Genomic DNA, 206871 nt, shown 5'->3' on the forward strand with positions numbered 1-206871 from the left:
GATGAGATTTCCCTTTGAGCAATCAAGAAAGACCCCTCAGAGACGATGAGGTAGATAGGTCATGGGTGGAAGCACGGCGACGTGTGGAGCTGAATGATACTAATCGGTCGAGGCTTTGATCTAGAAACGGTTTGAACTTGATGAGTCTTCAGTTTTCAGGGAACAATTCCCTTGTCTGGTGGCGATAGCGAAGCGGCCACACCCGTTCCCATGCCGAACACGGAAGTTAAGCGCTTCAGCGCCGAAAGTAGTTGGGGGTCTCCCCCTGTGAGGATAGGACGTCGCCAGGCAAACGGTGGTTCTGGAGCATTCGCTCAAGGGCCGCCGCTTTTTTGTATTTTGTATCGTGACTCAAATGAAGGAGAGGAATAACAGATGGCCAAGAAAATCAAAGTATACGTCGAGCCAAACGAGACAGTCGGTGAGTGTTTAGACCGAATCGCTCAAATGGGGTATCGCCCGGTACGAAGGATTGAAAAGCCTGTCTTTGAAAAAACGGGAACCAAAGACGAACCTGTTCATTCTCATCAATCAATCTTATTTGAGTGCGTCGCTCTCAAACCATAATGCCAAACCGTCACGAATGCGTGGCGGTTTTTTTGTTTTTGTAAAAACATCGTAAAGACGAACGATAAATATTCAGACAATTAAATTGTTCGCTGTTTGTTGACATATTTTCAAAGAACGAGGTACGATAGGCTTGTGAGTTAAGAAAATCAAATATTGCTCCATATAATCGCAAGGAAATGGCTTGCAAGTTTCTACCTGATCACCGATTCTGATCAGACTATGGGGTATAGCCGACATTTTTTTGTCATGGCCTATACCCTAAACTGTTTAATCAGTTTAGGGATTTCTTTATTTAAGGGGGACGTTGATGTGAAGGCAACAGTAGGTGTGATCATGGGAAGTTCTTCTGACTGGGAGACGATGAAGCATGCGTGCGACGCGCTAGAAGAGTTAGACATTCCATACGAAAAGCAAGTCGTCTCCGCGCATCGAACGCCGGACTTGATGTTCCAATACGCCGAAGCGGCTCGGGAACGAGGGATACACGTCATCATCGCCGGTGCAGGCGGGGCAGCCCACCTTCCGGGTATGGTAGCAGCGAAGACGACGCTTCCGGTCATCGGAGTCCCGATTCAATCGAAAGCACTGAACGGACTTGATTCGTTACTGTCAATCGTTCAGATGCCAGCAGGTGTTCCTGTCGCAACGGTCGCCATCGGAAAAGCCGGAGCGACAAACGCCGGACTGTTTGCCGCTCAAATTCTCAGTCTTCAATTCCCTGAAGTCATCGATCGTCTAGAAACGTATCGTCAACAAAAACGAGACATGGCGCTGCGCGGAACGGAGGAACTCGTCTAATGAGAATCGGGATATTAGGCGGAGGACAGTTAGGGCGGATGATGTCACTCAGTGCGAGCGCAATGGGTTACGAGACGCTCAGTCTCGACCCGAACCCGACGGCTCCGGCAGCCCAAGTCGCACCGAGTATCGTCGCCGGGTTCGACGACATCTCAGCGGCAAAAGAACTAGCAGGCCGTTCGGACATCGTCACGTACGAATTTGAAAATATCGACTCAGCGATGATTGAGGCGATTGCCGATAAATGTCCGCAAGGGATGGACGTGTTAACAGCGACGCAGCATCGTCTGTTCGAAAAACAGATGATCGAGGCGGCCGGATTGCATGTCGCACCTTACGTGCCGGTCCGATCGGTACGGGACGTTTACCGGGCCGAAGATTTGCTAGGACTCCCATTGGTCATCAAAACATGCCGCTTCGGTTATGACGGGAAAGGGCAAACCGTGCTCCAGACATCACAAGACGTACGCGCGTTCATAGAACAGTTCAATGAAGATGAATATGTCGCCGAGGCGTGGTTGCCATTCCGAAAAGAAATCTCGGTCATCGTGACGAGAGGCGCACATGAGACGACAACATTCCCAATCAGTGAAAACATCCATCAAAATAATATATTACATTTATCGATCGTTCCGGCCCGGCTTGACATGGACATTCTAGAAGATGCGCGCCATTTAGCACTTCAGCTCGCTGACCATGTTGGATTGATCGGTACGCTCGCCGTCGAACTGTTCGTGATGGAAGACGGCGAGCTATACGTGAATGAGCTCGCGCCACGTCCTCACAATTCAGGACACTATACGCTTGATGCATGCGAGACGTCACAGTTCGAACAACACATCCGCGCGATTACGGGCATGTCACTCGGACGGACGACTCAGTACACACCGGTCGTCATGGTCAATCTGCTCGGCGAACATATGGATAAAGTGAACCCACAAACGTTACCATCGAATGTTAAACTACATCTGTATGGAAAAGAAGAAGCGAAACCCGGACGGAAAATGGGGCACTTGAACGTGCTCGGCAGTACCGTCGAGGACGCGCTTCACACCATCGAACAACTGGCAATTTGGAAGGAGACCGTTTTATGATTTCACGTTACACCCGTCCCGAGATGGCGGCGATTTGGACAGATGAGAACAAGTTTGATGCATGGCTCAAAGTAGAGCTTTACGCTTGCGAGGCGTGGAGCGAACTAGGCGTCATCCCGAAAGAGGACGTCAACGTATTATGGGACAAGGCATCATTCGATGTCGAGCGTATCCTTGAGATCGAGCAGGAGACGCGCCATGACGTCATCGCCTTCACACGGGCCGTCTCAGAGACGCTCGGAGACGAGAAGAAATGGGTCCATTACGGTCTCACGTCGACCGATGTCGTCGATACGGCGCTATCGTACTTGATCAAACAAGCGAATGACATCCTTGAAGCCGATATCGATCGCTTCATCGACATCCTCGCCGAGAAAGCGAAAGCCCACAAATATGACATCATGATGGGTCGTACACACGGAGTCCACGCAGAACCGACGACGTTCGGTTTGAAACTCGCACTCTGGTACGAAGAGATGAAGCGAAACAAGAAACGGTTCATGGCCGCACGCGAGACGATCGAGTTTGGAAAAATGAGCGGCGCCGTCGGGACGTTCGCAAACATCGACCCGTTCATCGAGTCGTATGTGTGTGACAAGTTAGGGATTCAAGCAGCCCCGATCTCGACACAGACGTTACAGCGTGACCGCCACGCCGAGTACATGTCGACGCTTGCTTTGATCGCCACATCCATCGAGAAAATGGCGACCGAGATCCGCGGCCTTCAAAAAACAGAGACACGTGAGGTCGAAGAGTTTTTCGCCAAAGGCCAAAAAGGTTCGTCGGCGATGCCGCATAAACGTAACCCGATCGGTTCGGAGAACATGACGGGACTCGCCCGCGTGATTCGCGGTCATATGGTGACGGCATATGAGAACGTCCCGCTTTGGCACGAACGCGATATCTCGCACTCGTCAGCGGAACGGATCATCCTCCCGGACGCGACCGGCCTTCTGAACTACATGCTCAACCGCTTCGGCAACATCGTGAAGAACTTGACGGTGTTCCCGGACAACATGCGCCGCAACATGGACCGGACGTTCGGCATCATCTTCTCACAACGCATCCTGCTCGCCTTGATCGAGAAAGGCTGGTCACGTGAAGCCGCCTATGACGCGGTCCAACCGAAAGCGATGCAAGCGTGGGAAGAAGAGACGATGTTCCGGACGTTGATCGAGCAAGATGCCGAGATGGGCGCACTCTTTACGAGTGACGAACTCGATGATTTGTTCGACCCGAGCCATCACGTACGTCGTGTCGATACAATCTTTGAACGCTGTGGTTTGTGATCGTTGAGGGGCGCTATGCCCCTCTCACTTTAAAGGGGGACGATACAGATGGAAGCAATCTACGAAGGTAAGGCGAAAGCGTTATACGAGACAGAAGAACAAGGTGTGCTCCGTGTCTACTATAAAGATGACGCGACGGCATTCAACGGAGAGAAAAAACAATCGATTGCAGGGAAAGGCGTGTTGAACAACGCCATCACGACGCGTTTGTTCGAGCTCATGCACGACAACAAGATTCCGACCCACTTCATCAAGAAACTGTCAGACCGCGAGCAGCTCGTACGCCGCGTCGACATCATTCCGCTCGAAGTCGTCGTACGCAACGTCGCCGCAGGGAGTCTCGCTAAACGGCTCGGCTGGGAAGAAGGAACGCCACTGTTGTCGCCGATCGTCGAGTTCTACTATAAAGATGACGCACTCGGAGATCCGCTTTTAACTGAGGACCATATCCGTTTACTGCAAGTCACCACACACAAAGAAGTCGAAACATTGCGACAACTCGGGTTATGGGTGAACGATGTCTTGCTCGACTTCTTCGATGGACACGGTATCGATTTGATCGACTTTAAACTTGAGTTCGGTAAACTCGATGACACGATCATTCTCGCCGATGAGATTTCGCCCGACACGTGTCGCCTGTGGGATAAAGAGACGAAACAAAAGCTCGACAAAGACGTGTTCCGCAGAGACCTCGGATCACTGACAGAGACGTACGGCCAATTGTTAACACGCATAGGGGGAACTGACCAATGAAAAAAGTGAACGTGTACGTGACATTACGTGAAAGTGTACTTGACCCACAAGGCGTCGCCGTCAAAGGCGGACTCGAGCATCTCGGCTTCACAGGCGTCGAATCGGTACGAATCGGTAAAGTCATCGAACTTCAAGTCGCAGACGAGACGACCGAGGCGATGGTCCGTGACATGTGCGAGAAATTGCTCGTCAACACGGTCATCGAGAACTATCGGATCGAGATGGGGGTACTCGCATGAGGTTCGCAGTCATCGTCTTCCCGGGATCAAACTGTGACCTCGACATGTATCATGCGGTCAAAGACGTGCTCGGGGAAGAAGCGGAATATGTATTCCACACGGAGACGTCACTTGTCGGTTTTGATGGTGTGCTGTTACCAGGTGGCTTCTCATACGGGGACTACTTGCGTTGCGGCGCGATCGCCCAGTTCTCACCGATTATGAGTGAGGTGAAGCGATTCGCTGAAGAGGGACGTCCGGTACTCGGCGTCTGCAACGGGTTCCAAGTGCTCGTCGAGGCAGGACTCCTACCCGGCGTATTGATGCGCAACCGTGATTTGAAGTTCATGTGCAAGACGGTCGAACTGAAAGTCGAGACGAACGAGACGATGTTTACGAGCGACTATGCGGTGGGCGAGACGATTCGCGTCCCGATCGCACATGGAGAAGGCAACTACTACTGTGACGAAGCAACACTCGAGACACTGCGAACGAACGGCCAGATCGCTTTCACCTACACAGACAACCCGAACGGATCGGTCGCGAACATCGCGGGCATCACGAACGCACAAGGAAACGTGCTCGGCATGATGCCGCACCCGGAACGAGCGGTCGAGGCGATGCTCGGCGGAGAAGACGGCAAACGGTTATTCACTTCGATTGTAAAATGGGGGACACGACATGTTACTTACAACTGAACCGACAGCGACGCACATCCGTGAACAAAGACTGTATGCCACAATGGGGCTCACTGACGACGAATACGCACTCGTCGTCTCGCTCTTAGGCCGTGACCCGAACTACACCGAGATCGGTTTATTCTCGGTCATGTGGTCTGAACACTGTTCGTACAAAAACTCGAAGCCAGTGCTCCGTAAATTCCCGACGACCGGAAAACACGTCCTTCAAGGACCCGGTGAAGGGGCTGGAATCGTCGATATCGGCGATGGTCAGGCGGTCGCCTTCAAAATCGAGAGCCATAACCACCCGTCGGCCATCGAGCCGTATCAAGGTGCGGCGACAGGTGTCGGCGGGATCATCCGCGACATCTTCTCGATGGGCGCACGTCCGGTCGCACTCCTCAACTCGCTCCGCTTCGGAGATTTGAACGAATCACGTGTGAAACATCTCTTCGGCCATGTCGTCTCCGGCATCGCCGGCTACGGCAACTGTGTCGGCATCCCGACGGTCGGCGGAGAAGTCGCGTTCGACCCGGCCTACGCCGGCAACCCGCTCGTCAACGCGATGTGTGTCGGCCTCATCCGCCACGAAGACATTCAAAAAGGGATCGCCGAGGGGGTCGGCAACTCGGTCATGTACGTCGGGGCGACAACGGGACGCGACGGCATTCACGGCGCCACGTTCGCCTCTGAAGAGCTCGGCGAAGACGCCGATGAGAAACGCCCGGCCGTCCAAGTCGGCGACCCGTTCATGGAGAAGTTGTTGATCGAGGCGTGTCTTGAAGTCATCAAACATCCGGCCCTCGTCGGCATTCAAGACATGGGTGCGGCCGGTCTCACGTCGTCTTCGGCCGAGATGGCATCGAAAGCGGGCATGGGTATCGAGATGAACCTCGACCTCGTCCCACAACGTGAGGCAGATATGACGCCTTACGAGATGATGTTGTCCGAGTCACAAGAACGGATGCTCCTCGTCGTCAAGGCAGGACACGAAGACGAGATCGAAGCGATCGTCACGAAGTGGGGACTTCATGCGATCAAGATCGGCGAAGTCATCGAACAGAAAGTGCTCCGTCTCGTCCATCACGGCGAAGTAGCCGCTGAAGTGCCGGTCGACGCGCTCGCGGAAGATGCGCCAGTTTATCATAAACCGTCAAAAGTTCCAGCATACTACGAGGCGTTCCAAGCGATGACACCGGTTCAACCGGTCGTCACAGACGTGCTCGCGACGTGGAAAGACGTCCTCGCGATGCCGACGATTGCTTCGAAACGCTGGGTGTACGAGCAATATGACCATATGGTCCAAACGTCGACCGTCGTCGCACCAGGTAGCGACGCGGCCGTCATCCGAATCCGTGACACGGACAAGTCGCTCGCGATGACGACCGACTGTAACGCGAAGTATGTCTACCTCGACCCGCGCGTCGGCGGTGCCATCGCGGTCGCTGAAGCGGCGCGCAACATCATCGCGAGCGGTGCCGAGCCACTCGCACTCACCGATTGCCTGAACTTTGGGAGTCCGGACAAACCGGAAGGGTTCTGGCAGCTCGACCAAGCCGTCGAAGGTATGGCCGAGGCGTGTTTGGCACTCGACACACCGGTCATCGGCGGGAACGTCTCGCTTTATAACGAGTCGAACGGGACGGCGATCTACCCGACACCGGTCGTCGGCATGGTCGGTTTAATCACGAAGCCGGAACATATCACGACGTCACACGCCAAGACAGCTGGAGATGTCATCTTCCTTCTCGGCGATACGAAGCCTGAATTTGGCGGCAGTGCGCTACAAATGTTGCAAGACGGAAAAGTGAGCGGACAAGCACCGACGCTCGACCTCGAGATCGAGAGCCGTCACCAGCAAGCGCTGCTCACGGCAATCCGTCAAGGACTTGTCACGGCAGCTCACGACGTGTCAGAAGGTGGCTTAGCGGCGGCACTTCCTGAGCTCGTGTTCGGCACGGGGCTCGGTGCAGACGTCAGCGTCGACACGGATCTCGTGACGACACTGTTCAGCGAGTCACAGTCGCGCTTCCTCGTCACGGTCGCGCCAATTTACGCGGACACGTTCGCCAAACTGACGAAGGCGACACGAATCGGTCAAGTGACCGAAGCGACGCAACTGACGGTCCGCTCGAGCGATCGGTTAATTGAAATGGACGTCACTGAACTTGAACGTGTATGGGAAGGAGCTATTCCATGTTATATGACATCCGAGGCATGAACGAGGAGTGTGGGGTGTTCGGGGTGTTCAATCACCACGAAGCGTCACACCTCGCCTACTACGGACTGCACAGCCTGCAACACCGAGGTCAGGAAGGGACGGGTATCGTCACGGCCGACGGTGAACGCCTGCATGCGAAACGCGGGCTCGGTCTCGTCGCCGAAGTGTTCGACGAGCCGTCACTCGATGCCCTGACCGGACATCACGCCATCGGTCACGTCCGTTATTCGACCGCGGGCGGCAACACGCTTGAGAACGTCCAACCGCTCCATTTCAAATCGCTCACCGGGGACCTTGCGATGGCGCATAACGGCAACCTCGTCAACGCCAACGAGTTGAAGCATATGCTCGAGGCGGAAGGGGCAATCTTTCAGACGACGTCTGACACGGAAGTCGTCGCCCACTTAATCAAACGGAGCCGCGGCAACTCATTGAAAGAGCGGATCTCGGACAGCTTGGCGCGTCTCGTCGGCGCGTTCGCGTTTCTTTTCTTGACGGAAGACGCGATTTACGTCGGCGTCGACGTCCATGGTTTGCGTCCCCTCTCGCTCGGAAAGACTGAAGACGGGGCGTTCGTGTTCGCTTCAGAGACGTGCGCGTTCGACGTCGTGGGGGCGACGTACGTACGTGACGTCGAACCGGGCGAACTGTTGATGATCACGAAAGACGGAATCGTCTCAGAACGTTACAGTGAAGCAGCGGTCCGGGCGATGTGTTCAATGGAATACATCTACTTCTCGCGGCCAGACTCGATCATCGACGGCATCAACGTCCATACGGCCCGTAAGGCGATGGGGAAAAAGATGTTCAACGAGGCACCGGTCGAGGCGGATGTCGTGACCGGTGTCCCGGACTCGAGCATCTCGGCAGCCATCGGGTACGCCGAGGCGAGCGGGATCCCGTACGAGATGGGTCTCATCAAAAACCGTTACGTCGGGCGGACGTTCATCCAGCCGTCACAAGAATTGCGTGAGCGTGGCGTCAAGATGAAGCTGTCGGCGCTACGTGGGGTCGTCAACGGCAAGCGTGTCATCATGGTCGATGATTCGATCGTCCGTGGTACGACGAGCCGTCGCATCGTCAAGTTGCTGCGGGAAGCCGGGGCAACCGAAGTACATGTGCGCATCACGTCACCACCGATCAAACATCCGTGCTATTACGGTATCGATACATCATCAAAGGACGAGTTGATCGCGGCCACCAAATCGATCGAAGAGATTAAACAAGAGATCGGGGCCGACTCATTAGCGTTCCTCACATTAGACGGTACGGTCGAAGCAATCGGCCGACCGTTCGAAGGAAACTTGCGCGGGCAGTGTGCCGCTTGCTTCACCGGACTTTATCCAACTGAACTGGCGGAACTTGTGACAGAGACAAAAGCTTGAGGGGGACTGACGATGAGTTTAAGATATGAACAAGCGGGTGTGAATTTAGAGGCAGGTTATGAAGCGGTGTCACGCATGAAGCGTCACGTCGCACGGACGATGCGTCCAGAAGTGATGACCGGACTTGGCAGTTTCGGGGCGATGATCGATCTCGGCTCGATGCAATTGAAACATCCGATCCTCGTGAGCGGGACGGACGGGGTCGGCACGAAGCTAAAACTCGCGTTCGCGCTCGACCAACATGATACGATTGGAATCGATTGCGTGGCGATGTGTGTCAACGACTGTCTCGTCCACGGAGCCGAACCGCTCTACTTCTTAGACTATATCGCGACCGGAAAAGCGGAACCGGCGAAGCTCGAACGCATTGTCGCGGGTGTGGCCGAAGGCTGCGTCCAAGCAGGGTGTGCCCTCGTCGGCGGCGAGACGGCCGAGATGCCGGGCATGTATCCGGACGGGGAGTACGATATCGCCGGATTTGCCGTCGGTGTCGTCGAGAAAGAGCTACTCATCGATGGACGGACGATCGAAGCGGGGGACATCGTTCTAGGGTTAGCTTCGTCAGGTGTCCATTCGAACGGTTTCTCACTCGTCCGTCACATCGTCGAGGCGCAAGGGCTCGAGTACACGGATGAAATCGCGATGCTCGATACGACGCTCGGGAACGCATTATTGCTACCGACCCGCATCTATTCGGAAGCGGCGAAAGCGGCCATTTCGACCGGACTCGTCCAAGGGATGGCCCACATCACTGGCGGCGGTTTCTATGAGAACGTGCCGCGCATGCTGCCTGAAGGTCTTGGTGTCACGTTTGACGCATCAAGCTGGCCGAGCCTGCCGGTATTCGACTGGCTCGAACAAGTCGGCCACGTGTCGAAGCAAGAGATGTTCAACGTGTTCAATATGGGAATCGGCTTCATGATCACGGTACGTCCCGAAGACGTCGACACGGTACAAGCCGCGCTCGAACGGGTCGGCGAAACGTTGCATCGGATCGGCAAAGTCGAAGCGAAACCAGGCGTCCGGATTATGGGGGTCGACCAGTGAAGCGGTTCGCTATCTTCGCCTCTGGATCTGGGAGCAACGCCGAAGCGATTTGGGAAGCGATTGAGCGCGGCGAGCTGAGTGGACAGTGTATGCTCCTCGTCACGGATAAGCCTGAGGCGAAAGTGCTCGAGCGGGCAGACCGTCATCATATCCAGACGTTCTCATTCGAGCCGAAGGCGTATGCGTCAAAGTCAGAGTTTGAGTGGGAGCTGCTCGTTCTGTTAGAAGCGCTACACGTCGACTATATCGTCTTGGCGGGTTATATGCGTTTAATCGGGGATGTGCTGCTCGCGGCGTATCCGGGTCGGATCATCAACATCCATCCGTCGCTCTTGCCGGCCTTCCCAGGAAAAGACGCAATCGGTCAAGCGCTTGCCGCGAACGTGTCGACGAGCGGTGTCACCGTCCATTACGTCGACGCCGGGATGGACACGGGTCCAATCATCGCGCAAGAAGAAGTCGACATCGCGGGATGTGACCGCATCGAGGCGGCCCACCGGATTCAAGCGATCGAACACCAACTCTATCCACGCGTATTACAACAAGTGTTGAACCAACAGGAGGTTTTCAAGTGAGAGCATTACTGAGTGTGTCAGATAAAACAGGTATCGTCGAACTTGCGCGCGTCTTGCACGAAGCGGGCATCGAACTCATCTCGACAGGCGGGACGGAAGCGGCACTCGTCGCGGCCGGACTGCCCGTGAAAAATATTTCGGAAGTGACATCGTTCCCCGAGATGCTCGACGGACGTGTCAAGACGCTCCATCCGCTCGTCCATGGCGGTCTGCTCGGACGCCGTGATTTAGACTCACACGTCGAACAGATGAAACATCACCACATTGAGCCGATCGACTACGTCGTCGTCAACTTGTATCCGTTCAAAGAGACAATCGCGAAAGAGAACGCGACGTATGAAGAGGCGATTGAAAACATCGATATCGGCGGCCCGAGCATGCTCCGTTCAGCCGCGAAAAACCATGCGAGCGTGACGGTCGTCGTCGACCCGGCCGACTACGGCAACGTTGCCGCAGAGATTCAGAATGGCGGTACGTCGTTTGAGACGCGGCAACGACTCGCTTTGAGGGCGTTCCGTCATACGGCAGCGTACGACGCCTTGATTGCCGACTATTTAGGTCAGCAAATCGGCGAAACGTTCCCAGAACAGCTGACGGTCACGTACGAAAAAGTCCAAGACCTTCGTTACGGGGAGAACCCGCACCAACAGGCGGCGTTCTATAAGACACCGCTCTATGACGGCATGACGCTCGCCGATGCGGTGCAACTGCACGGCAAAGAACTCTCGTATAACAACATCCAAGATACGAACGCGGCGCTCGAGGCGCTCAGCGAGTTGACGGAACCGGCAGCGGTCGTCGTCAAACATATGAATCCATGCGGCGTCGCTGTCGGTCGGACGATCAGCCAAGCGTTCGCTCGCGCCCATGCGGCCGACCCGGTCTCGATTTTCGGCGGCATCGTCGCCCTCAATCGTGAAGTCGACCTCGAGACGGCAGAAGCGCTCCGCAACATCTTCTTAGAGATCGTCATTGCCCCATCCTTTAGCGAGGCAGCACTTGACCGATTGAAAGAGAAAAAGAATTTACGTCTATTGACGCTTGAGATGGGGCAGATGACAGGCATGCGTCTGACGGCAGTCGCGGGCGGTCTCCTCGTCCAAGACGGCGACGATATGACGCTCGACGATGCTTCGTGCCAAATCGTGACCGACCGTCGTCCGACGGCGGCCGAATGGGAAGACTTGAAGCTCGCGTGGCGTGTCGTCAAACACGTGAAATCAAACGCAATCGTCGTGGCGAAAGACGAGACGACGATCGGCATCGGTGCCGGACAGATGAACCGGGTCGGTGCGGCGAAAATCGCTTTCGAACAGGCAGGGGATCGTGCAGTCGGTGCCGCGCTTGGTAGCGACGCGTTCTTCCCGATGGGCGATACGGTCGAAGCTGCAGCTGCAGCCGGCATTACGGCCATCATCCAGCCAGGTGGTTCGATTCGGGACGACGAGTCGATTGAAGCGGCGAACCGTCACGGCATTACGATGGTGTTCACTTCAGTCCGACATTTCAAACATTGAGAGGAGCAAGAGGATGAACGTACTCGTCATTGGCCGCGGCGGCCGTGAACACGCGCTCGCATGGAAGTTGAGACAAGACGGGCATGACGTATTCGTCGCCCCGGGTAACTTGAACATGGACGGTGTGACGTGTGTGCCGATTGAAGAGACGGACGTCACCGCACTCGTCCGCTTCGCAGAGACCGAAGACATCGATTGGACGATCGTCGGTCCTGAGTCAGCGCTCATGGCGGGTGTCGTTGATGCGTTCAACGCGAGCGGACGACGCATCTTTGGACCGACGAAAGCAGCGGCGTTGCTAGAAGGCAGCAAAGCGTTCGCCAAAGAAATCATGCGTGAAGCGAACATCCCGACGGCAGCTTATGAGACGTTCATGGAAGCGGAAGCGGCGCTCGCTTATATTGAGTCAATCGGGGCACCGCTCGTCGTCAAAGCGGACGGTCTCGCAGCCGGTAAAGGGGTCACGGTCGCCTTCTCGCTCGATGAGGCACGTGCGGCGATTCATGACATCTTCACGACCGACAAGTTCGGTGACCAGTCACGCGTCGTCATCGAAGAATTTTTGGACGGGGAAGAGTTTTCACTCATGGCGTTCGTCTCCGGTGAACACGTCATCCCGATGATCACGTCGCAAGACCATAAGCGCGCTTTCGACGGGGACAAAGGACCGAACACGGGCGGGATGGGGGCGTATAGCCCGATGCCGCATTTAGAAGAAGCCGTTTATATGGAGTCGGTGGAGCGTGTGCTCGTCCCGCTCGCGCGGGCGATGGTGGAGCGGGGGACGCCGTTCGAAGGATTCTTATATGCGGGTCTGATTCTGACGGAAGACGGACCGAAAGTGATCGAGTTCAACGCCCGGTTCGGTGACCCGGAAACCGAAGTCATCCTCCCGAACTTGGCATCGCCGCTCCTTGACGTCATCGAGGCGGTCATCGCTAAACGACCGTATGCGATTGAATGGCTTGACGGGTATACGATTGGTGTCGTCGTCGCGGCCGCCGGTTATCCGGAACAAGCAACGACGGGGCAAGTGCTCTCAGGTTTTGAGCGCTTACCGAAAGATGTGCTCGTGTTTCATGCTGGGACGACGCGCGAAGGAAGTCACATCGTCGGGAACGGTGGGCGACTGTTCGTCATCACGTCGACGAAACCGACCTTGCTTGAAGCGAAGACAGCCGTTTACGACGCGCTCGAAAAGTTAACATTACCGCAAACGTTCCATCGTCGAGATATCGGCGGACGGGCGCTGGCGCGGATTTTTTAAAGGATGGGTCAACCCATCTTTTTTTTCATGCGAAAAAAAGGGAATACCGACTTCCTTGCTCTACAATGGTGAAGTAGATTGAAGGAAGAAGGTGGTCGACGTGCGCATTCGGACGAAGCTGATGATTGCGGTTGCCGTGAATATACTCGTGTTTGTCGGTGTCATCTTTTTTGTGATCCGTCCCTACTTTATCGAGAAAAGCATGGAGCAAGACCGTCAAACGGTCGAGAGTCAAATTGCGAGTGTGACCGAGACGCTCGCGAATCGGAAGAGTACGCTTGAACGGACACTCGTCGACTGGGCGGTGTGGAACGACACGTATACGTTCATTCAAAATCAGAACGATTCTTACATAGCAAGCAACATAGATGAGGAGTCGCTCGAAAACTTGAGTGTGCAAGCGATTGTGTACTTGAACCGTGAAGGCGAGGTCCACTATTCGACATTCCGTCAAGAAGACGCTCCGTTGTCTAAAACGGATCGGCAAACAATCATCGCGGAGATTACGAATCGGTTGAGCCTGGGACTAGAAACACAAAACGGTGTATATGACAGCGACTATGGACCGATCCTATACGCCAGTCACCCGATCTTACGGAGTGACAGGAGCGGACCGGCTCAAGGAACGCTCGTCATGCTTGAATTTGTTGACGTGGATTTTTTGGCAGACTTAAGCACCCAGACGAAAATCCCGCTGACGATTCAGCCTGTCGAACATAGTGAGACGAAGATGACGTTCAAAAACGAGGGGACCGAGGTCGTCGTGCCACTTGACACCGTCTTTCAAACGGCAGACTTTGAAGTCGGCTTTATTGTCGAACCGACCCATTACCAGAACACGATCTCGATGCTGAGGCTCGGGATGTTGTCGTTGCTTGCTTTAGCGTTAGGTCTGTTCTTGTCGCTTCTATGGACGATACATCACGTCGTGATTCGGCGGGTGATGGAAATCGTCGATGAGTTGAAACACATCACGGTCGAGCGGGATAGCCGGCTCCGTCTGCGTCGAGATCAACATAGCCGAGACGAGATCGAACAGATGGCGACGAGCATGAACGAAGTGCTCTCGGCACTCGAAGATACGCGGGCAGAAGTGCTCGATCGCGCGTTTCGTGATGCGTTGACGTTGCTGCCGAACCGGCTCGCCCTCGAAGACTATTTTTCGACCGTGAGGGGGAGCCATGAACGGATCGGTGTGATCGGTTTGGACTTAGACGACTTCCGACGTATCAACGACCAGTTCGGTCACCGTACCGGTGATGCCGTCTTGATTTACATCGCGTCGCGTCTCAATTTCTATAAAGAAGCGGGATTTGCGGCCCGGCTCGGTGCGGATGAGTTCATTTTCTTGCACCCAGATTGGACATTCGAAGAATTGAAGCCGATCGCGCGACGGCTGACGAAAGATTTGAAAGACTGGTCCGACGTGAACGGTGTCAAAGGAATGACGGCGACAATCGGTCTCGATGTATTCGCCTGTCGCGAGTCGCATCATACGTACGAAGTCATGATGGGACGTCTCGACGTCGTCATCCATGAGGCCAAACTGTCCGGGAAAAATCGGATCCTATCGTTCCAAGACATCGAGGATGGAAGTCACTATCTCCAGACGCTCGAGATGGAGCGTGACTTACGCTACGCGCTTGAACATGAAGAGTTCGAGCTATACTACCAGCCGATTGTGTCCCCGCGCCCGTTCGCTGTCCGCGGGGTCGAGGCGCTCATTCGCTGGAACCATCCGGATAAAGGACAAATTTCACCTGGGCTGTTTATCCCGATTGCGGAGCAGCTGGGACTCATCTCGGACATCGGGCGCTGGGTACTCAGGCAGTCCATATTGGAGATGAAAGAGTACGCAGCCCGCCATCACTTGTTCTTGTCGATCAACGTCTCGAAGCGTCAAATCGCGGACGGTTCGTTCCTTCAGGAGTTAGAGGAAGTGTTGCGTGACACAGGGTTTGACCCGCTCCTGCTCCATGTCGAAATTACGGAGAGCGAGGTCGGGGGCAACTTGTATGAGCTGCAACAGTTCATCCGTTCGCTCAAAGCGATTGGCGTCAAGATCTCACTCGACGACTTCGGTGTCGGCACATCGTCGCTGTCGTTCTTACAATCGCTGCAGCTCGACATCATCAAGATCGATCAAAACTTCGTCAAAGGGATTCCTGAGAACACGTTCGACCGGGCCCTCCTCGAAGGTCTGTACCAGACGTTCCATACGCTCGGGCTCGACATCGTCACCGAAGGGGTCGAACGTCCGGAACAGCTCGCGTTCGTGCTCGAGCATAGCGGTTCATTGATTCAAGGCTACCATTACAGCAAGCCGGTTCCGCTCGCGCAACTGGAGCATTATTTGAAGAACACGGCAACGATGTACGATTGGTGAAGGCGCCTCTGTGAAGAGGCGTCTTTATTATGTGAATTCCGTGTGAATTACGTTACAATTGGCAACATAGCTTGCAGGTGTTTCATAGAAAAGGTAAACTTGAAACAAATGAAAGAAAACGCTTACAATATTATTTTTTGATACTATTGAAGCGATTAAGGGAGGACTGGGTTCGATGCCTTTAAAACGATCGGCGCGGGCACCGTGGTCAAAAGCGATGATTCGCTCACAACTTGAAGTCGTGGATCAATTGCGACCACCTTCGCTCGTATTGACAAACGCCACATACTTAAACGTGTACGTGAAACAGTGGAAACAGGCTAACATATGGATTGAAAACGACCGCATCGTTTACGTCGGACCAGACGTGCCGGATTCGGCCGTCGAGACGGTCGACATGACCGGGAAATATATCGTACCAGGTTACATCGAGCCGCACGCGCATCCGTTCCAACTTTATAATCCGGCGACGCTGTCGAAGTATGCAGGCGAGCGGGGTACGACGACGCTCGTGAACGATAACATGCTTCTTTTTTTACAAGACAAGGAGCAAGCGTTTGCGCAACTCGAGGCGATTCAACAGCTCCCGACGAGCACGTATTGGTGGGCTCGACTCGACACGCAAACCGAGCTCGACCGCGACAGCGTCCTCGTCGACTCGGAGCGCGTCCACGCTTGGTTCAATCATCCTGACGTCGTCATGGCCGGAGAATTGACGGCTTGGCCGCGTACGTTAAAAGGTGACGATGAGATGCTCCAATGGATGCTCGACGCGGAGACGTGCGGTCTCCCGGTCGAAGGACATTTCCCTGGCGCGTCCGCGAAGACGTTGACGAAGATGGCGCTGATGGGTGTTCACAGCGACCATGAGGCGATGACGGCGAACGAGGCGTTATGCCGACTCGAACATGGCTATACGACGACACTCCGCCATTCGTCGATCCGTCCCGATTTGCCGGGCATGATTCGTGGGTTATTGGACGCAGGTCTCGAAGCGTTCGACCACTTGATGGTAACGACGGATGGTTCGACCCCTGGGTTTTATCAGGACGGCCTTCAAGACGCGCTCGTGAAGATTATGATCGAGGCGGGTCTGCCTGCCATCGAGGCGTATCGGATCGTGTCGCTCAACGTGGCGCGGCACTTCGGACTCGATCACGTCCTCGGCTCGATTGCGCCGGGACGGATCGCCCACCTGAACATCCTCGATGCGATCGATGAGCCGCGTCCGTCGGCCGTCATCGCCAAAGGCCAATGGATCTATCGGGATGGGGCCTCGTTCTTCCCGAACGAACTCATCGAGGCGGCGCTCGCGCTCATGCCGGCGACCGACGTCGCGATCGACTTGACGCCAAACGATTTATCGTTCAGCATGCCGGTCGGGCTCGATATGGTCAACTCGGTCATCATGAAGCTGTTTAAAATCACACACGACACCGGCCAAGACGAACTGCCGCGCGACTGCGACGAATCGTTCTTGATGCTGTTAGATAAAGAAGGGAAATGGCGGCTCAATACGGTACTTAAAGGGTTCGCCAACGATTTTGGCGGTCTTGTCAGCTCGTATTCGATCAGCGGAGACTACTTGATCCTCGGGAAGTGTAAACAAGACATGTTGATGGCGTTCGAACGGATGAAAGAGCTCGGCGGCGGGATCGTCCTCGTCGACCGGGGGGAAATCATCGCTGAGATCCCGTTACCGCTTTGCGGGATGACTTCGACAGAGCCGCTCGAACAATTGATTGTCCAAGAACAACGGTTGCGTGCCGAGCTGATCGCCCGCGGCTATCACTTCGAAGACCCGATCTATACGTTGCTGTTCCTGGCGTCGACCCACTTGCCTTACGTCCGGGCGACACCGCTCGGTATATACGAAGTTATGAAAAAACAAATACTATTTCCGGCAATTTTACGATGAACAGTTGAGTCCGAGCCGGTCGTGCTTTAGAATGATAAAGAAGTACGATGAGAGAGGATGCTTGCGGATGCAACTCGATAAATTACGAGGACGAGAGCTCGATCAGCTTTTTGAAGCGATTTTGAAGCTTGACACACTCGAAGACTGTTATCAACTATTCGAAGATTTAGCGACCGTGAACGAAGTGCAGGCGTTGTCCCAACGGTTAGAAGTGGCACGCCAAATTCGTGAAGGTAGCACGTATCATAAAATTGAAGAAGCGACAGGTGCTTCGACGGCCACGATTTCCCGCGTCAAGCGTTGCTTGAATTACGGGTCAGGCGGCTATGATCTTGCCCTTGAACGTCTACAACAATCAGAAGGTGACTCGTAAGAGTCATCTTGTTTTTGATGGAGAGGAGGGGCGAGATGCAAGATAAGTTCATGAAACGAAATTTACAACTGTTTTTCCGGAAGTTGACACCAATCCAGACGCTCGTGTTGATTTATAGCGCCGCGGTCGTCCTAGCCATCGTTTTGTTGGCGCTACCAATTGCGAGGCAACCAGGTGTGACGATTACGTTCACCGACCTCGTCTTCTTCGCGGTCAGTTGCGTCAGTGTCACCGGACTCACCCCGATTGTCGTGACCGATACGTTCTCGACATTTGGATTGTTTATCATTCTATTCATCGTCCAAGTGAGTGGGGTCGGACTGATCAGTCTCCACGTCATCATGTGGATTTTGCTCGGGAAACGAATCGGCTTCCGCGAGCGACAGTTGATTTTACGCGATCAAAACCAGACGTCGATGTCTGGCATCATCAAATACATCACTGAAATTGTCATCACCGTTATCGCGATTGAAGCGGTCGGCGCTGTCTTGCTCGGTGTCCATTACTTGAACTACTTTGACACGGCCGGAGAGGCGTTCCTGCAAGGCCTGTTCGGTTCGATCAGTGCGACGACTAACGCCGGATTCGATATTACCGGCAGTTCGCTCGCGCCGTTCCGTGAAGATCCGTTCGTCATCTTCACGCAAATCGTGCTCATGACTGGCGGCGCAATCGGCTTCCCGGTGCTCGTCGAGATTCGGACATATTTGACGAACCGGATCAGTCGCAAGAGTGGGAACTTCCCGCGTCGTTTTTCTTTGTTCACGAAGTTGACGGTATCGACGTTCTTCATTTTGATCGCCGTTGGAACGGTCGGTCTGTTCTTGTTCGAATACAATAACGCCTTCAAAGAGTTGCCGCTTTGGCTCGCGCTTTCCGATTCGTTGTTCCAGTCTGTGACGACGCGAAACGGAGGGCTGTCGACGGTCGACGTCAACTTGTTCTCCGAAGGCAGTATGCTGCTCTTATCCATCTTGATGTTCATCGGGGCCTCGCCGTCTTCTGTCGGCGGGGGGATTCGGACGACGACGTTCGCCGTCGCCGTGCTCGGGGTCATCGCGTTCATTCGCGGGGACTCGTCGATCAAGGTGTTCGGACGTGAGATCGTGCTCGAAGATATTTGGAAAGCGTTCGTGATCATCACGGTATCGCTCGCCGTCTTGTTGACGGGGGTCTTAGTGCTCACGTTCTTTGAAGACGCATCGCTCACGCGCATTTTGTTTGAGGCGTGTTCAGCGTTCGGGACGACCGGGCTTTCGGTCGGCCTCTCGTCGGAGTTTAGCAATGTCGGCAAATGGGTGCTCACGATGCTCATGTTCATCGGTCGGATCGGTGTCATCGCCTTCATCTTGCTCTTGCAACGGAGACAACCGAAGCGAATGTACAACTATCCGAAAGAATCGATTATCTTAGGTTAAGGAGATTGTGACATGAAGGCATTTTGGATCAATTTCGGTTACGTGTTCGCTGTTCCAGTGTTGCCGTTTATCGCCGTCGTGAACGGGACGGCGCTTTGTTCGCCGGATTCACCGCTACTCGATATCCCCGTGCTTGGCTTTTTCTTGGCCAACCCGCTCTGGTTCGTCCCGGTCTATGGTTTGTTCGCGCTCCTCGTCGCCAAATGGTTGACGGAGCGCGAGCGTAGCCGGACCGCACGTACATGACTTGCTTCGGCAAGTCTTTTTTTTGTCCAACAGATGCAACCTGTCCTAAAAATCGCTACACTAGAGAAGGTATCGAATGGAGGGAAGATGGATGGATTTTCAGACGTGGCGCCATGTGTTTAAACTGGACCCGAACAAAAAGCTCGATGAATCGGCACTTGCCGCGCTCGTCCGTTCAGGTACGGACGCGTTTCTCATCGGTGGTACGGACGGGGTCGATGCGGAGAACACGTTCGCCCTTTACGCACGGCTGCAAGGTTGCGGGATTCCGGTCGCGCTCGAGATGAGTCATCCTGAACACGCCATCCGTGGATTCGATCATTACTTTATCCCGACGGTGTTGAACGCCGGCACCGTCGATTGGGTCGTCGGTCATCAAATGCGGGCTTTCGAACGGTACGGCCATCTGTTTGACTCAAATAACGTGACCGGACAAGGGTATATCGTCTTGAATCCGGAAGCGAAAGTGGCCGCTGTGACCGGGGCGAGAGCAACGTTGACGCTTGAAGAAGTCGTCGCCTACGCCGAAACAGGTCATCATCTGTTCCGTCTCCCGTCGCTTTATCTCGAATATAGCGGCACGCTCGGTTCACCTGACGTCGTCAAAGAAGTGAAGCTGGCTTTACCCAATGCCCACGTGTTTTATGGGGGCGGCATCGACGGGAGCGACACGGCCCGGATGATGGCCGAATACGCCGACACGATCGTCGTCGGCAACATCATTTACGACAATCTCGAAGGGGCGCTTGCGACTGTGCAAGTAGTCCGTTAAAATAAGAACAAATGTTTGGAAATAAGGAAGGATACCCCCTATGTATAACTTAAGCGAAGAATTAGTCAAAGGCATGAACCCGCCACAAGCAGAAGCGGTCAAATATACAGACGGTCCGCTCTTGATCATGGCTGGTGCCGGATCAGGTAAGACACGTGTGTTGACGCATCGCGTCGCCTATTTGATGGCGTCGAAACAAATCGCGCCATGGAATATTCTCGCGATCACGTTCACGAACAAAGCAGCCCGTGAGATGAAAGACCGGATTGCCCGTCTCGTCGGCGGCGTGGCAGACGACATTTGGATTTCGACGTTCCACTCGATGTGTGTGCGCATCTTGCGCCGCGACATCGACCGGATCCGTTACGACCGTAACTTCTCGATTTTGGATTCGTCCGATCAGCTCACGGCGATCAAGCAAGTGCTCAAAGAGTTGAACCTCGATCCGAAGAAGTACGAGCCCCGGACGTTACTCGGGATGATCTCGAACCATAAAAATGAACTGCGCACAGCGAAAGACGCGGCCGGACTCGTCGGCAACAATCCGTACGAAAAAGTCATCTCGGACGTCTACACGGCGTATGAGAAGAAGCTGAAACACAACAACGTCCTCGACTTCGATGACCTCATCATGAAAGCGATCCAGTTATTCGAAGAAGCCCCGGACGTGCTCGCATTCTATCAGAAGAAGTTCCAATACATCCACGTCGATGAATATCAAGATACGAACCGGGCCCAGTATACGCTCGTCAAGATGCTCGCGGCCGCTCACGAGAACCTATGTGTCGTCGGTGACTCGGACCAGTCGATCTATCGCTGGCGCGGGGCCGACATCGCCAACATTTTGACGTTCGAGAAAGACTATCCGAGCGCGCACGTCATCTTGCTCGAACAGAACTATCGGTCGACGAAACGGATTCTAGAAGCGGCGAACGGGGTCATTAAAAACAACTCGACCCGTAAAGACAAAAACTTATGGACCGATAACGACGAGGGAGAGAAACTGCTCATCCACGTCGCCTCGGACGACCGGGACGAAGCGTTCTTCATCATCAACGAGATGAAAGAACTGCGCCAAGAAGGCATCGAATACGGCCAGATGGCCGTCTTATATCGGACGAACGCCCAGTCGCGTGGTCTCGAGGAAACGTTGCTCAAGTCGAACATCCCATACAAGATGGTCGGCGGCACGAAGTTCTATGAGCGTAAAGAAATTAAAGACATCCTGTCGTACTTGCGCTTGATCGCCAATCCGGACGAGGACCTCTCGTTCGTCCGCGTCGTCAACGAACCGAAACGCGGCATCGGCGCGGCGACGGTCGATAAGCTCGGCGACTTCGCCGGTATGCAAGGCGTCTCGCTCATGGAAGCGATTCGCGACATCGAACTGTCGGGTATCGCGCCGCGAGCGGCGACGAAGCTGACCGAGTTCCGCCAGCTTATGATCGACCTTCGGCAAATGGCAGACTATTTGTCGATCTCTGAACTGATTGAAGAAGTACTGAAGAAGTCAGGCTATGAAGAGATGCTTAAAATCGAGAAGACGCTCGAAGCCGAGAGCCGCCTCGAGAACTTACAAGAATTTCTCTCCGTCGCTCAAAACTTTGAGAAGGAGAGCGAAGAGCAGACGCTCGTCGCCTTCTTGACCGATTTGACGCTCGTCTCAGACCTTGACTCGCTCGAAGAGGTCGATGAGTTGCATCAAGTGACGCTCATGACACTTCACTCGGCAAAAGGGCTCGAGTTCCCGGTCGTCTTCTTGATCGGGATGGAAGAAGGGCTGTTCCCGCACAGCCGTTCGTTGAATGACCCGGAAGAGATGGAAGAAGAACGCCGTCTCGCCTACGTCGGCATCACCCGTGCCGAGAAGCGCCTTTATTTGACACGGGCTCAGTCGCGCATGTTGTACGGACGGTTCCAAAACAATCCGGAATCCCGTTTCTTGCACGAGTTGCCGGAAACGCTGCTCGAACGTTCGGGCAAAGCGAAAAAAGCGATGCCGTGGAATCCGGTCGAATCACCTGGGAAGTTGCCAGTCAATGGGTTCAGCTCGAAACCGAAGCCAAAAGTCGCCCAATCGTCAGGTGCCGAGTCGATAAGCTGGCAAGTCGGGGATAAAGCGAATCATAAAAAATGGGGACAAGGGACGGTCGTTCAGACACGTAGCGAGGGCGATCAGCTCGAACTTGATATCGCCTTCCCGCAAGTCGGCATTAAACGCCTGCTCGCCAAATTTGCCCCGATCGAAAAAGCGTGAGGTGATCGTATGGAGATGACAGAACACGTCGAAACGTTACGACAAAAGTTGAACCAATACGGCTATGAATATTATGTACTTGACCGGCCGAGCGTCCCGGACGCCGAGTACGATCGGCTCATGAACGAGTTGATTCAAATCGAGACGGACTATCCGGAGCTTAGGAGCCCGGATTCGCCGACGCAACGCGTCGGCGGTGCCCCGCTCGATGCGTTCGTGAAAGTGACGCACGATACCCCGATGCTCTCGCTCGGCAACGTGTTCTCGAAAGACGATTTGATCGAGTGGGTCGAGCGGATTGAAAAAGATCTTGGCTATGCCCCGTTGTTCGTCGCCGAGCTGAAGTTCGACGGTCTTGCCGTCTCGCTCAAATACGAAAACGGTCGCTTCAAGCGCGGGGCGACGCGTGGAGACGGGACGACAGGTGAAGACATCACGCAAAATTTGAAGACGATTCGCACGATCCCACTCCGTCTGAATGAGGATGTGACGTTCGAAGTGCGCGGCGAGGCGTATATGCCGAAACGTTCGTTCGAACACTTGAACGACGAGCGGGAACGCCTTGGGGAGCCGTTGTTCGCGAATCCGCGTAATGCTGCCGCCGGGTCGCTCCGTCAGCTCGATTCGAAGATCGCGTCGTCACGAAATCTCGCCTTCTTCGCGTATGGGCTCGTCTCAAACGATGAGCTCGTCGCGTCACATGATGAGTCGCTCGAATACTTGAAGCGTCTCGGGATCGCCGTGAGCGGGGAATATACGACATGTCGGACAGCGGACGAGCTGTGGGACTATATCGAGATGTACGTGACGAAACGTTCAGAACTTCCGTATGAAATTGACGGGATCGTCATCAAAGTCGCCGCTTACGAAGAACAAGAACAGCTCGGTTTTACGGCCAAGAGCCCGCGCTGGGCCGTCGCCTATAAATTCCCAGCCGAAGAAGTCGTCACGACGATCGAAGACGTCGATTTCAGTGTCGGACGGACGGGGAAAGTGACGCCGCGGGCCCGGTTCGCGCCGGTCGCGGTCGCGGGATCGACCGTGACGTACGCGACACTCCATAACGAAGACTTTATCAAAGAGAAAGACCTTCGCATCAACGACCGGGTCGTCATTAAAAAGGCCGGGGACGTCATTCCGGCCGTCGTGTCCGCGCTCGTCAGCGAACGGACCGGGAACGAGGCAGAAATCGTTTTCCCGACTCGGTGCCCGGCTTGTGAGTCCGAACTCGTCCGCTTAGACGGTGAGGCGGATCATCGTTGCGTCAACCCGGAATGTCCGGCCCAACTGCTCGAAGGGCTGATTCATTTCGTGTCGCGACCAGCGATGAATATCGACGGTCTCGGTGAAAAAGTCATTACCCAGCTTCATGCGGCCGGCCTCGTCCATAACGTCGCCGACTTGTACGTCCTCGAGCGAGAAGCGCTCCTTGATTTAGAACGGATGGGTGAGACGTCAGTGACGAACTTGCTCGCCGCAATCGAACAATCGAAACAGAATTCGCTTGAACGGGTGTTGTTCGCCCTCGGGATTCGTCTCGTCGGTCAGAAAGCGGCCTCACTCATCGCAGAGCGGTTCGAGACGATGGACGCGATTATGGACGCCTCGGTTGAAGCGTTGATCGAGATTGACGGGATCGGGACGAAGATGGCGGAATCGATCGTTCTTTACTTCGAGAAGCCTGAGGCGCGTGAACTCGTCCGTGAACTCGATACGGCCGGTGTCAACTTGACGTTCAAAGGAGTGAAGCGGTCCGTCGCCGCCGACGCCCCGCTCGCTGGTAAGACGGTCGTCTTGACCGGGAAGTTGTATGAGATGACACGCGGTGAGGCGGGAAAACGGTTAGAACTCCTCGGCGCGAGCGTGACCGGAAGTGTCAGTAAGAACACCGATCTCCTCGTCGCTGGCGAGAAGGCAGGTTCAAAACTGTCGAAAGCCGAAGCGCTCGGTGTCGAAGTATGGGATGAATCGAAACTGCTCGCCTTTTTAGCGGAACACGTCTGAACGGAAGACCCTCAAAGAAGCGAGGGTCTTTTTTCATTGACTTGATTTATAAAAATCTCAGTATATGGACGGATTCACTAAAGTGGTGGACGGGTAATGAATAGTAACAACAAAATTGTAAATTTTTTCTGCAACCGAGGTACTCTTGACACCACGACTCGTGCACACTCACCCTCTATCTCCCCTCCGTGCCAGAGCGCTGTCGTCGGGACATTTTGTCACTGATGGACATACATCTTAGAGGAGGGGACCACCATGCGTAGCGCCACCAAACGGTTCACGGCATTCATCACGTTATTCGTTTTACTCATCGGCATGTGGGCACCAAACGTTCTTTATGCAAGCGACACGACGGAAACGAGCATGCTGTACGTCCAAGTCGATCTCACCGCTGAAGAGCAAGCGACACTAGACGAAGCTAGTCTTGTCTATGCCGATATTACGTATTATGGGGTTCGCGAGACCGCGGACGTCTGGCGTTTTATCGTGGACGTTCAAGCAGTCGAGACGTCCTTGATTGATCAAGTTACGTTATATAACGAGGAAGGCGTGCCGTACTCGTTTACGCCAGCATCGATTACAGCTGAGCTACCGATTGAAGAGCTACCGATTGAAGAGCCAGCGCTCGAGGTGACAGAATCTGGTGTCACCGACGAGAGCAGTGAACCAGTGAGCGAAGTGGCAGAACCTGGTGTCACAGCCGAGAGCAGTGAGTCAGTGGACGAAGAGACAGAACCGGCAACCGAAGCGCCGATGATCGAAGAAGTCGCGGCGACGACGGTCGAACCAGCGGTCGCAATCGGACTTGAAGTCGGCAAAGAGGCGAACATCGACCAAGCCGTCGTCGGAGGGAGCATCCCTTATACGTTCGTCATCGAGAACACGGGCGATGCGACGTTGACGATCACGTCGATTGAAGACGAGTTTTTCAGCGGTGGGATTCAAGACGATGCCATCACTGCTTTCAACGAGGAAGTACGCAGCAAGTTGACGGCGCTCATCGGTGACGATGGTCTCGCTTCCGGCGAACGCGTCGAAACGACTGTAATTCTCGATGTGCCGAGCGACTACGACCAAGTGATGCATCCTGAAGTTGGGAACATCTTCCGTGTCGCTGCGACAGATGAATCGGGTCGTGTCGTCAACGCCGAAAGTCAGCAAATCGTTTTGCTCAACCGGCTCGATTTCACGGTCACGAAAGTCGCGAACCCGCAAACGGTTCATCCGGGCGAGACGATCCTCTATACGTACACGCTCACGAATACGTCGAACGTCACCCTTTACTTCGTCGACGTGGTGGAAGAGTGGACGAGCGGCGCTTTGACAGCGAAAGAACAACGCGAGACGACAGAGGTGCTCCGCGACGGGATGCGAGCGCTCGCTGAAGTCGAGAACGGATTGATTCCGGGCGAGGAAGTCGTGCTCGAACTAGAAAAAGTGTTGCTGCCGTCATACGATGTTCGAGCCGGGGGGATTTTGACGAACCGGGTCACGTTCACGTTTGAAGTCAACGAGGCAGCTCGCGTCTCCCGGGCGGCGGAAAAGACAGTCCACGTCAAACAAGCGATTCCGGAACGGGAAGACGAGGAAGCATACGTACCAGAACCGATCACGCCCGTGTCACCTGAGCAAGGCACATTGCCAATGACCGGCACGACCGAGACGTGGGCTACTGTGATTGGCCTCGTCTTGATCGTACTCGGCCTATTGTTCTTCACACACCGGCGCCGGCCGTCTTCAAAAACTTGATCATACGTCCTTCGATGAAAGTCGAGGGACGTATTTTTGTGATTCTCGACTGATTCCGCTTCGACACTTTTTTCAACAGACGATTTTGTTATAATGGACGAAGTGTATAACGAATTGATTCGTCAAAGGAGTTTGGACATAGATGAAATGGAAACAAATAATAATTCCCGCTCTCGCCGCGACGGTATTTCTCGGTGGGTGTTCAATGAAAATTCCGATGGGGGAAGAAGAAGTGACGCCGACCGGGAACGAGACGACGTCAGAAGGTGTCACACAAGCGATTGAAGCGCGTGACTCGTATTACCAGATGATAATTCCATTCAAGCCGGCCGCAGCGCGCGGGCTCGCCCAACGCCAAGTCAGCTCATCGCTCGAACTAGAAGAAGTCGAGCTTGGTCTCATGCGTCATTCGACCGGCGCGTTCGCGCCTGAACAATACGTTTATCAAGAAGGGCAATTATTGAAGGCTGAAGACGTCTCTCGTCTGCTCGGACGAAAAGATAAAACGTCTGAAGGTCTGACACCGCTCAACCCGGCCTATGCGAACGGGACGGCAGAAGTGGCAGATGCCAAGTTCGTCGAAGAAAACAAGAAGTCGCCGCTCTATTTGGCGTCGCTCGTCGAACAAAACTATATGACAAAGACGGATAGCGGATATCAACTCGACGGTGTCTCATTCGCCCTCATTTTGAACCGCGAGTACGTCTTCCAGGCCCCGAACTTCGGTCCGACCTACACGGAAAAGTTAGATGCGAAAAAAGTCATCGCAGAAGGGGAACGGATGGCAAATGAACTCGTCGCACAACTGCGGAAGCGTGAAGACTTTAAGGGTCTTGACATTAACGTCGCCCTATACATGAAGTCGGCGCAAGGGTCACCGACACCGGGCAATTATGTCAAGTCAGCGTTCGTCGGGGAAGGTGCGGAAGTGGCCGCGTCTGATTGGAAAGCAATCGACGAGAAGTACTACTACTTCCCATCGAATACGGCGACGACCGAAGTGCGTGATGACGCACAGAAGTTCACGTTGTTTAGCGACCGAATCGCTGATGTCTTCCCTGACTTCAGCGGCATGATTGGTAAAGGATTCTATCAGAACGGTGATTTGTCACGCATCGAGATCGACATCCCGATCCAATTCTACAGCCGGGCCGAACTCGTCGGTTTCACACAACACGTCGTCGGTTTGCTTGAGAACCGTTGGGAATACAATCGGAACGTCCCGGTCCGTATCAATGTCACCTCACTCGGTGGCACACAAGAAGTGACGATCGTGTTCGAAGAAGGCATGGCTACACCGAAAGTTTACTTTTAACAGAAGAGGTGCTTCGTAATGAAACGAAGCGCCTCTTTTTTTCGTATGTATTGTAACGAGGAAAATCTTTGACCTTCTTTGACCAAATCGGTAGAATAGACTTAACAGAAACGGGAAAGAATAAGGTGAGGTGAATCGAGATGACGAAAAACTACTATGACGTGCTTGGCGTGTCGAAACAGGCATCCGACCAAGACATTAAGCGAGCTTATCGAAAATTAGCGAAACAATATCATCCGGATGTGAATAAAGAGCCGGGGGCACAAGATCAGTTCAAAGCAATCCAAGAAGCGTTCGATGTGTTGAGCGACCCCGACAAGAAAGCGAATTATGACCGTTACGGCAGTCCGGAAGGCCCGACGTTCGGTCAAGGGACGTATGACGGTGACGGATACGGGGAAGGTTCGGCGCAATTTGAAGACTTGTTCCGTCAGTTCGGTGGCGGATCACGCACGACGTCGCGGACGTTCGGATTCGACGACATGTTCGGAAGTTTCTTCAACCAAGCGGTAGAAGAAGACTTAGATGAGACGGTCCGGGTCAACGTGCCGCTCAGCCAGTTGACGAGTGATTCGAAAGTGAGTTTGCGCCTGCAAACGGGTACGGTCAACGTGAAGATTCCGCAAGGCGCCCATGAGGGCCAGAAACTTCGACTGAAAGGCAAGAGCAGCAAAGTCGGTCAATCAGGCGACCGGGGCGATGTGTACGTCGAACTCCATTTCACCGATGACGAGACGTATCGACGAGAAGGAGCGAACGTCATCACCGTCAAACGGTTGCGGCCACTCGCTTTCCTAGACGGTACCGAAGTCGTCGTCGCGACGCTCGACGGCGGCCGCGTCAAGCTTAAAGTCAAACCGGGCTCACGTCCGGGCCAGCGGATGCGGATTCCGGGTCGTGGTTTCATGACCGCTTCAAAAGTCCGGTCCGACTTGTTCATCCAACTCGAGGTCGACTTGCCGCTCGACGCCGCCCACCGGTCTGTTTATGAACAACTAGAACGCTGAGCATAAGGAGGAAACAACATGGATTTCAATCGATTTACAGATAAAGCGCATGAAGGGATCGTCAGTTCGCAAGCACTTGCTAAACAGTATCATCATAGCGAGATGAATGAATGGCACGTCCTCGCCTCGATGATTTCGCAAGCTGACGGCATCATTCCACTGTTGTTGCAAAAGATGGAGTTGAACGTCGCGGAGATCGAGGCAGAGGTCGCGATGGCACTCAAGAACGCACCGAAACTTCAAAACCCGACGACACCGATGATCTCGGCCTCGCTGCTTAACGTGTTGACGACAGCTGAGCGTGAAGCGACCGGTATGAGTGACGAGTACGTCTCGGTCGAACACATCTTGCTCGGCATCCTCCTCAACAAGAGCCAGACGCAAGCGATGCTCGAGCGTAAAGGCGTGACCGAGGACAAGTTGCGCGAGGCGCTCGTCGCCGTGCGCGGCAACCGACGCATCACGTCGAAGTCACCGGAAGCGACGTACGACGTCTTGACGAAGTACGGCCGTGATTTGATTCAAGAAGTGAAGACCGGAAAGATCGACCCCGTCATCGGGCGTGACAGTGAGATTCGCCGCGTCATCCGCATCTTGAGCCGGAAGACGAAAAACAACCCGGTGCTCATTGGGGAGCCAGGGGTCGGGAAGACGGCGATCGTCGAAGGGCTTGCCCAGCGCATCGTCCGCGGTGACGTCCCGGAAAGCTTAAAAGACAAGACGATTTTCAGTCTCGACATGAGCTCGCTCGTCGCCGGTGCCAAATATCGCGGCGAGTTCGAGGAACGGTTACAAGCGGTCTTGAACGAAGTGAAAGAGGCGGAAGGGAAGATCATCCTCTTCATCGACGAGTTGCACACGATCGTCGGGGCCGGTAAATCGGAAGGCGCGATGGACGCGGGCAACATGCTCAAACCGATGCTCGCCCGCGGTGAACTTCACTGTATCGGCGCGACGACACTCGATGAGTACCGCCAATATATCGAAAAAGACCCGGCGCTCGAACGGCGCTTCCAGCAAGTGCTCGTCGCCGAGCCGGACGTCGAAGACACGGTCTCGATTTTGCGCGGATTGAAAGAACGCTTTGAGATTCATCACGGCGTCCGCATTCATGACAACGCGCTCGTCGCGGCGGCTGTGCTGTCGAATCGCTATATCACCGACCGGTTCATGCCAGACAAGGCGATCGATCTTGTCGACGAATCGTGTGCGATGATCCGGACCGAGATGGAATCGATGCCGGCTGAACTCGACGAACTCGTACGCCGCGTCATGCAACTTGAAATCGAAGAGGCCGCTTTGAAGAAAGAGAGCGACGAGGCTTCGAAAAAGCGTCTCGACGTGCTCCAGCAAGAGCTCGCCTCGACGCGTGAACAAGCGGATGCGCTCCGCCTGCGCTGGGAGAACGAGAAAGAGTCGACACACCGCGTCCAACACATTCGCGGGGACCTCGAGAAAGTGAAGCTCGAACTGCAAGAAGCCGAGAGCCGCTACGACTTGAACCGGGCTTCCGAGTTGAAGTACGGACGGATTCCAGAGCTCGAACGTGACCTCGCCGAAGCGGAGCGTCTCGCCGGCTCGGTGACGCGTGAACTCGTCCGGGAAGAAGTGACGGAAGAAGAGATCGCCGAGGTCGTCTCGAAATGGACGGGCATCCCGGTGACGAAGTTGACAGAAGGTGAGCGCGACAAGTTGCTCAACCTCGAGACGGTACTGCATCAACGTGTCTTCGGACAAGATGAGGCGATCCGACTCGTCAGCGACGCTGTCATCCGGGCCCGGGCCGGCATTAAAGACCCGAACCGTCCGATCGGCTCGTTCCTGTTCCTCGGTCCGACCGGGGTCGGGAAGACCGAACTCGGGAAAGCGCTCGCCGAAGCGATGTTCGATTCTGAAGACCACATCGTCCGTCTCGACATGAGTGAGTACATGGAGAAACACGCCGTATCTCGCCTCGTCGGGGCACCTCCAGGATACGTCGGCTACGAAGAGGGCGGTCAATTGACCGAAGCGGTGCGCCGCAGCCCGTACTCGGTGCTCTTGCTTGACGAAGTCGAGAAAGCACACGCCGACGTGTTCAACATCTTGCTACAATTGCTCGATGACGGTCGCTTGACCGATTCACACGGTCGCGTCGTCGACTTTAAGAACACGATCGTCATCATGACCTCAAACATCGGGGCCGACATTTTACTCGAGGCCGCGAAAGACGGTATCATCGATGAAGAGGAAGAACGTCAAGTCATCGAGCGGCTCCGTCGCCACTTTCGGCCGGAGTTCTTGAACCGGGTCGATGAGACGATCTTGTTCCATCCGCTCACGCGCGCCCAAATCGGGCAAATCGTCGAGAAAGCGGTCGCTCGGATGGGCAGCCGCTTGACGGCACGCTCGATTCGGATCGAAATCTCGGACGCGGCGAAAGCGTTCATCGCCGACGAAGCATACGAGCCACAGTTTGGCGCCCGTCCGATCAACCGTTACGTACAACGGACGATCGAGACGAAGCTCGCGCGCGGCATTCTCGCCGGTGACGTCGAGGATGGTCAGACCGTCATGATCGACGTCGAGAACGGAGAATTGACGCTCCGTCCGACGACGGTGGCGTACTAAACAATAAGGAGCACAGGCCTCGGCCTGTGCTCCTTATTTAGCGTGTTCAGGTTGATACGTGCAATACGGCTCCTCTGCCTTATAGTCGCCGGTGACGGCGTAGGCTCGGGCACGCGATCCGCCGCATAAGTAACGGTATTCGCAGTAGCCGCATTTGCCGCCGTGCGTGTCCGGGTCCCGCAGCGTCTTGAACACCGGATGTTTCCGATAAATCTCGGCAAGCGGTGTCGTTTTGACATTGCCGCACTTGATCGGCAGGAAGCCGGACGGTTGAACATCACCGGTGTGAGAGATGAAGACGAAGCCGTTGCCGTCATTCGTCCCGCGCGGCGCTTTGGCGAGGTCGTCATGCGGATGACCGATCGGCGCGAGTCCTGCGTCTTTCCGTTTTTGATTTTCTTGCCGGGCGACCCGGCGATAGAACTGGGCCTCGGTCGTCGAGATGATGTATGGCACATGTTCTTGCAGCGCGAACGCCCAGCGCAGCACGTCCTCATGTCGTTCCGGCGAGATCGGTTGCAGGAGCGAGCCGCGACCGGTCGGGACGAGGAAGAACAGCGTCCAGACCGAGACGCCGAGCTCACCGACGAGTTTCGCGATCTCTGGCAGTTGGTCGACGTTGTACTCGGTCACGGTCGTATTGATTTGGAACGACATGCCTTCCTCCCGGAAATAGGAGATGCCGCGGATCGTCCGCTCGAAGCTGCCGCGTGTCCCCCGGAAATAATCGTGCGCTTTCGCGTCGGCACCGTCGAGCGAGAACGCCCAGCGTGTCAACCCGGCCGCTTTGGCCCGTCTGACCGCGTCATGAGTCACCCGTGGCGTCGCTGATGGGGTCATTGAGACGCGCATGCCGAGTGACGCCGCGTATTCAGTCAACTCGAACAAGTCTTCACGCATGAGTGGGTCACCGCCTGTGAAGACGAGAATCGGGTTGTCCATCGCGTAAATGTCACGAATGAGCGCTTTGCCTTGCGCCGTGTCTAATTCATCCGGGTAACGATGGTACTGCGCCTCGGCCCGGCAATGGACGCAAGACAAGGCGCAGGCGCGCGTCACTTCCCAGATGACGATGAACGGGTTCTCGTTGTAATCAATCCGTTTCATGAGCGCACTACCTGCTTCGCGGTCATCGCCCGCATGACGGCCTGTTTGGCGGAATCGACACAGTCGGGAAGCCCGACCCCGTGTAAGATCGCCCCGCACGCCTCGACGCCATCGAGAGCGGCCAAGGCATGTTCGAACGCGTGCACATGTTGCTTATGACCGACCTCGTATTGCGGCATCGTATCGACGTGGCGCTCGACTTTCGTGAAAAGCGGTGTCCCGACGTGTTGAATTTTGCGGAGCTCGTTTAACGCAAACTCGGCGACCGCTTGATCCGTTGCAGCTAATAAGTCGGGAACGTGATCGGAACCGATATAGACGCGCAAGAGCGCCTTACCTTTCGGTGCCATGTGGGGCCATTTCTTATGCATCCAACTGCAGGCGGTCAACGCATTGGCTTCCGCTTTGGCGATGACGTAACCTGTCCCGTCGAGTGCCGCCACATCTTTCTCGTCGAACGCCGCGAGGACGGTGATCGATGAGGTGCGCTTCAATTGAGATAATCGCTCCGCCTCGGAGATTCCGAGGATCGGGCCGAGCGCATTCGGCGAAGTCGCTAAGATAATGCCGTCAAACTGTTCGATCGTGCCGTCCTCGAGTTCGATCTCGTGAGGGCGGACCGAGGCGACACTGGTGCCGGTGTGGAGGCGGTCAATCGACGGACGGAGCGCCTCGATGAGCACTCCGAGCCCGTTTTGTAACGATAAAAACTTCCCGGCCTCACGCGGTTTCACTCCGGCTTGTACAGGCGGCGTGAGTGCTTTCATGCCGAGAATCAAGCTGCGTGTTTTTTGTTCAATCGTGATAAACTGAGGGAAAGTAGACTCGATGCTCATATCTTGAAGCGTCCCGTTATAAATGCCTGATAGGAGCGGTTCGATCATCGATTCGACGACTTCAGAGCCGAGTCGGGTCCGGAAAAACGTGTCGAGCGAAATGTCTTCGCCCGCATAGACGCGGGGGAGCACCAAGTCCATCCCGGCCCGAGCCTTTCCACGCCACGTGAACAGGTCGGTCTTCACCATCGGCCAAAATTTCGTGGGAATGCCCATGACGGAACCTTTTGGCATTTGCCGTAACTTGTTTCGAACGTATATGTAAGACGTGCCAGTCTGTGAACGAACGAGCTGTTCATCAAGACCGAGTTCGGTGATGAGCTCGGTCAACGTCGGCTTTCTGGCCATATAACCGTCGGGACCGCATTCGAGTACAAATCCGTCCCGATAAACCGTCTTGATTTTCCCGCCGACCCGATCACTCGATTCATAGAGTGTGACGTGTGCACCAGCCTGTTTCGCATAGTAGGCAGCGGCCATACCCGTGATGCCGCCCCCGATAATCGCAATGTTGTTCAATCGATTCACCCATTTCTATAATAGTCTTCGAATTAACCGTACCGAGAATATGCGTGTAGACATAGGATAAGTATCACGCGGTTCTAGACGAAATTGTCACGGATGAAAGGGAGGGGCGACTATGGTTTGGTTCGGCATCACAGCTTCGATTGTCGTCGTTGGGATTGTCGCATTCATCGCCGCGATGAACCGACATGGAGAGAAGCTTGCCGGGGATGAGGAAAGTCCGCCGGTCATTTGGGCCGACGAGGACTGGTACAAGCCAGGATCGTCCAAAGATGACGGTCCGCCTGATGGCTAAGCTTGAGAAGATATGATAAGATGAGCCGGTTGTAAACTATCGGATATGAGGTGATTTTGATGAACGTATTAGAACAGCAGTTGGCACATTTGGTCGACGAGTGCCGTCCGTATACGGCTCAAGGAAAAGTGGCGGATTATATCCCTGAGCTCGCACATGTCAAGGACGACTTGCTCGGCGTGGCGATTTGCCTGCCTGACGGTTCTTACATCCATGCGGGTGATGTCCATCATAAGTTTACGATTCAAAGCGTCTCGAAAGCACTCGCGCTTTGTTACGTGTTGATGGAGTTCGGCGAGGACTTCGTGTTCTCGAAAGTCGGGATGGAGCCGACGGGTGATGCGTTCAACTCGATCGCCAAGCTCGAAGAGACCGTGCCATCGAAACCACTCAATCCGATGATTAACGCCGGGGCGCTAGCCGTCACGAGCATGATATTAGGGGATACGGCGGAACTTAAAATTTATCAGTTCCGTCAATTTTTAGCGACGTTGCTCGACGTGCCGGTCGAAGAAGTGACGTACAACGAAAAAGTCGCCCGCTCGGAATACGAGACGACCGACTTGAACCGGGCCTTGCTTTATTTCATGCGCCACCACGGCATCGTGGAAGGTGACGTCGATGAGATCATCGACGTCTATACGAAACAATGTGCCATCGAGATCGACTGTTTTGACTTGGCCCGCATCGGACGGGTGCTCGCGGGCAACGGGGAAGACCCGGTCACAGGCGAAGAGTTGATTCCGCGCCGGGTCGTCCGCATCGTCAAAGCGATCATGACGACTTGTGGCATGTATGACGCCTCCGGTGAGTTTGCGGTCCGTGTCGGTCTGCCAGGGAAGAGCGGGGTGTCGGGTGCGATTCTCGCGACCGGGAAGCACGAACTCGGACTGAGCGACGTCGGCTTCGGGATTTTCGGCCCCGCGCTCGACTCAAAAGGCAATTCGATTGCTGGTATGAAGCTACTCGAACTGCTCGTCGAACGCTACACGTCACGCTAGAGCTTGATAGCGTCGACAGAAGCGTCAAGTTGCTCGTGCAGTGTGTCGATGAGCCGTTCATACGCCGAAACGTATTCGGTCGGCGGTGAAAAATCGGTCCAGCGCAGCAGCAATTGATGACGGTCGTTCATCTCACCGAGCTCGGTTTGGAGCCGTTTTAACTTTTGGACCTGGTCTTTCGAGGCCTTTTCTTCGTAGTTTAACAAGTACTCGTGCAAGTAGCGTTCACGCTTCACGGCGAGCCGGACTTTATGGAGTGCCTCGAGCCGGTCATGCTTTGATGTGGCGTGGTGGTGGGACTCGACGCGGCGTTTCCGCTCCGATTTTGCCTTATCGAGAAACGCTGAGGCGTCTTGCTTCTTTAACGAGCGATACAATTGACCGCCGATGAAGCGGCGCACTTGTTGGTCGAGCGACGGCGTCATCTTTTCGGTGACGCGCGAACTTAATAATGTCCGGTCTTTTTCGCGGTTCGCTTCCATGTGATCGGCAAACGCCTGCTCGAGCCCGGTCTCGAGCGCGAGACCTTGGAGCAACACGTCCCCGTCACGGACCGCGCCGAGCGCTTCCATCAGCTGTTTCAATTGCCGATACGTAGAAGGTTTCGTGTCGTACAGTTGCATGAACGTCAGCAACTTGCGCAAATGGACCCGGGCCTGATGCACGTCTTCTGTGTTTTGAAAGGTGAGCGCTTCGGTCATATAATGGTTGAACGTATTCCATGTTTCCAATAGTTCGTACTTTAGCTTCTCTGCATTCCGTTGATTCATCCGAATTTGTTCCTTTCTGAAATGAGATGAGGGTTGTCCATGTATCAAACGCATTCACTTAACGAAAAAATAAAATTATTTTTCACGATTTTCTTTCCGATTTTAGTAACACAAGTATCATTTTACTTAATCAGCTTCTTCGATACGGTCATGTCAGGCCGAGCCGGAGCCGTCGACTTGGCTGGCGTCGGTGTCGGCTCGAGTCTATGGATGCCGGTCTATACGGGACTGAGCGGGATTCTGCTTGCCGTCGCACCGATTGTCGCTCAGGCGCTCGGGGCCCGTAATATCCAACATATCCAACGGACGCTGTATCAAGGCGTTTACTTAGCGATCGGACTGAGTATCGCGACACTCGTCCTCGGTGCGTTCCTCGTTCCGGCCGCAGTGGACGGGATGGGGCTAAGCGAGGAAGGAAAACGGATCGCCAAAGGTTATTTGCTCGCGCTCGGATTCGGCGTCTTGCCGATGTTCTTGTTCAACGTGCTCCGGACGCTCATGGATTCACTCGGAAAAACCCGGATTTCCATGTTGCTTATACTATTAGGGTTACCCATTAACGTCGGGTTAAACTACATCTTCATTTTCGGGAAGCTCGGAATCCCTGCTTATGGGGGCATCGGAGCCGGCATCGCTTCCACCATCACCTATTGGCTTCTCTTCTTCATGGCGTTCGCGTTCGTCCGGAGCGGGAAACCGTTCCTTGAGTATCGGTTCCTGCGCGCGCCGGATCGTTTAGCATGGCCGCGCCAAAAAGAGCTGCTCAAGCTCGGGACGCCGATCGGCCTCGCCATCTTTGCCGAGGTCAGCATCTTCGCGGCCGTGACCCTGCTCCTTAGCGAGTACGGGGACAATATCGTCGCCGCCCACCAAGCGGCGATCAACTTTGCCTCGTTCGTCTATATGTTGCCGTTGTCCGCTTCGAGCGCTTTGACGATTGTCGTCGGCTATGAACTCGGTGCGCGCCGACTCCAAGACGCGGTGCGCTATGCCAAGATTGGGATCGCGCTCTGTCTGGCCGTATCGTCATTTTCAGGCGCCTTGTTGTTCTGGCAGAATGAACGCGTCGCCGCCATTTATACGAATGACGCCGCTGTCGTGGAACTTGCGGCCCACTTCATGATCTTTGCGGTCTTCTTCCAATTGTCTGACGCCGTCGCCGCACCGATTCAAGGCATCTTGCGCGGTTTCAAAGACGTCAACGTGACGCTCGTATTGTCGCTCATCGCCTACTGGGTGATTGGGCTGCCGCTCGGTTTCTTACTCGCGGAACGGTTCGGATTCGGTCCCGATGGTTATTGGATCGGGCTCATCGTCGGACTTGCCGCCGGGGCAGTGCTCTTGTTCATGCGCCTCGTCCATATCGTCAAACGATACAATGCCAAAGCAGCTGTCGAAGAGACAGCGTGACAGAATAAGGTTGAATCTGGTTCGCCCGGGTTCAGCCTTTTTTTGTTTGAGTCGCAGGGAAGTCGGGCAAATGACTGATGATTTGATGATTTTTTTAAAATGAATAAATTGGTCTATACAACTATACTGATTTTTGTTATGCTATTGTCGAGAATAGTAGTGAAAGGGTGGATGACTGATGATGGTGATTATTAACGCACACCTCGTTTCTGGACAAGAGACGTGGGAACGGGGTTACGTTCGGATAAACGGGGCGACGATTGAAGCGGTCGGGGCGATGGCTGACTATGAGGCCGGAGATGAGACAGTGCTCGATGTCGCGGGAAAACTCGTGACACCGGGCATGATTGATATACATGTTCACGGGGGTTATGACGTCGACACGATGGATGCGGACCGAGACCGGTTACGACTCCTCAGTCAATCGATGCTCGCCGAAGGGGTGACCTCGTTTTTTGCGACGACGATCACGCAGTCACCGAAAGCCATCACCAAGGCGCTCGAGTCTGTCCGAGACGTCATCGAGTCAAACGAGACGACGGTTGCCGGTATCCATCTAGAAGGACCGTTCGTCAACGTCGAGAACGCGGGGGCTCAACCGGCAGAATATATTATCGATCCTGACGCCGAACAGTTTCGCATCTGGCAAGACGAGGCGGGCGGTCACATCCGACTCGTCACGTACGCACCAGAACGCCCGGGCGCACGAGAGCTTGAGCGGGCGATGATGGAATCGGGTGCCATCGGCTCAGCCGGTCACACGAATGCGACGTTTGCCGAGAACAAAGCGGCTGGCGTGAAGCACGGCACACATTTATACAACCAAATGCGCGGGCTGCACCACCGTGAACCGGGGACGGTCGGTTACTGCCTGTTAGAACGGGACGTCATGGTCGAAATCATTCCGGACGGGATTCACAGCCGTCCGGAGATGGTCGATTTCGCGTATCGCTTGAAAGGCGCGGACGGTCTCGTCGTCATCACGGATGCGATGCGGGCGAAAGGTCTTCCGGACGGGCGTTACGAGCTCGGGGGACAACCGGTCATCGTCGAGGATGGTGCGGCGCGGCTTGAAGCCGGTAACTTGGCTGGAAGTGTGTTGACGATGGACGCGGCGTTCCGCAACATCATCGCCTTCACCGGGTGCACGATTCAAGAAGCCGTGAAGATGACGTCCGCGAACCAAGCCGCGGAGTTTGGCATGAGTAAAAAAGGGTCAATCGCAGCCGGGTTTGACGCTGATCTCGTCATCTGGGACGGGTCATTGACGGTCGAGCAGACAATTCACCAAGGACGCATCGGATTTGAGAAGGAGGACGTGAAATGAATATATTAGTAGCGAAGACACCAGCGGACGCTGAACAGATTGCCTACACGCTTATTAAAGAGCGGTTGGCCGGGAAACGGGAGTTCGTACTCGGGCTGGCGACGGGGAGCACGCCGGTCGGGATGTATAAAATGTTCAAGCAGGACCAGCTCGATTGCCGCCATGTGACGAGCGTCAATTTGGACGAATATATCGGGCTTGCTCCGAGTCATCCTCAAAGCTACTATCATTTCATGGAAGAACGTCTGTTCAACGATGTTCCGTTCAAAGAAAGCCATCTTCCGCGTGGTGACGCAAAAGACCCTGATGCTGAAGCGGAGCGGTATGAACAGCTCGTCCGATCAATCGGTGTCGATCTGCAACTGCTCGGGATCGGTGAAAACGGGCATATCGCGTTCAACGAACCGGGGACGGCGCTCGATGCGAAGACGCACGTGACAGCGCTCACCGAGTCGACGCGGGAAGCGAATCGCCGCTTCTTCGATGCAAGCGAAGAAGTCCCGACGCACGCGATCACGATGGGACTCGATACGATTATGAACGCGCGCGAGATTGTTCTCGTCGCAACGGGAGACCGAAAAGCGAACGCGGTCCATCACATGATCGAAAGTGTGCCGTCTGTCGATTGGCCCGCGACGATTTTGCAGGCGCATCCGAGTGTCACGATCGTACTTGATACCGAGGCGGCCTCACAGTGCGCGCAAGCTTTACAGGCACGCGGAAGCGAAGCAGCCGAACGCTTCTTCTCGATCCGCTCATAACCGTTCAACCTGGGGACGCACGTCCCCAGGTTTTTTTGGTTGCGATTATGGGAAATTGTATGGAAATGAGTTTGTCATCAAAACGTTTTCGACAAAACTCGAGGATTCCTCTATAATAAGTGAAGCTCGTATCATTCGACCGTGAAGGAGAAAAACATGAACTCAAGAACCCAGGCGCGTAGACGGCGTAAAGGTCCGTCTACGTTTTATAAAGTGTTCAGCTCGCTGATCCTCATTGCCGTCATCGTCGGCTCTAGCATGTATGGGGCGGCTTTTTATAAAGCGCACAACATGTTGTCCGGCACACAAGTGACGCTCGAGGACGACCCGACGATCGAACCGACCCGGTTTGATAAAGAGGACACCGAAAGTTTCCTCGTGCTCGGCACCGACCTCTCCCCGCAAAAGAAAGCGCGAGGGGAGTTCGGTCGCTCTGACGTCATGATTGTCGTCATTTTGAACAAGAAAGACAAGCAGACGACGATGCTCAGTATTCCGCGAGACTCGTACGTCAATATCGATTACACAGGATTCGATATCCCGTACGGTAAGACCGGTCTTGATCAAGACAAAATCACGCACGCCTACTACTTCGGATCGATGGACGAGTCGGATCCGAACAACGGTATGCGCATGTCGACGAATACGGTTGAAGACCTAGTCGGTGTTGAAATCGACCACGTCGTGTCGCTCAACTTCCAAGGCTTCGTCGACTTCATCGATGCCGTCGGAGGCGTCGAAATCGACGTTCCGTTCTCGTCTGAACAGAAGAGTTATGACGCATCCCGTGAAGCCGTCCAAGTCGAAGCCGGTCTTCAGCAGCTGTCGGGTGAAGAAGCACTCGCTTATGTCCGAAATCGCTATGACGACCCGCGCGGGGACATCGGGCGCGGCCAACGTCAAATGGAAGTCATCAACGCCGTGCTCGAGCAGTCGCTCGGCACGTCATTGATCAACAACTATGACAAAGTGCTCAAAGCGGTCGGTGACAACATGCAGACGACGCTCGGACCGAACGACTATATGCGTTTGATCGAAGACGTCGGTGCGCTCAACAACACGGTTCAATATCAATTGACCGGAGAAGGTGCGCGTGGTAATGACGGCCACTTCTATTACTTCTTGAACGAACCGTTGCTCGACGAGGTCCGGTACCGTGTGCAACAAGCGGATTCCGGCAACGAAGTCGAAGCGATGACGGAGACGGAGCTCGAGTCTTATATGCTCGACCCGTCCGGCATCACATACGAAGCCCAATAAAAAATGGTTTGCCCTCAGCGGGGCAAACCATTTTTTAGGTGCGTTCCATCGCGACAGTGAACGAATACGCATCGCCGCGGAACAAAGAACGACTGTATTCGAACATGTCGCCGTTCTCGAGATACGTCCGTTGGTCGATCAATAGGACGGGCGCGTTCGGGGAGATGGTCAACAGCTTCGCTTCAACAGGTCCGGCGCTTCGGGCTTCGAGCGTCTGTGTCGCGTTTTTCAAACGCAGGCCGGACTGTTCGGCGAACTCATAAATCGAGCCGACGGCATCTGCCTCGGTCAGTTCGGGCAATAAGGCGACCGGGATATAGGCGGTCTCTAAAGCGAGCACGTCCTCGTCGGCGAGTCGGAGACGCTTCATCTCATAGACCGGCGTACTGGCTGCGACATTCAATTTCTGCGCGATTTTATTCGAGGCCGGAATCGTGTCGAATGACAATAGACGGCTGAACGGACGCATGCCCCGGTGCTTGATTTCTTCTGAAAAACTCGTCAAACCGGACAGCGCCATCGTGATCTTTTTACTGGCGACGAACGTACCACGTCCTTTTTGACGGCTCAAATAACCGGCGTTGACGAGGTTCGTGATCGCCTGGCGCACCGTCATCCGGCTGACGTTATACCGCTCCGAATATTCCCGTTCAGACGGGATCGATTCGCCGGGTTGGAGCTCGCCAGCATCTATTTGTTGCTTTAAATAGGCTTCGATTTGATAATAAATAGGTAACGGGGACTTTTTATCAATCTGTAACATACATATCGCTCCTGACCTAAGGGTAAGTGTTCCTTATTATAGACCAAATCAGACTAGTTGTCTGAACATATCATGCAGAAAAGGTGGCGACCAATATGAACTCATGGCAATTTGAAACGACGGTGACAGCGCAGCGGGAAGATGAGCGGGGCACGTGGATTGCGCTTGCAGCAACACATTTTTACGCGGAAGGTGGCGGACAACCGGCCGATACAGGGACGATTGGCGGACAAGCCGTTTTAGATGTGCAACGTGACGACCCGACCGTGTGGCACCTCGTCAACGAGCCAATCGACGAAGCAACGGTAGTGATCGGTCAAATCGACGCAGCGACACGTCACGACCACTCGATCCAACACACGGCGCAACACGTGCTGACGGCCTTGCTTGAAGACCGATACGGTATCGAGACGCTCAGTTTTGGGATCAGTGCTGACGAGTCATCGATCGAGATCGCGGCCGAATCATTCGATTGGACGTTAATCGAAACGTTAGAACGTGACGTTCAGCAGATCATCTTCGACAACCGACCGATTCACATTTTTGAATTACAGGATGGCGAAGTCGAGCATGACCGGTTACGTAAAGCGACGGATCGCACCGGCACGATTCGGATCGTCGAAATCGATGGACTCGATTATAACGCTTGCGGAGGGACGCATGTGTCGACGACCGGCCAGCTCGGAATCATTAAAGTGACCTCGATGAAAAAAGTGCGGGGGAACGTTCGTTTGACGTATGTCGCAGGGATGCGGGCACTAACGGTCATCCAATCTTCGCGCACCGCGCTACGGGCGATCCATCAAACGTTGTCGACGACGAACGAGACGGTCGCGGCCCGTGTCGCCGAAGAGCGCACGGCGCGACTCGAACGTGAAAAAGAAGTGAAGGTGCTCGAGGCCCGGGTCGCCAAGGCGAAAGTCGCAGCATTCTTACAAGAGGACAATTACGTCATCACGCACATCGGCAAGACCGAGGCGGAGACGCTCACGACGATGATCGTCGAACGGATCGCGGCGACCGGACGGATTGCCGTCGGTGCCAATCATACCGGACAAAAACTGTTACTCATGCATGACGGGACGCATGACATCGCCATCGGCAAGTTTTTAAAACGGACGTTAGACGACCTTGGCATCGGTCGGGGCGGTGGCAGTCATAAACAAGCCCAAGCCCGCTTCGAATCGATCGTCGACCTAGAACGGGCCACGGCAGAAGTCGTCAAACGGTTACAGGAAGGAGTGGTGTCATGTTGACGATTGAACACGGCAACGACACGCCGCTCATCGAACGAGCCCGTTCCGTACGGGAGGCTGTCTTTATCGGCGAGCAAGGGATTGACCCGGCGCTCGAATATGACGACCTCGATTCAGTCTGTATCCATTTCGTCGGGACGATAGACGGGGAGCCCGTGACGACGGCACGGCTGCGACCGATCGGGGACGGTGTCGGCAAAGTCGAACGGGTCGCCACGCTCGCATCGGCGAGAGGGAACGGATATGCGAAAAAGCTGATGCTCGAAATCGAGGATGTGGCGCGCGAGAGCGGGCTGCATGAGTTGAAGCTCGGCGCTCAACTGACGGCGCTCCCGTTCTATGAACGGCTCGACTATACGACGTTCGGTGATGAGTTTTTAGACGCCGATATCCCGCATCGGATGATGAAGAAGTCGTGGTGATTATTTTTAGAAAGTTTCTTTTTTTCTAAAAAAAGGTTGGCAAGCCGGAAAGCATTTGTTATAACTAAAACTAACAACTGACAGATAGAGGTTGCGAATGACATGAGTAAGCTTGATTGAAACGGACGCATTCCGGATCGAGCCGAAAGGGGAAATTCGCCGAAGTCAACGTTCGCATGCGTACGAACGAAGGCTGGGGTAGTCGTGAACAACGCCTACACTGCCATGGATGAAATGCCATGGAGCGCTATCTACGGAACGATTTTTTAATCGTTTTTCAACTGCGCGTACAAGCGGCAGACCGTAGGGAGAGTGCTTCCTACCGGTCTGCCGCTTTTTCTGTTGGTCGACATCATGAAAGTGGGGAACCTGATGACAACCGTACTAAAATTTGGAGGAAGTTCTGTTGCCACAATCGAACAGATTCAGGCAATTTCTGAATATTTACAGACACGAGTCGTCGCTGGCGAGAAACTCGTCGTCGTCGTCTCCGCGATGGGGAAAACGACCGATTCACTCCTGTCACTCGCAAAACAAATTACAGAGCGTCCGATGATTCGTGAGCTCGACCGCTTGCTCGCCGTCGGAGAAGAACAGACGATCAGTCTACTCAGCATCGCCTTGAACTCACGAGGCGTCGCCGCCATCTCGCTCACGGGGCAACAGGCCGGGATCGACACGATGGGCATTCACACGAAAAGTAAGATCAAAGCGATCCGGAAAGAAGTGTTGGAAGAAAGGCTCAGAACGAATGACGTCGTCATCGTCGCCGGCTTCCAAGGCGTCAACGAGTTCGGGGATGTAACGACGCTCGGACGCGGTGGTTCTGATACGACAGCCGTCGCACTTGCCGCCGTCCTCAGTAAACGTTGTGAGATTTATACGGACGTCGCCGGTGTCTATACGGCCGATCCGCGTATCCATAAAACGGCACGGCGCCTAGATACCGTCTCGTATGACGAGATGATGGAAATGAGCGCGCTCGGCTCGAAAGTGATGGAAATGCGCAGCGTCGAGCTGGCCAAAAAATATGATGTGAACATCTTTGTAGGGAAGACGCTATCGAGCGAAGGAGGAACATGGATCATGGATATGACACAGGCGATGGAACAAAAAGCGGTGACGAGCGTGAGCGTCGTGAAAAACGTGCTCAGCGTCTCAATCAAACATATTCCGCATTCAGTGGCAGGGGTTGCCGATATTTTCGAGAAGTTGTCACAGCGTCACGTCAATATCGACATGATCAGTCAGACAGCGTTCGACGGTGAAGTGTTCCTGTCGTTCACTTGTCCACTTGACGAGGAGGCGTTCCTCGAAGAAGCGCTCGCCGAACTGACGGAGGCGTTCCCACAAATTAAAATCGACCGTCATACCGAACATGCGAAAATCTCGGTCGTCGGGATTGGCATGCGTGACGCGACCGGTGTCGCAGCCGGATTGTTCGCCACGTTCCGTGAGAGCGGAATCCCGTTCTATCAAGTCACAACTTCAGAGATCAGCATCTCTTACACGATTAACGATCAAGACGTTGAAGCGGCGGTCGCGGCCATCGCGGAGCGTTTCCATTTATAAGGGGGAGTTACCATGTATAACGTTGCCGTCATCGGTGCGACAGGCGCCGTCGGTCAAAAGATGATCGACGTGCTCACAGAATATGAGTTTCCAATCAACGAACTATTACTATACGCGTCAGCCCGCTCGGCTGGGAAAACAGTCGAAGTGAACGGTCGCGACATCGTCATCCGTGAACTGTCGGACGCGATTTACGCAGACGCGATCGACATCGCCTTGTTCTCGGCCGGTGGTAGCATCAGTGAACAGTATGCACCGCGCCTGAGTGAACAAGGGGTCATCGTCATCGATAACTCGAGCGCGTTCCGGATGCAAGCAGGAATCCCGCTCGTCGTACCAGAAGTGAACCGAGTCGAACTGAGCCCGGACAAGATGCTCATCGCCAATCCGAACTGCTCGACGATCCAATCGGTCGTCGCCCTCGCACCGCTCGCCGAAGTGTACGGATTGACGCGTGTCGCCTATACGTCTTACCAAGCCGTCTCCGGTTCGGGACAAAAAGGCATCGAAGACCTCGAACGGGGCGCCCGCGGTGAAGAGCCGCAAAACTACCCGTATCCGATCTACGATAACGTGCTGCCGCATATCGATGTCTTCCTCGAGAACGGCTACACGAAAGAAGAACAGAAGATGATCGACGAGACACGCAAAATTTTGAACGCACCAGAATTAGGTGTGACGGCGACGTGTGTCCGCGTCCCGGTCCGTAACAGCCACGCCGTCTCGATCACGGTCACGCTCGAGCGTGAAGCGACGCTCGCGGAAGTGAAGGCGGTCCTCAGTGACGCGCCAGGCGTCGTCCTCATGGACAACCCGAGCGAGCTCGTCTACCCGACGCCGCTCGATGCGAACGGGACGGACGAAGTGTACGTCGGTCGCGTCCGCCGCGACGAGTCGCAACCGAACACGTTCCATCTCTGGTGTGTCGCCGATAACGTCCGCAAAGGGGCGGCGGCGAATGCCGTTCAAATCGCCCAGTGCATGATCGGGCAAGTCGCTACGAAATAAGGGGGAAATCATATGTTCACAGGAGTCGCTACAGCACTCGCTACACCGTTCCAAACGGACGGTCAGTTAAATCTCACAGCGTGGGAAGCATTGATTGAAGATCAAATCAAAGAAGGCGTCAGCGGTCTTGTCATCGGGGGGACGACAGGCGAAGGGATGACGATCACAGACGAAGAGTTCGAGACGCTCCTCACGAAGGCGATCGAAGTCGCCGCCGGTCGTGCCGTCATCATCGCCGGGACAGGGTCGAACAATACGGCGTTAAGTATCACCAAGACGAAACGGGCGGCAGAACTTGGTGCCGAGATGGCGATGGTCGTCACGCCTTACTATAATAAGTCGACCCAAGCGGGGCTGATCGCCCACTTCACGGCGATCGCCGACGCGTCACCGATTCCACTCATGCTCTACAACGTCCCGTCACGGACAGGCGTCGCGCTCGATCCGGCAACGGTCGGTGAACTCGCCGAACACCCACGCATCGCTGCGTTGAAAGAAGCGAGCGGGGACATCTCGGTGATGGCACAAATGATGGCCCACTTGCCGGAAGGTTTCCCGGTCTACTGCGGAAATGACGACCAAATCCTGCCGTACATGGCATGGGGTGCCCAAGGTGTCGTCTCGGTGCTCTCGAACGTGTATCCGGGAGCGACAGTCGCGCTCGCCGAAGCGCTTCTCGCCGGAGATTTAGAGACGGCCCGCACATGGCAGATCCGCTTGCTTCCGGTCATCGATGAACTGTTCGCCGAAGTGAACCCGATCCCGGTCAAGGCGGCGCTTAACGCACGCGGTTTCGAATTTGGCTCGCCGCGCCTCCCGCTCGTTCCGATGAGCGCGACGGCCGAGGCACGTCTGTTGTCGGCGATGGAGCAGTTTAATGAGGTGAGACAGTGAACTTGTTAATTCACGGATACGGCGCGATGGGACAGATCGTTGAAGAAGTCGCGCTCGCTCAAAACTTGAACGTCGCGGCCATCGTCTCACCGGCGGGCGGCGATCATCCCGTTTCACTGAAAGAAGTCGACGCCGCGATCGACGTCGTCATCGACTTCTCGAACCCGGCGCTGCTTGATGACGTGCTCGCGTTCGGGAAAGACAAGCAAATCCCGCTCGTCATCGCTACGACGGGCTTCTCGGAAGCTGAACTGGCAAAGATCGAGGACGCATCGAAACAGATCCCGATCTTCCAGTCGTATAACACGTCTTACGGGATCGCACTGTTGAAGCAGTTGCTTGACCAGCTCGTGCCGCTCACGCTTGGTTATGATATCGAAGTGATCGAAGCGCATCACCGTAAAAAAGTCGATGCGCCGAGCGGGACGGCTGAACTGCTCGCCCGTGCCATCGAGGCGAAGCGGGACGTGACGCCGGTGTACGAACGTGCGTCACGCCGTGAGGCGAGAGGTACTGACGAACTCGGCATGCACTCGGTCCGCGGCGGCACGATCTTCGGTGAGCATACGGTGCTCTTCGCCGGAGACGATGAAATGCTTGAATTAAAACATACGGCCCTGTCGAAACGCGTCTTCGCGAACGGGGCACTCGCCGCGGCGGCGACGATTCTCGACCGCCCGGCCGGATTATACAATTTAACGAACCTATACGAGGAGGCCACTCATGTTACTCACAAACGCTTATGAAATCGCACAATACATTAAAGATGCCAAGAAAGAAACGCCAGTCAAATTGTACGTCAACGGTCAGTTGGCAGGTCTAACAATCGAAGAAGCAAAAGCATTCGGAACGGACGAGTCGAAATTATTCCTCACGACGGCTGAACGTGCGGCCGCTTTCCTTGAAGCGAACGCGTCAGTCATCACCGACTCGCACCTCGAGTTCGACCGCCGCAACAGCGCCGTGCCGATGCTTGACACGACGAAGTTGAACGCCCGTATCGAACCAGGTTCGTTCATCCGTGACCACGTTCAAATCGGCAACAACGTCGTCGTCATGATGGGGGCGGTCATCAATATCGGCGCCGTCATCGGTGACGGGTCGATGGTCGACATGAACGCCGTCATCGGCGCCCGCGGCACACTCGGTAAAAACGTCCACCTTGGCGCTGGCGCAGTCGTCGCAGGTGTCCTCGAGCCACCTTCAAAAGATCCGGTCATCATCGAAGACGGGGTCATGATTGGTGCAAACGCGGTCATCTTAGAAGGTGTCCGTGTCGGCGAGAATGCGGTCGTCGCAGCAGGCAGTGTCGTCACAGTCGACGTCCCGGCAGGAAGTGTCGTCGCCGGCACGCCAGCCCGTGTCATCAAGCAAAAAGATGAAAAAACAGCAGAAAAAACACAACTAGTGGATGACTTACGCTCCCTGTAACGTATAATAGACAGAAAATATCAAAAGTGAATGGGAGAGTTGAACAATGGAACAATATGGACAATGGATGTGGAAAGACGGGGCTTGGATCGAGCCGAGTGACGCGAACACGAGTATCATGACGCACGCGATCCACTACGGTAGCGGGTTCTTCGAAGGAATTCGAGCGTATCACACAGAGGAAGGTCCAGCCATCTTCCGACTCCGTGAACACTTGGAGCGACTCGTTCGTTCGTGTGCTTACTATCACGTCGAACTACCGTACACGGTCGACGAGCTCGAACAAGCGACGATCGAATTGATCGAACGCAACGGCTTTGAAGCGTGTTACATCCGTCCATTCGTTTTCCTCGGCACACCTTGGCAGGCACTCATGCCGACGCAGGAAACGAAAGTACACGTTGCCATCTCATGCTGGCCGCTCGGCGAATATTTCAGCAAGACGGTCGGTATCCGGGCGAAAGTCGCGTCATACCGCCGCGTCTCGTCGACGATGATGCCGATGCAAGCGAAAGCGGCAGCCAACTATATGAATTCGCAACTCCTTAAAGGAGAAGCGGTCCGAGACGGGTATGACGAAGCGATTGCCCTCGACATGAACGGAAACGTCAGCGAGGCGAGCGTCGCCAACATCTTCCTCGTCAAAGGCAATAAAATTTTCACACCGTCACTCGACTGTTCCGTCCTCGACGGCATCACGCGTCAAACGGTCATCGATCTTGCCCGTGAAGAAGGGTTCGAGGTCATTGAGCGCCATATCGGACGTGACGAATTGTATGTAGCAGATGAGATCTTCTTGACGGGTACAGCAGCTGAAGTGACGAGTGTCATCGAAGTCGACAATATCTCGATCGGCGGCGGGGTTCAGACGGTCGCAACGACTATGCTCGCCCGTTACCGCGAGACCGTGACGGGACTGATCCCGGCACATCGCGATTGGATCACGTTCGTCAAAGAAGCAGTCAAAGAATAAGGGAGCAATGTGTATGGGAGTCACAATTGACTTAAACGCGATTCGCGAGAACAAACGTCGGATCGAGGCACTCGGCCGACCGGTGTTTGCCGTCGTGAAAAACAACGCCTATAACTTAGGGATGGAGCCAGTTGTGACGACATTGTACGCAGAAGGGGTGCGTCACTTCATGGTGACGACGCTCGACGAGGGGAGCGAGGTCCGGGTGCATGCACCCGAGGCGAACGTCCTCGTCATGAACCCCGTTTACGAGTGGTCGGCCGTGCATCGCGACGGTTTAGACGTCGCCATCGGTTCGTACGATTGGCTCGTCTCACAACGCCATGAGCTCGACGGCGTCCGTCTTCATTTGAAGCTCGATGTCGGCATGAACCGGTTTGGCGCGAAGACGTTCGAAGAAGCGCTTGCCATCTTAGCGTTCTGCCAAGATGAAAAGCTCGACCTCGTCGGTTTGTGCACACACTTTCCGCTCGCCGACGCCGATAACGCCGAAATCGAGCACAGTGTCCATGTCGAACGGTTTGCCGACTGGTCGACGCGGCTGATCGAACGGCATTCGTTTGAAGTCGTCCATGCCGCCAACAGCGCGGCGACGCTTCAAGCCGATCCGCGTCTCGGGCACTGCACGCACGTCCGGGTCGGAATCTTTCTCTACGGCTACTCATCGGTCGAGGCGGTCGATTGGCTCGTCCCGGCGTTTTATTGGGAGACGAAAGTCGTTGCCGTGCACGACATCGAGGCCGGCGCACACGTCGGCTACGGGACGGGCTACACGGCACCGTCGAAAGAGCGGATCGCCGTATTGTCAGTCGGATATGGCGATGGCTTGATGCGGGCCCGCCGGCATTTGCCGGTCCACATTAATGGACGGGCGTTCCCGTTCGTCAGCAATATTTTCATGAGCCACAGCTTCCTCCGCGTCGACGAGACGGTTCAAATCGGTGACCGGGTCGAGCTGTACGGTAATGAGACGAAGATCGATGACGTGACCCGGACCGGGCACGCCAATAACTCGGAACAACTATGCGCACGCTCATGGCGTGTCCCGCATCGCTTTGAAGGAGGCATTTTATGTACACCAGCAACCAATCCGTTTGTATGATCGAGGGCGTATCCGTCCAAGAACTTCAAGCGACGTACGGGACACCGCTCTATATCATGAGCGAGCCAGAACTTGAAGTTCGGCTCGGGCTCGTCCGGAGCGCATTTTTAGATAAGTATCCGAACACGTACGCGCTCTATGCGTCAAAGGCGATGTCGATCGCGGCCGTGTATGAGAAAGTCATGACGGCGGGCTTGAGCATCGACGTCGTCTCACGCGGTGAGATGTTCGTCGCGCTCCATGCTGGTGTCCCGGCTGACCGGATTCACGTTCACGGGTCAAATAAGACGGTGCAAGACATCTCGTTCGCGCTCGAGAACGGCATCAGCCATTTCACGATCGACAACATGCGTGAGATCGGTCTGCTCTCGGGTCTCGCCGTAAAGCATGATGTCGATGTCGACGTCTTGCTCCGCATCGTCCCGCAAGTCGTCGGAGGCGCCCACGAGGCGATCCAGACGGGTGGGGTCGATACGAAGTTCGGTTTCCCGACGCATGACGACACGTATCTCGAAGCGGTCCGGGAAACACTCGCGGCGGAACGTCTTCATCTGAAAGGGATCCATTGTCACGTCGGGTCACAGATTCAAGAACCGACGCTGTTCATCAATACGGTCAAGACGATGGTCAACTTCATCGAGACGATTCGTCGGGAGACCGGCTTTACGGCTGATGTGTTGAACATCGGCGGTGGCTTCGGCGTCGCCTATCTCGAGACGGACGACCCGCTCGACTTTGCCGCTACGATGACGCAAGTGATGGATACGCTCGTTTCAGAAGTGGAGCGATTCGGTCTACGGCTCCCGAAAATCGGCATCGAGCCGGGACGTTGGCTCGTCGCCAACGCCGGTGCGACGCTGTATGAAGTCGGGACGGTCAAAGACGTGAGCGGTGTCCGCACATACGTCTCGGTCGACGGCGGCATGACAGACAACATCCGCCCTGCCCTCTATGATGCCGAATATGACGTCATTGCGGCGACGCGGATGGATGAAGCGAAGACGCTTGAAGCGAAGATCGTCGGGGCATGCTGCGAGTCGGGAGACATCATCTCGAACCGTTCGCTCATCCCGCCGGTTGAAGCCGGGGATCTTCTCCTCGTTAAAGCGACAGGCGCCTATAACTTCTCGATGGCGAGCAACTATAACCAAATGCTCCGCCCGCCCGTCGTCTTCGTGAAAGACGGGACACATCGTCTCGTCGTCCGCAGACAGACACTTGAAGACTTGGTCGCGTGTGAAGTGATTGGACAATCGACATAATTTTGTAGGCAGATAAAGAAAAGGGGTTCAGTCATAAAAACGACTGAATCCCTTTTCGTATGAACGACCGATGCGGCCTTACCGAGTCGATCTATCAGGTTAATCTAGTTGTGCGTTGACTTCCGCTTCATATCGATCAACGAGCTCGTTGTTGTCGTCTGTCTGGTACTTCTTTTCCAACTCAAGTTTCAACTTTAGCCAAATCGTATTCTTTTCATAAAGGTCTCGATCGAACTGATGATTTAGTTGGTGCAGCGACAAGCCGAGGGCGCTCGCGTAGGCGAGATGACTCGGTAAATCACTCCGATCCGGGCCTTGTTGAATGTAACGGTCAATCTCTTCTTCCGTTACGTGAATGTTGTACTTCTCTTTTGCGACCGTTTTCCATGCGATACTTTGTTTCATCGCTTCGGTTGAGAGCGTGATGACTTGTTCATTCGTCAAGTCGGTTTCATAATACAGTTTCTCTTGGGACAATGTCCGAATCACCCACTTTCGAAGCGGTTCCTCAACGTCGAACTGGTTTGCTTCGGTGATGACGTCGTCAAACAGTGCTTTATAATCGTCGAACGCGAAGTTGTCTACGACTTGGCGTTGTTCTTCTTCGCTCTTCATGTCAATCGTCAAAGGTGACGATGTCGCGGATTGACATGCTGTTGTAAAGATGACGAGCGAGAGCGTACATAATAGAAACGATTTGAAACGTGGGGTCACGGTGATCCTCTCCTTATTTGTATCGTCTTCAAACGTAGTACAAGTTTCAATCAAAAGAACAATCTAGTCATTTCTATATACGGGACGATGAGCTATCAAGTTCCCATGATTTTCGGTCAAATTGCTACACGTGAGAACCATTTTCACTTATGATGAAAAAGACTACATCAGGGGAAGTGATTTCTAATGGAGAAAACAGTCGGACAACAGTTGATCGAGTCGCGGCGGACGATTCGGATGTTTGTAGAGGAACCGCTTGATACGGCATTGCTGTATCAGTTGCTCACCTCGGCCCACCAAGCGCCGTTTCATAACAAAGTCGAGCCGTGGAATCTTTATTTGTTCAACGGTGACGGGAAAGGCGTGTTGTTAGACGCGCTCGAACCGGCGTTTCAAGACGGTCCTGAGGCCAAGCGAGAGAAGATTACCGGACGGATCCGCAACGCGGCGGCGTGTGTGTACGTAACGACGAAGCCGTTTGAGACGGAGAAAGGGCAAAAGGATGCACTGCTCGCGACGGCGACGTTCATCCAGAACTTCCATTTGCTCTGTGCCGAGCAAAACATCGGGCTCGTCTGGCGGACGGGCGGTATCTTCGAAGACGCTCGCCTGCAGGAGATGATCGGTGCGGACGGGGAGACGTTCGTCGGTCTGCTCCAACTCGGACGATTTGAAGACGTCCCGTCGACGAAGGCGCGGCAGTCGCTTGATGCGTGTTTGACGATCTTTGAGTGAACATGAAAAAGCTCGAGTGCGGCGTGGCCGCACTCGAGCTGGATGTATAAATAGGCTGAGACGTTTAAAAACGTCTCAGTTTATTTTTTGAGCTTGCCAGCAAGCCAGTTTTGAATGACATTCGTCGGAATCATGGTGATTACTTTCCCCCAGTTTGAGTTTCTTCTTCTATAGCATTATCCAATTGCATCCGTTCCCAAACCTCTCGATGTGTACCTTTTAGCGTATCATCGAACGAATCATCGATGTGAAGGCAATAGCTTGGGTTAATGGACGAGGCGTACAGGTCTAACATGAGTTGTGCATGGTTTGGATACATACAATTGGCCCCTTTCGACACGTCGGCTTGACTACATCCTCAGTATACAAGGGAAACATGAAGAAAAATCGGGGTAATCGTTAACAATTTATGAATCTTGTAAACGCTTTCACAAACTTTGTGTCGGTGTTAACGGTTCACACGTCGTCAAGTACTGCTCGGCCCGCTTCGCATACTTGTTGACGGTCCGTTCCATGATGAAGCGGTCTTCGTCATTGAGCGGACGGACGACTTTGGCTGGTACGCCCATGACCATGACACCTTCCGGAATTTGCATATTCGGGGTGACGAGTGCACCGGCGGCAACGAACGAGCCTTTCCCGACTTTGGCACCGTCAAGCACGGTCGCATGCATCCCGATGAGACAGCCTTCCTCGATCTCACAACCGTGAATCATCGCCATATGGCCGATCGAGACACGGTCATGGATGATTGTCGGTGATCCTTCGTATTGATGGATCATCGACCCGTCTTGAATATTGACATAAGCGCCAATCTGGATCGGGCCCTCGTCTCCACGGATGACGGTGTTGAACCAAACACCGGAATGGGCTCCGATCGTGACGTCACCGATGACGTGGGCGCCAGGTGCGACGAATACCGTCTCGTCGACATGTGGGATCAGGTCTCCTAATTTGTATTGCATATGTGTAACCCCTTTCAACTAGATATGCTCCCATTGTCGCACAACTACAAAAAGAAATTGCGTCCGAAAGATTATTCTTGATAAGATAGGTAAAATACGTTGCAAAAGGAGACAGACAGATGGAAAAACAACATTTGATCGACATTGCCGCCAAGAAAAAGAAAGCGGCGGTCGTCTTTAAGGACGTCGCGGTCATCGACGTCTATAGCCGCGAGACGATTCGCACCGATGTCGCCATCGACTCGGGCTATATCGTCGCCATCGGAGAAGGTTACGAAGGGGAGACGGAATATCATGACCCGTCTTGGACGCTCGCTCCGTCATTCATCGACTCACACGTTCACATCGAGTCGTCGATGGTGCCTCCGCATGAGTTTGCGAAAGCGGTCCTGCCGCTCGGTGTGACGACGGTCATCGCCGACCCACATGAGATCGCGAACGTCAACGGTGCGCTCGGGATCGAGTATATGCTTGCCGATGCGAACGGATTGCCGCTCGACGTCCGGATGATGCTACCGAGCTGCGTCCCGGCGACGCCGTTCGAACACGCGGGCGCCAAACTGTATGCCGAAGATCTTGCGCCATTTTTAGGGGACCCTGGAGTGCACGGTCTCGGGGAAGTGATGGATTATCCATCGGTCGAAGCCGGCAGCGAGGACATGCTCCAAAAAATCGCGCAAACGGAACTCGCGGGGAAAGTCGTCGATGGTCACGCGTCAGGCCTCAATCCTGATCAGTTAAACGTGTACCGGACAGCCGGCATCATGACCGACCACGAATGCACGACGGCAGAAGAGGCGATCGAGCGGGTCCGTCGTGGCTTTTACGTCCAGATTCGCGAAGGATCGGTCGCGCGGAACGTCGAGAAAGTGAGTCGGGCCATCACCGAAAGTAATGCCCACCGCTTCTTGTTCTGTACGGACGACAAGCACCTCGATGATCTCGTGGCAGAAGGTGGTATCGACTATAACATCCGCATGGCAATCCGTCAGGGCGTCAAGCCGGAGACGGCATACGCCATCGCCAGCCTTCATGCGGCTGAAGCATACGGCTTGAAAGACGTCGGTGCGATCGCGCCGGGCAAAAAAGCGAACTTTGTTATCTTGTCAGACGTCGAATCGGTTAACATCGAAACCGTCTACGTCGATGGTACGGCAGTCGCGCGAGCGGGGAAAGCCACGTTCGAGGCCGAAGGGGTTGAAGTGCCGAAGCCGATGAAAGGTGAGCTCAAACTCCCGGACCTGACAACTGACTCGTTCCGCCTGCCGATCAAGGAAGAAGCGGTCGACGTGATTCAAGTGTTGCCGAACAGCCTGTTGACGAAGCGTGTCCGCCACGTGTTCAACCCGGATGAATCGGGCGCTGATCTTACCGAGGACATCGTGACGCTCGCCGTCATCGAGCGGCATCACGGGACGGGCCATATGGCGCTCGCACCGGTGACGGGCTTTGGACTCAAACGTGGTGCGCTCGCAGCGACGGTCGCCCACGACAGCCATAACCTTGTCATTGCCGGTGTCAGCCCGGAAGACATGTTACTTGCTGCAGAGACGCTCGAGAAGGTCGGTGGCGGTGTCGTCGCCGTCTCGGAAGGGAAAGTGCTTGCCGTCTTGCCGCTCGAGATTGGAGGGCTCATGACGAGGCGTCCGTATCATGAAGTCGCAGACGTGCTCGAACAGCTGAACGACGCACTTGACGTCGTCGGGGCTCATCGTCACTTCAACCCGTATTTGACGATGTCGTTCCTGGCACTCCCCGTCATTCCCGACTTGAAATTGACGGACATGGGACTGTTTGATGTGACAACGTTCTCATTTATCGGAAATTGACTCGGTCTAACGTATGATTTTCGTAAAGACCAACCCGAAACGTTTGAATGCGTGCGCTTAAGTTGATATAGTTACAACAAGTTTCATCGGTACAAATTGAAAGGGGGGATATAACAGATGGAACAAGTTGCTTACAACCGGTCGTATGATGAACATGAGGATTTGATCAATTCTGTGTATCGTGCCTTCAAGGACCGGTGTGAAGAATTACCTAGCGAGACGCAGACGAAGCGACGGTTGCGCCGTCTTATTTTATTGACGATCAAAGATCATACGTCATCGCATGCCGAACGGTTCGTGCTTTATCACTTCTTTAGTGATTTCTTTAAAGCCGTTGAGTCAAACGACCAAGCCGCGCTCGCTGTATTAAAACAAATCGTCCGTGACTAAAAAAACTATTGATATGTTACTGTAACCTATGATAATTTAGACGTAACTTTAAATGAATATTCGTGCTATCGATGAGGTAGAGGTGCGATGCTGATGAGTAAGTAGTCCGAGGATGACAACGGTGAAGACTACAGAAAGGCAGAATCGCCGAAGTGTAAAGTCATGTCTCTGACTTTATGCTGGGCTGACGGGAAATACTCGTCGGACTGCCATACATATATTACGTATGGAGCGCTCCAAGTCGGCTAAGAAAGACGGAACATCCAGCGAGGGTGTCGGCTTTGTTGCCGATGCCCTCGCTTTGCGTTTTTTTAAGCATTGGGGGGCCTCATCTCAAACAGAAGAGGAGGAAATCAGCATGGTAGATTATTCAACATCGGTGCTTTCGTTAGTGCCGGCACTACTCGCCATCATTATGGCGATCACAACAAGGAAAGTTATTCCGTCACTCGGTGTCGGGATCATCGCAGGGGTCTTGCTCCTTCATAGCTTCAATCCGCTTGAATCGATTCAGTACTTATGGTCGAACGTCATCGCCTTGTTCTGGGCGGATGGGGCCATAAACGAATGGAACGTGCTCTTGATCGCGTTCTTGCTCTTGCTTGGTGTTTTATCGTCAATCATTCAAACATCGGGCGGTGCTCGCGCGTTCGGTGAATGGGCGGCTTCTAACGTCAAAACGGCGCGCGGCGCGCGCCTCGTCTCGTTCGGTCTTGGAATCTTGATTTTCATCGACGACTATTTCAACAGTCTCGCTGTCGGGAACATTAGCCGACCGCTGACGGACCGGAAGAAAGTATCGCGCGCTAAACTCGCGTATACGATCGACTCGACGGCCGCTCCAGTCTGTGTCATCAGCCCACTTTCGAGCTGGGGAGCCTACATCATCGCCATCATCGCTGGTATTCTCGCGAAGTATTCGATTGATAGCTACTCGTCGTTCTCGGCGTTCATTCAAATCATCCCGATGAACTTCTATGCCATCTTCGCACTCATGTTGACTGGGTACGTCGCTTTCACAGGGCTTGCCATCGGACCGATGCGAACGCACGAGCTACGTGCGCTTAAAGGCGAGCTCTACGACGTGTCGAAAGGTGCGCCGATGGGGATGAGTGAAGACATTAAAGAACATGATGGTGGGAAAGTCCGCGACTTGATCGTCCCGATCATCGTCTTGATCATCGCGACCGTCTCGGCCATGCTTTATACAGGTGGTCAAGCGCTCGCTGCCGACGGTCAAAGCTTCTCGCTGCTCGGTGCGTTTGAATCGACGGACGTGACGCGTTCGCTCGTTGCCGGAGCGGTCATCAGTTTAATCGTGGCGTTCTTGCTCCTGATTGGTCGCAACATTCCGGCTGTGGACTACGGTCATGCAGCGTGGGCCGGTATCCGGGCCATGTGGCCAGCCGTGCTCATCTTGCTGTTCGCTTGGACGATCATCGCCGTCATCGGTGACATGAAAACCGGTGATTACTTGGCAAGCTTCGTCACGGATACGATCGCGGCGTCATACTTGCCGCTCATCTTGTTCGCGATCGCCGGTCTCATGGCGTTCTCGACAGGTACGAGCTGGGGGACGTTCGGTCTCATGCTACCAATCGGTGCTGATTTGATCATGGCAGTCGACCCAGAGCTGTTGCTCCCAACACTTGCCGCTGTGCTCGCAGGTGCCGTGTTCGGTGACCACTGTTCACCGATCTCGGATACGACGATCCTCAGTTCGACGGGTGCCGGGTCGCACCACATCGACCACGTGTTGACACAACTCCCGTACGCGTTGATCGCGGCAGGAGTGTCGGCGGTCGGTTACTTGGTACTAGGGATCACAAGCTCGATGTGGATTGGATTCTTCGCGGCGTTCGCGACGTTCGTCGTCGCGCTGGTCGTCGCTCAAGTCATCTCGAAGCGCGGCCAAGTGCCGTCAGAAATGCGTGCTGAGCGTGAAGCGTAAACAGCTCGTCTGACAATCCGAAAAGATGTGTGTCACGAATCATGTGACACACATCTTTTTTGTATGGAATGTAAAAACAAATCCTGCCGCTATGCGACAGGATTTGTTTTTTAGTTAACGTCCAACCACTTGAAGCTAGCGTCAGCTCCGAACGGATGGCGGTACATGTTTTGAATGTTTGAGCGCTCGAGGTAAGCTTCACCTTTTTGGTAGATCGGTGCGATCGCGAAGTCGTCTTCGAGCAGGATGCGTTCAGCTTCTTGCATCGTCTCCCAACGCTTCATTTGATCAGCTTCTTTCTTCGCGCTTTGGATCAACTGATCGTACTCATCGTTCGAGTACGCCATCCGGTTGAACGGACCGTCTGTGATCCACATGTCGAGGTACGTCATTGGATCCTGATAGTCAGGGCCCCAGCCGGCAGCAGAGATATCATAGTCGCCTGCACCTTCAAGCTCGAGGAAGTTTTTGAACGGCTGTTGTTTGATGTTGAGTGTGAGTCCAGGCAAGTTCTTCTCGAGTTCACCTTTGATGTACTCGTTGACTTTCTTGAACGCTTCTTCATCACGCGAGAGGAACTCGAGTTCGATCGTCTCGACGCCGAGCTCGGCAAGTCCTTTATCCCAGGCAGCTTTCGCTTCGTCGACGTTGTAGCTTTGAAGATCAGGATACTTCTCGCGGAAGTCCGCGCCGTCTTCCGTGAACGTGAAGTCCTTAGCGACGATGAAGTTGGCCGGCTGTGAACCGTCTGTCAAGATGACGTCGGTTACGCCTTGCTTGTCGAAACCTTTCGCCAACGCTTCACGAATATTCACGTTTTGGAGTGCTTCATTCTTTTGGTTGAAACGAAGGAAGTTGATCCGTGCGTCAGCACGTGTTTTAAACTCTTCTGCTTCTTGGAATTGTGGAACGAATTCAGAAGACAAGAGTGTATAGTCGACTTCACCTGATTCGAACAAGTTGACACCGGTCGCGACTTCTTTGACGACTTTGACGTTAATCGTGTCCATCTTGACGTTTTCAGCGTCCCAGTAATCCGGGTTCTTTTTATAAACCCAACCTTCGTTGTCTTGCCAGCTATCAAGTACGTAAGGGCCGTTGTAGAGCGTTTTATCGACGGCCGTCGCGAACGACTCGCCTTGTTCTTCGACAAACTCTTGTTTTTGCGGCATGTACGTCGGGAATCCTGTCAACCCGAGGAAGTATGGAGCCGGTGCTTCCAATTGAACTTCAAGCGTCTTCTCATCGACTGCTTTCGCACCGAGTGAATCGAGTTCAGCTTCGCCGCCGAGGATTTTGTTGGCATTCTTCAAGTCTTGAAGGATGTATGCGTACTCTGCACCTGTTTCGGGATTGAGGGCGCGTTTCCACGAGTAGACAAAGTCTTCAGCTGTGACAGGTGAGCCGTCTGACCAGTTGGCGTCACGTAATTTAAATGTGTATGTAAGACCGTCTTCCGAAATCTCGACGTCCTCAGCAATACCTGGTACCGGTTGGTTGTTCTCATCGAGACGATACAGTCCCTCGAAGACGTTGTTTGTCACGATGATCGATGTCGAGTCGGTCGTGAGCGTCGGGTCAAGCTGTGGCAAATCAGTTGCCGAAACGAGCGTGACTTCTTTTTTCGCGTCACTTGATGACGACCCATCAGACGAATCTGTTGCCTCTTCTCCACCGCCACATGCTGCTGTGGCAAGCAAAGCGACACCCGATAAAGCTAACCATTTTTTATTCCGCATTGTCTAACCTCCCGAAAATTCTGATTGTTTCGAATATATTGCAATTAAACTACAAACAGAATGAATGCGCAATGAAATTTTTTAAATTATTCGAAAATATAAACATTACTGAAACACCTATCTAAACGTTCCTTTATTCAGTAGAATGAGAAAATCATCGGATGATTATACATTATTTACGCATAGTTATTCGTTTACAGCTAATTATTTTGGAGGTCTTTGAATGAAGTCACAATCAGCCGGTATCGGCTTTTTCGGGCTCGCTGCCATGGTCGTCGGGACGATGATTGGCGGAGGAGCTTTTAACTTACCAGGCGCGATGGCCCAAGGTGCCGGGGTCGGATCAGTGATGATCGGCTGGACCATCACAGGGGTCGGTATGATTATGCTGGCGTTCGTATTCCAATTTTTGGCGGATTCACGTCCTGAACTTGAGGGTGGGATTTATGCCTACGCCAAAGAAGGGTTCGGGAAGTTCGTCGGCTTCAATAGCGGCTGGGGTTATTGGATGTCCGCTTGGATTGGGACGGTAGCGAACATCACGCTGATCTTTAGCACGCTCAGTTACTTTTTCCCGATTTTTTCAGCAGAGCATCGATTGTTCCGGTTAGTGATGAGCGCGTTCTTCATCTGGGGGCTGTTCTGGCTCATCTCTCGAGGGATGAAGGAGGCGGCGCTCTTGAACATCGTCACGACGATCGCGAAGCTCGTCCCGATCTTCTTGTTCATCGTGCTCATTTTGTTTGCGTTCCAGATTGAGACGTTCCAAATCAATGTTTGGGGAGAGTCCGGGTTCAGTTGGTCGCACGTGTTTCCCCAAGTGAAATCGACGATGCTCGTGACGCTTTGGGCGTTTGTCGGCATTGAAGGCGCGGTCGTCTTATCGTCGCGGGCGCGCAATAAGCGCGATGTCGGGCGGGCGACGGTGATCGGCCTCATCGGGACGCTGTTGATTTACATGATGATTTCAATCTTCTCCTTCGGCGTCATGACGCAAGAACAACTTACGGCGCTCCCGGAACCGTCGATGGCGTACGTGCTCGAAGCGGTCGTCGGTCCGGTCGGTGCGACGATCATCAATATCGGTCTGCTCGTGTCGCTCGCTGGGGCGTTGCTCGGGTGGACGATATTGGCGACGGAGATCTCCTACGTGGCGAGCCGGGACGGTGTGTTCCCGAAATTGTTCAATCGGCTCAATCGAAATGATACGCCGGTGAGCGCCTTGTTCATCACGCAAGCGTTCACGCAAGCAGTCACGGTCATCGCCTTGTTCTCGGAACAGACGTACTTGGTGCTCTCGAGCATCGCCGGTATCGCCGCGCTCGTGCCTTACTTATTCTCGGCCTTGTTCGGCTGGAAAGAGGCACGGCGGACTGGTGTTCGGAAAATGGTCCTCGTTTCGAGTGTCGCCTCGCTCTACGCGGCATGGTTACTCTACGCATCCGGGATTGAATACATGCTCATCGCAATGATTTTGTATGCGCCGGGAATCTTCGTTTTCATGCTCGCAGAACGGGAGCAAGGACGGAAGTTCCTAAGCGGGATTCAGTATGCGATTGCGACTGTCATCATCCTCGCGGCGACTTATGGTGTGTACGGACTATGGACGGCTGCCATTAGCCTCTAATCAAAAGAAGCACCGGTCGTCGAGATGACGACCGGTGCTTCTTTATGTCTCGTTATTCGTGAGCAACCGGACGACTTGGTCGGGTGGCATTGGTTTGGCGTATAAAAATCCTTGGAACGAGTCGCAATCGGTCTCTTTTAAATGGTCGAGCATGATTTGGTCTTCGACGCCTTCGGCGACGACGTGAAGGTTCAAACTCTTACCGAGATGGACGATGACGTCGAGTAAGTGAGACTTCGACGTCAACCAGTCGTCGAGGAACACTTTGTCGATCTTCAGCTCGTCGACCGGGAACGATTTCAAGTATTGAAGCGACGAGAAGCCGGTTCCAAAGTCGTCGATCGACAGGCGGTAATCGAGCCGTTTGATTTGATTCATCCGAGCGATGGTTTCCTCCGTCTGTTGCATGACGAGACTTTCCGTGATCTCGAGGATGACGTCGGACGGGTTCAAGTCGAGTTGTTGCTTGATGTTTCGGAGCGTGTTGATGAAACTCTCGCTGCGGAACTGGTTCGGCGAAATATTGACCGCCATCGATAGAGGATGATTGACGAGCGGTTGCCACACTTTCAGTTGCTTGGTGGCCTCAAGAATGACCCAGTTGTTGATCGGGACGATCAGCGCCATCTCTTCAGCGAGCGGGATGAACTCCGAAGGCGGGATTTGCCCGAGTTGGTCGTGATGCCAGCGCAGTAACGCCTCAAATCCAATCAGCTTATCCGTTTTCAAGTCGAACTTCGGTTGGTATTCGAGATAAAAATGTTTTTCTTCGAGCGCTTGGTACAGCGCTTTTTCGATATGGATTTGTCTTGAGAACGCATCGTCCATGTCTTTCGTGACGAATTGGATCGTCCCGACACCGATGCGCTTGCCTTTGAACAAAGCGCTCTCGGCCCGGGTGTACAGCTCGTCCAACGAATTAGTGGCCGACGGGTAGAACACGCAACCGATCGAGATCGATAACATGATCGAATGGTGGTAAATCCGGAACGGTCGTTGCAGTTCGTGTTGCAGTTGACGAAGCAGCTGGAACACTTCTTCTTTTGATTGTTCAAAGAAAAGAATGCCGTACAAGCCGCCCGAAGGATGGAACATGACACTCGACTGGGGCAGGAAGCGTTCAGCCCGGTCTTTAATTTGGAGCAACAGTTCATTGCCGACGCGTGAACCGAACGACTCGTTAATAATTTTGAACCGATCGATATCGAAGAGGGCGACGTGCAACAACCCGTTATGTTCTTTCACGTCAGTAAGTGAGTGCGCATATTGGCGCAAGAGCCCTTTTTTATTTAACAGCCCGGTCAAATCGTTGTGATAGGCGAGGTAGTTCACTTCTTGTTCGAGACGTTTCTTATCAGACACGTCGAAACCAAACGCCGTGTACTGGGCGATTTCGCCGTCTTCACTTAAAATCGGTACAATCGTCAAGTTGAGCCAGCAGATGTTTGTCACATGTCGTTGCGACCGAATCGGCATCTCGCCGTTCCAAATTTGATCGGTCGTGAGCGCTTGACGTACCACACCCGCAAGCGGATCATCTTCAAAAGAGGGGTGAATGAGCTCGAACCAGTTACGACCGATGAATTGTTGGTCAGGTGCCCCGATCAAGTCGCACAACAGCGGATTGATCTCGGTGATCTCGCCACGAGCGTTGGCTGCCAAATAATAAGTCGAATGCTCGATCATCGCTTGGAAGTGGTGGAGCAGGTTGAACTGCTCGCTGCTGATGAGCGGACCGAAGCCTTTCGGTAGGAAGGCTAAAAAATAGCCGTTGATGTCGTTGATTGAAAAAGTTTGTAAGTAAGCGGTCGCATAGACGACCGAGCCGTTTTTATGTTTAAACGCCGTCAACGCCGTCGTTGAGAATGGATATTGAAGGAGCAATGGTGACCACGTTTCAAGCGCCTGTTCTAAATGTTGGACGACGGGTAGTGCGTGGTGTAGTAACTCGTCACGCTCCCAACCGAACAGCGTCTCTGCTTGTTCGTTCCAAAGGAGGACGGTGCCGTCAAAATCGATGTAACAGCATGGGATCGATAGGGCATCGATGAACGTATCAATCGGCAAATCACGCAATGAAGCCATACAAATTCCTCCAATCTGCATCAAATAAGTCGTACTATACGTTCAGTGTACCTTATTTTCCCAACTCAAGGAACGGGCAAGCTCGTCGTTGTCAAAAGAAAGACAGTCATCATATACTGAAGGAGTAAGGTAGTTTTTTTCATAAGGGGGAAATCAAATGTCAAAAACACAAGAAGTGATTGAATTGACAGAGAAGTTCGGGGCGCACAATTATCATCCGCTTCCAATCGTCATCTCGGAGGCGAAGGGGATTTGGGTGACGGACCCGGAAGGAAATCGTTACATGGATATGTTGAGTGCGTATTCGGCTCTCAACCAGGGGCATTGTCATCCGAAAATCATTCAAGCGTTAAAAGATCAGGCCGACAAGATCACGTTGACGTCACGTGCTTTCTACAATGATCAGCTAGGTCGCTTCTACAAAAAAGTGGCAGCGCTTACAAATAAAGAAATGGTGTTACCGATGAACACCGGTGCCGAAGCGGTCGAGACCGCGGTCAAGGCATCACGGCGCTGGGCCTATGAGGTCAAACAAATTCCGGGGCAAGCCGAGATTATCGTCTGCACCGGCAACTTCCATGGACGGACGATGGCGGCTGTGTCGATGTCGACAGAAGCGGACTATCAGCGCGGTTTCGGACCGCTCCTCCCAGGCTTCAAAGTCGTGCCGTACGGAGACATCGACGCGTTCGAGGCGGCGATCACGGAGAACACGGCAGCGTTCATCGTTGAACCGATTCAAGGGGAAGCGGGTATCATCATCCCGCCGGCGGGTTACTTGAAGCGGGCTTCTGAACTGTGTAAGGCGAACAACGTGTTGTTCATCGCAGACGAGATTCAGTCAGGTCTTGGCCGCTCTGGAAAATGGTTCGCGATCGAGTGGGAAGGCGTCGATCCCGATATGTATATCCTCGGAAAAGCACTCGGTGGCGGTGTCTTCCCGGTATCGTGTGTGGCTGCTAACGAAAGCGTCCTCCAAGTGTTCAATCCAGGGTCGCACGGGTCGACGTTCGGGGGGAACCCGCTCGCGGCGGCGGTATCGATCGCTGCGCTCGAGGTGCTTGAAGAAGAACAGCTTCCGGAGCGTTCGCTCGAACTCGGGACGTACTTTATGGACCGTTTAAAGTCAATCGACAACCCACGCATTAAAGAAGTCCGGGGCCGCGGTCTATTCATCGGGATCGAGTTGACGGAAGCGGCTCGTCCTTATTGTGAGGCGCTTAAAGAGCGGGGCTTGCTCTGCAAGGAGACGCACGAGACGGTCATTCGACTCGCGCCACCGCTTGTCATCACGAAAGAAGAACTCGATGAGGCGTTCACGGCGATCGAGGCTGTATTCGCACCGACTCCTATTTCATAATGCAAGAGGGCTTGTTATAATTTGAGAAGAAATGCAGACACCTGCCGGGCGATGTTTTCGCGGCAGGTGTCTTTTCGTAAGGAGGAACGGTCGTGCTCTACGTTTACGTTGGTTTAGCAGGAGCGCTTGGAGCGCTAGCAAGGTATGGGGTCGGTATAGGGATGCATACGTTGTTTACAGGTACATTTCCGCTAGGGACGCTCACCGTCAACTTGATCGGCAGTTTTCTACTCGGTTGGCTCACCCATTACTTGTTTCAAACTGGACGGCTCTCACCGATGGTCATTACGGCGCTCGGTACAGGGTTTATCGGTTCGTTCACGACGTTCTCGACGTTCAGTGTCGAGACGATTGTGATGATTGAGTCAGGGAACCTGATCGGAGCGCTCACCTATGTGACACTGAGCATCGTCCTCGGCCTGTTCAGCTCGTGGTTAGGCTATAAGCTAGGAAGAAGACGATTACGGCGTTTTGTGAAGCGAAATGGGGAGGCGTGATGACTATTGTGACAGTGATGATCGGTGCCTTTTTCGGGGCGATGGCCCGCTTCGGGATTGGTCAGCTCGTTAAAGTATGGACGACGTCGGTCTTTCCTTGGGCGACTTTGTTCGTGAACGTGACCGGATCGTTTTGGCTCGGATATTTGTATGCGGCCCCTGTACCTTCGATGGTGGGACTCGGAATCGGCGTCGGCTTCCTCGGTTCGTTCACGACGTTCTCGACGTTCAAACTCGAAGTGATGCGGTTCGTGACGAAAGATTGGCTTCGCTTTGGTTTATACTTATTCGCGACGTATGTCTTCGGTTTAATTGCCGCCTACCTCGGCTACCAATTTGAACAATAAACAATCCCTCGGAAACTCCGAGGGATTGTTTATTGTTCAGCGAGTTGAAGCTTTTCAGCACATGATGCGCATGTGCTTTCATAAGACTCACACTGCTCATCCATATGTTGTCCGCATTCTTGACACGTCTTATCTGGTAATTTCCGATAAAATTCGACTGACGATTCGAGTCGGCTTGCCCATTCATTCATATAAAGCGCCTCCTTTAAGTATGCGTGCGTTTGTTAAGTTGTATTCATTGTATTATAACAGTTGTGTTTAAGTCAATTATAATCTATAACAGATTTTTCTGTTTGGATTTGCTAAAATGAAATTATACGAAATGAGGTGACACGGATGAAGGCACCACAATGCGAAACAATCGCCATCCAAAGTGAAGACGTGGCTGTATTGCAACAGGCACTTGTGCGATTGGATGCGAACCGAGTCAGTCGGTTGTTTAAGGCGTTCGCTGATCCGACGAGACTGAAAGTGCTGTACGTCCTGACGCTCGAGCAAGAATTATGTGTCTGTGACATCGCCGCCGTGATCGGACACTCGACCGCGACCGCGTCGCATCATTTACGGACGCTCCTCGATCAAGGGCTCGTAAAATATCGTAAAGATGGGAAAGTTGTTTATTACTCATTAGATGACGAGCACGTTCGCCTTCTCGTCGAAATCGCGATGGCGCATAGTGCCGAACAGCAATCAGGTCTTTGAGAAGTGTCTACTGCGACAACACAGTAGACACTTTTTTTATTGTGTTCTCTTCCAATCAGCGTTACGATATATTCAAATAAACGTTTGAATGAAGTAGGAGGATGAGCGATGGAATCACGTGACGTCTTACCAGTCGAAGGTATAACTTGTACAAATTGTGCGGCGAAGATCGAGAAAAGCGTCTCGGAGCAGACCGGTGTCGCATCCTGTCAAATCGACTTTGCGACGAGCCGGATGATCATCGAATGGATTGATCCGGCCGAGCGTGAAACAGGGCTCCGTTCAATTGAAGAGACGATGGGGCGGATTGAACCGGGTGCGCATTTCGTGAAAACTGATCAAATCGAGCAAGCACCTAACCATTTGTTGTGGCGCTTTGGTATCGCCCTCAGCCTGCTTGTGCTCGCTCTCTTGACTGAATCACTGCCGTTATATGTGGTTGCTTATGCGGTCGCCGGCTATGATGTCGTCTATGCGGCAGCACGAAACGTATGGCATCGCGAATGGTTCGATGAGAAGTTTTTAATGACGATTGCGACGATTGGAGCGTTCGCAATTCGAGAATATCCGTAAGCGGTCGCCGTCATGCTATTTTATCAACTCGGTGAATACTTCCAAAGACGCGCCGTCCATGCGTCGCGTCGGTCGATCCAGTCATTATTGAATATGAAACCGACGATGGCACGTGTGCTCGGTCCCGACGGTGAGTTCGAACGGCGTCCCGAAGATGTGGCAATTGGCTCGGTCATCATCGTCCGTGCCGGCGAACAAGTTCCGATGGACGGGAGCGTCGTGATCGGATCGAGTTCACTCGATACGGCATCATTGACGGGCGAATCGGTTCCCCGTCAAGTCGGACCGCACGATGAAGTGCTCGCCGGAATGGTCAATTTAGAAGGGCGGCTTGAAGTGCGCGTCAAACGATCAGCGACGGAGTCGAGCTTGCAAAAGATGATTGCGCTTGTCGAACAGGCAAGCTCGAACAAAGCGAAGACAGAGCAGATGATCACACGCTTAGCCAGAGTGTATACGCCGATTGTCGTCGTTTTAGCAGCAATCGTTGCGTTCATCCCACCTCTTTTCGTTGGGAATTTAGAGGAGTGGGTGTATCGCGCCTTAATTTTCCTCGTCATCAGTTGCCCATGCGCACTCGTCATTTCAATTCCGTTAGGTTATTTCGGCGGGATCGGGGCTGGTTCTAAACGAGGGGTTTTGGTCAAAGGCGGCGAGTATTTAGACGTGCTCGCCGAAGTGAAGACGGTCATCTTTGACAAGACGGGAACGCTCACGACCGGTCGCTTTGAAGTGACGGACGTGACGACGAGCGGAGACGTGACGGAAGCGGAGTTGTTAACGCTCGCTGCCCGTGTTGAGATGGCATCGACACATCCGCTGGCAAAAGCAATCGTCGCGAAGGCGAGCAAGACGACCGCGTTTGCGAATATTACCGAAGACCCGGGCTACGGTCTGACAGCGACAGATAGCACGGATACAATCTATGTCGGAAGTGCCCGTTTCATGAGGAAGTTAGGACATTCGATTCAAGATGAACAAATGGGCACAAGCGTCCACGTCATGAGAAATGACCGCTGGCTCGGGCGGATTGAACTGATGGATACGGTGAAAGAGGATGCCGCAGCAGCCGTTGCCGCGCTAAAACGTCTCGGCTACCACACGGTCATGTTGACAGGGGACCGGGATGAAGTTGCGACGTCGGTCGGTTTGAAAATCGGAATCGATGAAGTGAAAAGTGAGTTACTTCCCCATCAGAAAGTCGAGGAAGTGGAGAAGTTGGCCGCGCGAGGGAAAGTCGCGTTCGTAGGCGACGGTTTGAACGATGCGGCAGCGCTAGCCCGTGCGGACGTCGGACTCGTCATGGGTGGAATCGGGAGCGATGCCGCAGTGACGGCGGCAGACCTCGTGCTCATGAATGACGCACCGAGCGATGTCGTTGCGGCGATTGAGCTAAGTCAGCGGACGAAGCGGATCGTGTGGCAAAATATTGTCCTCGCATTCGGGATGAAGGCGCTGTTCCTCCTGCTCGGCGTGCTCGGACTCGCATCGATGTGGGAAGCTGTGTTCGCAGACGTCGGCGTCGCGTTGCTTGCCATCGGCAACGCGACTCGCTTGATCCGTTCCAACTAAAAAAACTTCAAGCGAGCTTGAAGTTTGGTGAATGCTTGAGACCGATCAGTTGTGATCGGTCTTTTTTTGACGTGTTTTGAAAATCATGAACACGAGGATGATGATAGTCGCTACGAGTAAGAAAACGATTGAGTACAGTGCTTGAATGACGATATCGATTTGATTTTGAGTGGATACGAGCTCTTTCCGGATATCGTTGTATTGCATCTGTTTCAAAGCTCTTAAATCTTCTAGTATCGTCTGCCGTTGATCGGTCATTGACTCTGCCGTCGATGTCGCCTGTTCGATGTCACCGCTCTCGTACATGACGAGGACGAGGTCGGCTTCTTGTTCCCAAATGCCGTCCCGATGCAGTAAGTCGAGAAATGAACTTGGCGTTCTCCGATCATTCTTGATAGATTCCTTCAATTCTTTCGCACGTTGGGACATGCTGTAATAGGCTTCTAAAAAGCGGCGGTCTTCATAGGCGAGGAGACCGCGGATGGCGTTGGCACGTTCGATATTGTAGTACATGATGTCTTCAATTGCTTCATATGAATCGAAGCGTTGCTCGTGAATGGTATCGATCTGGTCAGTCGTGTTTCGCAGTTGAACGATGAAACTGGCGATGACGAGGACGATTAACACGGACAATGCGGCGAGTAGCAACAGGCACTTTCGTTGGGACATGTTCATCCCTCCTTATGAAGACAATCGTACAATATTTTTCGGGTTTCAGCATAAAATATTTTTTTGGGAAAGGAAAAACCGGGTAAAGAGTTAAATATATAATTATGACGTTTCTTGTTATCGCTTACAATAGACGATGGAATGATTTCATTCATAAGGAGAGTAAATATGCCAGAGAACTCGTCGTTAAAAAAGTTACATCAGGTCTTAAAAACAAAACGGACCAACCTTCAATATGAAATCCCGACCTTGTGGAACCGGATGCGATTTCCGGCAGAACCCGTGCGCGACGGTGTCGAGCGGGTGAACCCGTACGACTTTTTAATCGATACGATTGAACGAGGCATTCTTCCGCACGCTGTCAACGGGCGTGATTATCGTCAGTCGATCGCACAAGCGGACGGGCACCTCGAGACAGGGGGAGACTGGATTAAGCGCTCCTCGGTTTACTCGATGCAAGTCCGGACCTCGACGTCGTGGGACCATGACGGGTCAGGCTACGTCGAGATGGACAACTCTCAAGGCATGAAAGATACCGGCACGTTCGTGAAAACGCTGGCTCTGTTGCCGCACTTGTTATACATGGGGATCGACACGTTATTTTTATTGCCGATCTCGCAGCACAGTCATAAAAATAAGAAAGGTGAGTTCGGTTCCCCATACGCTGTCCAAGATTTCTTTGCCATCGACGAAGAACTAAAAGAGACATTGACAGGGGACGGGTTGACGGTCGAGGAAGAGTTCGCCGCTTTCGTCGAGGCGTGTCATATGGTGGGCATTCGTGTCGTCATCGATATCATTCCTCGCACATGCGCCCGCGATAACCGTCTCATTTTAGAAAATCCGGAATGGTTCTACTGGATCCCGGTTGCGGAACTCGCTTACTATCACCCGCCTCACGTCCCGGGAATTGGAGAAAACGTGAAGCCTGAGTATGCATTCCTGCCGATGATCTATGGATCTGAGGACGTTTGGCATCATCTCCGCCGCTTCTCGATGGCGCCTAATCTCGTCGATGCTGCCAAGTGGGAGACGGTGAAAGCCTACTTGGTCGAACATCCAGAGGAAAACTTACTTGCCGTCATCGAGCGTGAGTTCGGTTTGACGACCGCTCCGGCGTTCTCGGACTGTATCAACGATCCGCAACCGCCGTGGTCGGACGTCACATACTTCCGCCTGTTCCTCGACCACCCGACAGCAGCTGCACCTTATGTCGGCGAGGCGAGTCTGGCACCGTATATTTTGTTCGACTCGATCAAGTCGAACCAGTTCCGGGGTGACGAGATCAACGAGCCGCTTTGGGCGATGTTAGCCGACATCATCCCGCATTATCAACGCGAATATGGGATTGATGGTGCCCGAATCGACATGGGACACGCTTTGCCGGTCGATCTCGCCCAGCGCATTTTGACAGAGCCGCGTCAACTCGATTCGAACTTCAGTTTCATCGCCGAAGAACTGATCGAAGTCGGGGCTTGGGCGGCGCGTGACGCCGGCTACAATATGATCATCGGATACGGATTCTATAAAGAGCCGCGTTTTGACACGCATGAAACCCATCAATTCATCTACGACTCACGTTTCTTGCCGTTGCCGGTATTTGCGGCTGGTGAGACAGCCGATACACGCCGGATTGCGACACGAGACGGTGGACGCCAGGCGAGTCGCTTGCTCACCGTACTGAACGGCTTCATGCCGAACGGGGTGCCATTGACGAACTCGGGGCTTGAACTGTATGAGACGCAGCCGATGAATACCGGTCTCGATTGCCGACCGGAAGAGGCGTATCAGTTGTTCCCGACCGATCCATATTTCGGGAAACTTGCTTTCTTCGACGCGTATCAGTTCCATTGGGATCATCCCGAGCGGACTGAAATGGTCGAACTCATGCATCAAGTGGCGGAAGTTCGCCGCCGTTGGCTCGATGTTCTCGTCGACCCGAGTCACTTTGAACCGCTCACGATGATGGATATGGGGGCGCCGTTCATCGGTCTGGCTTGGTTACGGGCAGATACGAACGAGACGTTGCTCATCATCGCCAACACGAATATGCAAGAGCACCTGCGAGGGAAGGTGCCGCTCGATGGGGTGCGTCGCCGGAACTGGAACGCGAGTCGGTTCGCCGAGATGGTGTACTCACCGAACTCATGGCCGTACGCCGAGCATTCGTTCGACGACAACTGGGACCTTTGGGTCGATTTGATGCCAGGCGAAGTCAAAATCTATGAAATGAAATAAGCAACGCCTCGGATCCGTAAGTGGATCCGAGGCGTTTGTCTGTTCAAGCGTTTTGTTTCATGTAATAGATGACGAACTCGTCGAGCGGCATCGGTTTCGCGTAACGATACCCTTGCATCGAATTGCAACCGATCCGACGAAGGAACGTCTCTTGGTATTCGGTCTCGACGCCTTCAGCGACGAGAGCCATCCCAAGTTGTCGTGCCATGGCGACGATGGTCGCGGTCACGGTTTGATACTCGCGATTTTCTTCTAGCTGCATCGTGAACTCCCGCGGGATCTTTAACTCGTCAATCGGATAGCGGACGAGATAGGCGAGTGAGCTGTAGCCGGTCCCGAAATCATCGATCGATAGTTTGATGCCAAGTGCCTTCAATTCTAGAATTCGATTTAAGACGCGGTCCGACTGGTGCGCCGCGACCGTCTCGGTCAACTCGAAGTTCAAGCGGCTCGGTTCGATGGGGAAGCGTTCGAACAACGTCGTCAAATAATCGATCAAGTGTTCATCGAACAATTGCCGGACCGACAAGTTGACTGATAGTTTCGGCAAATCGATGTCGCCTTGTTCAAACGCGTACATCAGTTGGAACGTCTCATGAATCATCCAACGACCGAGGTCATGAATATGGCCGGTCTCTTCGGCAATCGGAATGAATTCGCTCGGCGGGATAAACTTGCCGTCGCGTTGCCAACGCATGAGTGCCTCGGCGCCGATGATCGCCTTCGTCGAGGCATCGACCTGTGGCTGGAGATAAAGTGAGATTTCACCTTTCTCGAGCGCCATATCAAGTCCTTCCATCAACAATTTTCGTTCTTCCTTGTCGACGCGAAGCGCAGGAGCGAAGATGACGGTCTCATCGCGTCCTTTGTCTTTTGCCTTATACATGGCCAAATCAGCGTTCGATAAGAGGTGCTTCAGCGTCGTGCCGTGCTCCGGATAACGGACGATTCCGATTGAAGCATGAATTTCGACGAGGTTCCCGGCCATGAAATAAGGGGGACGATAAACGAGGCGACGTAAACGTTCAACGAGAATTTCATCATCATTGTGTTCGGCGACGACGATGAATTCATCGCCTCCGAGTCGTCCGGCATATTCGTTTGGCAACAAGGCGCTGCGTAGACGTTTACCGATGTGCTGTAGCAACTGATCACCCATATGATGGCCGAACTGGTCGTTGATTTCTTTGAACCCGTCGAGGTCGGAGAACATGAGTGTGAACGAGCGGCCGTCCGCGATCAGGCGTTCAATCTGTTCTTGCAGCGCGTAACGGTTATGCAGCCCGGTCAAGCTATCGTGGTTAGCCTGGTACATGATCTGTTCTTGCTGGACGATCATTTGCGTGATGTCTTTGACGATGGCATAGATACCTTCGACTTCTCCATCAATGATCATCGGGATGTTCATCAATTGCCAAACGCGTGCCGAACCATCTTCTGTCATGACACTGACGTCTAATGTTTGCGGACGTCCGTTCGTAAGGTCGCGCAACACGTTCGTATAGGCGGATCGATCCGTTTGTTCGATGATGTCTAAAATATTTGACCCGATGAGCGTCTCGGTGTCGTGACCGAGGACAGAGCTCCCTGCTTCGTTGACGGACAACACTTCACCGTCAAGGTCGAACAAAAAGATGGGCTCTGCGTGATACGCGAACAGCGAGCGGTACTGTTGTTCACGGAGTTCGAGCTCGTGGGCTTTCGTCGTGACTGCGACTTCGAGGTCTGTATTGACGGTATGTAACCGATGGCTAATGAGTGCGTTCTGTTTGGCGACAACGAATTGACGGATGAGGAGCAGCAACACCGCGTTCGCAATCATCGAGTCGATGATCGAGGTGCCGAGCAGTCGATCCGAGGCGAGCATGTACAACATGACAATCGTACTGTAGATGACGTAATCAAACACAGAATCATGAGCGAGGACGTCTTCTGTCGATTCATCAAACAAATAACTGATTGAAATGATGAGAATACTGATTACTTGAAGCAAATGGAGGAGCTCATGGCCGATACCGGTGAACAACTGCAGCTCATTGATGATCGAGGCGGTTGTAAAACCGAGAATCCCGATGAGGAGCATCACGCGGAAGCCTTGCCCGGATGTCACGATGCGATTCAAATATAAGAAACCGAGCACCATGTAAAGGCTGATGAGCACCATCTGTTCTTCAAAGCCGTTCAAATTCGTGACATACTGGCCGCCGTTCTTTGTGTAAAAAAAGATATGCAACGCACCGACAATCAAAAAGCTGAGCAGTGCGAACACATCAAACGTACGCAACTTCAACGTTCTAATTTCAATCGATTGGGTGATGACGATGAGGGCCATGATCAAATAAAAGAAGTTTTGAATGAACAGCATCATGTCAATTGGCATCGCCGTGGTAAAGCGGTGTCCCACCAAATAAGCGATGAAACAGACGTTGCCAGCGCTAATGAGAAGATAGATATAGCGGCGCATCCCGTGATGGCGCAATACGGCACTCCCGCTTACCACGGTGGCGACGAGTGCGATGATCATAAAGTAGACGAACAAGCTCGTCTCCCTTAACGCATAAGGGCTGAATAAGATAACGAATAGACCGATAAAAAACGTCCCGACGAGAAGAGCGGGGACTGATTGGCGCAAAGTGTGGCTAGACAACTTATGCACCTCCTTCTGTATATGTCTCTGAGGCTCATCCTTATTATCGGACCGTTCGGGTATTTATTACACAAAAAAATCGACAGCACGATGCTGTCGATCAAAGTGTATACGAATGTTCTTTAAAGTTACCGACAATCGAGTCGATTTCTGAGACAGTGACGAACGCCTCGGAATCAATGTCTGAGACGATTTGACGCAACTTTGGAATCTCATTGTTTTGAACGACGACGTATAGCATTTTTTTCGCGTCGTTCGAATAGCCGCCGGTCGCGTCCATGATCGTGACCCCACGCTTCAAGTTCTGTTTGATGACCAAGTTGATCTCGTCCGCTTTTTTACAGATGATGAAACACTGTTTTTGGGCGGAGAAGAAGCGATGGATCGTCAACAGCGTCCGCGACCGGACAAAACTGAGGACGAGTGCGTACATGACCGCTTTAATATCGAACGTGATGAACACGAGAATATAGACGATGAGGTCTTGGGTCAAAAAGATTTTCGGGAGCGATAAGTTGCGGTTGTTCATGAAGATGACTTTCCCCAAAATATCGAGTCCGCCTGTCGACGCCCCGGCAAATAACAAAAGTGCCAAACCGAGTCCCGAGACGATCCCGCTGAAGACGGACGCGACGAGCGGATCGTCGAGTGGCGTCGGTGGAATGAGTACAGGCAGCGCATCGATTAAAATCGATGACAGGACGACGACGAGTCCTGTCATGAGAATAAATCGTCTCCCGAGATATTTGATCCCGATGATGAAGAGCGGGATGTTTAGCACCAACTGGGTGAGTCCGATCGGTGTGCCGAACAGCTCGTTGACGATGAGCGTGATGCCGACAATCCCGCCGGACCCGATTTCATTCGGCTTTAGGAGCAGGCCGACAAAGATAGATTGTAGAATCGTTCCGGCGATGATAAAAAGGACTGTCTCGACAGCGATCCGTTTACGTGATTTTGCGTACATATGAGTGGCTAAGGCGCCATACGCCTCCTTTGCATGAACTCATGCAAGCGTACTCCGATGAAGCCTTAATTTCAAGTCTTGAAAGATTATAACTCGTTATGAAAGCGGTCGATATCACTTGCTAGCTGTTCGTGGACGTAGTCGATGACTTGAGCGTCGTCAAACAGTCCGAGCGGGGCGTCGTCCGGGATTGCGTCGAACGGTGAGACGAAATAGAGCACGGCCGCGACGAGGGCGTGTTGCTTGTCGGGCTGCATCTCGAACTGGGCGTTGTAGACGGCGCGTAGCATGTTGAGCAGTTGTTTCATTTGGAAGTACAGTGTGAGCTCCTCTTCCCGTTCGATGTCGCTAATTTCGTTTGAAGCGACGTCGACCGTGACTTTTGCTAGGGCGAGTTCTCCTTGGACTAATAAGTCACCTAGCTGTTCGTTCTCGGTGAAGTCGGTTTGGGCGTTGTTTAAAAAGTGTGAATAAGTCGTTTTCCAATCTGACATGTTTTTCTCCTCCTTCTCTCTACATCTACTAATATGCCCGTTTTTGCGATTTGGTTGCAACTTTTCCGAAAATTTAAGAAGATAGGTGTAAGTGAAAAAGGAGGAACTGTACATATGTCTACTGTAACTTTACCGACCGAGGCAGAATTTGCCCGTTATGCTGAGCTTGCCGTCAAAAAAGGTGTCAACATTCAACCGGGTCAACAGCTCGAAGTCCGAGCCGATATTAGCCAAGCACCGCTCGTCCGTCAAATCGTGAAAGCGGCCTACGCGGCCGGGGCGAAACAAGTGTACGTCAACTGGAGCGATGAAGAGACGACGAAAGTGCGTTACTTCAACGCACCGAATGAAGCGTTCAAGGAGTTCCCGGAGTGGCTCAAAGCACGATTCGAGCAACTCGCGGAAGAGAAGACGGCGTTCTTGTCGATCGTCAGCGACGATCCCGACGCGCTAAACGGTGTCGAATCATCACGCATCGCCGACTCGAACCGGGCGTCTGGTGTCGCGCTCGCGAAATGGCGTAAGTATGTCATGAGTGATAATGTCAGCTGGTCAATCGTGGCCGGTGCTTCTGAAGCGTGGGCGAAAAAAGTATTCCCAGACCGTGAAGATGCGGTTCCAGCCCTGTGGAGAGCGATTTTCGCAGCGACACGAATGGACCAAGACGATGTCGTTGCCGCCTGGGACGAACACGATCAAGCGTTGCGCTCGCGGGCGCAGCTGTTGACGGACAAGAAATACGCGAAACTTCACTACAAAGCACCAGGCACGGAATTGACGATCGGTCTTCCGAAGAAGCACGTCTTCCTCGGCGGCGGCGGTCCGAACCTGGACGGCGTCGACTTCATCGCCAACATGCCGACGGAGGAAGTGTTTACGCTCGCCGATAAAGATGCGGTCGAAGGACACGTGTCGAGCACGAAGCCGCTCAGCTACAGCGGAAACTTGATCGACGGGTTCACGCTTTGGTTCGAAGGCGGAAAAGTCGTGAAAGCGGAAGCGAAACAAGGGCAGGCGGCACTCGATGAACTGTTGAACCTTGATGAAGGGGCACGCCGCATCGGAGAAGTCGCACTCGTGCCGGACGATTCGCCGATCTCAAACTCAGGACTCCTCTTCTACAACACGTTGTTCGATGAGAACGCCTCGTGCCACTTGGCGCTCGGTCGTGCCTACTCGACGTGCCTCGAAGGCGGACCGGCGATGTCGGCCGAAGAACTCGCTGAGAATGGTGCGAACGACTCGATGACACACGTCGACTTCATGATCGGCTCGGCCGAAATGAATATCGACGGTGAGCTCGAGGACGGGACACGCGAAGCCATCATGCGTGATGGGAACTGGGTCATCTAATAGAAAACAATAAGTAAAGACGCAAAGGCGACCGCCTTTGCGTCTTTTCATGTCATGAGAGTTCATACAGAAATGCGAGCGCGTTCGGCAACCGACGTCGCCATGCAATCTCGTTGTGGACCGCCCCAGGCTCGACTTCATAGCGGAAGGCGATGCCGGTCCGAGCGATCGTCTCGACGAGTTTCGCATTCGTGTATAAGTAGTCCTCGGGCGTGATCGGTCCGCTCGTTTCGTTCGTGCCGATATCCATATAGAGCCGGGCGGACAGGTCAGTTTGTTTCAGTTCACGAATGAGCGAGTCGAGGTTGGCCCAGGCGGCCGTCGACAGTGAACCGACACGACGGATTGCCGGATACGTCGCCATCATATAGAGCGAGATGACGCCGCCCATCGAGCTACCTATCACGCCGACGTCATCCGGGTTGGTCGCGTAGCGTGCGTCAATCCACGGCTTCAGCTCCAACATGAGCCAGTCGGCATAGAGACGCCCCTTGCCGCCAAGTGTCGGCCGGGTCTTAGCGAGCTCGGGCCCGATGCGTTTATAAAGCATCTCGTCTTCATAGAACGAGTACTCGTCATAGCGGTCGAGCCAATCGGGGGCGCTTGCGATGGCGACGACCATGAGCGGTAGTTGCAAATCGTCGAGATGGCGGTCAATCGCCCAACCTTCCCCGATTGTCGCGGTCTTGCCGTCGAAGACGTTTTGGCCGTCATGCATATAGAGCACGGGCAACGCCTCGTCGGTACGAGCGAAGTCAGGGCGGTAGACGCGGACGATTCGTTTTCGGCCGCGCATCGTCTCGGTCGGCAAGGTGAAACTAAACTGTTCGATCATACAATCATTCCTCCCTTCCTCTGACGGTCTCTTCTCATTTTGGCGTTGTCCGTACAAAAACTCAATCCGGAAGATTGACTACCTACCGTTCGTTAGTTAAAGTGAGGGGAGATGAAAGGGGTAGATCGCACATGACCACGAAACAGCGAATTGAACAGGCTGCCAGACGCCGGTTTGCGCTTGAAGGATATGAAGGACTGTCTTTGGCGGCGCTCGCCGAAGATGTCGGGATTAAGAAGCCGTCTTTATATGCGCACATCGAAGGAAAAGAACAGCTGTTCAAACAAGTCGTCGAACAGATGGCCGAGCGTTACCAGCGAGCTTGGGAACAAGCACGGGACGCGTCTGACGGGGCGGCACCGCTCGAACGGATCGAGGCGATCGTTGAAGCGTTGATTCATTTCTTCGAAGAAGAAGAGACATGGATGCTGACGAAACGAATGCTGCTCGTACCGCCGCCTGAGCTGCGCGCCTTCATCGAGTCGACGATCGGGTCGGTCGAGACCGAGCTCCAAACGTTTGAGAAAGAGCAGTTCCGTTTGGCGATGGAGCGGGGCGATTTACCGGAACAATCGCTCGACGACGTATATGATGCGTACTATTGCTTTTTGGACGGGGCGTTGCTTTCACTCTTTTCGTTTGCAACGAATCGAGCGCAACGACAGCATGCAGCATTTAAAATTTTCAAGAAAGGAGTCGGGTGGACATGAAAAAGGAACAAATGGCTTGGTTGTGGCTCGTGCTCGCCGGACTTCTTGAAATTGTTTGGGCGACGACGATGAAATTGTCGAACGGGTTCACCGTGTTAGGGCCGACCGTCGTGACCATCGCGTTATTGATTGTCAGTTTTGGCTTGTTGGCGATGTCGTTCCGTGTGTTGCCAGCCGGCACTGGGTACGCCGTTTTTACGGGTATTGGCGCCGTCGGGACGGTCATCGTTGGAAATGTTTTGTTCGATGAGACGATGACGGGAATGAAGCTGTTGTTTATCGCGATACTCCTTGTCGGGGTGGTCGGTTTGAAGCAAGTGACAGGAGGTGAGTCGGCATGAGTTGGATTTTTTTAATTGGGGCTGGGCTCGCTGAGATGCTTGCTGTTTTCTTCATGGGAAAATCAAAAGGCTATCAGATTTTAAAATGGTCGCTTCTTTCGATCACGACGTTCGCACTAAGTTTTTATTTGTTGTCGCGTTCGCTCGAGACGCTGCCGCTCGGGCTCGCTTACTCGATTTGGGTCGGGATTGGCGCGGCGGGTGGAGTGATTCTCGGTATGCTGTACTTGAACGAGTCGAGCGACCGGTGGCGTATCTTCTTCTTGGCGCTCATTATCGGGAGCGTCGTCGGGTTGAAAGTCGTGGCGTAAATAGGATTGAAACGAGCTGAAAACGGGAATTGAATAGTTCAGATTGTGAACGAAAGGGGCGGGAAAGATGAATCTTGTAGAGTTGCAATCAGAACGTCTACGGCTTGAACCTTACACGATCTCCGATTTCTATTTCGTAAAATCGCTACTCCAAGATCCGCGGGTGATGCGCTTTATCAGTCCGGACGGCAAGCCATATACGGATGAACAGACAATCGAATGGTTCGAGAGACAATTGGCCCGATATACGACGGGCCGACAGACCGGACTCCTCAAACTGATGACACATCACAGTGATGAGCCGATCGGCCATGCCGGGACGCTCTTGCATGAACTTGATGGCAAAATCGAGCTCGAGGTCGGTTATTGGCTAGCACCAAAGCACTGGCACATGGGCTACGGCCGTGAAGCGGCCGCGCGTCTCATGCAACATGCGTTCGAGGAAGGCGAGAAAGACATCATTTCGCTCATCCACCCGGACAACGTGCCGTCACAATGCGTCGCGAAATCGAACGGCTTGCGTTGGGACCGTGACACCGAACACGGAGGCATGATCGTGTCCGTTTATGTCGGCGATTTGGAGCGTCTATGCCGTCACATGAAGCGGGAAGAAATGACGCGGTGAAAAAAATAAAAAAAGTTTTAAAAAACAGTTGCCAAGGCATTAGTTTCTTGATATATTAATAGTGTCCTAAAGAGAGGACACGACCTGATTCTGTAGCTCAGCTGGGAGAGCGCTACCTTGACAGGGTAGAGGTCGCTGGTTCGAGCCCAGTCAGAATCACTTGGGTGCCAAACCCGATGCGAAACCCATAGGAACGTGGGTTTCCGCGCAGCCACTTCTTACGAGAAGTGGCTTTTTTTGTGTATTCTTTTAATTGACAGCCCACATAAACAGTTGGTATATTCCTCTCAATACATACAGAAACGGGGAATTATACGATGGTATTAACCGGAACAATCGTCAATGCGGCCTTGATCGTGGTCGGCACATTACTCGGGCTGCTGTTTCACCGAATCCCCGAGCGGATGAAAGAGACGGTCACGGCTGCCATCGGTCTCGCCGTCGTCTTGCTTGGCGTGCAGATGGGCATGAAGAGTGAGAACTTTTTAATCGTCATCGGCAGTCTCGTTATCGGAGCCGCACTTGGCGAATGGTGGAAGCTCGACGAGAAGTTGAACGAGATCGGCTATCAGTTGGAACGGCGTCTCGGTGGAAAAAGTAAGTCGAGCATCGCGGAAGGCTTCATCACGGCGACGCTCATCTTTGTGATCGGGGCGATGGCCGTCATCGGTGCGCTCGACAGCGGTCTGCGCGGGGACCATGACGTCCTCTATACAAAAGGGTTGATTGACGGTTTCACGGCGCTTGTGCTCAGTTCGACGCTAGGCATCGGCGTCATGTTCTCGGCCGTACCGGTCTTGTTGTACCAAGGAGCGATCGCGTTGCTCGCCATCCAGATCATGAAGTTCATTCCGGAGTCGCTCATGGATGACTTTATTTTGGAGATGACGGCGACCGGGGGCGTCATGATCGTCGCCATCGGGTTGAACCTGGTCGGGATCACCCGGATTCGTGTCGCCAACTTACTGCCCGGTATTTTGATGGTCGCGATCATTGTCACCGCATTACATATCTTCCAATGAAAAAACGGACTAGCGCGAAACAATGCGCTAGTCCGTTTTTCATTGATGATAACTTTTTTTATCAGCGTGTAAGGCTTCCGCAATGATTTTATCCCAGTCAGCGGCATCACAGGATGTCGTGCAAGTCGGTGCGATTTCGCAAGTGGCGCATTTACCGGCTTTTGCTTTGCGGGTGTAGCGATAGAGCGAATAGGCGGCGTACCCGAATACGGCAAGACCGATCAGTAAATCAAATAAGAACATATGATTCCCTCCTTGTTAAGACAATCCGAACAGACGACCGATTTGATAGATCATCAGTGATACGACGTACGCAACACCAAGCCCATAAAGGCTAGCGACCCACGTCAATTTGGCACTTCCCACCTCGCGCCGAATGACGGCGACGGTCGCTAGACAAGGGACGTACAAGAGGACGAACGCCATGAAACTATATGCGCTCAACGGCGTAAACACGGGAAGCAACGAAGCGGACAAGTCAGATTCGCTGACCGCATAAATGATCGCCATCGTCGATACGACGACTTCTTTCGCCAAAAAACCTGTGATGAGCGAAGCGCCGGCCTGCCACGTCCCGAAACCGAGTGGAATCAGCAACGTCGCAACGACTCCACCAATCATAGCGAGAAAACTCTCATTCATCGGGACGTCCATTCCGGCTGGACCGGAATAGGCGAGTAACCAAATGAAGACGGAACCGCCAAAGATGAACGTACCTGCTTTTCGGACGAACCCTTTCGCCTTTTGCCATGTGCTGCGCCAAAGCGTCAACCCTTGGGGGACACGGTATGGAGGCTGTTCGACGATAAAGAGGCTGTTCCGATCTTCCGCCGCCAATACGGACGTGAATATTTTCGCGGCAATCAACGCCAGGACGATCCCGAGCATATAGAGCGATAAGACGACGAGCGCTTGGTTTGATGCGAAAAAACTGGCAGCGAAGACGGCATAGATCGGTAGACGCGCCGAGCACGACATGAACGGCGAAATAAAAATCGTGACGAGCCGCTCCCGCTCTTCCTCGACCGTCCGTGCCGCCATAATACCTGGGACGTTACAACCAAATCCAATGATCATCGGAATAAAACTTTTCCCGTTCAGTCCGACGAGTTGCATAAATCGGTCCATGACAATGGCGACACGCGCCATATAGCCAGAGTCCTCTAAAAACGAGATAAAGAAAAAGAGCACGAAAATCTGTGGGACGAAGACGAGGACACCGCCGACACCGGCGATCACCCCGTCAATCAGCAACGCCTGGATGAAAGAGGAGGTCCCGAGGAGTTGTAACAACGAGCTTGTTCCGGATGTGACCGGACCCGACAGAAATCCATCCAACAGATCGGACAACGGGGCACCGATCCAGTTGAACGTGATGTGGAACAAGGCGTAAAGTACTGTAAAGAAAATGGGTAAGCCCCAGATCGGATGTGTCACGACGGCATCGATGCGGTCGGTGACCGTGGCTTGTTGTGCGTTATGCTGATCGACGACGTGATGGCGAACGTCTTTTGTCCAGTCGCGTCTGCGTTCTGTAATGTGGGCGTGGGCGAAGCGTCCGAGTTTCACTTCCAACGCTTTACGAATTTCATTGACGGTTGGCGTCGAAGACTCGAGCTGTTCTGAAATGACGCGATTTCCGGCCAAGTATTGAATGGCGACCCAGCGATCGCGCTCACTGAGTCCCGTCGCTTCAAGAATTTGTTGAAGCGCCTGTTCGGTCTCTTCCCCGTAATCGAGTACGAAAGGTTCGCGAGGGGTCGTTCGCAGGGAGGACAGGAGGACTTCACAGCCGGCACCTGTTCGTGCTGTAATCGGAAACACGTCCACGTCCAAACGTTCTCTCAAACGCTTTAAATTGATGTGGATGCCTCGTCCTTCAGCGACATCGACCATGTTCAGACCGATTTGAAGCGGACGGCCCATTTCGAGCAGTTGGAGCGTTAATTGTAAGTTACGTTCGAACTGCGAGGCATCGATGATGTTGAACATCCCATCGAACGGTTCATGCAACAGGAATCGCGAGACGATTGCTTCGTCAGCCGATAGCGGGTCTAAATCATAGACACCGGGCAAGTCGATCAACTGTCCGATGTTTCCATGCAACTGTCCGATTTTCTGTTCAATTGTGACACCGGCCCAGTTACCGACGTGGGCGAAGGAGCCTGTTAATCGGTTAAATAAAGACGTTTTTCCGGTGTTCGGGTTTCCGATTAGGGCAATCCGTTGCGTCACGGGACGATCACCCCAATCTGTTCAGCGTCACAGCGACGGATGGCAATCATTTGTTGATGTTCGATTTGTTCAATCGTGAGCGGTCCGGAAAAGATGGCCCGACGTTTAATTCGTACGGAACAGCCCTCATAAAATCCTAAGGCAATCATGCGACGCCGCAAGCGGTCATCGATTCTCGTTAAATCGGATATGAGCACTGGTTGATGTAGCGGCATGGCAAGTAATGAACTCATTAAGATCTCTCCATTTTAGTCAAATGATAATTCTTCTCATTTGGTAGCATAACACGTTCTTTACTATCGGGAAGCAAGATTATTTGTGGATTTTATGACTTCTAAAAAATAGTAGTGCGAGAATTAAAAAACCGCCCGATAGAAGTCAGAACTTAACGTTCGACTTCTATCGGGCGGTTCAAGTACTTACGTTCTTTCAATCGTTGCGTCGATAGGATCATGATCCTCTTTCGCGCTCTCACGCAGGGCGGACGACATCACGTCAGACAAGTCACGTGAGCGGAGCACGCCGACACCGCGGTCGGTCGGTCCATCAGGTGCGGCGACGTCGGCGATCAGCTCGTCGGTCGGACGTGTCTCATGCAACAATAACTCGGCTGATCCTTTCATCGCTTGAGCGACGATTTGGCGGGCCGTGTCTTCATCAAACCCGGCTTCTGTCAGCACCGGGGTCATCGAACCGACGATCTCGTAAAAGAACGCAGGACTGCATCCGGCTGCCGCCATGAAAGCTGACATCGTTTTCGCGTCCGTGACGGCTGTCCGACCGACCCGGTTGAACAGTGCCGCCGCCGTCTCGCGGGCGGTCGCATCTGTCTCAGGTCCGAACCAGAGTCCAGTCATCCCGGTTTGATAGGCGACCGGGGTGTTCGGCATCGCACAGATGGCTGGGATGCCGGATGCTTCTTCAAGCTCGCTCGGCTCGATATGCGCCGCGACGGATATGAGCAGCGGTGTTTTCCACGTCTGTGATTGAGCGTAAGTCAAGACGCCATCTGGTTGCATCGCGAGCACGACGATTGTATAGGCGTTGACGTCTTCTGTTTCGACGATCTGTACGCCGAGCTCATCTCGCAACTGCTCTAGACGTGTCTGGTCGCTCCGGTTCGTCATCGTAATCTGTTCAGGGGAGAGCCCGGAAGCAATCCAGCCTCGGACGAGTGCCTCGCTCATCGATCCTGCTCCTACCATTAATATGTTCATTTCCGTCACCTCTTCATTCATTTGATTCGGTCGTATATATGTTGCCTATCATAACAAATGTTCGAGCAATTATCGCCTGTCACGCTCAGATTGTAAAATAAAGGAAAAAACTCGTCGTTTTGTAACGGGAATCGACGAAGCGCTGCAGATGACAATTCACGCAGTCCGGGCTATCATTGCAGTAATCTGACTGAGCGAGGCGATTGAAATGAAACGAGTATTAGTACGTGGGATTCAAGGATACCAGCGCTTTATTTCTCCTTTAAAGCCCCCGACGTGCCGATTTTATCCGAGCTGTTCGCACTACGGGATTGAGGCGATTGAGAAGCATGGCGCTGTCAAAGGCGGGTATTTGACGACGCGGCGCCTGTTGCGGTGCCAACCGTTCCATTCGGGCGGACTTGACTATGTGCCGGACGATTTTGATTGGAAAGCCCCCCTGCAACGCGAAAAGCCACCGTCACAGCGAGACGTCTAACTGACGGCTCGCTGTTTTAGATACAGGGCGTTTATCCCCTTCTTTGTTTTAGCACAATACTTTTGACAACGTTCCGAGTATTCTGAAAAAATAGAGTTGTATTTATTACATACGGGGAAAGGGGATTACAGCATGAGTCAATCGTTCAGCGAACTAATCGGTACGATTTCAGACTTTGTGTGGGGACCGCCGCTGTTAATTTTGCTTGTGGGGACAGGCGTTTATTTGACGGTGCGTCTCGGCGGGCTCCAAATCACGAAGTTGCCTTACGCGTTGAAACTCGCATTCTCTAAAAATCAAGACAAGACGTCACGAGGGGATATTAGTCACTTCCAAGCGCTCATGACAGCGCTCGCGGCGACCGTCGGTACGGGGAATATCGTCGGTGTCGCGACTGCGGTCGTCCTCGGGGGACCAGGCGCGATCGTTTGGATGTGGGTATCGGGCTTCTTCGGGATGGCAACAAAGTACGCCGAAGCCGTGCTCGCCGTCAAGTACCGGGTGACGGACGAACGTGGTCAAATGGCCGGAGGACCGATGTATTATTTGGAACGGGGCTTGAAGCAACGCTGGCTCGCGGTCGCGTTTGCAGCGTTCGCCTCACTGGCCGCGTTCGGGATCGGGAACGGGGTTCAAACGAACTCAGTCGCGTTGGCGCTCAACTCGACGTTCGACGTCCCGCTTTACGTATCGGGTATCTTGATGATGATTTTTACGGGCGCCGTCATTCTCGGTGGTGTCAAATCAATTGGTCGTGTCGTCAGTTACTTCGTCCCGGTCATGATCGTCTTTTATTTAGGGAGTGGTCTCTTGATCATGATCATGAACTACACACTCATCCCCGATGCGATCGCGCTCATCTTCAGCAGCACGTTCAGCGCCGAAGCGATTGGCGGCGGGGCCATCGGGGCAGCCATCCGGTATGGGGTTGCGCGAGGCGTCTTCTCGAACGAAGCCGGTCTTGGCTCGGCTCCGATCGCAGCGGCCGCGGCCAAGACGGACATGCCAGGTCGTCAAGGCCTTGTCTCGATGACGCAGGTGTTTCTTGATACGTTGATCGTCTGTTCGGTCACCGGGATCACGCTCGTCATGGGCGGTCAAATCGGATCTGGACTCGAAGGGGTCGAGTTGACGACGGCGACGTTCGAGCAGTTCCTCGGGCCGTTCGGCGGTTATGTCGTCACGATCGGTCTCGTCATGTTTGCCTACTCGACGGTGCTCGGCTGGTCGTATTACGGTGAGCGGTCGATTCATTACTTGTTCGGTCAAAAGTCGATCATCCCGTATCGGATCGCGTTCGTACTCGTCGCCGGACTCGGGGCGATGACGACGAACTTGAACATGGTATGGGCACTGTCTGACGTCTTCAACGGCTTGATGGCCATTCCGAACTTGATTGGGCTCTTGTTCTTGTCGGGTGTCGTCATCGCTGAGACGAAGCGCTTTAATCAGCGGTTAGCGATCGAGAATCGAAGTCGAAAAGCATCGTAACGAACGCCGCTATCCTTAATCGGATGGCGGCATTTTTCGTTTGTTCTTTATTTCCTCAAGTCGTGCCTGCTGCAAGTGATTGAATACTTGTGTCACGAACCCGACCATGATGCCGACGCCGGTGATGACGTAACCGATTGTGAACACTTTGCCGATATCGGTCGTCGGGACGAAATCACCGTAGCCGATCGTCGTGAGCGTGATGACGCTGAAATAGAGGGCGTCTAACCAACGCATATCTTCGAAGCGGGTATAAAACAGCGTTCCCGACAATATAGTAAGGGACGCTAAGGTGAACAATACTTGAAATTCGGGTTCTTTCAACCCGCGCCAAATCCCACGGAACATGCGACGGAACGTCAAAATGAATGAGAGCATACAGATCCCTCCTTTCCTAGTAGGTTTGTTCGATAGAAACGAGGGAACATCCTTTGTAGCCAAAAGATGAGTCGACGAATTCGTCGACTCATTTTGTATGAAGTGTCAATCGTTTCGTGATCGGTTGGATTGTGATGTTCATGTCGATCATTCGATTGTCGCGTTTTGGTTCATCCGTTCGCTCGACGCGCCACGCGAGGTCATGCAACTCGTTTAAAGCAGTGGCGATGTCATAGAACGACAGGCTCGGATTGCCATTCAATTGATATAGACCGGGACCGCGCTTCGTCAAGATCTCGAACAGTGCGTCAGCCGTGTCTTCTAAAAAGGAGCACGACGGGTACCAGTGTGCGCTCGCATTGATGACACCGTGCTGGTTCATTTCATTCGTAAAATAGTCCATCATATTGTTCGAGCCGGCAGTTTCTCCAATTTGCCAGCCGAGTCGGACGATTTGTGCCCCGGGGTTTGTCCGGGCGATCGTTTCCTCGCAGGCTCGTTTGTAACTGCCGTACTCGTCCGTCGCGTCAGGTGGTGTGTCCGGCATGATCGGACCGGTCACATTGTCTGAGAATACCGAGACCGTGCTCGTAAACAAGAACGGGATGTTGTATTCTCCACAAAGGCGGGCCAACGTTTCCGCCCATTCAACCGATCCCATGCCGATATGGAGAAAATAATCAGGACGCACCGATTCGATAAATTCACGCATCGCCGCCTCGTCTGACGTCGAGACTTTTGATCTGTCCCAAGCGACAGGTTCGATCCCATGTCGTTGTATCGTTTTGGCGACGACCGGTGCGACTGTACCGTTCATGCCCGTTAAAATAGCTTTCATAAAAATTCCTCCCTTCTGTTTCTATCATCCCACACTTCTAGATGTGACAAACCAACAGTTTCTAGCTTTATGCTAGACTAATTGGTGGAGGAGATAAATGATGAACATTCGACAGGCACAGTCAAACGAGAGTGTAGCGATCGCACCGCTCGTTTACGCAGCGATTCATGACATCGCGTATTCATTGACGGGGACGGCAGACCAAAAGCAAGTGCTCGAGCGCTTAGCGATGTGGATCGGTCGGCCGAACAACCGGTTGAGTTATGAAAACATTTGGGTGGCAGACATAGATGGCGTTATCGCAGGTATTATTATCGCCTATGAGGGCAAGCGCGCGACTGAGTTGGATGAGCCGATTAAGCAATGGCTCATTGAGCGCGGGCAGCCTGGACATCTTGACGTGGAGACGGAAGGAGACGTTTTGTATATCGATTCCGTGGCCGTCGACTCAGAATTTGGAGGACGCGGGATCGGTACGAAATTGGTCCGGCGAGTGGTCGAACATGCTCGTGAGATCAACATCCCGGTCGTCACACTCAACGTCGACCAGGACAATCCGGCAGCGGCTCGTCTTTACGAACGTCTTGGTTTCCGCAAACATAAAGAGATTGAGATTTCGGGAGGCCGCTTCGATTATATGATGCTCAATCTGTGAAACATGGGTCGAAGTCTGAGTCTCAGTCTTGAAACCGATGCAAAACCCGAGCTTCTCGGATATACTAAGTGCTTGAAACGAATCAGATGTAAAAAGGAGATCGATTATGGAGTGGAAAAATATCCTGCGCGGTATCGCGATGGGGACGAGTGACTTGATTCCTGGCGTCAGCGGGGGGACAATCGCGGTCATTTTAGGGATTTACGATCGATTGATCGAAGCGATCAGCGGTGTGTTCAGTCGGCAGTGGAAAAAGCATATTGGGTTTCTAATTCCGTTAGCAATCGGAATGGGAACCGCGATTTTAGGACTGAGCCGTCTGATTGAATTTTTATTATTAGAATACTATGCACCGACACAGTTCTTTTTCATCGGCTTGATTCTTGGGATTATCCCGCTGTTGATGTTTGAATTTAAATCGCGTGCGACGATGCGTCCCGTGCACATCGTGGCGATGGTGATCGGAGCGATCGTTGTTGCGAGCATGGCAATCATCAAACCGGCCGACACGGCCATTATTACCGAACTTACGACCGGCACGGCGCTGTTGTTGTTCTTCTCGGGTTGGCTCGGCAGTATGGCGATGTTGCTCCCGGGGATCAGCGGTTCGTTCGTCTTGCTCTTGATCGGCGTGTACCCGACGGTCATCAGCGCCTTGTCGAACTTGAACGTGCTCATTATCGGGATCGTCGGACTCGGTGTAGCCGTCGGGTTTATCGTCAGCAGTAAAGTGATCCGTTATTTGCTCGGAAATTTCCCGGGCATGACGTTCTCGGTCATCTTAGGACTCGTCATCGGGTCCCTCGCCGTCGTCTTCCCGGGTCTTCCGGAGACGGCGACGATGTGGGTCTTGAGCGTTGTTTCGTTCATTGCCGGTTTTATGATCGTCCGACTGCTCGGCCGATTTTCTGTATAAAAAATGCGATCCTGTCATTTGCTGACAGGATCGCATTTTTGTTGGATCGAGGTTATCGATTCGTGCTTTTTGACGCTTGTTTAATAAATGAACGGAATCAATCGTTTTCGCGATTTCGCCCATGTTTGATAGGCGCTACCGAAGTGTGACGTCAACATCTGTTCTTCGATATGGATGCGCCAAAGCAAGGCGATTCCCATGGCGAACGTACCGACGAGCGCGACGCCCCAATGACTGAAATAGAGCGAAAAACCGAACGTGATAAATAATAGACCGGTATAGAGCGGATGGCGCAAAAAGCGGTACGGTCCAGAGCTGACGATCTCATCCGCGGGACGGACGACGACGTGACGGGTGAATTGATGGCGCAAATGCGCGATTCCCCAGTAACGAAGTGAAACACCGGCTATGTAACACCCGAGCCCGAGCCAGCGGACTAGGAGCGGTTGGCGTGTTTCAGTAAAAATAGACAAACCGATCGAGACGGCGAACACGGTGACCATAATGAGTGAGACGATGTAAAAGCTCATGTGCTCACTGTTCCCATCGGTCGGTTCATCACGATTACGGTATCGCCTCATCTCATACAGCCATGCGGTCGAGACGAGAATGAACAAACCATCGAGCCAATCCATAACGTTCCCCCCTTTTTTTCATATCTTTAATAGTCTTCCACTCATTACCCGACTCTTCCTGCTGAAAAACGCCTCGCAATGTGCGAGGCGTTCCGTTTACTGTCATACTAACGAGCACTGGCAACGAGATCAGCACTCGAAGGGTCGAGCGCTTCACGTTGAATCTCGTCTTTTATAAGTTGGTAGGTGAGGCACATCGGTTTTTCGGTCCGTGGGTCTCGTCCGATGATGGCATCGATATGAAAGACTTGCCTAAGGACGAGTGGACAAATGACTTCCTCGGCGGAGCCCGTCGCGAGCACTGCTCCGTCTTTCATGGCGACGATATGGTCGGCAAACCGGGCGGCCTGATTCAAGTCGTGGAGGACCATGACAATCGTCCGGCCCTGCTCGCGGTTCAACGTTTCGAGGAGTTCGAGCACTTCGAGCTGATGCGCCAGATCGAGATACGTCGTCGGCTCATCTAAAAAAATCAAGTCTGTCTCTTGGGCCAGTGCCATCGCGATCCAAACACGCTGGCGTTGTCCGCCTGAAAGGGCGTCGACGTTCCGGTCTTTGAACTCGAGCGTGCCGGTCACGTCAAGCGCCCAATCAATCACTTCATGGTCATGTTTCGATAAACGACCAAACCCCGATTGATAAGGGAAGCGACCGTACGAGACGAGTTCTCCTACGGTCAAGCCGCCAGCGCCTTCAGGCGTTTGCGACAAAATCGCCATCTTTTGAGCGATTTCTTTCGTGTTGCATTTGGCGATGTCCGCTCCGTCTAAATGGACCGAACCGTTAGACGGGGACAGAATCCGAGTCATGGCTTTCAAGAGTGTCGATTTCCCACAACCGTTAGGGCCGATGATGGTCGTGATTTGACGGTCCGGGATCGACAAACTCAATTGCTTCACAATTGTTTTGCCGCCGTAACCGACCTCGATGTCTGCCGTATGGATCCGTGACATATGGATTCCCCTCTCCTCGTAACAGTGGTTTTGATAATGATTCTCAATGTAACGTCAACTATAGCAGTCTAAATGAAAAGCTGTCAACGAATGTTTTGATATCAAAATAGATTGTCTGAACTAAAATTTCGATGTATATTAAATGAGAATGATAATCAGTGGCGGTGGATGTTTAAGGAGGATGGAACGGATGAGCAAACAGGACGTGTACGACGTAACGATCATTGGTGGCGGTCCAGCGGGGTTGTATGCCGCTTTTTATAGCGGGTTGCGCGGGATGAAGACGAAGTTGATCGAATTTCAACCGCATCTCGGTGGTAAGATCCATGTGTATCCGGAGAAGATGATTTGGGACATCGGTGGCGTCACCCCGACGACAGGTGCCCGCCTCATCGAACAATTGATCGAGCAAGGTCTCACGTTCGATCCGACCGTCGTGCTCGGCGAGAAAGTAGAATCGATGGCGAAAGATCACACTGGTCATTTCGTGCTCGATACGACGAACGGTCGGCACGTGTCAAAGACGGTCATCGTCGCGACGGGGAGCGGTATTTTACAACCTCAAAAAATTGAGATTAGCGGGGCGGAGCGGTTCGAAGTCTCGAACCTTCACTATACGGTTAAGTCGTTGATGCGTTTTAAAGGGAAGACGGTATTGATTTCCGGTGGTGGCAACAGCGCCATCGATTGGGCGAACGAACTTGAGCCGATTGCGGAGCGCGTGATTTTGACGTATCGAAAAGAAGCGCTCAAAGGGCATGAATCGCAAGTCGACAAGCTCCTCTGTGGCCGAGTCGACTGCCGACTTCATACAACGATCGAGGACTTGATTTCCAATGATGGCACGACGATCCATGCCGTCAAGCTCATCGATTGCGGGACCGGGGCAAGTGAATTGGTCGAGGTCGATGAAGTGGTCATCAACCACGGCTACGAACAGGACTCGGCTCTCCTCAACGACAGCGAGTTAAAAGTCGAGATGGTGGATGGGTTCTATGTGAACGGGAACGCGAGCAGTGAATCGTCAGTACCTGGACTTTATGCGGCGGGAGATATTTTGACGCATGAAGGCAAGGTGCATCTGATTGCGGGAGCGTTCCAAGATGCGGCTAACGCGGTCAACCGGGCCAAGACGTTCATCGATCCGGACGCGACGAAGTCGGCGATGGTGTCGTCGCACAACGAACGGTTGAAAGCGAAAAATCGTGACATCATCGAGCGGACAATAATGAAGCAGTGAGGGATATCCCTCACTGCTTCATTGTCGGATAATCGCATAGTTCGACGATGACCCCGCCCGAGTGGCGTGGGTCCATATAGATGAGGCGTCGGCCTTTTGCCGTCGTTCGGAGCGTATCTTCTAAAAACGTGATGCCGTCGCGTTTCAAAGCGGCAATCGATGCTTCTAAATCATCGACCCGATAGGCGATGTGGTGAACGCCTTTGCCGCGTGCTTTCATGAATCGGGCGATCGGGCTCGTCGAACTTGTCGGCAAGAGCAACTCGATCACGTCTTCACCGACGTGAATCACGGCGAGCTCGGTTTCGACACCGGCTGCCGTATTCGTATAACGGTCGACAAGTTTTCCTTGTAACACGTTCGTGTAAAACGAGATCGCTTCGTCTAAGTCGCGAACAGCGATCCCGGTGTGGTCAATTTGCATACTAATCCCTCCTCTTGCTCTAGTTTGCCGAAACTTGAACAAAATGTCACTTCACAACGTTTTAGCAAAATCCGATATAGTAGAAGAGGGAGGGACGGCGACATGAACGGAAAGATCACTCTTGGATTGATCAGCGCGTTCGCGCTGGTATCATTTGTGTTTGGACTCTCACTTGCGACGTTTGTCGATTATCAGATCAATGAGGAGCAAGTCGTTCTTGAACGACTGACGACCCACAAAAAAATCGGGCCGGCAGAAATCCTTTCGACCGAAGTGGATTTTCATTTGAACGGTTCGAATTATGCGCTTCGCTTCACGGATGAACCTCACATCACGTATTGGTTCAGTGTCGCGGACCGTGAAATTCAATTCGATCGGATTGAATCGTTGGACCGACGTGATATCGGGCTTCGAACCGTGCTGTTCGAAGAGATGCCACCCTTAGCAATCGAATCGGCAAACGCTGCTGAATGAAGAAAAGACGCCAAACGAACGAATCCTTTCCGTGAAAAGGACGTGACGTTTAGCGTCTTTTTCTAATTGAGTGGAAACGATGGCGCGGAAGGCGCCACTTCTTTAATCATCGTGTAGGTTCCTGTTTGGGTTGGCGATCCGCCTTGTCGGATCAAAGCGTATCGCAGCTCTGGTTGGAGCGAAGTCAACGTGACCCGAATCTGTTCAAGCGACCTGAACCGGAAATAAAATTCTTGCTGAATAAAAGACACGGCCTCTTGAATCAGCTCATCGCTACCTGACACTTGGAGTTCATATACGTCCAGGCGTCCAGATCCAATTCGAGATCGCATGATGCCGACGATTTTCCCTTTCAATCTAAGGGAATGGAAAACTTCCTGACGACGTTCATGCTCGAGCAGTCGTGATGCAGTCATCGGCAACACATCAGTCAGCATATGCGCATATTGATTTCGGTAAGCGAGCCAGCTAGAGTGTGTCGCAAAATAATCAACGTGAAGCGACCAGTTCTCGTATGTATATTTTTGGAAAGGGATGAGCGGCAATGTGTAAGTGACGGTCTCATGATACGGATCAAAACCGAGCACTTCAAACATTCGACGCTTATCTTGGTCGTGGTCTTGTTTGACGTGTAACAGCAACGTTGTGTCATGTATACTGTTTCGACGTATCTCACGGATCAGTCGGTCGAGCAAACCTCGGAAGACATAGCGGTCCCGATACGCCTCGTGCGTGAGCCGGATCACCTGATCCGTTGCATAATCGGTATAGTCGGAGGCGATTGCTGCGACAGGAACATCTCCTTGCCAGGCCGTATGGACATATTGGTGTGGTCGGATGGCGAGGATGTGAGGCGACTCGCCCGGGTTGTACAATTGGTGAAGCAGTGAACGTTTTTTAGGTTGGATTTGGCGACACTCCGCGAATATAAGCGTCCGTTTCATGAGGAATCCTTCTTTCTTCTAAAATAATCACTACCCTTAAATTGTAAGGGCTACCAATTGAAAAATGTCGTGTTCATTTTATGAACATTCATCATGTTTGATTACTGTTTTAACACGTGGAAAGTCAGGTTTTTAAAGGGGAATGGTGAGGGAAATGGCTTTAGAATGAGCATTTTATCGAAGGGTGATCCGTGTCGGAACGAGGAAGTTTAGAGCAACGAAGGGGCTGTGAGATTTGTTAAACTTTTCCGGGGGGAGAGGAGAAACGAATGGGTCGAAGCGAGAGAGACGTGCTATACTGTCAGTGAGAAAAAACGACAGGAGTATGATATGCGATACGTAATAAGTTTATGGTTGGCGTTGCTATTGGTCGGCGTCCCGGCCACGGCTCTTGCCGAGACTGAACCGATTGTAGTCCATGACAATGTCATCGTTGAAGAACAGGTCGAGTTATACGAAGGGTTCCGGTCACCAAATGAGATGGTGTTTATTTTCGTTTTAATCGTTTTGTTGTCAGTAATCGGGTTAGGCATTATTAACGCGATCGATTAACGTGAAAACGTTCACAAAACTGCAATAACTATCCCGGAAGCGGTTTCAAATATCTTTTATACTATTTATGTAGGAAGGAAGTTCTGCACCAACTTCCACTCCTCTTTTCAGATGAACACCCCTCGTTCATATCATGTTTTGGAGTCAACCGACGCCGTCGGTTGACTCCCTTTTTTTATAAGTTGATACGTTTCTCTTTGGCAAGCCGGCGAAGTCGTTTCGTCTCATCAGAATGGCCGCGGCTCTCGAGCATATTGACATACACTTTGAACGGCTCTGAACGGTGTGAGAAGAACGGGATATACTCAGAAAACAACTTCCGTTCAGCTTCTGACAATTGTCCGCGCTCAACGAGGAGTTCGAGTTCAAGCATTTTAAGTGCCTGATAGTCCTCAAGTGCACTGTCATCGGACGGGGCTTTGGCAAGTGTCCGTTCACAAAGTGTGATGAGGCGTTGATGGAATAGATTCCACTCAAACGAAGTGTAGGGTTGCTCGAGAAGTGTAGAGAGTAAGTCGACTCGTGTCGAGTCAACATCTTTCGGGACGTGGAGCGCCGTGTACAAAGAACGATCGATCCACACGTCGGAGGTGGGGGCGTCGAGTTGATAGTAATGAATCAATTGAGTGAGCATCGTGGTTTGCGAGAGTTTCAGCAGTCGAAACGGGTCACTTGTTGAAAATAGCGGCTCTTCTCCTGCCGAAGAGGACAAGAGTAAAAACATTTCCTCATACATCGTCCGTGCCTCTGCATCATCTTCGGCGTAATACGATAAGTCACGAATGATTTTCTTGGCGTGTATATACCAATTCTTTTGATCGCGTTCGCTCATGATTTGATTTGGCAGCAAGTAGAGGTGATCGTAAGCCAATTCTACGAAGCGTTCAGCGAGGATTACTGTCTGCGAGAGCGAATGTCGCTCGTCTGACGATTTTTGTTCTTTGTAACGAGTGAACTGACTAATCATGTAATCCATATCTTTTTCTTCGATAACGGCTTTAGGGGTGTTTCGGTACATTTCGACGACTAAATCGCGAAGAGTCGTCTCTCCGTACTGTTCAAGTAACATGCGGAGCTTCCCGATGCGCATTAGCTCTCCCTCCCTTCAAAAGGACATCGAACGGTCTGCCATGTCTCGTTTATAGGCAGACACCGATTATTATTCCTTTCCCGCTTTTCATTTAAAACAATCCTCGTGTCTCATGCTTAAGACGGATTTTTGCGCTAACCGTTGTCAGAATAGAGTTTGTCGATGATAATGTAGGAAAATCTAAACTATAGAGGTACATCATATGAATGACGATCAACAACTCTCACGTGTCGAACGACGCAGACGTGAATTAGAACGCGAGCGGCTAGAAGAACTGTCTCACGATGAACAAGTGAATCCGGTCGAGGCGGAAGACGAAGTGATTCGCCCTTCACCAGAGTCGAAGCAAGCGGAAGGACAAGACCATCCATTTTTAGATCGTTCCGATGAAAAACGGACCGAGACGAACAATAATCGAAAACGGAAGGTTCAGGCACCTAAACTGAAGATGCCGTTCGGGAAAAAAGCGAAGCGCCATAAGCGTGAGGACAAGCGAGAACCTCGCTCTCATGACACAAAAGAGCGTGTTCCGAAGCAGCAAAGCAGCATACCGCCGAAACAAAAGCCGCCAAAAGACAAGCGCAAGCGCCGAAGTTGGAAAGGAAAGCTCTTGCTCGTCCTGTTGCTCCTCGTGATCGGGGTCGGTTATATGGCATCAAACCCAGTTACGTTCTTAGTCATGGGCAGTGACGCCCGTGTCGGCGAATCAGTGTCCGGTTCACGAACCGATTCGCTCCAGCTGATGGAGTTCGTCCCGCGTTCGCGGACCGTTCAAAACGTATCGATTCCACGAGATACGTATACGGCGATCCCTTGTGAACCTGAGCGGGAAGGCGATAAGATTACCCATGCCTTCGCTTATGGAGGCGCGGAGTGTACGGTCGGTGCAGTCGAAGGATTGACCGAGGCTTCGGTCGACGGTCAAGTCGTCATCACGTTCGAGACGTTTATGGAATTGATCGACGTCGTCGGCGGAGTGAACATCACGGCCACCCATTCGTTCAGCGAAAAGGGGTTTAATCAAACGTATGAATACACGGAAGGTGTATCGTATTCGATGGACGGGGATATGGCGCTCGCCTACGCGCGACATCGTAAATCGGATACAGACGGTGCCCGTTCAAGTCGCCAAACCGAGGTCATGTCGGCAGTGGCCGACAAGTTGGTAAGCCCGGCCGGATGGTCGAAGATCCCGGCCACGTACAGTTTTATGAAAGATGAGATGGGGCTCGAAATGAATCCGCTGCAAATGGCGTCGGTTGGCCTCACGATGATGCTTCAACCCGAAGTGAACAAACTTCAAGTCAACGGACAAGATGCGTACATTGACAACATCTACTATTACCAACCGAATGAAGAGAGCGTCCAATCGATTCGTGACGCGCTCGACTTAACGATGTGGGGAACTGTGAGATAATTTTGCGAAACGGGTTTGATTCCGTACGGAAAGAGGAATTTTAATCAAATGAACTACTCTTTTGAGGAGGGAAATTTGAATGAAAGTTTTAGTCATTGGAGCAACAGGAAAGATCGGTAGACGTGTCTTGAAAAGTTTAGCGAAAACGCATCACGTGACCGCTTTAATTCGTTATCCTGAACTGCAAGCAGAGTACGAAAAAATGGGTGCGCGCGTGCTCACCGTCGATGTTGAAAAAGAGCTTGATAAAAAGATTCACGAGGCGACCGCTGGCCAAGACGCCGTCATCGTCGCTGCGACAGCAGGTGCTGAAGGCACGAGCAAAGAGATTGAACTGCTTGACCGGAACGTCGCGATGAAAGCGATTGACGCCGCTAAAAAAGAGCGCGTCCGTCACGTGGTCTTACTAAGCGCATACGGTGCCGATCGACCAGACGCGGGCCCGAAAGAACATTACAACTTCTTGTCTGCGAATAATGCGGCCGATGAGTATATCGAACATAGCGGCTTGAACTACACGATCATTTGCCCAGTGGCAATTATAGATGGACCTGGAAAAGGGTCGATCGAAGCTTCAGAAGACTTAAGTGACGCCTCAGGCGCCACGATTTCCGAGACGGACGTCGCAACAGTCATTGCTGCCTCGCTCGATAATCGGGGCTTGTACGGACGCCGGATTGAAATTAGATCGGGTAGTACACCGATCAACGATGCACTCGATTTTGATAGTCGAGGCGAAGCCGCGACAGCTGGAAGAACGACACTTCGTCGACCACAACGATGACCGAAAAAATGAAGGAGAAGGTGTCTTGATGGAACGAAAACTGTACAAAGATCCGTCTGACCAAATGATAGCAGGAGTTTGCTCGGGGCTCGGGAAGTACCTCGGAGTAGACGTGACGTTGATGCGGATCATCTTCGTCGTACTCGCCTTATTCGGCGGACCAGGCTTGTTAATTTATATCGTGCTCGCAATCGTCATGAAAAAACCGCCTTCAGAGTATGAGGCGGAACAAGAAAGCCGCTTCTAACGAAAACGTGCTGACCAATGAGGTCAGCACGTTTTTTTATTCCGTATAGAGCGTGTAAGTCGCTTCGAACGTTTCGTTCGGTGCGAGCAACTGCATATCATCTTTTTGGCGGATGTCTTTACGATGTCCTTTATAATCGGCATGACCGAACCAAGGTTCGAGGCAGGCGAACGGGGCGTCAGACTGAGGCGGTGACCAAATCCCGAAATGGGTGAATGTCGGGCACTCCATGACGATGGCGCGACCGCTCGGTTGGTGGCGCAGTGCGGCATACTCGACATTTTCGAAAATTAAAGCGTCTTGGTCGAACAAGTGATGCGAGAGCGGGATGTAGCGGCGTTCGCCGAGCGGTTGATAGGCGCCGGTCAAATAAGGACCCTCTAACAATAAGCGATCAAGTGAGCGCGTCTCACCGAAATCGATTGTATACTCTTCGAACACCCCGCCCGCGAACGGGATATTGAAGGCAGGGTGTCCACCGATGCTGAACGGTAACACCTCGTCGCCGTTGTTTCGGACGCGGTATGTCACGTTCAATTCCTCGCCGATCAGTCGATAGTCCACCTGAAGTTCGAACGGGAACGGATAGTGTTTCCGTGTCTCGACCGAGTCACGGAGAACGAAGCGGACGTGTGTATCAGACGATTCTGCGACTTCGAACGTCTCATCGCGAGCGAATCCGTGTTGGCTCATCGTATACGTCAAGCCATCATATAAGTAACGGTCATCCAACAACCGTCCGACGAACGGGAATAAAATTGGGGCTTGGCGTCCCCAATACGTAGGGTCGCCTTGCCAGAGTAGCTCGGTCCCGTCGACTTTCCAACTCGTCATTTCCGCGCCTTGCGCTTTCAAAGTGATACTGACTTTTTCATTGTGAAGTTGCACGATAGTTCCGCTCCTTTGAGTGAATGTGATAAGTTAAGTTTAGAAATGAATAGGACAGAGAACAAGGGGTAAATGATGCGATTTCATAAACTGGCTATTGGATTGATTATGGCGGGACTGATCGCCGGTCTGGGCTATAAAGGGTATGACGAATACAAGGCGAGTCAAGCGAGCGAACAGACTGAACGTGTCGCGACGGACGACACGGTTCTCGGTGGTCTCGAGATCGGTCAACGCGCGCCCGCCTTCGAACTGGAGACAATCGAAGGGGAAACGTTGGCACTTGATGCGTACGCAGGACAGCAAGTCGTCTTAAACTTCTGGGCATCGTGGTGCCCGCCTTGCCGCGAAGAACTGCCGGAATTGATCGAGTTCGGCGAAGAAACCGGGATTCCGGTGCTCGGGGTGAATGTCACGAAAAATGAGCGACGCGGCAGACAAGACGTCGAGGCGTTTTTGAAAGAAGTCCCGGTCAGCTTCCCGGTATTATTGGACGAAGCGGGCACGGTGGAGAAGACGTACCGCGTCGTCGCTTTGCCGACAACGTATGTCGTCGGTCCGGACGGTGTGATCACAGCCAAACAAGTCGGTCCGGTCGACTTTAACTGGTTACGCGAACAGACAAAATGAACGTACAAAGACAGACTGGAAGAGAACCGGTCTGTCTTTGTTTACTTTTTATAATGTTGTTTGATGAGCGCGTCGAAATTCGGTGTCATGTCTTCTTCAAGATAATAATGGTGGTTATCTCGAATGATCGTATCGCCAACCCGTGCTTCTGATGGCAAGAATCGTCGTGGGATAAAACTTGAGCCGTTGTTCCAACGCAACACGGCGTACTTCCCTTCGACTCGCACCAGCGTGCCGTATTTGATCATGCCTCTTCCTCCTCAGCGAACAGCTTTCTATCTCTTTTATTCTTATAGAGTGTATTCCCACATTCCATAAAACCTACACATATTTGAATGTTGCTACACAAACGAAGGAGAAGTAAACAATGATCGTCAATTGTGAAGAAAGTTTGAAGAAAACGCTTTCTTTTCGAAATGTTTTCTTCTATAATGAAGGCACGGGGTGATTATGACGAATTTGTGAACAATGGGGGTATGGTCAATGTTTTCATCAGCTATGATCGGATTGCTCGCTCTTACCGGAGTGACGATTTATGGGATTGACCGTATGTTCACGGTCCGTTCAGAACGCATCACAAAGAAATAGGTTTACATAGGGGGATCGCAACGTCTTGGGGAGACGTTGCGATTTTTTTGCGTCAATAGTCGCGTTGGCGTGCCTCGCGCTCATGCTCTTTTTGTTCGACGTGTTTTCGATTGCGTTCGTGAACCCGGTTAAAAAAGGCGTGCTCAGGCCAAAGCGGGGACCAGACGCGTTCTTCAGGCAAAGCGAGGATATATTCTTCGGCAGCGCTGAGTCGCTCAATCATTTTACTGCGGTCATCACATAGGTCGCCGTGGCCGGGTATGAGCCAACGGATCTCGTGTTCGTAGACGGCGGATTGAAGTTTTTGAAGCGATTCGAGATACGCTTCCGCGTCGTGCTCGATGAACGGTGGTTCGATGTTCGATCCGTAATCACCGCACACGAGCAGACGCAACGGTTCGACAATGAGTGACATATGGGTCGCTTCATGTCCTGGCGTCAAGTAGAACGTGATCGGGGTAGCGCCGAGCTCGACCGTACTGTCTTCGGAGATGATGATGTCGACGACCGGCTTTTGAATCGGGCGGTCGATGTAATACTGTTCGTAGAACGTTTTAATCTCTTCAAGTTGGGCGCTGGCGTCTGTTTCGACGAACGCTTTTGAAGCAATCACGGTCGCATCAGGGAAAGCGTAAGCGCCGATGATATGGTCATAGTGCTGGTGCGTATAAATGACGTACAATTTCTTACCTTGTCGCTTCAATTCGATGTCGCGATGGATGGTCGCAACTTCTTCTGGCAACCAGTTCGGGTCGATTAAGATGAGGCTGTCTTCAGTGTCGATCAAAGTCGACGTGGTTCGCATTAAAGCACTCTCATAAACGGTAAATGGTTGCAGGCGGACTTGAATCATGGTGATCCCTCCTTCATATCTTCAATTCTTTTCCCGAATCGGTCGCATTTAAGCGTGACGTCAAAAAACAAAAGAGCAGAAAGTCGAATGACTTCCTGCTCGTTACATGGTGTGCACCATGTGGTTATGTGTGCGAGTTAAGCCTCGCGAATATGTCGGAAATTGGAGCGGGTGAAGAGAATCGAACTCTCGTCATCAGCTTGGAAGGCTGAGGTTTTACCATTAAACTACACCCGCACATTCAAGTATACGATTTAAAAATTGGAGCGGGTGAAGAGAATCGAACTCTCGTCATCAGCTTGGAAGGCTGAGGTTTTACCATTAAACTACACCCGCGAAACGCTTAACGTTACGGTAATATAATAGCACACGATTTAACCTTTGCAAACCCTTTTTCGAAAAAACATTAGTTGTGGCGGATAGGTGGTCTTGCTAAGATAATAGAAGAGGGGAGTGGGTCGGGCATGAGCGAACGAAAATCTTATTTGAAGATGATGAGTGAAGGGTTTCGCATGATGAGCCAGGCGAAACAAGTCGAACAAACTGTAACGCTCCGTCAATGGACGTTCTCGGTGCGGCATGAGTTGATGTGGCATGTGGTTTTACGGACAGATCGCCTAAAATGGGTCAGTTCACCGACCGAGACGTTGGTCATCGAGCCGATGTTCGTTCAAATCGGAGCGCTGCATCTCACGCGCCACGTTGAAACGAACGAGGTACGTTTGAAAATCGAGGAAGAATGGGGAATTGAAAGTAAGGTCGTCTGCGACGATCAAGAGTGGGAACGATTCGTCGAAGCGCTCAAACAATTGAAGGGGGAGTAGTCGTGAGTCGAGAACGACTGTATCGGATTGAAGCCGAAGCCCGTGGCAACGCTTGGCGGGCCCGCGTATTGACCGGCATCCAACGGTTCCGCTTTTTTAAAGGGGAACTGCTCGCACCGACTGAACGACCCTATGTCGTCTTGAGCATCTCCCAAGACGCAGGGGCGTTACCCGATTTGATTGAAACGGATATGGGCGTCTTGCTTATCCACGAACGAATCGGACCCATCTTTATGAACCTATGTCCGTACGACATCCAGCTCGTCCGGGTTGAACTGCATACGAGTACCGGCAAGACCGACCACTATTGCGCGCTCAACGTCTTACGCCGATTTGAGATCGAGCACCTCGAGGATTCCGGTGAATATCGGCCGTTAAGCGAGGATCGTCTCTACTTTCTGTCCCGACAAACCGTTCGGATGGATTTATGCGGACATATGATCGCCCAAGATCGAAACAGCCAACGCCTTTACGTGACGGAGCGGCTCAAATATGCGCTGCAAGCCAAAATGGTCACCGGCCTGACATTCAAGAAAACGAAGGAGCAATTAGCATGAAAGAATACGAAATCGACGGGTGGCTTCGTTTATCCTACCCAGAGCACTATGAATACAATGAAGAAGAGGATCACGTCAGCTTCTATTCGGTGGAGGAAGATGCGCAAGGCACGCTTCAAATGTCTATCTATGAAGCAGAGGAGGCCCAGGCCCCTGAAGATGCGGCGCTGCAGGAACTGAACACCTTTTTAGGGGAGTTCCCGATCGACATTAAAGTCGCACCGAGCGTGACGGATCAATCGGGCGGCATGACGACGGCTTACGCGAGCGGGATTGAAGACGACATGTATTTGGACGTCTGGTCGCTCACGGACGGGAAGCGGCTGTTGTTTTTGACGTACGTCGCCGACAAGAAGACGGATGAAAAGTTAGAGATCGAAGCAATCGTCGATTCGATCGAATGGACATGAAAAGAGACACGAAGCCAAGTTGGCTCGTGTCTCTTGTTCGTTATTGGAACTTTGGTACGTCGAAGAAAGTTTTGTACGAATCAAGCTGTTGATAAATTTCATACATTCTTGCTGTTTGCTTTGTTGCCCAACCAATGTCTGTAGCGTATTGTCTTGTCTCTGCCAAACTCTGTACATTTGGATCGAAACGCATTTTATACAATGTATTACGTTTATTCGTTGGATGATTGATATAGGATTGACCAATAAATTTTGCGCCGCCAATAATGGCGTCTTCGGGTGTGAACCATCCTTCTTTGTAGGCTCGTTCTGCACCTTTTACATGAGCATTCCCATCAATAGCTCCGATTCCATACATGTTGTATACCGTTCGAGGTGTTACAGCTTTTCCATCTACACTTGACACAAGCGTTCCAATAGCGAGGGGGGACTTACCTTGAGCGGTTTCAAGTAATGCATGAGCCACTAGGTAGATTTCGTTTACATTATACAACCGTGAGGCATCAATAAATGCTTGTCCTTGGCCTGTAAGAATGCCTCTTCCGACAAGGGTCTTATTCAATGTAGAACTTGATACATTGGCGCTTAGGGATAAATCAAGAAACTGTAGGTACTCTCGTGATGCAGCAGCATAGGAATTAGGAGAAACTTGACGAATAATTTCCTCATCTGTCGCAAGGCGCCAAGATTGATCGAATACACGGATATTAAAGCCGACAGGACGGTTATAACGAATCGAGTAATATTGATTTGCTTCACCTAAAATCGCTACTACTTCCCGCGGATTAATAGCACCAAATTTATGAGCTGTCATAGATGTTGTCTGGAATACATTTACGCTTCCGATATTGGAAGTAGCGTTCACATATCCAGTCATCGTACCGTGTTTCACTTTATACCAAGTGGCCACTCCTACTTTTTGAGTTTCAAGGTACTCGAGCTTAGTGTTGGCCGAGAGAGAACTTAAATTAACTGCAGATGCAGATGCTGATGATTTCAAATACTGGAACTGTGCCGTAATGAGCTCTGTTGAGTTAATAATTCCAGTCGGAGCAGTATCAGTAGCGTTCACATATCCGATTAACGAACCGTGTTTCACTTTTTGCCACGTAGTTGTCCCGATTTTTTGAGTCTCTAATAACTCGATTTGTGTTTGAGCCGGAAGACTAGCGATGTTTGTAGCAGTTGCCGAGGCACTTGATTTTAAATATTGTAGTTTGATTGTGATAATTTCATGTGCTTTACCAGGCGTGATTAATGATTTAGGTACGTAAGCTGGTGCGGTACGGTGAGTGTCTGATTGTGCCGATAAACTTCTTTGTTTAGAGACCATAGATGATAATGGATATGCGTAAGTTGTATGGTTGATCACAGTTTCTTTAGTACCCGGTGTTGGTGGGGTGTAAGGCTTCGTGAATGTAAGCGAGATATAACCGTTCGTAACTTTTCCATTCAACGAGAATGAAACAAGTCCCCAGTTGCTACCGACAATCGGTTTTACGTTAACAATTGATTGATTTGAGAGTGTGCCGATAATAGCTCCTGTTTCAGGTCTACTACGAATGTTAAGTGGGCTACCATCTGTCACAACCTGTACTTCGCGCTCAGGACCATATTGCTCAGTTGATGTCGAAGGTGCCGTCAATGCGAAGTCTCGTGCTGCTACATATCCGATTTTGTTGTTATAACGGATTTCAAACCAAGAGCCAGTTGCACCATGAGCCGCCAGTTGATCGACTTTTGTACCGACTGGAATATCTTGAAGCGTCGTACGGGACGCAGTCATCGATGAAAACATTGGCACCGTTCGCTGGGCGTAGTATGGTGTTGCTACTTGTGGCTTGGGAGCAGTCAATGAAAAATCACGTGCTGCGACATACCCAGTCGTGTTCGCGTAACGAACTTTAAACCATGAGCCCGTTGCACCGTGAGCCGACAGCTGATCGACTTTTGCACCGACCGGGATCGTTTGAAGGACGCTTCCGCGCGTCGAAGTTGAAGCGTACATCGTCGCCGTCTGTTTAGCGTAGTAAGGTGTGACCTGTTCCGCGACTTGTGACTCAGATAAGTTCCGCATCGGTACGTAACCTGTCAACGAGCCGGCTGCGACTTTCGCCCAAGACCCGGTCGCACCGTGTGTCGAGATCAATTTAACGCTTGTCGCGATTTGAAGTGTGCCTACTACTTTTCTTGAAGTCGACATCGAATTGAAAATACTTGATGTCGATTTGACGTACATCGTTGTCGGTTCGACTGTCACGAGCGGCTGCAAGTTCCGTTTCGCGACATATCCGGTCTTCCCGCTGTATGTCACTTTGGCCCATGACCCGGTCGCGCCGTGCTCCGAGAGGAACGTTACTTTCGCACCTTTCGGGATCGCAATCAGGGTCGGGGACGTTGAAATCATCGAACTATGCATCGTCGTGTTTGTTGTCGTACTATGGGTCGGGTTCGCTTGGGGTGCCACGGTTCCGCCTCCTACTTGAGAGAAGTAGCGTTGAGCCACATAGCCAGTTTTCCCGCCGTATGTGACTTTGAACCATGATCCAGTCGCGCCGTGCGTCGATATATATGTAACGGTCGCACCTTTCGGGATCGCAATCAGGGTCGGGGACGTTGAAATCATCGAACTATGCATCGTCGTGTTTGTTGTCGTACTATAGGTCGGGTTCGCTTGGGGTGCCACGGTTCCGCCTTCTACTTGAGAGAAGTAGCGTTGAGCCACATAGCCAGTTTTCCCGCCGTATGTGACTTTGAACCATGATCCGGTCGCCCCGTGCGTCGACATGTATGTCACGGTCGCACCTTTTGGAATCGTTGTAACGATTGAAGCGCTCGTTGTCATCGCCGAACGCATATTGACGGTCGCATTAGCTGTATACGTTTTAGCTGTTGCCGCTTTCGTGACGGTAGACTTCAACGTTAAGTACGAGGAAGAAACGTAGCGCTTTTGACCTTGAAACTCGATTTGGGCCCAGTTGTTGCTTGTCGAATAAACTTGTACAGCAGTTCCTTTTGTCAACTTGCCGACGATCGCTGACGAAGTTGATGTAGACGACCGGACGTTCAAAATAGAGGTATTCACCGTGCCTTCGTATGTTGCTGCATATGACTCGGTCGGTCCAATCATGCTCAATACTGTGCTAGAGATGAGGACGGCCGCGCTCAGTCGTGTAATAGTTGGTTTCAATGTGTTACCCCTTTCATTCCATATACTTCAATCTATAAGTGTTCTTCGTAGTGCGCGGTCTAAGTATAGCGCACTTAAAAAATGGAAAGAAGATGAAAAATTTCAAAAAAGGTAAATGAATTAGAAAGTCGTTGGTTTAAAATGTAAAAATAAAAAAACCTCCATTTAATAGGAAGTTTTTCCATGTCTTAGCTTAAAGGTTGCGCAAGAGCCAACCGCTTATATCGGTCCACACTTCGTCGCGTTGCCGTTCGCGGAGCACTTCGTGACGCGCGTTGTCGTAAGACAACACCGTCAGTTCGACTTCCGCTGCCTGATAGTTTCGAACAATCCCTTTCAACCCTTCCCCGTCGTGTACGACCGGGTCGTCGGTTCCGGCGACGAAGAGGATCGGGAGCGTCTTCGGATGTTCATGGATACGGGCGAGGGATGTGACCTCTAGCGAAGCGCTAGCTACTTCATATAAGTAACCGAGTGTCGGGATACCGCCGCAGTCCGAGTCGCTGCGGTAAGAGGCCACTTCTTCCGGGACGCTAGAAATCCAATCGTTCTCCGTCTTGGCGGGGAAGAATTTTAAATTGTAGCGCCCGAACAAGAGGCGTTCGAACAAGCGAGAGTGGTAATCACTCCCTTTCATACGAATTGCCGACCCGATGGCGTAAAGCCCGATCTGGCCGACGAAACCAGAGCCGGGAGGCGGTGAAATGGCGACGATGCCGGCTAGGTTATGACCCATGATCTGACCGAGACGACGGACGAGCAAAGAACCGAAACTATGCCCGATTACAAACGTTGGCAAATCATTTTGGTAGTGACCGATCAATGCGGTAGCGTCTTCGACCATTTGGTCAAATCCTTCTTTTGGAAGTAAGTGAGCGTATGTGGATTGAGCACGCGCCGATTTTCCAGCTCCGCGAAGATCGCAAACAAAAACGTTAAATCCAGTTGTTGCCATAAAGTCGGCGAATTCGACATACCTGCCGTGATGTTCAAGCATGCCGTGAAACAAGAAACAATTTCCAATCGGGTTCGTTGCCGGGACATGCAATACGTGCGTGCGGTACCCGTCTGCGTACGTGTGCTCAATGACGTCCAAAGTCATCCCTCCGTTGTCGTGTGGATTAAAACAATCCGATGGCCTTACCTGTCTCGTCGATGCCCATGTTGAGAGCGGCTGGATGTTTTGGCAGTCCTGGCATCGTCAAGACGTTACCCGTCAAAGCGACGAGGAAGCCGGCACCGACCGACGGTTTCAACTCTCGTACGGTTACCGTGAATCCTTGAACGTATCCGAGTTTTGTCGGATCGTCGGATAGTGAGAACGGTGTTTTGGCCATACAGATCGGCAAATCGTCCCATCCGTTCGCTTTAATTTGAGCCATTTGCTTTTTCGCCGTAGCGGTGAACGTGACGCCGGCCGCTCCGTAAACTTCTCGGGCAATCGTCGTAATCTTCTGTTCGATCGAATCAGTCAGCTCGTAAAGTGGTGTGAGCATGGCTTCGTTCGACTCGACTGTCTCGATGACGGCCTCGGCAAGTGCTTGTCCGCCTTGTCCGCCGCTCGCCCAAACTTCGCTGAGGGCGACGCGGATTTGATGCGTTTCGCACCAGTCGAGCACAGTGTCGAGCTCTGCGATCGAATCTGAATTAAAGCGGTTCAAGGCAACGATGGTTGGTAAACCGAGCTTTGTCATCGTGTCGACATGTTTGGCGAGCAACTCCATGCCTTTTGTGACGGCCTCGACGTTTTCGATGTGGAGTTGGTCTTTGGCGACACCACCATGCATCTTCAACGCGCGGACTGTCGCCACGAGGACGACCGCATCAGGACTTAAGTTGCCGATACGCGATTTAATATGACAGAACTTCTCGGCGCCAAGATCAGCTCCGAAGCCGGCCTCGGTGACGACGTATTCGCCGAGCTTCAAGGCAGTCTTTGTCGCGATGAGCGAGTTACAGCCGTGAGCGATGTTCGCGAACGGGCCGCCATGGACGAGAGCCGGGGTCTGTTCAAGTGTTTGGACCAAGTTTGGCTTGAACGCCTCTTTCAGTAAGAGTGTGGCCGCACCGGCCGCACCAATCTGTTCAGCCGTGACGGGTTCATTATCGAAGTCGTAGGCGACGACGATCCGCTTGATACGAGCCTCTAGATCAGCGAGCGAATCGGCGAGGCAAAGGATCGCCATAATTTCTGAGGCGACGGTGATGTCAAAACCGTCTTCGCGCGGGACACCGTGTGCGGCTCCGCCAAGTCCGACCGTCACGTGGCGAAGGGCGCGGTCGTTCAAGTCAAGGACGCGCTTCCAGACAATTTTCCGAACGTCGATTTTTAGATCGTTGCCTTGATGAAGATGGTTGTCGAGCATGGCGCTGATCGTGTTGTGGGCTGACGTGATAGCGTGCATGTCACCCGTGAAGTGGAGGTTGATGTCTTCCATCGGCAAGACTTGGCTGAATCCGCCGCCGGCCGCTCCGCCTTTTAGCCCCATCGTCGGGCCGAGTGACGGCTCGCGGAGACAGACGATCGCTTGTTTATCGAGTCGGTTCAACGCTTGACCGAGTCCGACGGTGACCGTCGATTTTCCTTCTCCGGCGGGCGTCGGATTGATGGCTGTGACGAGGACGAGCTTGCCGTCTGCTCGGGTCTTCACTTGTTCGAGCAAATCGAACGACAGTTTTGCTTTGTATTTCCCGTATAGGTCGAGATCATCTTCTTGTAGGCCGAGCTTTTCAGCAATTTGCTTGATTGGGAGCATGTCCGCTTGTTGGGCGATTGCTAAGTCAGATAACGGTTTGATTGTCGTCATGTATAAATTCCCTCCACTTTCGAACGTTTTACTAGTATTATGTTTGATTCATTCGTGATTCGAGCCATAATTCGGATCGTTTCTCTAATATAAACTGGCTCGTTCGTATTGTCATTGACTTTATCATAACGCATCAGTTCTGCAAATTCACTAATTGAGTTCAATATATTCCACCCATTCCGTCAAATGTATCCGTTTTCATTTCATTTCATTGCAGGTAAATTGATAGTGGAGGCGATGAAGATGATTGAAACACCGAAGCGAAGCAAACAGAGACGGAATTGGAAGAAGCCGGCAAGCTTTATCGCATTTGTCGGTCCGGCCTTTTTGGCGTTCGTGGCCATTGTACTCATCCCGTTCTTTAACGGGATCTATTACAGTTTCACGGACTGGAACGGGGTGACCGGCCAGTTGAACTTTGTCGGATGGGATAACTATCATCGACTCTTGTTCGAGGACGCCCAGTTCCGTTCGTCGTTTTGGATCACGACGAAATACACGATCGTGGCCGTCATCATGACGAACATCGTCGGCTTTTCATTGGCGCTGTTGTTGACGATGAATATTAAGACGCGAAATATATTGCGAACGGTCTTCTTTATGCCGAACTTGATCGGCGGACTCATCCTTGGTTTCATCTGGCAATTCATTTACGTGAAAGGATTCGAGTCAATCGGATCATTGACCGGTTGGAGCCTGTTCGAGCTGCCGTGGCTCGGCGACGCCCAGACAGCGTTTTGGGGAATCGTCATCGTCGCGATCTGGCAAGGCGGGGGCTACGTGATGGTCATCTATATCGCGGCGCTGCAAAACGTACCGACGGATTTGCTCGAAGCGGCCCGGATCGACGGGGCGAACCGGTTGAAAATGTTGCGTCATATCACGCTCCCGATGATCATGCCATCGATTACGATCTGTCTGTTCTTGACGATCTCCTGGTCGTTCAAAGTATTCGATACGAACTTGTCGCTCACGAACGGAGGACCGTTCAAATCGACCGAGATGCTCGCCTTGAACATTTATACAGAGTCGTTCGTGAACAACAATTACGGTCTCGGCTCGGCGAAAGCGGTCGTCTTCTTCCTCGTCGTCGCGGCGATCACCGTCACCCAAGTGTATTTGACGAAAAAACGGGAGGTGCAGGCATGACGACGGAAAAAATTGAACAGTTCGAACCAAAAATCGATCAGACGCCGAGACGGCAGTTGCCGCAGAAGCCGCTGCGGACGAGCGGGTATACGACCGGCCTTGGCCTCATCGAATTGGTCGCTATTTTACTAGGACTTTTGTATCTCGTCCCGTTTTATTACGTCATCGTCAACTCGTTCAAGTCGATCGCTGAGATTTATACGAACACGTCCGCACTGCCGAGCGTCTGGCTCGGATCGAACTATACGGAAGCGTGGGCAGCGATGAACTATGGCCGCGTCTTTTTGAACTCGCTTTTGATCACGGCCGGCGCGAACATCGTCATCGTCATCTTCACGTCGATGGCGGCATGGAAGCTCGTCCGGACGAAACATTGGATCTCGACCGTCATCTTCTTCTTGTTCGTCGCGGCGATGGTCATCCCGTTCCAATCGATCATGATTCCGCTCGTAAAAGTATCGAGCGTGCTCGGTCTATTGAACAGTCATTGGGGACTGATGGTCATGTATCTCGGGTTCGGGTCAGGTATTTCGGTGTTCTTATATCATGGCTTCATGAAATCGATTCCGGAAGAGATCGAGGAGGCGGCCATCATCGACGGTTGCTCGACATGGGGGCTGTTCTGGCGGATCGTGTTCCCGCTCTTGAAACCGATCACGGTGACGATCGTCATCTTGAACAGCCTATGGATTTGGAACGATTTTCTGTTACCTTCACTTGTCCTCCGAGACATCGAACTGCGGACGATCCCGCTCGCGACGTTCTATTTCTTCGGACAATATACGAAACAATGGGATTTGGCACTCGCTGGTTTAGTTCTTGGGATCGTTCCGCTTCTCATCTTCTTCTTCGGTATGCAACAGCATATCATCAAAGGGATTACGAGCGGCTCGATCAAATAACCCTTCCCAAGGGATCTCCCTCGTCCGCTACACGGGGGAGAATTTTTTTAGAAAAGCTGTTGACATTCGTCTGAATATTTATAATAATTAGTTCAATTCAATTGTGAACGACATTGAAAGGACGAGTACACAGAAGACGTAAGCAAAGCGAGCCGGGGAAGGTGAGAGCCCGGACTGAAATCTCTGTCGAAGAACCTCCTGGAGTCGCTACCCGAACGCTTTGCAAGTAGACGTAGCCGGACCGTTCCCCGTTATCGGAACTACGAGATGTTCGTCTCGAAAAAGTGAGTAGATTCGTCTACTAATTTGGGTGGCACCGCGGAGCTTGAAGCCTTCCGTCCCATAGTCCATGGGATTGGAGGGCTTTTTTCTATTGCTCCGTCCCAAATCCCACAATTGGAGGAAGACAAAATGACAACGACAGCAACAAGCATGATGAAGGAAAAACAACAGGCAATCACGGCGGTAAAGGCAATGTTCGAGGACAAATTCAGCACGGCGCTAGGTCTCACGCAAGTACAGGCACCGTTGTTCGTCACATCGGCGAGCGGAGTCAACGATCACTTGAACGGCGTCGAGCGTATCATTCAGTTCGACACACAATATCCGGGACATGAGCTTGAAATCGTCCAGTCGCTTGCGAAATGGAAACGCGAAGCGCTCGGCCGGTACGGGTTCAAAGTTGGCGAAGGGTTGTATACACAGATGCGTGCGATCCGCCGCGACGAAGAACTCGACGCGACACACTCGCTTCATGTCGATCAATGGGACTGGGAACGCGTCATCGCCCGGGAACACCGGACGACCGACTATTTGAAAGCGACCGTCGAATCGATTTATGCGGCCTTGCTTGAAACGGAACGGTCGGTCGAGTCGGCATACGCGATCGAAGCGATTCTCCCTGAGTCGATTCACTTCTTGACTAGCCAAGAGCTAGAAGACCTGTATCCGACGCTGACGCCAAAAGAACGGGAACATGCGATTTGTAAAGAGCATGGCGCGGTCTTCCTCTCACAAATCGGAGGCGCGCTCGCCTCAGGAGAGAAACATGATGGCCGAGCGGCTGACTATGACGACTGGTCGCTCAACGGCGATATTCTCGTCTGGCACCCAGAACTCGAGACGGCGTTCGAACTGTCGTCGATGGGGATCCGTGTCGATGAGACAGCGCTCGCTGAACAGTTGGTGACAGCTGGCGCGGAAGAGAAGCGGAAGTATCCGTTCCATCAAGCCGTGCTCGAAGGACGTCTCCCACTTACGGTCGGAGGCGGAATCGGCCAGTCACGTGTCGCCATGTATCTGCTCCGGGCCCGTCATATCGGTGAAGTCCAATCGTCGGTCTGGCCGAGCGAGATGGTCGCGGCGTGCGAAGAAGCTGGAATTAGCCTGTTGTAATTATATAGAAGCAAATGAGCCAGGACTTTCTTACGAGAAAGTCCTGGTTTTCTGTACAACATTTTCCACCCTACACGTCAATTTTGACACCTACATAATGGAAGCGTTTTCATTTAAAGTAAGGGTGTACTGATTGGATCGATTATTTTAGTCGACTTACACACCGAGGGAGGAAGTAAGATGAAACGCAAATGGAGATTATCGACAGCTGTGATGACGGCTGGCATGGTATTGACGCTCGCTGCCTGCGGGGGCGGATCGCTCACAGAAGGGGAAGGGTCGGCTGACGGGAACGCGGATAGCGGGGATTCAAAAGACGTGACGTTGAACGTCTTCCAATTCAAAGCTGAAATCGCTAAAGACCTCGAGGCGATGGCGAAAGAATATGAAGAAGAGACGGGCGTCAAAGTGACCGTTCAAACGGTCGGCGGCGGAGCCGACTACGGTGCCGCGCTCAAATCGCAATTCGCATCTGGCAATGAACCGGATATCTTTAACAACGGTGGCTTCACGGAAGCACAGACGTGGAAAGATAAGTTGGAAGATTTGTCGGATGAAAAGTGGGTCGGTGATTTGACGGAAGTGGCCAAAGAACCGATGACGATGGACGGGAAACTGTACGGTATGCCGATGAACCTTGAAGGCTACGGTTTCATCTACAATAAGGAGCTGTTTGAGAAAGCGGGCATCAGCGAACTGCCGAAGACGCTGTCTGAATTGACGGAAGCGGCTGAAAAGTTGGACAAGGCGGGTATCACGCCGTTCTCGGTCGGCTACGCGGAGTTTTGGATTCTCGGCATCCACTTGCTCAACATCCCGATGGCGCAACAAGATAATCCCGAGGCGTTCATCCAAGCGCTCAACGACAACAAAGAGAAGTTCGAAGACAATGAGCAGTTCCAACAGTTCTTGAAACTATTCGACCTGACCATCAAATATGGCAACAAGAACCCGCTCACGACGGACTACAACACGCAAGTCACACAGTTCGCCCAAGGCGAGACAGCGATGCTCCAGCAAGGAAACTGGGCCCAACAGATGATTCTCGACGTGAATCCGGACATCGAGATGGGCTTCGTACCGATTCCGATCAATGATGATAAAGAGAAGATGGACCGCTTGCCGGTCGGCGTCCCGAATAACTGGGTCGTCAACAAAAACTCACAATATAAAGAAGAAGCGAAAGACTTCCTCGAGTGGATGGCGACGTCAGACACAGGAAAAGACTACATGGTCAACAAGTTCAAGTTCATCCCGGCGTTCAAATCGATCGAAGCGAACGACCTCGGACCACTCGCTGACGATATCCTTGCCTATTCGAACGAAGGCAAGACGATCTCATGGAACTGGTTCAAGTATCCGGACGGCACGGTCAACGAGTATGGTGCCTTGATGCAAGCGTACGTCGGCGGTCAGAAGACCGGTGACGAGATGCTCCAAGACTTCACAAAAGTATGGATGGATAAAGCTAAATAAAGAAAACACAAGCAGCGAACTGACCCCTTCGCCGCTTGTGTTTTTTTTATGAAGAAACTGTCACAGGAATCCCATAAAAAGCACACACATACCCCCCTAGGTTTTCGTACAATATGTTTTGTAAGCGATTGATCAAGAGGAGGGGTTATGAGACAACTAAAACTTGGATTGCTCATCGGCTTGTTGTTCGCAGCCCCGTCTGTCCACGCGGAGTCCGATTTAGTGACGCTTGAAGAACCGATCGTGGTCCGTTCGAATGAGACGTTTGACGGTGCTGGGAAACGCTTCGTCAGCTGCAATGAACCGGCGTTTCGGTTAGAAGGGACCGGGGCGGTGCTCGAGAATGTTTTGGTCGAACAGTGCCGGCAGACGGACGTGGCTGCCATACAAGTCTCAGGGCTTGGCCATCAGTTGATCGATGTGACCGTCGAAGCGTCCGGGACCGGTATCGTAGTGGAAGACAGCTACGGGGTAAGGCTCGTCCGTCCCGTCATCTCGGGGTCTAATCAACACGAGGGCATCTCGCTATTGAACAGCGAAGCGGCTTTGATCAAAGGGGCGGTCATCGACCGAGTCCGTGACGGGATCTACATCGAGAACGGGTCGGGTCACCAGCTGATTCGCCCGAGCGTTGCTGATGCTAGATACGGTGTCCATCTCATGTTTCCGACAGACGTGTCGATCAATTTGCCGAACCTCCGGCGCAACGGAGCAGGTGCGATGATCATGGGGACAGAGCGCGTCGTCATCGAGAACGGACAAATCCATGACCAAGTCGGCGCGACGGCGACCGGGATCATGTTGTTTGAAGCAGTCGAGACGACGTTGCGCGCCAACGCGATCTTCGGCAATCGGATCGGGATTTATGCGGAAAAATCCGAGTGGACGACGATTCATGACAACGGTGTGAACGGTAATGATGTAGGACTGCGCTTGAAGTCAGCGAACGGGATGACGATGGCAGGGAATGACTTGACCGGCAATCGGTATCCGGTCGTCTCGTTTGAGTCGGCAGACAATGTGATTCAAGGAAACGATTGGGGCGGACAGACGCTCGATTTGACACGCGACGGGTTCAGTGAGATCCCGTTTCGGGCCGACCCGTACTTGTTTTTATTGGCCGATTCATATGAAGCGTTCGAGTTGCTGTACGGTGCCCCGGGGCTAACCGTGCTTGAACGTGTGCTCCGTAGCCCGGACGAGGTCACACTCACGGACGCAGGACCAATTGTGTCCGCGTTTCGCATCGAGTGGAACGGGTCGTTCGGAGCGGTCGCTTTAACCGGAATGATGGTTTTACTATGGATATTTGGGAGGAAACGATATGACTACGTATAAGAAAATGGCAGGACTATTCGCCGCATCAAGTTTGACGCTCGCACTTGGGGCATGTTCGAGCGCTGCGGCGGAACCGTTCGATATCGAATGGGGCGAGACCGAGTGTGAAGTGTGCAAGATGAAAGTGATGGATAAACAATTCGCTGCCGAAGCGATCATGGACAACGGGAAAGGCTATGCGTTCGACGATATCGGTTGTTTGATGCGTGACTGGTACCCTGAGCAAACGGAAGAGGACATCGCGGCGATGTATGTGAAAGACTACAACACGATGGACTGGGTCGATTTAGAGGAAGGTGCGTTTGTCTATAATAAAGAAGCGAAAACGCCGATGGCTTATAACATCGTCTCGTTCGCAAAAGCAGCGGACGCGGAAACGTATGCCGAAGAGAATGGCGGCATGGTGATGGATTTAGACGACTTGAAAGAACACACGTGGGAACGCGGCGAGATGAAACACCATAAAAAAATGAACTCGGACGACGATGGCGAAGCGAGCGACATGAGTGACGCGCACGATTCGGATGAGTCATCTGACGGTCACGGGCAGTAAGCGATGTTATGGCGGATCGAATGGTCCCGTACGCTGCGTCAGAAAGAAAGTTACGTCTTCTTGCTTGCTTGGGTACTGACACTCGTCTTGCTGGGTGGTCTCGGCCAAGCGATCCCGGTGGCGACGGCGTATACGAACGTCAGCGCGACACTCGTCACGGTGATCGGGCTCGTGTTACCGCTCCTCGTCATGTTGACGACGGCACTGCAGTGGGGCAATGAGCGTGAATCCAAGCGGATGCGACTCGTCTCGACGTTCACGGTGTCGATGCGCCGCGTGGTCTGGATGCGTTACAGCGCATTCCTGGCGACGCAAGGACTCGTCATCACGCTTGCGTTCGCGCTCGCCTCGTTCCTTGTTTCGATGCCGCTCGAGACGTGGTTCGTCCTATGGGTGTATGCGTTCGGCCTCACCGCGTACGGGGCCGCGATCGGCACGTTCATCGGCGTCGTCGGACGGACGAGGCTTCGAGCCGTGCTCCTCTCGTTCATCGTCTGGGTCGTCCTCGTTTTACTTTGGCCGACGCTACTCGTGGCAACGATTGCTTGGCTACCTTACGGGTCGCAAGCGAGTGCGATGGTCGGGCTTCTGTTTTTGAACGGGTTTGAGCTGCTGCGCGTCTGGGTGAGCTCGGTCTTGTCGGCACCTGACCTGTTCGGGGCCGTCTATGAAACGTTTATCGGCTGGCTCGGCGACCCACTCGGTAGTTTGACCGTCAGCATCGCGATCTTAAGTGTCGTGTTTGTGTTGTGGTTTGGGACAGCTTGGTTACTTCGACAGGAGGGACGACATGATTCAGCTTGAACAGGTCGGTAAACGCTATGGCGATGTATGGTCGCTCCATCCGCTTGACGGAGCGATTGCCGACGGTCGGGTCGTCGCCTTATGCGGAAGCAACGGGGCTGGGAAATCGACGCTACTGAACATGATGAACGGTACGCTCGCACCGAGTGTCGGTCATATCTCGTTGAACGGGGAGACGCGTGACCGTCGAAAATCGTATAATCAATCGTTTGGTTATATGCCTGATGATTTCGCATTCGATCCGTCGTGGACCGTCGGTGAGACGTTTGCGTATTACGCGTTGCTTCAAGGGGTCAAACCGGATGCGTCTCTATTGAACCGTGTCGGGCTTGACGCCAAGACCCGGCAACAGGTCGGGATGTTGTCGAAAGGGATGCGGCAACGCCTCCTGCTCGCTCAAGCGTTGGTCACGAAACCTGACATTTTACTGCTAGACGAGCCGACGAACGGTCTCGACCCGACGTGGATGCATGTATTGGGCCGACTGTTGCGGGAAGAGGCCGACCGCGGGACGACGATCGTGTTCTCGACACACCAGCTCGATGTGGCGGCGAGGCTTGCTGACGAAGTCTGGATGCTTGATGCCGGCCGGCTGGCCGGACGTGTCCTCGTTCAAGATGAACAGGCCGCTTACGCCGAAATTAAAAACTTCTTTTTCGAACCGGAAGTTGAGGCTTGTCAAACAGACGCCGCTCGCACAAAATAATAGACAGTTGAAGTGGTGGTCGGAGCCTTCCGGCGCCACTATTTTTGTGGGGAGATGGAACAGATGAGAAAGAATGTTACGGTCGCACTACTGCTTGCGACTTTTTTGGCGGCGATCGAAGGGACGGTCGTCTCGGTCGCGACGCCGGTCATTGCGAGCGAGTTGAACGGCGCGGCGCTCGTCAGTTGGGTATTTGCCGCCTTCTTACTATTCACGGCGGTGTCGACACCGATTTACGGGAAAGTCGCCGACTTGTTCGGGCGAAAGCGTGTCCTCTTGTTTGGGATCGGGCTGTTCACACTCGCCTCGCTCTTATGCGGTTTAGCGACATCGATGGAGCAGTTGATCGTGTTTCGGGCGCTACAAGGTCTTGGCGCCGGTGCGGTCCTGCCGATCTCGATGACGATTATCGGGGACATGTATAAGTACGAAGAGCGTGGTAAGATTCAAGGGATTTTAAGTGCGGTGTGGGGCGTGTCCGGTGTACTCGGACCGGTCATCGGAGGATTTTTGGTCGAGACGTTGTCTTGGCGCTACGTGTTCTTGTTGAACGTTCCGTTTGCGCTCTTATCGTTCATCATGATCGTCACATTTTATAAAGAGACGGTCGCCGAGACGACCGAACGGATCGATATAAAAGGGGCACTCCTGTTCGCTGGGGGGACGACCGCATTCTTGTACGCCTTGATCACGTTCAGTGAAACGAACATCTTGACGCTACCGGTCGTCGTCAGCGCTGTGCTCAGTCTTATCTTGCTCGTCAGCTTCTTCATGTCTGAGCGCCGGGCCAAGACACCACTCCTACCGCTCGAGCTTTTGAAGCAGCCGATTATCGCGTCCATCAACGGGGCCGTCTTCTTTGCTGCTTGGGTGCTCGTCTCGATGTCAGCCTACATCCCAATTTGGGCACAGGCTGTACTTGGTAAATCGGCGACGGAGGCGGGCTTCATGCTCATGCCGCTCTCGGTCGCATGGACGTTCACGTCGATTATCGGCGGACGGACGCTCGGAGCGGCATCACCGCGACGACGGGCTGTTTTCGGGATGGGCCTGCTCTTGGTCGGGACGGTCATCTTGACGCTGATGACTCCATCGAGTTCGGACGTCTGGGTGTACCTCGCCGTCGCCATCATCGGCGTCGGATTCGGTTTGTCACAACCGATGTTCATCGTCGTGTTGCAGACGGTCGTGTCGTACCGAGAGCGTGGTACAGCGACAGCGGCGAACTCGTTTTTAAGTACGGTCGGACAGACGCTCGGCGTCGCGGTGTTCGGGGCGATGTTCAACTTTATCGTCTTGAGCGGATTCCGGAACGACGAAACGTTGAGCGGTGCCTCGCTCGAATCGTTCTTCAACCGGGCGGCGAGTGCCACGCTTGACGAGAGCGTCCGTCTGCAAGGTGAGCAGTTGATCGCCTCGGGACTGAACAGTGTCTTCGTCGGAGCGGCGCTCGCGGCGTTCATCGCTTTGCTCATCGCGCTTCGGTTACCGGCCCGCCCACCCGAACCTTCACGCGACGCCTGAAAGCGCGGTATGATGGGGGAAAGGAGGCGGTCACGTTGAAACGATGGTTACTCATGTTGTCACTCGTCTTTGTTGCCGGTTGTGCGTCTGATCCGGCGGACGATGCGGTCCAAGAAGAGGAAACCCCGATCGAACAACCGGCTGAATCGACGGAAGGGGCGCCGAACGAAGATGACGCGTTATCGGTTGGGGCGAACGAATCGATTGCGCGACAGCTCGACGTCCCATGGTCGATTGCACGAACCGAGGACGGTTGGCTCGTTTCAGAGCGCGGGGGAACGATTGCTGTCATTGATGCTGACGGTAACGTCTCGCGTCAACCGGTCGAACTGACTGAAGATGTGCTTGAAATCGGGGAAGGCGGACTACTCGGTCTTGCTCTCGCGGATGACTTTGCGACGTCGCGACAGCTGTACGCCTATCATACGTATGGGACACCTGGAGATGTGCGGAACCGGGTCGTCGAATTGACGTGGGACGGAGAACGATTTGAAGAGACGGACATCGTCTTGGAAGACATACCCGGGGCGCAGTTTCATAACGGCGGACGCTTATTACTCGACGGTGACGTGATTTGGGTCACGACCGGAGACGCACTCGTCCCAGACCTCGCTCAAGATGAGACGTCGATTGCCGGAAAAATCCTGCGCGTGCCGTTGTCCGGCGAAGGGGACCCGGTCGATTGGATTTATTCGTCCGGCCATCGGAATCCGCAAGGGTTGACCGTCATCGAAGACGTGCTTTATGCGAGCGAACACGGGGCGTCCGGTCATGACGAAGTGAACATCATCGAGCCAGGCAACAACTACGGGTGGCCGATCATCGAGGCCGATGAGACGGAAGACGGTCTCGAGACGCCTTGGTTTGAGGTCGGAGGAACGTCATGGGCGCCATCAGGCATCATTGCCGACGAACAGTACGTCTATATGGCGACGTTGCGTGGGAATCGTTTGGTCGCCATCGACCGCGAGACGCGCGAAGTCGTTCCGCTCATCGAGGATCAAGGGCGCATCCGGGACGTCTGGTTAGAAGACGACCGTCTGTATTACATCACGAACAATACGGACGGCCGGGGAAATCCGGGAGCGGAAGACGATCAACTGTTCATGTTGGAATTACGTTAGAAACTGACATCTCGTCAGTTTCTATTTTTTTGTTGTGTTACGGATTCGCCGGTGAAATGACGGAAGAACCGCTTCAAGAATTGGTGTACGACAATGCAGGTGCGGATGCGATTCGGGAGGAACTGGCGAATGGGGCGGATGTTAACATGCAAGACAGTTATGGCGATACGCCGCTCCATAACTTGCTGTACAATGATGGAATGGACTACGATTCATTAGTGCTCTTGCTCGAAAGCGGGGCAGATGTCACCATTGAAAATGACGATGGTATGACACCGATCGATGTGGCGAAAGATTGGAGCCACGAATTTGGGATTGTAGAACTGCTACGTTCTTATGAATGAACAGCTGGCTCGTCTCTCGGGAAACTGAGGGACGAGTTTTTTAACGATGGTATTGCAAACGCTTGCATGACCCGTGATATAATCTTCAAGAGGAGGGGTGTCGGTGAGGAGCATCCGTACGAAATTGACCGGGATGATCGCATTGACGATCATCGTTCCGGTTATTTTAGCGACCGTCATATCATTTTGGTACGTCAAAGACCGGGAACGAGAGCGCGGTCTCGAGCTCACGGACTGGTCGCTCGAGCGCGGGACGTTGCAGATCGAACGCTACATCTCTGACTTGAGCCGCCTGCCGACGAGCCTATACGCCAATCGGGACGTCCTCGACATTCTTGAATACGGTCCCGGGCTGTCACTCGAGCAGACGGAGCTTGAAGTTCGGCGGGCACTCCTTGGTATGTACTTATCACGGGAGGATGTCGCACAGATTCAATTGCTCATGCTCGAAGACATGGACTCGTTCGCCGCTTATAAAATGAAAGTGTCACCACGTTCGAAAAAACAACCGAGTGCGATTCAACAACAATTGCTGAAGTATGAAGAGAGCCGTGTCTTGCTCGAGGCGTCGCATCCGCTCGTCCCGTACCACGACTTTGGACCGATCATCTCGGCAGAAGAGGTTGTGACGCTTCATTTCCGGCTCGACAAGATCGAGACGGATAAACCGCTCGCGATCCTCTCGATCGATATACCGGAAGACGTGTTTGTCGGACAACTCGCGTCGCTGCAAAACAATCCGGAGGAAAGCCTTTGGTTTATTGGCGGGAACAATCAAGTGTTTGCCAAGCTTGGGGACGAGGACATCCCGGACACGGTGGCGGCGAAGTCGATGTCGGTCGACGGGAAACATCATCGGATCATTAAATCGTTCGAGTTTGAGAATCAAACGTTTTATGTCGGGAAATCGATTCCGGATCGGTTGTTGATTGAACCGGCATCCCGGACGTCATTCATCATCTTCGTCGTCGGGATGGTTTCGCTCGTACTAGCGTTGATCGGGGCGACGTACGCATCGATGCGTTTGACGACGCCGATTAAAACGCTCACGTCAAACATTTGGAGAATCGAGCAAGGGGACATGACCGTCTCGTTCGATTCCCTGGGAAATGACGAGTTCGGTGTGCTCGGCCGCCAATTTAAACGGATGATCGAACGGATCGATGACTTGATTCAGCGCGAATATCGGTTGGCGCTCGAAAATCGGACGAACGAACTGCGCGCCCTGCAGGCGCAAACGAACCCGCACTTTTTATTCAATGCGCTGCAGTCGATCGGGACGCTCGCCCTAAAAGGGGACGGTAAAACGGTTTATCGCTTAATCACACAGTTATCCTCGATGATGCGGTACACGATGCACCCGGACGAGTCGATGGTGACGCTCAAGCGCGAAGTCGAGCATCTCAATTCGTACGTTCGGCTCCAACAGGTCCGCTTCCCCGATCAGTTCGACGTCGAGGTCGACGTCCCGGACGCGTTGCTCGACTTGATCGTTCCGAAGATGATCCTCCAACCGCTCGCTGAGAACTTTTTCAAACATGGGTTTGAGCGGGACGGGGCGACTTCGGCCAATCGGTTCTGCTTAAACATCCGTCAAACGGGAGCCGACCTCATCATCCGTTGTGAGAACAGCGGGCGAGCGATCTCGGACTTTGAGCTGAACGCCCTGCAACAACGGATCGAACGGTCGATAGGACCGATTCATGGTGCGGAAGGCACCGGTTTAAAGAACATTCGCGATCGACTCATGTTAAACTATAATCGGGAGGCTGAGTTTATGTTGGCTACACCAGAGACCGGCGGATTCCGCATCGTCATGCGTTTCCCGGCCGTGAAGGAGGCGGGTGCGTCATGACGAAAGTATTGATCGTCGACGATGAGTCGCCGGTACGGGAAGCGGTCAAATTACTTGGGGAGTGGGAACGTCTCGGCGTCACGAAAGTGTTCGAAGCGAGCGACGGCGAGGAAGCGAAACGGATTATCACGAAAGAGCGCCCAGCCTTGGTTTTATCGGATATTCAAATGCCGCGCTGCAACGGGATTGAGTTGATGGAATGGGTGCATCAAGAGGTGGAGTCGGTAAAGCTGATCGTGTTGACCGGGTACGATGAGTATTCGTATATGCGGCGCGCGATTCAGCTCGGCAGCTTCGATTACTTGCTGAAACCGATTGATCCGGACGTGTTGAACGATACGCTCGAACGTGCCCTCGCGGACGTCTGTCCAGCCGAGGAGGATCCAATCTTCCAAATTGGTGCGTTTATCGAGCGTCATTATGCGGAAGAGCTCAGCTTGCAAGGGATGAGCGAGCGCTTTTACTTGAGCCGCGAATACATATCGCGTCGTTTTAAGCAGCAGTATGGCGTCAACTTATCCGAGTACTTGCTGTCGATCCGCATGCTCGAGGCCAAGCGTCTCCTTGAAACAAGTAGACAACGTATTTATGAAGTCGCCCAAGCGGTTGGTTTTTCGGACGACAAATACTTCCGAAAAGTCTTTAAAAAACAAGTTGGTGTTACCCCGAACGAATATCGGGAAGACTACCAACGACAACTTTAAAGGAGGAATTTTATCATGAGTGTACACATTGGGGCAAAAGAAGGACAAATCGCAGAAACGGTATTACTTCCAGGAGATCCGTTGCGCGCGAAATACATCGCCGAGACGTTCTTAGAGGATGTCGAACTGTATAACGAAGTGCGTGGCATGTACGGTTTCACAGGTACGTATAAAGGCAAACGCATCTCTGTTCAAGGGACAGGTATGGGTGTGCCGTCGATGTCGATTTACGTCAACGAATTGATCATGTCGTACGGTGCTAAAAACTTGATTCGTGTCGGTACAGCCGGCGGGATTCAAGAAGACGTCAAAGTGCGTGACGTTGTCATCGCGATGAGCGCATCGAGTGAGATGGGACAAAACCGTGTCCGGTTCGACGGCATGGACTACGCACCGACAGCGACGTTCGACCTCCTACATCGTGCGTATATGAACGCAGAGAAAGCGGGCATCCCGGTCAAAGTCGGTCAAATCTTCACGGCCGACCAGTTCTACCAAGATGACTTCCACCACTTCAAAAAGTGGGCGGACTTCGGTTGCCTTGCAATCGAAATGGAAGCAGCCGGCCTTTACACGCTCGCGGCGAAACATAAAGTCAACGCCTTGACGATCCTCACGATCTCTGACCACTTGTTAACGGGTGAAGAGACGACATCAGAAGAACGTCAATCGACGTTCGACGAGATGATTCGCGTCGCCCTCGACACAGCAGTCGAAGTGACGAACTAAATCATAAGTCCCTACAGACGCAACGTTTGTAGGGACTTTTTGTGTCAGTGTGCCAACGTATCTATACAAAGCGGAACCGGCAAGCTAGACTGAAGCTGAAAACTCAGTGTCCGTGGAGGCGCTGAGCTAAGGAGAGAATTCCGTGAATAAACCATCCGCTTTTGTGATTTATAGTATCGTCTTTTTTGCGTTTTTCGATCTGTTTGCCCAACTTCCCGTCATGAGCACGTTCGCGACCTCGGTCGGTGCGACGCCGTTCATCGCCGGTGTCGTCATTGCCATCTACTCACTGTCGAACACGTTCGGGAACATTTTGTCTGGCGTTTGGACGGACAAGTTCGGCCCGTTCCGAATCTTACTCGTCGGTCTAGTGTTATCAAGTGCGAGTCTGCTCATGTATCGCCTTGTCGATGATGCTTCGATGTTACTGGTGGTGCGTGTCGTTCACGGATTCGTGGCCGGCTTGATTGTACCGGCTGCGTTTACGCTATCCGCGAACTTGACCGCGGCGAATCGACAAGGGAAAAAAGTGGCGCTCACCGGGAGCTTCGTCGGGTTGGCGGCGATTCTAGGACCAGCGTTCAGCGGCATCATGGCCAGTCGGACATCGGTCCCGGTCGTATTTACGTACGTGGCGGCGTATGGCGTGCTTGTGGCTTTGCTTGCCCTCGTCGTGTTAAAGCGGTTGCGATTCGCTGTTAAACATGAGGACCGGCGCGAAGTGGTTGGCTCGAAAACGCTAGAACGCGACGTCGTCAAAGCATATATCGGGGCGTTTTTATTGATGTTCTCGCAAGGAGCGCTCGCTTATTTATTACCGCTTTACGTACAAGCGCTCGGTTATGACTCACGGCTCAGCGGGACGTTGCTCAGCACGTTTGGCGTTGCTGCCGTCCTCGTGTTCGTCTTGCCGACGAACCGTATCTTCGACCGGTTCGAGCCGGCGCGCTTGGCTGCGCTCGGGATCGGCATCCTTGGGGTTAGTCAAATTCTGATCGGTTTGTCAGGTAGCGCAAATCTGCTCTATCTCGTGCTCGGCTGTTATGGCGTCGGCTTCGCAATTTTGTTCCCGGCCATCAACACGATGTTGATCAAAGCGACGAACAGTGCCAATCGCGGCAAATCGTATGGCTACTTCTATGCGTTCTTCTCGCTCGGTACGGTCGTAGGTTCGGCTCTCTTAGGGTGGCTGTCCGTCTCGTTAACGCAGAAATTCACGCTGACCGGGATTGTTTTGCTGCTAGCGGGTCTGCTTTTGATTGTGATCGAGCAGACAAGGAAACGTGTCGTTTCAAACAAGACCGGGTGAGATGGGCACGTATCAAGCAGCAACGGCTGAACGTTCAAAATGGTCGGGTCTGATTGGATAGTGATAAGATGAAGACAGCGTTATCACTCAAAGGGAGGCAGATTTATGCTCGCACCAATCGAACAGTTGACGATCGAAGAGCTCATCAGTAAGCAACGTCGTTTCTTTAAGACGCAAGCGACCAAATCGCTCGCATTCCGTCTCAGTATGTTGACGTTTTTGAAAGAATCGATCAAACATCACGAAACGGAAATTATTGAAGCGTTAAAAACAGATTTAAATAAATCAGAGCTCGATGCGTTCACGACGGAGATCGGCTTTATTTACGACGAGATCAGTCGGACGAATCGAGAGTTGAAGCGTTGGATGCGACCAAAACGGGTCCGCGGCGCGGCGATCCACCTCGGGACAAAAAGTGAGGTCATGTATGAACCGTACGGCACCGTTCTCATCATCGCGCCTTGGAATTATCCGTTCCAATTGGCAATCGCACCGCTCATCGGAGCAATCGCGGCCGGGAACACGGCTGTCGTGAAACCGTCCGAATTGACGCCGAACGTGGCCCAAGTAATGACGAAAGTGCTCGAACGGGCGTTCACCGATCGCTACGTCGTCAGCGTCGAAGGGGATAAAGACGTCGCTCAAGCTTTGCTCGCGCAAAAATGGGATCATATCTTCTTTACCGGTTCGACCCAAGTCGGAAAAATCGTCATGGAGGCTGCGGCCAAGCAATTGACGCCGGTCACGCTCGAACTAGGTGGGAAGTCACCGGCCATCGTCCATGAAGATGCCAATATTAACATTGCGGCGAAACGGATTGCGTGGGGGAAATGGATGAACGCCGGGCAGACGTGTGTCGCCCCGGACTACGTGCTCGTCCACGAGTCGAAACGTGATGCGTTTCTTGAAGCAATCAAGCGGGAAGCGTTCCTGATGTTTGGGAACGGAATCGGGACAGAACGTTTCACCCGGATCGTCAGCGAGTCTCATTTTGATCGGTTGACGAGTTATTTGAGTCAAGGGGACGTCTTCTTCGGGGGAGCGACGGAGCGGGAAAGCTTGAAAATCGCCCCGACCGTCATGACGGATATTCATGATGGGGCTGCTGTCATGAAAGACGAGATTTTCGGACCGATTTTGCCGGTGCTGACGTATCGTCAACTCGATGAGGCGATCGAGTTCGTGTCCGACCGTCCGCATCCGCTCGCGCTCTATCTGTTCACGGAAACGAAAGCTGTCGAACATACGGTGCTCAAACATCTGACATTCGGCGGCGGTTGTGTCAACGATGTCCTCATGCATTTGACGAACCCGAACTTGCCATTTGGCGGTGTCGGGGAGAGTGGGATGGGAGCTTATCACGGACGCTATAGCTTTGAGGCGTTCAGCCATGCCAAATCAATCTTACGCAACACGACAAAATTTGATGTGCCGATCCGTTATCCAAACTTTAAAGGTGCGGAGAAGCTGATTCGTCTCGTCTATCGCTGAGACTGATCTGAGACTGTAGACTTTCTACAGTCTTTTCTTATGGAAGCACTTAAAAAAGAAGATTGTTTGAAATGTCACATACTTTTGTGATTAGGGTGCTCGCGCTACTGTATAATAAAGCCATAAATGAAACGTACGAGACATTCCAGGCACGAATGAATTGTGGAGGGAGCAGACGAACATGTCTACGAAATGTGGGACAACCGAACCGAACAGCTTTATCTTTTCAGCGGAGACGAAACAGTTATTGCTCGAAATGATGACACCTCAAGACTACCCGAAGGCCAGCATCGTCTGTTGGGAAGGTGAGAAGTGTGATAAATTCTTTTATTTGAAGAGCGGATCTGTCAAATTCACAAAGATCACGAAAAAAGGTAATCCAATCGTCATGTTCTTATATGGCGCCGACGATTTTTTTGGTGAGTTTGATATCGTCGACACGTTCCCGAGTTCTTACAGCATCGAGACGACGGAAGAAAGTGTCATTGGCATTATTTCAAAGAAAGACATCGAGACCATCATGCAGCACGACGCCAAATTTGCCGGTGACGTGCTACGCTGGACGTCGATGATGCGTAAGCATTCAGAGATGAAACTGCGTGATTTGCTATTGTACGGAAAGCCGGGAGCGCTCGCTTCGACGCTGCTTCGGATGGCGGCCATGCACGGAGTAGAAGAAGATGATGCGGTCGTCATCTCACGACATCCTTCCGACGGGGAGCTCGGTCAACTGATCGGGGCACCGCGTGAGACCGTCAACCGGATGATGAACCAGTGGCGAAAAGAAGGCGTCCTGACAACGACGGGAAACTCAATCGTCTTGCATGATATCGATTTCTTAAAAGAGCTGTGCCACTGTGAAGGATGTCCGGTCGGGATTTGCCGATTATAACGAGGAACCGTCTCTTAGTGAGGCGGTTTTTTTGTCGTCTTGATTTGGCTAATTGTGAATTTTATGTGTGGAAACTACGCAAATTTGATGTGATTGTCACTTTTGGAGTGATAAAAGTCACATATTAAGTCGGGGTGAATTTCATACAATGAAAGAGGAAATTATAGCGAAAGGGGTCCTTCACGTGGATAAGAACGGTGGGCAAGAACCGAATCTGAAAGGCACGTTCACATCGGTCATGATTGTCGCGGGTGTCATCATCGCCATGTGGTCGTCGGTCTTTTATTTATTTGTTACACGATAACGTCAAAAGGAGAGAACAAACATGCATATTCATAAGCTTGAAAAATATTGGCTGATCTTTGGCATCGTTCTATTAGGCGTGTTTTTGGCAGTGCTCGGCATTTCGGCGTTTGCGGCCGGAAACCAGCCCGCATCGGACGCCGATTTGATCGACCCGGCAAAAGTGCATCAGACGGCGCCGTTCGATAAACCTGGACTTAATAAAATTGGTGATAACGAGTATGAACTCGTCATGGTCGCGCAGGCGTTCACGTTCACACCGGGGAACGTTGAAATCCCGAAAGGTGCGAAAGTGACGTTTCTCGTCACGTCACCGGACGTCGTCCACGGTTTCCAGTTGACGGGGACACCGGTCAACATGATGGTCGTGCCGGGACATATCAACTCGCTCACGTATACGTTTGAAGAAACAGGCGAATTTTTAATTCTCTGTAACGAATATTGCGGGACGGGCCATCACATGATGGCGACAAAAATTAAGGTGGTGGACTAAATGAACGACGTAGCCTCAAAACTGAAACAGTGGGAAATGGAGCGCGGTGTGCCGGTGCCGAGCATCGGTGTGAAAGAAGCGCGCCTCGCCTATGCCCACGTTGTCGTCTCGGTACTCGCCGTCTTGATTGGAGCGATCGCGGGACTCATGCAGACGCTCATCCGTACAGGAATCATTCCGGAAGTATTCGGTTACTATCAACTGTTGACGGCTCACGGTATCATGCTTGGTCTCGTCTTTACGACGATGTTTATCATCGGCTTACTTTACGCGCTGCTCGCCAAGTCGTTCGGACGGTTTGAATCGTTCCCGACACGTGTCGCTTGGCTCGGTTTTTGGATGATCATCGCCGGGGCGGTACTCGTGACGATCATGGTGCTCGCCAATAAAGCGACTGTACTTTACACGTTCTACGCTCCGCTCATGGCCGACCCGATCTTCTATGTCGGTCTCGTCCTGTTCGTCGTCGGTACATGGTTCTCGGCGTTCGCGATGTTCCGCATGTATGCGGACTATAAACGGGAACACCCTGGCGTTCACCCGCCACTCCCAGCGTACATGAGTATCATGACGATGTTGCTCTGGGTCATCGCGACACTCGGTGTTGCCGGGACGATTTTGTTCCAACTGCTCCCGCTCTCGCTCGGATGGAAAGACACGGTCGGGATTGAACTGAGTCGGACGTTGTTCTGGTACTTCGGTCACCCGCTCGTTTACTTCTGGCTCATGCCGGCCTATATCGTCTGGTATACGGTCGTGCCGAAAGTCATCGGTGGGAAGATCTTCTCGGACGCGCTCGCGCGGATGGCGTTCTTGTTGTTCCTCTTGTTCTCGTTCCCGGTCGGTTTCCACCACCAGTTGACAGAGCCGGGGATCGATCCGTTTTGGAAGTTCGTCCAAGTCATCTTGACGTTCCTCGTCGTCATCCCGTCGTTCATGACGGCGTTCTCGCTGTTCGCGACGTTCGAGCTGCGGGGACGCGCGCTCGGCGCACGCGGCTTATTCGGTTGGGTCAAAAAGATGCCGTATGGCGATGTGCGTTTCCTCGCCCCGTTCGTCGGAATGTTGTTCTTCATTCCGGCTGGTGCCGGTGGTATCATCAACGCGTCGCACCAATTGAACGCGATGGTCCACAACACGCTTTGGGTCACCGGTCACTTCCATATCACGGTCGGGACGGCCGTCGCCTTGACGTTCTTTGGAACCGCCTATTGGCTCGTGCCGGTACTACGCGGACGGACACTCACGAAATCGATGAACCGTCTCGGTTTGATTCAGACGGGGACGTGGGCGTTCGGGATGTCGATCATGTCGTATGCGATGCACATCTCAGGCCTTCAAGGTAACCCGCGTCGGACCGGTCCGGCGACGTATTTCTCAGACGCGTTGACGCGTGAATGGATCCCGTACCATATGGCGATGGCAATCGGCGGGACGATCCTTCTCGTCTCGGTGCTCATCTTCGTCTATTCGATGTTCAACTTGTCATTCCTCGCACCAAAAGGTGAGGAAGAGTTCCCACTCGCGGAAACGGAAGAGGCGGCAATGGAGACGCCACGGTTCTTCGAGAACTGGAAGCTCTGGATCACGGTCACGTTCGTCTTGATCGCATTCGCCTACACGGTTCCGATTTGGCACTTGATTGAAAGCGCGCCTCCGGGAGCGAAAGGTTGGGTGCTCTGGTAAACTGAAGTCAGCCCTTTGCTAGGGGCATCAAAACGATCAATCCGTTAATACAAGCCGACTATATCGTCCGCTCATCAAACTGACGCATCCTAATCAATGAGGATGCGTCTTTTGTTTTGGATTGTTTCGGGAAATGATGCCGTCGCGGCGAGAGCTCGACGTCACGATGGACGAGCTCGTCAGCAAAATCAAACGGCAATACGGGGAAGGGAATCCGAAGTTAAGAAGCGTTATCGTAGCAAGCAAGTCATCGAAGACGTTTGTCACTCAAAAAATCGACCGTTCAAAGACATTGATCGGAGTGGTCATGGTATTCGACTATGCATCAAGAACAAGTATCAATGGGCAATCGCTATATTCCGATTCAAGCAATGACACTTGAGACGTTAAAAGAAGATACGGGAGATGAATATCGTGCGATTCGATCTGACGGAACAGAATTGATTATTGATTTAAACTCGTTAGAGCAGACGACTCGCCAAGTCATTCAAGGTGCAGTCGGGTCAATCACTTATATCGATCAGTTAGTCTATCATGTGCTTCCTAAAAAAGAAGGAGCCATGTTAGAAGTATATGATGAAGGGGAAATGGTTTCGCGCGCTTCCATAAAAGCAGAAGGAGACAGCGGACAGACGGCGAATCGACCCGTCCATTACTATGTTTACTAATAGAAAAACCGAGAGGCGGCTGCCTCTCGGTTATTTCGTTGGTTTCGGGATGATGACCCCTTCTTCTAAATCAAGCAACATATCGATCAGTTCTGCACAGAATTCTGGGAACTGGTCGAGGAACGCACCTGGACCGACCTCATCCATGAAGTCGATGTACAGATCTGCTACGTTGCCAGCCATCTTCGCTGGAAGTGCGAGGAAGGCCGACCCGAAGCGCCAGCTGCCACGGATATCGAGCAGTTTGCCGAGCATGACGTCGCCCGGTTCACGAACCTCCGGCAACGTCACTTTATACGATTCTTTCGTCTCCCAATCGCGGAGACCGTCCTCGGTCACTTCAAAGACAGAGCACCGGGGGACGGCGAGACCGCGCAAGGCGTGATAGAGGGCGGGTGACATATCGGCTTTATGGTCCGCCAAATAGCGGCCATGCGGTGTCATCCCGTCCTCGTCCGTCTCAAAGAAGACGGCCCAATCGATGAACAAATCGCGGAACAGTTCGGCGTCTTTCAAGTGCCACGTGCCTTCCGAAGCGATCTCTTGGATATAGTTCGTCCACTGCGTGCTGCGTGCGAGTGCCGCTTGCTCGTATAACTTTTTCAGTTCGGCCAGCAATTCGGACTCTTCGACGAGCAAAGGGAAGGGAATTACTTTCCGGTCTTTTTTCATCGCCGTGGTCCTCGCTTGTCTGCAGGACGTTTGACGACCGGCGGTTTGTCTTCGATCCGTTTCTCGATGACTTCGCCACGGTAAATCTCAAGCTCTTTCAATTCGACACCGAGCTGGCGGGCGAACGATTTCAAGTGCGTCAAATCTTCCGGCGTCACGATCGAGAGGACCGTCCCGGCCGCGCTACCGCGAGCGGTCCGTCCTGAGCGGTGGATGAAGTCATCGGTCGATTCAGGTAAATCGAAATGGACGACGTGCGTCACTTCATCGATGTCGAGTCCGCGCGCTGCGAGACCCGTCGTGATGAGGAGCGGATATTCGCCTTTACGGAATTCGCGGAGCGTCTCGACGCGGGCACGTTTCCCTTTCAAGCTATCGAGCATACGGTAGTTCACTTTCATCTTATCGAGCTCACCTTTGAGCGGCGGTAAGAACGAGCGGTTGTTGATAAACGCGAGCACTTTGACGCCGTCGACGTGTGACAGGCGGCGAAGCAGTTCTGGCTTATAGCGACGTGTCGTCAACATATAGCCGTACGTCACTTGAGCACTGACAGTCCGTTCGACCTTCACGTGAACCGGTTCTTTCAAGAATGGGGCAGCCCATGCTTGGAGCGTGTCCGTCAACGTCGCCGAAACGAGTGAGATTTGATGCTCGTGCGCCGTATGGTTGATGATGCGCTCGGCTGCTTCCGTCAATCCGCTGTCGATGATTTGATCGGCTTCATCGAGCACGATCGTATGCGTTTCGTGCAGTTTAAGTTTTTTCTTCTCGATCAATTCAACGAGACGTCCTGGTGTCCCGACGATTAAATGCGGTTTTTTCTTCAAGCGATCGATTTGGCGCTTCAGTTCGACGCCGCCGATGAACGAGGCAATCCGGACGTCACCTTTTTCGGTGAAACGTTGCGCCACCGTTTGGATCTGCATGACGAGTTCGCGCGTCGGTGCGACGATGACGACTTGGATCCGGTCGTTCGAGGCATCGATTTTTTCAATAGCGGGTAAAAGATAAGCGAGTGTCTTACCTGTCCCTGTCGGTGCTTCGATCGTGACGTCTTTTCCTTCTAAAAGGGGCGGGAACGCTTCCGCTTGGACCGGCATCGGTTCGTTAAAGCCAAGGCGTTCCCAGGCTTCGTTAATGAATGGTTTTGTAAAGTTCATATCAGTTCTCCTTATCGTTGGGCAAAAACAAAGGAAGCATAAGCGCTCCCTGGTTCAAATATAGCGAACATGTTCAGTGTCTTGGTCAATCGATGAACGGAGCGTCTGTGTGTACACTTGCCCGTCCTCGACGAGTTTGATGTGCACGTCGATGTGCTCAGGTGAGGCTTCGACACCTTCGACCGTGAAGCCTTGATACACGCGGTATTCCAATTCCTTAAGCAATTTTGCATAGGCGTTTAGTTCTGGATACGTCGTCGCGACGTCGATTGGGCGCGACACGAGTGCGACCATTAAATGGTCACGGAAATCGATGAAATCCTCATTCTCGATATCGTCATCAAAGCGAATCCAAAAGCCTTTTTCTTCAAATTCTGTGATAAATCCGTCGCGCTTGTCTCCAGCCTCTTCGACTTTAAGGGAGATGCGGTCACCGGCTTTTAAGTTATGCTCGGCTGTTAATGGTTCATACGTCATGGGAAGAACCCCTTCCTCTTCTACAATGTTCTGCTTCCATTGTGCTCGATATAAGGCAAAAATTCAAGTTCTATCCCGAACCTGTGAGTTAAGTCACTACAAAAACTGTATGATTTTTCACAACTCCTTAAAGATAATACAGGATTCACAAGAACGTGAACGGACAGGGATTCGTCTGTTTCTATGTAAGTTGAAAAACTACTATAACAGATAAAATAGCGCTTACAAAAACGGCATAACACCAATGTTCATGAGATTGTTACAACTTTCACAAGAATGTAAAACATATTGTTGGCGTTTTCACGTACACTCATATTATAAGGAATCAGGCAGTTATCTCAACTATGAGGAGTGACCATAATGGCAACTGAAATTAAATCAGCCTGGTCAGGATTTGTTCCTGGACAGTGGACGAACGAAGTGAATGTCGGTGAATTTATCCGCTTGAACCGCCACGAGTATACAGGGGATGACCGTTTCTTAGTCGGACCGACAGAGGCGACGAATCGTCTTTGGGGACAAGTGATGGAATTGACGAAAGAAGAACGGGAACGCGGGGGCGTTTGGGATGTCGATCAAAACACGCCGTCGACAATTATCTCACACGGACCTGGGTACTTAAATAAAGACCTTGAAAAAGTCGTCGGTGTCCAAACGGACGAACCGTTCAAACGCTCGATTCATCCGAACGGCGGCATCCGCATGGTCGACGCCGCGCTCGAGTCATACGGCTTCGAACCAAATCCTGAAATCACAAAAATCTATTCAGACATTCGTAAAACACACAACCAAGGTGTTTTCGATGCCTACACACCAGAGATGCGGGCGGCACGGAAGTCAGGGATCATCACAGGTCTCCCAGACGCATACGGACGTGGCCGGATCATCGGTGACTACCGTCGCGTTGCCTTATACGGTTTAGATTTCTTGATTGCCGAGCGTAAAAAAGATTTGGCGAACAATGGCGGTTTCCTCTCAGAAGCAGACATTCGGACGCGGGAAGAGATGTCTGAACAGCTTCGTGCCCTTCAAGAATTGAAACAACTCGGCGCTGCTTACGGATTCGACCTCGGTCGCCCGGCTGAAACGACGCAAGAAGCCTATCAATGGGTATATCTCGCTTACCTTGCAGCTGTCAAAGAACAAAACGGTGCGGCGATGTCTCTCGGACGCGTATCGACATTCCTTGACGTGTACGCTGAGCGTGACATGGCGGCGGGCCGTTTGACAGAGTCAGACGTCCAAGAAATCGTCGATCACTTCATCATGAAACTCCGCATCGTCAAATTCTTGCGGACGCCTGACTATAACGAATTGTTCTCTGGAGATCCAACTTGGGTCACGGAATCAATCGGTGGGATGAGTGAGGATGGCCGTTCGAACGTCACGAAGAGTTCGTTCCGTTTCCTTCACTCGCTCACAAACCTCGGCCCGGCACCAGAACCGAACTTGACGGTGCTTTGGTCGACGAAATTACCGGAAGGATTCAAACAATATTGCGCGAAGATGTCAATTGAGACGTCGGCGATCCAATACGAAAACGACGACCTCATGCTTCCAGAGTTTGGTGACGATTACGGCATCGCCTGCTGTGTGTCACCGATGAAAATCGGCAAACAGATGCAGTTCTTCGGTGCCCGTGCCAATATGGCGAAAGCACTCCTCTACAGCATGAACGGTGGACGCGATGAGAAGAGCGGCGATCAAATCGCTCCGGCTTGGGACATGAACACAGAAGACGTCCTCACGTACGACAAAGTGTACGCTGATTTCGACCGGACGCTCGACTGGCTCGCGGAGCTTTACGTCAACACACTCAACGTCATTCACTTCATGCACGATAAATATGCGTACGAACGGATCGAAATGGCGCTCCACGATCCTGAAATCTTACGGACGATGGCTTGTGGTATCGCTGGCCTTTCGGTGACGGCGGACAGCTTGTCAGCAATCAAATATGCGACGGTCAAACCGGTCCGGAATGAATTCGGCATCGCTGTCGACTTTGAAACAGAAGGCGACTTCCCGAAATTCGGAAACAACGATGACCGTGTCGACGCGATCGCCGTCGAACTCGTCGGATCGTTCATGGAAAAAGTCCGGAAACATAAAACGTACCGCGACGCGCTTCATACGCAGTCGGTCTTGACGATCACGTCGAACGTCGTCTACGGCAAGAAAACAGGTAATACGCCGGACGGCCGTCGTTCTGGTGAGCCGTTCGCACCAGGTGCGAACCCGATGCACGGCCGCGATACGAAAGGAGCGGCAGCGTCGCTCTCGTCAGTCGCCAAACTTCCGTTCGAACACGCGCAAGACGGCATTTCGTACACGTTCTCGATCGTACCGAAAGCACTCGGTAAAGAAGACGTCGCACGTGAACTTAACTTGGCGGCACTTCTTGACGGCTATATGGGTGGCGAGCACAAAGGTCACCACTTGAACGTCAACGTCTTCAATCGTGAGACGCTGCTCGACGCTATGGAACATCCAGAAGAGTACCCGCAGCTCACGATCCGCGTATCAGGTTACGCCGTCAACTTCATCAAGTTGACACGCGAGCAACAGATCGACGTCATCAACCGGACGTTCCACGGTTCATTATAAGTAAAGGCTTGGCGGCCTTCGCTTGAAGGCCGCTCATTCGTTAGGAGGTCATCTCGATGACAATGGGATATGTACACTCGGTCGAATCGTTTGGAACCGTTGACGGCCCGGGAATTCGTTTTATCGTCTTTTTGCAAGGTTGTGCGCTTCGCTGCTTGTATTGCCACAACGCTGATACGTGGGATTTTAAAAAGAATAACCATCGTTCGGCCGAGGACGTCATTCAAGAAGCGCTCAACTATCGTCCGTTCATGGAAGCATCAAAAGGCGGCATCACAATTTCAGGGGGCGATCCGCTCGCGCAGCCAGAGTTTTTAGAAGCGCTGTTGCGTGAAGCGAAAAAACACGGGCTCCACACGACGCTCGATACGTCGGGTGCACTCCGTCCTCCTAACCTTGACGCCATCTTAGACCACACCGACCTCGTCTTACTCGATATTAAACACATCGATGACGACATGTGCAAGAAACTGACAGGACGGAGCAACGCCAACACGCTCGCGCTTGCTGAACATTTATCCGAGCGCGGAACGAAAATGTGGATTCGCCACGTTCTTGTCCCGGAATGGACGCTTGATGAAGGGGCGCTCCGGCGCACGGCGGCGTTCATTCAAAAACTCGACCACGTCGAGAAAGTTGAAATCTTGCCGTATCACGAGATGGGCGTCTATAAATGGGAGGCGCTCGGCCTCGACTATCCATTAAAAGGCATCAAACCACCGACGACGGAAGAAGTCGAGTGGGCGGAAGGGATCTTGCAAGGTACAGTCTAAAAAAACTGCGCAGACCGTTATGGTCTGCGCAGTTTTTCGTGTTATAGCCGTTTATCACGCACGTGGCGGCGAATAGCGTCCTCATCGAGCGGACGGTTGGCGACACCGGTCTCGACAGCCGTCTTCGCGACGGCGATTGCGACGGCCGGTGCGACCCGCTCGTCGAACGGGCTCGGGATGACGATGCCGTTCGCGAGGTCGTCCTCTGTTAATAAGTCAGCGATCGCATGGACGGCCGCTTCTTTCATCTCTTCGTTGATCTCTGACGCCCGGACGTCGAGCGCCCCACGGAAAATACCGGGGAAAGCGAGGACGTTGTTCACTTGGTTGGCGAAGTCCGAGCGACCGGTCGCGACGATGCGGGCCCCTGCGGAAGTCGCGAGATCCGGCATAATCTCTGGAATTGGGTTCGCGAGGGCGAAGATGATCGGATCCGTGGCCATCGTGCGGACCATGTCCTCGGTGACGGCGCCGGCGGCTGAGACGCCGATGAAGACGTCGGCCCCCTCGAGCACGTCGGCGAGCGTACCGATGTGGAGCTTCCGGTTCGTCGCCTTGGCGATTTGGTCTTTGAACGGGTTCATGCCGTCGGCGCGTCCTTCATAAATCGCACCTTTCGTATCACAGATGACGAGGTCCTCGACGCCGAAGCGCTTGAGCAGTTTGGCGATGGCGATTCCGGCGGCCCCGGCCCCATTCATGACGACACGCAGTTCAGGCATCGTCTTGTCGACCAAACGGAGTGCATTGACGAGGCCGGCCAAGACGACGATCGCCGTCCCGTGTTGATCGTCATGGAAGACCGGGATTGGGAGCGTCTGCTTCAACCGGGCCTCGATCTCAAAACATTCGGGTGCCTTGATGTCTTCTAAGTTGACGGCGCCGAACGTCGGGGCCAGTAGTTCGACCGTCCGCACGATCTCATCGACGTTGTGTGTGTCTAAACAAATCGGGAACGCATCGACCCCGGCGAAACTTTTGAACAGGACGGCCTTGCCTTCCATGACCGGCAACGCCGCTTCCGGACCGATGTTGCCGAGCCCGAGTACGGCGCTTCCGTCCGAGACGACGGCGACCGTGTTGGCGCGCAACGTATATTCATAGGACAGCTCTTTATTGTCGGCGATGCGGCGGCACGGTTCGGCGACGCCCGGTGAGTAGGCGAGGCTGAGCGCTTCTGTCGTGTCGACGTCGACTTTTGGCGTCGTTTCTAATTTACCGTGGTGCAAAGCATGCATCTCGAGTGCGCGTTCGTTCAATGTTTTCATAACTCTCTCCCTGTGTGCGTACGATTTTTTGTCTGTCACAATCGACTACATTGTATCGAAGAAACCGCTTACTTTCGAGCGTTTTACCTGCTATGGACGCAATTATTTCTGAACGATTGTTCATATATGTAGAATTGGTCCTGACAATTCATTGTTCGATACATTCGATGTACCAGATTTTCTGATACCGCTATCATCTCAGTCTACAGACCGAGGAAAAACAAGCCTTCCGCTCGTCGCCATCTTTTAAATGGCGTATTATGATAAGAGTGTACTTAATGAGGAGGGATGACAGATGAATCGCCAAGTGAAGCAAGTGTTGTTCATCGTGGCGGCAATCTCTCTAGTTCTCGTCCTAATCGGCTTTTTACCAAATATGATCATGTTTGGTTTGGGGGCGCTCTTAGCACTTTGGGCTGGAGTCAGATTCATGGCCGTGACGCATGTCGGCGCAAAAATCGGTTACGGCTTGCTCGCCGTGATCGGGATCATCACGATTTTGTCGAATATTTGGGCGTTAATCGGAATTGTGGTGGCATGGATGTTGTTTAAAGGGTATATGATGTATGCCAACCAAAAGCGGGACGTTGAGATCTTAAATGCGGACGGGTCGCGTGCTAGTCGTAGCAGCTTCCAATCGTTCGATCAAGTCTGGCAAAAGTTTGTAAACCGTCGCTAAGTTTTTAGAAGGAGGATTTTATGATGAAGACACCATTTGATCAGTTTCGTGATTTAGCTAACGAGTTGACGAAAGAATTTTCAAAAGAAATGAAAAAGTATCAAGATAAAGAGGCGCCACGCTCGAGTGGGGAAGCCGAATTGAACCGCCACATCCGCGGCGCTGAAAAAGAGGCGTTGTCGGTCGAACGTCTCGTCGAGCGTCAGAAGGCGTTGCTCGGCGAACTCGCGACGAAGCGTGACGATGCCAAATTGATGGCTGACAAGCGCTACGAACAGACAGAGCTCGCGAAACAAGCCGGCGAAGAGAAACTGGCTGAACGCGCTGCTCTCGAGTCAAAACATTACGGTGAACAGTATCGCTACTTCGAAGGCTTGTTAGACGAAGGCGGTCGTGAACTTGATGCCCTTGAGCGCCGTGCCCTTGAGATGCGCCTCAAACTCGACGAGATGCAAAACAAGCGTTACGAGTTCGCGATGCGTGAGAACCTTGATTTGTTGAAAGGTGCGCTCGATCAAATCTTCGGAGCGGACACATCGAAGTCGCATCCGTTCACAGAAGAAGAGAAGAAAGACGCAACGAAAGAAGAACCTGAGGTCGACGAAAAAATCGACGCGATGGACGAAGATGATTTCGAAGCAAAATTAAAAGAACTTGAGCGTCGCTTTAAACAAGACTGACGTACTGGTTCAGCGATGGTCCAGAATATTTTCGGGCCATCGCTTCTTTGCTTCATTGTACATATCGATAGGGAGGGGGGATCAGAGTGGAACGTTGGAACACACGCCAAATCATCGGCTTCATGATTATTTTATTTGCCATCGGACTATTTATCGACATCTTGACGGGTGGGAACAGCGTCCTCTTCAGCATGATTGTGCCGCTCTTATTGCTTTATATCGGGCGTCGCTTCAGCCGGAAAGGAAATCAGCCGGTCAGTTATATCTTTTATGGGATTGGCGGCGTGATGCTCGTCGGACTCATCTTTTCTTCGGCCGCGTTCGGGTTCGTCTTATCAGGATTATTGCTCATGTTCGGGTACCGTTTGTATAAAAATCGACCGCTTGAGTCGAGTCGGTTCCGGTCGCATATTCGTCAAGAACAGGCGTTTTCGTTCGGGACGAAAGAGTCGGGCCATTACGTCTTGCAAGACACGAATGAATTCTTTTTGCTGCGCGACGTCGAGATGGATTTATCGCGCGCCATCATTCCGGAAGGGGAGACGTTCTTGCTCTTGAACGGACTCGCTGGGGATATCCGCATCCTCATCCCGGCCGGTTACGATTATTCGATCGACGCCTCGATCGGTTTTGGCAAGATCCAAGTCGATGAATCGAACTATTCACCGGTGTTTAACCGCCGTTTTTATACGGCGTCCGATGAGTATCAAGCAGCGAACCGGAAAGTCCGGATTCATATCGTGCTCATGAGCGGAAGCGTCGAGGTGATGACCGTATGAAGAAGGATTCTTACCCAAGGACGGTCGTCTGGCACCAATTATTCAGTAGTCTACTGACGGCGCTATTCGTGACGATTGCATTTCTAATAGGTGACTCGACTTCACTCCGAGATTTATTTACACGTGAAGAAGGGTTGCCTTTCGGTGTGTCTATCATTGTCATCGCCGTCTTGATCGGCAGCATATTTGGAGTTGGCTCTTATTTTTATTTACGCCGGGATTTCCGTGAAGTGGCGATTGCCCTATGGAAGCTCGAGAATCAAAAAGAGATCGTGTTCCGGCCGTTATCGCCGTACCGCGACACGCTTGAACGGATTGTCCGTATCAGCAAACAACGTACGGAGATGATCGAAGTCGCCAAACGGGTCGGCGATCGGCCGGTCAGTGTCGAAGAGGCACGTAGCGAGGCGGTCGTCGAAGAACGTCGTCGCGTCGCCCGTGAGCTGCACGACTCGGTCAGCCAACAACTCTACGCGATCTCGATGATGACGACAGCGGTCAAGCAGACGATCGAATCGAAACCGGAACTCGCCGCTAAACAGATCGGTCAAGTCGAAGTCATGGCACAGACCGCTCAGGCCGAGATGCGTTCGCTCTTGTTGCAGCTTCGTCCCGTCGAGTTAGAAGGGATGACCTTGAAGACGGGGATTGAACGTCTGTTAGAAGAACTGTCCCGCAAACAATCGACCGAGCTCATCTGGCGTCTCGAGGAAGTGAAATTGTCACGCCATGCGGAAAATGAGTTGTTCCGCATCGTTCAAGAAGCGATCAGCAATACGCTCAGGCATGCCAAGGCGAAGCGGCTCGAAATTGAAATGCGGACCGTCCAACAGACGGTCATCTTGAAAATAAATGACGACGGGATCGGTTTTAATGTCGAGGATACACAAGTCGCCTCATATGGCTTACAATCGATAAGAGAGAGAACGGCCGAAGTCGGCGGGACGTTACGTCTCGTCAGCGTGCCTGGAGTCGGTACACAAATCGAAGTGCGTGTGAAACAACAAGTGGAGGGGTTAGAATGATTCGAGTCGTATTGATTGATGATCATGAGATGGTCCGGGCTGGTGTCTCGGCATTTCTGTCGACACAGCCGGACATTGAAGTAGTCGGGGAAGCGTCGGACGGGGCGACCGGAGCGGAACTCGCCATCGCTGAAAAACCGGACGTCGTCTTGATGGACCTCGTGATGGAGCCTGTGGACGGAGTCGAGTCGACGAAGCGTATCAAAGCGAGCTGGAAAGATGCGAAAATTTTAGTCGTGACGAGTTTTTTGGACGATGAAAAAGTGTATCCGGTCATCGAGGCCGGTGCGATGAGTTATGTCTTGAAGACGGCGAACGCGAATGAAATCGCCAACGCGATCCGTCAGACGGCAGCCGGTAATCCGGTCATGGCCGCACAAGTGACCGGCAAGATGCTCGAACGTCTGCGGCATCCGGAGACGACCCTTCATGAAAGTTTGACGGCGCGGGAACGCGAGATTTTGCAACTGATGGCCGAAGGCAAGGCGAACCAAGTCATCGCCGATGAATTATACATTTCGTTGAAGACGGTGAAGACGCACGTCTCGAATATTTTGACGAAGCTTGACGTCTATGACCGGACGCAAGCGGTCGTCTATGCGTTTCAACATAATTTAGTGGACAAATAATCACTCGGACGGGGGAAACGGGATGATTCCAACGATTGAAACGGAACGACTGCAGTTACGGCAGTTACAACCGACCGATGCGGAGCGTCTATTCACGATTTTTTCAAACGTCGACGTGTTGCGCCATTATGGGATGGAGCCGCATCAATCGCTTGGACAGACGGAACAAATGCTATTCGGGATGCTAGAAGGGATTGCCGACGGGTCGATCATGCGTTGGGGCATTATGAGGAAAGGTAATCCCGAGTTGATGGGGACGATCGGCTTCCACAATCGCGCCCCGCGCCATCGACGTGCCGAGATCGGTTATGAGATCCATCCGCATTATTGGCGGAACGGCTACGCGACAGAGGCGTTGCAGGCGGTATTGACGTTTGCTGCGTGTTCCGCAGATATCGAGCGAGTCGGGGCTATCGTCTATCCTGAAAATATCCCTTCGCAGCAACTGTTAGAACGCAATGGTTTTATTCGTGAAGGAACACTGCGCCACTATATGCGCCAAGGTAATCAAACATACGACGTGTACGTATACGGCTACATAGCGAAAAAAGACGGACCACAATGTTAAATTGTGATCCGTCTTTTTTTATTTTTTCTGAGCTTGAATTTGTTCATCGATTTCAGACAAGTACTCCCAGCGCTCCATTTTTTCTTCGAGTGTTTGCTTGAGGGTACTGATTTCAGCGTAAAGATCGTTCACTTTTCCGAGATCGCTACCGGCATCGGCGAGTCGCGCTTCTGCAGCTTCGATTTTCTGTTCGGTTAGAGCGATCTCTTCCTCGATCGTCTCCCACTCTTTTTGTTCTTTAAAAGTGAATTTGACGACGTCGACTTTGGCGCGCTCTTTCTTGTCTTTCGGTTCTTTTTTAAGTTGACGTGCCTCGTCTTGAAGCTCGGCCAGATAATCGCTATATTCGGCGTGGTAGACGTTGATTGTCCCCTCTTCGAAGGCGATGAGTTGCTCGGCGATACGGTCAAGGAAGTAACGGTCGTGACTGACGGCGATGACGGTTCCTGGGAACGACTCTAAGTAGTCCTCTAAAACCGACAACGTTTCCGTATCGAGATCGTTCGTCGGCTCATCTAAGAACAAGACGTTCGGCTCATCCATCAAAATCCGCAGCAACACAAGGCGCCGCTTCTCGCCACCGGACAGTTTACTGATCGGTTTATATTGGGCGTCCGGTGTGAACAAGAAACGCTCGAGCATTTGACCGGCGGTGATCGTCTCGCCGTCCGGTGTGTAGATGACTTGGGCGATCCGTTCGATCTCGTCGATGACCCGTCGCGTCGTATCGTCAAATTCGACTTGTTGACCGTAGTAACCGATGTGAACCGTCTCACCGTGGACGACCGTGCCTGACGTCGGTTCGATGCGACCGGCGAGTAAGTTCATGAGCGTCGTCTTGCCGCTCCCGTTCGGTCCAACGATGCCGTACCGTTCCCGGCGTCCGAACAGCCAACTGAAATCGTGAATGAGCGGCGTGTCCGCATACTGGAACGACAACTGTTCGACTTCGATGACTTTTTTACCGAGCCGGCGTGAACCGACCGATACGTCGAGCGCATCGTCTTCGGCGAGTGCCTCTTGCTGCTTTAAGCCCTCGACACGTTGAATCCGGGCTTTCTGTTTCGTCGTCCGAGCTTTGGCACCGCGGCGTAGCCAAGCGAGCTCGCGTCGCAAGATGTTTTGCCGCTTTTGTTCCATCGACTGGGAGCGGGCTTTGCGTTCGGCCCGTTTCTCGAGAAACAGTTCATAGTTCCCGTCATAAAAGTAAGACGTGCCGTCGGCAATCTCGAGAATATGGTTCGTCACACGGTTCAAGAAATAACGGTCGTGGGTGATGAGCAAGATCGCGCCTCGGTAGTCCGCGAGAACCGTCTCGAGCCAAGCGATCGTATCGGCGTCAAGTTCGTTCGTCGGCTCGTCAAGTAAGAGCAAGTCGGCTTCGTCGAGCAAGGCCGCAGCGAGCGCGACCCGTTTTTGTTGGCCCCCGGAGAGGGAACTGATCTCGGCCGACACGTCGGGTAACCCGAGCCGATTCAAGATCGACTTCAGCTTCGCTTCCGTTTCCCAAGCGTCAGCGGCATCGACCGCTTGCTGTGCTTTCATGAAACGTTCGAGCCATTGCTCGCTCGATGGGTTCGCCTCGAGTGCTTGGCGAGCGAGCTCGTATTGTTTTAACGCCAAGACGGATGGGGTGTTGCTCGTGAACAAGGCGTCTAAAATTGTCTGACCGGGAGCGAAATCGACGGTTTGCGTCAAATAACGAATCCGATAGTCGTTCGGATGTTGCATCGTGCCTTTGTCTGCTGTTTCGACGCCGGCAATGATTTTTAAGAACGTCGATTTCCCAGAACCGTTGACGCCGATGACACCAATCCGGTTACCGGGATGAATCGTCATCGTGACGTCGTCAAACAAGACTTTATCGGCGAACTCTTTACGGATGCCTTCGATTGTTAATAAACTCATTTGGAACCTCCTTCAACGACTTGGCGAATCATCGCTTCTACTTTCGCTGTCAAATCTTTATTCGAGACGTCAGCCGGGTCGATAGCCGGTAAAAACGTCACATCGACGATACCCGGTCTAATCCGGTTTTTCATTTCGAGCAGGTGATGGCTGCCGTTGATCGCCACCGGAACGATTTTTGCTCCGCTCGACGTGGCGAGCGTCAGGCTGCCGGCTTTAAACTCTTTCATCGGCCCACCTTTTGAACGAGTGCCTTCCGGGAAGATGATGATTGACTGTCCGGATTGGATTGTCTCGACACCGGCGCGGATCGCTTTGACGGATTGGCGGCGGTCGCTGCGATCGATAAAGATGCAACCCATCAATTCCATCCAACCCGCGATCATCGGAATTTTTTTGACTTCGATTTTTGAGATGAACGCTTTCGGATGGTTCGTCGCCGTGATCATGATCGGGATGTCGAAGTTTCCTTGGTGGTTGGCGACGTAGACGACCGGTTCGTTCGGAATATGTTCTTGTCCGTGCACACGGACTCGGGCTCCGGCCACTTTCAATAAGAAGCCGGCCCAGTTGTAGGCGATTTTTTGAACGTAATCGTATCGTGCCGGTACGTCGAGTCGTTTTGCTTTCGGATAAAACGGAAGCAAGACGGGCAAGACGGCGAAGAACGAGAAAAACCAAATGGCGGTGCGTAACATAGTATCAATCTCCTTTTCAAAATAGAGCCAAACAGCAAGAAAGAGTCTTCTTCTCACACAGAGAATCTGACTCTTAGACATGAATCTTTATTCCCAGAAGCGAGAATCGGTTTCCTCTTCTTCTTCCTCGAGTTCGAACGTAATTCGTTTATTCACCGGGTCAACGACAAAGTAGGCACCGTCTTGCTCGATGCTCTTAAACTGCATCACGTGATCACTGCCAATTTCTAAGGTGAGGCGGATTCGGTTGTCGTCATCGACGAGCAAAATGCCGTCTTCTTTCAGCCACAGCTCCATGACGGGTGAATAGCGTAACAGCCATTCGTTCGATAAAGGGATTTCATTCATTCGTGTTTGTGCCTCCTACGGTCCAAGTCCGTTGTGCTCTTCTATCTAGAATAGAATACCAAAAGTGGCGTGGGAACACGAGCGTTATGTAGAGCGTTTGCGTGAACTGGAGTGCATGCGAGCAACGATGCGGTCGATGCGCTTTTGATTGCGCCGTTCTTTCAGGAGCACGTTCATTTGTGCGATAAGCTGTTTAAATGAAGATAGACCCATGGCGAGCAGCGCCGCGAACAAGAATGTGCCGATTGGATCTTTGAAAAAACCGGTTTGGAGCGAGACGGACAAACCGACGACTGAAAGAATCGTGGTGAGAAAATAAAATAGCATGAGTGACTCTCCCTTCCCAGATGATTCAATTGAAAAAACCGAACGTATTTCTCGTTCGACAAGTGAGTAAAAAATTCCTTTTTTTGTCGAACAAAACAAAAAAACGCCTTCTGACGAGCGAGAGGGCGCTTACTCTTGAACCATCGTGACGGAAGACGATACGTTCGTATCGACACCGTTTGAGAATATGAAACTCAGCGAAGCAAGAAGAGCGAAGAATGCAATCAAAAGGCCCTTCATGAAGCGTTTCGCAAATGAGCGAGATTGAACATCAAACATTTTATTTCCCCCGTTCGGACATTGCTGAAACCTGATTTATAAACAACACTTCTTTAATAATAACGTTTTCAAAAAGTGGATACTAGATGGAAAAACATTGTTCACAAAATTGTCACAAAATTCCGTCTGATACTCGGTCGATTTAGAAGCTTGACGGTTGGGTGGTTCATTGTCTCGTTCACAAATTGGACACAATTGACCTGAAGCAGGAAAAGGAACGTGATATGATTAAGAACGTGTGTAGGTAGGTATACTGACAGTAATAAGATGAAAAAGGATGTGTATAGAATGGTATTACGTGCAGGAGATGTAGTCGATCTAGTTGCGGAACGTTCAGCCGATTTTGGCGTATTTATTGGGAACGGCCGTGAAGAGGTATTACTTCATCGGAAAGAACAAACAGAAGAAGTCACAGTCGGTCAAACGGTGCGTGTCTTCCTATATCATGACTCGGAAGGCCGTCTCGCTTCGACGATGACGATTCCGAACGTATCGTTTGAAGAATATGAATGGTTCGATGTGACAGGCGTTCGCTACAATACGGGCGTGTTCGTCAACATCGGCATTCAAAAGGATGTGCTCGTCTCGCTCGACGACCTTCCTGAAAACCGGACATATTGGCCGAAAGAAGGCGATAAGCTATGCGTCCGTCTCAAGTACGATCAAAAAGGCCGTCTTCTCGGAGAACCGGCTCATTATGCGTATTTGAACTTGCTTGCCCGTCCCGCCAAAGAAGAGTGGGGCAATCAAGACGTTCAAGCGATCGTCGTCAACAAACGTGACGTCGGTGTCAACGTCTGGGTCGAGAATGAATCACTCGGTTTCTTACATGAAGCAGAGATGACGCGGTGGCCGCGTCTCGGCGAACAGTTAGCAGTACGTGTGACGCAAGTGAAGCAAGACGGTACCGTTCTTGTATCGATGAAACCGCGAGCGTATGAAGCGATCGACCCGGATGCGGAAAGCATTCGTTCTTACATCGAAGAACGCGGTGGTGAAATGCCTTACGGCGACAAGACAGCCCCAGACGTGATCGACCGTGAGTTTGGCATGAGCAAGGCGGCCTTCAAACGGGCGCTCGGGAAGCTCTTGAAAGAAAAGCAGGTTGAAAAACTCGACAACGGGTATAAATTGAAATAAGATTACTCATGTCCAGGTGGCTAAAAAAAGTTTTAGAATGTATTTCTTTCATTTTAGAAACAAATGCGGTATAGTAATAAGAGTTGACTACGAGGAAACATTTAAAGAACGTCTGCAGAACTAACCTCAGACGTTTTTTGCATGAACAAAGGAGAATATAATTTGACAAAATTTCAAGATTTACAGTTAAGTGAAGCATTAGTAAAAGGTGTACTCAAAATGGGCTTCGAGGAAGCGACACCGATCCAAGCTGAAACAATTCCAATCGCACTTACAGGAGCGGATGTATTAGGCCAAGCACAAACAGGTACAGGGAAAACAGCAGCTTTCGGTATTCCGACAATTGAGCGAATCGACACAAAGGCGCGTCAAGTCCAAGCACTTGTTCTTGCACCGACACGTGAACTTGCGATTCAAGTTGCAGAAGAGTTAAACAAAATCGGGGAAACGAAGCGTGTATACGCACTTCCTGTATACGGTGGTCAGCAAATCGACCGCCAAATCCGCGGCTTGAAAAAGAACCCGCAAATCGTCGTTGCGACACCTGGACGTCTCATGGACCACATGAAACGCAAGACGATCAAACTCGACGAGATCCAAACAGTGATTTTGGATGAGGCGGATGAAATGCTCAACATGGGCTTCGTTGAAGATATCGAGATGATTTTGAAAGGCCTTCCGGCTGAACGTCAAACGCTTCTCTTCTCAGCGACAATGCCACCACAAATCAAGAAGATCGCTGAGCGCTTCATGAAGTCGCCAACAATCATCAAAGTGAAATCGAAGGAAATGACAGTTGAAAACATCAACCAACAGTTCCTCGAATTGCGTGAAGGTCAAAAATTCGATACACTTTGCCGTTTGATCGACATCGACTCACCAGAACTCAGCATCATCTTCGCTCGTACGAAGAAACGTGTTGACGAAGTTACAGAAGCACTCATCAAACGTGGTTACACGGCTGATGGCCTTCACGGTGACTTGACGCAATCAAAACGTGACCAAGTCATCCGTCGTTTCAAAAACGGCACGATCGACATCTTGGTCGCAACAGATGTAGCGGCGCGTGGACTTGATATCACAGGTGTCACACACGTTTACAACTTTGACGTCCCACAAGATCCGGAAAGCTACGTGCACCGTATCGGACGTACAGGCCGTGCTGGTAAAACAGGTACTGCCCTTACGTTCATCACGCCACGTGAATTCGGCCAAGTGAAGTCAATCGAACGTGTGACGAACAAGAAAATGAACCGTCGTCACGTACCGACGATCGCAGAAGTACTTGAAGGAAACCAAAAGCAATCAGCTGAAGATTTGATCGAACGCGTTCAAGCGGGCGATTTCAAAGCTTACACGCAACTTGCGACTGAGCTCCTTGAAGAGTACGAAGCAGTCGAGCTTCTCGCAGCAGCACTTCGTGGTTTGACGAAAGAGCCAGATTCAACACCTGTTGAAATCTCTTACGCAGAACCAGTCCGTGTGAAACGTCAAGGTGGACGCAACGACCGCGGTGGATACCGTGGCGGCGCACGCAGTGGTGGCGGAGACCGTCGCACTGGCGGCGGAGACCGTGGCGGACGCTCAGGCGAACGTAGCGGTGGCGGTGGATACCGTGGAAAACGCACTGGTGGGACTGACGATCGTCGTCGCTCATCAGAAGACCGTGGCCCACGTCGTCCGCGTGACTAATCGATAAAACGAAAACCGCATTTCCTTAAGTGGATTTGCGGTTTTTTTATTTATCTCATGCTACACTGAACGAGTAGAGATTGAAGGATGAGGTGTCAACGGATGGTAGAACTAGGTTTAGGTCTCGTCATATTATTGGCGTGCATCCTAGCATTGAAGCCGATTGTTATGCGGACAGTACGTCCGAATTTCCGATATATTCCGGTCGCCACACTTTTGTTTGGCGCGATGATTTGGTTAGTCATGGCCATCGGCGTCGGCGGGAAGATGGGAATCGGATACGGTGTGATGAGTATCGTGTATTTTATTGCTTGTTTCGGTGCCTATATGTATGTGCATACACGAGCGAGCTGAAACCGGCTCGCTTTCTTGTTTCGAAAATGAGGATGAGGTGATCCAATTGGATGCAGTGGATGTGATGATGAATCCAAATGAAGTCGAAGTGACGTATGAACCGATTTTCGGGGCGGCCACGTTTCAAGTGGAAGGCTACATGGTACACGGCCATTTCAGGGGCGAGTCGCTCACCCCGTTCTTTTATGATGACGACGTACCGGTCGAGTATCAACTCGACATCGCCAAGCGGATGGAACGGTTGGCCGCCGAAGCGTTGCGTGACGAAAAGCAGTTCGTCACGTTCCGCTGCCGGTCGGAATGGATCCTTGAAGAAGGGGGCGAAGCATTTTTAGCACCGTTACGGGAATTGAACTTCCCGCTCCACCGGATATTTGTGACACTTCAAGGGACCGAGCTCGTCGATGTGTCTCGTCTGTCCCGCGTCGTCCAATATTATCGATCTTCTGGTGTGAGAGTCGCGCTCGACTTCGCGGAGTCGACGAGTATCGAGGACATCATGACGATTGCACCGGAGTTGTTGCTTGTCGATTTAGCAACGATGGTCGAGAAGAAGACGTTGTCGGTGACTTACCCCCAAATGCTCCAGACGATGGAATACATTGCTTCGAAACTCGGGGCCCCGCTGCTCTATAAGTCAATCGATCATCTCGGTCAGTTGCGTTACGCCTGGCAGCACGGTGGAAGTTACTACATGGGTGGCTTGTTAGGTCGTCAAGAGGATTTCCCGCCGCGTGAAGCAAAAGGAATGAGTGTGCTCACGCAAGAAGTTCCAGCGTTCTTCCTGCACGACCAAGAGCGATTGAAGCGGTTGTATGAGCTAGAATTCGAACTTCACGGAAAAGTCGCGGAGCTCGTCCAAACCGGGAAATGGTCACGGGATAAGAAGGATGAATGGCTGCTCCATATCGCCCCTAAATTAGAAGGGATGCTCGTCCGCTACTACTTGACCGACCAAACGGGCTTCCAGACGAGTGCGAACGTCTACCAAGAGCAACACGTTTGGAAAGTCGATAACACGTACCGAGGCTATAACTGGAGTTTTCGACCGTACTTTATCCGGACGATGGCGGCGATGAGTGTTCGCGGGCGGGGCTATTTGTCGGAAGACTATCGCGACTTCAGCTCCAACGAAGTGACACGTACGTTCAGCTATCCGTTACCGGACGGCATGTTTTTGTTCGCCGATTTATCAGAAGAGTACTTATACCAAAACCGATTATTAGATTGAGAGGGATTATGATGTTTGATTACGATTATGATGCGTTGCGTGAGATTGGGAGAATCGTCGCCCGGGCAAGGGATGAAATGGCACGGGCCGTCACGCCAGGGATGACGACGAAAGAGCTCGATGCGATCGGGCAACGTATTCTTGAAGAAGAAGGAGCGGCCTCGGCGCCGATTACGATGTATGAGTTTCCGGGCTATACGTGTATCTCCATCAATGAAGTGGCTGCCCACGGAATTCCGGGTAAAGAAGTCATTAAAGACGGGGACATCGTCAATGTCGATGTGTCTGCCGTGAAAGATGGCTATTATGCAGACACGGGACGAACGGTGATCGCCGGCACACCGAAATCGCCAGAGCATGTCCGCTTAGTCGAGGTCTCGCTCACGTCGCTCGAAGCGGGCCTCAGCAAAGTGAAGGCCGGTACGAAAGTGAACCAGATCGGAAAAGCGATTTACGCGGATGTCCGCAAAAATGGCTTCACCGTCATTCGAAACTTGGCGGGTCATGGACTCGGCCGCACGCTCCACGGCGAACCGGAGACGATCTCCAACTATTATAGCCGGGAAGAGAATGACATCTTGAAAGTCGGTCAAGTCATCGCAGTCGAGACGTTCGTCTCGACGAAAGACGAGATCGTCTACCAGTCAGAAGAGGATGGCTGGGCGTTGTTCACACCGAACGACAGCCCCGTCTCGCAGTTTGAGCACACGGTCATCGTGACCGAGGACGGCTATGAAGTGTTGACAGGAACGTTCCGAGAAGAATGACGCAATCAAACAAGGATACAGACCGCGGTCTGTATCCTTGTTTACGTTAACTGGATGATTTGTTCGCTTAACTGATGAATCTTTTTCCAATCCGGAGTGACGACGTCAGGGATCAAGAGCTGACCGTTTTCGACATCGAGCGGCGCATCGAGCAGGTCGGTCTCGAAATAGGCGCTCGTTCCGGCCATGTCGGCCGGATAGGCGGCACCCGTCAACGAGGCGAATAAGAGTGTATGATAACGGCCGATCGATGATTCGTACATACCACCGACCCAATACGGGGTACCGCTGTCACGGATCGCGAGCGCCTCGGTCAATCCCCCGACGCGGGCAGGTTTGATGTTGACGATGCGTCCGGCCCGAAGCCGATTCATCGTCTCGACGTCTTGCCGTGAGATGATGGACTCGTCAAGACAGATTGGCGTCTTGAGTTTTGTTTGCAGGTCGGCCGAGTCGACCCAGCAGTCGCTCGGATAAGGCTGTTCGATCATCAAGAGGCGATGGGCGTCGAGTTGTTTGAACCAGTCGAGCGGCTGCTCGTGCGCACTGCCGTTCAAGTCGATCATGAGCGGAGCGTCCGGGAAAAAAGTCCGCACTTCCGCGAGCGCCGTCAATAGCTCATGAGGCGAAGCTTTCAACTTGATCCGTTCGAACCCGGAATGGAGCGCCTGTTCGATCGCGTTCAACGTTTCGGTGAGCAAGCCAATCCCAATCGTCCGCCCGCAAGCGACGTGATGTCCGGCTTGCAAAAGTTGTTTTAGCGTCACGCCAGCACGGGCGGCCTCGATTTCCCACAGTGCACTCTCCCACATCGCTTTTGCCATCGGGTGCCCGATGATCGAACGGACATGGTCTGGAAATGTGGTCGCGCTGATCGGCTGCCCTTTCAGCAATCGATAGATCAGTTCAGACGTGTCGACGGTCGAGCGGACCGTCTCCGACGTGTACCACGGCGTCTCAAAGGCGACACCTTCCCCGTATCCGACCGCTCCGTCGGTCGTTTCGAGACGGAGGATGACCGTCCGTCGCGTCGTCAAGACGGCATGGGCTGTCACAAGCGGGTGTTTGAACGTGAGCGGGACGATGTAAAGGTCAGCTCGTTGAATCATAATCGGTCTCCTTTAAGCGGTGTCGCATCAATTTTCCGTTGGCGTTTCGTGGGAGCTGAGTGACCGTGATCAACGCCTTCGGGTGCTTATACTTAGCGAGGTGGTCGTTTAAAATTTGCGTAAGTTCGTGAGGGTCGTATGTCCCGACGATATAGGCGATCGGGACGGCGCCCCATGTCGGGTCAGGCTTCCTGGTGACCCCGGCGTCCTCGATACCGGGGCATCGCAACAGGACGCTCTCGATCTCAGCAGGATAGATGTTTTCTCCACCCGAGATGATCAAGTCGCTCCGGCGATCCAAAACATATAAATAGCCGTCTTGGATCGTTCCGAGGTCGCCGGTTCGCCAGTACCTGTCCTCGGTCCAAGCATCCGCTTCCGATTCGTTATAATAGCCTGGCGTGACGGTCGGGCCATTGACTTCGATCTCGCCATCGCGACTGATGCGGATGCGGGTCGGTGCGATCGCTTGACCGCTTGAACCGATATGGTCGAGTGCTTCGGACGGCAACAACGTCGCGACTTGGGAGCAAGTTTCCGTCATCCCGTACGTCTGCGCGATCGGCAAGTGGCGGCGGTCTGCTTCTTCGAGCAACGGCCGTGGCACCGGTCCGCCTCCGACGAGGATGACGCGGAGATGGTGACTGGTCAATCCTGCGTCGAGCAGTCGCCCGAGCATGATGGCGACGAGGGAAAGATGGGTGATCCGTTCGGACGCGATCAATCGGATCGTACGCAAGACGTCGAACTTCGGTTCAACGTATAATGTCGAGCCGAACAGGGCGCAACGGTACACTTGGGCGAGTCCGCTCATGTGGAACAATGGCGTGACGACGAGCATGCGGTCGGTCGGCTCGTATCCTAGATGTTTTTTTGCGGCCTCGGCGCTCGCGCGATGATTTCCGTACGTCTGTTGCACCGCTTTGGCGTGTCCGGTCGTTCCGGACGTAAACATGAGCGACATGACCTCGTCACGCCCCCAGCGATGATGTCGGCGCAACGGCTCTTGATCGCGTACGCTCACGTCGATTTGAGGGACGTTGAGGTCGATTTCCTGATCGACGAGTAAGATGTCGATGTGGGCCTTGTCGAGTTGCATCGCGAGTTCGCTTGTGGTCAGCCGTGTATTCAACGGGACGAGTACTTTTCCGAGCAAATGGACGGCGTGGACTGCGACGACATAGTCTTTACTATTTGACGCATACAGTCCGATGTGACGAGCGTCCGGAACGGTCCGGCCTAAAAAGTGTGCCAAGCGCGAGCTCTCATCGATCAATTCGCCCCACGTCAGACGTTCCGTTGCGGTGACGAGGGCGATCGTGTCGACAGGATGTTGCTTCAAATCATAATCCATTACAATTACCTCCAAAAAAAGAGTAGCGAATTCGCTACTCTCTTACGATTTACGGGAAACGCGGGAATTGACCGAAGTCAGGGTCACGTTTTTCTTTGAAGGCGTCACGGCCTTCTTTTGCTTCATCTGTCGTGTAGTAAAGGAGCGTCGCATCACCGGCGAGCTGTTGGATCCCGGCCAAGCCGTCCGTATCAGCGTTCATCGCAGCTTTCAAGAAGCGGAGTGCTGTCGGCGAGTGTTGCAAGATCTCTTGGCACCATTGGACCGTCTCGGCTTCAAGCTGTTCGAGCGGGACGAACGTGTTGATGAGTCCCATGTCGAGCGCTTGCTGTGCGTCATATTGACGGCACAAGTACCAAATCTCACGAGCCTTTTTATGTCCGACGATACGTGCCAAGTAGCCTGAACCGTAACCGGCATCGAATGAACCGACTTTCGGTCCAGTTTGACCGAAACGAGCGTTGTCGGCCGCAATCGTCAAGTCACAGACGAGGTGCAAGACGTGTCCGCCACCGATGGCGTATCCAGCGACCATGGCGATGACCGGTTTAGGGATGACTCGGATCAAGCGCTGAAGATCAAGGACGTTCAAGCGCGGGATATCATCGTCACCGACGTAGCCGCCGTGACCGCGAACTTTTTGGTCGCCACCTGAGCAGAAGGCTTGATCGCCTTCACCTGTCAAGATGATGACACCGACTTCTTTATCGTCACGGGCGCGCGCGAACGCGTCAATCAATTCGTTGACCGTGAGCGGACGGAACGCGTTCCGAACTTCCGGACGGTTGATCGTGATTTTTGCGATCCCGTTCCACTTCTCATATTTAATGTCTTCATACGTACGGACCGATGTCCAGTTTGCTACTGATTCCATTTAAATTCCCCCTCAAATCAATTTCTCTATCATTGTACCAAATTGTTGGGTGTTCTCGATATGGGGAGCGTGGGCCGCACCCGAAATTTCGTGTATCCGAATGTCTGGACGACGTTCACGCATATCGCGAGCAATCGTTTGAAACTTCACATCGTGCGCACCGACGATCAAATCGGTTCGAGGCAGGCGGTCAAGATGCGTCCATAGCGACGGCATACTGCCGGTCCCGATGGCGCGCAAACTGTTCGCGAGCGCTGACGGGTCTTGAGCGAGCCGCTCATGTCGAAGTGAGGCCCGCATCTCGTCCGTTTGACGCCAAAGCGGGAGCATCTCCCATGCGGCGACGAACGCTTCGATTCCGTCCGTCTCGATCCGTCGCGCGAGCCGTTCATCGGCGTCGCGTCGCGCTCGTCGCTCTGAAGCGGTGAGACCGGGCGTCGTACTAATCCCGATGAAGTGGTCCACGCGCTCGTCACAGGCTGCGAGTGTCATCCCGATGCGGCCGCCGAGCGAATAGCCGATGACCGTCCACGGCCTTTCGTCCGTGTCGAGCAGCGTCGACAAATCCTTCACTTGTTGGCTCATCTTCGCGCGGGCGACCGAGCAACTGCCGGTCTGTCCATGTTGAAGCAGGGACGGGGCGACGAGGCGCACCGGCAAGTCAGGGAAATACGAGAGCCATCCGGCGTTGCTCGTGAAGCCGTGCAACAAGAGGACCGGTCTTCCGGACCCGTGCTCGAGCACTTCATACGATACGTCACGGACAGTACGTCTCATGTCCCGTTCTCCAACGTGAGACGCGTGCAAATCGATTCCGTCCAGTTCCGGTGGGATAAGACGTTGTCGGCACGGTCAGATGGGAATTCGATCAACTGAATCCCTGCCTCGATCGCTGCTGTCACGTCTTCTGGACGTTCGAGCAGTTGATAGCTAAGCCCGTATGTGTCGGCGAAGCCACGGATGTTCAAGTCGAGCGGTGTACCGAACAAGTCTTCGAACATCTGTGGCTCGATGGATGCTTGCGGTAAGAAGGAGAAGATGCCCCCGCCGTTGTTGTTGGCGACGATGATCGAGAACGAGCCAGGATGCGTCTTTAGTAATTGCAGGGCGTTGCTGTCATGATAGAACGCCAAGTCACCGATCAGTAACGCGGCTCGTTCTGTGTCGTGGCAAGCGCCGAGCGCACTCGAGATGATTCCGTCGATCCCGTTCGCGCCTCGGTTGGCGAAGACGGATACGGCTTGTCCGGCACCGAGCGTCGTGTCGACGTCACGGATCGGCATGCTGTTGCTGACGAACAAGCGGTCGATCTGAGCGTTCAAGACGTGACTAGTCAAGGCGCTCTCACCGCTCAGACTTGGTTTGGCCGATTCGGCGACTTGTTCGAATAAGGAAAAGCGAGCCGAGTAGACGTCGTCAAACGGGACGTCGATGACCTCCAAATAGTCATTCGCGTCGCCGTAGACGACAGTCGCACGACTCGATGGGTCGCGAAACGAGCCGGGCTGTTCAATCAAGATTTGGTGGGTCTGTTTGAGCCATTCATTCAACCGTTTCGATACAGGAGCCGCACCGAAGCGAACGACCGCATTCGGCGTCCATTCTGGGCTATGCTCACTTGCGAGCCACGTGTCATAATTCGTCAAAACGCCGTCAAAGCAACGCATGCCACTGAGCGGATCGGCAAACACCGGAATTCGGTGAGTGTTTGCTACGTTGTAGATGGTTTCGAGCCAAGACGTCGGCGTGCCAGGTCCGACGACGAAAGCGAGCCGTTCGACGGCCGTCTCTTGTTTGAAGCGAGCCAAGTCGTCGGTGACGGGACGAATGTACGAGGTCTCGCTCCGTCTCGAAGTGGCGGTCAATTGTGACTTCAGACGTTCGATATCGGGCAGTAACGGTTCTCGGAACGGGATGTTAATATGGACCGGTCCGAGCGGGGCCTGCGCACTCAAGCGTACGAGCCGTCCGACGGCTTGTTCCATATAGTGCAGACTCTCTGGCTCGGGCACCGGTAGATCGAGGCTCGTCTTCACATGTTCACCGTAGAGGCGGACTTGATCGATTGCTTGCGGGGCCCCGACGTTACGCAACTCATGCGGCCGATCTGTCGTCAATACGACGAGCGGGAGCTGGGAAATCGTTGCTTCGGCGACAGCTGAAAAATAGTTGGTAGCGGCTGTGCCGCTCGTACAAATTAATGCGACCGGCCGAACGTCTTCGCCAGCGCGGGTTAGTCCGAGCGCGAAGAAAGCGGCTGAACGCTCATCGACGACGACGTGATGGCGTATATTCGGGTGCAAATACGCGGCCATCGCCAGCGGTGTCGAACGCGAACCGGGACTGATGACGACGTCATAAATCCCAGTTTCGACGAGTCGATTCATCATATGGGATACCCAATTCGTTAACATATCGTTCATTCGTGATTGCCTCCTGAAATGACTTGGTCTAACCCGAGCGCTTGCTTGATCGGGCTCAACTTGACTTCTGTCTCGGCTAGCTCTGATTCGAGTTCAGACTCTTGGACGATTCCACAGCCTGCGTATAATGCCACGAACTGATGCTGGACGAGGGCCGAACGGATAGAGACGACAAATTCACCTTCTCCGTCGGTGTTCAACCAGCCGAACGGTGAGCCGTACCAGCCGCGATCGAACCGTTCGATGTCGCGCAGCAAGCGGACGGCCGTCCGCTTCGGAGAACCGCCGAGTGCGGGTGTCGGGTGCAACGACTCAATGATGGAGAGGAGAGACGCGTTCGTGTCCAAAGTTGCTTTGATCGGTGTGTGTAAATGAAACACCGAGCGGTTCTCTAAAATCGTCGGGGACGGCGCGACATGAATGGTCGCTGCATAAGGTGTGAGAGCGTTTTGAATATCTTTGACGACGATTTGGTGCTCCTCTAAATTTTTACGGTCATGCAACAACTGCTGTTTCGCCGTCTCGGTTTCCGCGTCCGTATCCGGGCGTTTGATCGTGCCGGCGATGGCCGCGGTCTCGATATGCGGACCTTGCTTACGGACGAGCCGCTCCGGTGTGGCCCCGAAAAATCCGATTTCCCGTTTCGGTTGATATAAGAACACGTAACTGCCTTCTTGATGTTCAGACAAGTGCCGTAGCGTCTTCGCGAACGGGAACGCTTCATCTGACGTCTGGTAAATCTCTTCCCGGGCGATGACGAGTTTCTCGACTTTTTCTTCGGCGATATATCCTTTCGCCTGTTGAAAACTTGATTTAAAGTGATCGACGCCGTCTTTTACTTTCGAATACGTCGGTGTCGACTCATCGGGCGCGTGCAGGGCGTTGAACTGGGCCAATTGGTCGGCTAGTTGGATTAAATATTGTTCAACGGTCTGGTTTGAAGAAACAAGGGTCGACACCGTCAACGTGTGCTTGTCACCGGAACGACGGTATAAAAATTTAGGGACGACTAAAGCCGCCTCGCCGAATGAGTCCCACATGTTTTTTTGAGGTCGGACGAACGTATCGAACGAAAATCCTGAGAACGCATAGATGACGGCATCGACATCCCGGCGATGCAGGCTCCAGTCGTACTGCAGACGTTGGAACCGTTCGGGTCCGGACGCCGTCAAGACGAGCGCGTCGGCACAACCGAGCATTTCAAGTGAGCGATCGGGTGTCGAAAAATAATAGTGTGATGTTTCTGTATTTTGAATGATATGAAACGCGTCGAACGAAGGGATCTCCCACGTGTATGAGGCAAGGACAGGTCGTTGCCATGCGCGTGCGCGTTTATGCGCTTGTTCGATTCGTTGTTTAATGTGTGTTTGAGTATCTGGCATATAAGAAAAGCCTCCTCAATCCGATGGAATATTCATCTTTTAGTGTATCATGACTTAACGGCTGGGCTGCCCGTCGAATGCTCGAGAAACATGAGTTGAGACGATTGAGGGACGGGCATTGACAGATTTTTTTGTGGAGACGTAAACTAACGAAGGGAGGGAAGTAGATGAAGAAGAGAGAGAAAGGTGCTTATTGGCGCATGATTCGTCCGCACACACTGACGGCGAGCTTTATTCCGGTGCTGTTAGGAACGTTTATCGTCGCCGGTCAAACCGATTTGAAATGGGGTCTGTTCTTGGCGATGCTCTTCGCCTCGATCTTGATTCAAATCGCGACGAATTTATTTAATGAATATTACGACTACAAACGCGGACTCGACCACGAAGGCTCGATTGGAATCGGCGGCTCGATCGTACGAGACGGGTTCACGCCGGGTCAAGTGCTCGGCATCGCGCTCGGGATGTATGGTGTCGCGTGTGTTCTCGGTCTGTTTCTTGCCGCTTCGACGAGCTGGCATTTGCTTTGGATCGGAGCGTTGTCGATGGTCGTCGGCTATCTGTATACGGGTGGTCCGCTTCCGATTGCGTATACGCCGTTCGGTGAACTTGTCGCCGGATTGTTCATGGGCTACGTCATCATCGGGATTTCAGGATATATCCAAATCGGTACGGTGACGACTGAGTTGTTGCTCGTGTCATTCCCGATGGCGCTCTTGATCGGAGCGATTTTACTAGCCAACAATATTCGGGACTTGGATAACGACAAGGTGAACGGACGACGCACGATTGCGTGTCTCGTCGGACATCGCCGGGCCGTGCTCGTTTTGGCCGGATTCTTTATCGTTGCGCTGATTGGTATCCTCGTCGCCGTATTCGTTTACGGGGTCACGCCTTGGGTATTGCTTTCGTTAATGACCGTTCCGATTATGATTCGTGCGGTGAAGCGTTTCTGGGTGAAACGTGAGCCGGCCGACCTGATGCCGGCGATGGCGATGACGGCGAAGGTCAACACGTTATTCGGGGCCTGGATGGTCATCGGATTAATCGTCGCACGCGTTATCGCATAAACATAGAGGAGGGGAACGATATGTCAGTCGTCAAAGACATGCTTGCGTTCAATGAACGGTTCGTGACAGAGAAGCAGTATGAGCAGTACGTGTCAGATAAATTTCCTGATAAGAAAATTGTCATTTTAACTTGTATGGACACACGGTTGACGTCGTTATTGCCACATGCGCTCGGTTTGAAGAACGGCGACGCGAAAATCATCAAAAACGCGGGCGCGGTATTGTCGCATCCGTTCGGATCGGTCATGCGTTCGATTCTCGTCGCCTTATACGCTCTCGGTGCGGAAGAGGTGATCGTTATTGGACATTACGATTGCGGCATGGCCGCTATCGACCCGAACGCGGTCATCGGCGAGATGGAGCGGCGCGGAATTGATCCGCAGACGTTACAGACGCTCAAAGCCTCAGGCATGGACTTGGAGAAGTGGTTGCACGGCTTTGACTCGGTCGAGGCGAACGTCGTCAACTCGGTCAGCCTGATCAAAAACCATCCGCTCCTGCCGCCGGGTACGGACGTCCACGGATTTGTCATCGATCCAGGAACGGGGCGACTCGATGTCGTAGAGGCATAATCATCCAATCTATGCAAAAAGGCGAGCTCCGTTTTGAGAGAGCTCGCCTTTTGTCATCCGTACGTGTTGACCGGAATATCTTTGTAGTCATCTTCGTCCGAGTCTTTCGACTTGGATTTTTTGTTTTTCTTATAGTTCTTCTCATACTCTTGCTCGCTCGGTGTTTTGAAGAAGCGTTGCCACGTGGCGTTGATCTCAGAGCCGATCAAGATGATCATGCCGGTCAACTGCAGCCAAAGCAACGTGACGATGATGCCTCCGAGTGATCCGTACGTCGAATCGTAGTTACCGAAGTTCGAGACGTATAGGCTAAAACCGAGTGAGACGAGCTGCCAAGCGATGACGCCGAAGATGGCGCCGGGGACGGTGCTTTTCCAAAACACGTGTTGTTGCGGTGCGATCTTATAAAAGATCGACAGCGTCAAGATTAAGATGACCGTCGTCAGCACGTAACGGAACACGTTGATCAAGACGACTTCGGCACCGGAAATCGGGATGTAGTCTGAAATGAATTCGATGATTTGTGAACCGAACACGTTCGAGATGATGAGTAGCAAGACGCCGACGCCGAGGAGGAACGTCAAGCCGAGGGCGATGCCTTTACTGACGAAGAAGTTGCGTTCGTTGTCCTCGCCATAGGCGTGGATTGCCATATTGATCAATCGTTCGACTCCTTTAGAGGCCGACCAAATCGCTAAAATCGCACCAATCGAGAGCAGTCCGCCTCGTGGCTCGCCGATCGCCTCAAAGATCCCTGATAAAAACTCGGTCGCCGCCGAACCTGGCGCCAGGTTATTTAACTGTTCTTGAAACGACGCTTGCGTGATGTCGAAGAACGAGAGCAACGCTAAAATAAAAATGATTCCCGGGAAAATGGATAAGAACCAAAAAAAAGCGAGCGTTGCCCCGTAATCTTGAACGTCATGCTCTTTAAAGCGACGAAACAACTCTTTCCCGAAGGTGAGCCAATTCTTTTTTTCTTTCACTTCTGTAGTGTCCATGCGCATATCCTCCTGAACGTTATCGTTAGAAACTATCTTTCCCGATTTGTCAGTAGGTTACACATTGATTCAGTCTTCGGCTAACGTTTTGTCAAAGAATCGTTCTGGATTGGTGGTGAGCAGCTCGGCTAAAGAAGGGGGTCTGACTGGCAGGCGGCTCAATGCGCTCCGCTTCACCCAAATCGGTGTGTACGAGCCGTTCGTCTGTTCAGCTTGGAACTCTTCGCCTGTACCGGTGCCGAATTCGCCATTTGTGACGCGGGCCCAAAAATAAGGATTCAATTCACCGTTGAAAGCGACGTAGGCGGCGACTCCTTCAAGCTCGACGTGGACACCGAGTTCTTCATAAGCTTCACGGACGGCAGTTTCTTCAGCCGTATGGCCAAGTTCGACACCGCCGCCAGGGAAGACGTAATAGAGTGCGTTTTCTTTTTCGCGTCGAATGAGCGCGACCTCATCGTGTTCGTTCGTGAGGATGATGGCGCTGCGTAATTTTGTTCTGACCAATGGGATCGTTCCTTTCGGTAGCTTATAGTGAACAAAACGCATCGACTCACCGTCGATGCGCTTTGTTAATCTGTCGTTGTTTGTTCTAACGATTCGTACATATCAGAAGTCAAACCGTTCTCATGAGAACCGATAACTTTTGCGGCGACGCGCATGCCGAGGCGGAGCGCGTCTTCAATCGAATGATGCTTCATCAATTCAGAGATGACGGCCGAGAAGAAAGAATCACCGGCGCCTGTTGAATCAGCGACTTTGACTTTTGTCGTCGGTACGTGTCCTTGCTCGTTCGTCCGGAGATCGACGTAGACGGCACCGAGCTCGCTCATCGTGACGATCGTGAGCGGCGCACCTTTCATCGCGAGCACTTCGGCGACGCGCAATGCGTCATCGACGGTGACGATTGACATATCAGACAGGATTTCGGCTTCTTCACGGCTACAGATGAAGCCGGTGAAGCCTTGAAGCAAGTGGCGATTTCGTTCGATGACGGACAAATGACCGCACACCCCGTAAAGCGGAAGCTTCATCTCGCGACAAAGTTCGATCGTCTCATTCAAGACGTTGACCGACAAATCGAGGTCGATGGCGACGGCTTCGCTTTCGGCGAACACCGTATCGATTCGGCGGAGGATACATTGTTCCATCATCGCTTCATCTGGTTGTTTCGAGATCGAGGTCTGGAGGTCGCCGTTATTGTCCATGACGGCGAGCCACATGCCCATTCCGTTATCCTCAAGCAGGTCGACGTGGTCGACGTTGACGTTTAAGTCGCGAAGCTCTTGAAGGACACCCATCCCGATTTGGTCGTTTGTGACGGTTGACACGAACCGGACGTCGTTACCGAGGACACCTAAGTTTTGCGCGACGTTACGGCCGGTTCCGCCGTTTAAGAACGCGATGTCCCCGACGTTTTTCGCATCTTTATGAAGCGGGGCGAACGATGTTCCTTTAATATCGACAAATACTTTGCCGATTACTGCAATCGTATTCATATGCTGTACCACCTTTAGCCAATCATCTATCTGTTATCGGTCTGTTAGACACATTATTCCCATTATAGCGAAATCGTCATTCGCTTTCAATGACGGTTTCAAACGCTGTCGAAATTTGTCAATCCCATGAAGAACTGAGCAAGCGCAGTCCGTTCAAAATGACGAGAATCGTTGACCCTTCATGACCGACGACGGCGAACGGCATGACGAGCAGCTCGAAGATGTTCGTCGCGATCAAAACGAGGATGACGCCGAGGGCGAACACGACGTTCTGCAAGACGATCCGGTTCAATTTACGGGATTGCTCGATCGCTGAACTCAAGCGGACGAGATCGTTTTTCATGAGGACGACGTCAGCCGTCTCGAGTGCGGCGTCGGTTCCTTCGCCCATGGCGATCCCGACGTCTGCTGTCGCGAGGGCCGGGGCGTCGTTGATGCCGTCGCCAATCATCCCGATTGTGCCGTACTCTTGTTTTAACAGCTTGATTTGTTCGACTTTCTCTTCCGGGAGGCATTCGGCGATGTAGCGGGTCAAGCCCGCCTCCGTCGCGATGGCGCGTGCGGTCGCTTCATTGTCGCCTGTGATCATGATCGTCGCGATTCCGAGATGGTTCAAGCGCTCAATCGCTTGTTTGGCTTCCGGGCGTAACGTGTCACGCAGTGCGAATGCACCGATCGTCTGTTCATCGTCACTGACGAAGACGAGTGTGTGTCCGGCGGCTTTTAACCGTTCGACATCTTCGCGGTAGAAGTCACCGCTCCGGTCGGCGAACTTTTGTTTACCGACCCGGTAGGAAGTGCCGTCAATCGTCGCCTCGATGCCTGAACCGGTGATGTCTTTAAAGTGGTCCATGTCTCCCGTATGTTTGCCCGTGAACTTGACGAGCGCCTCGGCGAGTGGGTGCATCGAATGTTCTTCGATCAAACTGACGACGCGATAAACGTCTTCTGCTGCCATGTCAGGATGAACCAACGCCGTTTGGACGACCGGCTTACCGATTGTGAGTGTTCCGGTCTTATCGAAAGCGATCGCTTTGAGGCGTCCCATGTTCTCGATGTGGACACCGCCTTTGAACAAAATCCCGTGTTTAGCGGACGAGGCGATGGCGGCGAGCGCGGCCGGTGTGATCGCCGCGACGAGGGCGCACGGTGAGGCGACGACGAGCAGGATCATCCCGCGGTATATGCTCGTTTCGAGCGACCACGAAGTGAGGACGGGGCCGAGCAAGATGATGGCCGTGACCGAGATGAGCACGATCTGGACGTATCGTCCTTCGTAGCGGTCGATGAACTGGGCCGACGGTGATTTTTCTTCTTGGGCTTGCTGCACCATCTGAATGATCTTTTGGAACAATGTCTCGGTGGCGAGTTTCGTCACCGATAACGTGAGCACCCCGTTCAAGTTAACACTTGAACCGAACACTTCGTCGCCGACGGTCCGGTCGACCGGAATCGATTCCCCGGTGATGGCGGCTTCTTCGACGGAGGCGGTCCCGCTCAAAATGCGTCCGTCGACCGGGATGCGTTCACCCGGCCGGACGTAAATCCGGTCGCCGACTTTTAAGTCATCGATGTGGACGACTTCGAGACCGCCGGCTGCATCGAAACGGGTCGCTTGTTCCGGTTGGAGTTCCATCAACGATTCGAGCGCCCGCTCGTTTTTGTTCAGCGTGTACGTCTCGAGTGCACCGGACAAGGCGAAGATGAAGATGAGGATCGCGCCTTCCATCCAATAGCCGATCGAGGCGGCACCGATCGCCGCGATGATCATGAGCAGCTCGACGTTCAATGATCGGGTTTCCCACGTATCGGTCAGTCCTTCTTTGGCTTTGGCGTAACCGCCGATCAAGAAGGCGGTCAAGTAGAGCGTGACGTAAATCCAAGTGGCTCCGTCTTGTCTTTCTGCGAGATATGCGAGTACAATCAATACACCGCTGATGAGCGCCATGATGAGCTCGATATGTTCGAACCAGTTGGCCCGTTTGAAGACGTGGCTTTTTTCTTGTGCAGTAGTTACCTGTACGTTCATAGTGACACCTCTTTCTAATTGAGAATATATATCAGTTAAATGATAATGACTGAGGATGATTATCATTATCTTTTGTTGTTTTAAAGGGTTTTACATCCGTTTTCTTCACGTCTCTTATTTATAATGATTATCATGTGAGTCTATTTTATCATCATTCATAACAACTCACAAACTAAAAGATTAAGGAGATTTCGTGTCATGCAAAATATTTTTCAACGCTCTTGGAGCGTCACGCTGTTGGCGTTGTTCAACACGTTTTTATGGGGCAGTGCTTTCCCGTTCATTAAATTAAGTTATGAGGCGTTAGACATCGGGGCAGGCGAGTACGGCCAACAACTGTTCTTTGCCGGCGAACGGTTTTTACTGGCTGGTATTCTGTTGCTCGTGATCAGCCGGCTCGTCTTCAAGCGGCCGATCCGATTGAATGCGGAAAAATTGAAGGCATACGCACACTTAGGGGCGTTCTTGACGTTTTTGCAATATCTGTTCTTCTATATCGGATTATCCATCTCGACCGGGGTGCAAGGGTCGATCATCGCCGGCTCGACATCGTTCTTCCAAATGGCGCTCGCACATTTCCGCTATGAAGATGATCGGTTGAACCGGTTGAAAGGCATCGCGCTCACCCTCGGCTTCTCAGGAATCGTCATCGCGAACTGGCCGACAGCAAGCTCGGAAATCGGTTTTGGAATCGGTGAGATCCTTCTCATCTTGGCGATGGTGTCTGGCGCGTTCGGGAACTTGGTCGCGAAAGACTACTCGCGACATCATGACGTCGCCCCGATGACCGCTTGGGCGATGGTGATCGGTTCGCTCGGTCTGTTGATCGTCGGATTTATCCTTGACCCGGGAGGCGTATTCTTGCCTTACACGGTCAAGACGCTATTGTTCCTGTTATACCTCGCATTGTTATCAGCGGTCGGTTTCACGTTGTGGAACACGCTCATGAAGCACAACCCGGTGAGCCGGGTGTCGCTCTATATGTTCTTTGTTCCCTTGTTCGGTGTCCTATTATCGAGTTTACTGCTCGGTGAGACGATTCCTTGGAACGCGCTCGTCGGGTTGCTATTCGTCATCGCCGGCATCTACTTGTCAACGTATTTTCAAGGTCGTCGTCGGCCGGGCGGCTCTGTTGCGAAATGAGTTCGAGGTACAGTTGACGGAAGTTTATTTTCATGACAAAATATATTAAAAATTCTGAAAATTTTTCAGTTATGAATCGGTCTTCGTTGTAAAGACTTGCGTACGACAAGTTAACAGAAGGGAGGGTTTGTGCCATGACGAGAAATTTGATTGTCCGAAACATCCTCGTGTCGCGCCAGCCGCGAGACGAGTACGTCAAGTACGTGATGAAGTGCGTGAGTCGCGGATTGAAAGAACATCACGACCAAGTCGATGTGCGCGCCGTCAGGCAAGGCGATGACATCCAGACGAAGTGGCAAATCAACGATCGTGTCATCGAGGTGACGCTCAAGTCCGACGTATTGGCATCGCTCGATACGGAGCCGTTCGCTCTCGATGAGGTGTTCATCCGGGCATTCGAACGAAACGATGTCAGAGTCGGGCCGCCAAACGAATGACAAACGAAAAGGATGAATCTCCGCGGAGACTCATCCTTTACTTATGCTTCGATCGGTTTGGCTTTTGACGTGAACAGGCTGATCGACAGGATGCCGAGGATCAAGGCGTACATGAGGAAATATACTTCTTTAGGCAACGCGACCCAAAACGCACCGATCATCGGACCGCTGATCGACCCGACACTGAACGAGATGCTGTACAGCATGTTGCCGGTCGGTAAGAGTGAGCGGGGCAACACTTCCGTCATATGGGCGAGGCCGAGCGAATAAGTGGAACCGAGTCCGGCACCGGCCAAGGCAAACAAAACGAGCAACCACAAATAGTTGTCGACGGCGAGGTTCGCGAGTGCGAACAAGAGCGTACCGAGCGTCAAGACAATTTGAAGGACGCGTTTCTTCCCGAAGTGATCGGCGAGCCGTCCGAGCGGCAACTGGACGATGATGGACGCGACGATGAACGTCGTGATGAGCGTGCTCGTCTGTGCGAGCCCGATGTCGTTACGGACGGTGAAGATCGGCAAGTTCGCATTCAGGCTCGCTTCAAGAAAGCCGTATGTAAAAGCCGGGAGCAGCGTGTACCCGGCGCCGATCAAGACGAGGCGGATGCGTCCGGTCGAATCCGTCTTCACTTTCTCCGCTTCGGGGTACTCGTTGTCGACCTTGAAGATAAGGAAGAGTGATCCGAGACAGAAGAAGATCAAGATGAGGAACGGGAGCCAAAAGTGAATATCGACGAGCGGGGCGATCAACGGACCGACCGCAAACCCGAGACTGAACGACATCCCGTAATACGCCATCGCCCGGCCGAGACTCCGTTTCTCGCTCACGGACGTGACCCACACTTGCGAGCCGTAGTGAAGCGCCGAGTCCCCGAATCCGATGACGAAGCGCATGACGGCCCACATGAGCAGTGACGGCCAGAGCGGTAAAAAGAACGTGGCGAGCGCCGTCAACACGATGCCGAGCACGATCGTCGGGCGGAATCCGTATTTGCGGACGAACCGTTCGAGTAGCGGCGCCGAGACGATGATGCCCAAATAGAGCATCGTCGCGTTCAGTCCGTTCAGCCAGGCCGGGTTGCCGTCACGTTCGATTAATGTGGATAGTAAAGGGATGAGCGCCCCTTGAATCAAGCCTGAAATAAAAACGACGAGCAATAAGATCGAAAAACGAAACCGTTCCATAGTTCACCTCATATACAAAAATAAAAAGCTGAGAGGTCTCAGCTTTTTGGTTCATCAATCGGTTGGGGAGTATGATTTATTTGCAGTAACTCGTCGTCCCAACTGCCTTGACTGAATACTTCATCATGGTCTACTTTGTCCGAAACGAATGCGGCTGTCAATAAGATGCTGAGCACGCCTCCGAAAATGATGATTCCCATGACGGTAACGATGAACACATAGATCGCTGTCATCATCGAACACCTCGATTCGTTTTATATACTAAATATTTCCCGGATCGAAATAATTAAAACGAGTGGGCGACACGTTGTCTAAAGTCGACTGTCGGATAGTACGCTTGTTTGACGAGTGCGTTCGGTCCGAGGCATTTGACGGCGGGACAATGGCACGACAGTGTGGCGTTCAACGCGCTGTTCGTCCATTGATCGTACGCGTCTTGGAACGACGTATCGTACAACGTGCCGAGTGTGCCGAGTTCGTCTCCGAAGTCGGTGACGATGATCTGACCGTCAAAAATGTTCGTGTTCAACCGGGAGCGTCCGTCCGGGTCGTTGCGGACCGTCACGTTTTTCGCGGTCGAGAGTCGCCGCAGTAAGGCGCGGTCGGCTTCTGAGTCCGAGCAGGCGTAAAACGGCAACGTTCCAAACAGCATCCAGACGTTCTCGTCCCGAATGTCGAGTACGTCATGGATAGCTTGACGGATCTCGTCGAGAGAGGCCGACTCGAGCGCGCTAGCGAAGTCTGCGGGGTACATTGGGTGCAATTCTACTCGCTGGCAACCGAGCGAGACGATTTCCTCGTGAATCTCTTGTGAACTACTCACCACTTATTTGCTTCGCAACTTGAAGTGGGAGCTTCTTGGGAAGACCGTGCTTTGACCAGCCACGGTTGTGGACCAAGCTCGTCGGGCAGTCCCTGCCCTGGAGTGTTTCAGTCGGCGAGACCCAACAGGTTGAGGCTCGCGTTGACGTCGCGGTCATGGTGCGTGCCGCATACGGCGCATGTCCACTCGCGGACGTGCAGGTCCTTCTTGCCGCCGTTCTCGCCACAGGCCGAACAAACCTGGGTCGAGGCGAACCACGGGTCGGCCTGGATCAGTGTGCGGCCGTGGAACCTGCATTTGTAGGCGAGCTGGCGGACGAACTCGCCCCATCCGGCGTCCCCGATCGACTTTGCCAGGCGGCGGTCCTGCATCATCTCCCTCGGTTTCAGCGTCTCGACGACGACGACTTGGTTCTCGTCGACGATGCGTCGTGACAGCTTGTGGAGGAAGTCATGTCGGCGGTTCCGTACCTTTTCATGCTTTTTGGCCAATAGGAGCCGCGCCTTCTCGCGGTTCCGGCTGCCGGGCTTCTTGCGGGAGAGCGAGCGCTGCGCCCGTCTCAGCCGTTCCTCGGCCTCGCGCAGGTTGCGCGGGTTCGGGACCTTCTCCGTCACGAGCGCGTCGTTCGTCATGACGGCGAAGTGCCCGAGGCCGAGGTCGATCCCGATTTTGTGCTCGGCCGGGACCCAGGGCTCGTCGGCCTGCTCGACGAGGAGCGACACGAAGAATTTGCCCGTCTTCGTCATCGACACGGTCGCCGACCGGATGGCCCCGTCGAAGATTCGGTGCTGTGTGAACCGGATGAACCCGACCTTCGGGAGCCGGACCCGGTCCCCCTCGATGCGGATCGTGCCGTGCTGGTTGTTCGTCGTGTAGGAGGCGCGCGATTTCCGTCTCGACTTGAACACCGGAAAGCCGGCCGTCCCGGCGAAGAACTTCGCGAACGCCGCGTCGAGGTGCAGCTTCGCGTTCGCGAGCGCGAGGCTGTCCGCCTCACACAGGAACGGGAACAGGGGCTTGTACGAGGCCGGTGTCGGCAGTTTTCGCTTCGGGCCGGTCCCAGCCTTCGCCTCCTCGTGGATGGCGATGCGGTCCTCGAGCAGCTTGTTGTAGATGAACCGGGCACAGCCGATCGTCCTGACCAGGAAATCGGCCTGTTCCGACGTCGGGTGGAGCCTGTATTTGTAGCCATTCAGCATGTCTCCCCCTCCTCTCGGCCGATGATCGTGATGAACGCCTTCCTCATCCGATACCCGCGACGGGGGAAGGGAAATCTGACGGAATCACGAACTTATGTTCGTCATATCTGTCACAGGGGTGGCCAAGAAGTTTATGTACGGGCGATTCATCTCCCACCTACGCTGGGCTTCGCCCCAGACGCTTAGAGGTGGGAGAATTCTCGCTTAATTATGTTGAATGTGGGATTGTCCGCTTGTTGATCATCGTCTCGGCCGATACGATGACCCCTTCGGCCGTGAGGGCTCGGGCATTGTCCTTCATCGTCTGAAGCATCTTGAGCCGAGCGGATTCGCTCGGCTTGCGGTCCATCATCGCGAAACCGCCCTCTAAGAAATCGTCGTCCGTTCCCCAATTATGAGAAATGTGCAAAACGTCGAGGTAAGGGGTAATAAGATGATAGCGAGATAGCGGCAACGTCAAGTTCGAGTTAATCTGTGTGCGGGCACCGCGCTCCTTAGCGTAGCGTAGAAGCGGGACGACATAGTTTCGAACTGACTTCATCGACAGCATCGGCTCACCGCCCGTGATCGAGAACGCGCGCAAGTGCTCGATCTCGTCGAGGCGCGAGATCAACAGCTCGAGCGGGACCTCGGGTTCTTCCGTTTGATCGAGCATATAGCCGACCGCACAATGCTCGCAGCGCATATTGCATAGTTTCGTCGTCGTCACTTCGACGTTCGAGAGGACGAGTCGACCGAACTCGGTTTGATCGAGATACGCTTCCCACGGATCGAACGTCGTCGAGATGTTTTGCATGTGGATTCCACCTTTTTGTCAAGTTACACGAAATAGTATGCTATAATAACAACTCTTTGTCACTAAGCGAAGGAGCGATCATGAGATGGGTAAATCACGAACAGATACGGCAGGAAAAATGAACGTGTTAAAATCGAGAACGGAGTTACTGTGCTTATCAGTCAACACGTTAGACGAATTCACGACGCCAGAGGATTTGCATCGATTGTTAGCTGATATTGATTCCTTACGTGCGAAAGTCGTACGTTACGCCAAAGATTTAGAACAAGTATCTCGAAAGGATGAAACACATTGAAATTGATCGTAGGAGAACGTGCAAGCACGAAAGCAGAACGGTTAGGCATTAACGGGGAGGGCATCGCGATGATCAATCGGATGGTCATCTTTATCCCGAACCTGTTACCAGGGGAACGAGCCGACATTGAAATCACGCGCATCGAACGAAACTATGCCGAGGCGCGGGTCACGAAGCGACACAACGACTCGCCGGACCGGGTCAAACCGCCGTGTCCGATTTATGACGAATGTGGCGGTTGCCAGATTCAACATATGAGTTCACGTCTGCAAATGGACTATAAAGAAGACATCGTCCGCAACGCGTTCCGTCAGAAGACGAAGTTGAACGTCGATAAGTCCGATATCCGTCCGACGAAAGGGATGGAGAACCCTTGGTACTATCGCAATAAGTCCCAATTCCCGTTGTCAGTCCAACGCGGCGAAATCGTCTCAGGCCTCTACAAGCCGAACTCGAACGACCTCGTGCCGATCGAGCACTGCATGGTGCAACAACGTGATACGACGAACGTCAACAACGCCATCGTCCGTATTTTGAACGAGCTCGACATCCCGGTCTATGACGCGAGACGTGACGTCGGTTTTGCCCGGACGATCGTCGTCCGTTCAGGTTACAAGACGAACGACGTTCAAGTCGTTCTCGTCGTCGGGAGTGAGGACGTACCGAACTTGGATACGCTCAGCGACCGCATCATGGAATTGCCGAACGTCGTCTCGTTCCATATCAACATCAACTCGAACCGGTCGGGCGTCATCTTCGGTTACCGAACGGTCCACATCGCCGGTCAAGACAAGATGGACGAGCAGCTAGACGATGTGCATTACCACTTGTCGCCACGTGCTTTCTTCCAACTAAATCCGGCCCAAACCGAAGTCATGTACCGTGAAGTCGTCGAGGCAGCTGGTCTGACTGGTGAAGAACGCGTCATCGATGCGTACGCCGGTGTCGGTTCAATCGGACTTTGGCTCGCACCGCACGCGAAAGAGATTCGCGGGATGGAAGTCGTGCCTGAAGCGGTTGAAGACGCGAACGCCCATATGCGCGAGAACGGCTACAGTCATGCGACATACGTCGAGGGGCGCGCTGAACATTGGATTCCACGCTGGGTGAAAGACGGTTGGATTCCTGACGTGATCGTCGTCGATCCACCGCGGACCGGTGTGGACCACCAGCTCCTAAACGCGATGATTTCTTCGAAAGCGAAACGGATCGTCTACGTATCATGTAACCCGCAGACGCTCGTGCGCGACGCGGATCAGCTCATGAAAGCTGATTATAAGATCAACTACGTCCAACCGTACGATATGTTCCCGCAAACGGCTCACGTCGAATCGATTGTCGTCTTCGAGAAAAAGAAGAAGAAAAAATATTGACGGGACCGTGAAAACGCTTGTCAAGAAAACGTTTTCACGTTATAGTTCAGATGTCAGACTTCTTTTTTAAATTCAAGAAGCGGAGGAACATTCAATGATTCCACATGAAAAAGTTCAAGAGCTCGTTCATAAGGCGATTGACGCGCGGTCGCGCGCATATACACCTTACTCGAAGTTCAACGTCGGTGCCGTCGTCATCGATGAGACGGGTAAGGAAATCTTAGGTTGTAACGTCGAGAACGCGTCGTACGGTTTGTCGATGTGTGCGGAACGGACTGCCATCTTCAAGGCGGTGTCGGAAGGCAGCAAGTCGATCGACACGGTCGTCGTCGTCGGAGACACGGAAGGCCCGATCTCGCCATGCGGCGCTTGTCGTCAAGTCATCGCCGAGTTTGCGAGTGACGACTTCACGTTGATCTTGGCCAACATGGCCGGTGAGACGAAAGTGATGACAAAAGAAGAGATGCTGCCATACGGCTTCTCGCCAAAAGACTTAACATGAAAATAAGGATGCGGACAACTTTGTCCGCATCCTTATTTGTTGCCGTCATATTTTTTCTCGCTGACCGAGTCGTCTTTTGAGTGGCGCTTTCGTTTCTCGTCTTTCACTTTTTGATTTAGCTCTTCGACCGGGATCGGGTCGACCGTCTCCATGCCTTCTTGGTCAAAGATGCTCTCTTTGTCCGTATCGACGGCGTCCGGATTATCGAACGGTCGTTTTGACGGTTGTTCCTGCTTCTTCATCTCCATCGCCTCCTTCTTTGAGTGTTATTCCACTTCCTGATTTTGTGTAAACGCTTTAGAAAAGTGTTTCAAGTTTCGGGAACAGTGGAATTATCTGTGCATAGTGACTAAGGAGGGGTATTGGATGGATAAGAAAGTATTGATGGGGATCGTGCTCGGTGTGGCTGGTGCTGCACTCGTCGCGCCGAAAGTCGCGGCGCTGTTGACGCAAGACCGCAAGGATAACATGTGGAGCAAGATGGACAAGATGGAGAGTGTCGATTCCGATAAAGACGAGGCGGAAGCAGGGCTGACACAACTCGATTCGAACAACCGGGCCGAGTGGCAAGCGAACGGGTTCCCGCAGACACACGCCGAACGCGATCGGCTCATGAACGAATCAGATGATGCCTATAAAGGCAAAGATATTTAAAAAGAGGCAGCCGCGGCTGCCTCTTTTATATGTCTTCATCGTCTGGCAAGAGCGGCAAAGCAAGCGACACGGTCGTGCCGCTGCCGACTTCGGACGTGAAATGCATCGAGCCGCCATGGCGTTCCATGATGTGCTTGGCGATGGCGAGCCCGAGTCCGGTACCGCCGTCTTCACGCGTCCGCGATTTGTTGACGCGGTAAAAACGTTTCGTCAATTGATCGAGATCTTCTTTCGGGATGCCACGGCCTTCATCGCGAATCTCGGTGATGGCATAGTTCTCTTCCGCGAACGTCCTCACATGGATCGACTTGCCGGCATCCGTATAACGAAGGGCGTTATCAAGTAAGTTTCCGACGACTTGCTCGAGGCGATCGTGATCCCCGAGAATGATGAGGTCAAAGTCGAGATCCGCTTTGATGGTGACGCCTTTCGCGCGCGCGATCGGTTCAAACCGGTATAACACGTCTTCGAGCACTTGTGAGTACACGACCGGTTCTTTCGTCATCGGATACGAATCGCGTTCGAGCTGGGCGAGGTCGAGCAGGTCGTTGACGAGTCGTTGCAACCGCTCCGTCTCGTTCTCGATGATGTCGTAATACTGGGCTTGCGTCTTCTCGTCGAGCGTCGGGTCTTGCAGCATCTCGGTATACCCGCGAATGTAAGATAGCGGGGTCCGGAGCTCATGGCTGACGTTCGCCAAAAATTCTTTGCGCTGCTCCTCGACGAGTCCGAGCGACTCGGCCATCCGGTTGAGCGTCTCGGCCAAGTCACCGATCTCGTCATCGGAATCGATCGGGATGCGGTGCGTGAAGTCACCTTTGGCATACACTTGGGAAGCGCGCTTCATTTGGATGAGCGGTTGAATGATCGTGTCGATGATTTGCGTCCCGAAAATGAGCAAGTTGACAATCATCAAGATGAGCAAGAACGTGATCATCAGCCGGATCGGCTGGAACGGCTCACTGATTTTACTCAGCTCCATATAGAGGATGAGGGCATTATCGAGTTCGCCGTCACGGATGAGCGGGAACGCCGACATGAGAATGTCGACATCCTCGGTCGGGTGCTTGCGCGTGACCGAGATGGCGTACCCGTCTTGCAAACGAGCGAGATCTTGTTCGCGTAAAAACGTCTTCCCGGAGCCGAGACTATCTTCCCGTACGGACGAGAGGAACACTTTCGTTTCGGTCAGTTCGTTCGTGTACGTCATGCTGTCGGCGAACGCGTCGGAGAAGCCGTCCGCCTTATAGATGGTGACGAGTTTCTCTCCGCGGTTGATCAGCAGTTCTTCTTGCGTCTGAATGTAAAACTTGTCGTACAAGTAAAACGTCATGATGATGAACACGAACGCAGAGAAGAGGCTGGCCGTCCAGATGGTGATCCAAATCCGCTTCCGGATCGTGTATTGCTTCATACGTTCGCCTCGAACTTGTAGCCGATCCCCCAGACGGTCTGGATGTAGCCACCGGCTTCGCCGAGCTTGAGACGGAGCGTCTTAATGTGCGTGTCGACCGTCCGGAGATTGCCGTGGTATTCGGTACCCCAAATCTGGTCGAGGAGCTGTTCCCGAGAGAACACTTTGTCTTCGTTCGTGATGAACAAGTAGAGGAGATCGAACTCCTTGCGTGTCAAGTTGACAGTTTTGCCTTTCACGCTGACGGCGCGCCCCTCGATATCGATCGATAAGATACCAGCGTCGAACGTGGCTTCTTGTTCTTTTGAGAAGTTGTGCGTGCGCCGAAGTGTCGCTTCGATTCGGGCGAGCAGTTCGCGCGGGCTGAACGGTTTTGTGATGTAGTCGTCCGCGCCGATCTTCAATCCGTGAATCCGGTCGAGTTCTTCAGACCGGGCCGTCAGCATGATGATCGGGACGTTCGAAAACTCACGGATGCGCATGCAGGCAGTCAGACCGTCGAGCTCGGGCATCATGACGTCGAGCAAGACGAGGTGGAACGACTTTTCTTTTAACAAGTCGATCGCCTCAAGGCCGTTCGTGGCGGTGACCGTCTCATAGCCTTCTTTTGCTAAATTGGAAACGAGCAAATCTCGCATCTGCTCCTCATCGTCGGTTACTAAGATTCGAAATACTGGTTCTATCATCTGGCATTCTCCTTTACAAACCGGTTAACGAAGGATGTGATAATTCCCTCATACTTCTATCATACCTATCTCTTCGAATTAGAACAGAATTATTCATTCTCGTAAAGTTGTCCTCAACAAATCCACACAAAAACGCCACAAAAAAGCCAATTCTTTGTCAGAATTGGCTTATGCTTCGAGTTGGGCTTCGTACGAATGATCGAACTCAGGCGCATGAAGTGAATGCAAGTACAGCTGGAAGCTCGACTTCGACACTTCATACAAGACGTATTCGACGTCACCGCTATTAACTTCTGCTAACAAATCGGGCCGGATCTCATCGGCGCAAAACGCATAAGGAAGTTTTGCCGCCGCCGCGATCGAACGCTCATTTGCCTTACGAATCTTTAAAAATACACTCTCAATATCAAGGTCGAAGAACAGCTCTGAGAAGAACGTTTCTTTCGCGACTTGATTGTAACCTTTCCCATGGTACGGTTTGCCAAGCCACGTACCGAGGAAGCCGTAACCGGTTTCCACATCGAACAAGCTGATCGTCCCGATCGGGGTACCGAACTCGTTCGTAATTGTACGTGAGATGATGTTTCCTTGCTCTTCTAGCTCGATGATTTGCTTCGTGCTAAATAAAAACTCGTCAAAGTGGACCGTCTTTTGACGGACATATGGAAAGACATCTGGGTGTTGCATCAGTTCGAACAACTCCGCGCAGTCGGTAAGCTCACGAAATTTGAGCACCAAACATTCCTCCTCCTAGTTCAGACCGCTGAAGAATAGTTGTAACGAAAGCATACTTCTGGCTACGTTGTTCGAACTTGCCTTGGCTGCTCTCTTTTATGAGTTACAAGATTATTTTATAGACTTTTTTTGAAAAAGCAAGCAAATAAAATGTAACTTCACAAAAAAATAAAAGAGCGCTTTCACGGCTGGGGTTACTCACATTTCATGATGGGTTTTCGAGCGATCCGTCGAGTAGACGATGCGGCCGTCGACGATGGTCATGATCGGCTTCGACATGTAGTCGAGCGGGAAGTGACTCCACAAGACGAGGTCGGCGTCTTTGCCGACTTCGAGTGACCCGACGCGGTCATCAACCCCGAGTGACTGGGCCGGATGAATCGTGATGGCGCGCAGGGCGACGTCGACTGGAAGGCCTTCACGGGCGGCAAGACCGGCGCATAGATTCAAATATTGGACCGGGGTATATGGATGGTCGGTCGTGATCGAGACGATCATATCGTGTTCATGCAAGATACGGTACGTCTCCCACGTTTTGTTTTGAAGTTCGATTTTAGATTTACGGGTGAACGTCGGTCCGACGGTGACATGTTTGACGCCGAGTTCACGTAACTTCTCCGCGACGAGGTGACCTTCCGTACAGTGCTCAATCCGGTAATCGAGATCGAACTCTTGAGCGAAACGGACGACCGAAAGAATGTCGTCGGCACGGTGGGCGTGGACACGGACCGGCATCTTCCGGTCGAGCGCGAGTTGGATCATCTGACTCCCGAACGTACCGATCGTCTTCGTCGAATCGACGGTCCGGAACGCCTCTCGCAATAGTCCCATGATGCCCATGCGGGTCAACTCACCGGATTTCCCCATACTGTGGACGCGTTTCGGGTTTTCGCCGAGAGCAAGTTTCAAGCCGGCATACCGGCGTAACACCATATCCTCGATAAAGCGACCGTGCGTTTTAATGACGCTCGTCACTCCGCCGATGACGTTCATGCTACCCGGCATGACTTGGACCGCCGTGACACCGGCCATGAGCGCTTCACGGAAGCCTTCATCGAGCGGATAAACCCCGTCGATGGCCCGGGCGTGCGGTGTCATCGCTTCGACCGTCTCATTGGCGTCATTCCCGACGGAACCCGTCCCTTCGTCATACAGTCCGAGATGGGTGTGGGCATCGATGAAACCGGGGAACAGGAAGTTGCCTTCCGCCTCGATGACGGTCTCGCCGTGCGTTGGATCTAACAAGTCCGCCATTTCGACAATTTTTCCATCTTTTATGCGAATGTCCCCGTAAAAGTTTGGCGCGGTGATCGGGTAAATATGAGCGTTACGAATTAATAGATTACTCACGAGCTGTCTCCTTTCAAGTCAAATGCAGTAGTTGTTTTAGTGCGGGTTCTAACGTCTCATAGCGAAAACGGAAGCCGTGATTGAGCGCTTTTGTCGGAACGACTTTGGCACCTTCAAGTACGATCACGCTCTTTTCGCCGAGTGCGAGTTTGAGGATCGGGGCCGGAGCCGGGGCCCAGTGCGGCCGATGCATCACTTGTCCGAGCGTCTTTCCGAACTCGTCCATCGTCACTGGTGTCGGCGCCGTCCCGTTGACCGGTCCGTGTATCGAATCGGTCTCGATGATGTAGACGAATAAGCGGACGAGATCGTCTATGTGGATCCAAGGGACCCACTGTTTTCCGGAACCGAGCCGTCCGCCGGCACCGAGCGTGTAGGGCAGCTTCATGAGCGGGAACGCGCCGCCGTCGTTTGACAAGACGACACCAGTTCGCATCGTGGCGAGACGAATGTCCATATCGGCGACAGGCGCGATTTCTTTCTCCCACAAGACGCAGACGTTTCCTAAGAAGTTGGTCCGGTCCGGGAGCGGTGTCGATTCCGAGTAAGTGATCGACCGGTCTTCGCCGTAAATGCCGATCGCTGACCCGCTGATGACGACGTCCGGTTTCTGCTTCATGTTTTTGATGATGCGAACGACTTCTTTCGTCCCATCGATACGGCTTTGGAGGATGGCTTGTTTTTGTTTGTGCGTCCAGCGTCCGTCGTTAATGGAGGCGCCTGCCAAGTGGATAAAGGCGTCGACATCTTGGAGTTCGGTCTCGGGACGGCTGTCTGGCGTCAACCATTCGACGAACGAGATGCCTCCTTGACGTGGGCGCGGATGGCGCGTCAAGACGACGACTTGATGACCGGCCTCGGCTAGCGCCCGAACGAGCGGCCGACCGATCAATCCGGTACCACCGGTGATTGCAATTTTCATGTGAATCCCTCCATTATTCTTGAAGCGTTTTCAAATCGGGTATGATAACGGTAAATACAATAGCTAATTAAATAAATACCCTTTCTTTTAACTTATCAAAAATCCTTCTGAAAAGGGGAACGTGATATGTTAGAAGCAGGAAAAGGAGGGGGTTTCATGAAAATCAGCAAGTTTACGGCTCAAAAGAAAAATAAGGACCGCTTGAACGTCTTCATCGAGAAAGACGGGCAAGAAGAGTTCGCGTTCGCCATCGATTTAGACGTCTTCATTAAATATGGATTGACGAAAGGGATGGAACTTGAAGACGATTTTGTCCGTGACGTCCTTCAAGCCGAAGAAGAACAGAAAGCATACAAAGCAGCCGTCAATTATTTATCGTACCGAATGCGTGCCGTTTCAGAGGTCCGTGACTATCTCGTGAAGAAAGAGATAGATGAGGCGGCCATCAAGCGCGTGATTGACAGATTGATTGAACAACGCTACTTGAACGATGCCGAATTCGCCAAAGCCTACACCCAAACGAAGTTTAACACGAGTCCGAGCGGGCCGATCAAAATCAAGCGGGAACTGGTCCAGCTTCGAATCACACCTGAAATCATCGAAGAGGTCATCGCTGCGATCTCGCACGAAGACCAACTTGAGAAAGCCGGAAAGTTCGTAAATAGGAAACAACTGGAAACGAATCGCCGTTCCGCCACAGAAGTGCAACAAAGAATTCAACAAACCCTGGTGCAAAGAGGATTTACGTTTGATATCATTTCAGAGGCGATCCTTACGTTTTGGGAAAACGAGGATGAGGACGTCGAGCTTTCGGCTTGCTTGAAGCAGGCTGAAAAACTGAGTCGGAAGTACAACGGGTATGCCCCATATGAGCGGAAACAGCGCGTGAAGATGCAGCTTCGGAGCAAAGGATTTCCGTATGAGGTGATTGACCGGACTTTAGAACGACTCGCTGAACAAGAGACATAACGGGAAATTCATTTACGGCAGGGGAAAAAAATCTGAAAAGGTGGGTCTACATTGACGATTTTTGAATGGATTACAGCACTTGTGCCAATTTTGGCTGTGCTTGTATTATTGGTTATTATGCGTTTACCAGCATCGGTTGCGATGCCACTCTCGCTCCTATTGACAGCGCTACTTGCGTTCTTCGTCTGGGAACTTGATGCAACCCGCATTACAGCGGCGGTGTTACAAGGAATCGTCATCGCGATCACGGCAGCATGGATCGTGTATGGCGCGATCGGGATGATGAATACGATGAAAGAGGGCGGCGGTATGAACGCCATCCGTTCCGGTTTTGTCACCATCACACCGGATCCGCGGATTCAAGTCCTCATCGTCGGCTGGTTGTTCGTTTCGTTCATTGAAGGTGCTTCAGGCTTTGGGACACCGGCGACGGTGGCGGCCCCGCTATTGATCGCACTAGGTTTCCCGCCAATCGCGGCTGTTGTAATCGCCTTGTCGGCCGACGTATCGGCCGTCACGTTCGGTGCAGTCGGGACACCGGCTTTGATCGGGATTGGTAACGGACTCTCGCTCGATGTGAGCAAGCCGGAATCAATCGAATTTTTGACAAGTGTCGTCTTACAGACGGTATTGATCGATATGCTCGTTGGTCTTTTTATCCCGTTCATTTTGATTTTGATGCTGACTCGATTCTTTAGTAAAGCGAAGTCGGTCAAACCTGCATTCGAAGTACTGCCGATTGCCCTCGTGGCGGCGCTCGTCTACAGCGTTCCGGCTTATATTTGGACGCTCATCCTCGGATTTGAATTTGGGGGCATGCTCGGTGGCTTGACTGGTCTTGTGATTCTCGTCGCGATGGCACGAAAAGGTATTCTCATGCCAAAACGGATTTGGACGTTTGACGGTTACGCCGACGAGCTCGACGAACCGGTTGAACAGCCGACAGTTGGGAAAGGGAAACGTGAACTTCCGCAGTGGAAAGCATGGGCACCTTACTTGATTTTGACGATCTTCCTCATCTTGACACGGACGGTCCCGTTCTTGAACGAGTTGACGCGCAGTGTCCGGATTGACCTCCCGAACATTTTAGGGGTAGAAGGAATCTCGACGTCGTGGGAGCCGTTCTATTCACCAGGGTTCATGTTCATCTTGACGATGATTGCGACGTTCTTCTTGCACAATATGAGTTGGTCGCAAGTGACGTCGGTCTTTAAAGCGACGACACTCGGCATCGGCGGAACGTTAATCACGCTTGCGGCGTCAGTTCCAATGGTTCGAATCTTTATCCATTCAGAGAATGGCGGAGCTGGACTCGCATCGATGCCAGTCGAACTCGCGACGGCTGCAGCGGACACGTTTGGTGGTGTTTGGCCGCTTGTCGCACCGTGGATCGGGGCGCTCGGAGCGTTCGTATCGGGATCGGCCACGTTCTCGAACATGATGTTCTCGAGCTTGACGACGAATGTCGCCGATTCGGTCGGGATGAGTGAGACGCTCGCCTTGTCGATGCAGATGGCCGGCGCGAACGCTGGTAACATGATCTGTGTGCTGAACGTCGTCGCGGTCGCTTCGGTAGCGGGTCTGCTCGGTAAAGAAGGAACGATCATTCGCTACACGCTCATGCCGATGATCTATTACGTGACGGCAACAGGGATCGTCGGGATGATTCTCGCGACGTTCTTCTTAAACTGAAACAAGTTACAATATTTTTACAAAAAAATATTGACAATTTTCTGAACAGTCTGCTAAGGTTTTAGTAGATTTTCAAACTATGAAGAGAGAGGAGCCAACATGATGAAGTACATCACTACACTACAACGCACACACACAACATCATATGGCTACTCGTATTTGACTGCGTAAAATGGCAGCTGGATAGGGGTAGTGTCTTTTCCCTGACCATGCAAATGACTGAAGACTTTCAAGCGTACTTCATCCGATTGGTTGCACAATCAGGTGGAGTGCGCTTTTTTGCGTGCTCGGAAAGGACGGAAGGGGGAATCAGTCGTGAAACTGATTAAACAATTGGATTGGTTTATTAAGAGGCAGAAACGGACGTATGTCATTGCGATCATTTTGCTCATCATTACCGGGGTCATCGATATGCTCCCGCCATGGATTATCGGGCAAGCGATCGATGCGATCCGCGAAGGAAGTTTGACGACGGAACGGCTCATCACAATCGTCGGCTCACTGCTAGGCATCATGGTGTTATCGTACGTTTTATCGTACTTGTGGATCGCGCGTCTATTCGGGACGGCGTTCCTGCTCGAGAAAAAACTGCGGGCCCGATTCTTCGGGTATTTGCTCAAACAGACGCCACGGTTTTATCAACAGCACCGCACCGGGGACTTGATGGCGCTCGCGACAAATGATTTGAAAGCGGTTGAACGGACGGCCGGCTTTGGTGTCATGACGCTCGTCGATTCGTTCAACATGACGCTGATCGCATTGACGATCATGGGGGTGTTCATCGATTGGAAATTGACGCTCGCGGCACTGTTGCCGATGCCGTTACTCGCCTGGTCGATGAATAAGCTCGGCCGTCAAATTCACGCCCGCTTCACGGCGGCCCAAGATTCGTTCGGCGTTATGAACGACCAAGTCGTCGAATCGATTTCAGGACTTCGCGTCATCCGTTCGTTCGTGCAAGAAGAGGCAGATACGAAGAAGTTCGATACGATCACCGACGACGTCATGGCGAAAAACATGCACGTCGCTAAAATTGACGTCTTATTCGAACCGGTCATCAAACTGCTCGTCGGTTTGAGTTACTTGATCGGCTTGTCGTTCGGGACGTACCTCGTCTTTACGAATGACATCACGCTCGGTCAACTCGTCTCGTTCAACATTTATCTCGGGATGCTCATCTGGCCGATGTACGCGTTCGGTGAGTTGATCAACGTCGTCCAACGCGGGACGGCGAGCTTAGAGCGGATCGAAGCGACGATGAACGAAGCGCCGGACGTCGTCTCGAACGGTACGGTGCAAGTCGACGTGCCAGAGAAGATCACCTTCAAATCGTTATCGTTCCGCTATCCGGGTGCGAGCCGCCCGTCGCTCGAAGACATCGTGCTCCACGTATCACGCGGAGAAACGATCGGAATCGTCGGACCGACCGGGGCCGGCAAAACGACGCTCCTGCGTCAGCTGATCCGCGAATATCCGATCGACGACTCGTTGCTCGTCAACGGGATCCCGGTTCACCAAATTAAACTCGACACGGTACGAGGTTGGAGCGGTTACGTGTCACAAGAACATCTATTGTTCTCGAAGACGGTCCGCGACAACATCTTGTTCGGGGCCGATGACGCGACCGAAGCCGACCTCGAGACGGCGATTCGGCTTGCGGCGTTTGATACCGATATCGAGCATTTAGAGAACGGGCTCGATACGGTCGTCGGCGAGCAAGGGGTCATGCTGTCAGGCGGACAGAAACAACGTCTGTCGATTGCGCGTGCGCTCTTGAAAGACCCAGAGATTTTATTGCTCGACGATTCGCTCTCGGCGGTCGATGCGAAAACGGAAGCCCGAATCATCGATTCGGTCCGGACGAGCCGTGCCGAACAGACGACGTTCATCGTCGCGCACCGCTTGTCTGCCGTTTCCCACGCTGATCAAATCCTTGTCTTGCAAGACGGTCGCGTCACGGAACGCGGCACACATGACCAACTGATGAAACAGCACGGTTGGTATTTCGAACAGTTCAATCGACAAGGAGAGACGGAGTAATCCGTACGAAAGGGGGAATCTCTTATGATCGATCAACACGAATTAGATCCGGTCCGTAGGAAAAAGACGATTCGCTCACTCGTTGGCTATGCCAAACAAGTGAAGCGCTCGATTTTCCTCGGGTTGATCCTACTCTTTTTAGCGGTCGGCGCAGAACTTGCGGGACCGTATATCGCAAAAATCATCATCGATGACCATATCGTCGCCATCGAGCGCGACTGGGTTCAAGTCGAGGCCGGGGGCAGTGTCTCGTTTGACGGCAATAACTATGAGAAAGAGACGCGGTTGGACGGGCAAGACGTCGTCCGTCCCGTCTCGATCGTTCAGACGACCGAAGGCTACTATCTCGTACCGGACGCCGTCATGAGCGGTGGGGTCAGAGAAGTCGATAACGGCGCCTTGACCATCACGCGGAGTGAGGAGACAGCGACGTACGACAACATCGTGCCGTTGTCTTCGACCGACGTCTTCCAGTTTTATGAGACGGATCTTCGGGCCGTTTTCGTCTTATCTGCCATCTACGTCGTCCTGTTGTTCATCGCGGCAGGTCTCAACTGGGGGCAACAGATGCTCTTACAACGTTCGGCGCATACAATCGTTAAGACGATGCGCCTTGACGTCATGAGGCATTTGCAGACGATTCCAGTCCGTTACTTTGACCAGACGCCGATCGGGAAAATCGTCAGCCGGGTCACGAACGATACGGAGACGATTCGTGATTTGTATTTGGGCGTTCTCGCCCGCGTCTTCCAAAGCGTCGTCATGATGATCGGTGTTTTGATCGCCATGTTCTTCCTAGACGTCCGCCTCGGACTCGTCTCGCTCATCATCATCCCGGTCGTCATCGTCTGGGTGAAGTTGTTCCAGCGTCTCTCGACCCGGAACAACTTTAAAGTCCGGGCGCTCGTCGCCGATATGAACGCACAATTGAACGAGAGCATCCAAACGATGCCAATCATTCAATCGTATGTGCGGGAAGATCTCGTCTATGATGAGTTCGACGTCAAGAACAGCGACAACTTCCAGACACGCCGGAAACTGTTGAAGCTCGACGCTCTTATGTCGCACAACTTGGTCAACTTCTTCCGCAACATGGCACTCGCGCTCCTCATTTGGGTCGTCGGTGCGCAAACGCTCGGAACGGGCAGTGTGCTCACGCTCGGGATACTTTACGCCTACATCGATTATGTGTCCCGTATTTTTGAGCCGGTGACGCAAATTATGAACCAGTTGTCACCGCTCCAGCAAGCGCTCGTTTCGGCGGACCGAATGTTCCAACTGCTCGATGAGACAGGCGAAAACGTATCGTCTGAGCGCATTCCGCGCTTTAAAGGCGAAGTCGTGTTCGACGACGTGTCGTTCAGCTATGAGGCTGGGAAACCAGTGTTGAAACACATCGACATTCAAGCGGCACCTGGTGAGACGATCGCGCTCGTCGGTCATACCGGTAGCGGCAAGAGTTCGATCATGAACTTGCTCATGCGCTTTTACGACCCGTCGTCAGGAAAACTTTGCATCGATGGGATGGACGTGACGAAACTTCCGACGCAAGCCGTTCGGGACCATCTCGGTATCGTGCTGCAAGACCCGTTCTTGTTCACGGGCTCGATTCGGACGAACGTGACGCTCGGTGACGAGACCATTCCCGATGAACGGATTTGGCAAGCGTTGACGGCGGTCGGTGCCGATCGGTTCGTCAAGCAGCTGCCGCAAGGACTCGACGAGCCTGTCATCGAGCGCGGCGCTTCACTCTCGAGCGGAGAGCGGCAATTGATTAGTTTCGCCCGGGCGCTCGTGTTTGACCCGGCCATCCTCGTCCTTGACGAGGCGACGGCTAGTGTCGACTCAGAGACAGAGGCGCTCATCCAAGACGCGCTGAAGACGCTCACGTACGGACGCACAACGTTCGTCATCGCGCACCGATTGTCGACGATTCGTGAGGCCAATCAAATCCTCGTCCTCGACCACGGTCAAATCATCGAGCGCGGGAATCATCAGTCACTCATCGCTGACGGTGGTGTTTACGCCCGGATGCATGAGTTGCAAAGTAAACAGCAAGTGATCAGCTGAGAAAGGAAACGTTATGGAGATCATCGGCAAATATAATCAAGCTAAAGTGTTCAATGAACGGATTGATGATATGACGCGCGCACAGATTCAAACGCTCGTCGACCAACCGTTCACGGAAGGGGCAGCGATTCGAATCATGCCCGACATGCATGCCGGCAAAGGTTCGGTCGTCGGGACGACGATGACGATTCACGACAAAATCGTACCGAACCTCGTCGGTGTCGATCTCGGGTGTGGCATGCTTTGCACCGAGATCAATGTGAAGCGGATCGATTTTCAAAAACTTGACGATGTGATTCGTCAATTCGTTCCGAGTGGGATGAACATCCGGGAGTCGGCGCATTCGTACGCGTCAAAGGTTCCACTAGAAGACGTTCGCGCCCCGTATAAGCTAGACCGGGCGTTACGCTCGGTCGGGACACTTGGCTCGGGCAATCATTTCATCGAGGTGAACCGTGATGATCATGGACGGACGTTTCTCGTCATCCATTCGGGTTCACGCCACCTCGGTGTCCAAATTGCTGAACACTATCAGCAGCGAGCGATCCGTCATATGATGGATACGACAGAAGTACAGAATGAGATCGAGCGTTTGAAAGAAACTGGACGCGAAGGTGAGATTCAAGCTTATCTCGAGTACGCGAAGACGGCGAAACAAGGATTGCGAGATCTCGCCTATGTCGAAGGGGCAGATATGGACGACTACATGCATGACGTTCGGATTGCCCAACAATACGCGGCAAGTAACCGACTGGCGATGACCGATGTCATCGTCGAAGCGATGAACTGGAACGTCGTCGATCAGTTCGATACGGTGCATAACTATATCGATCACGACGACATGATCCTCAGAAAAGGGGCGATTTCCGCAAAAGCCGGAGAGCGCGTCATCATCCCGATGAACATGCGTGACGGGTCGCTTATCTGTACCGGAAAAGGCAACCCGGACTGGAACTTCTCAGGTCCGCATGGCGCCGGGCGCATCATGTCGCGCTCAGCGGCACGAAAACGCGTCGACTTTAACGAATTCAAAAAGTCGATGGAAGGCGTCTGGTCGAGTTCGGTTCGGAAGTCGACAATCGATGAATCGCCGTTCGTCTATAAATCGATGAAAGAGATTGTGCGCTATATTGAACCGGCCGTCACGATTGATCAACTGATTAAACCGCTTTATAACTTCAAGGCGAACTGAACATTATTCAGTTTCGCCTTTTTCTTTTACTCGAAAAATCTGATACGCTACAAGTGAGGTGAACGAAATGGAAAAACGGTTGAGTGCGTTATCAAAGTATGAGCTCGAGCAAGAAATTCGTGACTTGCATGAGCGGAAACGAAAAGCCGAACAGATGGGTATGGTGAGTGAGATTGAGGTCGTGCTTCGCCGCATCGCCATCGCGGAGAGTTATTTGATTGATCCGGCATCGTTCAAGCCAGGTACGACGTATATCGTCAACTACAATAATCGTCCGTTCCGATTAAAGTTTGTCAACGGCGTCATGGGTTGGGGAACGTTTGAAGGAGAAGCGATGGAACATGCGATCCCGCTCTCTGAGTTATCGGAGGTGCGCGTATGAACCGATCAGACCAATACAAGCGGTTGGCAGAAATCTTAAGAGATAAGAACGACTTGTTGAATGAAGACGAGGCGTTAACGTGGGTCGAGGTGTTGTGGGAAGATTTTGAGACGACGCTCGCCCGCGCTGGTGAACCGTACCCAGGGGAAGCGAAGTCATTCCAATACGTCGTTCAACAAATCGATGCGTACGGGGCGCAATTGCACTTATTTCAAACGAAAAACGAAAAATTCAAACACCTGATTTCAAAACGAGATCTCCACTAAAAAATCACGCGATCCTCGCGTGATTTTTTGCTTGCAAACGTGGTACAGTTGGTTATAATAAGGTCGCTATTTGTTTGCTTTAGAGTTGAGTATTTATAAACTTTCTTTAGTGAGTATCATGTATCACTAAACTTTCCTTAGAAAGGGAAGGAGGAACACAGTTTGGAAGTCGGTCAAAACATTAAACGACTCCGCGTCAAAAAAGGGTTGACCCAAGAAGAGTTGGCGGAACGTACCGATTTGAGTAAAGGCTACATTTCTCAAATCGAGCGTGATTTGAGTTCCCCTTCGCTAGAAACGCTGTTCGACTTATTAGAAGTGCTTGGATGCTCGCCAAAAGAGTTCTTTGATGAGGAGATCAATCAAAAAGTCGTCTATACGGAAGGCGACCGCACGGTATATGTCGACGAGAATCGGCTATACCGGACGGAGTGGCTCATCCCGGAATCCAATGAGAAAGAGATGGAACCGATTTTGCTCACGTTCTCAAAACAAGGGGAGTTCAAACGGTACGAGCCGTCGCGCGCGGAAACGTTCGTTTACGTACTGTCTGGCCGCGTCGCCCTCAAACTCGGGAACCATACGTATTTCGCCAAATCGGGCGAGACGTTGTACTATGTCGCCTCAGACGCGCATCAGCTCGTCAACGATTTTGATGGCGCAAGCGAGTGTCTCGTCGTCGCCACACATTCGTATTTATAACAAGGGAGGAAACCAAATGAACCCAGAAACGATCATTCGTTTTGACAACGTGTCGAAGCGGTACGACGATACTGTCGTCTTAGAGAATATTAACTTTGAAATCGAGCGTGGAAAATTCTACACGCTGCTCGGTCCTTCGGGATGCGGAAAGACAACGATTCTGCGGATCATCGCCGGATTCACCGATGCGACAGAAGGTGATATCGAGTTCAACGGGAAGCGAATCAACGACGTGCCGGCAAACAAACGTCAAGTCAACACGGTCTTTCAAGATTACGCCTTGTTCCCGCACTTGAACGTATACGAGAACGTCGCTTTCGGCTTGCGCATCAAGAAGATGAAAGAGGGGGACGTCAAGACGAAAGTCGAACAAGCGCTCAAATTCGTCAACTTGGAAGGCTACGAATCACGTGAAATCGATGAGATGTCAGGCGGACAACGTCAACGCGTCGCCATCGCCCGTGCCATCGTCAACGAACCGGAAGTCATCTTGCTCGATGAACCGCTTTCAGCGCTCGACCTTAAACTTCGGACCGAGATGCAGTACGAGTTGCGCGAACTTCAACAGCGTCTCGGCATCACGTTCATCTTCGTTACCCACGACCAAGAAGAAGCACTCGCCATGTCTGACGAGATTTTCGTCATGAACAACGGGGAGATTGTTCAAAGCGGGACACCGACAGACATTTATGACGAGCCGATCAACCGCTTCGTCGCTGACTTTATCGGGGAGTCGAACATTGTTCCTGGTGTGATGCCGGAAGATCACCTCGTCACGTTTGCCGGGAAGACGTTCGATTGTGTCGACCAAGGGTTTGACCGCAATGAAAAAGTCGAAGTCATCATTCGTCCAGAAGACTTGGAGATGACGTCGGTCGACGCGGCGAAACTCGTCGTCGATGTCGACTCGCAACTATTCCGTGGCGTCCATTACGAGATTTGCTGTTACGACCAAGAAGGCAACGAGTGGCTCGTCCATTCGACGAAGAAATCAGTCGTCGGGTCGAAAATCGGGCTCACGTTCGATGACGAGGCGGTTCACGTCATGCGCCTAGGCGAGACCGAAGAAGAGTTTGACCGTCGTCTCGAATCGTATGAGGAGGTCGCCCATGAATCAAACTAGTCAAACCGCCAAGACGGTCTATTTGACGACGTACTGGATATGGATTGTGCTGTTCGTCATCGCGCCGCTCCTCCTCGTCGTCTACTACTCATTTTTTGATATCGAAGGAAACTTGAGTTTAGAGAACTATCAGATGTTCTTCACATCGACTTACTTGACGATGACACTGTCTTCGTTTTGGTATGCGTTTCTCATCACGTCCTTCTCGCTTCTCATCGGGTATCCGACCGCGTATTTATTGACGAGAACGAAACATAAGCAGCTCTGGCTGTTGCTCATTATTTTGCCATCATGGATCAACTTATTGCTGAAAGCGTACGCGTTCCTTGGGATTTTTGGAACGTACGGCATCACGAACCAATTTTTAGAGGCGATCGGCATCGGGACGAAACAAATTTTGTTCACGGACTTCAGTTTCGTATTCGTTTCGGTTTACATCTTCATCCCGTTCATGATTTTGCCGATCTACAACGCCATCGAGAAGTTACCGCCGTCGCTCGTCTACGCGTCGCGTGACCTCGGTGCCTCGAACTGGACGACGTTCCGTCGCGTCATCTTCCCATTGACGCTCGACGGGGTGAAGTCAGGGATTCAAATCGTCTTCATTCCGGCGTTGTCGCTCTTCATGATCACGCGCCTCATTGCCGGAAACCGTGTCATCACGCTCGGGACGGCGATCGAACAACAATTTCTCGTCACGCAAAACTGGGGCATGGGGTCAACAATCGCTGTGTTCTTGATTTTGGCGATGGTACTCGTCATGGTCATCACACGTGACTGGGGCGCGAAAGGAGCGGTGCGTCGATGAAGAAGAAAAAATTCAAGTTAGCGAATCTGTATTTGATTGCGGTGTTCTTTATCCTGTACGCACCGATCCTCTATCTAGTGTTTTACTCGTTTAACAGTGGGGGAACGATGAGTAACTTTGAAGGGTTCACCCTCGAGTGGTATAAATCACTGTTCACAGATACCCGTCTGCTCGTCATCGTCTTGAACACGATCATCATTGCTCTCTTGTCGGCGACCATCTCGACCGTGCTCGGTGTCATCGGGGCGCTTGCCATTTATACGGCGCGGCAACGGTTCACGAAGACGTCGCTCTTATCGCTCAACAACGTCTTGATCGTCAGCCCGGACGTCATCATCGGAGCGTCGTTCCTCATTTTGTTCACGATGCTCGGCATTCAACTCGGGTTCTATTCGGTTCTCTTGGCGCACATCGCGTTCTCGGTTCCGATCGTGGTCATTTTAGTGTTACCGAAGCTTCAAGAGATGAGCCCGACACTGATCGATGCGTCGCGTGACCTTGGAGCGAGCTCGTGGGACGTGCTCACAAAAGTCATCTTGCCGTATATCACGCCAGGTATCTTCGCAGGGTTCTTCACGGCGCTGACGTATTCACTCGATGACTTTGCGGTGACGTTCTTCGTCACGGGTAACGGCTTCACGACGCTTGCCGTCGAGGTCTACTCACGGGCACGCCAAGGGATCTCACTTGAGATCAACGCCTTGTCGACACTCTTGTTCGTGTTCACGCTCATACTCGTCCTCGGGTATTACGTACTCGCACAACGGAGTGCGAAGGAGGTAAGACGATGAAAAAACTAGTCATCATGTTGACGGTGCCGCTCCTCGTCAGTTTCGGTTTGCTGGTTTGGGTGTATCAAATCAACATGTCCCAAGGGTTTGGCGGCGATAACACACTTGTCGTCTACAACTGGGGCGATTACATCGATGAAGATTTGATCGGCGAATTCGAAGAAGAGACCGGACTTAAAGTCATCTACCAGACGTTCGACTCGAACGAGGCGATGCTGACGAAGATTCAGCAAGGCGGTACCGCGTTTGATATCGCCGTCCCGTCCGATTATGCGATCAGTAAGATGATCGAAGACGATCTGCTCTTGCCGATCGATTACGACAAACTCGAAAATTTCGATAACATCGACCCACGCTTCCTCGACAAGTCGTTCGACCCTGACAACACGTACTCGGTCCCTTACTTCTGGGGTACGGTCGGGATCGTCTACAATCCTGAACTCGTCGACGGTGAGATCACATCATGGAACGACTTGTGGGACATGCCGCTCGAGAATGATATTTTGCTAGCGGACGGGACACGAGAAGTGATGGGCTTCGGTCTTAACTCGCTCGGCTATTCGCTCAACACGACGGACCGTGATGAACTGCTCGAGGCAGAAGCGAAGCTCGAAACGCTTTGGCCGAACATTAAAGCGATTGTCGGTGATGAGATCAAAATGCTCATGGCCAATCGTGAAGCAGCCGCAGCCGTCGTCTGGTCGGGTGACGCTTCTGAGATCATGTACGAGAACGACGAGTTGACGTACGTGATCCCGGAAGAGGGGACGAATCTTTGGTTCGATAACCTCGTCATCCCGAGCACATCTAAAAACATTGAAGGGGCACATCAATTCATCGACTTCATGCTCGATGCTGAAATCGCGGCACGAAATACCGATTACGTCGGGTATTCGACACCGAACGAAGCAGCACTTGAATTTTTAGATGAAGAAGTCACATCAGACGAACGGTTCTATCCGTCTAAAGAAGTGACAGATGAGCTTGAAGTGTACGAAAACTTAGGCAAACGCATGAACGCGTATTACAACGAGTTGTACTTGCGCTTCAAAATGCAGAGTAAATAAAGTAAGTCCCGCTCAAACGTTGAGCGGGACTTTTTGTGTTTGTAGAAGGGTTACTCCATTCACATCTGTTGCAACTCGGCACGCTCATCGTCTGTGAACACACGGGAACGGCTCAAAAACCGTTTCCCTTCGACACCTTCGACCGAGAACATGCCGCCCCGGCCGTCGACGACGTCGATGATGAGCTGGGTGTGCTTCCAATACTCATACTGCTTCTCGTGGATATAGAACGGACAGCCGCCGATCTCTCCGAGCAGGACGTCGTGATCGCCAATCATGAACTCATCTTGCGGGAAGCACATCGGTGAGCTCCCGTCACAGCAACCGCCCGACTGGTGGAACAGGAGCGGACCGTGTTTCGCAAGCAACTGCTCGAGGAGCGCGAGCGTGGCGGGGGTGGCCTCGACGCGACGCACCATCTTAAAAGAACCCGAGTTTTTGTTCGCTGTAGCTGACGAGCATATTTTTCGTGCGTTGGTAATGGTTGAGCATCATCTTGTGGTTCTCCCGGCCGATCCCGGACATTTTGTAACCGCCGAACGCGGCATGGGCCGGATATTGATGGTAACAGTTGATCCAAACGCGCCCCGCTTGAATCTCACGGCCGAACCGATAGGCCCGGTTCATATCGCGTGTCCATACACCGGCGCCGAGTCCATAGAGCGTATCGTTCGCAATGGCGAGCGCGTCCGCGTCGTCCTTGAACGTCGTCACCGACAAGACTGGACCAAAGATTTCTTCTTGGAAGATGCGCATCTTGTTGTGGCCTTTAAAGATGGTCGGCTGAACGTAATAGCCGTCGGCGAGGTCACCGTCCATCATGTTGCGCTCACCACCGATCAAACATTCGGCTCCTTCCGCTTTTCCAATCTCAAGATACGATAAAACCTTCTCCAGCTGTTCGTTCGATGCTTGAGCACCCATCATGACGTCAGGGTCGAGCGGGTTGCCGAGCTTGATCGCTTTGACGCGTTCGAGGACGCGTGCCATAAACGGCTCATAAATCGACTCGTGGATGAGGGCGCGCGATGGACACGTGCACACTTCGCCTTGGTTTAACGCGAACATGACGAGCCCTTCGATCGCTTTGTCAAAGAAATCATCGTCCGCGTCCATAATGTCGGCGAAGAAGATATTCGGTGACTTGCCCCCGAGTTCGAGCGTCACCGGGATGATGTTTTGCGACGCGTATTGCATGATCAATCGACCCGTCGTCGTTTCGCCAGTGAACGCGACTTTGTCGACACGGTTACTCGACGCGAGCGGCTTCCCGGCCTCGAGTCCGAAGCCATTGACGATGTTGAGCACGCCTGGTGGCAGCAAGTCTTCGATCAGCTCCATCAGTACCATGATCGAAGCCGGTGTCTGTTCGGCCGGTTTTAAGACGATACAGTTACCGGCGGCGAGTGCCGGTGCGACTTTCCAGATTGCCATCAAAATCGGGAAGTTCCATGGGATGATTTGAGCGACGACGCCGAGCGGTTCCGCGAAGTGATAGGCGACCGTGTCGTTGTCGAGCTCGCTGATGCCGCCTTCTTGCGAGCGGATGACGCCGGCGAAATAGCGGAAGTGATCAATCGCGAGCGGCAGGTCGGCGTTCAACGTCTCACGGACGGCTTTCCCATTCTCCCACGTCTCCGCGTAAGCGAGCATCTCAAGGTTTTCTTCCATTCGGTCGGCAATCTTGTTTAAAATGACCGAGCGTTCGGTGACCGATGTTTTGCCCCAGGCGCCTTTGGCGGCATGGGCCGCGTCCAGTGCCAGTTCGATATCTTCTTTCGTCGACCGCGCGACCTCGCATAACACTTTACCATTTACCGGAGAGGTGTTCTCAAAATAGTCTCCCCCTGAAGGTGCTGTCCACTTTCCGTTGATGTAGTTCTCATAGCGGTCCTTGAACTGGACTTTCGTGCCTGCAGAGTTCGGTACTTCATAAATCATGATCGTTCCTCCCTTTTCCGTAAAGTATAGGGGTTTGATGTATGCGCTTACATTTTGTAGTAAGCCAATAGCTCCCTTTTTCATCCTAACGGGTTGTAGTGATAAAAGTCAAAATTTTTTGACAATAATTTGACACAATTCTGTCGAGATGTTTTGAAGCCAATATTTGCCACAAACAGAGTATCGTGGAATCAGTTTCAAATCGAAGGAGTGGACGCACTCACGGCAAAAACATATTAGGTCGACCCGGCGCAAAGCTTAATCACGTTTATCGAGTTTGCGGTTAATGCGAACGGGCAGCCTGACGAGTTCGTTTTGACCGGTAACTTGACGATTCGGGGGACGACGCGCGAGGAGACGTTCGAATCCGAGCTCCAATTCACGGAGTCTGAAGCATAAGAAAAAGTCGCTCGTGAGAGCGACTTTTTACTGTTCATAGACAAGTTTCTTTTGTAAGCTTTCTTCGCTGAACACCCAACCGGTGAACGAAGACAAGACTTCGTTCGACTCTTCGTCGACGATGACGACAGCGACGAACGGGTAGATGTCTTTCGAGAAGTAGCGCAAGTTTGTGAACCGATACTCGATCATGCCGTTATGACGTGTGACCGTGTATGTGTGAATTTTTGAAAATGCCAAGAACGACTGCAAGTCTGCATTTTTACGTGCTTCGACGAAATGCAGGTCGTCTTCGCCAGGCATCGCCTTGTCACGGAAGCGGCCACATTCGATAACTTCACCTTTTTTCACTTTGACCGCACCGAGTCCGTTGCGGAAACGAACGGCGACGTGCCAGTCGTCCCAACCGATACCCGGTGAGATGAAGAGCTCATGGGCTCCGGCGAAGTGACGGGCGACCGTTGCGAGCGCACGGTTACGTAGTTTGAACTGAATCGCATAGTAACTGATAACGAGCGCAATGAGCAGTGCAAAAATCGGGACAGTTGCCCCTGTGATAAGCCATAATACATATGCCCCGTAATAAGCAGAGAACAAGTAAGGGTCAAACGTTCCGATGACGCCCCAGCCAATCCATTTCTTCGAGAAAGGTTGCAGGGCTTGCGTCCCGTAAGCGTTGAACAAGTCGACGGTGACGTGTAACAATACCGCGATTTGTGCCATGACCCATAATGAAGCAGGGTTGACGCCAAGTACCATACCGATGATGGCACTGACGATGATCGGCCAAGCAAGAAGTGCGGTGATTCCGTGTGAAAGACCGCGGTGCTGGCGTAAATAAGTGCTGTTTCCTTTAAGTTTGAAGACGGTGTCAAAGTCTGGCGCATGCGAACCGACAAGAGCGGTAGCCGTCATAGCCAAGAACATTTGCGAATCATTTGCTACTTCCGGGCTAAGTGTCGCAAGGGCGCTTAAACCAAGGCCCATTCCAATGTGTGTCGCAGTATCCAATGTGCTTCAGCACCTCCGTTAATAAAGAAACGACGTTCAATGATCGCTACCATCATACAATATTTTTAAAACGAGGGGAAACAAAATGCTCGATATTGATAAATTGTTCACAAATTATACTATTCGTCAGTTCAATGAAAATTTACTCACCTGGTTCGATCGTGAAAAACGCGATTTGCCGTGGCGGCACGGGAAAAATCCGTACCGGGTGTGGGTGAGCGAAGTCATGCTCCAACAGACGCGTGTCGATACGGTCATCCCTTATTACAACCGATTCATGGACCGCTTCCCGACGATCGAGGACTTAGCAGATGCTCATCCCGACGAGGTCGTCAAATATTGGGAAGGGCTTGGATACTACTCGCGCGTCCGTAACCTCCATCAAGCGGTAAAAGAAGTCGTCTCTACGTATGACGGCGTCGTACCGGAGGAAAAAGAACTGTTTGAAAAATTGAAAGGGGTCGGTCCGTATACGACCGGAGCCGTGCTCTCGATCGCCTACAATCAGCCCGAGCCTGCCGTCGACGGGAACGTCATGCGCGTCATGGCCCGCCAGTTTGGCATCTATGAAGATATCGCCGTACCAAAAACACGGAAGATTTTTGATCAAGTCATTCGGCGCCTGATGGACCCGGAGCACGCCTCCGATTTTAATGAAGCTGTCATGGAGCTCGGTGCGACCGTCTGTACCCCGAAAAATCCGATGTGCTCGCTCTGTCCGGTCCAAGACGAATGTTACGCCTATGCGCATCACGTCCAGGATGAGCTTCCGGTCAAGACGAAAAAAGGAGCGGCCCGGATCGAGATGTTCGATGCCCTCTACTGTAAACGTGACGGTCGCATCGCCTACGTTCAGCGGCCCGATACAGGTCTGCTCGCGGGAATGTGGCAATACCCGCTTACAGATCGTGGAACGGGGGAACAGTTAAACGGAACCTATATTGGACAAGTGAAACACGTGTTTTCACACATCATCTGGTACGTCGACTTATATGAGGTCGAAACGTTGCCGGACGAGGATTGGATTTGGCTCGCCGGGGACGAGCGGGATGTGTTGACCGTGTCGGTTGCCCAACAAAAACTAGAACGATTGGTAGGGGATAGAAATGAGACAGTTTGACGTCGAAACGCCGTTCGACACTTCCGTCGAGGCGTTGTGGGAATTGTTGCAAGACGCGTCGCTTTTATCTGAACTGACGACGTTTCCAGAAGTGACGCTCGTCGGAGATGGCGCGTCCGTAGAAGGTAATCGAATCCATCTCCGTGTCGGTGTCGGACCGGTCACGCTGCCGTGGATCAGTGCGATCACGTTAGCGGGGCGGCACGCATTTTGTGACCAAGGTGTGACTTTGCCGTTCCCGTTCAAACGGTTTTGTCACGTTCACAGTGTGAAAGAAGTCGATGGGAAGGCCGTCATGGTCGATGAAGTGACGTTCGATAGTTACTTACCCGAAGCGATTGTCGAGCAGTTTATTCTCCGCCCGATGTTCGCAGGACGAGCCGTCGCCTTCCAAAAAGCACTAAATTCGTGAAAATAAGAGATTTCCTTTTTCATTGGTTCTGAAAGTCGCTATAATTAAAAATGAGAATGTACAGCATCATAGCGGAAAGGAGGAGCTTATGAGCTTATTTCCCAAAGCAGGTAGCAAGATCGAGATACAGAGCTACAAGCACAACGGGACTTTGCATCGCGTTTGGGAAGAAACGCTCGTCCTTCAATCGTCAAAAACGGATATGATTGGGTTCAACGACCGCATCATGGTCAGTGAATCAGACGGCCGGCAATGGAGAACAAGAGAGCCGGCAATTTGCTACTTTTCATCTGAGTTTTGGTTTAATGTCATCTGTATGATTCGCGAAGACGGGATTTACTACTACTGTAATCTAGGTTCGCCGACAACGTTCGATGGGGCAGAACGAGCCATCAAGTACATTGACTACGATTTAGATATTAAAGTGTTCCCGGATATGTCGTACACGATTTTAGATGAGGATGAATACGAGCGGCATCGTCGCGAAATGAATTATCCGAAAGCGATTGATCGAATCTTGAAACAGAACGTTCAAGAACTTATCAACTGGATTCGAGGACGGAAAGGGCCGTTCAACCCAACATTCGTCGATGAATGGTATCGCGAATACGAAGCACGTTACCGGAGATGAGTACTCATCTCCGCTTTTTTTCTTGAAGGAGGGCTCTATGGGAAGTGTTAGACGCTATTTACAGTTCGTAAAACCATATAAAAAACAAATTGCTTTGACGATTTTCGTCGGGATCTTGAAATTCTCAATCCCTCTCGGATTGCCGCTACTTTATAGACATGTGATCGATAAATATTTGACGGACCCGGACCCGGCGACGGATTACACTGAGCTCGTTTGGTTGTTCAGCATCGTCTTCTTCATCTTCCTCGTCTTGAAGCCGCCGATCGAGTATTTGCGGCAATATTTGGCACAATGGGCCGCAACACGAATTTTGTTCGACGTTCGGAACCGATTGTTCGACCACGTGCAAAAGCTATCGCTTCGTTACTATTCGAACAATAAGACCGGGCAAATCATCTCGCGTATCATTAACGATGTCGAGCAGACGAAAGACTTTGTCATCACGGGACTCATGAACATTTGGCTCGATATGGTCACGATTTTGATCGCGATCGCCATCATGTATACGATCGACCCGCAACTGACGCTCATCGCTATCTTGCCGCTCCCGTTTTATGCGATCGCCGTCCGCTACTTCTATGGACGCTTGCGCCGCCTCACCCGGGAACGCTCGGCCGCACTCGCTGATCTTCAAGGCCATTTGACCGAACGTGTCAACGGTATGGCTGTCATCCGCAGTTTCGCGCTCGAGCCGTATGAGAACAAGGCGTTTGAAGAACAGAACGGTGGCTTCTTGAAAGCCGCACTTCGCCATACAGGTTGGAATGCGAAGACGTACGTCGTCGTTTCGACAATCACGGACATCGCGCCGATCTTAATCTTTACGTCGGCTTCTTGGCTCGTGTTACAAGAACAGGTCTCGCTCGGGACACTCGTCGCTTTCATCGCTTATATCGACCGCCTCTACGCACCGCTCGGTCGTCTCGTCAACTCGGCGACGACGCTCACGCAGTCGGTCGCGTCGATGGACCGGGTCTTTGAATTTCTCGATGAGCCGTATGATATCGAACAGAAACGCGATGCGTTCGTGCCGGTGCAGACGGCCGGGGATATCGAACTCGATCGTGTCGGCTTTGCCTATGAGAAAGAAGGGACGCGTGCTTTGCATGACGTCAGCCTGCACATCCGGTCCGGGGAACGGATCGCCTTCGTCGGCATGTCCGGCGGCGGGAAATCGACGCTCGTCAGTTTGATTCCACGCTTTTATGACGTGACGGACGGCAGTATCAAAATCGACGGCGTCGATGTCCGTGACTTTAAACTCCGGGCCCTTCGCGACCAAATCGGTATGGTCATGCAAGATTCGGTTCTCTTCAGTGAGTCGGTCGCCATGAACATCCGGATGGGGAATCCGGAAGCGACGGACGATGCCGTCATCGCCGCTGCGAAAGCGGCCAACGCCCACGAGTTCATCATGAACTTGCAGGACGGTTACAACACGCCGGTCGGAGAAAAAGGCGTGAAGCTGTCGGGGGGACAGAAGCAACGTCTTGCCATCGCCCGCGTCTTCCTCAAACATCCGCCGATCATCATTCTCGATGAGGCGACGAGTGCGCTCGACCTCGAGAGTGAGTCGATGATCCAAGATTCGCTCGCAAGATTGACGAAAGGACGGACGACGCTCATCGTCGCCCACCGCCTATCAACGATCACCGACGCCGATAAAATTGTCGTCGTCGACAACGGTCGAATCATGGAAGCGGGAACGCATGAAGAATTGATGCGTCGCCGTGGCGCTTACTATGATTTGTATATGATCCAAGACTTAGCTGTCGTGGAGTGAGGCTTCGAGTTCAACTCGAAGTCTTTTTTTGTTTTCCGTATCTAGTAGACGGGAATGAAGAAACGACATGCCAAAAGGGGGATGACACGATGATAAATGGGGAAGGATTGATCAATGTCCGTCCGCTCAACGACGGGTTAGAGTTAACGTGGTCGTTTGATGGGAAAGTGCGCGTGACACGCAACGGGAAGTGCGTATATGAGGGGACGGATCAGCATTATGTCGACCGGGAGACGAGCGTTGGGGAGCAAGTCGCTTACCGCATCTCGGACGAGTTTGGCGAAGTGGCAAAACTGTATACTGCGGCCGTTAATCCAAACGACGACTTGTATTGGAATCGTCATCTGACGTCGGCGGTCGTGGCGCCGAGCGGAACGTATTTACAGTGGGACCCAATCGCGGACGTCGACACGTATGCGGTATATCGTGAAGGACGCCGTATCGCGGAAATCGTCGGGAGCGGATACATCGACGAGACACCGCTCGAACAACCGACGCTCTATGAAGTTCGGGCTTTGCGTCCGGTCAAGCGAGATGATAAACCGGGGACCCGTCTCGTGCATATGGTCGGAAAAGCGATGTCGCTCGCGAAAGAGATGAAGTCGGATACGAGACGTGACAAGGAGCTCTTCACGATGTATTTCCTCGTCAGTCCGACACGTCCGGACGTGGCCACGGTCGACGGCATTAACCTGCGTGTCCAGACGTTCATTCGTCCGCCGATGATTAAAAACCCGAACCTGATGTCACCGCATCCGTATTTTGAAGGGGACGGACGTCCTTATAACGTCCATGCGACCGAATATCGGACCCGGACGGAAGTGAAAGTCGAGGGGTTGACCGATATTCCGATTATCTCGTTAAAAAAAGATGCGAACGTTACCCGCGGGTATACGAAGCATCATCGATTGACGGGCGAAGACGTCGCTTCGGTCGACCGCGTGTATGTAGAAGATGTCGACATCGAGCGGGGGAAAGCTGCATTTCGTTTGCAACATTCGGTAGGCAATCCGCTCGTCGTTGCGCCGGATATTAAATACACCATCGTCACGGCACTTAAAAACAGTGCGACGTTCAAACTGTCCGGAAGTCACACCCAGTCGCCGCATCATGAAGTCTACGTCCAAGTCGGCGATGCACCGTGGATGACGATCCACCGGGCGGACGACCTTGGGGTCAGCTTTATGGGCAATCCGATGCCGGAGTGCCACTGGACGTACTTGACATGCATGGACTAAAAAACCAGCCGGCTCATTGATGAGTCGGCTGGTTTGGTGTTTGGTCGATAAAGCGACTCCGTTCTTCTGGGGTCGGTAGTTTGCACGTCTCTTTCTGACCGAACCAGCGATAGCGGTTGTTCGCGATGATGTCGTAACCAAAATCACGAAGCGGTTTAGGGATGAGTCGGATGAAGCGAAGCATCCGCCAGTTCCCGTCCAACCCCTCGGCGATCCGGGTCGCCGCGTCCGATTTCAAATAAGGGACGCCGTCTTTGATCAAAACGATGCTGTCGACCGTATCCGGGATACGATGACGTTTTCGGATTGCTTGTCCGGCCTCACCTTGAAGTGAGGCGAAATGGAAGTTTCCTGTTGAATCACGATTTAAGATGAACTGCACACTGGCGTCACAAAAGTTGCAGTCTCCGTCGAATAAGACAATGGCTGGCATAGGGAGCGCCTCCTTCTCTCCTGACTTTATCCGTTCGAACGAATGCTCAAACGTCAAGCGGCGAGCTGACGGGCAGGTTCCATCTTGTAGAGCGAGACGTAATAAAGGTAACCTCCAAGGGCGCCGAATAAGAACATGTAGCCGCTCATGAATACCGGCCCGATGAACGCGCCGACGACGATGCCGGCTGCGGCGACAAGTTTCGCCCCGTGGAACGTCAAGCCTCCGAAGGCGAGGTATGAGGCCCGTCGAGTCGGATCGATCAAGTCGATTTGTTTCACTTGTCGAATCGGTGAATAGAGCAACTCCCCAATGGTGAAGACGATGGCGAGGACGGCAAGCGTGATGAACGAGTTCATTGACGTAATCGCGGCATAGGCCGTCACGTATAAGGATAAGCCGATGAAGAAGATATACTTTTCCCGGTAGCGTTTCACGAAAGCGGTCACCGCGAACGTGATGGCGACGACGAGCAACGTGTTCTCAAGCTGCATGAACGCCATCATGCGTACACCGTCAAACGGGACGCCGACGATCGACCGTTCTGTGAACGATTCGGCCAAATGGACACCGATATAGTTTGCCATATGGAACTCGGTCGAGAAGACGAGCATACTACCGAGGACGAACAGCATCCAACGACGGTCACTGAGTGCGATTCGATAGTTTTGATACACGCCGACGAGCGGGTTAGCAGACGTCGAATGGTTTCCTTTATAGCTATCAACGAGAAAACGTTGCAAGACGAGCGTCGTGATCGTCAACACGAGCGTCATCCCGACGAATAGTCCGAAACGATAGTCTCGATAAAAAGCACCTCCGAGCATGACGCCCCCGGCAATCGCCAAATTGACGAGCCAGTAGTCATACACGTAAATCGCTTTACGGTTCGACTCTTCCATCGAATCGATGACGATGGCTTCGAGAGCAGGGTAGTTCAAACCGTTCGCGACGGCGTGACCGAAGTAAAGCACGGCGACGACGAGCGCCCAGTTATTCGACGGATGAATGGCGACCGTCATCCCCATAAAACAAAGGATTTGGACGATCTGACCGATTTGAAGCACGTGCTTGCGGTTGAAACGGTCTGAGAAGTACCCGCCAAACAAGCCGGTAACGTAACCGACGACAACAAACGACGTCATGATGATTCCAGCGGCGATTTTGCCGAGTTCTTCGGAAAAATATAAAGCCATGAATGGAAAGATAGCCGAGCCGACGATACGGATAAAAAAGCCGCAGACGAGTCGGAGTCGAACATTTAATGGGAAATCTTTGAATTTCATGCGAGCACCTCCTTGTCACTACTTTAAACGTGGACTACACTTGGTAAAAAGAGACAAATGATTTTTAGATGTCCACTTTTAGGGGGAACGACATGAATGCGAAGCTGGTGGCGATTTATCGTCGTGCGTTGGAACAGAACAAAGTGGAACTGACGCTACGGGAAGCGGTCGATACGGTCGGCTATAGCGAGAAACAAGTGAAACGGGATATGAAGGCGTGGGAAACGTTCGGGTGGGTGGAGTATCGGCCGGGGAAAGGACGAGGCCATGAATCGGTGCTCCGCTTTCAGCCGGAGTTTGACCGAACCCTGAGAGCTTGGATCGATGAGTCTTTCGTTCAGGCCTCGATGGCCGATGCGGCCAAGTGGTTGGAATGGGACTGGCCACCCGCCTTGCGAGAAGTGATTCAAGCACTTATTTGGAGCCGTTTTGGCTTTGAGCAGACTGAAGAAGACCGGTTCATTTTTCCCCGGACGAGAGCGCTCGAATCGCTCGATCCGCTCGATATCCACATCGCGATGGAGGCGTCTTTGTCACGGCACGTCTTCGACCGCCTGTTCGAATGGGACGGGACGACTGTCCAGCCCTCGCTCGCCCACTATATAGAGGAGATGCCGTTCGGATTTCGTTGCTATATCCGCAAAGGGGTAACGTTTCATAACGGGGTGACGCTATCGGCCAAGGACATCGTCTACTCGTTGAATCGGTTATTGGATCATGGCAAACAAGTATGGCTGTTCGCACCGATCGAACGGATCGAGTCCAAAGCATCGTACGTCATCGATTTACATACGAAAGCACATATGGCCTATATCGAACGACTTCTCGCCCAAACCCCGGCCTCGATCACGTATCAAGGGGCCGAAGGGGTCGTGGGGACGGGGCCGTTCAAGCTGGAGCAGACGTCGGAGGAAGTCGTACGTTTAAGGGCGTTCGAGCGTGGGCTCCGGCCGAGACCGTCTTTGGATGTGGTTGAATTCGTCACGTTTTCCGAAACGGATTATGCGAAATGGAGCACCCGTGACGATCATAGCCTCGTGAAGTGGATCGCCGAGGCGGGAGCACGCTATCTCGTGTTCAACATGAGGCAGTCCTGGTTGAAGGACGATGCGCCGGCGCGTCGTGCGATTCAACGAGCGATTCAAAAAGAGGCGTTCGTGGAGATGGGAGGAGAGCGCCACCAAGTAGCACACGGATTTTTTCCGGAGACGAGTCGTCCCGTTCACGTGCACGGGGAGGGAACGGTTTGTCAGCGTCCGCTCCGGCTGTTGCACTTGCCGTTTGAAGTGGCGGCGCAAGACGCGGCGCTCGTGGCTACACAGTTACGGACGGCCGGGTTTACCGTCGAGACTGAGACGTATACGATTGGGTCTTTGTTACAAGATGAGACACTTTGCCGTGCCGATTTGATTTTATGCGGAGAGATGATGAGTGAAGATCTCGATTTGGCGTTCCTTGCCTTTTTGACGAGTGAACTGTCGCTTGTCGGCAAGTTGCTCGCGAATGAAGTGGAGCTCCGGGCGATGGTGGACCGCTATCAACAAACCGACGTGAGCGCTTGGTCGATGCTGCATCGCGAAGTCGAACGCCAGTTGACTGAGGCGGCCCTCGTCATCCCGCTGTATCATGTCGCTCGTGAGCGCCGCTTTCCGAGTTTCTTTGGAGATGTACCGCTCGATGTGTTCGGTCACCCGCGATATGATCAATTGTGGATTCGTCCGTCCGTATAAACATAAAAGGAGATGCCGCGGCATCTCCTTGTTTTATAGCTGTGCGAACGCGCGATTTACTGCGGCAATCGTCTCATCGATATCTTGTTCCGTATGTTCCGTCGTCAAGAACCATGCCTCATATTTCGAGGGGGCCAAGTTGACACCGTTCTCAAGCATCAATTTGAAGAAGCGACCGAACATTTCGCCGTCCGACTTCTCGGCTCCTTCGTAGTCCGTGACGATCTCGTCCGTGAAGTAGACGGTGAGCGCGCCTTTCAGGCGGTTAAGCGTGATCGTGACGCCGTGAGTTCTCGCGGCTTCACGGATCCCTGCTTCGAGACGTGCGCCTAACGAATCTAATCTTTCATAGACGCCCGGTTGCTCGAGCACTTCGAGACAAGCGAGTCCGGTCGCCATCGAGGCGGGGTTTCCGGCCATCGTCCCGGCTTGGTAAGCGGGTCCGAGCGGTGCGACCGTCTCCATGATTTCTGCTTTCCCGCCGTATGCTCCGATTGGAAGTCCACCACCGATGATTTTACCGAGCGCCGTCATGTCTGGCTCGATGTTGTACACTTGTTGGGCGCTTCCGTACGTGAACCGGAACGCTGTGATGACTTCGTCGTAAATGACGAGCGCGCCGTGTTCATGGGTGATCTCGTTGATGGCTTGCAAGAAGCCGGGTTTTGGTTCAACGATCCCGAAGTTTCCGACGATCGGTTCGACGAGAACGCAGGCGACTTGATCGCCCCATTCGTTCATCATCGCCCGGTACGACTCGACGTCGTTGAACGGGACGGTGATAACTTCTTTCGCCGTGGCGCGGGTCACACCGGCTGAGTCGGGTGAACCGAGCGTCGCCGGTCCGCTTCCCGCCGCAATCAGCATCAAGTCGGAATGGCCATGGTAGCAGCCACTGAACTTGACGACGAGTTCGCGTCCAGTGTAGGCACGGGCGACGCGGATTGTCGTCATGACGGCCTCGGTTCCAGAATTGGTGAAGCGGACTTTGTCCATCGATGGGATCGCCGCTTTTAGTTTCTTGGCGAATTCGACTTCAAGCGCGTGAGGCGTCCCGTAAAGAAGCCCTTTTGCCGACGCTTCGATGAGGGCGTTGTGGATATGGGGGTGGGCATGGCCGGTAACGATCGGTCCATACGCGGCCAAGTAATCGATATAGCGGTTGCCGTCCACATCATAAAAATAAGCACCTTCTCCGCGCTCCATATAAACCGGGGCACCGCCGCCGACCGCTTTGAACGAACGTGAGGGACTGTTGACACCCCCGACGATATGCGTCAATGCGTCTTCATATAGAACGTCTGAAGTTTTACGATTTGATGTTGTTGTCATATGTATTGCCTCCTTTTACAAATTCGCAATTATTGTATCACAGCCGTCAACCGCATAAGCTCAACGTTTGACGAAGGGTTTAGAAATCAGTACACTATTTATAAAGATTACTATGTAAGAAATAGGTTAATTCTAAACAGACACTTCGCATAAATTCTAATAAAAGAAATGAGGGATTGACGTGGGAAGCGAAATGCTTGACCATGCTGTTCAGTCGCTCCGAGAACATGGAGTCAGAATGACGCCTCAGCGACAGGCGATTTTGGAGTACCTCGTCACGGAGCACAGTCACCCGACAGCGGATGACATTTATAAGGCACTTTCGGGTAGATTCCCGAACATGAGTGTCGCCACCGTCTATAACAACTTACGTGTCTTTAAAGATATCGGACTTGTTCAAGAGATGAATTATGGTGACGCTTCGAGCCGGTTCGATTTTGTGACATCCCGTCACTATCACATCATCTGTGATACGTGCGGGAAAGTCGTCGACTTTAACTATCCTGTCCTTGATGAGATTGAAGCGGTCGCTTCTCAATTGACAGGCTTCAAAGTGGATCGTCACCGCCTCGAAGTATACGGGACGTGCCCGGCTTGCCAAACTGAACAAGCGCATAAACATTAAAAACATCCTCAGGCTGAGGATGTTTTTTTTAGTCGTTCTGGTGTGATTGGCGTTTGTTATACTTCTCATCGAAGTCTTTGCCTTCGAGCGATTGATCGATCGTCAACGGTTCATCGCAATGCATACATAGATCGACACGTCCGAGCATCTTTGTCTCTTTCTCACAGTTCGGACAAGTGACGATGATTGCTTTCGTCGACGCCATGCCGACGATGAAGTAAAGCGCCGAGCTCGACAGTACCATCACGAAACCGAGCAACATGAAAATAATCATCAGCCACGCGATGCTTTTGGCGAGTAGCCCGAGATACATGACCCCAATTCCAGCGAACACGAGCAGCAAGGCCAGGTTTCTGGCGCGGTTGATTTTATTCCCCCGTTTTTTCATACATAATCCCTCCATGTCTGTCTTTACTATAGCTCATCTGCTCGAAGCTGAGAAGTTCGTACAATCGGTGGCAGGAGAATTTCAAAAGAAGGCGAATCATTTTTGTATCAGATTAGATAATCGTGTGAACCGATTGACGTTTACTAATTAGAAAGAAGGTATCAAGGTGACGATGGAATATGCGACTCGAACGATTTATTCAGAATATGCAGCCTTGAAAACAACGCTTGGCATCATTGAAGTGAAGAAGAAACGGCCGCGCGATCCATTAACAGATCAATCAGATCGATTGTTGATTGTGATTGAAGCGAAGGAAGAACCATTTTGGACAGTGAAACACTATCAAGTCGGACAAGAAAAAATCGTTCTTCATATAGTCAGTGATTCGATGATGGATCGTTGGATTCTAATGAACGAGAATCGGCGTGCCATCCATTGGATCGAAGACGGCATGGTGCTGTTCGAACGAAATGAGTTTTTGCTCGAGCTCAGGCAGCGGTTGCGCAATTTCTCGAACGAGGAGCAACGACTGCAACTCTCGCTCGCGTTCGCTAAACTGCTTAGACGTTTCGAAGATGGGCGCGGACTGTTCTTACAGGAAGAGCATCAAGATGCGTTCACCCAAATCCATCATGCGCTCACGCATTTGGCGCGGCTCTCCATCCTGGAGGCAGGAATCCACCCGGAGATTGTATTATGGAAGCAAGTCCGTAAACTCGACCTAGAAGTGTATAAGCTTCACGACGAACTCGTGAACGGGCATGAATCACTCGAACAACGTATTCACCTGGTCATCATCGGCATGGAACATTTAATCCAATCTAAAGTCTTGCCGGGTACGTTGTTACTTTTGAAGGCGATGCAACAACGTGACGAACCATGGTCGTTCTCGGAGTTGATGGATCACCCGAACTTACAAGAGTTAAAAGTCGACCTCGGCAGCATCGTCGGTTTCTTAGTCCGGAAAGGTTACGTTCGGGCAGTGACACGTCCGACAAAAGGAGTAGGCGTCGAAGCGGTCGCTTATGAAATTGCTTAACTATATAGAAGAGAATGGGGAAACTGAATCGAATGAAGGTTACTAAATTTCTGCTCGGCAGTGTGTTTATTATAGTTGCGGCTGGATTCTTATCAATTGTGACAGGATTGTTTGCGATGGGCGATCCTCTCGGAAGTGAGCGGCCGATCATTTGGACGATTTGGTACGTGGTCGTTCTCTTGATTGTTATTATGGCGCTATATGACTTTTCGTCGTTATCGAAAGGACAACTCAAACGTATCGCTTTAATTGGAACGGTTGTCGGGATTGTTTTCTTTAGTTCCGTGAAAGGATATTACGTGTACACGGCGGGATTACGGATTGAAGAACGTGGCGTCTCGTTGCGTGACTATCAACCGTTCAAGCCTAAGTCTGATTTGGCTGAACTCGATAAGCCTTCAACATTTGAGATTGGAACAAACATTCCCCGACTAGACGGCGCGACGGCGCTGTATCCGATGTATGCTGCATTCGTCGAGGCGGTTTATCCTGAAGCGGATTATAACCCCGATAGCCCTGAAGTCAGCTCGGTCGTCTCGACGACGACAGGTACAGCGTATGAGCGATTGGTTAAAGGGGAAACGGATATCATCTTTGTAGCCGGACCGTCCGATCAACAGTTGGCAGTAGCTGAGCGACAAGGAGTAGAGTTTCAGATGACACCGATCGGCCGTGAGGCGTTCGTCTTTTTCGTACATGAAGACAACCCGGTCGACTCGCTCGAATTGGAACAAATTCAAAACATCTATGCAGGGGATATTACGAGTTGGGATGAAGTCGGTGGTAAAAAAGATTCGATTCGAGCGTTCCAACGGCCAGAAGACAGCGGGAGCCAAACGGCTTTGCAGCGTTTGATGGGGGACAAAAAGCTTATGGACGCCCCGGTCGAGGATGTCCCGGAAGGAATGGGTGGCATCATCGAACAGACGGCTTCTTATCAAAACAATAAAAATGCTATCGGATTCTCGTTCCGCTTTTATGCAACGGAGATGGTAGATGAACATGCGATTAAATTGTTACGGGTCGATGATGTCGCGCCTACGGTCGAGACGATCGGGGACGGGACGTACCCGATCACATCCGAGTTTTATGCGGTCACGACGACCGACAAATACGAGCAATATAAGCCGTTCATCGAATGGCTGACGTCTGAAGAAGGACAGTCACTTGTTGAAAAGACAGGATACGTGCCACTGGCTACAAATTGATTGGGATTGGGTCTCTAAATACAGAGATCCAATCTTTTTTTATTTTCTTGTTATTTTTTATTGACGCGGTGGTAAATAGGCATTATAGTTATAAACGTTGTCACAGCAAATGATTATTCCAGAAAAACAATTTTTGAAAAAAGTTGTTGACTTTTAATCAGAAAACGTGATAAATTAATTGAGTCGCCAAGCGCGACAGACGAACTTTGAAAACTGAACGATGAGGCAAAAAAGTTTTACAAGTTTTGATTGAAGCGCAAGCTTCGTCATTTTCAAGAGCTATATCAAATTCTTTGGAGAGTTTGATCCTGGCTCAGGACGAACGCTGGCGGCGTGCCTAATACATGCAAGTCGAGCGCAGGAAATCGACGGAACCCTTCGGGGGGAAGTCGACGGAATGA

General features: G+C 52.6%; 201 protein-coding genes, 3 tRNA genes, 3 rRNA genes, 2 pseudogenes, 3 riboswitches and 1 other annotated feature. Of the genes and pseudogenes, 140 read left to right on the forward strand and 69 right to left on the reverse strand.

From position 1 onward, the window contains the following. The 27 genes from EVJ32_RS03450 to clpB all read left to right on the forward strand — a co-directional run. Nucleotides 1–123 (forward strand): 23S ribosomal RNA (locus EVJ32_RS03450); the annotation flags it as partial. A gap of 51 nt (nucleotides 124–174) precedes the next feature. Beyond that, nucleotides 175–290, forward strand: a 5S ribosomal RNA gene (gene rrf / locus EVJ32_RS03455). An 85-nt stretch (nucleotides 291–375) separates the two neighbouring features. Then, nucleotides 376–567 (forward strand): NETI motif-containing protein, encoded by a 192-nt coding sequence (locus EVJ32_RS03460; RefSeq protein ID WP_034809046.1) that lies wholly within the window; start codon nucleotides 376–378, stop codon nucleotides 565–567. Between the two features lie 141 nt (nucleotides 568–708). After that, a riboswitch (purine riboswitch) is annotated at nucleotides 709–810 on the forward strand. A gap of 69 nt (nucleotides 811–879) precedes the next feature. Next, nucleotides 880–1368, forward strand: coding sequence for a 5-(carboxyamino)imidazole ribonucleotide mutase (purE, locus tag EVJ32_RS03465; RefSeq protein WP_131441206.1), 489 nt, complete (start codon nucleotides 880–882; stop codon nucleotides 1366–1368). Next, complete coding sequence (gene purK / locus EVJ32_RS03470; RefSeq protein WP_131456664.1) at nucleotides 1368–2462, forward strand: 5-(carboxyamino)imidazole ribonucleotide synthase; 1095 nt, start codon at nucleotides 1368–1370, stop codon at nucleotides 2460–2462. Before purE ends, purK begins: the two co-directional genes overlap by 1 nt. Beyond that, nucleotides 2459–3751, forward strand: a complete 1293-nt coding sequence (gene purB / locus EVJ32_RS03475) for an adenylosuccinate lyase (protein ID WP_131441204.1) — start codon at nucleotides 2459–2461, stop codon at nucleotides 3749–3751. Before purK ends, purB begins: the two co-directional genes overlap by 4 nt. 48 nt (nucleotides 3752–3799) lie before the next feature. Further along, nucleotides 3800–4504 (forward strand): phosphoribosylaminoimidazolesuccinocarboxamide synthase, encoded by a 705-nt coding sequence (gene purC, locus EVJ32_RS03480; protein ID WP_131456666.1) that lies wholly within the window; start codon nucleotides 3800–3802, stop codon nucleotides 4502–4504. Beyond that, a complete protein-coding gene (purS, locus tag EVJ32_RS03485) occupies nucleotides 4501–4743 on the forward strand; it encodes a phosphoribosylformylglycinamidine synthase subunit PurS (RefSeq protein ID WP_021065194.1) in 243 nt (80 codons plus the stop codon). The genes purC and purS overlap by 4 nt, the downstream gene beginning before the upstream one ends. Continuing rightward, nucleotides 4740–5420 carry a phosphoribosylformylglycinamidine synthase subunit PurQ gene (gene purQ / locus EVJ32_RS03490; protein ID WP_070328802.1) on the forward strand — a complete coding sequence of 227 codons (681 nt, stop codon included), beginning with the start codon at nucleotides 4740–4742 and terminating at the stop codon, nucleotides 5418–5420. The genes purS and purQ overlap by 4 nt, the downstream gene beginning before the upstream one ends. Beyond that, entirely contained in the window at nucleotides 5404–7623 is a 2220-nt protein-coding gene (purL, locus tag EVJ32_RS03495) for a phosphoribosylformylglycinamidine synthase subunit PurL (protein ID WP_131456668.1), read from the forward strand. Before purQ ends, purL begins: the two co-directional genes overlap by 17 nt. Next, nucleotides 7599–9008, forward strand: a complete 1410-nt coding sequence (gene purF / locus EVJ32_RS03500; RefSeq protein WP_131456670.1) for an amidophosphoribosyltransferase — start codon at nucleotides 7599–7601, stop codon at nucleotides 9006–9008. The genes purL and purF overlap by 25 nt, the downstream gene beginning before the upstream one ends. Before the next feature lie 12 nt (nucleotides 9009–9020). Further along, nucleotides 9021–10055 (forward strand): phosphoribosylformylglycinamidine cyclo-ligase, encoded by a 1035-nt coding sequence (gene purM, locus EVJ32_RS03505; RefSeq protein WP_131456672.1) that lies wholly within the window; start codon nucleotides 9021–9023, stop codon nucleotides 10053–10055. Further along, nucleotides 10052–10630 (forward strand): phosphoribosylglycinamide formyltransferase, encoded by a 579-nt coding sequence (gene purN, locus EVJ32_RS03510; protein ID WP_071399056.1) that lies wholly within the window; start codon nucleotides 10052–10054, stop codon nucleotides 10628–10630. Before purM ends, purN begins: the two co-directional genes overlap by 4 nt. Beyond that, the gene (purH, locus tag EVJ32_RS03515; RefSeq protein ID WP_131456674.1) at nucleotides 10627–12147 is read left to right on the forward strand and encodes a bifunctional phosphoribosylaminoimidazolecarboxamide formyltransferase/IMP cyclohydrolase; all 1521 of its coding nucleotides are present in this window, start codon (nucleotides 10627–10629) and stop codon (nucleotides 12145–12147) included. Before purN ends, purH begins: the two co-directional genes overlap by 4 nt. Nucleotides 12148–12160: 13 nt before the next feature. After that, nucleotides 12161–13414 carry a phosphoribosylamine--glycine ligase gene (gene purD / locus EVJ32_RS03520; RefSeq protein ID WP_131456676.1) on the forward strand — a complete coding sequence of 418 codons (1254 nt, stop codon included), beginning with the start codon at nucleotides 12161–12163 and terminating at the stop codon, nucleotides 13412–13414. Nucleotides 13415–13514: 100 nt separating this feature from the next. Then, a complete protein-coding gene (locus EVJ32_RS03525; RefSeq protein ID WP_236634112.1) occupies nucleotides 13515–15800 on the forward strand; it encodes a bifunctional diguanylate cyclase/phosphodiesterase in 2286 nt (761 codons plus the stop codon). Nucleotides 15801–15975: 175 nt separating this feature from the next. After that, nucleotides 15976–17718, forward strand: coding sequence for an adenine deaminase C-terminal domain-containing protein (locus tag EVJ32_RS03530; RefSeq protein ID WP_131456679.1), 1743 nt, complete (start codon nucleotides 15976–15978; stop codon nucleotides 17716–17718). A 67-nt stretch (nucleotides 17719–17785) separates the two neighbouring features. Continuing rightward, entirely contained in the window at nucleotides 17786–18091 is a 306-nt protein-coding gene (locus EVJ32_RS03535) for a YerC/YecD family TrpR-related protein (RefSeq protein WP_016509246.1), read from the forward strand. Nucleotides 18092–18126: 35 nt separating this feature from the next. Continuing rightward, nucleotides 18127–19509 carry a TrkH family potassium uptake protein gene (locus EVJ32_RS03540; protein WP_131456681.1) on the forward strand — a complete coding sequence of 461 codons (1383 nt, stop codon included), beginning with the start codon at nucleotides 18127–18129 and terminating at the stop codon, nucleotides 19507–19509. Between the two features lie 12 nt (nucleotides 19510–19521). After that, nucleotides 19522–19755, forward strand: coding sequence for a hypothetical protein (locus EVJ32_RS03545; RefSeq protein ID WP_016509263.1), 234 nt, complete (start codon nucleotides 19522–19524; stop codon nucleotides 19753–19755). 91 nt (nucleotides 19756–19846) lie between these two features. Further along, nucleotides 19847–20527: a heptaprenylglyceryl phosphate synthase gene (gene pcrB / locus EVJ32_RS03550; protein ID WP_131456683.1), complete on the forward strand. Its 681-nt coding sequence runs from the start codon at nucleotides 19847–19849 to the stop codon at nucleotides 20525–20527. Nucleotides 20528–20567: 40 nt separating this feature from the next. After that, nucleotides 20568–22784, forward strand: a complete 2217-nt coding sequence (gene pcrA, locus EVJ32_RS03555) for a DNA helicase PcrA (RefSeq protein WP_131456685.1) — start codon at nucleotides 20568–20570, stop codon at nucleotides 22782–22784. A gap of 9 nt (nucleotides 22785–22793) precedes the next feature. Next, nucleotides 22794–24788: an NAD-dependent DNA ligase LigA gene (gene ligA / locus EVJ32_RS03560; RefSeq protein WP_131456687.1), complete on the forward strand. Its 1995-nt coding sequence runs from the start codon at nucleotides 22794–22796 to the stop codon at nucleotides 24786–24788. A gap of 255 nt (nucleotides 24789–25043) precedes the next feature. Then, the gene (locus EVJ32_RS03565) at nucleotides 25044–26537 is read left to right on the forward strand and encodes an LPXTG cell wall anchor domain-containing protein (protein ID WP_131456689.1); all 1494 of its coding nucleotides are present in this window, start codon (nucleotides 25044–25046) and stop codon (nucleotides 26535–26537) included. A gap of 205 nt (nucleotides 26538–26742) precedes the next feature. Further along, entirely contained in the window at nucleotides 26743–27852 is a 1110-nt protein-coding gene (locus EVJ32_RS03570) for a CamS family sex pheromone protein (protein WP_236634111.1), read from the forward strand. Nucleotides 27853–27992: 140 nt separating this feature from the next. After that, the gene (locus EVJ32_RS03575) at nucleotides 27993–28859 is read left to right on the forward strand and encodes a DnaJ C-terminal domain-containing protein (RefSeq protein WP_070328816.1); all 867 of its coding nucleotides are present in this window, start codon (nucleotides 27993–27995) and stop codon (nucleotides 28857–28859) included. 18 nt (nucleotides 28860–28877) lie between these two features. Continuing rightward, nucleotides 28878–31469, forward strand: a complete 2592-nt coding sequence (gene clpB, locus EVJ32_RS03580) for an ATP-dependent chaperone ClpB (RefSeq protein WP_131456693.1) — start codon at nucleotides 28878–28880, stop codon at nucleotides 31467–31469. Between the two features lie 33 nt (nucleotides 31470–31502). Here the strand turns inward: clpB and EVJ32_RS03585 are convergent, their stop codons facing one another. Beyond that, nucleotides 31503–32576 carry a TIGR04053 family radical SAM/SPASM domain-containing protein gene (locus EVJ32_RS03585; protein WP_131456695.1) on the reverse strand — a complete coding sequence of 358 codons (1074 nt, stop codon included), beginning with the start codon at nucleotides 32574–32576 and terminating at the stop codon, nucleotides 31503–31505. Further along, nucleotides 32573–33940, reverse strand: coding sequence for a protoporphyrinogen oxidase (gene hemG / locus EVJ32_RS03590; protein WP_131456697.1), 1368 nt, complete (start codon nucleotides 33938–33940; stop codon nucleotides 32573–32575). The genes EVJ32_RS03585 and hemG overlap by 4 nt, the downstream gene beginning before the upstream one ends. A gap of 112 nt (nucleotides 33941–34052) precedes the next feature. Between hemG and EVJ32_RS03595 the strand changes: the two genes are divergently transcribed. Both EVJ32_RS03595 and glsA read left to right on the forward strand, forming a co-directional pair. After that, nucleotides 34053–34232 carry a hypothetical protein gene (locus tag EVJ32_RS03595; protein WP_070328819.1) on the forward strand — a complete coding sequence of 60 codons (180 nt, stop codon included), beginning with the start codon at nucleotides 34053–34055 and terminating at the stop codon, nucleotides 34230–34232. Nucleotides 34233–34291: 59 nt separating this feature from the next. Beyond that, nucleotides 34292–35233 (forward strand): glutaminase A, encoded by a 942-nt coding sequence (gene glsA / locus EVJ32_RS03600; RefSeq protein ID WP_131456699.1) that lies wholly within the window; start codon nucleotides 34292–34294, stop codon nucleotides 35231–35233. Here the strand turns inward: glsA and EVJ32_RS03605 are convergent. Continuing rightward, entirely contained in the window at nucleotides 35230–36003 is a 774-nt protein-coding gene (locus EVJ32_RS03605) for a CHAD domain-containing protein (protein WP_131456701.1), read from the reverse strand. The two genes, glsA and EVJ32_RS03605, sit on opposite strands and share 4 nt — an antisense overlap. 39 nt (nucleotides 36004–36042) lie before the next feature. Between EVJ32_RS03605 and EVJ32_RS03610 the strand changes: the two genes are divergently transcribed. The 4 genes from EVJ32_RS03610 (at nucleotide 36043) to EVJ32_RS03625 (ending at nucleotide 40761) form a co-directional block, all read left to right on the forward strand. Then, entirely contained in the window at nucleotides 36043–37413 is a 1371-nt protein-coding gene (locus EVJ32_RS03610; protein WP_131456703.1) for an MATE family efflux transporter, read from the forward strand. A 178-nt stretch (nucleotides 37414–37591) separates the two neighbouring features. Further along, entirely contained in the window at nucleotides 37592–38740 is a 1149-nt protein-coding gene (nagA, locus tag EVJ32_RS03615) for an N-acetylglucosamine-6-phosphate deacetylase (protein ID WP_131456705.1), read from the forward strand. Continuing rightward, a complete protein-coding gene (nagB, locus tag EVJ32_RS03620) occupies nucleotides 38737–39501 on the forward strand; it encodes a glucosamine-6-phosphate deaminase (protein WP_131456707.1) in 765 nt (254 codons plus the stop codon). The genes nagA and nagB overlap by 4 nt, the downstream gene beginning before the upstream one ends. A gap of 156 nt (nucleotides 39502–39657) precedes the next feature. Next, nucleotides 39658–40761, forward strand: coding sequence for an LCP family protein (locus EVJ32_RS03625; RefSeq protein WP_131456709.1), 1104 nt, complete (start codon nucleotides 39658–39660; stop codon nucleotides 40759–40761). A gap of 34 nt (nucleotides 40762–40795) precedes the next feature. On the opposite strand, the gene EVJ32_RS03630 is transcribed toward EVJ32_RS03625, so the two are convergent. Beyond that, nucleotides 40796–41524: a GntR family transcriptional regulator gene (locus tag EVJ32_RS03630; protein ID WP_131456711.1), complete on the reverse strand. Its 729-nt coding sequence runs from the start codon at nucleotides 41522–41524 to the stop codon at nucleotides 40796–40798. A gap of 95 nt (nucleotides 41525–41619) precedes the next feature. On the opposite strand from EVJ32_RS03630, the gene EVJ32_RS03635 reads away from it, so the two are divergent. The 10 genes from EVJ32_RS03635 to lysA all read left to right on the forward strand — a co-directional run bounded on the left by EVJ32_RS03635 (nucleotide 41620) and on the right by lysA (nucleotide 51444). After that, nucleotides 41620–42780, forward strand: a complete 1161-nt coding sequence (locus EVJ32_RS03635) for an alanyl-tRNA editing protein (RefSeq protein ID WP_131456713.1) — start codon at nucleotides 41620–41622, stop codon at nucleotides 42778–42780. Beyond that, nucleotides 42774–43202 carry a GNAT family N-acetyltransferase gene (locus tag EVJ32_RS03640; RefSeq protein WP_131456715.1) on the forward strand — a complete coding sequence of 143 codons (429 nt, stop codon included), beginning with the start codon at nucleotides 42774–42776 and terminating at the stop codon, nucleotides 43200–43202. The genes EVJ32_RS03635 and EVJ32_RS03640 overlap by 7 nt, the downstream gene beginning before the upstream one ends. Nucleotides 43203–43279: 77 nt before the next feature. After that, nucleotides 43280–43460: riboswitch (Lysine riboswitch) on the forward strand. 114 nt (nucleotides 43461–43574) lie between these two features. Then, the gene (locus tag EVJ32_RS03645; RefSeq protein ID WP_070328972.1) at nucleotides 43575–44774 is read left to right on the forward strand and encodes an aspartate kinase; all 1200 of its coding nucleotides are present in this window, start codon (nucleotides 43575–43577) and stop codon (nucleotides 44772–44774) included. Nucleotides 44775–44786: 12 nt separating this feature from the next. After that, nucleotides 44787–45782 carry an aspartate-semialdehyde dehydrogenase gene (locus tag EVJ32_RS03650; RefSeq protein WP_131456716.1) on the forward strand — a complete coding sequence of 332 codons (996 nt, stop codon included), beginning with the start codon at nucleotides 44787–44789 and terminating at the stop codon, nucleotides 45780–45782. 12 nt (nucleotides 45783–45794) lie between these two features. Next, entirely contained in the window at nucleotides 45795–46676 is an 882-nt protein-coding gene (gene dapA, locus EVJ32_RS03655) for a 4-hydroxy-tetrahydrodipicolinate synthase (RefSeq protein ID WP_131456719.1), read from the forward strand. Continuing rightward, a complete protein-coding gene (gene dapB, locus EVJ32_RS03660; RefSeq protein ID WP_131456721.1) occupies nucleotides 46673–47422 on the forward strand; it encodes a 4-hydroxy-tetrahydrodipicolinate reductase in 750 nt (249 codons plus the stop codon). Before dapA ends, dapB begins: the two co-directional genes overlap by 4 nt. Beyond that, nucleotides 47400–48107, forward strand: a complete 708-nt coding sequence (gene dapD, locus EVJ32_RS03665) for a 2,3,4,5-tetrahydropyridine-2,6-dicarboxylate N-acetyltransferase (RefSeq protein ID WP_070328832.1) — start codon at nucleotides 47400–47402, stop codon at nucleotides 48105–48107. The genes dapB and dapD overlap by 23 nt, the downstream gene beginning before the upstream one ends. Before the next feature lie 46 nt (nucleotides 48108–48153). Next, entirely contained in the window at nucleotides 48154–49080 is a 927-nt protein-coding gene (locus EVJ32_RS03670) for a branched-chain amino acid transaminase (protein ID WP_071399081.1), read from the forward strand. Nucleotides 49081–49093: 13 nt separating this feature from the next. Continuing rightward, a complete protein-coding gene (gene alr / locus EVJ32_RS03675) occupies nucleotides 49094–50182 on the forward strand; it encodes an alanine racemase (RefSeq protein WP_131456723.1) in 1089 nt (362 codons plus the stop codon). Next, nucleotides 50152–51444: a diaminopimelate decarboxylase gene (gene lysA, locus EVJ32_RS03680; RefSeq protein ID WP_236639473.1), complete on the forward strand. Its 1293-nt coding sequence runs from the start codon at nucleotides 50152–50154 to the stop codon at nucleotides 51442–51444. Before alr ends, lysA begins: the two co-directional genes overlap by 31 nt. Nucleotides 51445–51543: 99 nt before the next feature. Here lysA and EVJ32_RS03685 read toward each other — a convergent pair whose 3' ends face one another. Further along, nucleotides 51544–52158, reverse strand: a complete 615-nt coding sequence (locus EVJ32_RS03685; protein WP_131456725.1) for a hypothetical protein — start codon at nucleotides 52156–52158, stop codon at nucleotides 51544–51546. A gap of 186 nt (nucleotides 52159–52344) precedes the next feature. Here EVJ32_RS03685 and EVJ32_RS03690 point away from each other — a divergent pair, with 186 nt between their 5' ends. Then, a complete protein-coding gene (locus EVJ32_RS03690; RefSeq protein ID WP_131456727.1) occupies nucleotides 52345–52893 on the forward strand; it encodes a nitroreductase family protein in 549 nt (182 codons plus the stop codon). A gap of 428 nt (nucleotides 52894–53321) precedes the next feature. Here EVJ32_RS03690 and EVJ32_RS03700 read toward each other — a convergent pair whose 3' ends face one another. Continuing rightward, the gene (locus tag EVJ32_RS03700) at nucleotides 53322–53858 is read right to left on the reverse strand and encodes a gamma carbonic anhydrase family protein (protein WP_131456731.1); all 537 of its coding nucleotides are present in this window, start codon (nucleotides 53856–53858) and stop codon (nucleotides 53322–53324) included. A gap of 119 nt (nucleotides 53859–53977) precedes the next feature. Between EVJ32_RS03700 and ade the strand changes: the two genes are divergently transcribed. From ade to EVJ32_RS03715, 3 genes are all read left to right on the forward strand, one after another. Next, nucleotides 53978–55687, forward strand: coding sequence for an adenine deaminase (gene ade / locus EVJ32_RS03705; protein ID WP_131456733.1), 1710 nt, complete (start codon nucleotides 53978–53980; stop codon nucleotides 55685–55687). Nucleotides 55688–55804: 117 nt separating this feature from the next. Continuing rightward, the gene (locus EVJ32_RS03710) at nucleotides 55805–56077 is read left to right on the forward strand and encodes a hypothetical protein (RefSeq protein WP_070328841.1); all 273 of its coding nucleotides are present in this window, start codon (nucleotides 55805–55807) and stop codon (nucleotides 56075–56077) included. Nucleotides 56078–56146: 69 nt separating this feature from the next. After that, a riboswitch (Lysine riboswitch) is annotated at nucleotides 56147–56322 on the forward strand. A gap of 113 nt (nucleotides 56323–56435) precedes the next feature. Beyond that, nucleotides 56436–58028 carry a Na+/H+ antiporter NhaC family protein gene (locus tag EVJ32_RS03715; RefSeq protein ID WP_131456734.1) on the forward strand — a complete coding sequence of 531 codons (1593 nt, stop codon included), beginning with the start codon at nucleotides 56436–56438 and terminating at the stop codon, nucleotides 58026–58028. A 110-nt stretch (nucleotides 58029–58138) separates the two neighbouring features. Here EVJ32_RS03715 and EVJ32_RS03720 read toward each other — a convergent pair whose 3' ends face one another. Continuing rightward, on the reverse strand, nucleotides 58139–59767 hold the full coding sequence (locus EVJ32_RS03720) for a peptide ABC transporter substrate-binding protein (RefSeq protein WP_070328843.1): 1629 nt from the start codon (nucleotides 59765–59767) through the stop codon (nucleotides 58139–58141). Nucleotides 59768–59990: 223 nt separating this feature from the next. On the opposite strand from EVJ32_RS03720, the gene EVJ32_RS03725 reads away from it, so the two are divergent. Further along, on the forward strand, nucleotides 59991–61394 hold the full coding sequence (locus EVJ32_RS03725; RefSeq protein WP_131456736.1) for a basic amino acid/polyamine antiporter: 1404 nt from the start codon (nucleotides 59991–59993) through the stop codon (nucleotides 61392–61394). A gap of 42 nt (nucleotides 61395–61436) precedes the next feature. Here EVJ32_RS03725 and EVJ32_RS03730 read toward each other — a convergent pair whose 3' ends face one another. Then, nucleotides 61437–63479, reverse strand: coding sequence for an EAL domain-containing protein (locus tag EVJ32_RS03730; protein ID WP_236635557.1), 2043 nt, complete (start codon nucleotides 63477–63479; stop codon nucleotides 61437–61439). Between the two features lie 157 nt (nucleotides 63480–63636). Here EVJ32_RS03730 and EVJ32_RS03735 point away from each other — a divergent pair, with 157 nt between their 5' ends. The 3 genes from EVJ32_RS03735 to EVJ32_RS03745 all read left to right on the forward strand — a co-directional run bounded on the left by EVJ32_RS03735 (nucleotide 63637) and on the right by EVJ32_RS03745 (nucleotide 65683). Then, entirely contained in the window at nucleotides 63637–64839 is a 1203-nt protein-coding gene (locus EVJ32_RS03735) for an ornithine--oxo-acid transaminase (RefSeq protein ID WP_131456740.1), read from the forward strand. 92 nt (nucleotides 64840–64931) lie between these two features. Further along, nucleotides 64932–65336, forward strand: a complete 405-nt coding sequence (crcB, locus tag EVJ32_RS03740) for a fluoride efflux transporter CrcB (RefSeq protein WP_131456742.1) — start codon at nucleotides 64932–64934, stop codon at nucleotides 65334–65336. Next, the gene (locus EVJ32_RS03745) at nucleotides 65336–65683 is read left to right on the forward strand and encodes a fluoride efflux transporter FluC (protein WP_131456744.1); all 348 of its coding nucleotides are present in this window, start codon (nucleotides 65336–65338) and stop codon (nucleotides 65681–65683) included. Before crcB ends, EVJ32_RS03745 begins: the two co-directional genes overlap by 1 nt. A gap of 29 nt (nucleotides 65684–65712) precedes the next feature. Here the strand turns inward: EVJ32_RS03745 and yhfH are convergent, their stop codons facing one another. Beyond that, nucleotides 65713–65874 (reverse strand): protein YhfH, encoded by a 162-nt coding sequence (gene yhfH / locus EVJ32_RS03750; protein WP_131456746.1) that lies wholly within the window; start codon nucleotides 65872–65874, stop codon nucleotides 65713–65715. Between the two features lie 145 nt (nucleotides 65875–66019). Here yhfH and EVJ32_RS03755 point away from each other — a divergent pair, with 145 nt between their 5' ends. The 3 genes from EVJ32_RS03755 to EVJ32_RS03760 all read left to right on the forward strand — a co-directional run bounded on the left by EVJ32_RS03755 (nucleotide 66020) and on the right by EVJ32_RS03760 (nucleotide 68530). Then, nucleotides 66020–66385 carry an ArsR/SmtB family transcription factor gene (locus EVJ32_RS03755; RefSeq protein ID WP_131456748.1) on the forward strand — a complete coding sequence of 122 codons (366 nt, stop codon included), beginning with the start codon at nucleotides 66020–66022 and terminating at the stop codon, nucleotides 66383–66385. A 108-nt stretch (nucleotides 66386–66493) separates the two neighbouring features. Beyond that, a complete protein-coding gene (locus EVJ32_RS16345; RefSeq protein WP_236639474.1) occupies nucleotides 66494–66958 on the forward strand; it encodes a cation transporter in 465 nt (154 codons plus the stop codon). 12 nt (nucleotides 66959–66970) lie between these two features. After that, nucleotides 66971–68530, forward strand: coding sequence for a heavy metal translocating P-type ATPase (locus EVJ32_RS03760; RefSeq protein WP_236639475.1), 1560 nt, complete (start codon nucleotides 66971–66973; stop codon nucleotides 68528–68530). Between the two features lie 45 nt (nucleotides 68531–68575). Here the strand turns inward: EVJ32_RS03760 and EVJ32_RS03765 are convergent, their stop codons facing one another. Beyond that, complete coding sequence (locus EVJ32_RS03765; protein ID WP_236635556.1) at nucleotides 68576–69199, reverse strand: hypothetical protein; 624 nt, start codon at nucleotides 69197–69199, stop codon at nucleotides 68576–68578. Between the two features lie 168 nt (nucleotides 69200–69367). Between EVJ32_RS03765 and EVJ32_RS03770 the strand changes: the two genes are divergently transcribed. Continuing rightward, nucleotides 69368–71437: an alpha-amylase family protein gene (locus tag EVJ32_RS03770; RefSeq protein WP_131456753.1), complete on the forward strand. Its 2070-nt coding sequence runs from the start codon at nucleotides 69368–69370 to the stop codon at nucleotides 71435–71437. Nucleotides 71438–71480: 43 nt separating this feature from the next. On the opposite strand, the gene EVJ32_RS03775 is transcribed toward EVJ32_RS03770, so the two are convergent. The 3 genes from EVJ32_RS03775 to EVJ32_RS03785 all read right to left on the reverse strand — a co-directional run bounded on the left by EVJ32_RS03775 (nucleotide 71481) and on the right by EVJ32_RS03785 (nucleotide 75545). Beyond that, nucleotides 71481–74084 carry a putative bifunctional diguanylate cyclase/phosphodiesterase gene (locus tag EVJ32_RS03775; protein ID WP_236639476.1) on the reverse strand — a complete coding sequence of 868 codons (2604 nt, stop codon included), beginning with the start codon at nucleotides 74082–74084 and terminating at the stop codon, nucleotides 71481–71483. 100 nt (nucleotides 74085–74184) lie between these two features. Next, nucleotides 74185–75051 (reverse strand): YitT family protein, encoded by an 867-nt coding sequence (locus EVJ32_RS03780; protein WP_131456755.1) that lies wholly within the window; start codon nucleotides 75049–75051, stop codon nucleotides 74185–74187. 86 nt (nucleotides 75052–75137) lie between these two features. Further along, the gene (locus EVJ32_RS03785) at nucleotides 75138–75545 is read right to left on the reverse strand and encodes a YkvA family protein (RefSeq protein ID WP_131456757.1); all 408 of its coding nucleotides are present in this window, start codon (nucleotides 75543–75545) and stop codon (nucleotides 75138–75140) included. A gap of 114 nt (nucleotides 75546–75659) precedes the next feature. On the opposite strand from EVJ32_RS03785, the gene EVJ32_RS03790 reads away from it, so the two are divergent. Further along, nucleotides 75660–76898, forward strand: a complete 1239-nt coding sequence (locus EVJ32_RS03790; RefSeq protein ID WP_131456759.1) for an aminopeptidase — start codon at nucleotides 75660–75662, stop codon at nucleotides 76896–76898. A gap of 52 nt (nucleotides 76899–76950) precedes the next feature. On the opposite strand, the gene EVJ32_RS03795 is transcribed toward EVJ32_RS03790, so the two are convergent. Beyond that, entirely contained in the window at nucleotides 76951–77733 is a 783-nt protein-coding gene (locus EVJ32_RS03795) for an alpha/beta hydrolase (protein ID WP_131456761.1), read from the reverse strand. Nucleotides 77734–77864: 131 nt separating this feature from the next. Here EVJ32_RS03795 and EVJ32_RS03800 point away from each other — a divergent pair, with 131 nt between their 5' ends. The 6 genes from EVJ32_RS03800 (at nucleotide 77865) to EVJ32_RS03825 (ending at nucleotide 80742) form a co-directional block, all read left to right on the forward strand. Then, nucleotides 77865–78443: a TetR/AcrR family transcriptional regulator gene (locus EVJ32_RS03800; RefSeq protein WP_131456763.1), complete on the forward strand. Its 579-nt coding sequence runs from the start codon at nucleotides 77865–77867 to the stop codon at nucleotides 78441–78443. An 11-nt stretch (nucleotides 78444–78454) separates the two neighbouring features. Continuing rightward, on the forward strand, nucleotides 78455–78784 hold the full coding sequence (locus EVJ32_RS03805; RefSeq protein WP_236634113.1) for a DMT family transporter: 330 nt from the start codon (nucleotides 78455–78457) through the stop codon (nucleotides 78782–78784). Further along, on the forward strand, nucleotides 78781–79095 hold the full coding sequence (locus EVJ32_RS03810; RefSeq protein ID WP_131456767.1) for a DMT family transporter: 315 nt from the start codon (nucleotides 78781–78783) through the stop codon (nucleotides 79093–79095). The genes EVJ32_RS03805 and EVJ32_RS03810 overlap by 4 nt, the downstream gene beginning before the upstream one ends. Nucleotides 79096–79162: 67 nt before the next feature. Then, nucleotides 79163–79720 (forward strand): GNAT family N-acetyltransferase, encoded by a 558-nt coding sequence (locus EVJ32_RS03815; protein ID WP_131456769.1) that lies wholly within the window; start codon nucleotides 79163–79165, stop codon nucleotides 79718–79720. An 86-nt stretch (nucleotides 79721–79806) separates the two neighbouring features. Further along, nucleotides 79807–79879 (forward strand) — tRNA-Val (locus tag EVJ32_RS03820). Between the two features lie 158 nt (nucleotides 79880–80037). Further along, entirely contained in the window at nucleotides 80038–80742 is a 705-nt protein-coding gene (locus EVJ32_RS03825) for a DUF554 domain-containing protein (RefSeq protein WP_131456771.1), read from the forward strand. Nucleotides 80743–80781: 39 nt separating this feature from the next. Here the strand turns inward: EVJ32_RS03825 and EVJ32_RS03830 are convergent, their stop codons facing one another. The 4 genes from EVJ32_RS03830 to EVJ32_RS03845 form a co-directional block, all read right to left on the reverse strand. Beyond that, entirely contained in the window at nucleotides 80782–80985 is a 204-nt protein-coding gene (locus EVJ32_RS03830) for a FeoB-associated Cys-rich membrane protein (protein WP_070328860.1), read from the reverse strand. 15 nt (nucleotides 80986–81000) lie between these two features. After that, a complete protein-coding gene (gene feoB, locus EVJ32_RS03835) occupies nucleotides 81001–82977 on the reverse strand; it encodes a ferrous iron transport protein B (protein ID WP_131456774.1) in 1977 nt (658 codons plus the stop codon). Beyond that, nucleotides 82974–83210, reverse strand: a complete 237-nt coding sequence (locus tag EVJ32_RS03840) for a FeoA family protein (RefSeq protein ID WP_070328862.1) — start codon at nucleotides 83208–83210, stop codon at nucleotides 82974–82976. Before EVJ32_RS03840 ends, feoB begins: the two co-directional genes overlap by 4 nt. A 186-nt stretch (nucleotides 83211–83396) precedes the next feature. Continuing rightward, nucleotides 83397–84194 carry a pyrroline-5-carboxylate reductase family protein gene (locus EVJ32_RS03845; protein ID WP_236635554.1) on the reverse strand — a complete coding sequence of 266 codons (798 nt, stop codon included), beginning with the start codon at nucleotides 84192–84194 and terminating at the stop codon, nucleotides 83397–83399. Nucleotides 84195–84402: 208 nt separating this feature from the next. Between EVJ32_RS03845 and yidD the strand changes: the two genes are divergently transcribed. Next, the gene (gene yidD / locus EVJ32_RS03850) at nucleotides 84403–84672 is read left to right on the forward strand and encodes a membrane protein insertion efficiency factor YidD (protein WP_083274114.1); all 270 of its coding nucleotides are present in this window, start codon (nucleotides 84403–84405) and stop codon (nucleotides 84670–84672) included. Nucleotides 84673–84804: 132 nt separating this feature from the next. Beyond that, nucleotides 84805–86163: an alanine/glycine:cation symporter family protein gene (locus EVJ32_RS03855; protein ID WP_131456777.1), complete on the forward strand. Its 1359-nt coding sequence runs from the start codon at nucleotides 84805–84807 to the stop codon at nucleotides 86161–86163. A 15-nt stretch (nucleotides 86164–86178) separates the two neighbouring features. Here EVJ32_RS03855 and EVJ32_RS03860 read toward each other — a convergent pair whose 3' ends face one another. Both EVJ32_RS03860 and EVJ32_RS03865 read right to left on the reverse strand, forming a co-directional pair. Beyond that, nucleotides 86179–86541, reverse strand: a complete 363-nt coding sequence (locus EVJ32_RS03860) for a potassium channel family protein (RefSeq protein ID WP_131456779.1) — start codon at nucleotides 86539–86541, stop codon at nucleotides 86179–86181. An 88-nt stretch (nucleotides 86542–86629) separates the two neighbouring features. Then, nucleotides 86630–87379 (reverse strand): sugar nucleotide-binding protein, encoded by a 750-nt coding sequence (locus EVJ32_RS03865; protein ID WP_131456781.1) that lies wholly within the window; start codon nucleotides 87377–87379, stop codon nucleotides 86630–86632. A gap of 100 nt (nucleotides 87380–87479) precedes the next feature. Here EVJ32_RS03865 and EVJ32_RS03870 point away from each other — a divergent pair, with 100 nt between their 5' ends. Continuing rightward, on the forward strand, nucleotides 87480–88034 hold the full coding sequence (locus EVJ32_RS03870; protein ID WP_236634107.1) for a GNAT family N-acetyltransferase: 555 nt from the start codon (nucleotides 87480–87482) through the stop codon (nucleotides 88032–88034). Between the two features lie 106 nt (nucleotides 88035–88140). Continuing rightward, nucleotides 88141–88950, forward strand: a complete 810-nt coding sequence (locus tag EVJ32_RS03875) for a DUF368 domain-containing protein (RefSeq protein ID WP_131456785.1) — start codon at nucleotides 88141–88143, stop codon at nucleotides 88948–88950. Between the two features lie 80 nt (nucleotides 88951–89030). Here the strand turns inward: EVJ32_RS03875 and EVJ32_RS03880 are convergent, their stop codons facing one another. Both EVJ32_RS03880 and EVJ32_RS03885 read right to left on the reverse strand, forming a co-directional pair. Next, a complete protein-coding gene (locus EVJ32_RS03880) occupies nucleotides 89031–89585 on the reverse strand; it encodes a methyltransferase family protein (protein WP_016509434.1) in 555 nt (184 codons plus the stop codon). Nucleotides 89586–89692: 107 nt separating this feature from the next. Then, nucleotides 89693–90538, reverse strand: a complete 846-nt coding sequence (locus EVJ32_RS03885) for an ABC transporter ATP-binding protein (RefSeq protein WP_131456787.1) — start codon at nucleotides 90536–90538, stop codon at nucleotides 89693–89695. 190 nt (nucleotides 90539–90728) lie between these two features. On the opposite strand from EVJ32_RS03885, the gene EVJ32_RS03890 reads away from it, so the two are divergent. Next, a complete protein-coding gene (locus tag EVJ32_RS03890; RefSeq protein ID WP_201740682.1) occupies nucleotides 90729–91778 on the forward strand; it encodes an NAD(P)/FAD-dependent oxidoreductase in 1050 nt (349 codons plus the stop codon). A 10-nt stretch (nucleotides 91779–91788) separates the two neighbouring features. On the opposite strand, the gene EVJ32_RS03895 is transcribed toward EVJ32_RS03890, so the two are convergent. After that, the gene (locus EVJ32_RS03895) at nucleotides 91789–92202 is read right to left on the reverse strand and encodes a VOC family protein (protein ID WP_131456791.1); all 414 of its coding nucleotides are present in this window, start codon (nucleotides 92200–92202) and stop codon (nucleotides 91789–91791) included. A gap of 102 nt (nucleotides 92203–92304) precedes the next feature. Here EVJ32_RS03895 and EVJ32_RS03900 point away from each other — a divergent pair, with 102 nt between their 5' ends. Continuing rightward, a complete protein-coding gene (locus EVJ32_RS03900; protein ID WP_070328872.1) occupies nucleotides 92305–92676 on the forward strand; it encodes a hypothetical protein in 372 nt (123 codons plus the stop codon). A 62-nt stretch (nucleotides 92677–92738) separates the two neighbouring features. On the opposite strand, the gene EVJ32_RS03905 is transcribed toward EVJ32_RS03900, so the two are convergent. Then, the gene (locus tag EVJ32_RS03905; protein WP_131456793.1) at nucleotides 92739–93620 is read right to left on the reverse strand and encodes a hypothetical protein; all 882 of its coding nucleotides are present in this window, start codon (nucleotides 93618–93620) and stop codon (nucleotides 92739–92741) included. 330 nt (nucleotides 93621–93950) lie between these two features. Here EVJ32_RS03905 and EVJ32_RS03910 point away from each other — a divergent pair, with 330 nt between their 5' ends. Next, nucleotides 93951–94172, forward strand: a complete 222-nt coding sequence (locus EVJ32_RS03910) for a hypothetical protein (RefSeq protein ID WP_236635972.1) — start codon at nucleotides 93951–93953, stop codon at nucleotides 94170–94172. A 175-nt stretch (nucleotides 94173–94347) separates the two neighbouring features. Here the strand turns inward: EVJ32_RS03910 and EVJ32_RS03915 are convergent, their stop codons facing one another. Further along, a complete protein-coding gene (locus tag EVJ32_RS03915; protein WP_131456795.1) occupies nucleotides 94348–95262 on the reverse strand; it encodes a hypothetical protein in 915 nt (304 codons plus the stop codon). A gap of 202 nt (nucleotides 95263–95464) precedes the next feature. Here EVJ32_RS03915 and EVJ32_RS03920 point away from each other — a divergent pair, with 202 nt between their 5' ends. The 3 genes from EVJ32_RS03920 (at nucleotide 95465) to EVJ32_RS03930 (ending at nucleotide 97710) form a co-directional block, all read left to right on the forward strand. Continuing rightward, nucleotides 95465–96679, forward strand: a complete 1215-nt coding sequence (locus tag EVJ32_RS03920; RefSeq protein WP_131456797.1) for an LCP family protein — start codon at nucleotides 95465–95467, stop codon at nucleotides 96677–96679. 79 nt (nucleotides 96680–96758) lie between these two features. After that, entirely contained in the window at nucleotides 96759–97463 is a 705-nt protein-coding gene (locus EVJ32_RS03925) for an SDR family oxidoreductase (protein ID WP_131456800.1), read from the forward strand. Between the two features lie 28 nt (nucleotides 97464–97491). Next, a complete protein-coding gene (locus EVJ32_RS03930; RefSeq protein WP_016508377.1) occupies nucleotides 97492–97710 on the forward strand; it encodes a PspC domain-containing protein in 219 nt (72 codons plus the stop codon). Between the two features lie 36 nt (nucleotides 97711–97746). Here the strand turns inward: EVJ32_RS03930 and EVJ32_RS03935 are convergent, their stop codons facing one another. Next, nucleotides 97747–98598: an aldose 1-epimerase family protein gene (locus EVJ32_RS03935; protein ID WP_236639477.1), complete on the reverse strand. Its 852-nt coding sequence runs from the start codon at nucleotides 98596–98598 to the stop codon at nucleotides 97747–97749. Between the two features lie 75 nt (nucleotides 98599–98673). Between EVJ32_RS03935 and EVJ32_RS03940 the strand changes: the two genes are divergently transcribed. Beyond that, nucleotides 98674–99228, forward strand: a complete 555-nt coding sequence (locus EVJ32_RS03940) for a TlpA family protein disulfide reductase (RefSeq protein ID WP_131441137.1) — start codon at nucleotides 98674–98676, stop codon at nucleotides 99226–99228. A gap of 41 nt (nucleotides 99229–99269) precedes the next feature. Here EVJ32_RS03940 and EVJ32_RS03945 read toward each other — a convergent pair whose 3' ends face one another. From EVJ32_RS03945 to EVJ32_RS03960, 4 genes are all read right to left on the reverse strand, one after another. After that, the gene (locus EVJ32_RS03945; protein ID WP_016508383.1) at nucleotides 99270–99476 is read right to left on the reverse strand and encodes a DUF3006 domain-containing protein; all 207 of its coding nucleotides are present in this window, start codon (nucleotides 99474–99476) and stop codon (nucleotides 99270–99272) included. A gap of 392 nt (nucleotides 99477–99868) precedes the next feature. Then, the gene (locus EVJ32_RS03950) at nucleotides 99869–100669 is read right to left on the reverse strand and encodes an MBL fold metallo-hydrolase (protein ID WP_131456804.1); all 801 of its coding nucleotides are present in this window, start codon (nucleotides 100667–100669) and stop codon (nucleotides 99869–99871) included. Between the two features lie 163 nt (nucleotides 100670–100832). After that, nucleotides 100833–100906, reverse strand: a tRNA-Gly gene (locus tag EVJ32_RS03955). Between the two features lie 25 nt (nucleotides 100907–100931). Further along, nucleotides 100932–101005 (reverse strand) — tRNA-Gly (locus EVJ32_RS03960). A gap of 128 nt (nucleotides 101006–101133) precedes the next feature. Between EVJ32_RS03960 and EVJ32_RS03965 the strand changes: the two genes are divergently transcribed. From EVJ32_RS03965 to EVJ32_RS03975, 3 genes are read left to right on the forward strand one after another with little or no spacing between them, the layout of a single operon-like run. Then, nucleotides 101134–101493, forward strand: coding sequence for a hypothetical protein (locus tag EVJ32_RS03965; RefSeq protein WP_131456806.1), 360 nt, complete (start codon nucleotides 101134–101136; stop codon nucleotides 101491–101493). 2 nt (nucleotides 101494–101495) lie between these two features. Beyond that, complete coding sequence (locus tag EVJ32_RS03970; protein WP_131456808.1) at nucleotides 101496–102050, forward strand: hypothetical protein; 555 nt, start codon at nucleotides 101496–101498, stop codon at nucleotides 102048–102050. Further along, entirely contained in the window at nucleotides 102047–102460 is a 414-nt protein-coding gene (locus EVJ32_RS03975) for a hypothetical protein (RefSeq protein ID WP_070328880.1), read from the forward strand. Before EVJ32_RS03970 ends, EVJ32_RS03975 begins: the two co-directional genes overlap by 4 nt. A 40-nt stretch (nucleotides 102461–102500) precedes the next feature. Here EVJ32_RS03975 and EVJ32_RS03980 read toward each other — a convergent pair whose 3' ends face one another. The 3 genes from EVJ32_RS03980 to EVJ32_RS03990 form a co-directional block, all read right to left on the reverse strand. Continuing rightward, nucleotides 102501–105650 (reverse strand): SH3 domain-containing protein, encoded by a 3150-nt coding sequence (locus tag EVJ32_RS03980; protein WP_131456810.1) that lies wholly within the window; start codon nucleotides 105648–105650, stop codon nucleotides 102501–102503. 193 nt (nucleotides 105651–105843) lie between these two features. After that, nucleotides 105844–106746 (reverse strand): alpha/beta fold hydrolase, encoded by a 903-nt coding sequence (locus tag EVJ32_RS03985; RefSeq protein WP_131456812.1) that lies wholly within the window; start codon nucleotides 106744–106746, stop codon nucleotides 105844–105846. Nucleotides 106747–106771: 25 nt separating this feature from the next. Next, entirely contained in the window at nucleotides 106772–108457 is a 1686-nt protein-coding gene (locus tag EVJ32_RS03990) for a formate--tetrahydrofolate ligase (protein WP_070328882.1), read from the reverse strand. Between the two features lie 243 nt (nucleotides 108458–108700). Here EVJ32_RS03990 and EVJ32_RS03995 point away from each other — a divergent pair, with 243 nt between their 5' ends. From EVJ32_RS03995 to EVJ32_RS04100, 21 genes are all read left to right on the forward strand, one after another. Continuing rightward, nucleotides 108701–109606, forward strand: a complete 906-nt coding sequence (locus EVJ32_RS03995) for a carbohydrate ABC transporter permease (RefSeq protein WP_201739054.1) — start codon at nucleotides 108701–108703, stop codon at nucleotides 109604–109606. After that, nucleotides 109603–110508: a carbohydrate ABC transporter permease gene (locus tag EVJ32_RS04000; RefSeq protein WP_236635973.1), complete on the forward strand. Its 906-nt coding sequence runs from the start codon at nucleotides 109603–109605 to the stop codon at nucleotides 110506–110508. Before EVJ32_RS03995 ends, EVJ32_RS04000 begins: the two co-directional genes overlap by 4 nt. Before the next feature lie 104 nt (nucleotides 110509–110612). Next, nucleotides 110613–110854, forward strand: a binding site (T-box leader). A gap of 65 nt (nucleotides 110855–110919) precedes the next feature. Beyond that, nucleotides 110920–111903 carry an aspartate--ammonia ligase gene (gene asnA, locus EVJ32_RS04005; protein WP_070328884.1) on the forward strand — a complete coding sequence of 328 codons (984 nt, stop codon included), beginning with the start codon at nucleotides 110920–110922 and terminating at the stop codon, nucleotides 111901–111903. A gap of 180 nt (nucleotides 111904–112083) precedes the next feature. Continuing rightward, the gene (locus EVJ32_RS04010) at nucleotides 112084–113379 is read left to right on the forward strand and encodes an ABC transporter substrate-binding protein (protein ID WP_131456814.1); all 1296 of its coding nucleotides are present in this window, start codon (nucleotides 112084–112086) and stop codon (nucleotides 113377–113379) included. Nucleotides 113380–113526: 147 nt separating this feature from the next. Beyond that, nucleotides 113527–114717 carry a right-handed parallel beta-helix repeat-containing protein gene (locus EVJ32_RS04015; protein WP_131456816.1) on the forward strand — a complete coding sequence of 397 codons (1191 nt, stop codon included), beginning with the start codon at nucleotides 113527–113529 and terminating at the stop codon, nucleotides 114715–114717. Beyond that, nucleotides 114704–115270: a nitrous oxide reductase accessory protein NosL gene (locus tag EVJ32_RS04020; protein WP_201738411.1), complete on the forward strand. Its 567-nt coding sequence runs from the start codon at nucleotides 114704–114706 to the stop codon at nucleotides 115268–115270. Before EVJ32_RS04015 ends, EVJ32_RS04020 begins: the two co-directional genes overlap by 14 nt. Nucleotides 115271–115273: 3 nt before the next feature. Continuing rightward, nucleotides 115274–116074: an ABC-2 transporter permease gene (locus EVJ32_RS04025; RefSeq protein ID WP_131456818.1), complete on the forward strand. Its 801-nt coding sequence runs from the start codon at nucleotides 115274–115276 to the stop codon at nucleotides 116072–116074. Next, entirely contained in the window at nucleotides 116061–116780 is a 720-nt protein-coding gene (locus EVJ32_RS04030; protein WP_070328889.1) for an ABC transporter ATP-binding protein, read from the forward strand. The genes EVJ32_RS04025 and EVJ32_RS04030 overlap by 14 nt, the downstream gene beginning before the upstream one ends. A 63-nt stretch (nucleotides 116781–116843) precedes the next feature. Beyond that, complete coding sequence (locus EVJ32_RS04035) at nucleotides 116844–118304, forward strand: MDR family MFS transporter (protein ID WP_131456822.1); 1461 nt, start codon at nucleotides 116844–116846, stop codon at nucleotides 118302–118304. 35 nt (nucleotides 118305–118339) lie between these two features. Next, nucleotides 118340–119428 (forward strand): PQQ-dependent sugar dehydrogenase, encoded by a 1089-nt coding sequence (locus EVJ32_RS04040; protein WP_236634103.1) that lies wholly within the window; start codon nucleotides 118340–118342, stop codon nucleotides 119426–119428. A gap of 146 nt (nucleotides 119429–119574) precedes the next feature. Beyond that, entirely contained in the window at nucleotides 119575–119772 is a 198-nt protein-coding gene (locus EVJ32_RS04045; protein WP_236639478.1) for a hypothetical protein, read from the forward strand. 103 nt (nucleotides 119773–119875) lie between these two features. Further along, the gene (locus EVJ32_RS04050) at nucleotides 119876–121627 is read left to right on the forward strand and encodes a sensor histidine kinase (protein ID WP_236634102.1); all 1752 of its coding nucleotides are present in this window, start codon (nucleotides 119876–119878) and stop codon (nucleotides 121625–121627) included. Further along, nucleotides 121624–122331, forward strand: coding sequence for a response regulator transcription factor (locus EVJ32_RS04055; RefSeq protein WP_070328894.1), 708 nt, complete (start codon nucleotides 121624–121626; stop codon nucleotides 122329–122331). The genes EVJ32_RS04050 and EVJ32_RS04055 overlap by 4 nt, the downstream gene beginning before the upstream one ends. Before the next feature lie 15 nt (nucleotides 122332–122346). Next, the gene (gene deoD, locus EVJ32_RS04060; RefSeq protein WP_016508372.1) at nucleotides 122347–123060 is read left to right on the forward strand and encodes a purine-nucleoside phosphorylase; all 714 of its coding nucleotides are present in this window, start codon (nucleotides 122347–122349) and stop codon (nucleotides 123058–123060) included. 142 nt (nucleotides 123061–123202) lie between these two features. Next, entirely contained in the window at nucleotides 123203–124369 is a 1167-nt protein-coding gene (locus EVJ32_RS04065) for an MFS transporter (protein WP_131456828.1), read from the forward strand. A gap of 105 nt (nucleotides 124370–124474) precedes the next feature. Beyond that, nucleotides 124475–125860 carry an aldehyde dehydrogenase gene (locus tag EVJ32_RS04070; protein ID WP_131456830.1) on the forward strand — a complete coding sequence of 462 codons (1386 nt, stop codon included), beginning with the start codon at nucleotides 124475–124477 and terminating at the stop codon, nucleotides 125858–125860. Nucleotides 125861–126041: 181 nt separating this feature from the next. Next, nucleotides 126042–126752 carry a Crp/Fnr family transcriptional regulator gene (locus EVJ32_RS04075; RefSeq protein ID WP_131456832.1) on the forward strand — a complete coding sequence of 237 codons (711 nt, stop codon included), beginning with the start codon at nucleotides 126042–126044 and terminating at the stop codon, nucleotides 126750–126752. A 184-nt stretch (nucleotides 126753–126936) separates the two neighbouring features. Then, nucleotides 126937–127056, forward strand: coding sequence for a cytochrome c oxidase subunit 2A (locus EVJ32_RS04080; RefSeq protein WP_233589685.1), 120 nt, complete (start codon nucleotides 126937–126939; stop codon nucleotides 127054–127056). Between the two features lie 21 nt (nucleotides 127057–127077). Then, nucleotides 127078–127548 (forward strand): cytochrome c oxidase subunit II, encoded by a 471-nt coding sequence (locus EVJ32_RS04085; protein WP_131456835.1) that lies wholly within the window; start codon nucleotides 127078–127080, stop codon nucleotides 127546–127548. Beyond that, complete coding sequence (locus EVJ32_RS04090; RefSeq protein WP_070328899.1) at nucleotides 127549–129234, forward strand: b(o/a)3-type cytochrome-c oxidase subunit 1; 1686 nt, start codon at nucleotides 127549–127551, stop codon at nucleotides 129232–129234. Nucleotides 129235–129554: 320 nt separating this feature from the next. Continuing rightward, on the forward strand, nucleotides 129555–129902 hold the full coding sequence (locus EVJ32_RS04100; RefSeq protein WP_131456837.1) for a hypothetical protein: 348 nt from the start codon (nucleotides 129555–129557) through the stop codon (nucleotides 129900–129902). Nucleotides 129903–129932: 30 nt separating this feature from the next. On the opposite strand, the gene EVJ32_RS04105 is transcribed toward EVJ32_RS04100, so the two are convergent. From EVJ32_RS04105 to EVJ32_RS04115, 3 genes are read right to left on the reverse strand one after another with little or no spacing between them, the layout of a single operon-like run. Continuing rightward, on the reverse strand, nucleotides 129933–130574 hold the full coding sequence (locus EVJ32_RS04105; protein WP_131456839.1) for a hypothetical protein: 642 nt from the start codon (nucleotides 130572–130574) through the stop codon (nucleotides 129933–129935). Beyond that, complete coding sequence (locus EVJ32_RS04110) at nucleotides 130571–131737, reverse strand: DEAD/DEAH box helicase (RefSeq protein ID WP_070328906.1); 1167 nt, start codon at nucleotides 131735–131737, stop codon at nucleotides 130571–130573. The genes EVJ32_RS04105 and EVJ32_RS04110 overlap by 4 nt, the downstream gene beginning before the upstream one ends. Nucleotides 131738–131791: 54 nt before the next feature. Continuing rightward, the gene (locus EVJ32_RS04115) at nucleotides 131792–132214 is read right to left on the reverse strand and encodes a hypothetical protein (protein WP_070328907.1); all 423 of its coding nucleotides are present in this window, start codon (nucleotides 132212–132214) and stop codon (nucleotides 131792–131794) included. Between the two features lie 360 nt (nucleotides 132215–132574). Between EVJ32_RS04115 and pflB the strand changes: the two genes are divergently transcribed. Both pflB and pflA read left to right on the forward strand, forming a co-directional pair. Next, nucleotides 132575–134821, forward strand: coding sequence for a formate C-acetyltransferase (pflB, locus tag EVJ32_RS04120; RefSeq protein ID WP_131456841.1), 2247 nt, complete (start codon nucleotides 132575–132577; stop codon nucleotides 134819–134821). Between the two features lie 56 nt (nucleotides 134822–134877). Continuing rightward, nucleotides 134878–135594, forward strand: a complete 717-nt coding sequence (gene pflA / locus EVJ32_RS04125) for a pyruvate formate-lyase-activating protein (RefSeq protein ID WP_131456843.1) — start codon at nucleotides 134878–134880, stop codon at nucleotides 135592–135594. 41 nt (nucleotides 135595–135635) lie between these two features. Here the strand turns inward: pflA and EVJ32_RS04130 are convergent, their stop codons facing one another. After that, complete coding sequence (locus tag EVJ32_RS04130; RefSeq protein WP_131456845.1) at nucleotides 135636–136862, reverse strand: NAD(P)-dependent malic enzyme; 1227 nt, start codon at nucleotides 136860–136862, stop codon at nucleotides 135636–135638. A 295-nt stretch (nucleotides 136863–137157) separates the two neighbouring features. Between EVJ32_RS04130 and EVJ32_RS04135 the strand changes: the two genes are divergently transcribed. The 6 genes from EVJ32_RS04135 (at nucleotide 137158) to EVJ32_RS04160 (ending at nucleotide 141222) form a co-directional block, all read left to right on the forward strand. Then, nucleotides 137158–137541, forward strand: coding sequence for a lmo0954 family membrane protein (locus EVJ32_RS04135; protein ID WP_016508398.1), 384 nt, complete (start codon nucleotides 137158–137160; stop codon nucleotides 137539–137541). A gap of 23 nt (nucleotides 137542–137564) precedes the next feature. Further along, nucleotides 137565–138221 (forward strand): PspA/IM30 family protein, encoded by a 657-nt coding sequence (locus tag EVJ32_RS04140; RefSeq protein WP_131456847.1) that lies wholly within the window; start codon nucleotides 137565–137567, stop codon nucleotides 138219–138221. Nucleotides 138222–138307: 86 nt separating this feature from the next. After that, nucleotides 138308–139000, forward strand: coding sequence for a cell wall-active antibiotics response protein LiaF (gene liaF / locus EVJ32_RS04145; RefSeq protein WP_131456849.1), 693 nt, complete (start codon nucleotides 138308–138310; stop codon nucleotides 138998–139000). Continuing rightward, entirely contained in the window at nucleotides 138997–140025 is a 1029-nt protein-coding gene (locus tag EVJ32_RS04150) for a sensor histidine kinase (RefSeq protein WP_131456851.1), read from the forward strand. The genes liaF and EVJ32_RS04150 overlap by 4 nt, the downstream gene beginning before the upstream one ends. Continuing rightward, on the forward strand, nucleotides 140022–140654 hold the full coding sequence (locus tag EVJ32_RS04155; protein WP_131456853.1) for a response regulator: 633 nt from the start codon (nucleotides 140022–140024) through the stop codon (nucleotides 140652–140654). The genes EVJ32_RS04150 and EVJ32_RS04155 overlap by 4 nt, the downstream gene beginning before the upstream one ends. Nucleotides 140655–140676: 22 nt before the next feature. Next, nucleotides 140677–141222 (forward strand): GNAT family N-acetyltransferase, encoded by a 546-nt coding sequence (locus tag EVJ32_RS04160; RefSeq protein WP_131456855.1) that lies wholly within the window; start codon nucleotides 140677–140679, stop codon nucleotides 141220–141222. A gap of 18 nt (nucleotides 141223–141240) precedes the next feature. On the opposite strand, the gene EVJ32_RS04165 is transcribed toward EVJ32_RS04160, so the two are convergent. The 4 genes from EVJ32_RS04165 to EVJ32_RS04180 all read right to left on the reverse strand — a co-directional run bounded on the left by EVJ32_RS04165 (nucleotide 141241) and on the right by EVJ32_RS04180 (nucleotide 144503). After that, complete coding sequence (locus EVJ32_RS04165) at nucleotides 141241–143130, reverse strand: ABC-F family ATP-binding cassette domain-containing protein (RefSeq protein ID WP_131456857.1); 1890 nt, start codon at nucleotides 143128–143130, stop codon at nucleotides 141241–141243. Continuing rightward, on the reverse strand, nucleotides 143127–143828 hold the full coding sequence (locus tag EVJ32_RS04170; protein ID WP_131456859.1) for a lysophospholipid acyltransferase family protein: 702 nt from the start codon (nucleotides 143826–143828) through the stop codon (nucleotides 143127–143129). The genes EVJ32_RS04165 and EVJ32_RS04170 overlap by 4 nt, the downstream gene beginning before the upstream one ends. 87 nt (nucleotides 143829–143915) lie before the next feature. Then, nucleotides 143916–144176: a hypothetical protein gene (locus EVJ32_RS04175; protein ID WP_016508370.1), complete on the reverse strand. Its 261-nt coding sequence runs from the start codon at nucleotides 144174–144176 to the stop codon at nucleotides 143916–143918. Between the two features lie 84 nt (nucleotides 144177–144260). After that, entirely contained in the window at nucleotides 144261–144503 is a 243-nt protein-coding gene (locus tag EVJ32_RS04180) for a hypothetical protein (RefSeq protein WP_070328917.1), read from the reverse strand. A gap of 567 nt (nucleotides 144504–145070) precedes the next feature. Here EVJ32_RS04180 and EVJ32_RS04185 point away from each other — a divergent pair. From EVJ32_RS04185 to map, 5 genes are all read left to right on the forward strand, one after another. Continuing rightward, a complete protein-coding gene (locus tag EVJ32_RS04185; protein WP_131456861.1) occupies nucleotides 145071–145922 on the forward strand; it encodes a CvfB family protein in 852 nt (283 codons plus the stop codon). A gap of 162 nt (nucleotides 145923–146084) precedes the next feature. Beyond that, nucleotides 146085–147614 (forward strand): degradosome RNA helicase CshA, encoded by a 1530-nt coding sequence (cshA, locus tag EVJ32_RS04190; protein ID WP_070328919.1) that lies wholly within the window; start codon nucleotides 146085–146087, stop codon nucleotides 147612–147614. 102 nt (nucleotides 147615–147716) lie between these two features. Then, a complete protein-coding gene (locus EVJ32_RS04195) occupies nucleotides 147717–147968 on the forward strand; it encodes a hypothetical protein (RefSeq protein WP_035385950.1) in 252 nt (83 codons plus the stop codon). A gap of 55 nt (nucleotides 147969–148023) precedes the next feature. Beyond that, complete coding sequence (locus tag EVJ32_RS04200) at nucleotides 148024–149199, forward strand: EAL-associated domain-containing protein (protein ID WP_236637632.1); 1176 nt, start codon at nucleotides 148024–148026, stop codon at nucleotides 149197–149199. Between the two features lie 11 nt (nucleotides 149200–149210). Further along, nucleotides 149211–149966, forward strand: a complete 756-nt coding sequence (gene map / locus EVJ32_RS04205; RefSeq protein WP_131456863.1) for a type I methionyl aminopeptidase — start codon at nucleotides 149211–149213, stop codon at nucleotides 149964–149966. Nucleotides 149967–150007: 41 nt separating this feature from the next. Here the strand turns inward: map and menC are convergent, their stop codons facing one another. From menC to EVJ32_RS04235, 6 genes are read right to left on the reverse strand one after another with little or no spacing between them, the layout of a single operon-like run. Then, complete coding sequence (menC, locus tag EVJ32_RS04210) at nucleotides 150008–151075, reverse strand: o-succinylbenzoate synthase (protein ID WP_131456865.1); 1068 nt, start codon at nucleotides 151073–151075, stop codon at nucleotides 150008–150010. After that, on the reverse strand, nucleotides 151059–152429 hold the full coding sequence (gene menE / locus EVJ32_RS04215) for an o-succinylbenzoate--CoA ligase (protein ID WP_131456867.1): 1371 nt from the start codon (nucleotides 152427–152429) through the stop codon (nucleotides 151059–151061). The genes menC and menE overlap by 17 nt, the downstream gene beginning before the upstream one ends. Nucleotides 152430–152478: 49 nt before the next feature. Next, nucleotides 152479–153303 (reverse strand): 1,4-dihydroxy-2-naphthoyl-CoA synthase, encoded by an 825-nt coding sequence (gene menB, locus EVJ32_RS04220; RefSeq protein WP_016508405.1) that lies wholly within the window; start codon nucleotides 153301–153303, stop codon nucleotides 152479–152481. Nucleotides 153304–153315: 12 nt separating this feature from the next. Continuing rightward, nucleotides 153316–154080, reverse strand: a complete 765-nt coding sequence (locus tag EVJ32_RS04225) for an alpha/beta fold hydrolase (protein WP_201740683.1) — start codon at nucleotides 154078–154080, stop codon at nucleotides 153316–153318. Beyond that, the gene (menD, locus tag EVJ32_RS04230) at nucleotides 154077–155726 is read right to left on the reverse strand and encodes a 2-succinyl-5-enolpyruvyl-6-hydroxy-3-cyclohexene-1-carboxylic-acid synthase (protein WP_131456869.1); all 1650 of its coding nucleotides are present in this window, start codon (nucleotides 155724–155726) and stop codon (nucleotides 154077–154079) included. Before menD ends, EVJ32_RS04225 begins: the two co-directional genes overlap by 4 nt. After that, nucleotides 155723–157108, reverse strand: coding sequence for an isochorismate synthase (locus EVJ32_RS04235; RefSeq protein ID WP_131441103.1), 1386 nt, complete (start codon nucleotides 157106–157108; stop codon nucleotides 155723–155725). The genes menD and EVJ32_RS04235 overlap by 4 nt, the downstream gene beginning before the upstream one ends. Nucleotides 157109–157275: 167 nt before the next feature. On the opposite strand from EVJ32_RS04235, the gene EVJ32_RS04240 reads away from it, so the two are divergent. Both EVJ32_RS04240 and EVJ32_RS04245 read left to right on the forward strand, forming a co-directional pair. Further along, the gene (locus EVJ32_RS04240) at nucleotides 157276–158175 is read left to right on the forward strand and encodes a 1,4-dihydroxy-2-naphthoate polyprenyltransferase (protein ID WP_131456871.1); all 900 of its coding nucleotides are present in this window, start codon (nucleotides 157276–157278) and stop codon (nucleotides 158173–158175) included. A gap of 20 nt (nucleotides 158176–158195) precedes the next feature. After that, on the forward strand, nucleotides 158196–158747 hold the full coding sequence (locus EVJ32_RS04245; protein ID WP_131456873.1) for a beta-class carbonic anhydrase: 552 nt from the start codon (nucleotides 158196–158198) through the stop codon (nucleotides 158745–158747). Nucleotides 158748–158800: 53 nt separating this feature from the next. Here EVJ32_RS04245 and EVJ32_RS04250 read toward each other — a convergent pair whose 3' ends face one another. From EVJ32_RS04250 to EVJ32_RS04265, 4 genes are all read right to left on the reverse strand, one after another. Continuing rightward, nucleotides 158801–159748 (reverse strand): YihY/virulence factor BrkB family protein, encoded by a 948-nt coding sequence (locus EVJ32_RS04250; RefSeq protein WP_131456875.1) that lies wholly within the window; start codon nucleotides 159746–159748, stop codon nucleotides 158801–158803. A gap of 69 nt (nucleotides 159749–159817) precedes the next feature. Further along, the gene (locus EVJ32_RS04255) at nucleotides 159818–160255 is read right to left on the reverse strand and encodes an NUDIX hydrolase (protein WP_201739058.1); all 438 of its coding nucleotides are present in this window, start codon (nucleotides 160253–160255) and stop codon (nucleotides 159818–159820) included. A 65-nt stretch (nucleotides 160256–160320) separates the two neighbouring features. Continuing rightward, nucleotides 160321–161247, reverse strand: coding sequence for a carbohydrate kinase family protein (locus EVJ32_RS04260; RefSeq protein ID WP_131456879.1), 927 nt, complete (start codon nucleotides 161245–161247; stop codon nucleotides 160321–160323). Nucleotides 161248–161365: 118 nt separating this feature from the next. Beyond that, entirely contained in the window at nucleotides 161366–163276 is a 1911-nt protein-coding gene (locus tag EVJ32_RS04265; RefSeq protein WP_131456881.1) for a heavy metal translocating P-type ATPase, read from the reverse strand. A 198-nt stretch (nucleotides 163277–163474) separates the two neighbouring features. Between EVJ32_RS04265 and EVJ32_RS04270 the strand changes: the two genes are divergently transcribed. Then, complete coding sequence (locus EVJ32_RS04270; protein ID WP_131456883.1) at nucleotides 163475–164419, forward strand: DMT family transporter; 945 nt, start codon at nucleotides 163475–163477, stop codon at nucleotides 164417–164419. Between the two features lie 134 nt (nucleotides 164420–164553). Further along, nucleotides 164554–164856 carry a hypothetical protein gene (locus EVJ32_RS04275; RefSeq protein WP_016510464.1) on the forward strand — a complete coding sequence of 101 codons (303 nt, stop codon included), beginning with the start codon at nucleotides 164554–164556 and terminating at the stop codon, nucleotides 164854–164856. A 41-nt stretch (nucleotides 164857–164897) separates the two neighbouring features. Here the strand turns inward: EVJ32_RS04275 and EVJ32_RS04280 are convergent, their stop codons facing one another. From EVJ32_RS04280 to yfkAB (EVJ32_RS04300), 5 genes and pseudogenes are all read right to left on the reverse strand, one after another. Further along, nucleotides 164898–166040 (reverse strand): MFS transporter, encoded by a 1143-nt coding sequence (locus EVJ32_RS04280; protein ID WP_131456885.1) that lies wholly within the window; start codon nucleotides 166038–166040, stop codon nucleotides 164898–164900. 38 nt (nucleotides 166041–166078) lie between these two features. Then, nucleotides 166079–166273 carry a hypothetical protein gene (locus EVJ32_RS04285; protein ID WP_233589689.1) on the reverse strand — a complete coding sequence of 65 codons (195 nt, stop codon included), beginning with the start codon at nucleotides 166271–166273 and terminating at the stop codon, nucleotides 166079–166081. 53 nt (nucleotides 166274–166326) lie between these two features. Continuing rightward, nucleotides 166327–166851: pseudogene (gene yfkAB / locus EVJ32_RS04290) on the reverse strand (radical SAM/CxCxxxxC motif protein YfkAB); the annotation flags it as partial. Between the two features lie 119 nt (nucleotides 166852–166970). Further along, on the reverse strand, nucleotides 166971–168062 hold the full coding sequence (locus EVJ32_RS04295) for an RNA-guided endonuclease TnpB family protein (protein ID WP_131456887.1): 1092 nt from the start codon (nucleotides 168060–168062) through the stop codon (nucleotides 166971–166973). 217 nt (nucleotides 168063–168279) lie between these two features. Next, nucleotides 168280–168858: pseudogene (gene yfkAB, locus EVJ32_RS04300) on the reverse strand (radical SAM/CxCxxxxC motif protein YfkAB); the annotation flags it as partial. Between the two features lie 85 nt (nucleotides 168859–168943). Between yfkAB (EVJ32_RS04300) and EVJ32_RS04305 the strand changes: the two are divergent. The 3 genes from EVJ32_RS04305 to cdd all read left to right on the forward strand — a co-directional run bounded on the left by EVJ32_RS04305 (nucleotide 168944) and on the right by cdd (nucleotide 171028). Continuing rightward, the gene (locus tag EVJ32_RS04305) at nucleotides 168944–169153 is read left to right on the forward strand and encodes a hypothetical protein (protein WP_016510454.1); all 210 of its coding nucleotides are present in this window, start codon (nucleotides 168944–168946) and stop codon (nucleotides 169151–169153) included. After that, nucleotides 169150–170526: a 23S rRNA (uracil(1939)-C(5))-methyltransferase RlmD gene (gene rlmD / locus EVJ32_RS04310; RefSeq protein ID WP_131456889.1), complete on the forward strand. Its 1377-nt coding sequence runs from the start codon at nucleotides 169150–169152 to the stop codon at nucleotides 170524–170526. The genes EVJ32_RS04305 and rlmD overlap by 4 nt, the downstream gene beginning before the upstream one ends. A gap of 94 nt (nucleotides 170527–170620) precedes the next feature. Further along, complete coding sequence (gene cdd / locus EVJ32_RS04315) at nucleotides 170621–171028, forward strand: cytidine deaminase (protein WP_016510463.1); 408 nt, start codon at nucleotides 170621–170623, stop codon at nucleotides 171026–171028. Nucleotides 171029–171060: 32 nt separating this feature from the next. On the opposite strand, the gene EVJ32_RS04320 is transcribed toward cdd, so the two are convergent. Continuing rightward, nucleotides 171061–171270 carry a hypothetical protein gene (locus tag EVJ32_RS04320; RefSeq protein ID WP_070328939.1) on the reverse strand — a complete coding sequence of 70 codons (210 nt, stop codon included), beginning with the start codon at nucleotides 171268–171270 and terminating at the stop codon, nucleotides 171061–171063. A gap of 124 nt (nucleotides 171271–171394) precedes the next feature. Between EVJ32_RS04320 and EVJ32_RS04325 the strand changes: the two genes are divergently transcribed. After that, nucleotides 171395–171682: a hypothetical protein gene (locus EVJ32_RS04325; protein WP_131456891.1), complete on the forward strand. Its 288-nt coding sequence runs from the start codon at nucleotides 171395–171397 to the stop codon at nucleotides 171680–171682. A 25-nt stretch (nucleotides 171683–171707) separates the two neighbouring features. Here the strand turns inward: EVJ32_RS04325 and EVJ32_RS04330 are convergent, their stop codons facing one another. From EVJ32_RS04330 to EVJ32_RS04350, 5 genes are all read right to left on the reverse strand, one after another. Then, nucleotides 171708–173096, reverse strand: coding sequence for a sensor histidine kinase (locus EVJ32_RS04330; RefSeq protein WP_131456893.1), 1389 nt, complete (start codon nucleotides 173094–173096; stop codon nucleotides 171708–171710). Continuing rightward, nucleotides 173093–173782, reverse strand: a complete 690-nt coding sequence (locus EVJ32_RS04335) for a response regulator transcription factor (RefSeq protein WP_131456895.1) — start codon at nucleotides 173780–173782, stop codon at nucleotides 173093–173095. The genes EVJ32_RS04330 and EVJ32_RS04335 overlap by 4 nt, the downstream gene beginning before the upstream one ends. A 168-nt stretch (nucleotides 173783–173950) precedes the next feature. Further along, on the reverse strand, nucleotides 173951–174517 hold the full coding sequence (locus tag EVJ32_RS04340) for a GNAT family N-acetyltransferase (protein WP_131456897.1): 567 nt from the start codon (nucleotides 174515–174517) through the stop codon (nucleotides 173951–173953). A 198-nt stretch (nucleotides 174518–174715) separates the two neighbouring features. Beyond that, entirely contained in the window at nucleotides 174716–175867 is a 1152-nt protein-coding gene (locus EVJ32_RS04345; protein ID WP_131456899.1) for an amidohydrolase, read from the reverse strand. 13 nt (nucleotides 175868–175880) lie between these two features. Further along, on the reverse strand, nucleotides 175881–176789 hold the full coding sequence (locus EVJ32_RS04350; protein ID WP_131456901.1) for a TIGR01777 family oxidoreductase: 909 nt from the start codon (nucleotides 176787–176789) through the stop codon (nucleotides 175881–175883). Between the two features lie 156 nt (nucleotides 176790–176945). Here EVJ32_RS04350 and recX point away from each other — a divergent pair, with 156 nt between their 5' ends. The 12 genes from recX (at nucleotide 176946) to EVJ32_RS04410 (ending at nucleotide 189891) form a co-directional block, all read left to right on the forward strand. Next, nucleotides 176946–177758, forward strand: coding sequence for a recombination regulator RecX (recX, locus tag EVJ32_RS04355; RefSeq protein ID WP_236634170.1), 813 nt, complete (start codon nucleotides 176946–176948; stop codon nucleotides 177756–177758). 51 nt (nucleotides 177759–177809) lie between these two features. Further along, a complete protein-coding gene (locus EVJ32_RS04360; protein WP_131456905.1) occupies nucleotides 177810–179450 on the forward strand; it encodes an L-lactate permease in 1641 nt (546 codons plus the stop codon). A 315-nt stretch (nucleotides 179451–179765) separates the two neighbouring features. Then, entirely contained in the window at nucleotides 179766–181490 is a 1725-nt protein-coding gene (locus EVJ32_RS04365; RefSeq protein WP_131456907.1) for an ABC transporter ATP-binding protein, read from the forward strand. Between the two features lie 24 nt (nucleotides 181491–181514). After that, entirely contained in the window at nucleotides 181515–183560 is a 2046-nt protein-coding gene (locus EVJ32_RS04370) for an ABC transporter ATP-binding protein (RefSeq protein WP_131456909.1), read from the forward strand. Nucleotides 183561–183573: 13 nt separating this feature from the next. After that, entirely contained in the window at nucleotides 183574–184752 is a 1179-nt protein-coding gene (locus EVJ32_RS04375) for an RtcB family protein (RefSeq protein WP_131456911.1), read from the forward strand. Between the two features lie 67 nt (nucleotides 184753–184819). Next, a complete protein-coding gene (locus EVJ32_RS04380; RefSeq protein WP_016509407.1) occupies nucleotides 184820–185134 on the forward strand; it encodes a YfhH family protein in 315 nt (104 codons plus the stop codon). Continuing rightward, the gene (locus EVJ32_RS04385) at nucleotides 185131–185400 is read left to right on the forward strand and encodes a YfhJ family protein (protein WP_070328950.1); all 270 of its coding nucleotides are present in this window, start codon (nucleotides 185131–185133) and stop codon (nucleotides 185398–185400) included. Before EVJ32_RS04380 ends, EVJ32_RS04385 begins: the two co-directional genes overlap by 4 nt. A gap of 162 nt (nucleotides 185401–185562) precedes the next feature. Further along, nucleotides 185563–186102, forward strand: coding sequence for a helix-turn-helix domain-containing protein (locus EVJ32_RS04390; protein WP_131456913.1), 540 nt, complete (start codon nucleotides 185563–185565; stop codon nucleotides 186100–186102). Between the two features lie 16 nt (nucleotides 186103–186118). Continuing rightward, nucleotides 186119–187225, forward strand: coding sequence for an ABC transporter ATP-binding protein (locus EVJ32_RS04395; RefSeq protein ID WP_131456915.1), 1107 nt, complete (start codon nucleotides 186119–186121; stop codon nucleotides 187223–187225). Then, a complete protein-coding gene (locus tag EVJ32_RS04400; RefSeq protein ID WP_131456917.1) occupies nucleotides 187212–188033 on the forward strand; it encodes an ABC transporter permease in 822 nt (273 codons plus the stop codon). Before EVJ32_RS04395 ends, EVJ32_RS04400 begins: the two co-directional genes overlap by 14 nt. Then, nucleotides 188030–188824, forward strand: a complete 795-nt coding sequence (locus EVJ32_RS04405) for an ABC transporter permease (protein WP_131456919.1) — start codon at nucleotides 188030–188032, stop codon at nucleotides 188822–188824. Before EVJ32_RS04400 ends, EVJ32_RS04405 begins: the two co-directional genes overlap by 4 nt. Next, a complete protein-coding gene (locus EVJ32_RS04410) occupies nucleotides 188821–189891 on the forward strand; it encodes an ABC transporter substrate-binding protein (protein WP_131456921.1) in 1071 nt (356 codons plus the stop codon). Before EVJ32_RS04405 ends, EVJ32_RS04410 begins: the two co-directional genes overlap by 4 nt. Before the next feature lie 59 nt (nucleotides 189892–189950). Here EVJ32_RS04410 and EVJ32_RS04415 read toward each other — a convergent pair whose 3' ends face one another. The 3 genes from EVJ32_RS04415 to EVJ32_RS04425 form a co-directional block, all read right to left on the reverse strand. Then, nucleotides 189951–190310 carry a DUF779 domain-containing protein gene (locus EVJ32_RS04415; protein WP_131456923.1) on the reverse strand — a complete coding sequence of 120 codons (360 nt, stop codon included), beginning with the start codon at nucleotides 190308–190310 and terminating at the stop codon, nucleotides 189951–189953. 1 nt (nucleotide 190311) lies between these two features. After that, nucleotides 190312–191832, reverse strand: a complete 1521-nt coding sequence (exaC, locus tag EVJ32_RS04420; protein ID WP_070328957.1) for an acetaldehyde dehydrogenase ExaC — start codon at nucleotides 191830–191832, stop codon at nucleotides 190312–190314. A gap of 426 nt (nucleotides 191833–192258) precedes the next feature. Continuing rightward, nucleotides 192259–193242, reverse strand: a complete 984-nt coding sequence (locus tag EVJ32_RS04425; RefSeq protein ID WP_071399188.1) for a metal-dependent hydrolase — start codon at nucleotides 193240–193242, stop codon at nucleotides 192259–192261. A gap of 85 nt (nucleotides 193243–193327) precedes the next feature. Between EVJ32_RS04425 and mutY the strand changes: the two genes are divergently transcribed. From mutY to EVJ32_RS04450, 5 genes are all read left to right on the forward strand, one after another. Next, a complete protein-coding gene (gene mutY / locus EVJ32_RS04430) occupies nucleotides 193328–194362 on the forward strand; it encodes an A/G-specific adenine glycosylase (protein WP_131456925.1) in 1035 nt (344 codons plus the stop codon). Continuing rightward, nucleotides 194349–194774, forward strand: a complete 426-nt coding sequence (locus EVJ32_RS04435; protein WP_071399191.1) for an SRPBCC family protein — start codon at nucleotides 194349–194351, stop codon at nucleotides 194772–194774. Before mutY ends, EVJ32_RS04435 begins: the two co-directional genes overlap by 14 nt. An 88-nt stretch (nucleotides 194775–194862) precedes the next feature. Next, nucleotides 194863–195405, forward strand: coding sequence for a nucleoside tri-diphosphate phosphatase (gene ntdP, locus EVJ32_RS04440; protein WP_021067741.1), 543 nt, complete (start codon nucleotides 194863–194865; stop codon nucleotides 195403–195405). A 37-nt stretch (nucleotides 195406–195442) separates the two neighbouring features. Next, nucleotides 195443–197191: an ABC transporter ATP-binding protein gene (locus EVJ32_RS04445; RefSeq protein ID WP_131456927.1), complete on the forward strand. Its 1749-nt coding sequence runs from the start codon at nucleotides 195443–195445 to the stop codon at nucleotides 197189–197191. Nucleotides 197192–197280: 89 nt separating this feature from the next. After that, on the forward strand, nucleotides 197281–198429 hold the full coding sequence (locus EVJ32_RS04450) for a DUF3238 domain-containing protein (RefSeq protein ID WP_131456929.1): 1149 nt from the start codon (nucleotides 197281–197283) through the stop codon (nucleotides 198427–198429). A gap of 13 nt (nucleotides 198430–198442) precedes the next feature. Here the strand turns inward: EVJ32_RS04450 and EVJ32_RS04455 are convergent, their stop codons facing one another. Together EVJ32_RS04455 and EVJ32_RS04460 are read right to left on the reverse strand one after the other, a co-directional pair. Then, a complete protein-coding gene (locus EVJ32_RS04455; RefSeq protein ID WP_131456931.1) occupies nucleotides 198443–198862 on the reverse strand; it encodes a thiol-disulfide oxidoreductase DCC family protein in 420 nt (139 codons plus the stop codon). Nucleotides 198863–198915: 53 nt separating this feature from the next. Beyond that, on the reverse strand, nucleotides 198916–200148 hold the full coding sequence (locus tag EVJ32_RS04460; protein ID WP_131456933.1) for an MFS transporter: 1233 nt from the start codon (nucleotides 200146–200148) through the stop codon (nucleotides 198916–198918). Nucleotides 200149–200240: 92 nt separating this feature from the next. On the opposite strand from EVJ32_RS04460, the gene EVJ32_RS04465 reads away from it, so the two are divergent. Further along, nucleotides 200241–201878: an ABC transporter substrate-binding protein gene (locus EVJ32_RS04465; protein WP_161568768.1), complete on the forward strand. Its 1638-nt coding sequence runs from the start codon at nucleotides 200241–200243 to the stop codon at nucleotides 201876–201878. A 33-nt stretch (nucleotides 201879–201911) separates the two neighbouring features. Here the strand turns inward: EVJ32_RS04465 and EVJ32_RS04470 are convergent, their stop codons facing one another. After that, nucleotides 201912–203210, reverse strand: a complete 1299-nt coding sequence (locus EVJ32_RS04470; RefSeq protein ID WP_131456937.1) for a glutamate-1-semialdehyde 2,1-aminomutase — start codon at nucleotides 203208–203210, stop codon at nucleotides 201912–201914. A 193-nt stretch (nucleotides 203211–203403) separates the two neighbouring features. On the opposite strand from EVJ32_RS04470, the gene perR reads away from it, so the two are divergent. Beyond that, nucleotides 203404–203835, forward strand: coding sequence for a peroxide-responsive transcriptional repressor PerR (perR, locus tag EVJ32_RS04475; RefSeq protein WP_201738380.1), 432 nt, complete (start codon nucleotides 203404–203406; stop codon nucleotides 203833–203835). A gap of 28 nt (nucleotides 203836–203863) precedes the next feature. Here perR and EVJ32_RS04480 read toward each other — a convergent pair whose 3' ends face one another. Next, nucleotides 203864–204223 carry a YgzB family protein gene (locus EVJ32_RS04480; protein WP_070328968.1) on the reverse strand — a complete coding sequence of 120 codons (360 nt, stop codon included), beginning with the start codon at nucleotides 204221–204223 and terminating at the stop codon, nucleotides 203864–203866. Nucleotides 204224–204395: 172 nt separating this feature from the next. Between EVJ32_RS04480 and EVJ32_RS04485 the strand changes: the two genes are divergently transcribed. The 3 genes from EVJ32_RS04485 to EVJ32_RS04495 form a co-directional block, all read left to right on the forward strand. Next, nucleotides 204396–205262 (forward strand): nucleotidyltransferase-like protein, encoded by an 867-nt coding sequence (locus EVJ32_RS04485; protein WP_131456957.1) that lies wholly within the window; start codon nucleotides 204396–204398, stop codon nucleotides 205260–205262. A gap of 32 nt (nucleotides 205263–205294) precedes the next feature. Beyond that, the gene (locus tag EVJ32_RS04490; RefSeq protein ID WP_236636095.1) at nucleotides 205295–206470 is read left to right on the forward strand and encodes a PstS family phosphate ABC transporter substrate-binding protein; all 1176 of its coding nucleotides are present in this window, start codon (nucleotides 205295–205297) and stop codon (nucleotides 206468–206470) included. A 290-nt stretch (nucleotides 206471–206760) separates the two neighbouring features. Then, nucleotides 206761–206871, forward strand: a 16S ribosomal RNA gene (locus EVJ32_RS04495); the annotation flags it as partial.

It is taken from the genome of Exiguobacterium sp. SH5S4 (assembly GCF_004337045.1).
In the GTDB taxonomy this organism is placed as follows: domain Bacteria; phylum Bacillota; class Bacilli; order Exiguobacteriales; family Exiguobacteriaceae; genus Exiguobacterium; species Exiguobacterium aurantiacum_A.

What these genes read in the sequence shown, in the direction of transcription:
- EVJ32_RS03460 (WP_034809046.1), top strand. Translation starts at nt 376, where the DNA reads ATGGCCAAGAAAATCAAAGTATACGTCGAGCCAAACGAGACAGTCGGT.
- purK (WP_131456664.1), top strand. Translation starts at nt 1,368, where the DNA reads ATGAGAATCGGGATATTAGGCGGAGGACAGTTAGGGCGGATGATGTCA.
- purB (WP_131441204.1), top strand. Translation starts at nt 2,459, where the DNA reads ATGATTTCACGTTACACCCGTCCCGAGATGGCGGCGATTTGGACAGAT.
- purC (WP_131456666.1), top strand. Translation starts at nt 3,800, where the DNA reads ATGGAAGCAATCTACGAAGGTAAGGCGAAAGCGTTATACGAGACAGAA.
- purS (WP_021065194.1), top strand. Translation starts at nt 4,501, where the DNA reads ATGAAAAAAGTGAACGTGTACGTGACATTACGTGAAAGTGTACTTGAC.
- purQ (WP_070328802.1), top strand. Translation starts at nt 4,740, where the DNA reads ATGAGGTTCGCAGTCATCGTCTTCCCGGGATCAAACTGTGACCTCGAC.
- purL (WP_131456668.1), top strand. Translation starts at nt 5,404, where the DNA reads ATGTTACTTACAACTGAACCGACAGCGACGCACATCCGTGAACAAAGA.
- purF (WP_131456670.1), top strand. Translation starts at nt 7,599, where the DNA reads ATGTTATATGACATCCGAGGCATGAACGAGGAGTGTGGGGTGTTCGGG.
- purM (WP_131456672.1), top strand. Translation starts at nt 9,021, where the DNA reads ATGAGTTTAAGATATGAACAAGCGGGTGTGAATTTAGAGGCAGGTTAT.
- purD (WP_131456676.1), top strand. Translation starts at nt 12,161, where the DNA reads ATGAACGTACTCGTCATTGGCCGCGGCGGCCGTGAACACGCGCTCGCA.
- EVJ32_RS03530 (WP_131456679.1), top strand. Translation starts at nt 15,976, where the DNA reads ATGCCTTTAAAACGATCGGCGCGGGCACCGTGGTCAAAAGCGATGATT.
- EVJ32_RS03535 (WP_016509246.1), top strand. Translation starts at nt 17,786, where the DNA reads ATGCAACTCGATAAATTACGAGGACGAGAGCTCGATCAGCTTTTTGAA.
- EVJ32_RS03540 (WP_131456681.1), top strand. Translation starts at nt 18,127, where the DNA reads ATGCAAGATAAGTTCATGAAACGAAATTTACAACTGTTTTTCCGGAAG.
- EVJ32_RS03545 (WP_016509263.1), top strand. Translation starts at nt 19,522, where the DNA reads ATGAAGGCATTTTGGATCAATTTCGGTTACGTGTTCGCTGTTCCAGTG.
- pcrB (WP_131456683.1), top strand. Translation starts at nt 19,847, where the DNA reads ATGGATTTTCAGACGTGGCGCCATGTGTTTAAACTGGACCCGAACAAA.
- pcrA (WP_131456685.1), top strand. Translation starts at nt 20,568, where the DNA reads ATGTATAACTTAAGCGAAGAATTAGTCAAAGGCATGAACCCGCCACAA.
- ligA (WP_131456687.1), top strand. Translation starts at nt 22,794, where the DNA reads ATGGAGATGACAGAACACGTCGAAACGTTACGACAAAAGTTGAACCAA.
- EVJ32_RS03565 (WP_131456689.1), top strand. Translation starts at nt 25,044, where the DNA reads ATGCGTAGCGCCACCAAACGGTTCACGGCATTCATCACGTTATTCGTT.
- EVJ32_RS03570 (WP_236634111.1), top strand. Translation starts at nt 26,743, where the DNA reads ATGAAAATTCCGATGGGGGAAGAAGAAGTGACGCCGACCGGGAACGAG.
- EVJ32_RS03575 (WP_070328816.1), top strand. Translation starts at nt 27,993, where the DNA reads ATGACGAAAAACTACTATGACGTGCTTGGCGTGTCGAAACAGGCATCC.
- clpB (WP_131456693.1), top strand. Translation starts at nt 28,878, where the DNA reads ATGGATTTCAATCGATTTACAGATAAAGCGCATGAAGGGATCGTCAGT.
- EVJ32_RS03585 (WP_131456695.1), bottom strand. Translation starts at nt 32,576, where the DNA reads ATGAAACGGATTGATTACAACGAGAACCCGTTCATCGTCATCTGGGAA.
- EVJ32_RS03595 (WP_070328819.1), top strand. Translation starts at nt 34,053, where the DNA reads ATGGTTTGGTTCGGCATCACAGCTTCGATTGTCGTCGTTGGGATTGTC.
- glsA (WP_131456699.1), top strand. Translation starts at nt 34,292, where the DNA reads ATGAACGTATTAGAACAGCAGTTGGCACATTTGGTCGACGAGTGCCGT.
- EVJ32_RS03605 (WP_131456701.1), bottom strand. Translation starts at nt 36,003, where the DNA reads ATGAATCAACGGAATGCAGAGAAGCTAAAGTACGAACTATTGGAAACA.
- EVJ32_RS03610 (WP_131456703.1), top strand. Translation starts at nt 36,043, where the DNA reads ATGTATCAAACGCATTCACTTAACGAAAAAATAAAATTATTTTTCACG.
- nagA (WP_131456705.1), top strand. Translation starts at nt 37,592, where the DNA reads ATGATGGTGATTATTAACGCACACCTCGTTTCTGGACAAGAGACGTGG.
- nagB (WP_131456707.1), top strand. Translation starts at nt 38,737, where the DNA reads ATGAATATATTAGTAGCGAAGACACCAGCGGACGCTGAACAGATTGCC.
- EVJ32_RS03625 (WP_131456709.1), top strand. Translation starts at nt 39,658, where the DNA reads ATGAACTCAAGAACCCAGGCGCGTAGACGGCGTAAAGGTCCGTCTACG.
- EVJ32_RS03630 (WP_131456711.1), bottom strand. Translation starts at nt 41,524, where the DNA reads ATGTTACAGATTGATAAAAAGTCCCCGTTACCTATTTATTATCAAATC.
- EVJ32_RS03635 (WP_131456713.1), top strand. Translation starts at nt 41,620, where the DNA reads ATGAACTCATGGCAATTTGAAACGACGGTGACAGCGCAGCGGGAAGAT.
- EVJ32_RS03640 (WP_131456715.1), top strand. Translation starts at nt 42,774, where the DNA reads ATGTTGACGATTGAACACGGCAACGACACGCCGCTCATCGAACGAGCC.
- EVJ32_RS03645 (WP_070328972.1), top strand. Translation starts at nt 43,575, where the DNA reads ATGACAACCGTACTAAAATTTGGAGGAAGTTCTGTTGCCACAATCGAA.
- EVJ32_RS03650 (WP_131456716.1), top strand. Translation starts at nt 44,787, where the DNA reads ATGTATAACGTTGCCGTCATCGGTGCGACAGGCGCCGTCGGTCAAAAG.
- dapA (WP_131456719.1), top strand. Translation starts at nt 45,795, where the DNA reads ATGTTCACAGGAGTCGCTACAGCACTCGCTACACCGTTCCAAACGGAC.
- dapD (WP_070328832.1), top strand. Translation starts at nt 47,400, where the DNA reads ATGTTACTCACAAACGCTTATGAAATCGCACAATACATTAAAGATGCC.
- EVJ32_RS03670 (WP_071399081.1), top strand. Translation starts at nt 48,154, where the DNA reads ATGGAACAATATGGACAATGGATGTGGAAAGACGGGGCTTGGATCGAG.
- alr (WP_131456723.1), top strand. Translation starts at nt 49,094, where the DNA reads ATGGGAGTCACAATTGACTTAAACGCGATTCGCGAGAACAAACGTCGG.
- lysA (WP_236639473.1), top strand. Translation starts at nt 50,152, where the DNA reads ATGTACACCAGCAACCAATCCGTTTGTATGATCGAGGGCGTATCCGTC.
- EVJ32_RS03690 (WP_131456727.1), top strand. Translation starts at nt 52,345, where the DNA reads ATGGAGAAAACAGTCGGACAACAGTTGATCGAGTCGCGGCGGACGATT.
- EVJ32_RS03700 (WP_131456731.1), bottom strand. Translation starts at nt 53,858, where the DNA reads ATGCAATACAAATTAGGAGACCTGATCCCACATGTCGACGAGACGGTA.
- ade (WP_131456733.1), top strand. Translation starts at nt 53,978, where the DNA reads ATGGAAAAACAACATTTGATCGACATTGCCGCCAAGAAAAAGAAAGCG.
- EVJ32_RS03710 (WP_070328841.1), top strand. Translation starts at nt 55,805, where the DNA reads ATGGAACAAGTTGCTTACAACCGGTCGTATGATGAACATGAGGATTTG.
- EVJ32_RS03715 (WP_131456734.1), top strand. Translation starts at nt 56,436, where the DNA reads ATGGTAGATTATTCAACATCGGTGCTTTCGTTAGTGCCGGCACTACTC.
- EVJ32_RS03720 (WP_070328843.1), bottom strand. Translation starts at nt 59,767, where the DNA reads ATGCGGAATAAAAAATGGTTAGCTTTATCGGGTGTCGCTTTGCTTGCC.
- EVJ32_RS03725 (WP_131456736.1), top strand. Translation starts at nt 59,991, where the DNA reads ATGAAGTCACAATCAGCCGGTATCGGCTTTTTCGGGCTCGCTGCCATG.
- EVJ32_RS03730 (WP_236635557.1), bottom strand. Translation starts at nt 63,479, where the DNA reads ATGGCTTCATTGCGTGATTTGCCGATTGATACGTTCATCGATGCCCTA.
- EVJ32_RS03735 (WP_131456740.1), top strand. Translation starts at nt 63,637, where the DNA reads ATGTCAAAAACACAAGAAGTGATTGAATTGACAGAGAAGTTCGGGGCG.
- EVJ32_RS03745 (WP_131456744.1), top strand. Translation starts at nt 65,336, where the DNA reads ATGACTATTGTGACAGTGATGATCGGTGCCTTTTTCGGGGCGATGGCC.
- yhfH (WP_131456746.1), bottom strand. Translation starts at nt 65,874, where the DNA reads ATGAATGAATGGGCAAGCCGACTCGAATCGTCAGTCGAATTTTATCGG.
- EVJ32_RS03755 (WP_131456748.1), top strand. Translation starts at nt 66,020, where the DNA reads ATGAAGGCACCACAATGCGAAACAATCGCCATCCAAAGTGAAGACGTG.
- EVJ32_RS16345 (WP_236639474.1), top strand. Translation starts at nt 66,494, where the DNA reads ATGGAATCACGTGACGTCTTACCAGTCGAAGGTATAACTTGTACAAAT.
- EVJ32_RS03760 (WP_236639475.1), top strand. Translation starts at nt 66,971, where the DNA reads ATGCTATTTTATCAACTCGGTGAATACTTCCAAAGACGCGCCGTCCAT.
- EVJ32_RS03765 (WP_236635556.1), bottom strand. Translation starts at nt 69,199, where the DNA reads ATGTCCCAACGAAAGTGCCTGTTGCTACTCGCCGCATTGTCCGTGTTA.
- EVJ32_RS03770 (WP_131456753.1), top strand. Translation starts at nt 69,368, where the DNA reads ATGCCAGAGAACTCGTCGTTAAAAAAGTTACATCAGGTCTTAAAAACA.
- EVJ32_RS03780 (WP_131456755.1), bottom strand. Translation starts at nt 75,051, where the DNA reads ATGTACGCAAAATCACGTAAACGGATCGCTGTCGAGACAGTCCTTTTT.
- EVJ32_RS03785 (WP_131456757.1), bottom strand. Translation starts at nt 75,545, where the DNA reads ATGTCAGATTGGAAAACGACTTATTCACACTTTTTAAACAACGCCCAA.
- EVJ32_RS03790 (WP_131456759.1), top strand. Translation starts at nt 75,660, where the DNA reads ATGTCTACTGTAACTTTACCGACCGAGGCAGAATTTGCCCGTTATGCT.
- EVJ32_RS03795 (WP_131456761.1), bottom strand. Translation starts at nt 77,733, where the DNA reads ATGATCGAACAGTTTAGTTTCACCTTGCCGACCGAGACGATGCGCGGC.
- EVJ32_RS03800 (WP_131456763.1), top strand. Translation starts at nt 77,865, where the DNA reads ATGACCACGAAACAGCGAATTGAACAGGCTGCCAGACGCCGGTTTGCG.
- EVJ32_RS03805 (WP_236634113.1), top strand. Translation starts at nt 78,455, where the DNA reads ATGGCTTGGTTGTGGCTCGTGCTCGCCGGACTTCTTGAAATTGTTTGG.
- EVJ32_RS03810 (WP_131456767.1), top strand. Translation starts at nt 78,781, where the DNA reads ATGAGTTGGATTTTTTTAATTGGGGCTGGGCTCGCTGAGATGCTTGCT.
- EVJ32_RS03815 (WP_131456769.1), top strand. Translation starts at nt 79,163, where the DNA reads ATGAATCTTGTAGAGTTGCAATCAGAACGTCTACGGCTTGAACCTTAC.
- EVJ32_RS03825 (WP_131456771.1), top strand. Translation starts at nt 80,038, where the DNA reads ATGGTATTAACCGGAACAATCGTCAATGCGGCCTTGATCGTGGTCGGC.
- EVJ32_RS03830 (WP_070328860.1), bottom strand. Translation starts at nt 80,985, where the DNA reads ATGTTCTTATTTGATTTACTGATCGGTCTTGCCGTATTCGGGTACGCC.
- EVJ32_RS03840 (WP_070328862.1), bottom strand. Translation starts at nt 83,210, where the DNA reads ATGAGTTCATTACTTGCCATGCCGCTACATCAACCAGTGCTCATATCC.
- EVJ32_RS03845 (WP_236635554.1), bottom strand. Translation starts at nt 84,194, where the DNA reads ATGAACATATTAATGGTAGGAGCAGGATCGATGAGCGAGGCACTCGTC.
- yidD (WP_083274114.1), top strand. Translation starts at nt 84,403, where the DNA reads ATGAAACGAGTATTAGTACGTGGGATTCAAGGATACCAGCGCTTTATT.
- EVJ32_RS03855 (WP_131456777.1), top strand. Translation starts at nt 84,805, where the DNA reads ATGAGTCAATCGTTCAGCGAACTAATCGGTACGATTTCAGACTTTGTG.
- EVJ32_RS03860 (WP_131456779.1), bottom strand. Translation starts at nt 86,541, where the DNA reads ATGCTCTCATTCATTTTGACGTTCCGTCGCATGTTCCGTGGGATTTGG.
- EVJ32_RS03865 (WP_131456781.1), bottom strand. Translation starts at nt 87,379, where the DNA reads ATGAAAGCTATTTTAACGGGCATGAACGGTACAGTCGCACCGGTCGTC.
- EVJ32_RS03870 (WP_236634107.1), top strand. Translation starts at nt 87,480, where the DNA reads ATGAACATTCGACAGGCACAGTCAAACGAGAGTGTAGCGATCGCACCG.
- EVJ32_RS03875 (WP_131456785.1), top strand. Translation starts at nt 88,141, where the DNA reads ATGGAGTGGAAAAATATCCTGCGCGGTATCGCGATGGGGACGAGTGAC.
- EVJ32_RS03880 (WP_016509434.1), bottom strand. Translation starts at nt 89,585, where the DNA reads ATGGATTGGCTCGATGGTTTGTTCATTCTCGTCTCGACCGCATGGCTG.
- EVJ32_RS03885 (WP_131456787.1), bottom strand. Translation starts at nt 90,538, where the DNA reads ATGTCACGGATCCATACGGCAGACATCGAGGTCGGTTACGGCGGCAAA.
- EVJ32_RS03890 (WP_201740682.1), top strand. Translation starts at nt 90,729, where the DNA reads ATGAGCAAACAGGACGTGTACGACGTAACGATCATTGGTGGCGGTCCA.
- EVJ32_RS03895 (WP_131456791.1), bottom strand. Translation starts at nt 92,202, where the DNA reads ATGCAAATTGACCACACCGGGATCGCTGTTCGCGACTTAGACGAAGCG.
- EVJ32_RS03900 (WP_070328872.1), top strand. Translation starts at nt 92,305, where the DNA reads ATGAACGGAAAGATCACTCTTGGATTGATCAGCGCGTTCGCGCTGGTA.
- EVJ32_RS03905 (WP_131456793.1), bottom strand. Translation starts at nt 93,620, where the DNA reads ATGAAACGGACGCTTATATTCGCGGAGTGTCGCCAAATCCAACCTAAA.
- EVJ32_RS03910 (WP_236635972.1), top strand. Translation starts at nt 93,951, where the DNA reads ATGCGATACGTAATAAGTTTATGGTTGGCGTTGCTATTGGTCGGCGTC.
- EVJ32_RS03915 (WP_131456795.1), bottom strand. Translation starts at nt 95,262, where the DNA reads ATGCGCATCGGGAAGCTCCGCATGTTACTTGAACAGTACGGAGAGACG.
- EVJ32_RS03920 (WP_131456797.1), top strand. Translation starts at nt 95,465, where the DNA reads ATGAATGACGATCAACAACTCTCACGTGTCGAACGACGCAGACGTGAA.
- EVJ32_RS03925 (WP_131456800.1), top strand. Translation starts at nt 96,759, where the DNA reads ATGAAAGTTTTAGTCATTGGAGCAACAGGAAAGATCGGTAGACGTGTC.
- EVJ32_RS03930 (WP_016508377.1), top strand. Translation starts at nt 97,492, where the DNA reads ATGGAACGAAAACTGTACAAAGATCCGTCTGACCAAATGATAGCAGGA.
- EVJ32_RS03940 (WP_131441137.1), top strand. Translation starts at nt 98,674, where the DNA reads ATGCGATTTCATAAACTGGCTATTGGATTGATTATGGCGGGACTGATC.
- EVJ32_RS03945 (WP_016508383.1), bottom strand. Translation starts at nt 99,476, where the DNA reads ATGATCAAATACGGCACGCTGGTGCGAGTCGAAGGGAAGTACGCCGTG.
- EVJ32_RS03950 (WP_131456804.1), bottom strand. Translation starts at nt 100,669, where the DNA reads ATGATTCAAGTCCGCCTGCAACCATTTACCGTTTATGAGAGTGCTTTA.
- EVJ32_RS03965 (WP_131456806.1), top strand. Translation starts at nt 101,134, where the DNA reads ATGAGCGAACGAAAATCTTATTTGAAGATGATGAGTGAAGGGTTTCGC.
- EVJ32_RS03975 (WP_070328880.1), top strand. Translation starts at nt 102,047, where the DNA reads ATGAAAGAATACGAAATCGACGGGTGGCTTCGTTTATCCTACCCAGAG.
- EVJ32_RS03990 (WP_070328882.1), bottom strand. Translation starts at nt 108,457, where the DNA reads ATGACGACAATCAAACCGTTATCTGACTTAGCAATCGCCCAACAAGCG.
- EVJ32_RS03995 (WP_201739054.1), top strand. Translation starts at nt 108,701, where the DNA reads ATGATTGAAACACCGAAGCGAAGCAAACAGAGACGGAATTGGAAGAAG.
- EVJ32_RS04000 (WP_236635973.1), top strand. Translation starts at nt 109,603, where the DNA reads ATGACGACGGAAAAAATTGAACAGTTCGAACCAAAAATCGATCAGACG.
- asnA (WP_070328884.1), top strand. Translation starts at nt 110,920, where the DNA reads ATGACAACGACAGCAACAAGCATGATGAAGGAAAAACAACAGGCAATC.
- EVJ32_RS04010 (WP_131456814.1), top strand. Translation starts at nt 112,084, where the DNA reads ATGAAACGCAAATGGAGATTATCGACAGCTGTGATGACGGCTGGCATG.
- EVJ32_RS04015 (WP_131456816.1), top strand. Translation starts at nt 113,527, where the DNA reads ATGAGACAACTAAAACTTGGATTGCTCATCGGCTTGTTGTTCGCAGCC.
- EVJ32_RS04020 (WP_201738411.1), top strand. Translation starts at nt 114,704, where the DNA reads ATGACTACGTATAAGAAAATGGCAGGACTATTCGCCGCATCAAGTTTG.
- EVJ32_RS04025 (WP_131456818.1), top strand. Translation starts at nt 115,274, where the DNA reads ATGTTATGGCGGATCGAATGGTCCCGTACGCTGCGTCAGAAAGAAAGT.
- EVJ32_RS04030 (WP_070328889.1), top strand. Translation starts at nt 116,061, where the DNA reads ATGATTCAGCTTGAACAGGTCGGTAAACGCTATGGCGATGTATGGTCG.
- EVJ32_RS04035 (WP_131456822.1), top strand. Translation starts at nt 116,844, where the DNA reads ATGAGAAAGAATGTTACGGTCGCACTACTGCTTGCGACTTTTTTGGCG.
- EVJ32_RS04045 (WP_236639478.1), top strand. Translation starts at nt 119,575, where the DNA reads ATGCAAGACAGTTATGGCGATACGCCGCTCCATAACTTGCTGTACAAT.
- EVJ32_RS04055 (WP_070328894.1), top strand. Translation starts at nt 121,624, where the DNA reads ATGACGAAAGTATTGATCGTCGACGATGAGTCGCCGGTACGGGAAGCG.
- deoD (WP_016508372.1), top strand. Translation starts at nt 122,347, where the DNA reads ATGAGTGTACACATTGGGGCAAAAGAAGGACAAATCGCAGAAACGGTA.
- EVJ32_RS04070 (WP_131456830.1), top strand. Translation starts at nt 124,475, where the DNA reads ATGCTCGCACCAATCGAACAGTTGACGATCGAAGAGCTCATCAGTAAG.
- EVJ32_RS04075 (WP_131456832.1), top strand. Translation starts at nt 126,042, where the DNA reads ATGTCTACGAAATGTGGGACAACCGAACCGAACAGCTTTATCTTTTCA.
- EVJ32_RS04085 (WP_131456835.1), top strand. Translation starts at nt 127,078, where the DNA reads ATGCATATTCATAAGCTTGAAAAATATTGGCTGATCTTTGGCATCGTT.
- EVJ32_RS04090 (WP_070328899.1), top strand. Translation starts at nt 127,549, where the DNA reads ATGAACGACGTAGCCTCAAAACTGAAACAGTGGGAAATGGAGCGCGGT.
- EVJ32_RS04100 (WP_131456837.1), top strand. Translation starts at nt 129,555, where the DNA reads ATGCATCAAGAACAAGTATCAATGGGCAATCGCTATATTCCGATTCAA.
- EVJ32_RS04105 (WP_131456839.1), bottom strand. Translation starts at nt 130,574, where the DNA reads ATGAAAAAAGACCGGAAAGTAATTCCCTTCCCTTTGCTCGTCGAAGAG.
- EVJ32_RS04110 (WP_070328906.1), bottom strand. Translation starts at nt 131,737, where the DNA reads ATGAACTTTACAAAACCATTCATTAACGAAGCCTGGGAACGCCTTGGC.
- EVJ32_RS04115 (WP_070328907.1), bottom strand. Translation starts at nt 132,214, where the DNA reads ATGACGTATGAACCATTAACAGCCGAGCATAACTTAAAAGCCGGTGAC.
- pflB (WP_131456841.1), top strand. Translation starts at nt 132,575, where the DNA reads ATGGCAACTGAAATTAAATCAGCCTGGTCAGGATTTGTTCCTGGACAG.
- pflA (WP_131456843.1), top strand. Translation starts at nt 134,878, where the DNA reads ATGACAATGGGATATGTACACTCGGTCGAATCGTTTGGAACCGTTGAC.
- EVJ32_RS04130 (WP_131456845.1), bottom strand. Translation starts at nt 136,862, where the DNA reads ATGAAAACATTGAACGAACGCGCACTCGAGATGCATGCTTTGCACCAC.
- EVJ32_RS04135 (WP_016508398.1), top strand. Translation starts at nt 137,158, where the DNA reads ATGAATCGCCAAGTGAAGCAAGTGTTGTTCATCGTGGCGGCAATCTCT.
- EVJ32_RS04140 (WP_131456847.1), top strand. Translation starts at nt 137,565, where the DNA reads ATGAAGACACCATTTGATCAGTTTCGTGATTTAGCTAACGAGTTGACG.
- EVJ32_RS04150 (WP_131456851.1), top strand. Translation starts at nt 138,997, where the DNA reads ATGAAGAAGGATTCTTACCCAAGGACGGTCGTCTGGCACCAATTATTC.
- EVJ32_RS04155 (WP_131456853.1), top strand. Translation starts at nt 140,022, where the DNA reads ATGATTCGAGTCGTATTGATTGATGATCATGAGATGGTCCGGGCTGGT.
- EVJ32_RS04160 (WP_131456855.1), top strand. Translation starts at nt 140,677, where the DNA reads ATGATTCCAACGATTGAAACGGAACGACTGCAGTTACGGCAGTTACAA.
- EVJ32_RS04165 (WP_131456857.1), bottom strand. Translation starts at nt 143,130, where the DNA reads ATGAGTTTATTAACAATCGAAGGCATCCGTAAAGAGTTCGCCGATAAA.
- EVJ32_RS04170 (WP_131456859.1), bottom strand. Translation starts at nt 143,828, where the DNA reads ATGTTACGCACCGCCATTTGGTTTTTCTCGTTCTTCGCCGTCTTGCCC.
- EVJ32_RS04175 (WP_016508370.1), bottom strand. Translation starts at nt 144,176, where the DNA reads ATGAATGAAATCCCTTTATCGAACGAATGGCTGTTACGCTATTCACCC.
- EVJ32_RS04180 (WP_070328917.1), bottom strand. Translation starts at nt 144,503, where the DNA reads ATGCTATTTTATTTTCTCACCACGATTCTTTCAGTCGTCGGTTTGTCC.
- EVJ32_RS04185 (WP_131456861.1), top strand. Translation starts at nt 145,071, where the DNA reads ATGGTATTACGTGCAGGAGATGTAGTCGATCTAGTTGCGGAACGTTCA.
- EVJ32_RS04195 (WP_035385950.1), top strand. Translation starts at nt 147,717, where the DNA reads ATGGTAGAACTAGGTTTAGGTCTCGTCATATTATTGGCGTGCATCCTA.
- map (WP_131456863.1), top strand. Translation starts at nt 149,211, where the DNA reads ATGTTTGATTACGATTATGATGCGTTGCGTGAGATTGGGAGAATCGTC.
- menC (WP_131456865.1), bottom strand. Translation starts at nt 151,075, where the DNA reads ATGATTCAACGAGCTGACCTTTACATCGTCCCGCTCACGTTCAAACAC.
- menE (WP_131456867.1), bottom strand. Translation starts at nt 152,429, where the DNA reads ATGGATTATGATTTGAAGCAACATCCTGTCGACACGATCGCCCTCGTC.
- menB (WP_016508405.1), bottom strand. Translation starts at nt 153,303, where the DNA reads ATGGAATCAGTAGCAAACTGGACATCGGTCCGTACGTATGAAGACATT.
- EVJ32_RS04225 (WP_201740683.1), bottom strand. Translation starts at nt 154,080, where the DNA reads ATGAGACGTACTGTCCGTGACGTATCGTATGAAGTGCTCGAGCACGGG.
- menD (WP_131456869.1), bottom strand. Translation starts at nt 155,726, where the DNA reads ATGAACGATATGTTAACGAATTGGGTATCCCATATGATGAATCGACTC.
- EVJ32_RS04235 (WP_131441103.1), bottom strand. Translation starts at nt 157,108, where the DNA reads ATGCCAGATACTCAAACACACATTAAACAACGAATCGAACAAGCGCAT.
- EVJ32_RS04240 (WP_131456871.1), top strand. Translation starts at nt 157,276, where the DNA reads ATGAAGAAGAGAGAGAAAGGTGCTTATTGGCGCATGATTCGTCCGCAC.
- EVJ32_RS04245 (WP_131456873.1), top strand. Translation starts at nt 158,196, where the DNA reads ATGTCAGTCGTCAAAGACATGCTTGCGTTCAATGAACGGTTCGTGACA.
- EVJ32_RS04250 (WP_131456875.1), bottom strand. Translation starts at nt 159,748, where the DNA reads ATGGACACTACAGAAGTGAAAGAAAAAAAGAATTGGCTCACCTTCGGG.
- EVJ32_RS04260 (WP_131456879.1), bottom strand. Translation starts at nt 161,247, where the DNA reads ATGAATACGATTGCAGTAATCGGCAAAGTATTTGTCGATATTAAAGGA.
- EVJ32_RS04265 (WP_131456881.1), bottom strand. Translation starts at nt 163,276, where the DNA reads ATGAACGTACAGGTAACTACTGCACAAGAAAAAAGCCACGTCTTCAAA.
- EVJ32_RS04270 (WP_131456883.1), top strand. Translation starts at nt 163,475, where the DNA reads ATGCAAAATATTTTTCAACGCTCTTGGAGCGTCACGCTGTTGGCGTTG.
- EVJ32_RS04275 (WP_016510464.1), top strand. Translation starts at nt 164,554, where the DNA reads ATGACGAGAAATTTGATTGTCCGAAACATCCTCGTGTCGCGCCAGCCG.
- EVJ32_RS04280 (WP_131456885.1), bottom strand. Translation starts at nt 166,040, where the DNA reads ATGGAACGGTTTCGTTTTTCGATCTTATTGCTCGTCGTTTTTATTTCA.
- EVJ32_RS04285 (WP_233589689.1), bottom strand. Translation starts at nt 166,273, where the DNA reads ATGACAGCGATCTATGTGTTCATCGTTACCGTCATGGGAATCATCATT.
- EVJ32_RS04295 (WP_131456887.1), bottom strand. Translation starts at nt 168,062, where the DNA reads ATGCTGAATGGCTACAAATACAGGCTCCACCCGACGTCGGAACAGGCC.
- EVJ32_RS04305 (WP_016510454.1), top strand. Translation starts at nt 168,944, where the DNA reads ATGGGTAAATCACGAACAGATACGGCAGGAAAAATGAACGTGTTAAAA.
- cdd (WP_016510463.1), top strand. Translation starts at nt 170,621, where the DNA reads ATGATTCCACATGAAAAAGTTCAAGAGCTCGTTCATAAGGCGATTGAC.
- EVJ32_RS04320 (WP_070328939.1), bottom strand. Translation starts at nt 171,270, where the DNA reads ATGAAGAAGCAGGAACAACCGTCAAAACGACCGTTCGATAATCCGGAC.
- EVJ32_RS04325 (WP_131456891.1), top strand. Translation starts at nt 171,395, where the DNA reads ATGGATAAGAAAGTATTGATGGGGATCGTGCTCGGTGTGGCTGGTGCT.
- EVJ32_RS04330 (WP_131456893.1), bottom strand. Translation starts at nt 173,096, where the DNA reads ATGAAGCAATACACGATCCGGAAGCGGATTTGGATCACCATCTGGACG.
- EVJ32_RS04335 (WP_131456895.1), bottom strand. Translation starts at nt 173,782, where the DNA reads ATGATAGAACCAGTATTTCGAATCTTAGTAACCGACGATGAGGAGCAG.
- EVJ32_RS04350 (WP_131456901.1), bottom strand. Translation starts at nt 176,789, where the DNA reads ATGAAAATTGCAATCACCGGTGGTACCGGATTGATCGGTCGGCCGCTC.
- recX (WP_236634170.1), top strand. Translation starts at nt 176,946, where the DNA reads ATGAAAATCAGCAAGTTTACGGCTCAAAAGAAAAATAAGGACCGCTTG.
- EVJ32_RS04370 (WP_131456909.1), top strand. Translation starts at nt 181,515, where the DNA reads ATGATCGATCAACACGAATTAGATCCGGTCCGTAGGAAAAAGACGATT.
- EVJ32_RS04375 (WP_131456911.1), top strand. Translation starts at nt 183,574, where the DNA reads ATGGAGATCATCGGCAAATATAATCAAGCTAAAGTGTTCAATGAACGG.
- EVJ32_RS04380 (WP_016509407.1), top strand. Translation starts at nt 184,820, where the DNA reads ATGGAAAAACGGTTGAGTGCGTTATCAAAGTATGAGCTCGAGCAAGAA.
- EVJ32_RS04385 (WP_070328950.1), top strand. Translation starts at nt 185,131, where the DNA reads ATGAACCGATCAGACCAATACAAGCGGTTGGCAGAAATCTTAAGAGAT.
- EVJ32_RS04395 (WP_131456915.1), top strand. Translation starts at nt 186,119, where the DNA reads ATGAACCCAGAAACGATCATTCGTTTTGACAACGTGTCGAAGCGGTAC.
- EVJ32_RS04400 (WP_131456917.1), top strand. Translation starts at nt 187,212, where the DNA reads ATGAATCAAACTAGTCAAACCGCCAAGACGGTCTATTTGACGACGTAC.
- EVJ32_RS04405 (WP_131456919.1), top strand. Translation starts at nt 188,030, where the DNA reads ATGAAGAAGAAAAAATTCAAGTTAGCGAATCTGTATTTGATTGCGGTG.
- EVJ32_RS04410 (WP_131456921.1), top strand. Translation starts at nt 188,821, where the DNA reads ATGAAAAAACTAGTCATCATGTTGACGGTGCCGCTCCTCGTCAGTTTC.
- EVJ32_RS04415 (WP_131456923.1), bottom strand. Translation starts at nt 190,310, where the DNA reads ATGGTGCGTCGCGTCGAGGCCACCCCCGCCACGCTCGCGCTCCTCGAG.
- exaC (WP_070328957.1), bottom strand. Translation starts at nt 191,832, where the DNA reads ATGATTTATGAAGTACCGAACTCTGCAGGCACGAAAGTCCAGTTCAAG.
- mutY (WP_131456925.1), top strand. Translation starts at nt 193,328, where the DNA reads ATGCTCGATATTGATAAATTGTTCACAAATTATACTATTCGTCAGTTC.
- EVJ32_RS04435 (WP_071399191.1), top strand. Translation starts at nt 194,349, where the DNA reads ATGAGACAGTTTGACGTCGAAACGCCGTTCGACACTTCCGTCGAGGCG.
- ntdP (WP_021067741.1), top strand. Translation starts at nt 194,863, where the DNA reads ATGAGCTTATTTCCCAAAGCAGGTAGCAAGATCGAGATACAGAGCTAC.
- EVJ32_RS04445 (WP_131456927.1), top strand. Translation starts at nt 195,443, where the DNA reads ATGGGAAGTGTTAGACGCTATTTACAGTTCGTAAAACCATATAAAAAA.
- EVJ32_RS04450 (WP_131456929.1), top strand. Translation starts at nt 197,281, where the DNA reads ATGATAAATGGGGAAGGATTGATCAATGTCCGTCCGCTCAACGACGGG.
- EVJ32_RS04455 (WP_131456931.1), bottom strand. Translation starts at nt 198,862, where the DNA reads ATGCCAGCCATTGTCTTATTCGACGGAGACTGCAACTTTTGTGACGCC.
- EVJ32_RS04460 (WP_131456933.1), bottom strand. Translation starts at nt 200,148, where the DNA reads ATGAAATTCAAAGATTTCCCATTAAATGTTCGACTCCGACTCGTCTGC.
- EVJ32_RS04465 (WP_161568768.1), top strand. Translation starts at nt 200,241, where the DNA reads ATGAATGCGAAGCTGGTGGCGATTTATCGTCGTGCGTTGGAACAGAAC.
- EVJ32_RS04470 (WP_131456937.1), bottom strand. Translation starts at nt 203,210, where the DNA reads ATGACAACAACATCAAATCGTAAAACTTCAGACGTTCTATATGAAGAC.
- perR (WP_201738380.1), top strand. Translation starts at nt 203,404, where the DNA reads ATGCTTGACCATGCTGTTCAGTCGCTCCGAGAACATGGAGTCAGAATG.
- EVJ32_RS04480 (WP_070328968.1), bottom strand. Translation starts at nt 204,223, where the DNA reads ATGAAAAAACGGGGGAATAAAATCAACCGCGCCAGAAACCTGGCCTTG.
- EVJ32_RS04485 (WP_131456957.1), top strand. Translation starts at nt 204,396, where the DNA reads ATGGAATATGCGACTCGAACGATTTATTCAGAATATGCAGCCTTGAAA.
- EVJ32_RS04490 (WP_236636095.1), top strand. Translation starts at nt 205,295, where the DNA reads ATGAAGGTTACTAAATTTCTGCTCGGCAGTGTGTTTATTATAGTTGCG.